Raw genomic sequence first — 230,686 nt, forward strand, 5'->3', positions numbered from 1 at the left:
TGTCGCCACCGGGAGAACTCACCCGCTGTGACGGCCCCGATCGAGGCTTGTGAATTTGGGTCGATGGGGAGGATGGGGAAAGGACCTGGTGGGCCGTCGGGCCGGCGGACCCGGGGATCTGATGGAATGGCCGGAGTTGTGAGTGCGCCACAGCAGCGACGCGGCGCGGAGATGACCAAGGTCCGTGCGCGGACCCCGGAAGGACAGGCATGACCGAAACCACTGTGCCGGCTGGATCGGTGGCCCAGCAGTCCCGGCTGATCGGCGAGGCCGTCACCGAGGTCAAGCGGGTGATCGTGGGCCAGGAGCACATGGTCGAGACGCTGATGGTCTCGCTGCTCGCCAAGGGCCATTGCCTGCTCGAGGGCGTGCCCGGCGTCGCCAAGACGCTGGCGGTGCGGACCTTCGCCTCGGTGGTCGGCGGCACGTTCGCCCGGATCCAGTTCACCCCCGACCTGGTCCCGTCCGACATCGTCGGCACCCGGATCTACCGGCAGACCCGGGAAGCGTTCGACATCGAACTCGGCCCGACGTTCGTGAACTTCGTGCTCGCAGACGAGGTGAACCGGGCCCCGGCCAAGGTGCAGTCCGCGATGCTGGAACTGATGGCCGAGCGGCAGGTGTCGATCGGCGGCCAGACCTTCCCGATGCCGAAGCCGTTCATCGTCATCGCCACCCAGAACCCGATCGAGTCCGAGGGCGTCTACCCGCTGCCCGAGGCGCAGCGGGACCGGTTCCTGGTCAAGATCGACGTACCGCACCCGCGCGGGCACGAGGAGTTCGAGATCCTCCGCCGGATGAGCGTCGACCCGCCGGAGCCGCGGCAGGTGCTCAAGCCGGAGACGATCCTGGAGCTGCAGCGGTCCGCGGAGCAGGTCTTCGTCCACAACCTGGTCGCGGAGTACGCCGTCCGCCTGGTGATGGCGACCCGGACGCCGTCCGACTTCCACCTGCCCGACCTGGAGCCGATCATCGAGCTCGGGGTCAGCCCGCGAGCCACCCTCGGCATGATCGCGGCCGGGCGGGGGCTCGCGCTGATCCACGGTCGCGACTACCTGCTGCCGAGCGACATCCAGACCGTCGCGCTGGACGTGATGGGCCACCGGCTCGGCCTGACCTTCGACGCGGTCGCGGACAACATCGACCCGCGCGCCGTGATCGAGCGCATCCTGGCCACCGTCCCGCCGCCGCAGCCGGTGTGGCGCGACGGCAACGACGGCACCGGCCGCCCGGAGTTCGTCTAGTGGCCAACCGTCCGGATCCGCGGGCTGCGATGACGATCTCGCAGCTCGCTCCCGAGCGTGCGCTCCGACGGCTGGAGTTGACAGTCGTACGGCGCCTCGAGGGGTTCCTGCACGGGGAGCACCTGGGCCTGCTGCCCGGGCCAGGCACGGAGTTGGCCGAGGCCCGGGAGTACCAGGTCGGAGACGACGTACGACGGATGGACTGGGCCGTCACCGCCCGTACGACGGTCCCGCACGTGCGGGACCTGATCGCGGACCGGGAGCTGGAGACGTGGGCCCTGGTGGACCTGTCCGGGTCGATGGACTTCGGGACGTCGCAGTTGGAGAAGCGGGAGCTCGCAGTCGCGGCCGTCGCCACAGTCGGGTTCCTCACCCACCGGCTGGGGGACCGCTTCGGTGGCCTGATGCTGCGTGACTCCTCTCTGCGACGCTGGCCGGCGCGGTCCGGGCGCCTGGCCCTGTACGGCCTGCTCCGGGCGCTGCTGGCCGAGCAGATGGGCGACCAGGAAGCGCACCGCAGTGACTTGGCCGCAGCCCTCGAATCGATGGCCCGGACCCAGCGCAAGCGAGGTCTGCGCGTGGTCGTGTCCGACTTCCTGACTCCTCAGGACGGTGAGGTCGACAGCCGGCTGGAGCCGTCCTGGGAGCGCGCGATGCGCAAGCTCACCGCGCAGCACCAGGTGCTCGCGGTGGAGATCGTCGACCCGCGCGAGCTCGAACTGCCCAACATCGGCGTGGTCACGATCGGTGATCCGGAGACCGGCGAGGTGCGGGAGATCGACACGCGCCGGCGCAAGGTCCGGGAGGCGTTCGGGCTGGCGGCACTCGCGCAACGGGAACGAACCCGGATCGCCTTGCGTAGGGTAGGTGCGGGGCATTTGGTCCTGCGGACCGACCGGGACTGGGTCGCCGACACCGTGCGGTTCGTGCTCGCCTACCGGAGAGTGGCGCCCCGCCTGCACCAACCGCCGAAGGGAGTGGCTCGCTGATGGAGTTCCTGTCTCCGGCCAGACTGTGGTTCCTGCTCATCATCCCGGTCGTACTCGCGGCGTACATCTTCCTGCAGCACCGCCGGTCGCAGTACGCGCTGCGCTTCACGAACATCGCCCTGCTGGACCGGGTTGCGCCGAGACGGCCGCAGTGGCGGCGGCACCTGGCCGTGGGCCTCGCGCTGCTGTCCGCGCTGTCGTGCATCGTGGCGTTCGCGCAGCCCAAGGACAAGGTCAAGGTCCCGCGCGAACGAGCCACCATCGTGGTCGCGATCGACGTGTCGCTGTCGATGATGGCCACCGACATCGAGCCGAACCGGCTGGAGGCGGCGAAGAAGTCGGCGAAGAACTTCATCAACCAGTTGCCGGGCAAGTTCAACGTGGCCTTGGTCAACTTCGCCGGTACGGCATCCATCATCGTGCCGCCGACCACCGACCGCGCGACCGTACTGCGCTCCGTCGACGGCCTGGAGCTGGCCGAGTCGACGGCGACCGGTGAGGGCATCTTCACCTCGCTGCAGGCGCTGACCCAGGTCCCGCCGGACCCTGACCACCCGAACGATCCCGCCCCGGCCCGGATCGTGCTGCTGTCCGACGGGAAGCGGACAGTCGGCCGGACGGCACAGGAGGGCGCGCAGGCCGCGAAGGCGAAGAACACGCCGGTCTACACGATCTGCTTCGGCACCGACTCGGGCTTCATCGAGATGGACGGCATCCGCCAGCGGGTGCCACCGGACCGCGCCGAGCTGCGCAGCGTCGCCGAGATCAGCGGCGGCGAGGCCTACACCGCGGAGTCCGCGGGCGAGCTCGAGGACGTCTACAAGGACATCGGCTCCTCGGTCGGGTACGACGAGGTGGACAAGGAAGTCACCGCCCGCTTCGCCGGTATCGCCATGCTCTTCACCCTGGCCGCCGCCGGCGCCTGTATCGCCCTGGCCTCGCGGTTCCCGTAACCCCGACCAGAAGCGCGACACGGCCGTGATGTAGTTGACACGGCGAGGTTGCTGGTGTTGGTGGGGTCGGTGGTGCAAGATGTACGCAGAGTTCCACCGGGAACGACGTAGCTGTTCGAGAACGCTGGGGAAGGCGCCCCTCGAGCACAGGAGGTCCCGGTGGCGACGACTCGTGGCGTTCTTTACGTCCACACGGTGCCGTCAGCGTTGTGCCCGCATGTCGAGTGGGCCGCGGGCGGCGTACTCGGCGTGCCTGTGAAACTTGACTGGACGCCGCAGCCCGCAGCTCAAGGCACCTATCGGGCCGAGCTGTCCTGGCAGGCCGAGGCGGGGACGGCGGCCAAGCTGGCGTCCGCGCTGCGCGGATGGCAGAAGCTCCGGTTCGAGGTGACCGAGGAGCCGAGCAACGGCGTCGAGGGCGAGCGGTACTCGTTCACGCCCGACCTCGGGGTCTTCCACGCGACGACCGGTGTCCACGGCGACATCATGGTGCCGGAGGAGCGGCTGAAGGCCGCGATGCTGAAGGCCGCCAGCGGTGAAGCCGACCTGACCGAGGAGGTCGAACGCTTGCTGGGTCGCCCCTGGGACGACGAGCTCGAGCCCTTCCGGTACGCCGGCGACGGTGCACCGGTGCGATGGCTGCATCAAGTCGTCTGAACGGAACCTGAGAACTTCAGAAGAAAGCCATGACGGGCAGCGACTTCCCCGAACTTTTGCATGAGACTGAGCATCAGACATCTCACCAGGGTGGGAGGGGCCGTGGCCGCTGGGCCACCGGGTGTCGGGACACCCCCGGTTGTCGAACAACAGCGGCCGCACCACGTGAAGGGCGCGAACCTCAGGGTTCGCGCCCTTTGTGCGTCCTAGAGGGGGATGTTGCCGTGGGCACCGCGGGTGCGGCCACTGGCCTCGGCGTCCGCGATCGCGGTGGCCAGGGCGGTGCGGGTCTTGGCGGGGTCGACGACCTCGTCGACGACGCCGATCTCGCGGGCGCGGTCGATACCTCCGGCCAGCTTCTCGTGTTCGGCGGCGAGCTCGGCCTCGACCTGAGGACGGAGTTCAGGGTCGACCTCGGCGAGCTTGCGTCGGTGCAGGACTCGGATCGCGGCGACCGCGCCCATCACGGCCACCTCCGCGCGCGGCCAGGCGAACACCCGGGTGGCACCCAGCGACCGCGCGTTCATCGCGATGTAGGCGCCGCCGTACGTCTTCCGGGTCACCAGCGTCACCCGCGGTACGACGGCCTCCGCGAACGCGTGCAGGAGCTTCGCACCACGCCGTACGACGCCGTCCCACTCCTGACCGACACCGGGCAGGTACCCGGGCACGTCGACCAGGACCACGAGCGGTACTCCGAACGCGTCGCACATCCGGACGAACCGGGATGCCTTCTCCGCCGATAGCGCGTCGAGGCAACCACCCAGCCGGAGCGGGTTGTTCGCGATCACGCCGACAGTGCGACCGCCGAGCCGGCCGAGCGTGGTGACGATGTTCGGCGCCCACCGCTGGTGCAGTTCGACCGAGGAGTCCTCGTCGAGCACCCCTCCGACCAGCGGATGGACGTCGTACGCGCGCTTGGCCGACTCCGGCAGCAACCCGGACAGGTCGGTGTCGGGTACGTCGGTCGCCACCGTGCCCTGCTTCGCGAGCAGGTCGGTGACCCGGCGGGCTCGCTCGATCGCCGCGGCCTCGGAGTCGGTGGTGATGTGGACGACGCCGGACCGTCGGCCGTGCGGCTCGGGTCCGCCGAGGCGGAGCATGTCCACGTCCTCACCTGTGACCGAGCGGACCACGTCCGGCCCGGTCACGAAGATCCGGCCCTCCGGACCGAGGATGACGATGTCGGTCAGTGCCGGCCCGTACGCCGCTCCGCCCGCGGCCGGACCGAGGACGACAGAGATCTGCGGGATCTTCCCCGACGCCTGTGTCATCGCGTAGAAGATCTTCCCGACCGCGTGCAGGCTGAGCACGCCCTCGGCCAGCCGGGCGCCGCCGGAGTGCCACAGGCCGATGATCGGCACCTGCTCCTGCCGGGCGACCTCATACGCCCGGACCACGACGTCACAGCCCTCGTCGCCCATCGCGCCACCCATCACAGTGGCGTCTGAGCAGAAGGCGATCACCGTTGCGCCCTCGACGGTCCCACGCGCCGCGACCATCCCGGACAGGTTGTCCGGCGTGATCAGCTCCAGGCTGCCGGGGTCGAGCAGAGCGGTCAGTCGGGTGACCGGGTTGCGCGGGTCCTGCTCGCGGGGCAGCTTGACGGGCTTGGGTACTACGGGGGCGGTGGTCATAGGTCCTCCGGGGTGAGAAGGAAACTGCGGCGTCGCCCGGCGTACGGCGTACCGTCCGCCGGGCGACTGGCGGCTGTTAGACCGTCTTGAAGGCGATGGCGGCGTTGTGACCACCGAAGCCGAACGAGTTGTTCAGCGCCGCGAGGTCCCCGTCAGCCAGCTTGCGCTGTTCCGTCGCGACGTCCAGCTCGATCTGGTCGTCGAGCTTGTCCACGTTGATGGTCGGCGGCACCAAGCGGTGGTGCAGCGCGAGTACGGTCGCGATCGACTCGACCGCACCGGCCGCGCCGAGCAGGTGACCGATCATCGACTTCGGCGCGGTCGCCACCGCGTGGTCGGCGTCCTTGCCGAGCGCCAACCGGATCGCCAGCGATTCCGCGATGTCGCCTTGCGGGGTCGAGGTGGCGTGCGCGTTGATGTGGAAGATGTCGGCCGGGGTCAGATCGCCCTCGACCAGTGCCCGCTCCATCGCCCGTCGCGCACCGGACCCGGTCGGGTCGGGCTGCGCGATGTCGTGACCGTCGGCGGAGATGCCCGCGCCGGCCAGCTCGGCGTAGATCTTGGCGCCCCGCGCCTTGGCGTGCTCGTACGACTCCAGCACCAGGACCCCGGCGCCCTCGCCGAGCAGGAATCCGTCCCGGTCGACGTCCCACGGACGGGAGGCCTTCTCGGGCTCGTCGTTGCGCTTGCTCAGCGCCATCATCTGCCCGAACGCCGCCAGCGGCAGGGCCATGATCGCGCCCTCGGTGCCACCGGCCAGGACGACGTCGGCTCGGCCGAGCCGGATCTGGTCCAGGCCGAGCGCGATCGCTTCGTTGCCGGAGGCACAGGCCGAGACCGGGGTGTGTACGCCGGCCTTGGCGCCGAACTCCAGGCTCACGTACGCCGCGGACGAGTTCGGCATCAGCATCGGGATCGCCAGCGGCGACACCCGGCGCGGGTTGTTCTTCAGCGCGTCGTAGTTCGACAGCGTGGTGTGCAGGCCGCCGATGCCGGACGCGACCGCGACCCCGAGCCGCTCCTTGTCCAGCCCGGAGTCCTCCAGGCCGGCGTCGGCCCAGGCCTGCCGGGCGGCGACCACGGCCAGCTGGGCGTTCCGGTCCAGGCGTCGGGCCTTCACCCGCTCGAGCACCTCGGTCGGCTCGACCGCGGCCGGAGCGGCGATCTGGACCGCAAGGTTCTGCACCCAGTCGTCGGTCAGCCGCCGGGCGCCGGAGCGACCGGCCAGCAGGCCTTCCCAGGTGCTGGGCACGTCGCCGCCGAGCGGGGTGGTGGCTCCGAGCCCGGTGATCACGACTCGGGTCTTCGACATCTTTACCTCATCCTTTGCGAGATCTGGGGGACAGGAGCGAGGGGTGGGTGGTGCGGTGCCGGTGCGTGGTGCTCATCGGACGGGTGGTCCGATGAGCACCGGCCAGCACACGGGAACGGCGGGTGGTCAGCCGTTCTGGGCGCGCTCGATGAACGCGACCGCGTCGCCGACGGTCTTGAGGTTCTTCACCTCGTCGTCGGGGATCTTGACGTCGAACTTCTCCTCGGCGGCCACCACGACCTCCACCATGGAGAGCGAGTCGACGTCGAGGTCGTCGGTGAAGGACTTGTCCAGCTGGACGTCCTCGACCGGGATGCCGGCGATCTCGTTCACGATCTCGGCGAGGTTGGAACGGATCTCTTCGGTGCTGGCCATCTTCTCGGTTTCCCTTTCGGATCTGCTTGGGCTACTTCAGCCGGGCCGGCCACCTGAGCCGCCCCGGACAACTATGGGGTCCTACGGCACCCGGATGACCTGGGCGGCGTACACCAGGCCGGCGCCGAAGCCGATGACGAGCGCGAGGTCGCCGCTCTTGGCCTCGCCGGACTCGCGCATTGCGGTGATCGCCAGCGGGATCGAGGCGGCCGAGGTGTTGCCCTGCCGTTCGATGTCGCGGGCAACCTTCACGTGCGCGGGCAGCTTCAGTGCCCGGCGCATCGCGTCGGTGATCCGCATGTTCGCCTGGTGCGGCACGAACAGGTCGAGGTCCTCGGCCTGCACGCCGGCCACGTCGAGCGCCTGCTGCGCGGTCTTGGCCATCTCGAACGACGCCCAGCGGAACACCGGGTTGCCGTCCATCGTCAGATGCGGCCACTGGTAGCTGCCGGCCGCCTCCTGCCACGACTCCTTCTGGCTGATCACCTGGTGCTGGGTGCCGTCGGAACCCCACACCACCGGGCCGATACCGGGCTCGTCGGTCGGCCCGACGATCGCCGCACCCGCTCCGTCGGCGAAGATGAACGCCGTACTGCGGTCGGTCCGGTCGGTGATGTCGCTGAGTCGCTCGACCCCGATCGCCAGCACGTACTTCGCGCTGCCGCCGCGGACCATGTCGTTGGCCATCGCGATGCCGTAACAGAAGCCCGCGCAGGCGGCGGAGATGTCGAACGCGGCCGCGGTCGGCGCGCCCACCTCGACCGCGATCTGGGTCGCGATCGCCGGGGTCTGGTACAGGTGCGTGACGGTCGCGACGATGACGCAGCCGATCTGGGCCGGGTCGATCCCGGAGTCCTTCAGGGCGTCCTTGGCGGCGTTGACCGACATCATCAGGACGGTCTCGTCGTCGCTGGCCCAGCGGCGTTCCTTGATGCCGGACCGGGTCTGGATCCACTCGTCACTGGAGTCGATCTGCTCCAGGATCTCGGAGTTCGGTACGACGCGGCGCGGCCGGTACGACCCGATACCGAGAACACCGGCGTACGTCGAACCTGTCGACGCAGTGATCGTGGTCATGAAGTCGCTCCGTTCGGGTGGAGGCGGACCAGCGGCTGCCCGGGGGCGACCGGGTCGCCTTCCTCGACGAGCCACTCGACCACGATGCCGCCGTGCGGGGCCTTGACCTCGAGCTCGTCGCGGAGGCTCTTCACCTTGGCGACCACCTCGCCGGCCTCGACCGTGTCACCTGACTCCCGGCGTTCTTGCTCGGTGCGGGTGAAGGTGCCCTTCATTGGCGCGACCAACAGCCGCCAGGTCGGAGACGCGTCGATCTCGGACGGGCTGCCGTGCTTGTCGACGAACGCGCGGGCGTCGTCGAGCTGGTCCGGCGTCTTCAGAGCGAACGTCTCGACGCCCTTCAGCGCCCGCCTCGCGATCCCGGTCAGCGTGCCGGCCGGCGGCAGCTCCAGGATGCCGGTCACCTCGAGGTCGGCCATCGTCTGCATGCACAGGTCCCAGCGGACCGGCGCGTTCACCTGGGTGACGAGCCGGCGCAGGACGTCCTGGCCGTCGTGCACGACCTGGCCGTCGCGGTTCGAGATCAGGCGGGTGCGCGGATCGTGGGTGCTGATCGCGGTCGCGTACCCGGCCAGGGTGTGGACCGCGGGCTCCATGTGCTTGGTGTGGAACGCGCCGGCCACCGACAGCGGGATCAGCCGGGTCTTCGCGGGCGGGTCCGCGGCCAGCGCCGCGAGCTCCTCGACCGTGCCGGCGGCGACGATCTGGCCGGGGCCGTTGTCGTTCGCGGGGGTCAGGCCGTGCTCGGCCAGCTTGGCCAGGACCTCGTCGCGGTCGCCACCCAGGACGGCGGTCATCGAGGTCGCGGTCTGGGCCGCGGCAGCGGCCATTGCCTTGCCGCGCTCGCGGACCAGGACCATCGCCTGCTCGGCCGTGAGTACGCCGGTGCCGGCCGCGGCCGCGATCTCGCCGACACTGTGCCCGGCGACGGCGCCGACCTTGGTGAAGGCGTCGGCCGGGTGCGGGAACACGGCCAGCGCCGCCAGCAGGCTGGACGCGACCAGCAGCGGCTGCGCGATCGCGGTGTCCCGGATCGTGTCCGCGTCGGCCTGCGTGCCGTAGTGGCCGAGGTCGAGGCCGGCCACCGCGGAGAGCCAATGGAGCCGGCTCTCGAACACCGGATCGGCCAGCCACGGCTCGAGGAAACCTGGGGTCTGGGCACCCTGACCGGGCGCGACGATGACGAGCACGTGACAACTCTCCCTGAGCCAGGCCGCCCGTGCCCCTGGAAGGGGCACGAATTCTACCGGGCCGACTTTGTAGGGATCCTACAAAACGTAGCTTCCCGGCTCGGGATTGAGCAGGCGGCCCAAGGCCAGTGCGACACGAAGTGTGAAAGCGTCTCGCGGGTTCAGCGGGTGGTAGCCCGTGAGCTCCGCCACACGCTTCAGCCGATACCGGACGGTATTGGCGTGGATGAACATCGCTCGGGCGGTCGCCTCGATCGAACCACCCGAGTCGAGGTATGTCGAAACGGTGTCGAGGAGTACGCCATCCCCCACTGTGAGCGGGCCGTAGACGTCGGTGGCCAGTTGCCGGCGGGCATGGCCGTCTCCGGAGAGTGACCGTTCGGGGAGCAGTTCGTCGGCCAGGACCGGGCGTGGCGCGGCCGGCCAGGCGGGCGCCGCGCGCAGTCCGGCGACGGCCGCGCGGGCCGACGTGACGGCCGCCATCAGGTCTTTCACGACCGGCCCCACGACGATCGGTCCGGGTCCGAACCAGTGAGCCAGCCTTTGTACGATCTCCACAGGTTTGCTCGTACCACCGAGTACCACCACGAGGCGGTCGCCCTGCATCGCACACAGAGCGTCAGCGCCGGCCTCGCGCGCGGCGTACCGGACCGCGTCGGCGACGTTGGCGTTTCCCTCGCTGGCCGGAGCGCGGCCGACGACCACGGCGATCTCGGCGGATCCCGATGTACCGGACGACCCGGTCCAGCCGAGGGCGGAGGCGCGGGAGCGGACCGAGTCGTCGGCCTCGCCGCGGATCACGGCGTCGACGACCAGCGCCTCCAGGCGGTCGTCCCAGGCGCCGCGCAGTTCCGCGGCCTGGGCGTAGACGGTGGCGGCCGCGAACGCGACCTCGCGGGCGTAGCGCTGCATCGCCTCGCGGACCACCGGTACGTCGTCGGGCGGCAGTAGATCGCCGATGGTGGTCTCGATCATCTCGATCGTGGTCCGGACGAGGTCGACGGTCTGGTGCAGCGAGATCACCCGGGTGAACTCACGTGGTGCGGAACCGAAGATCCGCGTCGGCATCGAGGGGTGCGCCTCGGGATCGCGGAACCAGTCGACGAACGCCGTGATGCCGGACTGGGCGACCAGCCCGATCCACGACCGGTCCTGTGCCGACAGCGTGCCGAACCACGGCAACTGCTCGTCCATCGCCGCCATCGCCGCGGTGGCGAGCGCGCCGGTCTGATTCTGCAACCGATCAGCCCGCGCGAGATGCGCCTTGGTCGCCCGCTTAGCCACGTCCAGACCATAGCTCTCAGCTGTTCGGCATGATGGGCACATGACGGACAACGCGGGTGTGGCGGATGCGGTCGCGGCGCTGCGGGCGATCGGGTACTACCTGGAGCGCGACCAGCAGCCGACCCATCGGGTCAAGGCGTATCGGCGGGCGGCGGACACGATCGCCGCGCTGCCACCCACCGAGGTCCGCGCTCGTCGCCGGGCCGGCACGCTGACCGAGTTGGCCGGTATCGGGCCGAAGACCGAGGCCGTGATCCTGGAGGCGATGGATGGCGCCACTCCGTCGTACCTGGTGAAGCTCGAGGAGGCGGCCGGCGACCTGACGACGGCTGGTCGGGCGCTGCGTGCGGAGTTGAAGGCGGACCTGCACCTGCACTCGGAGTGGTCCGACGGCGGCAGTCCGATCGAGGAGATGGCGCGTACGGCGCACCGCCTCGGGCACAAGTACATGGCGCTGACCGACCACTCGCCGCGGCTGACCGTCGCCAACGGACTGTCCCGGGAACGGCGGCTGGAGCAGATCGAGGTCGTTGCCGAGCTCAACAAGAAGCTGAAGGACGAGCTGGACGGGTTCACGATCCTGAACGGGATCGAGGTGGACATCAACGAGGACGGCTCACTGGACTGCGACAGCGAGATCCTGGCCCGGCTCGACGTGGTCGTCGCGAGCGTGCACTCCAAGCTGCGGATGGCGTCCGAGCCGATGACCGAGCGGATGGTCCGCGCGGTCGCGAACCCGCACGTCGACATCCTCGGCCACTGCACCGGCCGCCTGGTCACCGGCGGCCGCGGCACCCGGCCGGAGTCCGAGTTCGACGCCGAGGTGGTCTTCGAGGCCTGCCGTCAGTTCGGTACGGCGGTCGAGATCAACTCCCGCCCCGAACGCCTCGACCCACCCAAACGCCTCCTGACCCTCGCGGTCGAGATGGACTGCGTCTTCTCCGTCGACACCGACGCCCACGCCCCCGGCCAACTCGACTGGCAACCCTACGGCTGCGAACGCGCCGAAGAATGCGGCGTCCCCGCCGACCGCGTCATCAACACCTGGGACCAGCCCACCCTGCTCGACTGGACTCACTCCTGAACCACCGCGGTGCGGCGTAGATTGCTGGGTATGAGCGATCTGGAGAAGGACCCGGCGGAGGTGGTCTCGACCGGGGATGGCGAGGGGCCTGTTGTCGAGTTGCTCGAGGGGCGTGAGGTCGTGCTGGGGCGGTCGACGAAGGTACGGCGACTGCTGCCGAACAAGAACCGCCGGATGGTGGGTGCGTGGTGCTTCGTGGATCACTACGGGCCTGACGACATCACCACCCGCCGGGTCGACTCGTACGGCGTACCGGGGGAGCGGGGGATGCTGGTCCCGCCGCATCCGCACACGAGCCTGCAGACGGTCAGCTGGCTGTTCGAGGGGGAGATCGAGCACCGCGACAGCGTCGGATCGCACGCGTACGTCCGGCCCGGTGAGCTCAACATCATGACCGCCGGCAACGGCATCGCACACTCCGAGGTGTCGACGCCGACCGCGCCGCCGACCCTGCACGGCGCCCAACTGTGGGTTGCTCTGCCCGACTCCGTGCGGAGTACGACGCCGGCAGCATTCAACGCGTACGCCGACCTCCCCGAGCTCGAGCTCGACGGCGCCCGGGTCACAGTGATGGTCGGCACCGTCGCCGGCGTCACCTCGCCGGCCCCGGCGTACACCCCGCTCGTCGGCGCTGACGTCACTGTCGAGCCCGGTCGGACGCTGACCCTGCCGCTCACGCCTTCCAACGAGTACGCCGTACTGATCGTGGACGGATCGCTCACGGTCGGGGACCTGACGCCCGGCTTCGGCGAGATGGTCTACGTCGGCGCCGGCCGGGAGTCCGTCGATGTGGTTGCCTCCGACAACGGTGTTCGGTTCCTGCTGCTCGGCGGCGAGCCGTTCGAGGAGCAACTCGTGATGTGGTGGAACTTCATCGGCCGCTCGCACGAGGAGATCGTCGCCGCCCGGGACGCCTGGCAGGCCGCAATCGGTGCCGGCGGCAACGACCGCTTCCCGATGGTGCCGGGGTACGACGGCGATCCGCTGCCGGCCCCGGCGTTGCCGGCTATCGCGCTGAAACCAAGGCCGCGGGCGCGCTGACCTGACGACGGCGGCGGTAGTACGCCCAGGTCAGGAGCAGGACCGACGGACCCCACAGCTGCAACGGCGCGTAACAGATGATCATCAGCACGGCCGCGCCCGTGCTGCCGAACGGGATGAAGCTGTCGCTGAACACATCCCGGAAGCCGTACGTCCAGATCGCGATCAGTGAGAGCCCGCCGAGGATCGCCGGGATGATCGCGGCGTACGGCGCGACCCGGCGACCGCCGATGAACGGGATCCAGGCCGGCGCGACCTCGCCCCACCGCTTGACCAGACCGAAGGTGATCAGCGCGACTCCCTCGGCGAAGATGGTCAGGCAGACGACGTACAGGTGCTCCCCGAAGCCATGCAGGTGGGCCGGCTGGCCGGAGTCGTCGAGCATCCCCATCGACGAGCCGGCGACCAGACCGAGACGCCACAGCCCGGACGGCAGGGTCATGAACGGGATCGCATGCGCCAGGCCGTACGCCCAGCGAGGAACAGGTCGCTCGGTTGTTTGCTTCACGCTCTCGAGCATCCTGCTGGAGGCACTCCCAAGACCTCACCCGCGGGAGTGAACAGGCTCCCTCCGGAGAACCTTTCAGAGCAGGTCGTGATCGCGGGCGTACGCCGCCGCGGCGGTCCGGGACGGTACGTCGAGCTTGGTGAAGATGTTGGTCAGATGCCGCGCGACCGTCTTGTCGCTGAGCACCAACTGTTGCGCGATCTCCGCGTTGCTGCGCCCTGCTGCGACCAGACGCAGTACCTCGATCTCGCGGGCAGTCAGACCGCCCGCGCCGTCGCGGTGCAGCAACCTCTCGACCTCCTGCCGCGCCGGGACCGTGCCGAGCTCGTCAAGACTGCGGTGCGCAGCGGTCAGCTCCGTGAGGGCCGACTCCTCGTCGTCGAGGAGCCGGAACGACCGGCCGATCAGCATCTTCGTCCGTGCGATCTCGTACGGTGCCTGAAGCGTGCTCCACAACCGCAACGCCTCCCGGGCCTGCGGCAGCGCCTGATCCGGGTCACCCCGCTCCAACGCCACCAGGGCCAGCGAGTACGCCGCTGCCGCACGCAACCCGGCACACCCGAAACCGGCGGCGATGCCGGCCAGTTCCTTGGCGGCCGACTCGGCCTCGTCGACGGCTCCACCGGCCACCAGCACCTCGACGGCTGGTGCCAGCAGACGCGATCGGAACACCGGCCCCATCGTTTCCGCGAGCAACCGCCGTACCGTTGCGACTGCCGCGGGGGTGCGGCCACGGGCGAGCAGCAGCAGCGCCCGGCCGGGCTGAGGGTCGTAGCCGAATCCGGCCGCCTCGTCGTACGAGCTCTCCGCCGCGGCCAGATCGCCGCGGATCCGGTGGACGTCACCACGCTCGCTCAGGGCGAGTCCGGCCGCCGCCTGGGAACCCGACGCCGCATAGCGCCGGCACGCGTCGTCGAACTCCTGCACCGCCTCGCCGTAGGCGCCGTGCAACCGCAGGATCTGACCCCGGTGTACGGCGCACTGGCCGGTGAACGGCACCAGATCCGGCTGGGTGTCGCACCACCGGGTCAGAGCAGCCGTCCAGGCGGCCGCGCGGGAGTAGTCCTGCACCTCCTGACAACCCTCGATCATCGCGCAGTACGTGTTGCCCGCGAAGATCGGCGACAGCTCACCGGCCGCGACACCGACCATCGCTTCGTCGAGCAGGGCCAGTCCCTCCGGCACGCGACCGGAGTACATCAGCATCCGGCCCTGGCAGACGAGGCCCTGGGCGAGCAGATCGGCATCGCCGAATCTGCGGGCCACCTCGGTGATCTCGCCGCCGACGCGCAACGCTCCGGCCAGGTCGCCCTGCTCGAGCCGGCGGTAGAAGTCGTGCACGAGCAGGTAACCGCGCTCGACCACGTCGCCCTGGTCCGCGAGCAGCCGCTCCGCCCGCGCGGCCCAGCCGGTGCCGATCGCGACCTCACCGCGGGTGTTCAGCACCAGCGCCAGCCAGAAGGCGGCCCGGACCGCGCCCAGGATGTTGCCGTCGTCAACTTCCCGCCGGTAACCGCGCTGCAGCGAGCGGACACAGGCGTCGTCGTCCCCGACCAGGTACGCGGCGGTGGCCAGCGTGAGCAGGTCGCCGGCGCCCAGGTCGGTGGCGGACGACAGCCGGTCGTACGCCGTCGCCCAGTCCCGCCGGTCGAACGCCGCCCGGGCGCGCTCCAGATCCTCGACTATGCCCATCGCTGTCCCCTCCCCGCGAGGATGGACCCTCGGATCATGCGGCGGCAAGACTCCGGTCCGTCCGGGCTCGGGCCGCGATCCGCTTGGCCAGGTACGCCGCGTCCCGCCCGACGCCCGGCAGCGTCATCGAGGCGAAGGCGTACTGGAAGCACAGACCGCAGAAGAACAGGCCGGGTGCGTCCGCGGCGACCCCGCGCAGCTCGCGTGGCCAGCCGTCGGCGCCGATGATCGGTGCGTCGATCCAGTCGAAGACCTGCCGGAAGCCGGTGGACCAGACCACGTTCGCCACGTTCAGCACCCGGCCGTCACCCAGCACCGGCAGCCCGTCCTGGACACCGGTGACCCGGTCGTGGACCCGCTCGACCCCTCGCTCGAGCAGGTCGGCGCGCTTGACCCGGATCATCGGACCTCCGTGGAAGCGACCGTGCTGCATGATCGCGTCGGAGTTCGGCAACCGGCGGGTGACCAGGTGCCGCCCGACGAACAGGAAGACCGGCCAGAACAGCCGCTCACCGGGTTGGCCCGGCTTGACCGGGAGCTGACCGGGGTCGCGTCCGACCAGAGTGGTCCGGTGTGTCTGCGCGACCTCGTACGCGATGTCGGTGCCCGAGTGTGATCCGCCGACCACCAGAACCGGTCCGGGCTTCAGTTGGCCCGGCCGGCGGTACTCGCTGGAGTGCAGTTGCCGGATCGCCGGATCCAGGTCGACAGCGAAGTCCGGCAGGCTCGGCGTACGGCCGAAGGTGCCGGTCGCGACGACGACGTTGTCGGCCAGGATCTGCTCGTCGCCGATGACCACGGTCCAGCGGCCGTCGTGCCGTTCGAGCCGGTCCACCCGGACGCCGCTGCGGATCGGCAACGAGAAGTGTGCGGCGTACGACTCGAGGTAGTCGGCGACCTCGTCCTTGCCCGGATAGTGCCAGGGCTCACCCGGGAACGGGAGTCCGGGCAGGCCGTCGTACTTGGTCGGTGTGTAGAGCTTCAGGGTGTCCCACTGCGCCCGCCACTGGTCACCGACCCGGGCGTTGCCGTCCAGGATGACGAAGGACCGGCCGAGTTTCTGCAGGTGGTACCCGGTCGAGAGGCCGGCCTGGCCGGCGCCGATGACGACTGTTTCGATGCTGCTGTTCATGCGAGGCTCCGCTCGTTCTCCAACGACGCTGTCGGGACGACACCGCGCCGAAGCGGGCGGAAGCGCAGCCACCACAGCAGCATCAGCGCGGACGTCACGACGTAGAAGCCGTGCAGGGCCCAGATCGGCCCGGCCGGCAGGTGCACCACGTAGATGCTGTGGACGGCGTTGCCGACATTGGCCAGGACGAGGTTCGCCGGGCTGTACGACTCGAGGTCGCGGGTCCGGAGCGCCTTGATCACCATCGGCAGGACGCTCGACGCGAAGAGGATGGTGGACACCGTCCCCGCGAGAAGAGCAACGCTTGCGCCAGTCATGTCACTGACGCTAGGGATCGGACCCCGTCCGCCGCGTCGGACGGAATACGCAACTCTCCGGACGGCGGACGTACGACGTTTGTCGTACGGGTCAGAGCTTGATCCAGTAGCGGCGGGTGAGGCCGAGCCAGGTCTCGCGGATGTCCTCCAGTTCCCCGCCGTTGCGCTCGATCGACTTCGCCGACGCGATGTTGTCCTCGTCGCAGGTGATCAGCACCTTGTCCATCCCGCGTGCTCGGGCCACCTCGAGCACCTGGCCCAGCGCCCACGCGGCCAGACCGCGACCACGGGCCGACGGCCGGACGCCGTACCCGATGTGACCGCCGCCCTCCAGCAGTTTGGCGTTCAGTGCGTGGCGCAACGAGATCGCACCGAGGTAGTTGCCATCCTCAACGATCCACAGGTACGTCGCGTGCACCCGGTCGGGCGGGAGTTCGTGGGACTCGTCGCTCTGCCGGCGCAGCCGTTCGACCCACTCGGCGAAACCCTCGACCGTGGTCAGATCGCCGGCCTCCCACACCCCGGCGCCGTCCTGGGACGCGGTGCCCCACTCGCGGGACGACTCCAGCCAGGAGTCACGGAGGTCGACGGTCGGCTCGATCAGTTCAGGCATGGCTCCGAGGGTAGGACAACAAGAACCGCCCCTTCCGTGAATTACGGAAGGGGCGGCTTGTCGGACGTCAGGCGCCGGCACCTTCTTGCTTCACGCCGGCGACCGCGGTCGGGTCGTCGATCCGGTACTTGCGGGCTGCCTCGGCCGCGACCTCCGGCTTCACGTCGCCCCGCTTGGCCAGGATCTCCAGTGCGGCCACGACGATCGACTCGGCGTCCACCTGGAAGTGGCGCCGGGCCGCGGCCCGGGTGTCGGCCAGACCCCAGCCGTCGGTGCCGAGCGAGGTGTAGTCGTTCGGGACCCAGCGGGAGATCTGGTCCTGCACCGCGCGCATGTAGTCGCTGACCGCGACCACCGGGCCCTTGGTGTCCTTCAACTGCTCGGTGATGAACGGCACCCGCTCCGGCTCCTCCGGGTGGAGCAGGTTGTGCTCCTCGGCGGCGACGGCGTCCCGGCGCAGTTCGTTCCACGACGTCACCGACCAGATGTCGGCGGCCACGGAGTACTGCTCGGCCAGGATGTCCTGGGCCTTGCGCACCCACGGCAGCGCGACACCGGACGCGAGCAGTTGCACCCGCGGTACGTCGTCGCCCTCGGCCGTCTCGTACTCGTGGAAGCGGTAGATGCCCTTCAGCAGCGCCGCGACGTCGAGGTTCTCCGGCTCGGCCGGCTGCGGGACCGGCTCGTTGTACACGGTGAGGTAGTAGAAGACGTCCTCACCGAACGGCTTGTCCTTGTCCAGGCCGTAGCCGTACATCCGGCGCAGGCCGTCCTTGACGATGTGCGCGACCTCGTAGGCGAAGCCCGGGTCGTAGTGCACCGCCGCCGGGTTGGTCGAGGCGAGCAGCGGCGAGTGGCCGTCCGCGTGCTGCAGTCCCTCACCGGTCAGCGTCGTACGCCCGGCCGTCGCGCCGATCAGGAAGCCCCGGCCGAGCTGGTCGCCGAACGCCCACTGGAAGTCGCCGGTCCGCTGGAACCCGAACATCGAGTAGAAGATGTAGAACGGGATCATCGGTTCGCCGTGCGTCGCGTACGCCGTACCGGCCGCGATCACCGAGCCCATCGCACCGGCCTCGCTGATGCCCTCGTGCAGCAGCTGGCCCTGCTCGGACTCCTTCCACGACAGCAGCAGGTTGCGGTCGACGGCCTCGTAGTTCTGCCCGTGCGGCGAGTAGATCTTGGCCGTCGGGAACATCGAGTCCATGCCGAACGTGCGGTACTCGTCCGGGGCGATCGGGACGATCCGGTGCCCGATCTCCGGGTCCTTCATCAGGTCCCGGAACAGCCGGACCAGCGCCATCGTGGTGGCGATGGGGGCGTTGTTGCCCTTGCTGAGCGGCTTGTACACGTCGTCGGCCGGCAGCTTCAGCGAGGTCTTCGGCGCCACCCGCCGCTGCGGCAGCGAGCCGCCGAGCTGCTTGCGGCGCTCCATCATGTACTGGTACTCCGGCGAGTCGGTGCCGGGGTGGAAGTACGGCGGGTTGTATGCGTCCTCGAGGTCCTTGTCCTCGATCGGCAGGTAGAGCCGGTCGCGGAACGCCTTCAGGTCGTCCGAGGTCAGCTTCTTCATCTGGTGGGTCGCGTTGCGGCCCTCCAGCGCCTCGATCGTCCAGCCCTTGATGGTCTGGGCCAGGATCACCGTCGGCTGGCCGACGTGCTCGGTGGCGCTCTTGAACGCGGCGTACACCTTGCGGTAGTCGTGACCGCCGCGGGGCAGCTTGCGCAGGTCGTCGTCGGACAGCTTGCTGACCATCTGCTGCAGCCGCTGGTCGCCGCCGAAGAAGTTGTTCCGGATGTACTCACCGGACTCGACCGAGTAGGTCTGGAACTGGCCGTCCGGCGTGGTGTTCATCTTGTTCACCAGCGCGCCGTCGTGGTCCTGCGCCAGCAGCGCGTCCCACTCGCGGCCCCAGATCACCTTGATCACGTTCCAGCCGGCGCCGCGGAAGAACGCCTCCAGCTCCTGGATGACCTTGCCGTTGCCGCGGACCGGTCCGTCCAGCTGCTGCAGGTTGCAGTTGATCACGAAGGTGAGGTTGTCCAGCTCCTCGCGGGCGGCCAGGCCGATCGCGCCGAGGGACTCCGGCTCACCCATCTCGCCGTCACCGAGGAAGGTCCAGACGTGCTGCTGGCTGGTGTCCTTGATGCCGCGGTGGTGCAGGTACCGGTTGAAGCGGGCCTGGTAGATCGAGTTCAGCGCGGCCAGCCCCATCGAGACGGTCGGGAACTCCCAGAAGTCCGGCATCAACCGCGGGTGCGGGTACGACGACAGTCCGTTGTGCGGACCGCGGGAGACCTCCTGGCGGAAGCCGTCCAGCTGGTCGGCGCTCAACCGGCCCTCGAGGAAGGCGCGCGCGTACATCCCGGGGGAGGCGTGGCCCTGGATGAAGATCTGGTCACCGCCGCCGGGGTGGTCCTTGCCGCGGAAGAAGTGGTTGAAACCGACCTCGTACAGGCTCGCCGCGGACTGGTAGGTGGCGATGTGGCCGCCGACCTCGAGGCCCTTGCGGTTGGCCTTGCTCACCATCACCGCGGCGTTCCAGCGGATGAAGGCCCGGATCCGGCGCTCGATGTGCTCGTCGCCGGGGAACCACGGCTCCCGCTCGGGCGGGATCGAGTTGATGTAGTCGGTGCTCCGCAGGGCGGGCACCCCCACCTGTCGCTCCCGGGCCCGCTCGATCAGCTTGAGCATGAGGTAGCGTGCTCGCGCCTTGCCCCGTTCGTCCAGGACCGCGTCGAGCGATTCGACCCACTCACGTGTCTCGTCGGGGTCGATGTCGGGGAGCTGGGTGGGCATCCCCTCGGTGATGATGGCTGGTGGTTCGTGTCCGGAAGCCACGGTGTCCTGCCGTTCTCTCTGGTTGTCTTCACCGCAATCCTGTCACCTGTTCGGAATGCGTTCTACTTTGCCTTCCACAGGGGCCTGATTCCGGTCGTGCACGCGTGATCTGAGCGGACACGGACTGTACCCGCCACGCGGATACCGGACACGTCACGGAACCCTCGTGCATACTTGCGCGACGCGGTACGTCACGATGGACTATCGCTACTGACGCCTACCCCCGGGCAAGCGGGGACCACGGAGGAGGACACGTGAGCGCGACCGCGGACCACGCGGACGGCAACAGCGGTGTGCCGAACATGGCGTCCCGGCTCGGCCTGGAGGCCGGCTGGGTCGTGCAGGAGATCGGGTACGACGAGGACTGCGACGACGAGTTCCGCGACGCGATCAAAGCGATCACCGGGGAGCAGTTCGTCGACGAGGACAGCGACGAGGTCGTGGACGTCGTACTGCTCTGGTTCCGCGAGGAGGACGGCGACCTGGTCGACGCGTTCTTCGACATCCTGACCGACCTGAAGGCCGGCGGTGTCGTTTGGCTGCTGACGCCGAAGGTCGGCCGCGACGGCTACGTCGAGACCAGTGACATCGCCGAGGCGGCTCCGGTCGCCGGGCTGTCCACCACCAGCACCCTGAGCGTGACCGACGACTGGTCGGCCACCAAGCTCGTGGTGCCGAAATCCGGCCGTCGGGGATGACGCGACGGTGACCCCTGCCGCCGGCAGCCGGGCACCGGACTTCACAGCCCGCAACCAGCACGGCGAACAGGTCCGGCTGAGCGACTATGCCGGCCGGAGCGACGTCGTACTGGTCTTCTATCCGTACGCCTTCAGCGGGGTCTGCACGAGCGAGTTGGCTGCGCTGCGTGACCGGCCGGACCTGCTGGCGGCGGCGGAGTTCCTGGCGATCTCGTGCGACCCGATGTTCACGCTGCGGGCGTACGCCGACGCCCAGAAGCTCGAGTTCGGTCTGCTCACCGACTTCTGGCCGCACGGCGCGATCGCCTCGTCGTACGGGGTCTTCGATGCCGAGCGCGGATGTGCTCTGCGTGGCACGTTCGTGGTGGACCAGGCAGGGATCGTCCGGTGGTCGGTGGTGAACCCGATCCCGGAGGCCCGCAACCTCGACGATTACGCCCGGGCGCTGGCAACTCTGGGCCACGACCTCGGGTAGACTGCGCCGGTCGTTTGATCCACACCGGGCGGATAGCTCAGCGGTAGAGCGCTTCCCTTACAAGGAAGATGTCGGGGGTTCGATCCCCTCTTCGCCCACCCGAATTCTTTACGGTCCGTTATCTTACGGATTCCGCTCCAGACCAGTAAGTTGCTCGTGGATCCCGAGGGGGCTCGGGGACAACTGGAGGGGAATACATGTCTCAGCACGTGCAGAACAGCCGTGTCCGGAAACTCGTGCAGAACCGCCACGTACGCCGTTACGCCGCACCCGCGGTGCTCACGGCCGCGCTGGTCGGGGTCGCAGTGATTCCGTCGGCCACCGCCGCGTCGACCGTACCGGCCAACAGCGTCGGCTCGGCCCAGATCATCAACGGCGGCGTCTGGGGTGGCGACATCCACGACAACACGATCGCGGAGTCGAAACTCGGATGGGACCTGCGACAGAAGATCGCCAAGAACGGCAGCCAGGGCCCGGCCGGGCCCGCTGGTCCGGCCGGCCCTGCAGGACCTGCGGGACCTGCTGGTAAGCCGGGCGACCCGGCGACCGACGTACTCGGCAAGGAAGGTGTCTCGGACACCCTCGGCCCGAAGGTGATCGCGAACATCGGCGGCTCGTTCAAGACGCAGAAGACGAAGGTCGGCGAGATCACGCTGCAGCCGGGCAAGTGGCTGCTGAACGCGTCGGCGTTCTTCGCGCGCACGGAGGCCGGCGTCGCCGGCACCCGGCCGCAGCTGGCGCTGCGCGTGGGCGCTTCGGACACGGCGTTCGGTGACGACTTCGGCACGATCCTGGGTGCCGAGATCTCGCCGGCCAACGACCGTGAGCTGACCGGTTCGACCGTGAAGGTCGTGAAGGTTGCCGAGGCGACGAAGGTCGAGGTCTTCGGGTTCGGCTACAACGACGACGGCAGCTCCGCGGGTGGCGGTCAGATCACCGTGACTGCTGACGTGGTCGCGGTTCGCGTCGGCTGAGGTTTCGCTCAGCGAACGTTCCACCAGGTCGTCCCCGGTCCGCTCGGCGGGCCGGGGACGAGGTGTTTCCGGTGATCGGACACTCTGCCGATCCGGCGTATCCGCAGGCAGCGAGGGTCGTTGTCCTGGGTGCCGGCGGTCGGCGGGATTTCTTAACTCATCGATCGCCGGAACGGACTCCTCCAGGGCCGGTCTCGACTGGTAGGGTTCACGGCTGTCGGTCGGCGCGATGACGCACCGGGTGTGCCCGGTCACGGGGTCGTTCCGGCAGACGGAAAACGGGGCTTTCTGTCGGTGAGAGCGAGACGGGTCTGCCCTGAGCCCGGCTCCGTCCAGTTGGGGAGGCGCGTGTCCGTGGGTCGCCAACCGGCTGGCACCACCGTTGTTTCCCGGCCTGTCCGCGCACTCGCTGAACCCCTCCCGACCCACCTCGTGCCGGTGGTGGGAGGCACGTGGTGAGAAGCGGTGTGGACCGGCCGGCGATCAGCACCGGACCGGCCCTGATGATCCCGGCCGGATACCCCAGGGACCTGCCCAGCGCGCTGCTCCGTGCGGCCCGCGACTTCGGTGGCGCCGGCGTGGTGGAGATCGGCCCCGACGGCCGTGAGACCAAGCTCGACTTCCCGACCCTGCTCGAGCTCGCCGCCCGGATCCTGGCCGGCCTGCGGGCGAACGGCGTACGCGCCGGAGATCCGGCGGTTGTGCACTGCACCGAGCCCGTCGGCTTCTTCGCGGCGTTCTGGGCCTGCACGCTGGGCGGCATCCGTCCGTTGCTGATGGCCCCGAGTCCTGAGGGCGACCGATCCGAGGAGGGCCGCGAGCGGCTCCGCAAGCTGACCGACCTGCTCGGCTGGACCGTCCTGATCGGCCGCCCGTCCGACCTCCCGAACGACCTCGGCCTGCCGGTGCTCGACCCGGACGCTCTGGCCGGCCATGAGCCGACGTCTGAGTTCCACCGCCCCGCCGCGGACGACGTCGCCGTACTGATGATGTCGTCCGGCACCAGCACCGGTGCGCCGAAGATCGTGCAGCTGACGCACCGTGGGCTGGTCGAGTTCGCCGCCGGTACGCCGGCCATGCTGCCGGTGCGGCCCGGACAGACGACGCTGAACTGGCTGCCGCTGACGCAGAGCGGTGCTTTCCTGCTGTACCACCTGCTGCCCGTGTTCACCGGCTGCACCAACGTGCACGTGAACACCGACTGGGTGCTGGCCGACCCGCTGCGCTGGCTGGACCTGATGGACCAGCATCGGGTCAACCACTCCTGGTCTCCGAACTTCGGCTACCGCCTGGCCACGCAGGCGATCGCGGGCGAGCCGGACCGGCACTGGGACCTGTCCGCACTGCGCAGTCTGGTCAGCGGTGGCGAGCAGATCACCGTGCCGGTGATGTCGGAGTTCCTGCGGCTGACGAACCGGTTCGGCGTCGTACCGGAGACCTTCGTTGCGGCGTGGGGGATGACCGAGACGGTCACCGGGATCACGTTCGCGCGGCCGGGGCTGACGCCGAACGTGCATCGCGTCCGCATCCCACCGACCGGCGTGATCGAGTGGGTCGACCAGCGGCCCGCTACCGGCAAGGTTGCGGTCGCCCGGCCTGGCAAGACGCGGGCTGAGGCGCCGGGCGTGCTGAGTCTGGTGTCGGTTGGTGCACCCGCGCCCGGTACGACGGTGCGGATCGTGGCGCCCAACGGTGCGGTGCTGCCGGAGGGCCGGATCGGTCAGCTGCAGGTCGCGTCGGCTCGGGTGACGCCTGGGTATCTGGGCAACCTGGAGGCGGACCGGGCGGCGTTCCCGATCGGCAACTGGCCGGCGCGGAAGTGGCTGGCGACCGGGGACCAGGCGTTCATCACGGGCGGGCAAGTGGTCATCACCGGCCGGGACAGCGAACGCATCATCATGTCCGGGAAGCTCTACTACGCGCACGACATCGAGTCCGTCGCTGCGACCGTGGTCGGTGCTGAGCAGGGCCTGGTTGCGGCGTGTGGGATCGCAGACGGGGAGAGCGGGACCGATCGGCTGGTCGTGTTCTACGCGCTCACGCCGGAGTCGATCCCGGGGATGGACCAGGCGATCCGGAGTCTCGTCCTGGCCCGGCTCGGGCTTCAGGCAGAGGTGATCGGCGTACCGCGGCGGGACTTCCCGACCACGCCCGGCGGCAAGATCCTGCGACCGCTGCTCAAACAACGCTGGATCGACGGCACGCTGGAAACCCCACCCCACCCGTACGTCGAACCAGCCGGCGCCAACTCCTACTCCGGCCCCGCCGGCGAAGGCCCCCACGCCAACGCCGCCGACACCCTCATCTCAGCCGAAGAAGACCCAGCCGAACGCACCACCGAACTCCCGGTCGTCCGCCTGGCCTGGAAACGCACCCTCCAACAATCCATCCCCACCCCCCCCCCACGCCCCACCCTCGGCACCCCTGCCCCACCGGCCACCCCCGCGGCAACCGCCGACGCCGAGCACCCCGCTCCCACCCCAACCGAACCCAAGCCAACCGCCACCGCACCCGAGCCATCCCGGCCGGCGTCCGCCCCCGAGCCCACCGCAGCCGCCGCCCAGCCCGCTTCTGCCGCAACCGAAGCCGAGCCAACCGCCGACGCACCCGAGCCCGACCCGATCCCGGACACCGAACAGACCGCAGAGCTCCAGCGGATCCCGGCCGCCGACGAGCAGTCTCCGACCGCCGAGGTCCAGTCACCCACGCCCGCCGAGGCCCCCACCGACGAGCCCGCGGCACAGCCTCAGCCGGATCCGACGGCAGAGGTCGAGCCCAGGCAGCCCGGTGACGAGGCGGCCGAGGAGCCTGCCGAAGTCCAGCCGGAGCTCACCGCACAGGTCGAGCCCACCGAGCCCGCCGAGGCAGCAGCCGAGGAGCCCGTGGCGGAAGCACGCCCCAAGCCAGAGCCCGCTCCGGAGACCGAGCCAGCCGAGCCCGCCGAGGAAGCATCCGGTCAGCTCGCCGAAACGCAGCCGGAGTCCACCCCGGAGACCGACGCAGCCGAGGACACGTCCGACCAGGCCGCCGAGGTCCAGCCGGAGCCCACCGCTAAGGACGAGTCGACCCAGCCCGCCGAGGCAACAGCCGATGAGCCCACGGCCGAGGTACAACACCAGCCAGAGCCCTCCACGAAGGTCGCGCCGACTGAGCTCGTCGACGCAGCAGCCGAGGAGCCGGCGGACGCGCACCCGAAGCCAGCCGCAGAAACCGAGCCCACCGACCTCGCCGAAGAAGCACCCGCAGAGCCTGCAGAAGCACAACCACAGCCGGAGCCCACCGCAGAGGCCGGCCCCGCCGAGCCCGTCGAGGGAACGGTCGAGGAGTCTGCAGCCGAAGCGCGCCCGGACGAGGCTGCGGCCGACGCACGGCTCGAGCCGGAGTCCACCGCGGAGGCTGAGCCCAGCGAGGAAGCAGCCGAGAAGCCTGCGCCAGAAGCACACTCGGAGCTGACTGCAGAAACCGAGCCCACCGAGCTCGCCGAAGAAGCACCCGCAGAGCCAGCCGAAGCACAACCACAGCCGGAGCCCACCGCAGAGGCCGCACCGGTCGAGCCTGCTGAGGAAGCACCTCAAGAGCCTGCGGCCGAAGCAGAGTCTCGGGCTGAGCTCCCGGCTGCCCGGTTCATCGCGCAGTACACGATCACGCAGGCCCCGGCCCTCGACGTGCCAGCCGAAGATCCCGCGCCGGAACTGGTCGCCAACGCAACCGACCCCGGGCAGCCCCAGCCCGCCGCCAAGGTCACCGGCGATGAGCAGCAGGCCGAGGTCGAGCAGGAGCCGGCCGCCGAAACCGAGCCCGCCGCGGAGGCGACTGCCGACGAGCAGGAGCCTGAGGCTGAGATGGACGCAGCCGCCGAGCAGGCGCCCGAGCCCGAGCTGGAGCCAGCCGCCGAAGCCGACTCCGAGGTCGTCGACGACGAGCAGCAGCCTGAGGCTGAGCCAATCGCCGAGACTGCAGCCGAACCTGCCGTGGACGCCGAAGAGCAGGACGAGGATGAGCCGACGCAAGCGGCCGCGGGTGAGTCGAACGAGGTCGTCGACGAGCCGGCCGCCGATGCGACTTCCGAGGAGATCGGAGAGGCTGGGCAGGCTGAATCCACCGAGGAGCTAGCCGCCGAGGCCGAGTCGGCCGGGGAAGTAGCCGCCGAGGCTGCCCACGACCAGCCTGCGGAGGCTGAGCCGGTCGAGGAGGTAGCTGCGGAGGCTGCCCACGACCAGTCTGCGGAGGCTGAGCCGGTCGAGGAGGTAGCGGCGGAGGCTGCGCAGGACCAGTCGGCAGAGGGTGAGCCGGCCGAGTCCGCCGCGGAGGTCGTCGCCGAGCTGGCCGCCGATGCGACCTCCGAGGAGATCGGAGAGGCTGAGCAGGCTGAATCCACCGAGGAGCCAGCCGCCGGGGCCGGGCCGGTCGGGGAGGTAGCCGCCGAGGCTGCCCAGGACCAGGCTGCGGAGACTGCGCGGGTCGACGAGGTATCGGCGGAGGCTGCACAGGAGCAGGAGGCTGCCCAGGAGCAGTCCGCGGAGGATGCGCCGGCGGAGACCGTCGCGGAGGCAACCGCCGAGGCTGTGTCCGTGGCACAGCCGGTGGTGGATGGTGCAGCCGAGCAGGTTGGCTCCGAGGCCGCGGCAGGTTCTGACGTGGAGTCGGGCGACGGGGGCGAGCAGGTCGCGGAGGTTGGGCAGGAGTCGGAAGCCGCGCCTGAGCTGGTCGCGTCCGCCGAGCCGGAACCCGAACACCCGACTAAGCAGGCTCACGCAGAGCCGCCGCAGTCCGAGCGCCCGCATGAGCCCGAGCTCGCGCTGCAGTCCGAGAGCGTGCAGGAGGCGGAGACCGCGCAGGAGGCTGAGACCGCATCGCAGGCTGTGCGTGCGCGGGGAACCGAGACTGCGCAGGAAGTTGTGGCTGGGCCGCAGTCCGGGGCTGCGCAGGAGGCAGCACCCGCGCCGTCGGCTGAGAGTGGGCAGGAAGCTGCGGCCGCGGTGCAGGCTGCGAGTGCGCAGCAGGCTGAGACCTCGCGGCGGGTGCGGGAGCGGGTTGTGGGGCCTGTGGCTGTGGTGGGGGTGGCTGGGCGGTTTCCGGGGGCGGAGACGCTGGAGCAGTTCTGGGACAACCTCGTGGGTGGGGTGGAGAGCCTTCGGCGGTTCACGAATGAGGAAGTGAGCCAGGCGGGCGGGCATGTGGATGACGGGCTGGTGGCCGTCAGTGGCGTGCTTGATCATGTGGAGTCGTTCGACGCCAAGTTCTTCGGGCTCAGTGACCGTGAGGCCGAGTTGATGGATCCGGCGCAGCGGTTGTTCCTGGAGGTCTGCTACCAGGCGCTCGAGCACGGCGGGTACGCCGGCACCACCGGGCGCGTCGGTGTGTTCGCGGGCTCCGGCATGAACCTGTACACCCAGCAGCACCAGTCCCGCGACTCCCTCGCCACCCGCGTCGCGTACCGCCTCGGCCTCACCGGCCCGGCCATCGGCGTACAGTCCGCCTGGTCCTCGTCTCTCGTCGCGGTGCACCTGGCCTGCCAGGCGTTGCGCTCCGGCGACGCGGACCTCGCCCTCGCCGGTGCGGCCGCCGTACAGGTGCCTCAGGCAACGGGCTACCACCCGGCACCGGAGTCGATCCTGTCGCCGCGCGGCCAGGTCCGCGCGTTCGACGCGGCCGCCGACGGCACGGTCGGTGGGAACGGCGTCGCCGCGGTACTGCTGAAGCGGCTCGACCAGGCCGTCGCTGACGGAGACACCGTGTACGCCGTGATCCGCGGTACGGCAGTCAGCAACGAGGATGCGCCCGAGGGCAACCAGGTCGAGCTGATCGAGCGTGCGCTGGAGCGGTCCGGGTTCGCGGCGGACTCACTCAGCTACATCGAGGCGAACGCGATCGGCAGCGCCGCCGCGGACTCCGCCGAGGTGACGTCGCTGACGACCGCGCTGCGCCGGCACACCGACAAGGTCGGCTTCTGCACGATCGGCTCGGTGAAGCCGAACATCGGCCACCTCGACAGTGCCGCGGGCATGGCAGGCCTGATCAAAACCATCCTGATGCTGCAGCACCGGATGCTGGTCCCGACGATCAACTACACCGAGCCGAACGCGGACCTCGCGTTGGACGGCAGTCCGTTCGTGATCGCCACTGAGGCGCACGACTGGGAGGCCGGCACGACACTGCGCGCGGCCGTCAGCGCACTCGACGCCGGCGGCACCAACGCCCAGGTGATCCTGGAAGAGGCACCCAGGCAGATCCGTCGCGGCGACGACGGACCGGTCGTGCTGCCGCTCTCCGCGCCCGATCCGGACGCTCTGGCGGATCTGGTCGAGTTGTTCCGCACCGACCTGGGCCACGGCACCGGACACCGCCTGATCGACCTCGCTGGTACGGCGGCCCTCGGCCGACCACCACACCGGTACCGCATCGCAGTAGCGGGCGCCTCCGAGGCCGAACTGGTCGATGCACTCGGCTCAGCCCAGGCAACCGAAGTCCCACGCGGCGGACCGGGTCCACTCGGCTACGCATTCACCGGACAGGGCGCCGCGCGGCGCGGGATGGCTGCTGCGCTTGCTGCTCGCTTCCCGGTGTTCCGCTCGGTGCTGGACGAGTGCGACCGCGTGTACGCCGAGGAGACCGGTGGCAGCCTGCTGGAGCTGCTGCTGACACCTGCCGGCGCGTCTGAGGGCGTCTGGCCGACGGAGACCGCGCAGCCCGCACTGTTCGCGTTCGAGCTGGCGCTTGCGCGGCTCTGGCAGTCGTTCGGTGTGCAGCCCGCACTGGTGGTCGGTCACAGCGTGGGGGAGTACGCCGCTCTGTGCGTGGCCGGTGCCCTGTCGCTGGCGGACGGCGTACGGCTGACTGCCAAGCGAGGCGAGCTCATGCAGCGTGGCACCGTGCCCGGCGCGATGGTTGCCGTGCGTGCGGACGCGGACCGGGTTCGCGAGCTGACGCAGACGCCTGGCGTGGAGATTGCCGCAGGCAACGGTCCGCAGTCGTTCGTGCTGACCGGGTCCGAGGTGATCGTCGGGCAGCTCGCGGAGCAGCTGGACCGGCTGGAGGTTGCATACCAGCGGCTGGATGTGGACCGCGCGTTCCACAGCTCGCTGGTGGACCCGATCCTGAAGGACTTCGCGGCGATCGTCCGGGAGATCACGCTGAAGCCGCTGCGGACACCGATGGTGTCGAGCTGGTCCGGCGATCTGCTCGAGTCCGGGACGGTGCTGGACGGCGACTACCTGGTCGGGCAGTTGCGGCAGCCGGTGCTGTTCGGCGACGCGGTCGAGGCGGTCACGGCCGCGGGTTGCCGTCGCTTCCTGGAGCTCGGGCCTGACGCCGTACTGAGTCCGGCCGGGCGCCGGATCGCGCCGAACAGCACGTGGATCCCGGCGCAGCGGTTGGGACAGGACCCCGTGCTCGCGACGATGAACGGGCTGGCCGAGCTGTACGAGCAGGGCACCGAGATCGCGTGGTCGAAGGTGTACTCCGATGGCGGTCGCGTGCCCTTGCCGACGTACCCGTTCCGGCGCGTGCATCACCCGGTCGACACCTCTGCGACTGGGCTCGCGGGTGACGGTGCCGGGCGGGTGGCGCGGGTGCAGCCGAGTCCGTTCGAGCGGGCGGCTCGGGCGCAGGCGGTCGTGTTCGAGCCGTCGAGCGCTGCGGTGAAGCGGATCCCGTTGGACCCGCCGACTGAGCCGGAGGTTGCTGAGAGCAACGAGCCGGTGGATGAGCAGTCGCCGTTCGCGTTGCCGGCGGAGACGCATCAGATCGACGCGGACTACCTGGCGCAGGCCGGGGTGTTGTCCGGCGACGAGATGTCGGCCGAGCGGTACCGCGACTCGCTGGACCTGATCCTGGATCTGACGTGCGAGGTGCTGAACCTCGATCCGTACGACCTGACCGTCGACCACACGTTCGCCGAGCTCGGCGCCAGGCCGGACTCGATGGAGCCGGTCATCACCGAGATCAACTCCCGCTTCGAGGTGACGCTCACCCCCGAGGACCTGTTCAGCGCCTACACCACGCCACACAAGCTAGCCACAGCCGTAGCCACGCAGGCCCCGGAGACGGAGGAGGCAGCCGCCGAGGCTGGAGTCCCGCCGGAGACCGCCGCCGAGGCACCCGAAGCGGTGGAAGGTGCGTCCGAGGACGTCGCTGCGGAGGCGCGTGCCGAGAAGGCCGAGATCGAGCCTGCCGCCGAGAAGGCGACGGTCGAGCCCGCTGAAGAAGCCGAGGTCGAGACTGCAGCTGAGGAAGCTGAGGTTGAGGGTCCTGCTGAAGAGGCTGAGGAGACGGCTCAGGCGGGGTTGGCGGAGGTTGCACCGGTTCGGGATGCTCGGAGTGCTTTGGCTGATCTGGGGTCCGGGCTGGCGGAGTTGGCGGCGAAGGTCGACGAGGCTGCGGCGGCGACCAGTGAGGCTGAGCTGCCAGGCAACGGCATGGCCGTGCTCATGTCGCAGCAACTTCGTGTAGCGGGCCAGCTGGTGGACGGCGTCACCAAGCTGATGCGCGAACAGCTCGCCCTCCTCGAAGCCGCGACCTCAGAAGACCCAACCACCTCTGAGCACTTCCCCGACCCATCAACGCCTCAAGAGCCGAACGGCGCGCAGCACGTGGACGGTGGCGCCGAGGCCGTCGACGATGTGCAGGCTGATGCCGCCGCGGCGGCCCCCAAGGATGCACCAGATGTAATCGCGGAAACCAAGCCCGAGCCTCGCACAGGCGAGGACGTTGAGCGGTTGCGGCGGGACCTCGGCTACTGGGAGATGGCGCTCGCGGGCGCTGAGCCCCTGGTACTGGTCGCGGACGGCGTCCGGCCGGCGGCCTCCTGCAACGTTGGGTCGGTGAAGAAGGAGTTCGAGGAGGAGCTCGGCGACGCGGTGTTCGTGTTCAGCCGGGGCCGGAAGGTCTCCCCGCTGATGACGATGCTCGCGGCGGTCGGGACGGTGCTCGGGCGCTTCGCGGCGCAGGACGACGTGACGATCGGGACCGCGCTGATCCGCCCCCAAGGCGATACCTCGACCGCGGCCCGGCGCGCGTTGCCGGTCCGCATCGACCTCTCCGGCGAACCCGACCTCGGCGAGCTCGCGCACCGGGTGCGCGACGTGACGGCCGGCGCGTTCGACCATGCCGGCACCGACCTCGCCGTACTCGAGCGCGACCCGCTCTTCCAGGTCCTCGTCGAGTTCGAGGACGGCGACGACGAGCTGCCCGAACCGCTCGACCTCCGCCTCCGGCTGACCCACCACGGCGCCGGCATCACGTGTACGGCGGACTACCGCTCCGGCCTGTTCGAGCAGCGCACCATCGACCGCCTGGTCGCCTACCTCGAAGCGGTCCTGCGTCGCGCCACCACCCAGCCGAACCTGCGCCTCCCCGACCTGATGTTCCCGATCGAGTCCGACCTAGAGGCCCTGCGCGAACTGGAAGGCGACACCGCACCAGCCGGCCCGATCGGCCGAGTACGACGCGACGCCGTCGTCGCCGGCGAGCTCAGCGGACTGCACACGCTCTTCGAGCAGCAGGTCGCCCGTACCCCGGACGCGATCGCGTTGATCCAGGGCGAACGCGAACTGACGTACGCCGAACTCGATCGCCGGGCCAACGCGCTCGCGTGGCGGCTCGTCGACCTCGGCGTGAAGCCCGGCCAACTCGTCGCCGTACGTGTTGCCCGAGGCACCGAACTCGTCGTCGCGGTGCTCGCCGTACTGAAGTCCGGCGCGGCGTACCTGCCGCTGGATCCCGGCGTACCGGAGTCACGCTGGGCGTTCATGGTCGCGGACTCGTCGGCGGCCGTGCTGGTCGGTGACGACGCAGCGCTGGCGGATCGGCTCGGGCTGCGGTTGGTGCCGGTGGCAACGTCGGACGGCGATGCGCGGGCGCGGCAGGCGCCACCGGTGCGGGCCGGCGCGGATGATGTTGCCTACTGCATCTACACGTCCGGTTCGACCGGGAATCCGAAGGGCGTCGTCGTCCCGCACCGCGGCCCGGTCAACCTGATCCGGCACTACCTGCGGACCCGGAGTTCGCTGCGGACACTGCAGTGGACCTCGTTCGGCTTCGACGTTCATGTGCAGGAGATGTTCACCGCACTGGCGTCCGGCTCGGCGCTGGTGCTGATCGGCGAGGACGACCGGTACGACCCGGACGCGGTGATTGCGGCGCTGCGGGATCATGAGGTCGAGCGGCTGTTCATGGCGTTCAGCCCGCTGACGGCGTTGCTCGCGACCATGCGGCGGCTGCCCGAGTTGCCCGCGCTGCGGGAGATTGTCGCCGGTGGCGAGGCGATGGTCCTGACGCACAAGGTGCGCGACTTCCTCGACGCGCATCCGGAGTGCCGGCTGTTCAACGAGTACGGCCCCGTCGAGGCATCGATCGTGACCACGATCCACGAGGTCGACCCGGCGGTGGACCGGCCGTCGATCGGACGTCCGGTCGAGGGCGTCGTCGTACGCCTGCTGGATCAGGCGTTGCGGCCGGTGCCGGTCGGCGCGGTCGGCGAGATCCACCTCGGCGGTCCGGCCGTTGCCCAGGGCTACATCGGGCGGCCGGACGAGACCGAGCACGCGTTCGTGCCGGACCCCGGGCATCCGGGAGCGCGGTTGTACCGCAGCCGGGACCTGGGTCGCTGGCGGGCGGACGGGACGCTGGAGTACCTCGGCCGCGCGGACGACCAGGTCAAGATCCGCGGCCACCGCGTCGAGCCCGGCGAAACCGAACATGTCCTGGCTGATCAGCCCGGCGTGGTCGACGCCGTCGTCGTCGCTTGTGCGGACCCGGCCGGAGACACCTGCCTCCTCGGGTACGTCGTTCTCGAGGACAGCGACCCGGCAGTCCTGGCCCGGTTGATGCTCGACCTGACCAAGGAACTCCCGATCTACCTGGTCCCGGCCGACCTGATCCCGATCGAGGAACTCCCGCTCGACGACAACGGCCGCCTGGACCGGACCCTCCTCCCGGAACCGGAGTGGCTCAAGCCGTAAGGACTGTTCTGCACCGTGGACGGCGGTTGTCGGGGGCAGCCCTCCCGCAGCCACCGGCCTCCGTCCGCGGTGCAGAACCCGCGACGATCCTCATCCCTCCTGAGGATCGATCGCACTCCTCGCCCGGCGGCGGAACAGCGATGAGGCGCTGATCACGCAGACGAGCAGGGAGTAGACCGCCAGCGCGGATCCGACGCTTCCGGTCGTCGGTCCGACGCTGCCGGCACCGGCTCCGTTCCCACCGGAACCCATACCGTCTCCGCCGGACCCGACCGCCTCCACGGCGGTGACCACGATCAGAGCGATCAGTGGTCCGGTCCAGCCGAGCACACCCATCCGGAGCGCGTGGCCGTCATCGACCGGCGCTCCCACGGGTGGAGCCGACCCTGCCACGGCTGCGGCGGTTCCCGGGCCGGCGAGGGCCCGTCCGCGCAGCGAGCCGTGCAGGGCAGCGACGCCGCACGCGGCGGCGACGTTCATCAGAAGCAAGCGTCCGGCGACGTCCTCGAGCGCCACGGCGCCCGGGCCGACGGTGCCGTAGACGATTGCGTACAGATCGACAGGCACGGTGATCGCGGCGGCCAGGACAGCGGCGACCTGGAAGAGTCGCGGCCGTCCGACGGACGCCCGCAGTACGTCGTACCTGGAAGTGGTCCGGACCAGCAGCGCGGTGAAGAAGAGAGCGAAGAGCAGGAGTACCGCGACGTCCATCGGGGACCGAATCTCTCTGGTCGAGCGTTGCGCTGGACAACGCTGGCGGACGTTGCTGACCTGACCTGACGCCGTGCTGTTCGCGAGGGCGGCGGAGAAGTTTCCTCTCCGCCGCTCACGCGTTCGGCTGGTCCTGGCCCCCCATCGACCAACCGTTGCCGACCGGTCCAGGCCCCCCTGACCAGCCTTGGATGACGTGCCCCCACCCCATCCATCCGTTGCATCGCGTACGACGGCCCAGTCGTTACACAGATTCGGGCAATTGGGTTAAAACTGCGCAAAGGTGCGCATGAGACCCTGTTCCGCGCGTGCAGGTGTGTGCGTAACGCGGGGAGAGGTGTGTACGGCGGTCAGCCGACGGCGGCCCAGGCCTGATGGGCGGCACCGAGGAGGCCGGCGTTGTCGAGCTGGGCAGGCTCGACCGCCAGGTCGGTGATGAAGGGGAGTTGCGCGAGCCGCTTCACCCAGGCCTGCACCGGGTCGAACAGCACCGGCCCCGCCTTCGACACCCCGCCCCCGATGACCACCGTGGTCAGATCGACCGTCACCGCCGTCGCGACGATCCCCGCGGCCAGTGCCTGCGCGCCGTCGTCGAACGCGGCCAGCGCAAGCTCGTTGCCGGCGGCCGCGTCGGCGGCGAGTACGGCGGCATCCGCGTCCTCGTCGATCCGCCAGCCGCGACGCTTGGCCCGGGCAACCATCCGCGGGCCGCTCGCGTACGCCTCCACGCAGCCGTACGACCCGCACGCGCAGGCCTCGCCGTCCAGGTCCACGACCACGTGACCGATGTGGGCGGCGTTGCCCGACTGACCGATGACAGGCTTGCCGTCGACAACCAATCCGCCCCCGACGCCGGTCGACACCACGATCCCCAGGAGTGTGTCGGCGTCGCGTCCGGCGCCCGTCCAGAACTCACCCAGCGCGAAGCAGTGCCCGTCGACCCCGAGCGTCACCGGTACGTCGCCGACCAGTTCCCGGACCCGCTCGACCAGCGGGAAGTTCCGCCAGCCGGCGATGTTGACCGGTGACACCAGCCCGTGCTCCTGGTCCAGTGGCCCGGCCGAACCGATCCCGACCGCGACCGGCGTCGCGTCACCGCGCACCCGCCCGATCAGCTCGCCGAGCGCCGCGAAGACCACGTCCGCGTCGCCGGGTGGAGTCAGGATCCGGCCCCCGGTGAGGATCTCACCGTCCGCAGACACGAGTGCGGCGGCCATCTTCGTGCCGCCGATGTCGATGCCCAGGACGGTGTCCTGCTTCACTGGTTCGTCACTCATGGTCCCCCCGTCAGTGCCGATGCAGGTGGTCAGGTCGGGAGACAACGTTATCCGTAGTCGGCCCGGACAGACAGGGGTCAATTGCAGTAATCCCCGTAAACCCGCAGGAAGACGCCGGGTAAATGCCTTGACATAGCCTGACAACGATCGCCCTAGACGGCCCAGAAGGCGCTAATTATTAGCTGTCCGTGACGGCACTCCCAGGCGCCGGCGGCCAGGGGTGGCGGCGCGGACCTCGGGGAGGAGAGGGTAGGGGGATGAGTGATCAACTGGATCGTGATGCTGCCGGCGCGCTGATCGTCGGCTTCAGCGGGACCACCGCCCCCGACGAGTTGCGCCGTGCGGTCGCCGCCGGTCTCGGCGGCGTCATCCTGTTCACCCGCAACGTCGCCGACGCCGATCAGGTGGCCGCCCTGACCGCGTCGCTGCGGGCCGAGCGCCCCGACCTGATCATCGCGATCGATCACGAGGGTGGCGAGTTCAGCCACCTCGCGCCGGCCAACCCCTGGCCGCTGGCCTCACCGCGCGTACTCGGCGATCTGGACGACGTCGACCTGACCCGCGCCTCCGCCAGGGACGCCGCGGCGACGCTGGCGAGCCTCGGCATCGACCTGATGCTCGCGCCGTCGGTCGACGTGAACAGCAACCCGGCGAACCCGATCATCTCCACCCGCTCGTTCGGTACGACGGCCGACGTGGTCTCCCGCCACGGCATCGCGTTCGTCGAGGGCGTCCACGAGGCCGGTATCGCCGCCTGCCCGAAGCACTTCCCGGGCCACGGTGACGTCGCCGTCGACTCCCACGTCGGCCTGCCCACTGTCGACCGCTCGATCGAAGAGGTCAACGCGGTCGAACTCGCGCCGTTCCGGGCGACGATCGCGGCCGGCGCCGACGTGGTGATGAGCGCGCACATCGTCTTCTCCGCGTACGACGACCAGCCGGCCACCCTGTCGCGCCGCCTGCTGACCGGCCTGCTGCGGCAGGAACTCGGCTTCACCGGCGTGATCACCACCGACGCACTGGAGATGCAGGCGATCACCAAGACCCGGTCGATCGAGGACGCCGCGGTCGCGTCGATCGGAGCCGGCGCCGACCTGGCCATGATCGCCGTCGGCTCCGCGGACCCACGAGCGCTGACCGCTCGAGTGGTCGATGCCATCGGCAACGGAACGCTGGACGCCGAGCGAGTCGCCGACGCGGCGGCCCGGGGCCGCGCACTCGCGGCAAGCCTGGCCCAGCGCACCCGGCAGCCCGGTCTCGACGGTGCCCCGATCCGCGAGGTCGCCGCCCGCGTGGTGGCCGGTCAGAACATCCCGGTGCTCGGCTCCGCGCCGTACGTCGTTGATCTGACGCAGGGGCTGCACCCGGCCTGGAACCCCTATTTCAGTGGGCTTCCCGAGGTCTTCGGCCGCGTCGCGCCGGGCTCGGACGGCGTCGTACTCCGTGGCGAGCATCGGCTCAGCGACGCCGATTCGCCGGCCGGCGACGCGATCAAGACGGCGGCTGCGGCTGCCGCGGGCCGTCCGCTCGTCATCGCCGTTCAGGATGCCGGGCGTACGCCGTGGATGCGGGACGCGCTGACCCACCTGCTCGAGGGGCACAAGGAGGACGTCTTCGTGCTCTGCACGGGCATCCCCGAGGACCGCGCCCTCGTCCCGGAAGGTATCCGCTCCGCCACCACCTCAGGCCGCAATGTCATCGTCCTCGAGGCGGTCGCCAACGCACTCACGCAGGCTTGAGGTTCAGATCCAGGGCGTGTTGCTCGACATAGTTGAGGGCGTGGCGGACCGCGCCGACGGAGACGATCGCGTCGCCGAGGGACGAGACGGCGACGCGAGGCGGCGTACTGGTGAAGCCGGCCAGCTGCCGCTCGATGTCGGGCAGCAAAGCCTTGGCGGCCTGGGCCACCGCGCCGCCGAGGACGACGAGCTCGGGATTGAACAGGATCCCGAGCGTCGCGACCACCCGGGCGGTGCGCCCGGCCACGTGCTGAAGGATGCCCAGGGCAACTTCATCGCCGGTGCCGGCGGCCGCGAAGACCTGCTCCGCAGTGATCGGGCCGTCGAGTGTCCGCAGTACGGTGTCGACGGCTGGATCGGCGACCGCGGCGGCGCCCCGGTCGCGCGCGATCCGGGCGATGCCGTGCGTGTCACCGACGCCCTCGACGAGCTTGAGGTAGACCATCTCGCCCGCACCACCACGACTGCCATGCAGCAGCCGGCCCGAGTCCATCAGGCCCGAACCGAACCGCTCACCAGCGAGCAGTACGGCGAGGTCGTCGACGTCCCGCCCTTCGCCGCGCCACTGTTCGCCCAGGGCGGCGAGGTTGGCGTCGTTCTCGAGCAGCACCGGCCAGCCGTGCAGCTCGGTGAGCCGCTTGGCCAGCCCCGCGTCGAACCGTCGCCAGAACTCGTCGTCGACCAGGATGTTCCCGTCCCGGTCGACCGGCGCTGCGACTCCGACGCCGGCGGCGAGCACCTGTGTGTCGCAGACCCCGGCGCTCGCCAGGGCTTCGACGATCGTCCGGTGCACGATCTCGGTCCGCTCACCCGGCGTCTTCACGTCGGACACCGAGCGGCCCGCCTTGGCGACCGTCTCGCCGCGCAGGTCCGCGAGCAGCACCGTGGTCTTCGCGTCGCCGATGTCGATCCCGAGCACGTACCCGGCCCGGCTGTTGAACTCGAACCGCCGCGACGGCCGGCCGACCGCGGTGTCGTCGCGGCCCGGATCGAGCTCGACCACCCAGCCCATCGAGATGAGGTCGTTGCAGACCGCGTGCACGGTCGCGCGGGTCAGGCCGGTGGCCTGGATCAGACCGGTTCCTGTCATCACCCCGGCGTTCGAGAGCACGCCGAGCAGCTTGCCCGCGTTCACGCGGCGCAACAGCGGCGGCGTCGCCGTGGCTTGAGTCACTGCCATCCAAAGCCCCTTGACCAGCTCGAACATCCCGGCGCAGAATACTGCAGGATCTAAATTTAGACTCTATATTAACCACTGACAACAATCTGCAGACGACTTCAGTGAGGCGCTGATGACGAGCAAGCAGTTGACGAACGATGCCGACTGGTGGCGGCAGGCGGTCGTCTACCAGATCTATCCGCGGAGCTTCGCCGACTCCGACGGTGACGGCCTCGGCGACCTGCAGGGCATCGTCAGCCGCGTGCCGTACCTCGAGGCCCTCGGCATCGACGCGGTCTGGCTGAGCCCGTTCTACCCGTCCGCCCTGGCCGACGGTGGGTACGACGTCGACGACTACCGCGCCGTGGACCCGCGGCTCGGCACCCTGGCGGACTTCGACCAACTGGTCGACGCGCTGCACGCGGCGAACATCAAGCTGATCGTCGACATCGTGCCGAACCACACCTCGGACCGGCATGCCTGGTTCACCGAGGCGCTGGCCGCACCGAAGGGGTCGCCGGAGCGGGAGCGGTACATCTTCCGGGAGGGTGACGGCGACCAGCCGCCGTCGGACTGGGACTCGGTCTTCGGCGGCTCTGCCTGGGCGCGGACCGACGACGGCGAGTGGTACCTGCACATGTTCGCGGCCGAGCAGCCCGATCTGAACTGGGAGCACCCCGAGGTTCGGGCGGACTTCCTCCAGACGCTGAGGTTCTGGTCCGATCGTGGTGTCGACGGCTTCCGGGTCGACGTCGCGCATGCGCTGATGAAGGACCTGTCGGAGCCGATGCCGTCGCAGGCGACCCTGCCTCGGGTGTCCGAATCGTATGGTCTGCATCCGCTGTGGGACCAGGACGGCGTACACGAGATCTATCGCGAGTGGCGGCAGGTCCTGAACGAGTACGACCCGCCGCGGTCGGCTGTGGCCGAGGCGTTCGTCCCGGCGTCGCGCCGCGCGCGGTACGCGAGTGCGGACGGGCTCGGGCAGGCGTTCAACTTCGACCTGCTGCAGGTTGACTGGGAGTACGACAAGTTCCGGCAGGTGATCGAGGAGAACCTCGCACTGGCCGACCAGAACGGCTCGTCCTCGACCTGGGTGTTCTCGAACCACGACGTCGTCCGGCATGCCACCCGCTACGGCCTGCCGAAGGATCCGTCCGGCCTGTGGCAGGACGGCAAGGCCTGGCTGCTGAGCAACGGCACCGAGCCGACCGTCGACGTGGAGCTCGGGTTGCGCCGCGCCCGCGCCGCGGTGCTGCTGATGCTGGCGCTGCCTGGATCGGCGTACCTGTATCAGGGGGAGGAGCTCGGGCTGCAGGAGGTCGGCGAGCTGCCGGCGGCGAACCTGCAAGACCCGGCGTACTTCCGCTCCAAGGGTGCGGAGAAGGGCCGTGACGGGTGCCGGGTGCCGATCCCGTGGACCGTCGGCGGCCTGTCGTTCGGCTTCGGCTCGGGTGGTTCGCATCTGCTGCAGCCGAAGTGGTTCGGTGGGTACTCCGTCGAGGCGCAGGAGGGCGACGTCAGTTCGACGCTGAGCCTGTACCGCAAGGCCCTCGCAGTACGCCGGGGACTGCAGACCGGCAACTCGCTGTCGTGGGTCGACGGCACGGACTGGGTCCTGCACTTCACCCGTCCGGGCGGCTGGCAGTCCATCACGAACTTCGGGGTGGCACCGGTCGAACTGCCGGACGCTGCGGTCGTCCTGTCGAGTGGTCCGCTGGAAGGCGACAAGCTCCCGAGTGACACCACTGCCTGGCTGATCTGATGCGGCAGGATGGGGGCCGTGACCCCGACGCTTGCTGACGTGATCGCCGTACTCGACCGGCTCTACAACCCTGCCTGGGCGGAGTCCTGGGACGCGGTCGGTCTGGTCACCGGCGACCCGGAGCAGCAGGTACGACGAATCCTGTTCGCTGTCGACCCGATGCGGGTGGTGGTGGACGAGGCGATCGCGGGCGACTTCGATCTCCTCGTCACGCACCACCCGCTGTTGTTGCGCGGTGTGAACAGCGTTGCGGCGACGACCCCGAAGGGCCGGGTCGTGCACGACCTGATCCGGAGCGGTACGGCGCTGCACGTCTGCCACACCAATGCGGACAACGCGAACCCGGGCGTGAGCGACGCGCTGGCCGCGGCGCTGGGACTGCAGGACACGCGTCCGCTCAAGGCGATGCCGTCCGACCCGATGGACAAGCTGGTCGTGTTCGTGCCGGTCGACGAAACACAGACCGTGCTCGACGCGCTCGCGAAGGCGGGCGCGGGCCAGATCGGCGACTACGAGCGGGCCGCTTGGAGCGGCACCGGCGAAGGGACCTTCCGGCCGCTCGACGGCGCGAACCCCACGATCGGGCAGGTCGGCGACATCGAGGTCGTGCCGGAGAACCGGCTCGAGATGATCCTGCCGCGGCACAAGCGGCGGGCTGTCGTCGAGGCGCTGAAGGCCGCGCACTCCTACGAGGAGCCGGCGTTCGACATCTACGAGCTGGCCGCATTGCCGAGCGAGCGTGGTGGCGGCCGCGTCGGAGCGCTCTCCGCGCCGCTCCCGCTGAAGGACTTCGCCCGGTTGGTCGCCGATCACCTCCCGCGCACGGAGCACGGCGTACGGGTGTCGGGCGACCCGGAGCGGACGATCGAGACGGTCGCCGTCGTCGGGGGAGCGGGGGACTCTGAGTTCGAGCGTGTCCGGGCTTCCGGCGTCGACGCATACGTGACCGCCGACCTCCGGCACCACCCCGCGACCGAGGCCCAGGCGTACGACGAAGGCCCGGCGCTGGTCGATGTCGCGCACTGGGCCAGCGAGTGGCCGTGGCTGCGGGACGCCGAACGACTCCTCCTCGAAGGGTTGGCAGCGCAAGGCAGTACCGTGGACACTCACATCTCGACGCTCTGCACGGACGCCTGGACGCTCCGGTTCTGAGTGCAGCTGACAACTGAAGGAGCCGACTCTGAACGCCGAGCCCGCCGTCCAACGCCGGTTGCTGGACCTGCAGGATCTCGACCTGCAGCTGGATCAGGTCGCGCACAAGCGCAAATCGCTGCCCGAGCACCAGGCCCTCGCCGATCTGGCCGCCGAGAAGTCCGTGGTCGATCGCGACCTGGTCACCGCCGACACCGAGGTCAGCGACCTGCAGCGTGAGCAGAAGAAGGCCGACAGCGACGTCGACCAGGTGCGGCAGCGCAAGGCCCGCAACCAGCAGCGGATGGACTCCGGTCAGGTCACGTCGGCCAAGGACCTGGAGAACCTGCAGCACGAGATCGGGTCGCTGGACCGGCGGATCTCCGACCTGGAGGACGCCGAGCTCGAGGTGATGGAGAAGCTGGAGGCCGCCGAGGCGGTCCAGCTCGATCTGCGCACCCGCGCCGAGGCGTTCGCCGGCCGGCAGTCCGAGCTGGAGACCAGCCGCGACGCCGCGCTGAAGGAGCTCGACGAGCAGCGCGCCGGGCTCGGCGACAAGCGCGCCGGAGTGGCGGCCGAGCTTCCGGATGCCCTGATCACGCAGTACCAGCGGCTTCGCGAGCACAACGGCGGCATCGGCGCCGCGCCGCTGGTCGGCAAGCGCTGCATGGGCTGCCGGATGGAGCTGGCGCCGTCCGATCTGAACCGCATCAAGGCCGCCCCGGCGGACGCCGTACTGCGCTGTGAGGAGTGCGGACGGATCCTGGTCCGGACGGCGGAGACCAGCGTATGAGCGAGCGGAGCGAGCTCATCATCAAGCACAGTGTGTCTTGTGCCTCATCCGCGCCCGGAGCGAAGCGAGGACGTGGATGAGTTATCAGCACGTGATCGTCGAGGCCGATGGTGGCTCGCGCGGGAATCCGGGACCGGCCGCGTACGGCGCGCTGGTCCGCGACCCGGCGACCGGCCAGGTGATCGCGCAGGACGGCAAGACGCTGGGGATCGCGACCAACAACGTCGCGGAGTACTGCGGACTGATCGCGGGGCTCCAGTTGGCCGCGGAGTACGCGCCGGACGCCTCGATCGAGGTGCGGATGGACTCCAAGCTGGTGGTCGAGCAGATGGCCGGCCGGTGGAAGATCAAGCACCCGGACCTGCAGCCGCTCGCGATCAAGGCGCAGAGCCTGGCGCCGTTCGGGACCGAGTGGACCTGGGTGCCGCGGGCCCAGAACTCCGCCGCCGACGCGCTCGCGAACAACGCGCTGGACGGCGTACCGATTCCGCTGAAGCCGGAGGCCGGCGGACCTGGGCCGGCAGCGGTCAAGGAGCCGTCGGATCTGCAGAAGGCCTTGCAGGGTTGGGGTGCGCAGGCCGAGCCGCCGACGCAGCTCATCTTCCTGCGGCACGGCGAGACGCCGCACACGGTTGAGAAGCGGTTCTCCGGTTCCGGCGGCGACGACCCTGCGCTCAGTGACACCGGCCGTGCGCAAGCCCAGGCAGCCGCCGAGTACCTGGCCCGGATCGGCGGTGTCGACGCGCTCGTGACCTCGCCGATGGTGCGCGCGCGGCAGACGGCCGAAGTGGTCGCCGGCAAGCTCGGGCTCGAGCCGGTGGTGGACAACGGCTGGGTCGAATGCTCGTTCGGTGACTGGGACGGGCACACGTTCGCCGAGGTGCAGGAGAAGTGGCCGGACGCGATGAACGCGTGGCTGGGCTCGACCACCGTCGCGCCGCCTGGTGGCGAGTCGTTCGACGCGTGCGCTCGCCGGGCCCGGTCGGCACGGGACGGGCTGCTGAGCCGCTACCCGGGCAAGACCGTTGTCGTCGTCACCCATGTCACGCCGATCAAACTGATGGTCCGGTCGGTGCTGCAGGCACCGATGGCGTCGGTGTTCCGGATGGAGCTGCGGCCCGCGACGATCACCGAGATCCACTGGTACGCCGACGGCCTCGCCTCACTCCGCTCCTTCAATGTGCAACCCTCGTTAGTCTGACCCCACGCACACGTCGTGCGCTGAGAAGGACCTCCCCCTACCTACTGTGGTTATTCTCGCCTCAGCATCGAGCGGTGGTGAGGTCGGAAGGATTGGGGTGTTGAGGTGCCACTTCAGAGGGTTCACTTTGCCGAGGACGTGCCCGAGGTGTTCCGGGCGTCGCTGCAGGACATCCGGCGTGAGCTCGAGGTGCCGGCGGAGTTCCCGGCCGAGGTGGTCGCGGCGGCCCTGCACGCGGCGAAGAACCCGCGGCTGCCCGAGCTCGACCGGACCGACCTGGAGTTCGTCACGATCGATCCGCCGGACTCGATGGACCTCGACCAGGCCCTGCACATCGAGCGCACCGGCGACGGCTACACGGTCCACTACGCGATCGCCGACGTCGCCGCCTTCGTCCAGCCCGGCGACCCGATCGACCTCGAAGCCCGTCGCCGCGGCGAGACCCTCTACGCCCCGGACAAGCGGACCCCGCTGCACCCGCCCGAGCTTTCCGAAGGTGCCGCGTCGCTACTGCCGGACGGAGTGCGTCCCGCGCTGCTCTGGACGATCACGGTCGACGCAACGGGCGAGGGGACCGGTGTCACCTGCGAGCGTGCGCTGGTGAAGTCCCGCGCCAAGCTGAACTACGCCGGCGTGCAGAAGGACCTCGACGCCGGCAACGCGTCGGAGTCTCTGCAACTGCTGCGCGAGGTCGGCAAACTGCGCGAGCAGCGTGAGCTCGAGCGCGGCGGCGTCAACCTGCCCATCCCGGACCAGGAGGTCGTCACCTCCAACCACGGGTGGGGTCTGGAGTTCCGCGCGCCGCTGCCGGTCGAGGGCTGGAACGCGCAGATCTCGCTGCTCACCGGCATGGCCGCTGCCGAGCTGATGATGAAGGGCAAGATCGGCATCCTGCGGACGCTGCCCGAATCGCACGACAGCCTGCGGGACAAGCTGGAGCACACCGCCAAGGCACTCGGGATCACCTGGCCGGACGGTACGTCGTACGCGCAGTTCATTCATGGGCTGGACCCGAAGGTGCCGGCGCACGCGGCGATGCTGGCTGCCTGCACTGTGCTGTTCCGAGGCGCCGGGTACTCCGCCTTTGCGGGGAGCGTGCCGGAGCGGCCGGAGCATGCCGCGATGAAGGCGGAGTACGCGCACGTCACCGCACCTCTGCGCCGGCTGGTGGATCGCTGGACCGGCGAGATCTGTGTGGCGCTGTCCGCGGGCACCGAGGTGCCGGCCTGGGTGCGCGAATCGATGGACGAGATCCCGAAGACGATGGACGAGGCGGACCGCCGGGCGAACGCGTACGAACGGTCGATCGTCAGCATGGTCGAGGCCGGTCTGGTGGCCGACCGGATCGGGACGGAGTTCGACGGCGTGATCACCGACGTGGACGAGCGCGACACCACCCGCGGCGTCGTCGCCCTCTCCACGGTCGCGATCGAGGGCCGCGTCACCGGTACGGCGCCATTGCCACTCGGTCAGGCGATCCGTGTGAAGCTGGTCGAGGCCGATATCTCCAAGCGCACAGTCGGCTTTGAGCTAGCTCCGTAGGTAGTCCTCCACGGCCGCGGTCGTTCGGTCCAGATCCTCGGTCGCGAGCAGGTCGATCAGCGCGCCGCGCAGCATCGCCAGTACGCCGGTGCGCCGTGCCTCAGCCGCCCGGCTACCGGGATCGGGCTGACTCGCCTTGAGCAGCTCGAGCCAGTCGTCGACGGTCGAACGGCCGTAGTCCGCCCACGGGCCGTCCGGCGCGACCAGCGAACGCCCGTACGCCTCCACCCAGAACTTCATCAGCGGCCGACGCTCGGGCTCGGCCAGCCACGTCCACAGCTCGCGCGCGACCACGGTCAGGCCGGGCGGTTCGTCGTACCTTGCCTCGATCTGGCGGAGTAGTTCGAGTTCGTCGACGCGGGCCCGGGCGAGCAGGGCGCGGATCAGGCCGTCCTTGCTGCCGAACAGGAACAGCAGCACCCGCGGGCTCGATTCGATCGCGGCGGCCAGCGGGCGGAGGGACAGATCGGCCAGCCCGTGACTGAGCGAGTAGGTGTAGGCGCGCTCGAGCAGTTCCTGCTGACGCGCGGAGGGGGCTGGCTTCGTCGACGGCACGGAGCTAGTATCACCTACTGAAACAGTCGTGTCAGTAGATTGGGTGGACTGGATGAAGGCGATCAGGAAGCTGGGGAAGCCGGGAGACCTCGGGTGGGTGGTGCAGGCGCACGCGGAGATCTACGCGGCGGAGTACGGCTGGGGCCTGGAGTACGAGGCGCTGATCACGCGGATCGTGGCGGCGTACGCGAGTGAGCACGACGACGAGCGCGAGGCCGCGTGGATCGCCGAGGTGGACGGGGAACGGGCCGGCAGCATCTTCTGTGTCCGTGGACCGGATGAGGCCACCGCCCAACTTCGTCTGCTCCTGGTCGATCCGGCAGCGCGGGGTCTCGGTCTCGGTGCCGAACTGGTCGACACGTGCCTCGCGTTCGCGCGCGCGGCGGGCTATAAGCGGATGGTGTTGTGGACCAACGATCCGTTGGTGGCGGCGCGGCACATCTACCTGGCGCGCGGCTTCCGCCTCACCGGCACCGAGCCGCATAACTCCTGGGGGCTGGAGCTCGTTGGCCAGACCTACGAGATCGACCTTTAGTCCGCGCAGGTTGGTGCACCGGGCGCCGCGGTTCGGTAGAGGGCGTGCGAGAGGAACGTCGTGACGTAGCCGTTCGTCACGGTCAGCGCGTGGCGCGGGCCGACGCTGCCCAGCGGCAGGAACTTCCGCAGCGGCAGCGCAAGGTAGTAGGCGCCGTAGTCGGTGAAGTTGAAGTGCCGAGTCCCCGGGATCGTCGCGCACCACGCCGTACCTGTGCTTGCCTTGAGCAACGACAGGGCGCGGTCCCGGCCGTCGTCGTTCTTGGCGTCCGGGCCGCAGACACTGGTGATGCATGAGTCGTCCGCGCCGAGCAGCATGATCGGCGCGTGCACGCCCTTCGTCACGACCTCGCCGAACTGGAGTCCGTCCAGGTCGACCGCTGCGCCACATCGCTGATCGGTCCGGCATGCCTCGAGTGATGCCGCGCCGCCGAACGAGTGGCCGACGTACGACGTACCGATGCCGGTCTCGACGCTGTTCGGCAGTTGCTTGGCGAGGGTGGTGGCGGCGAAGCGGGCGTCGGCGGCCCAGGTGGTGACGAGGTGGTCGCCGGCCTCGAGCGCGCCCTGCGAGGTCTCGCCGAGATTCGGTGGGTTGGCCGCTTCGGTGCCCTTGACCGTCTGGCCGTCGAGGACGGTCAGATTCGCGCTGTACGTCGGAGTCACGCCGGCGACGAGGTAGCCGTGGCTGGCGAGATCCTCGGCGAGGCTGGCGTACATCGGCGCGGACAGGCCCATGCCCGGCATCAGCACCACGACCGGGAAGCGGCCGGGGGCGATGGTCGCGCGGTCCAGCGCATGGTCCTGCAGGCCGTTGAACGGTCCCTGGAACACCGCGATCGGCGACTTCAGGTGCAGCCCGTTCCACAGTCCGGGTGCGTACTCGACGTGGCGTCCGGTGGTGCTCTTGGCCACCGGGTACCAGAGCCACACCGAGAGCTTCCGCGGGCCTTCGCCGTACGGATCCCGGCGGACCGTGTCGGTCCACTCGAACGTCCGGCGGCCGACCTGGAAGGTCCCGGTCGGGTCGGGCAGGGCCACCGGTTCAGACCGCTTCACCAGCACCCAGCCGATATATCCACTGCCGCCGAGCAGAGCGAACAGCACCAGGATCACGATCCCCGTGCGCACCCGCCGCATCCCTCTCCGCGCCATACCCCAAGCCTCTCACCCAGACGGTGCCGAAACCGGGATATCAGGACTAGATCCAGGGGAGGGCTGAGCGTTCGGTCCAGTACTCGTCGGGTTGCTGGACGAACTCGACGAGCGGGCCGTCGACGTGGAAGGCGAGGTTGCTGGTGAGTTGCTCGGCGGTGATTGCGCCGCTGAGTACGACGTCCGCCCAGGGTTGCGCGACGGCGGCGCCGATCGCGAGTGAGTCCGGTGCGACGCCGTGCTGATGGGCGAACGCGTTGAACGGCGTCTCGCCGGCCTTCGCGGTGAGGCGTCCGTTCGCCACGACTTCCTTCACGACGACGAACCAGCCGGCGTCGTGGGCTTCTGCCAGTGCGGCGCCGGCGGACGTCTCCAGCACGTTCCAGGTGGACTGGACCGCAGTGAACGGGCCGTCGAGCTCGATCGCCTTGCGCAGTGTCTCGGCCTGGTGCGGTCCGCTCGTCGACAACCCGACGCGTACGCCGTTGTCCGCGAGCTCCTGCAGCCGGTCGAGCAGTTGCTTGTCGCCGAGCGCCGGGCTGTCCGACGTCAGGCTGTGCACCAGGTAGAAGTCCGGTGGTCCACCAAGCGCTTGAAGGGTCTCCGGCCACTGCCGTTCGAACGTCGCGAGCGAGTGGTCCTTCACCTCGTGCGTCGCGGCATCGGTGCGCCAGTCGGCGACGTACGTGTAGCCCCACTTGGAGCCGATCGTCAGTTCGGTACGGCGTTCCGGCGTCAGCCACTCACCGAGGAACGTCTCGGCGAGTCCGTACGAACGCGCGGCGTCGAAGTACCGCACACCGGCGTGCCACGCCTGGTCGAGCAGCTCGTGCGTACGCCGGCGAAGGTCCTCGACCGCACGCGCCGGTGGAAGGTCTTCGTCATGCCCGAGATTGATGTACCCAGGCCGCCCCAATGCCGCCAGACCCAAACCGATACGCGCTGTCATGGCTTCGATCGTAGGTGTCCTCGGCAACGGATGTGAGACGCGCCGCATCGCACAGCGCCGGATGTTCTGTGTCGTCTAGCGTTTTGTCCTGTGACCGATCCACGTCTGCCACCACCAGGCACCGTCGTCCGCCGGACGACGGCGCGCGTGCTGCCGGTGCGTCCGGACGGCAAGGTGTTGCTGCTGCACGGCTGGGATCCGCTCAAACCGCAGACGCCGTACTGGTTCACGATCGGCGGTGCGGTGAACGACGGGGAAACGCTCGCCGAAGCCGGCACCCGCGAACTGCGTGAAGAGGTCGGCATCGTGCTCCCGCCGGACTCACTCGGCGATCCGGTCGCGACGAACACGATCGAGTTCGAGTGGGGCGGGTGCCCGATCATTCAGCGGCAGACATTCTTCGCGATCGGGGTGGACGGCGTCGAGGTGACGTTCGCCAACCAGGAAGAGCTCGAGCTGGAGACGATCAGCGCACACGGCTGGTGGCACGCGGACGAGCTGGAGGCGACCGGCCGAGCCGCCCACGTCACCATCCCGGGACTGCTGCGTCGCGCCGTCGACGCGATCACATTGCGCCGCGCGTCCTGATCTCCCGTCAGCGCTTGCGGGCTTGTTTCAGCACCTTCTTCGGGACCTTCTTGTCGATCTCGTAGTGCACGCGATCGAGCCGTTCCGCACAGCCGGCCCTCGACAGCCGCAGCAGGACGACCGGGCACTTCTTGCACCTCGGCTTGTCCTTGCAGCACTTCTTCTTCGCGGTCATCGACGGCACCCAGCGAGTGTAGGTGAGGCATACTTAACCGTCTAGCTGAGCGGGCAGCGACCGTGGTGGACGTCACTCCAGCTGTCCACTGAGCACTTCCCGTGCTTCCAGCAACGACGGGCCGTACCAAGTCAGGTGCCGGCCCGACACACAGCGCGCGGGTCGCGCGAACACTTCCGGCCCGTCCTCGGGGGAAAACGCATAAGGCTCGTCCGGCAGTACGACGAGATCGTGGTCGGGTAACGCATCCGGATCGAACCGCGGATAACGTTCGCCGGAATCCCGCAGGACGTTGTCGATACCGATCCGGGCGAGCAGATCACCCGCGAACGTGTGACGTCCCAACGCCATCCACGGCCGCCGCCAGATCGGTATCACCGCACGCCGGCGCATTCCGTCGTGCGGCGAACTCCACACCGCGCGAGCACCGGTCAACCAGTCGGGTACGTCGCCGATGATCGCGGACAGCATGCGTTCGAGTGAGTCGAGTGATTCGTCGACGGTCGTCGGCGCGGTCACCCACACCGCGATTCCGCGACCTCGCAACGCGTCGAGATCGACGACGCGATTCTCTTCGGCGTTCGCGATCACGACGTCCGGTGTGAGTGCCGCGATGAGTTCGACGTCGGGATTCTTGGTGCCGCGAACGCGCGTCACCTCGAGGTCTGCGGGATGCGTGCACCAGTCGGTCGCACCAACGATCAGGTGCGCGTGCGTTGCTGCGATCGACTCCGTCAACGAGGGCACGATGCTGACCACACGCAGCACTTCGGAGGGCATCGCGACGACGTCTCCGAGGTCGTCTCGCGGCTTGTCACGCACGTCTCTCACCTCGCTTCGCGAAGGCCGTTGCCGACGACAACACTCGCCGATTGCGTGCTTCGACACGAACTTTGTGCGCGTGTCGCCAAGAAATTATCCGGTCCCTCGGGCATCCTCATAGCGCGACGGAATCCCTTCTGCACAAGGATTTTCGGCATTTGTGCGCCGGTTTGTGACCAGGACGCCTTAACCTGCGGACGTTTCGGGTGCTTTACGTACGCACCAAGTGTTGTCATCATCGTGACGACGAGGAATCCACCGTGGTTTTCCTCAGCCGCACCAAGGAGGCAGAGTGCCAGCCAAGAAGGCAGCCGCAGGGAAGGCGACAGCCAAAAAGGCTTCTCCCGCCAAGAAGACTGTCGCGAAGAAGGCCAGCGCCGCGAGGACGACGTCCGCGCGCAAGGTCAGCGCAGCGAAGAAGACAGTGACGAAGAAGGTGAGTGCGGCAAAGAAGGCGCCAGCCAAGAAGACCGCCGCGACGAAGACCACTGCTGCGAAGAAGACGACCGCAGCGCGGAAGACGACGGCGAAGAAGGCCCCGGCCAAGAAGGTCGCCGCGAGGAAGACGACGGCGGCGAAGAAGACCGTCGCCAAGAAGGCGCCGGCGAAGAAGACCACCGCCCGCAAGGCGACGACCGCGAAGAAGACCGTGGCCCGGAAGACGACGGCAGCGAAGAAGACCGTCGCGAAGAAGGCCCCGGCCCGCAAGGCCGCGGCGAAGAAAGCATCGGCCACGAAGGTCGCTGCCAAGAAGGCCCCGGCGAAGCGGACTGCCGCCAAGAAGGCGCCTGTCCGCAAGGTCGCGGCGAAGAAGGCCCCGGCCCGCAAGGCTCCGGCCCGCAAGACCGCCGCGCGGCGGGTCACCCGCTGAGCCCGGCGTCCGCACTCGCGCGACGTCGACGCAACCGAAGCCAAGGGGCACCACCGAGATCGGTGGTGCCCCTTGGCGCGCGTTCACTCCGACAGCGCCGTGTCGGTTGCGTGCTGTCTGTTGTGCGGTGTCAGTCGTCGTCCCAGTTCGGGTCGTTGTCCCAGGCCTCGTTGCGTTCCTGGACCTTCTCCAGGGCCCGAGCAGCTTCCTCGGGGGAGTTGTACGGTCCGAGCCGGTCGCCGGCCTTCTCCCCTTGGTACGGCTCGACCTTGCCGGTCTTGACGTTGTAGTACCACTCGTTGCTGTGATCGTCGCTCATCTGGATGACCACCTCCTGGGAGTCTTGTCGCAGCTCATTAGAATGATCTCACCATGTCGACTATCACTCCCGGCATCATCTCGCCGCGCCGCGAAGTACCCGCGTCCATCCCGCGCCCCGAATACGTCGGCAAGCCGTCCCCGACGCCGTACGACGGTTCGTACGTGACCGCGCCGGAGGTGGTGGACAGGATGCGTGTCGCCAGCAAACTGGCCGCGCAGGCCTTGCAGGCGGTGGGTGCGGCGGCGAAGCCCGGTGTGACCACGGACGAGCTGGACGCGATCGGCCACGAGTACCTGGTCGAGCGCGGTGCGTACCCGTCGACGCTCGGCTATCGCGGTTATCCGAAGTCGTTGTGTACGTCGGTGAACGAGGTGATCTGCCACGGCATCCCGGACGACCGTGCGCTCAAGGACGGCGACATCGTCAACGTCGACATCACTGCGTTCCTCGACGGTGTGCACGGCGACACCAACGGGACGTTCCTGGTCGGCGATGTCGACGAGGAGAGCCGGCTGCTGGTCGAGCGCACGCAGGAGGCGCTGAACCGCGGTATCAAGGCCGTCAGGCCGGGCCGGAAGGTCAGCATCATCGGGCGCGTGATCGAGTCCTACGCCAAGCGCTTCGGGTACGGCGTCGTCCGAGACTTCACCGGCCACGGGATCGCCACGGCGTTCCACTCCGGCCTGATCATCCCGCACTACGACGACGAGCGTTTCGACGACGTGATCGAGCCCGGCATGACGTTCACGATCGAGCCGATGCTCACGCTCGGCACGTATGACTACGACCTGTGGGACGACGGCTGGACCGCCACCACCAAGGACAAGTCGCGCACCGCCCAGTTCGAACACACCCTGGTGGTCACCGACACCGGCGCCGAAGTCCTCACCCTGCCGTGACCGTCACGCAGTACGAGCCCGCAAAGGCGTCGGACGTGCGATGCTCGAGTACGCTGCTCCGCTGACCTGCGCGCAACGCATCGACCTCGTCACCGACGAGGCTTCGGACTTCTATGCCTCCTTCGAGCACAGGACCTTCTCGGGCTTCCGCATCTATCCGTAAGCGTCCGTACTACCGTGGATGGATGAATGGTCGGCTGACCAATCTCGTCCTTCTGGGTGTGGTTCCGCTTGCCGCGGTGTCGGGGCTCTGCATGTTCGTCTTCGGCAGCGGGATCGTGTGGCCGATCGCCTTCCTGCACGGTGCCCTGGGCCTGGCAATCGTCGTACTCGTTCCCTGGAAGTCGATCGTGGTACGTCGGGCACTGCGACGCGCACCGCGGCCCAGCCGGGTCGTGTCGCTGCTCCTGACCGCGGCAGTGGTCGTGGCTCTGGTCACCGGCGTGGCCCACCGGGCCGGTGTTCTCCTGGCCGGCTCGCCCGTCACGACAATGCAACTGCATGTCGGCGCAGGCGCTGTTGCCGCGGTCCTCACGCTGTGGCATGCCCACCAACGACGGGTCCGGGCACGCCGGACCGATCTCTCGCGGCGTACATTCCTGCGCATCGGGGTGGCCGCGTCGGCAGCCGGTGTCCTCGAGGGGACCGCTCAGGTAGCGAGCGCACTGGCCACTCCATCCGGCATACGTCGATCCACTGGCTCCTTCAAACTCGCGTCGTCCTCGGTCGCCGCCATCCCGATCACGTCCTGGCTCTTCGACCAGGTGCCCGAGATCGACCTCACGTCCTGGCGGCTGACAGTGACGACGGGCGGCGTATCCCGTGACTGGTCCCTGGAGGACCTCCGCCGTTGGAACGACCGGCTGACGGCCGTCCTCGACTGCACCGGCGGGTGGTGGACTGAGCAGGAGTGGTCCGGGGTGCGAGTGAGCAGGCTGCTGCCTGACGGTGCGACCGGAACGGTAGAGGTGACAAGCGTGACGGGCTACCACCGTCGGCTTCCACTGACTGACGACCTGCTCCTCGCCACCGGCATCGGCGGTCACAACCTCAATGCCGGGCACGGCGCGCCGGCGCGCCTGGTGGTCCCCGGCCGACGCGGCTACCACTGGGTCAAATGGGTTGTTCGTATCGATCACGACAGCCAACCGTGGTGGGTCCAAGCGCCGCTGCCATTGCAGTGATGCCGGGGCCGGGCGGGCCTTCGGATCTATCCGTCTTGAAAGCCGAGGGTGCGGTAGAGGGTCAGTGCGGGGGTGTTGTCGTCGTCGACGCGGAGGGCGACGGTCTCTGCGGAGCAGCCGCTCAGGAGCAGGCGGGCGATGCCTAGCCGGCGGTGGGTCGGCGCGGTGAAGAGTTCGATGACGAACGCGCAGTCGGGGGTGTCCGGCCACGGTGCGCGCTGGACGACCAGGATCGCGCCGACCATGCGATCACCGACGAGCGCGAGCCGGCTCAGCCGTGAGTCGAGGACGCCGTACGCGTTCTCGAACGTCAGCGCGATGTCCTCGATCGCCTCCTGCTCGGACGCCGACGCCACGCCCGGCGGGTAAGCCTCGAAGTACAACCGCCCCAACGCCGCCGTGTCCGCGACGACGGGCGGACGCAGTACGACGCCTTCCACCGGAGCCGCCTCGAGCGGACCCGGTGGACGGACGAGGGTCAACATCGGTGGTGTCATCGGTTGGATGCGTCCCGGATGAACGTCGCGATGTCTTCGGACTGCTGGATGCGGGACGGGTCGTGGACGTACATCATGTGACCGGCCGGGTAGTACTTCGTCTCGATGTTGTCGAGCAGTTCGGCCGGGAGTTGCAGCCTGCCGAGGGTGTGCTCGGTGGCGAAGTACGGCGTCGCACCGTCGTAGTGACCGCAGGCGACGTGCACCTTGAGATGTGGGTTGACGCGCATCGCCTCGGCGAGCTTCTCCGCGACGGTGATCTGCTGACCCTCGAACTCCTTGTACGACCAGTTCTTCGCCGCGTCCATGCTGAGGATCTCGTACGGCAGGTCGTTCTGGTAGCCGAGCTCGACCCGCACGTAGTGGTTCAGCGCCGCCGTGTACGGCCCGATGATCGCGCTGAACGACGGGTCCTTGGCCGGCGTCTCACCGGCGTAGTCCGCCTCCCAGCCGGTGAAGCGGCCGTCCAGCCGTCCGACGGTCTGCCTGCGGGACCGCAGTACCTCGCCGAAGAACCGCATGTGCTCGATCCGCAGGTTGACCCGGTCGATGTAGTCCTCGGTCAGTCCGGTCAGCGCCGCGATCCGGCCGACCACCTCGGCCCGGAAGTCCTCCGGGATCCGGTTGCCCTGGGCAAGCGCATTCGGGTACCGCCCGGCGGCGAACCGCTCCGCGTCGGCGAGTACTTCCTCGAGCGTCCGGTCCGGCATCAGGCCGTGGTAGTGCGCGATCGCGGCGTACGTCGGCAGGTAGAGCGTGTACGGCAGATCGTTGCCCGGCGAGAAGTCGAGCGTGCCGAACTCGAGCACGGCGGAGATCAGCATCACGCCGTTCAGGTACATGCCGTACCGCTCCTGCAGATGCGACGCGAGTCCGGCGGCACGCGTCGTACCGTAGGACTCGCCGGCCAGGAACTTCGGCGACATCCAGCGCCCGTTGCGCGACGTCCACAACCGGATCACCTCGCCGACCGACTCCAGGTCGCGGGTGAAACCGTGGTAGTCGCCCGGCTTCTCGCCCTCGACCGCGCGCGAGTAGCCCGTCGACACCGGGTCGATGAAGACCAGATCGCTGTGCTGCAGCAGGGTCTCCGCGTTGTCCACCAGCCCGTACGGCGGGGGCGCGAGCTCACCGGCGTCACCGGAAACCACACGGCGCGGACCCAGCAGTCCGAGATGCAGCCAGATGCTCGACGAGCCGGGCCCGCCGTTGAAGGCGAACGTCACCGGCCGCTCGGCCGCATCGGCGCCGTCCAACGTGTAGGCGGTCAGGAAGACCTCAGCCTTCGCCTGATACCCATCGAACTTGCCGTCGGTCAGCACCTCCTGCTTGAGCACGATCCGACCAGTCGTCGCGGTGTACGGCAGCTCACGCCCGTCGATGGTCAGCGTGTGCTGCGACGTCACCAGATCGTCCACCGGCGTAGCCGGCTTCTTGTCCTCGGTCGCCTCGGTCCCAGACCCCGTGCTCTCATCCTTGGCCATGTCGAGCACCTTAATCCACGGATCCGACAAGCCTGCTATGTTTGACAGGCCTGTCAAACATCAACGTGGAGAGTGACCCGGATGACGTCGAGCGAGCTCGTGGAAGCCTTCTGGCAACAGGTCTGGAACGCCCACGACCCGGAAGCGGTCGACCGCTTCGTCGTACCGGACTTCGTAATCACGAACGCCGGCCACGACATCACCGGCCGGGAGGCGTTCAAGGAGTGGATCCGCGCGTTCCTGGCGGAGGTCCCGGACCTTCGGCTCGAGGTCGTCGAGACCTTCGAGAACGCGGCCGGTACGCGGGTCGCGTCGCGGTGGCGGATCCACGGGACCAATCACGGCTACCTGCACTCCGCGGCGATCGGCGACTCGATCACGTTCACCGCGACGGCGGTCTGGGAGGTGCGGGACGGCAAGCTCGCCCACAACTGGGTGGAGCGTTCGGCGGCCGAGGTCGTCGTCGGCTGATGGCCGGTGTTCGCCAGTTCGACGAGGAGATGGCGCTGCGCCGGGCGCTCGAGGTGTTCTGGGAGCACGGGTTCCACCAGACCTCGATGCCCGATCTCGCGTCCGGTACCGGCGTGCAGCGTGGTTCGCTCTACCACGCGTACGGCGGGAAGGAGCAGATCTTCCTCAAGGCCTTCGAGCGGTTCGCCACCACGTTCCTGGACGGAGCCGCGGCGGCGCTGGCGGGGACCGATCCGCGGACCAGCCTGTTCAGGTTCTTCGACTACTGCATCGAGTCCATCACGACCGGCTCGCCGTCCCGCGGTTGCCTGTCGACGCGTACGGCGGTCGAGGCCGACACACCTGCCCTGCAACGCGCCGTACGCCAACTCCTCGACGACCTCGAGAACCTCGTCCTGGAATCCATCAGTGGCGCCGACCTGACGCTCCGGCCGCGCGAAGCTGCCCGCCTGATCGTCGCCACCACCCGGGCTCTCGCCGTACTGGAACGCGTGTACGACGACCCCCGCCGGCTCCGCGAAACGGCGCGATCCCAGGTCAGAACACTGCTGCGGTGATCCGTGCTCCGAGGCGATAGCGCCACTAGCCTGTGGGGATGGCGACGATTCTGCATATCGCGTTCGTGGAGCACTGGGAGGCCGCGCAGGAGGCCGGCAGCTATCGGTGGTCGACGCGGGGCAAGTCCCTCGACGACGGGGCGACGTTCATCCATGCATCGCGGCCGGAGCAGGTCGCCATGGTCGCGAACTTCGCGTACGACGACGTGGCCGAGCCGCTGTGCCTGCTGGTGATCGACACCGGGCGGCTGGTATCCGCGCTGTGCGACGAGGATCTGGACGGGATCGGCATCAGCTTCCCGCACATCTACGGTCCGCTGAACCTGGATGCCGTCGTCGACGTCCGCCCGTACGAGCGAGGCTCCGACGGGCGCTGGCCGGATGTGTCCGCCGAGGCCGTATCCTGAAGACGGAACGGGTCGGTCGGGCGATCGCGTCGTCCGCGACAGCGGGCGCCGAGGAAAGTCCGGACTCCACAGGGCAGCGTGGTGGGTAACACCCACCCGGGGCAACCCGCGGGACAGTGCCACAGAGAACAGACCGCCAGCGGCTTCGATGAACCCCGTGGTTCATCGGAGTGCGGGTGAGGGTGAAACGGTGGTGTAAGAGACCACCAGCTCCGCAGGTGACTGCGGAGGCTCGGTAAACCCCACGTGGAGCAAGGCCAAGAAGGGCGGTGGGCAACCACCGTCCGCGCGAGCGTTCGAGGGCTGCCCGCCCGAGCTCGCGGGTAGGCCGCTGGAGGTGCCCGGCAACGGTCACCGTAGATGGATGATCGCCACAACAGAATCCGGCTTATGGATCGACCCGTTCCCCCACCCGCGAAGGACATCGCTGCGCGGCGGCTGTTCTTCCAGCGCGAGCTGGACACGGTCAAGGGGGTCAGCGCGAACCACCGGGACCACGTGCGAAAGGACACCGCTGCGCGGCGGCTGGCTTCCGGCGGGAGCTGGACACGGCGGAGGTGGTCAGCGCGAACCACCCGCGATCACGCGCGAAAGGACACCGGCCAGCCGAAGGACACCGCCGTGGCCTGGAACAGCAGCTGGTGGCCAATAACACGCGTTACCTGTCTCAGGCAACCACCAGGTGTTCCAGCCCCGGCACCTGGCTCGAGCAGCGCCCGCAAGCTGCGGTCAATAGGACTGCAGCCATGCCGCACAAAGCCCTGCACGAAGGCCGGTCGCGCTCGCATCAATCACCGGTTGATAACGAGACACCACACAGCCGTGGTGTTCAGTTGCTCGCGCCACCCAGCTGTGACGTGTGCAGGTCTTGCGCGCCGCCGCAGGCGCCAAGAGTCAGCCGCAGCGGTGTCCTTGGGGCAGCCGTGGTTCAGTTGCTCGCGGGGTGCATGTGAGTGTGTCGACCCACCGCGCGCCGCCGGAGGCGGCCAACAAGACAGCCGCCGCGGAGCGGTGTCCTTTGTAGCTCGGCCCGGGTGACTGGTGCCCAGTCGGCTCGCTGGTCGTGGTGTGCAGTTGCTCGCGCCGTCCACGCGCCTCGTGTGCAGGGTGTGCGCGCCGCCGCAGGCGCTAAGAGTCAGCCGCCGCGGAGCGGTGTCCTTTCGGCAGTGTCCGTGGGCGGTGTTCTTCAGAACGTGTGTTCGTCGGCGGGGAAGGCTCCGGAGGCTACGTCGGCGGCGTAGGTGGTGGCTGCTGTGGTGAGGATTCCGCGGAGGTCGGCGTACTGCTTGACGAAGCGGGGCATGGTGCCGGACCGTAACCCGGCCATGTCCTGCCAGACGAGCACCTGCGCGTCGGTGTCGCGGCCGGCGCCGATGCCGATGGTCGGGATCGTGACGCGCTTGGTGATTTCCGCGGCGACGTCGCCCGGGACCATCTCCAGTACGACGGAGAACGCGCCCGCCTCGGCCAAAGCGACCGCGTCGTCGATCAGGCCGGCGGCCTGGTCGCCACGACCCTGTACGCGGTAGCCGCCGATGCTGTGCTCGCTCTGCGGTGTGAAGCCGATGTGCGCCATCACCGGGATGCCGGACTGGGTCAGCTTCTCCACCATCGGTACGACGGTCCGCCCGCCCTCCAGCTTGACCGCGTGGACGCCCGCCTCCTTCATGAACCGGACAGCGGTGTGGAACGCCTGCTCCGGCGACGCCTGGTACGAGCCGAACGGCAGGTCCGCGACGACCAGCGCGCGGTCGACTGCACCCGCGACGGCGCGCGCCAGCGGGATCAGTTCGTCGACGGTCACGCGCAGCGTGGTGTCGTAGCCGAAGACGTTGTTCGCGGCGGAGTCGCCGACCAGCAGCACCGGAATGCCGGCCCGGTCGAAGATCTCGGCGGTGTACTGGTCGTACGCCGTCAGCATCGCCCACTTCTCGCCGCGGTTCTTCATGTCCCGCAGGTGGTGGATGCGGTACCGCCGGGGCCGCTTGCCGGCCTCACCGGTGCCACCGCCCTCGGACGGCTTGTTGTCCGCCGGCGCCACCGGTGCGCCCAGCTCGGACGAACCAGCGCTCGCCATGGCCTGTGCCCTGCGGGCAGCGCGGTGCGAACCGGTGTGCTCGTTCGGCACCTGGCTCGGGGCGTCCTGCTGGACGTCCGCACGCCGCCGCGCGCCGACCTGCGGCTTCGGCTCGTTCATCGGTGTGTTGCTCTCGTACTCCGCACTCGGATCCGACAGGTACCTGTTGTCCTGCTTGCCACCCGACTCCTGCTGGTAACCCTCGATCGACTCCGGCATGTACGCCGTGATCGTCGGGGTGTCCACCGTGAAGTTGGCCGCGGGAGTGGCAGGCGTGCTCGGCCGGGGCTGCTGGCCCTGAGGCTGCTGGCTCTGAGGTTGAGCAGGCGGAGCCGGGGGCGGCGGCGTCGTCGGAGTCTGACCAGACGGCTGGTGTGAACTGTGCCCGTTGCTCAACCCGTTGCTCTGAGCCGGACCGTTCGACGGCGTGGGGCCTTGAGTAGGCGCCTGGCCGCTCCAGTTCGCGTTGCTGGTCCCGTTCGAGCTGTGCGGCCCTTGGGGTCGCTGCGTCAGCCCGTTACCGGCCTGCGGCGGCGCAGGCGGCCGCTGAGGCTGGGGCTGCGGCTGCTGACCGGCCGGTGGCTGCGCCTGCCGGTTCGGCGGTACGCCGTTACTCCCCGGGCCGAACGGGCTTGGACGGCCCTGCTGCGGCGGGGGAGTCTGCTGCGGCTGCGCAGGCTGCTGCGGACGGAACGGGTTCTGCTCCGGGTACGCCGGCTGCCCGTACGACGGCTCGTCGCCGCGGGACTGCTCGCGTTCGCGCTCTCCGTAGTACTCCGGCCGCTGTGGCTGATCGCCGTACCGCTGCTGCTGCGGTTGCTGCGCCGGGGGCGGCGGCACCGCGGGCAGGTACGGCGGCTTGGGTACGTATGGCTGCTGGGGCACCGGGCCGCGCTCGTAGGACCTGGGGGCGTTCGGCAGCGACGGCGACGGGTCGAGACCGAGGCCGTTGGCCCGGTCCCGCCAGGAGTCGTTGTCGTAGTCCGAGCGGCGGTGCTCCTCGGTTGTCCGGTTCTTCGGTCCGGTCCCGTACGGCGACGGCAGCTCCTCGTCCTCGCCCTGGGTACCGGCCGACAGGAAGTTGTCAACCATGCCTTCATCGTCCCACCGTTGCGGAGGGTGAGCGCCACCGGCTGTGCCTGAGTGATCGCTCACACCGTCGCCGGGCGAGCCGGACCGGCCGGTGGGCTCTTCAGGAGAGCCCCACGGGGTGTCATTGGATGGGCGGTACCGCCAGGAATCGCTCAGTGCTCGGCTGCCTTCCGTGCGTCCTCACGCCATGCATTGGTGATCGGCAACCGGCGGTCCCGGCCGAAGGCCTTGTGAGTGATCTTCGGGCCCGGTGGGTACTGCCGGCGCTTGTACTCCGCGCGATCGACGAGCTGGATCACCTTGCTGACCAGCTCGGTCTCGAATCCGGCCGCGACCAGTTCGGCGCTGCCGCGGTCCAGCTCGACGTAGTCGTCCAGCATGTCGTCGAGCAGGTCGTACGGCGGCAGCGAGTCGGTGTCCTGCTGCCCCGGCCGCAGCTCGGCCGACGGTGGCTTGGCGATCGAGTTCTCCGGGATCGGCGGCTGCTGGCCGCGCGCCTTGGCGTCCGCGTTGCGCCACTTCGCCAGCCGCCAGACCAGCGTCTTCGGTACGTCCTTCAGCGGGGCGTAGCCGCCGACCGCGTCGCCGTAGATGGTGGAGTAGCCGACGGACAGCTCGGATTTGTTGCCGCAGGCAAGAACCAGGTGGCCGTCGGCGTTCGACAGGCCCATCCAGATCACCGCGCGGACCCGGGCCTGCAGGTTCTCCTCGGCCAGGCCGGTCAGACCGAGCGTTTCGATGAAAGGCTGCACCATCGGCTGGATCGGCACCACTCGGTAGTTCAGACCGGTCCGGGCCGCGAGCTCGGCCGCGTCGTCCTTGGAGTGGTCGCTGGAGTAGACGCTCGGGTTGGAGATGCCGAACACGTGCTCGGCGCCGACCGCATCACACGCGATCGCGGCCACCAGCGACGAGTCGATACCGCCGGACAGGCCGAGGAGGACGGATTTGAACCCGTTCTTCTGCACGTAGTCGCGCAGTCCGGTGACGATCGCGCCGTACATCTCGGCCTCGTCGGACAGCCGCGGTGCGACGGCGGCCGCGATCGGGTCGTACGCCGCCAGGGCCTCGTCGTGGATGACCTTGTGGACGATCTCGATGCCCTCGTGGGTGCCGGCCGGCGTACCCGTCGGAGCGGCTAGCTCGAGGTCGACCACCATGCTGCCCTGCTCGAACTGCGGCGCGCGGGCGAACACCTTGCCCTCGGCATCGGCAATCAGCGAGTCGCCGTCGAAGACCAGTTCGTCCTGGCCGCCGACCAGGTTGACGTAGGCCAGCGGGCAGCCGGCCTCTCGGGCGCGGCGGGTGACCAATGCGCCGCGAACGTCGTCCTTGTTGGCCTCGTACGGCGAACTGTTGATGACGAGCAGGAGCCCCGCACCGGCGGCCTTGGTGGCGGCGACCGGGCCGCCGTCCTGCCAGAGGTCCTCACAGATCACCACGGCGACGTCGACGCCGTGGATCCGGACCACCTGCAGCGTGTTGCCGGGAACGAAGTGCCGGAACTCGTCGAAGACGCCGTAGTTCGGGAGGTGGTGCTTGACCGCGCTGGTGATCACGCGGCCCTGGTGGATGACGGCCGCGGAGTTGGTCGGAGAGCCCTTCGGCCGGCCGAGCCGGTCGATGCCCATCGCCGTACCGGTCGCGCGATCGAGGTAGCCGCAGACCACCACGATGTCGCCGAGCCCCTCGTCGGCCAACCGCTTCGCGAGGTCCTGGATCCGGGCCTGCGACGCGTCCACGAACGACGCCCTCAGCGCGAGGTCCTCGACCGGGTAACCGGTCAGCGCGAGCTCCGGGAACGCCACCACATGCGCACCGCGCTCGGCCGCGTTCCGGGTCCAGGCAACGATCTTCTCAGCGTTGCCGTCGACATCACCGACGGTCACATTGAGTTGAGCGAGCGCTACCCGAAGCTGAGGCACGAGAGCACATTACTGGTTACCCCGGCTCTTGCGAGAGTCCGCTGTACTCGCGGACCAGCCGGAGGTTGCGCTCGACCGGATCCATCGCGTCCACGGTGAGGTGCTCACGCGTCAGCCCCGGGTACTCGACCCGCATCCGATCCACGTGATCCCACCCGACCTCGTGCCATCCGGGAATGCCACGCCGCCGACCCTCCAACCGGAGCCGGTGCTCGGCTTCGTCCGTACAAACGCACTCGATCAACCGCAGTCGTGCGTCGTACTCCGTCGCCACCTTCTCCCATCGGTCAGCCACGGAGTCGTCAATCAGACAGTCGACAATCGCCGACTGCGCGAGCATCAGTTGCCGGCGGACCAACGTCTCCAGCAGGTCGTAGTACATCGCCAGAAACGACTGCCGGCTCAGTCCGCCGAGTACGCCGTGCGGTTTGAGCGCCCCGAGCAACCAATCGCCGGCGAAAACCGGAGTAGCTGCTTCGACAGCAAGTGCTTCGGCCAGTGTCGACTTCCCGGTCCCCGGCAGACCGGTGAACACGATGACCTGCTTCATCCCACCGACGGTAACCGCGTCCGCCCAACAACCAAGTCAGCGACCGGCGACCAGTTGAGGGATTCGTAGAGCGGGACGCCTTCGGGGGAGGCAGAGAGGAGACCCGTGGTCGCGCCTTGGTCGAGAGCGGCGTCGGCCAGGGCGGACATCACGGCGCGGGCCAGACCGCGACGGCCCTGCGGCGGCACGGTGTAGATGACGTCGGCAACTGCATCGGCTCCGCGGACCGCCATCCGTCCGCTCGCGGCGACCTCTCCGTCGGTCCGCAGTTCGACGTTGATCAGGCCAGGCGTCGCGGTGACTTCGAGCTCGTACGGCGAGGGCACCTGACTCGATGGCTGATCGGACAAGGAGATTGTCAACAATCGCTCAGTTCGAATGAGGTCGAGCGGATGGAGTACGGCGGCCACGCGTGGACGGGAGGTGGTGGTGATCTTGAGCCAGGAGCTGCCGGCCGGGTTGGCGTCGGACCGGGCCATCCGGGCTGCTGTGGTGGCGTGCTGTTCGGTGGCGAGGTATTCGACCCGGCGGTCCGGCTCGCCGATGCGGACGACGATGACTCCGTCGACCTCGGCGTAGTCGGTCCACTCCCGCGCCGCCGACCAGCCGCGTTGCCAGCGGCGGAGTACGTCGTCGCACATGCGGCTCATCAAACAGCGACCAAGGTTCACGAGCCCGGGAACTTTGGGTGGATGGCGAGGCCTCCGCGGCTCGGTTCACTCAGAGGTATGACGAAACAAGGTGGGCCCACCGGGCTGGGGGAGCGGGCGCTGGGGCCCGATCTTGCGCGGGGTTTCATGTTGCTGTTCATCGCGCTCGCGAATTCCCACTACTTCGTCTATGGGACGCGCGTGTTCGGCGGCTTCCCGATGGACGGCTCGAGTGCCGACCGAGTCGTGGGGATGGTGTTGTCGACCTTTGTCGACGGCCGCGCGTTCCCGATGTTCGGCGTCCTGTTCGGGTACGGCGTCGCGCAGATCGTCCGGCGGCAACGCGAATCCGGGAAGGAATGGTGGCCGATCCGGAAATTGCTGTGGCGCCGCAGTCTCGTCCTGATCGTGCTCGGCTTCGTACATGCGATGTTGCTGTACATCGGTGACATCCTCGCGGCGTACGGCGTACTCCTCTTCCTCGGCGTTTGGGCGCTGCGCTGGAAGGACCGCTGGCTGTTGATCGTCGCGGCGCTCGTCTTTGTCCTCACCGCATTGCCGAGTGACGACTCGCTGGCCACTGCATCCGATGCCACGGATCCCTCGATGCTTCCTCCGGACTTCCTAGGGCAGTTCGGAGACCGGATTGTCGTGCAGCCGTTCATCGCATTGCTCGGCTGGATCGGGTTCCTCACGCCGTTCCTGGTCGGTCTGTGGGCCGGCCGCCGGCGCATCCTCGAACGGCCGGCTGAGCACCTCACTCTGCTGCGTACGACGGCAGTTGCCGGTCTCACTGTCGCGGTCCTCGGCGCCCTCCCGGTGTCGCTGGTGGTCGGCGGCGTGATCGATCAGCCGAGCGACGACGTACTCACCCGGCTCGGTCCGTTGCACGACGCTTCGGGCGTCCTCGGCGGCTTCGGGTACGCCGCTCTGATGGTTCTGATCGCGCTCAAGCTGGGTGATCGCCAGGGCCGGATGACCCTGGCGATCGCCGCCGTCGGCCAGCGGTCGCTGACCTGCTATCTGTCCCAGTCGGTGGTGTGGGCCGTGGTCTTCACGCCGTACCTACTGGACCTGTCTCGCACGCTCTCCACCACAACGACAGCACTGCTCGCCGTCGCGACTTGGCTGGCAACCGTGTGGATGGCCGAGCGGATGCGGCGGGCCAACTACCGCGGTCCGTTCGAGATCCTGATCCGGAGGGTGACCTATCAGCCGAAGAGGACCGCGGCCACCCGGTCGCGGAGTTCAGGCAGCCTCGCGTAGAAGACGTCACCCGGGCACTGGGTCGAGTTGTAGTCCCGGTGCCCCACGATCGCGGCATGTGGATCGAGGCCGTACGTCGTACACAGCCAGGCGCAGGTCAGGACGGACATGTCGAACAGGGCGGTCGGCACGTTCGCGCTGACATAGATGCCTTCGTGCTCGATGCCGATCGTGTGGCTGTTCTGGTTGGCGGTCTGGGCGCCGAGGACGTTCTGCCCGTTCCGGATCGAGGACAGCGATTTGCTGCGACCCTCCATCAGATAGCCGCCGCGGCTGATCGTGAGCTGCTGGCCGGAGTCGATCCAGCCGTTGGTGTGCATGTGCAGGTCCTGGATCCAGTGCGACTGGGCGTACGCCGCCGCCAGCGAGTAGTCGGTGACGTTCGGGCTGGCGCTGTGGTGGATGACGATGTGGTCGGGCGCGCCGATCACTTGGGTGGCGGACTTCGGTGGGCGCGCCGACCATTCGGTGCGCGTGTAGCAGCGCGGCGCGGGGGCGGCGTGCGCTGCTGTGGTCGGGAGGGCGATGCCGCCGATCAGCACCCCTGAGGCGGCAGCGCCGCGCAGGACAGTGCGCCGGGACATCCGGGCAGGTTGGAAGTTTTCTGGGGCGGTCATACTCTGGAAAATTCCCTACCAATGAGCCGCCGAAACCGGTCTGGTCTAATGACGGTCGTGACTGATGGGCAGGAGCGGGCGGGGGACGTCCGGCTGGGGCGGGTCGGCAAGGGCGTACGGGTGGCCGTCGCCCTGGTCGGGATCGGCCTGCTGGTCAACGGGTCGGTGCGCGCCAGCGACGATGCGTGGCCGTTCGGCCCGATGTCGCAGTACGCGATGTCGGTGCCCGACGACGCCTCCATCACCTACACCCGGATCAGCGCGCAGACCGATGCCGGTACGACGGTCGACGTACCGCTGAACATCGAGGGCGCCGGCGTCGCGCGGGCCGAGATCGAGGCGCGGACCGGCGAGATCGTCAAGGATCCGTCGCTGCTGCAGCAGGTCGCGGACGGGTGGGCGAAGAAACACCCGGACAAGCCGAAGTACGTGAAGCTCGAGTTGATCCGCGACACCACCCAACTGGTCAAGGGCCGGGTCGTCGGGCCGCCGGCACCGGAGGTCCTGGCCACCTGGGAGGTGCGCCGATGAGTGCCCGCACCGTGGCCGTCCGCGCCGCGAACTGGTTCACCCCGGCCATCGCGCTCGCCCGGGTCGCGTGGCTGCGGACCGTCCTCTATCTGTTCGTCATCGTCGACATGCACGCCTTCGTCCGCGACACCCGGCTGAAGGGCGAGCATCCCGGGCTCTACCAGCCGTTGCTCTTGGCCCGCATGTTCGACCTCCCGAAGCCCACGGTCTTCAACACGACCGCCCTGTACGTCGTCCTGATCGCGGCCTGCCTGGTCGGTGCGTCGAACTACTTCCCGCGGATCGCCGGCTGGATCGTGGCGCCGGCGTTCACGTGGTGGGTGCTGATCGGGATGAGCGACGGCAAGGTCGACCACGACCACCTCGCGCTCGTGATCGCATTGTGGGTCCTTCCGACCGTGAATGCCGGCCGCCGCGGACGAGTGTCGTACAACGATCAAACGCGGTCGGAATCGGCCGGATGGGCGATCCGGTGTGTGCAGATCTCCGTGATCGCGACGTACTTCCTGTCCGCGATAGCGAAACTGCGGAGTGCCGGATGGGCGCTGACCTGGCCGGGGAGCGCCGTACTGACGTGGGCGATCGTACGGCGTCCGCACCCGGTCGGAGAGTGGTTGCTGCACCATCCGTGGATGCTGCATGTGATGCAGTGGGTCGGAATCACGGCCGAGTTCTTCTCGCCGGTGATCCTGTGGCTCAAGGGGCGGTGGCAGTTGCTCGGGGCCCTGTTCTTCCTCGGGTTCCACGCGGCGAACACAGCGATCCTGCTGATCCACTTCCTGCCGACCGTGGTCTGCTGGCTCGCGTTCGCGCCGATGGAGCGGATCGTGCCCTGGTTCCAGCGGCGGCGGGCGTCAGACAGCGACGCCGGAGAGGCCGAACACCAGGCCGAAGATGGCCGGGAGGCCAAGGAGCAGGCCGGCGCGTAGCCGGAATCGTCGGCCGCCGGGGCCAGGCGTCCGGACAACCCGGGAGAGCACCGCTCCGGCGTACCCGAAGACCAGGGCGGCGAGCAGGATCTCCTTGGTCGGCAGGTCGTCGGCGTTGTGGTGGGTCAACCCGAGTGTGACCAGCCCGGGGCAGCAGAACGCGAACATGCCGAATCCGAGCTCCGGGACGGGCAGCCAGCGCCGTCCGAGGACGTCCTGCTCGGCGGTGCGCTTCCGCCGGAGTGTCTGGACGAATCGCGCCGTACTGAGCAGCAGGTCGCTGGCGCAGAGCGCCGCTGCCACGATCAGCGCCACCTGGTACCCGGCACCGAAGATCGTTTGCACGACAGACACGGTAGGCCCTGGCGCTGCCGATGTCCCCGGCAGCACGTAACGTCTGCTTAACAGAGCCGGGGCACACTGTGTGAGAACCGACCGATGCCGTGAGAGGTGGACCGATGGACAAGCAGCAGGAGTTCGTGCTGCGCGCGCTGGAGGAGCGCGACGTACGCTTCGTGCGGCTCTGGTTCACCGACGTGCTCGGGTTCCTGAAGTCCGTGGCGGTGGCGCCGGCCGAGCTGGAGGGCGCGTTCGCCGAGGGAATCGGGTTCGACGGGTCCGCGATCGAGGGGTTCGCGCGGGTGACCGAGGCGGACATGCTGGCCAAGCCGGATCCGTCGACGTTCCAGATCCTGCCCTGGCGCGGCGAGACGATGGGCACCGCGCGGATGTTCTGCGACATCAACATGCCGGACGGGTCCGCGTCGTTCGCCGATCCGCGGCATGTGCTCAAGCGGACGCTTTCCAAGGCGGCGGACCTGGGGTTCACCTTCTACACCCACCCCGAGATCGAGTTCTACCTGTTCAAGTCGCTCACCGGCGCGCCCGGGACGCATCCCGAGCCGGTCGACTCGTCCGGGTACTTCGACCACACGCCGCAAGGGATCGGGAACGACTTCCGCCGCGAGGCGATCACGATGCTCGAGTCGATGGGCATCTCGGTCGAGTTCAGCCACCACGAGGGCGGGCCTGGTCAGCAGGAGATCGACCTGCGGTACGCCGACGCGCTGTCGACCGCCGACAACATCATGACCTTCCGGGTGGTGGTGAAGGAGGTCGCGCTCACCCAGGGGATCTACGCGTCGTTCATGCCGAAGCCGCTGAGCGACCAGCCCGGGTCCGGGATGCACACCCACATGTCGCTGTTCGAGGGTGACCGGAACGCGTTCTTCGAGGGCGGAGCGCAGTACCAGCTGTCCAAGACCGGGCGCGCGTTCATCGCCGGGCTGCTGCACCACGCGGCCGAGATCACCGCGGTGACGAACCAGTGGGTGAACTCGTACAAGCGGCTCGCGGTCGGTGACGAGGCGCCGTCGTTCATCTCCTGGGGGCACAACAACCGCTCCGCGCTGGTCCGGGTGCCGATGTACAAGCCGCACAAGGGGCAGTCCTCGCGGGTCGAGTTCCGGTCGCTGGACTCGGCGGCGAACCCGTACCTCGCATTCGCGCTGATGCTGGCCGCTGGGCTGAAGGGCATCGAGGAGGGGTACGAACTGCCGCGCGAGGTCGAGGACGACATCTGGGCGCTGACGCCGCGCGAACGCAAGGCTCTCGGCATCAAGCCGCTGCCGAGTTCCCTGGCCGAGGCGATCAGCGCGATGGAGGACAGCGAACTGGTCGCCGAAACTCTCGGCGAGCACGTCTTCGACTTCTTCCTCCGCAACAAGCGCGCCGAGTGGCTGGACTACCGCCGCCAGGTAACCCCCTTCGAACTCAACAAGCTCCTACCAGTCCTGTAGTTCGCTCCCACGCGTGCTACGCAGACACTCCTCCGTCGCGCGGGTGACTGGTGCGCTGGCGTCCGTTGATGGGTGGGTGTGGTCACGTGCACCGCGGTCGGGGTGGTGCACAGGTGCGCCACGAGCTGTGGCGGGCGTGAGGGAGCGGCGATTTGCCGCGTTGTGGCGGTAGATAGTTTCCTGAGTGGTCATCTGGTGGTCGCCGGGGTCGCGTGGGATCGGGTCTCATGCGGCGACTGCTGGTGGGTATCGGACTGCTGGTCCTGTTGTTCTTCACGGGAGCCTCGGCGGCCTCGGCTCATGTGATCGCTTCGACGGGGTATTCGACCGTGCATCAGGACGGCAATCGGGTCACGTATCTGCTGAGCCTCGAGTACGACGTACTCGCGCGGGCCGTCGACCTCGGCGCACCGACCACGGACGACGGGCAGCGGGCGCAAGCGCTGGACACCGCCAAGGACCGCATCGCGGCGTACCTGCACGACCGGATGGTCGTCGCCGTCGACGGCGCTGCATGTGAGCAGTCGCTGGAGACGACGTCGGTCGGCCAGCGCGCCACCAAGGCGTACGCCGACCTTGGGCTCGTGTTCGAGTGCCCGGGATCCTCCGGCGCGTTCAGCATGCAGTACAGCGTCTTCGCCATGTCCGATGCGGTCGCCGACGACCACACCAACCTGGTCGAGTACACCTTCGACAGTGGCTCCGGCCGCACCGTGTTCGACCGCTCCCACCACGACTTCACCGTCGGGGACAACACGCTCGCCACGTCGAGTCTGCAGTTCGGGAAGATGGGCGTCGAGCACATCCTGACCGGTCTCGACCACGTCCTGTTCGTGGTCGCCCTGATCCTCGGCGCCGTGAACCTGCGCAGTCTCGTGCAGGTGATCTCGATGTTCACTGTGGCGCACAGCGTCACGCTGATCTCCACCCTGCTCGGCGGCCTGTCCGTGCCGCCGGTCATCGTCGAGCCGCTGATCGCGCTCTCGATCGCGTTCGTCGCGGTCGAGAACCTGCTCGGCTCCACCCGCCACCGGCTCCCGGTGGTCTTCGGTTTCGGTCTTCTGCACGGGCTCGGCTTCGCCGGGTCGTTGCGGATCACCGATCAGGTCAGTCCGGAACTGCTCGTCTCGCTGCTGAGCTTCAACATCGGCATCGAGGCGGGTCAGGCGTTGCTGCTGCTCGCCGTGTTCCCGCTGGTCCTGTTGATCCGCCGGACCCGGCTCTCGGTTCCGGTGGTCCGTTCGGCGACAGGGGTCGTCGCCGCCTTCGGCCTCTTCTGGTTCGTAGAAAGGTTCCTCTTCGCATGATCCGCCTGTCCCGCAGGTCGAGCGATCAGCCCACTGCCACAACGAGGTGGCACAAACTCCTGTACGGCGTCACCGCCGGACTGGCCGTGATGGTGATCGGCGTACCGCTGACCGGGGTCGTCGCTGACGCAGTCGACGGTCCCAGCGCCACCATCACCGGCACGGTCTTCGAGGACCGTGACTCCGACGACCGCATCGACGCGGGTGAGGCCGGTCTCGCCGGCGTCAGCGTGTCGGACGGTCAGCAGAGTGTCGTGACCGATGCCCAGGGTCACTACACCTTCAAGACCGACGTCGAGCGCCGTGACGTCGACCTGGTCTTCGTCACCCAGCCGGCCGGGTACTCGGTCGGCACCGACGACAACATGACCCCGAAGTTCTTCCGCAGCCTCGGTCAGCTGGCCGACGGCGCCGGCCAGGAGGTCAACTTCGGCCTCCGCAAGGACAAGGCGTCCGCGGCCGGCGGGTTCACCTTCGCCAACGTGGCCGACCCGCACGTCAACGCGCAGCTGCCCGAGCAGATCACCGAGATCAACTCCACGCAGCAGAAGCTCGCGTTCATCCAGGTCAGTGGCGACCTGACCAACAGCGCGACCGACTCCGAGTTCGAGTTCTACAAGAAGAGCACGGCGAACTCGAAGGTTCCGGTGTGGCCGGCGGTCGGTAACCACGAGTACGCCGCGGGGGCGACGTACGCGGCCCGGATCAACAACTACCGCAAGCACGTCGGCCCGGAGTGGTACTCGTTCGACTACAGCGACCGGCACTTCCTGGTCCTGGAGAACAACGGGGCCGCACCGTTCGCCGAGCAGCTCGAGTGGGTCAAGGCCGACCTCGCCCGGAACATGACGAAGGGCAAGCACCTCGTCGTCCTGACCCACCAGCCGATGAACGTGCCGTTCGGTTCGCCGTCGGTGTACGACGAGTACGGCAAGGTGCTGGAGCAGTACGGCGCCGAGCTGATCCTGGTCGGGCACGAGCACTCCAACGACGTGGAGCCGAAGAGCGACTTCGCCGGCACCGCGAAGCACATCCAGACGGTGTCCAGCTCGTACACGATCGACAACTCGCCGCGCGGGTTCCGGTTCGTGCACATGGACAACAAGGCCTTCGACAACCCGTTCCGGATCTACGGCGCGGACAAGGACCTGACGATCGTCTCGCCGGCGCCCGGTACGGCGATCCCGCTGAACGGGTTCCCGGGAATCCAGGTCAACGCCTACGACACCACCGACCAGCCGGTCCGCGTCCGCTTCAAGCTCGACAAGGGCTCGTGGCGGCCACTCAGCTCGACCGGTGAGTTCACCTGGTACTCCGCCCTGCCGAACGGCATCAAGGCCGGCAAGCACCAACTCACGGTGCAAGCGGCCGACAAGACCGGGGCGACGTGGACCCGGACCTCGGACTTCACGTTCACCAACGAGAAGGCGATCCAGCCGGTCGCCGGAGCCAACTGGTCGCAGCACCACGGCGACGCCTCGCACAACGGGGTCGCCACCGACGCGATCGCCGCAGGTCAGCGGCTGGCCTGGTCCTACCGGACCAAGGGCACCTTCCTGACCGGTTCGCCCGCGATCGTCGACGGTGTCGTGTACGCCGGCACGCGGGACGAGAACGGCGACGGCAACGCGGCCGTCCACGCGGTCTCGCTGGCCACTGGCAAGAAGCTGTGGAGCTACACCGTGCCGTCCTCGGTGCACGGCAGCGTGGCCGTCTCCGATGGTCTCGTCTATGTCCCGACCCTGCGCGGCACGCTGTTCGCGCTGGACGCCAAGACCGGCGCACTGAAGTGGAAGAACGACCCCGGACCGGCGCCGGAAGGCAACAACCAGCGCACCTACGGGTACTACGGCGTGACGGTTGCCGACGGCAAGGTGTTGTTCCCGTACCAGACGCGCTTCGGCGAGGCGGCCACTGGTCTGCTCCTGGCCCTCGACGCCAAGACGGGTCAGCGGGTCTGGGCCGCACCGATGAGCGGCGCAACGATGAGCGACGGCACACCGGCTGTCTCCGACGGGCGGGTGTACGTCGGCAACGAGACCGCCGACCGTGTCATCGCGTACGACCTGAAGACCGGTGCGAAGCTGTGGCAGGGCACGGAGAGCCTCGGCGGTTGGCAGGACGGCATCCCGTCCGCGGCCGACGGCAAGGTGTTCATCGGGTCGAACAACGGGATCGTGGCGCGCGACGGTGCGACCGGCGCGGTGCTGTGGAGCTACCGCAGTTCGCACCCGTCGCTGGTGAGCAGCGGCGCGACTCCGTCCGCGGCAGCGGTCAAGGGCAACACGGTCTACATGTCCTTCCCGAGTGGTGCGATCACCGCTCTGAACGCGACCACGGGTGCCGTGATCTGGGACCAGTTGCTGCCGGGATCGCAGTACCGGGGTGGCTCGTTCACCTCGCCGGCGCTGTCGGGGAACACGCTGTTCGTCGGCGCCAACAGCGGTGGGTTCTACGCGCTGGACGCGCGGACGGGCCAGCCGATGTGGTCGCAGGACATCGGCACGTGGGTGTCGGCGGGTCCGGCGGTCAGCGGCAACACCGTGGTCGCCGGTGCGTTCGACGGCAACCTGTACGCCTTCACCCCGGGTGGTACGACGGCCAAGCCGTGGCCGGTCGTGTCCGGCAAGGTGACCAACAAGGTCACCGGCGGTCCTGCCGCGAACAGCACCGTGCTGGTCGTCCAGGACGGTACGGCGGTCGGCCGCACCACGACCGATGCTGAGGGCAACTACCAGCTCGGGCTCTCGCAGGGTGCCGGGACGTACACCATCCAGGTCGCGCAGCTGGGCTTCGCGACCGCGGCCAAGCAGGTCGAGGCCGGCGACAGCGGCACCTACCACGCGGATCTGGAGGTGTCCCCGGTCAACGTCGACGCGAGTATCGGCAAGCGGCTCCCGAGCGGTCTGGTCGAGGGCGGCGTCGGTGACATCGTGATCGAGAACAAGCACCTGGCGATGGCGATCTCGAAGGTGTTCCAGGACTCGCAGATGAGCCCGTCCACCCCGGGCAAGGTCGTCGACATGGCGATCACCGGGCAGCCGGACCAGCTGGACTGGATCAACCTGCCGTACGTCAGCACCGCCGAACCCACCGGCGGCAGCGCGTGGCAGCAGTTGCAGGTGCGGTCGGCCGACGTACGCGTCGTCGAGAACACCGGCGAGAAGGCGGTCGTCCAGGCCACCGGGACCTCCTCGGAGAACCCGAACCTGAAGGTGGTCACGACGTACACCGCGACGGCCGACGAGCAGTTCGTCACCGCCGCGACGACCATCACCAACACCACGGGTGCGCCGCTGACGGTGTGGGCCGGTGACGCGCTCGACCACGATGGCACGGGTTCGCGCTCGGCGGTGTCGGGCAGCGCGCCGGTGACCAGTGGCGGACCGTTCGCGCAGACGCCGGACGTGAAGCGCTGGATCGGGCAGTCCGGGACCGGGCCGGACAACCAGACCTACGGGCTGGTGTACGGCGCGGACAGCGGGGCCTTCACCGGGTACTCGCAGGCGATCTGGACGATGAGCAAGTTCAAGCTCGACCTGCCGGCCGGGGGATCGCACACGATCACCCGGCGGGTGGTGGCGGTCTCGAACGAGGGTGTGACGGACAAGTTCGCCGTACTGAACCAGTTCGCGTTCTGATCAGCCGGCCAGAACATCGATGATCCGTACGGGCTGCTGGGGCGAGGCCGCGATCCGGCCGAGCACCGGCAGCCCGTCGGATTTCGACAGAGTGTGTTCAGAGCTCGGCGACGTGGAGCGGCGCCTGGTCGGAGGCGTGCTCCGAGGTCGTCGTCCAGCGGGCCGCGGCGGTCGAGTGCCGGTACGGCGGATCGGCCGGCGAAGCCGGCGCGGTCAGATTGAGGTCCGGGAGCGGTGCGGGCTCGGCGGACGAGGTCACCTGGGTGCCGTCCGGTGCGAGCACCTGGACCTCTTCCACCGTGAGCAGACCGACCGGGCGGGTCCCTTCGGTGATCACGACGATGCAGCCCGGGATCACCTGCTGGGCGCGGTTGCCCTTGGACGGGACGAGGATCCCCTCCGCCGGCGTACGCCAGGCGCCCGGTGCGAACCGCCGCAGGGCGATCCCCGCTTGCCCGTCCTCCGCGGTGCGCGGTGGCACGTACGCGGTGGCTGTGTAGTCGTAGTCGTAGTCCGGATCGGGCGGCCCGGACACCCGCCCACCCTGCCGAGGCGTCAACCAAACCACAGTGCCTCGCACGGCGAGCGACCCCGTCATCATGACCATGAACAGCCATCATGCCGACTACAGCCCGAATCCGCTACACGACACCGTGTATTCACTGCAACACACTTGGTATCCAAACGAGGTGCCCGGTTCCCGCGCCCAGGGGCACGGGTAGCCTGCTGGGGTGGCTGAGGCTCGGAGGGGTTCCTGGGAAGGCCGGCTGGTTCGGCTGGGCTTCGGGGATCCGCAGCGGGCCGGGGTGATGCTGGAGCAACTGGACGCGCTGGACTCGCACAGCCCGATCGCCACCGCGCAGTTGATCAACACGCTGTCGGAGTGTGCGGATCCGGACCTCGCCCTGCGGGGACTCTGCGGGATGGTGGAGGCGCTGCGCCGGCACGAGTACGACGTCGCCGCGTTCACCCGCACGCTGGAGATGGACGACGACTTCCGCCGCCGGCTCGTCTTCGTGCTCGGCGCGAGTGAGGCATTCGGTCGCCATCTCGAAGTACACCCACGGCACTGGTACGACTTGGCCGATCCTGCGCTGGCCGCCGTACGTCCGACACCTGACGACGTCCGCGCCAGGCTCGCCACGGCTGTCGACGCACCCAACCCGGTCGACGCGTTGCGGATCGAATACCGGCGTCTGCTGCTCCGGCTCGCCGCCCGCGACCTCGCTGAAGGGCTGCTGGTCGACGAGGTCGCCGCCGTACTGGCCGACCTCGCCGGGGGAGCGCTGGAGACCGCGCTCCACATCGCCCGCAACGAGTACTTCGCCGCCCACCCCGGCGCCGCCGACTGCCGCCTCGCGATCATTGCCATGGGCAAGTGTGGCGGCCGCGAACTCAACTACGTCAGCGACGTCGACGTCCTCTTCGTCGCCGAACCGCATGACGGAGACCCCGAAGTCCCGGCCCTCAAGACCGCGACCAACCTGGCCGCCGCGGCGATGCGGATCTGCTCGGAGCACACCGGCGAGGGCACCCTCTGGCCGGTCGACGCCGCCCTCCGCCCCGAAGGCAAGTCCGGGCCGCTGGTTCGCACCCTCGACAGTCACCTCGCCTATTACCAGCGGTGGGCGAAGACCTGGGAGTTCCAGGCCCTGCTCAAGGCGCGCCCGGTCGCCGGTGACGCCAAGCTCGGCGAGCAGTACGCCGAGAAGACCGCCGAGCTGGTCTGGTCCGCTGCCGACCGCGAAGGCTTCGTCGACGACGTCCAGGCCATGCGCCGGCGCGTCATCGACCACATCCCGGCGGCCGACGTCGACCGCCAACTGAAGCTCGGCCCCGGCGGTTTGCGCGACGTGGAGTTCGCCGTACAGCTTCTGCAACTCGTCCATGGCCGGAGTGACGAAGCGGTCCGCAGCGGTACAACGCTGGTTGCGCTCGAGTCGCTGACTGCCAACGGGTACGTCGGGCGCACCAACGGCGCCGTCCTCGCGGACGCGTACCGCTTCCTCCGGTCGATGGAGCACCGCATCCAGCTGTACCGCTTGCGTCGTACTCACCAGGTCCCTGACGACGAGGCCGATCTCCGCCGCCTCGGCCGCTCACTCGGCTTCACCAAGAACCCGGTGAGCGACCTGACCGCGGCCTGGAAGAAGCACGCGCTCGAGGTTCGGCGGCTGCACGAGAAGCTGTTCTACCGACCGCTGCTCGCCGCAGTCGCCCGCATCCCCGGCGTCGAGGTCCGCCTGACCCCGGAGGCCGCGAAGCAACGCCTGACCGCCCTCGGGTACGCCGATCCCGCCTCGGCGCTGCGACACATCGAGGCACTGTCCGGTGGGGTGTCGCGGCGGTCGTCGATCCAGAAGGCGCTCCTGCCGGCCATGCTCGGCTGGTTCGCGGAGTCGCCCGACCCGGACGCCGGCCTGCTCGCGTTCCGGACGATCTCGGACACCCTCGGGTCGACCCCCTGGTACCTGCGTCAGCTCCGCGACGAGGGCGCGTCGGCCGAGCGCCTCGCGCACCTGCTCGCCAGCGGCCGGTACGCCGTCGACCTGCTGCAGCGTGCGCCGGAGGCGACCGCGATGCTCGCCGACGAGCGCGAGCTCGTCCCGCGCTCCCAAGAGGCACTGCTGGTCGAGATGTCCGCAGCCGCCGGCCGCCAGGAGCAACCCGAGGCGGCAGTGGCCGCGATCCGCGCGGTCCGGCGCCGTGAACTCTTCCGGACCGCCGCGGCCGACCTGTCCGGTCTGCTCGACGTCGAGACGGTCGGGGAGGGCCTGACCGCGATCGCGGTGGGCACACTGACCACCGCACTAGAGGTGGCCAAGCGTGCGGTGGCGAAGGGCGAGCCCGAGCCGACCCGGATGTCGATCGTGGCGATGGGCCGCTTCGGTGGTCACGAGCTTGGGTACGGCAGCGACGCCGACGTGATGTTCGTCCACGACCCGCTGCCGGGTGCGGACGAGAGGGCAGCGACCGACTTCGCGACCCAGGCGGCGACCGAGCTGCGCCGGTTGCTCGCGTTGCCGGGCGCGGATCCCGCGGTCGCGATCGACGCAGACCTGCGTCCCGAGGGCCGTCAAGGACCGTTGGTCCGGACGCTGGCGTCGTACGCCTCGTACTACGCGCGCTGGTCGGCGGTGTGGGAGGCGCAGGCGCTGCTGCGGGCCGACCCGCTGTGCGGCGACCCCGAGCTGTGCGCGTCGTTCCGCGAGCTGATCGACCCGCTGCGCTACCCGGCCGATGGGGTCAGCGAGCGCGACGTGATGGAGATCCGCCGGATCAAGGCACGCGTCGATGCGGAACGCCTGCCGCGTGGTGCCGACCCGAGCACGCACACCAAGCTCGGCCGCGGCGGCCTGGCCGACATCGAGTGGACCGTGCAGCTGTTGCAGCTTCGCGAAGCACACCGCCTGCCAGAGCTCCGTACGACGCGCACTCTCGGCGCACTGCGCGTCGCGGTGGACGCAGGCCTGGTGGAAGCGGCCGAGGCGGCCACTCTGCGCGAGGCGTGGGAGCTGGCGACCCGGATCCGGAACGCGATCATGCTCGTCCGCGGCCGGCCCGGCGACTCGTTGCCCCGCGATCCCCGCGACCTCTCGTCGGTCGCCCAGATCTGCGGCTATCCGCCCGGCGAGTCCAGCCGCTTCTCCGACGACTACCTCCGCATCACGCGCCGCGCCCACAACACCGTCGCCCACCTCTTCTGGGACGACTGACACCTGGCCAACCTCAAGACGTACCTAAGGACCTCTCGCACCCTCGCGGTCGAGTTCTGAGGCGGGTTTTCTAGACTCGGCGTGGTGGAAAGGACGGATCAGGTCAGACAGGCGGGCGTGTTCAGCCACGTCCGGCGCACTGTCCGGATGACGGTCGGGCAGAAGCGGGTCTGGGAGACGCGCTGGTCCGAGCTGGGCCGGAAGCTGGAAGAACTCCCGCCGGGTGATGTCGATCTCGACGAGTGGTTCGGCCGGGAGGCGCCGACCGTTCTCGAGATCGGATCCGGGATGGGTGACGCGACCGCCCAGCTCGCGGTCGCCGCGCCGGAGATCAACCACCTGGCCGCCGAGGTGTACCCGCCCGGCCTCGGGCAGTTGATGCTGTGGGTGGAGAAGTACGACCTCGACAACGTCCGGTTGCTGGACGGCGACGCGCTCGACTTCCTCCGCGATCACGTGGCACCGGGCGCCTTGTCCGGCGTACGGATCTACTTCCCGGACCCGTGGCCGAAGAAGCGGCACCACAAGCGCCGGCTGGTGACGCCGCCGTTCATCGCGCTGGTGGCGTCCCGGCTGCAGCCCGGTGGAACGTTGCATCTGGCAACCGACTGGGCGGACTACGCGGACCGGATGCTCGAGGTGTGCGAGGCCGAGCCGCAACTGCGTAACGCGTACGACGGCTGGGCCCCGCGCCCGGAGTGGCGTCCGGTCACCAAGTTCGAGTCCCGCGCCCAGGCCGAGGGCCGGGCGGTGCGGGATCTCCTCTACACGAAGGTCACGCCGACCGACTCGTGAAGCTCCAGTGCCCCGCCGGCACCGTGTAGACGGTGTAGCCGTCCTGGTACGACGGTTCGCTCGCGAACTGACCCGGTACGACGGTCACGTCCGATGGCGCCGTGGACGGTACGTGGACCTCGGCCGTCGTACCGACCGGCAGATGTACGTCGAGGGACAGCACCCGGCTGACCTGCCGCCACACCACCGAGACCCGGCCGCGAATCGTGTCGGTGTGGATGCTCGCCGAACTCGTCTCGTCGCGCGCGTCCGGCCGGACCACGATCCGCTCCCAGCCCGCCTCGACGTTGCGGAGTCCGGCGACGTTCTCGTAGATCCACTGGACGACAGTGCCCTGGAAGTAGTGGTTCCGCGATCGCGAGTCCTCCTCCCACTTCTCCCACATCGTGTCCGCGCCGAGATCGAACCAGTAGCCCCAGCTCGGATACGAGCGCTGCAACGCGACCTTCGTCGCGGCCTCGCCGTACCCGTGAGCGGTCAGCACCGGCAGCAGTTCGCCGACGCCGAGGCAGCCGGTGTTGAGGTGGAAGCCACGCGCCTCAACGTCCGCCGCGAGGTTCGCGGCGACCCGTGGCACGAGCTCGTCGGGCACGATCCCGAAGGCCAGCGGCACCGCGTTCGAGGTCTGCCGGTAGTCCGGATCGTCGGCCGACCGGTAGAGCCCGGCCTCACGATCCAGGAACGCCCGGTTCAGTCCGTCGGCCAGCTCGGCCGCCGCCTTCCGGTAGTCGTTCGGCTTGCCGATCAGGTCACCGATCTCAGCGGTCACGAGAACAGCGCGATAGAGGTACGCCGTACCCGTGAGCCGCCTGTCCTCAGGCGCCGGGCCGCGACCGTAGCCGGGCGGCAGCCAGTCGCCGAGCACGCTGATGGACAGCCCGTCGTCGACCCGGTCGAGCTCCCAGGCCAGGTAGCGGGTCAGCGAGTCCCAGTGCTCGCGCAGCAGCCGCTCGTCGCCGTACGCGCGGTGCATCTCGCGCAGCAGGAACGGGTAGGCGGTCGGCCACTCGGTCGCGGGGGAGAGGTCGGTGAAGCCCCAGCCACTGGACGGGACGATCACCGGCAACTGCCCGGACTCGGCCTGGCTGTCCCGGATGTCGTCGAGCCACTTGGTGAAGAAGCGGGCCATATCGAGTGACGCCAACATCGTCGGCCCGCCGACCTGCGCGTCCCCGGTCCACCCGTTCTTCTCCATGAACGGTGTGTCGGTCGGGATGCCATGCAGGTTGTTCAGAATCGTCCGCCGCATCGCCTGGTCGAACTGCTCGTACGGCGCCTGGGCCGACGTGAACCTGGTCACCGTACCGACGTCGGAGTGCGCAATGCGCATCAGTACGTCGGGACGCTCGATCACGCCGTCGATCTGAACATAGCGGAAGCCCTTGTAGGAGAAGCGCGGCTCCCACTCCTCGACACCGTTGCCGGCGGCAATGTACTCGTCGCGCTGGATCCGGTCGCCCTCGACGTGCCGGTTCACTGCGACCACGTTGCCATCAGCAAGCGTCTCACCGTGGGTCAGGCCAACGACTGTCCCGGCCGGCGCGGTCACGGTGAGCTTGGTCCAGCCGGCCGTGGTCTGGCCGAAGTCCGCGACCCACACCCCGGGCCGCAGCTCGGTGAGCTCGACTGGCGCAACGGTCTCGACCACCCGGATCGGCTCGTGGGCCTGTCCCTGCAGCCGTCCCTTCGGCGCGTCGACCACAGCCGCCGCGGACCAGGCGGAGTCGTCGAAGCCGGCCGTGTCCCAGCCGGGGAGGGCGCGGCGGGCGTCGTACGTCTCTCCTTCGTAGAGGGAGTCCGAGAGGGTTGGGCCGCCGGTGATGCGCCAGGACTCGTCCGAGACCACCTCGGTTGCGCGGCCGTCGTCGTACTCGACGACGAGGCGGGCGATCAGTCGCGGCTCGGAGGTCCAGGGCGCCTCGTGCCAGCGCCAGGAGTTCGGTGATGTGAGTCCGAAGAAGCCGCGGCCGAGCTCAGCGCCGACCACGTTGTCGCCGGTGCGGACGAGGTCGGTGACGTCGTGGGTCACGTAGAGGACGGTGTGGTCGTAGTCGGTGAAGCCGGGGTCGAGGACCGCATCGCTCACCGCCTGACCGTTGAGGCGCAGGTCGGCGTACCCGAGGCCGCTCGAATAGAGGCGAGCGCGTCGCACTGTGCCGTCGACGGCGAAAGCCTTGCGCAGCAGTGGAGCGCTCTCCACGTGGCCGCCGATCCACCGCGCGGGTCCGAAGCCCTCGTCGAGGAGGCCGGTCTCGAACCATTCCGGTGTAGCCCACTCGCCTTCACGGTCCAGTCCGTCCCACAGCCGGACGGTCCAGTGGTAGCGCGTGCGTGCGGTCAGCGGCGGGCCGTCGTACTCGATGCCGAAGGTGCGCGCCGAGCTCACCTTGCCGGAGTCCCAGATGTCCGCGCTCTCCGGCGTCAGCAACTCCGGCGTGCTCGCGACCAGGATCCGGTACGCCGTCTGGGTCGCGCCGTATCCGGGCGCGGCGGCGATCCAGCTCAACCGAGGCCGCGACACGTCGGTGCCCAGTGGCCGGACGGCGTACTCGGTCTTCAGCGTTCCGGCGTGCAGTGGACCCCCAGGCGTCCAACCGTCCGGCAGATCAGGCATCAGGCTGCTCCTCAGCTCATCGGCACCCCGAGGACCGTAGGCAGCCCGCCGCCAGGCTTTCAACAATCTGACCACAACCGGCCGACGCATCCGTCCGCTCAGCGATTTGTCGTCTCACATCGCGAAACCTGAGCATGTCACTCGACTTTGTCCGCTTTCATGGACTCATGCAGGTCACTCGAAACGCTCCCGGCGACGCGCTCACGCGGCGCCGGCATGTCGACCTGCTGCGCGTGAACTCCTCGGGTTGTCGGCCTTCGGCGTAGGACTCCGCCCTCCGTCACCGTCTCCTCCCGACCCGTAGGAGCAGTTCCGTGCGTCGTCTCATCCTGATCGCCTTGCTGGGCTCCGTCGCCCAACTCGTCGACGGCACCCTCGGCATGGCCTACGGCGTCACCGCCAGCACGGCCCTGCTGATCACCGGGATCACCCCGGCCGTCGCGTCCGCTTCGGTCCATCTCGCCGAGGTGGGCACCACACTCGCGTCCGGTATCTCCCACTGGCGCTTCGGCAACGTCGACTGGCGCGTGGTCGCGCTCATCGGTGTGCCGGGAGCCGTGGGCGCGTTCGCGGGTGCGACGTTCCTGTCCAGCCTGTCGACCGAGTCGGCGTCGGTGTGGGTCGCAGCCCTTCTGCTCCTGCTCGGCGTCTACATCCTGGCCCGGTTCGGCACCGGCAAGGTGCGGGCCGTGATCGAGGGTCGGCCGGCGGGCCGGTTCCTCGGGCCGTTGGGTCTGGTGGCCGGCTTCATCGACGCCACCGGTGGTGGCGGCTGGGGTCCGGTCGCGAACTCGGCGCTGCTCAGCAGCGGCAAGCTCGCGCCGCGGCGGTCGGTCGGCTCGGTCAACGCCGCGGAGTTCCTCGTCTCGGTCGCTGCGAGCATCGGCTTCCTGTTCGGACTCGGCGGGAAGAACCTGCCGTACGACATCGTCGCCGCGCTGCTGATCGGCGGCGTCATCGCGGCTCCGTTGGCCGCCTGGCTGGTGTCGCGACTGGCGACTCGCTGGCTCGGTGTCGGTGTCGGCCTGGTGCTGATCCTGACCAACGCCCGCACGCTGATGAACGGCCTCGACGTCGCCGCCGCCCCGCGCTACCTCGCGTACGGCGTACTCATCGTCGGCTGGGCCGCGGTCGTCGTGTACGGCGTACTGTTCGCCGGCCACCGCGCCGTCGCCGAGGCCGAGCGCGCCCTGGACGACGAGCGCGAGCTCGAGACCGCCTCCTGACCTGTTCCTTCCTTCCTTCCGCCCGCGGCCGTCCGGCTGCCTGCACCACCGAAGGTCTGCTTGTGAGTATCCACAGCATCCGTCCTGTCCGCCTGCTCGCCGCCGTCCTGGCTCTGTCGGCCGCCGTCACCGGCTGCTCGCGGGCTGACCGCGACGAGGCTCCGGTCGCGTCGACCGACAAGGGCCCGGCCACCGAGCTGCGGCTCGGCTACTTCCCGAACGTCACCCATGCCGCCGCCCTGGTCGGTCTCGACCAGGGCCTGTTCACCAAGGAACTCGGCAGCACGAAGCTGGTGCCGACCAAGTTCAACGCCGGCCCGGAAGCGGTCGGCGCGCTGCTCGGCGGCTCGCTGGACGCGTCGTTCATCGGCTCCGGTCCCGCGATCAACGCCTACGCGAAGTCCAACGGCGAGGCCGTCCGGCTGATCGCCGGTACGACGTCCGGCGGCGCGCAACTGGTGGTGAAGCCGACGATCACCAAGCCGGCCGACCTGGCCGGCAAGACCGTCGTCACCCCGCAACTCGGCAACACCCAGGACGTGTCGCTGAAGAAGTGGCTGGCGGAGAACAAGCTCACCGGCAAGGTCAAGGTCACCAACCTGGAGAACGCGCAGACGCTGGACGCGTTCAAGCAGGGCGACGTGGACGCGGCCTGGCTGCCCGAGCCCTGGTCGTCGCGGCTGGTCCTGGACGCCGGCGCGAAGGTCTTGCTGGACGAGGCGTCGCTGTGGCCGGACGGGAAGTTCCCGACCACGGTGCTGATCGTGCGGACCCAGTTCCTGCAGGAGCACCCCGAGACCGTGAAGGCGCTGCTGTCCGGTCTGGTCTCGGCGATCGACTTCGCCACGACCGACAAGGCTGCAGCCGAGACCGCGGTGAACAAGCAACTCAAGGAAGCCACCGGCAAGGCTCTGCAGCCGGCCGTGATCGACCGCGCGTTCCAGAACATCCAGATCACCGCGGACCCGATCGCGTCGACGTTCCCGCAGCTGGCCAAGGACCAGGTCACCGCGGGCATCGCGAAGGAAGCACCGGCGGTGGCCGGATTCGCGGACCTCGGCCCGCTGAACGACGTACTGAGCAAGGCAGGCAAGCCGGCCGTCGACGCGGCCGGTCTGGACACGAAGTAATCACCAGGGAGGCAGCCATGACCGCGACCGTCGAGGCCGATCGGGCCGTAGTGGACAGCGTGAGTCCGGTGCGGTTTCACCAAGTGGGCAAGGCGTTCGGGAGCGGCCGGTCGGCGGTCGTGGCGCTCGAGGGTGTCGATCTGGAGGTAGCTGCAGGGGAGTTCGTCTGCCTGCTCGGAGCATCCGGCTGCGGCAAGACCACACTGCTCAACCTGGTCGCCGGTCTGGATCAGCCGACGAGTGGACGGATCGAGCTGAGCTCCTCTCGGCCAGCAGTGGTGTTCCAGGAGGCCGCGCTCATGCCGTGGTTGACGGCAGCCGGGAATGTCGAGCTGCCGTTGCGGATGGCCGGCGTACCGAAGGCACGGCGGCGTGCGAAGGCTGCTGAGCTGCTGGAGCTGGTCCGGCTGGGCGGACTGGGTGACAAGCGTCCGCACGAGCTGTCGGGCGGGATGCGGCAGCGGGTCGCGTTGGCCCGTGCATTGGCATCCACGACGGACAACACCGGCTCCGGTGCGGGCAAGCCGTCACTGCTGCTGATGGACGAGCCGTTCTCCGCGCTCGACGCGATCACCCGGGACGTCCTGCAGGGTGAGCTGCTGCGGATCTGGCGTGCGACCGGTACGGCGATCCTGTTCGTGACGCACGACGTTCGCGAGGCCGTGCGGCTCGGGCAACGCGTCGTACTGCTGTCGTCCCGGCCTGGCCGGGTCGTGCGGCAGTGGGACGTCGACCAGCTGCCCGAGGCTGAGGCAGTCGACGAGATCAACACCGAGCTTCGCAGGGTGATCAGTAGTCATGCCGCAGCTTGATCTTCAGGAAGGCTCGGTCGAGGCAGGCCTGGATGCGCTGGACACGCCGGTCCATTCCAGTCAGGGTTCCCTCGCCCGAAGGATCGCGGCGCGGGCGTTCCCGCCCATCGGTGCAGTCGTGCTGCTGGTTGCTGTGTGGCAGGTGTTGTGGGCGGCGGCGTTCTGGCCCGAGTTCAAGCTGCCGGCTCCGCTCGCCGTGTGGGCCCAGATCTGGCAGCTGGTGACGTCGGGGGAGATCCTCGAACTCTTCTGGGTGTCCGTGCATCGGGCGGTGATCGGCTTCGCGCTGTCGCTGCTGATCGCCGTACCGCTCGGCCTGGCGATCGCCAACAGCAGAGTCGTACGGCGAGGAATCGGGCCACTGGTGTCCGGGTTGCAGAGCCTGCCGTCGGTGGCGTGGGTGCCAGCCGCGATCCTGTGGTTCGGATTGAACGACCGGGCGATCTACTGGGTCGTGCTGCTGGGTGCCGTGCCGTCGATCGCGAACGGGCTGATGTCCGGTCTGGATCAGGTGCCGCCGATCCTGCCGCGGGTCGGGAAGGCGCTCGGAGCGGGACGGCTGAGCGGGATCCGGTACATCCTGCTGCCGGCCGCGCTGCCCGGATTCCTCGGCGGACTCAAGCAGGGCTGGGCGTTCTCGTGGCGGTCGCTGATGGCCGCCGAGTTGATCGCGACGTCGCCGGACCTCGGTCAGGGACTCGGCCAGTTCCTGCACAACGGGATGTCGCTGTCGGACATCTCGATGGTGTTCGCGGGCATCCTGCTGATCTTCGTCGTCGGCGTCGGGATCGAACTGCTGGTGTTCCGGCCACTGGAGAACTCGGTGTTGCGCGCGCGGGGTCTGACCGTCACTGCGCGCTGACGCCGTACTGTTGGAGCGTGGTCCGATTCCTGCCGTTCCTGATCAGCCTGGTGCTCAGCGTGTACGCGCTGTTCTCCTGCATCCAGACGCCCGACGAGGACGTGCCGCATCTGCCGAAGCTGGTGTGGATCGTCCTGATCGTGTTCGTCCCGTTCGTCGGGCCGATCGTCTGGCTGCTCATGTCGCGCACCCAGGGGAGCCGTCGGGAAGTCACGGGCCGGCCGCCACGGCCGTCCGCACGCCCGGTCGCGCCCGATGACGATCCGGACTTCCTGAAGACGCTGGATCGCTACCGGGACCCGCGGACCACGGTCAAGCCGCCGCACGACGACCAGCTGCACGACCGCCCCGAGGACCGGCCGCAGGACACCGTGCCGAAGCCCGAGCCGAAGCCCGCGGACACCGACGAGCCGGAGCCCGAGCCCAAGGCGAAGGACCCCGAGACGACGCCGGAGGCCGAGACCACCTCAGAGCCCGACGACGGCAAGGCCTGAGCTTGCGCGCAGGCCCTGCCGGTCAGGGCTTGTGTGGTGGTGAGTGGACGAACAGCGCCTCACGCAGACTTTCGGTGCTCGGGCAGGAGGGTGTTGTCGCGCTCCGACTCGGTGGTGCCGCCCCAGACGCCGTACGGCTCTCCGACCGAGAGTGCGTGCTGACGGCACTCCGGCTGGACCGGGCAGGTCCCGCACAGGGACTTGGCCACCATCTCGCGGGCGCGTTTTCGCACGCCACGCTCCGACTCGGGCGAGAAGAACAGCTCTGGGTTGACGTCGCGGCACGCGGCCTGCGACTGCCAGTCCCACAGATCCATGAGCGGGCGGGGTAGGCGAGGCATCCCTCTCGACATGGCAACCTCCTTGACTCACCGTGAGCGCGGACGGGCGCTCGGTGAAAACTATGCTCAACTCATGGCGAGTTCAACCCTTGTTGTCTCGAACTTCGGTCCATTCGTTATCGGCAGGTGTCGTCGCGTGCCGTGATCAGGGCCGGATCACGCGGTGAGTGTGTTCACGTCATCACCGGGTGTGACTTGCGCCACTTATCGCGTGACGGAGCGGTCAGACCTCGCCGGCCGCGTCGAACCGGTAGTACTCGTGCGCGCCGTGCGGGGTGCCGGTCTCGCCGGTCAGGGCGCGGATGACCATCGCGTGCGTGATCGCCAGCACCGGGCCGTCCGTGCTCGCGGACTGCCGGGTGAGTGCCGCGCGGGCCCGCTCACGGACCCGGGACAGCGGCTCCCAGGGCCGTTGGATGCCTTCCGGCCACTCACCGTCGTACGCCTCGAACTCGGCCTGTGCGGCCCGTACGTCGGCGATGCCGCGCCACGCGCCGGTGTGGTCCGGCAGCCAGTCGCGCAGGTCGTAGTCGACCCGGACGCCGAGGGCCAGCCGGTGGCCGATGATCGCGGCGCTCTGCAGCGCGCGGGTGAACGGGGAACTGACCAGGTACGTCGCTCCGATCCCGCTGAGCAGGTCCGCGAGCTCCTGGGCCTGTTTGGTCCCGAGCGGGGTGAGCGGGGCGGAGTCGGCCGCCATCCCGGGCCAGCCCCGGGAATCGATCGGCTCGTAGTCCGGCTCACCGTGCCGGACCAGATAAATCTGTGTCACGGCCATGTTCTACCGGAGATGGCGGGCGCCTGCCCATCCTCGGGCGTGGCTGATCGGGGACGGATCCGCGACGGACTCGGGTGGACGGATCTCGTGCAGCTCGTCGAAGAGGTGGTCGATGTCGGCGGCGGGATGCGCGCGTGCCGCCGGCTGCGCCTCGATCCAGCGCACCTCGGTCGCGCCGTGGTGGCCGTGCACCGCGAGCACCGAATGCAGATTCGGCCACACCGCGGTCGCGGGATTGTCGCCGCACCAGCGCAGCGCCACCGACCCGTCGCTGAACTCGCAGCCCTCTGCGACGACTCCCGTGCCCGACACGCCACTGGGATCCCGGTAACGAACCAGCTCGAAGGTCCGTGGCCTCACCACCGTGCTGCACTCCTCATCGTGTCGACCCGTCTTGCAGCCCTCAACGAGCCCGGACCGCCTGCGGTTACTGCGGAGTGACAGTCCGGCGCATGAAGATCCGTTGGGCCGGGTCGAGTCCGAACGCCGTCTCGACGGCCAGGAGTTCGGTCAGACCGGGAGTCCACTCGTCCGGCCGCAACTCCACGAAGCCGAGGCGGGCGTAGTACGGCCCGTTCCAGGGCACGCTGCGGAAGGTGCTGAGAGTGAGTGCCTTCAGGCCCTGTCCGGCGGCCCACGAGTCGACATGCTCGATCAACTGGCGGCCGAGGCCCTGACCCTGGTGGTCCGGATCGACGCTCACCTGCTCGATGTGCGCCGCGTCGTCGACCAGGGTGACCAGGACGAAGCCGGTCGGACGGTCGTCGCTGCCGGTCGCGACCCAGAGCCGGCCGGCCTGGCGACTCTGCTCGAACAACTCGAGCGGCGGTGCTGGATGCTCGGCGATGTCGGTCATGCCGATGTCGCGGAAGAGGACGCCGGCGGCGACCTCGAGCTCGCGCAGGAGTTCCAGTTCGTCCTGTCGCGCAGTACGAATGTTCACGCGCTGAGACAACCATGACCGAGGCGCGGATGCCACGGACTTTCCGCGCCGGTGGTACTCTCGGTCCCGTGAAGCGCAGCTATTGGCGATTTTTTGAGTGGCCGGCCTTGGTGCCGGGCGACTCAGCCGATCGCTGACGCCCACCGAAGACACCAGAGCCGGCCCGAAGGCAAGGACATCCGTCCTTGCCTTTTCTCGTTCCCAGCCGGCTGCTTGCGACCTTCCGCGGCGTCGGCGGAAAGGTCCCCAGTCATGCACACCATCCCCCAACGCCAATCGATACCGCAGGCCAGTCAGGCGGCCGTCGTCGATCGACGGATCGAGAAGACCGTCCCCTTGGTCACTCCGCTCGCGTTGCACGATGAGCTCCCGCTGAGTGACTCCCTGGCCCGGACCGTCGTCGACGGCCGTCAGGCGGTCGCCGACGTACTGAACGGCGTCGACGACCGCCTGCTGGTCGTCGTCGGCCCCTGCTCGGTGCACGATGCAAAGGCGGCCCTCGAGTACGCCGAACGCCTCCGCCCGGTCGCCGAGCGACTCTCCGACGGCCTGCTGGTCGTGATGCGCGTGTACTTCGAGAAGCCGCGCTCGACCCTGGGCTGGAAGGGTCTGATCAACGACCCGGGCCTGGACGGCTCCGGTGACGTGAACCGCGGCCTGCGGACCGCCCGGCACTTGCTGCTGCAGGTGCTCGAGCTCGGCCTTCCGGTCGGCTGCGAGTTCCTCGACCCGATCACGCCGCAGTACATCGCCGATCTCGTCGGGTGGGGCGCCATCGGCGCCCGGACCGTGGAGAGCCAGGTCCACCGCCAGCTGTCGTCCGGTCTGTCGATGCCGGTCGGCATGAAGAACCGTCCCGACGGTTCGATCAGTACGGCGGTCGACGCGATCAAGGCGGCTTCGGTCCCGCACGTGTTCACCGGTATCGACCACGACGGTGCACCGGCCATCCTGCACACCCGCGGCAACCCGGACTGCCACCTCGTACTGCGCGGCTCCGACGGTGGACCCAACTACGACGCCGAGTCGGTCGCGGGAGCCCAGGAACTACTGCGGAAGGCGGGTCTCGCGGAGCGGGTCGTCGTCGACTCGAGCCATGGCAACAGCCGCAAGGACCACCGCCGGCAGCCGGTGGTTGCGGGCGAGATCGGTGCGCAGGTGGCCGCGGGCAACCGGGCGGTCGTCGGCGTGATGCTGGAGTCGTTCCTGACCGAGGGACGGCAGGACCTCGACCCGACGCGCGAGCTGACCTACGGGCAGTCGATCACCGACGCCTGCATGGGTTGGGAAACCACCGAAGCAGTCCTCGAGAACCTCCGTGACGCAGTGGTCGCGCGACGCGGATAGCTGTTCATCTTGCGGCTGCGCGGTGGCCACAGGCCTTGCTTACTGTCCGGGGCATGACTGAGATCTCCCGGCGCCTGGTGCTCGGTTCGGCGGCGGGTGGGGCAGCGTTGTCGCTGCTCCCACCCTCGCTGCACACCGCGATGGCGCAACCTGTGCGGCGAGGTGGCTTGCGAGCGATCGAGCACGTGATCGTGCTCATGCAGGAGAACCGTTCGTTCGACCACTACTACGGGACTCTGCGCGGCGTACGCGGGTTCGGTGACCGGCAGCCGTTGCGGCTGCGCAACGGCAAGAGCGTGTTCCACCAGCCCCAGACCGGCGGTGGCGAGGTGCTGCCGTTCTCGGTCCGCGAGGCGGCGGCCGCGGCCGGCCGGCAGCCCGACGACATCCAGTACCTCGGTGCGCTGGCCCACGGCTACAAGGACGCGACCCAGGCCTGGAGCAACGGCTGGCACGACGACTGGGTCCAGGCCAAGACGTCCGCCACCATGACCCACTACGAGCGCCGCGACATCCCGTTGCAGTACGAGCTCGCCGAGACCTTCACGATCTGCGACGCCTACCACTGCTCCGTGAACGGCTCGACCAACCCGAACCGCAACTACCTGTGGTCCGGCACCACCGGCTACGAGCCCGGTACGACGCAGCGCGCGGTCACCAACGCGGCGTACGACTACAACCACCTGGGCTACGACTGGACGGCGTACCCGGAACGGCTCGAGAAGGCCGGTGTCTCCTGGCAGATCTACCAGGAGTGGGACAACTTCACCGACAACGCGGTCGAGTACTTCAAGACCTTCAAGGAATTGGGTCACCGGATCCTGGCATCGGTGCCGGGCGGCTACCGGACCACCGAGGAGTTCTACGACAAGCTCTTCGCGAAGACGCCGGCCGAGCGGACCGACGCGCTGAAGCAACTGGACGCTGCGGTCGAGCAGTTGCCGATCAAGGACCAGAAGCTGTTCCGCAAGGCGATGTACCGGTCCGAGCCGGAGTCGCTCGTCCCGCGGGTTCGCGCCGACATCAAGGCCGGGAAGCTGCCCCAGGTGAGCTGGCTGGTGCCGTCCGCGGTCGACTCCGAGCACCCCGGATCGTCAACGCCGGTGGGCAGCGCGAACCTGGTCTACGACCTGCTCGACGCGATCGCTTCGGACCCGGAGACCTGGTCCAAGACCGTGCTGCTGATCAACTTCGACGAGAACGACGGCTACTTCGACCACGTGCCGCCGCCGGTCGCGCCGCGGCCCGCTTCGGGTGAGGGCGACGACTGGTACGCCGGTCAGCCGATCGGACTCGGGCCGCGGGTGCCGATGACCGTGGTTTCGCCGTGGACCGTCGGCGGACACGTCAGCTCGCAGGTGTTCGACCACACCTCGGTGATCCAGTTCCTCGAACGCTGGACCGGTGTGAAGGAGCCGAACATCAGCACCTGGCGCCGGACCGCGTGCGGCGACCTCACGTCGGCGTTCGACTTCGACCGCGGGTACCGGCAGCCGTCGGTGGACGCACCCGGCCCGGTTCCGGCGCCGATCGCGCGCTGGAAGCCGACGCCGCCGGCCGATCAGGCGGTGCCGCAGCAGGAGCACGGTCGTCGTCCGGCCCGCGCTCTGCCTTACCAGCCGTCGGTTTCCGGCTTCGTTGCTGATGGCAAGTTGATGTTGGCCCTCGGCAACGACGGTGACCAGGCCGCACACTTCGCGATCTATCCGTACGGCGGTGAGGTGCCGCTGCCGGCGCACATCGACGTACGGCGCTCGCACCTCGAGGAGATCGCGGTCGACGGTCCGTTCGAGCTGGCGGTCCAGGGTCCGAACCGGTTCTGGGCCGAGCTGGCCGGTTCCGTCGACGGACCTGCTGCGGGACTCGACGTGCGCACCGACCGGCACGGCAACGAGCTCGAACTGGAGCTCGTCAACACCTCGCGCAAGTCGATCACGGTCAAGCTGAAGGCTCGCGGCTACGGCAGCAAGACCGTCACGATCGAACTGCGGGGCAACCAGAACCGGTCCCTGTCCTGGCCGACCGACCACGGCTGGTACGACGTCGAGGTCACCAGCCCGGACGACACGACGTACCGGCGTCGTCTGACCGGCCATCTGGAGATCGGCAAGCCCAGCATCACCGGCTGATCAGCGGGCGATCGCTGCCGTCGCCGCCTTCGTGACGGTGATCAGGTCGGCGGGGGACAGGCCGATGTCGAGACCGCGGCGGCCACCGGACACGTAGACCTTGGCGTGTTCGATGGCCGTGCTGTCGACCACCGTGGGCAGGGCGCGTTTCTGGCCGATCGGGCTGATACCGCCGACGACGTACCCGGTGGTCCGTTCGGCGGCGGCCGGGTCGGCCATCACCGCCTTCTTCCCGCCGGCCGCGGCCGCGATCGCCTTCAGGTCGAGTTGCTTGTCGACCGGTACGACGCCGACTGTGAGCCTGCCGTCAACCTCGACCAGCAGCGTCTTGAACACCTGCTCGGCCGCCAGCCCCAACGCCTCGGCCGCCTCCAGCCCGAACGACTTCGCGGCCGGATCATGATCGTACGTGTGCGTACTGAACTCGACCTTCGCCTTCGTCAGCGCAACCGTCGCGGGCGTGCCCTGACTCTGCCTACTCTTCGCCACCCGCCGAGCTTAGCCAGCGCGGACCGCTGCCACTCATCAACCACCCAGCTCCTGGATGGCGGACGCTCAGCGCTTCGCCGATGGCGGGGGTTGAGTGGGGTTGATGAGTGGTGCAGGTCCGGACACTCTCACGCAGCAGTGTCCCGCGTGCGGATCCAGCCGTGCTTCGAGCCGCTCGTCGACGGTGTTGAGGAGGCCGGTCACCAGGTGCAGGTTCATGCCGCAGACCAGGCGGGGGTGTTCGGCGGCGAGGCGGCGGAAGGGGCAGTTGCCGAGCGAGATGCCGTCGTCGTCGGTACGCGGCTCGAAACCGTGCCGCTCGAGGATCTCGGTCAGCGAGAGGCCTGATCCGGTCCTTCCCAGGGCCTCGCCGTACTCCTCGGCCTTGCGGTTGACCGCATCGCGGGGTGAAGTGCCGGTCGTCTCGGCGTCCTCGACCGCGGCCGCGAGCAGCCGGCCGGCCACGGCGTACTGGCGCTCGGGGAGAGTGATCTCGATCTCACGGTCAGACCGGTGGTAGAGCTTCGCGGGCCGTCCAGCGCCGGGGCCGGTACGCCCGGTCCGGCGTTCGAAGCCGGTCTCGAGCAGGCCCTCCTCGGTCAGCCGGTCCAGGTGAAAGGCGGCGGTGGTCCGCGGGATGCCGAGCGCGGCGGCCGCTTCCTCGCGACTCACCGGCGCCGGCTGGGCGACGACGTACTCGTACAGCCGGCGTCGGGTCGGCTCCTCGAGCACGGCGACGGCTTGCACGCTCGCGTCCCAGGACATGTCCACGGGATGATTCTATCGACAAGATCCGTTGATGAAAATGTATAGTGACGTAGTCCGTTGACCCCTCAGGGAGTGTGCAGATGGCGATGTCGGCCGATCTCGAATCCGTCCCCCTCCATATCGTCCCCGGTCGCGCGGAGATTGATCTCCCCGCCGCCCAGCGCGCCGTCGCGGATCTGCTGACCGCGCTCGGCCGGGACCCACACAGCGCGCACCTCGCCGACACCCCCAGGCGAGTGGCCGATGCGTACGCCGAGATGCTCACCCCACGCGAGTTCGAGCTGACGACGTTCCCGAACGACGAGGGGTACGACGAACTCGTGCTGGCCAAGGACATTCCGGTCCAGTCCCTGTGCGAGCACCACCTGCTGCCGTTCACCGGCGTCGCGCACGTCGGCTACCTGCCGGGGGAGCGGATTCTCGGGCTGTCCAAGCTGGCCCGCGTGGTCGAACTGTTCGCCCGCGACTTCCAGGTCCAGGAACGGCTGACCAAGCAGGTCGCGGACTGGCTCCAGGACCACCTGGCGCCGAAGGGCGTCGGCGTGGTGATCGAGGCCGAACACCAGTGCATGTCACTGCGCGGTGTTCGCGCCACCGGCTCCCGCACGGTCACGTCGTCCCTGCACGGGACGCTGCGCGAGAACCCCAGCTCGCGCCAGGAGTTCTTCGCACTCACAGGTCTGACGCCGTAGCCGGCGTTCAGGCCGTGGCGACCGCCGGTGGGCGGTGGTGGGTGTGCCGTCCGGTGGCGAGGATGTGCGCTACCTCGCCAGGGAGCAGATCCGTGCCGGGGACCGGTTCCATCTCGGAGACGTCGATCCAGCGCACTACGGTGGCTCCGCAGTGGCCGTGGACGGCGAGGATGGAGTCCAGATCCGGCCAGATCGCCGTGGACGGGTTCGGGCCGTGCCAGCGGAGCGCGACCGAGCCGTCGGTGAAGACACAGCCTTCGGCCACGATGCCGGTGCCGGAGACTCCGCTGATATCGGTGTAACGGACGAGTTCGAAGGTCTGGGGTTTCACCGGCGGACCTCGCCGGAGGGCACGGAACCGCAGTAACTCGAACTGGATTGGCCTGAGGGTGCCATGGTCCTTTCCCCGTTGGTCGGCGTGGGTGGGCGCTCACCACAAACCGGGGACATTACCGATTGTCAGCGGGGAAGGACGGTCTGTAGCGACTCTTCTTCTGTTATTCAAGTTAGAACCAAACCGGCCGACACGCCAGAGGTCTCCCCGCGTGTCTCAATCCTCGATCCGGCCCGCGGTATTTCGGTCCCGGTCCGGCCGCGTACCGTGATCGAATACGGAAGTGTTCCTGACGCTAGCCACCGACCTTGCCGGAGTAGACGCACCCGCGAGCGATTTCGGGTTCCTGTTGCACAAGAACCCGGCGCGACCGCAGGGGATCGAGGTCACCGGCGGCACAGCGCAGGTGTTCTACCCCGAGGCAACCGATGAGCGCTGTACGGCGGCCGTCCTCCTCGAGATCGACCCGATCGCGCTGGTCCGCTCCGGGCGGGGCAAGGCGCAGGAGGGGTTCACCCTCGGGCAGTACGTGAACGACCGCCCGTACGCCGCCTCCAGCCTGCTTGCCGTCGCCCTTGGCAAGCTCTTCCGGACTGCGATGAACGGCCGCTGCGACGCACGTCCTGAGCTGGCCGCCCGGCCGATCCCGCTGGAGATCCACGTCCCCGCGCTGCCGTGCAACGGCGGTGCCGAGCTGGCCGGTCGGATGTTCGGCCCGCTCGGTTGGACCGTCGACGCCCGGCCGGTGCCGCTCGATCCGGAGATCCCCGCGTGGGGTGATTCCCGGTACGTCGACCTGCGGCTGACCGGCGTACTCCGGCTGGCCGACGCGCTCAATCACTTGTACGTGCTGCTCCCGGTGCTGGACGACGCCAAGCACTACTGGGTCGGCTCGGACGAGGTGGACAAGCTGGTGCGGGCCGGTGAGGGTTGGCTCGGCGCGCACCCGGAGAAGGACCTGATCTCGCACCGCTACCTGGCCCACCGGCGTTACCTCGCAGACACCGCGCTCGAGCGTCTCGCTGAGGCCGACGGCGTCGAACTGGTGGAGGAGCCGTCGGAGGAAGGCTCGGTGTCGCTGGCGGTCGAGCGTCGCCAGACGGTTGCCGGCGTACTGCGGGAGCTCGGTGCGCGGCGGATCGCGGATCTGGGCTGCGGCGAAGGCGCACTGGTCGGTGAGCTGCTGAAGGACCCGATGGTCGGCGAGCTGATCGCGACCGACGTGTCCGCACGGGCGCTGATCGGCGCCAAGCGGCGGCTGCACTACAACGACCTGCCCGACCGTCAGCGTGAGCGGCTGCGCTTCCTGCAGTCGTCGGTCACGTACGCCGACCACCGCCTGGCCGGCCTGGACGCTGCCGTCCTGATGGAGGTCATCGAGCACGTCGACCCGCCACGCCTGCCCGCCCTGGCCAAGTCCGTCTTCCAAGCCGCGCGACCCGCCGCGGTCATCGTCACCACCCCCAACAGCGACTACAACATCCGCTACCCGTCCCTACCCGCCGGCCGCTACCGCCACCCCGACCACCGCTTCGAATGGACCCGAGAGCAATTCCAGTCCTGGGCTCACGAGGTTGCGCGTGTTTTCGGCTACATGGTGGAGTTCCGGCCGGTCGGGGCTGAGGATCCCGAGGTTGGTCCGCCCACGCAGCTCGCCCTCTTCCGCCTGCTCGAGAAGGTGGCCGCCTGATGACGACGATCGACATCCCAGCACTTTCTCTTGTCGTGCTGGTAGGAGCGAGTGGGTCGGGGAAATCCACGTTTGCGCGGACGCATTTCAAGGCGACCGAGGTGATCTCGAGTGACTTCTGTCGCGGGCTGGTGTCGGACGACGAGAACGATCAGGCGGCGAGCAAGGACGCGTTCGAGGTGCTCAACTTCATCGCGGCGAAGCGCCTCGCCGCCGGGCGTCTGACCGTGATCGACGCGACCAACGTGCAGCCCGAGGCGCGGAAGGAACTGGTTGCTCTGGCGCGCGAGCACGACGTACTGCCGGTCGCCATCGTGCTCGACCCGCCGGAGCGCGTCTGCGTGGAGCGCAACGCACAGCGGCCGGACCGCCAGTTCGGCGCCAAGGTCGTCGCCCGCCAGCGCTCGCAGCTGAAGCGCGGCCTGCGCAGCCTCAAGCGCGAAGGCTTCCGCACTGTCCACGTGCTCGACAGCGTCGACGAGATCGATGCCGTCAGCATCGAACGCACCCGGCTGTTCAACGACCTGACCGACCAGACCGGCCCGTTCGACATCATCGGCGACATCCACGGCTGCCGCGCCGAGCTGGAGCAGTTGCTGACCGAGCTCGGCTACACCCTCACCCGCGACGCCACCGGACGCCCGATCGACGCCGTACACCCGGACCGCCGCGCGATCTTCGTCGGCGACCTGGTCGACCGCGGCCCGGACACGCCCGGCGTACTGCGGCTGGTGATGGGAATGGTTGCCGCCGGCCACGCGTACTGCGTCCCCGGCAACCACGAAGACAAGTTGCTCAAGGCACTCAGAGGCCGAAACGTCAAGGTCAGCCACGGTCTCGAGACCACGCTCGAGCAACTGGCCGAGGAGCCGCCGGAGTTCCGCGACGCGGTCGAGCAGTTCATCGACGGCCTGATCTCGCACTACGTCTTCGACGGCGGCAGGCTGGTCGTCTCGCACGCCGGACTGGTCGAGCGCATGCATGGCCGCGCGTCCGGCCGGGTCCGTTCCTTCTGCCTGTACGGCGAGACGACCGGCGAGACCGACGAGTTCGGCCTGCCGGTCCGCTACCCGTGGGCGAACGAGTACCGCGGTCGCGCGATGGTCGTCTACGGCCACACGCCGACCCCGGAGCCGGAGTGGATCAACAACACCATCTGCCTCGACACCGGCTGCGTCTTCGGCGGCGCGCTCACGGCCCTGCGCTACCCCGAGCGCGAGCTGGTCTCGATCCAAGCCGCCGAGGAGTACTACGCCCCGGCGAAACCATTGCATGTGGCAACCGCGCCCACCCGCGAGCCCGACGTTCTCGAGCTCACCGACGTCACCGGTCGCCGGGTGATCGAGACGTCGGCCCACGGCCGGCTGAGCATCCGGGCCGAGCAGGCGGGCGCGGCGCTGGAGGTGATGAGCCGGTTCGCGATCGACCCGCGCTTCCTGCTCTACCTGCCGCCGACGATGAGCCCTGTCTCCACTTCAAGCGAACCCGGGCTGCTGGAGCACCCGCTGCAGGCATTCGAGACGTTCAAGGGCCAAGGTGTCACCGAGTTGGTGTGCGAGGAGAAGCACATGGGCTCCCGCGCCGTGGTCCTGCTGACCCGGGACGACGATGTCGCGGAGAAGCGTTTCGGTCTCGCCGGTCGCGGCGCGGTCCACACCCGCACCGGACGATCCTTCTTCGACGCTGCACTGGCCGACGAGCTCCTGCTCAAGCTGAGAGCCGTCGCCGAGGCGGCGGGTGTGTTCAACGAGCTCGACACGTCGTGGCTGCTGCTCGACGCCGAGCTTCTCCCGTGGAGCGCCAAGGCCGAGGACCTGCTCCGCAACCAGTACGCGGCTGTCGGTGCCGCTGCTCGCAACTCATTGCCAGCAGCAACCGCAGCACTCCAATCCGCCGCCGCAGCAGGTCTTGACGTCGACCGGTTGCTCACCGCAACAGAGCGTCGTACGGCGAACGTCGAGCGCTTCACCGCGGCATACAGAAGGTACTGCTGGCCGACGGATGGACTCGACGGTGTCCGGGTGGCGCCGTTCCAGGTGCTCGCGTCGGAAGGAGCGACATACCAGGATCGGCCGCACGCCTGGCACCTGGGGATCGCGGACAGGATGGTTGCCGCCAGCCCGGATCTGGTCACGGCGACCCGGCGCCTGTACGTCGACCTGTCGGGCTGGGATGCCGGGATCGCGTGGTGGCAGGAGCTGACCGATGCGGGCGGTGAAGGCATGGTCGTGAAGCCGGCCGCCAACCTGACCCGGACCGCGAAGGGACTCGCGCAGCCGGGGCTGAAGGTCCGCGGGCAGGAGTACCTGCGGCTCATCTACGGCCCCGACTACACCGAGCCGGCGAACTTCGAGCGTCTCCGCGACCGCAACCTCGGTCACAAGCGCTCACTCGCACTCCGCGAGTACGCGCTCGGCCTGGAGGCTCTGGAGCGAGCCGCCCGCGGTGAACCGCTCTGGCGCATCCACGAATGCGTCTTCTCCGTCCTAGCCCTCGAGTCGGAACCGGTGGACCCACGCCTATGACCAGCTACACGATCCCTGGAATGCACATCCGCGAACACACGGTCTCGGTGCCGCTGGACTGGTCCACTCCGGACGGTCCGGATCGCATCGAGGTGTTCGCCCGCGAGGTCGTCGACCCGGTCCGCAAGGACGACGACCTGCCCTACCTGGTGTACCTGCAGGGCGGACCGGGCGGGAAGGCTCCGCGCCCGGTCGAGCCGTCCGGGTGGATCGGGACGGCGCTCAAGACCTACCGGGTGATCCTGCTCGACCAGCGCGGGACCGGTCGCAGTACGCCGATCAGTGCGCGGCGGATGGAGTCGTTCGAGAGCGCCGAGGCCGGTGCGGACTACCTCGCGTGCTTCCGCGCGGACTCGATCATCGCGGATGCCGAGCATCTGCGGACGACCGTGTTCGGTGGGGTCAAGTGGTCGACGCTCGGGCAGAGCTACGGCGGTTTCCTGACGCTGAGCTATCTCTCGAAGGCGCCCGAGGCGCTGACGGCGTGCTACGTGACCGGCGGCCTCGCCTCGATCGATCCGGATGCCGCCGAGGTGTACCGGCGTACCTATCCGCGGGTCGAGGCGAAGAACCGCGAGTTCTACCGGCGGTATCCGCACAACGTGGACCGGGTTGCCGCGATCGCGGATCGGCTCGCGGCGGACGACGTACGGCTGCCGGACGGTGACCGGCTGACGGTACGGCGGTTCCAGACGCTCGGGATCGGCTTCGGGATGAAGCCCGGGTACGAGCGGATGCATTGGCTGCTCGACGAGGCGTTCGACGCGGACGCCTTGTCGGACACCTTCCTGAGCCAGGTGATGGTGGAGTCGTCGTACGACGGCGGGCCGCTGTTCGCCGCGCTGCAGGAGAGCATCTACGGGTCCGGCGAGGGTGCGACGGCCTGGGCTGCCGAGGCCGAGCGGGCGCGGCGTCCGGAGTTCGCCGAGGATGCGCGGCCGCTGCTGTTCACCGGCGAGATGATGTACCCCTGGATGTTCGAGGAGATCCGGGGACTGCGTCCCTTCCGGGGAGCCGTCGAGGTGCTGGCGGCCCGGCCGCGGTGGTCGGAGTTGTACGACCTCGATCGGCTCGCGGCGAACGACGTACCGGTCGCTGCCGCGGTGTACTTCGACGACATGTACGTCGACTCCGGGCTGCAACTGGACACGGCCCGGCGGGTCGGGAACGTGCAGGCCTGGGTCACGAACGAGTACGAGCACGACGGCCTCGGCGAGGAGCGGGTGTTCAACCGCCTGACCGAGCTGGTCCGCTCGGTGGGTGGCGGCGTCCGCGCGGACTGACTGGCAGCTTCAGGTCACCGGCCGGCCTCACACCGCGACGGGTGCGAGGCTGCCGGGCATGAGTCGCGCGCGGTGGTCCGCAGGAGCAGTTCTCGCAGCCCTGGTGCTCGCTGGATGCAGCAACGATCAGGACGCCCCGGACGCAGGGCCTGTCGTGAAGTCGTCCAGCCAGACGCCAAGCGCGACGCCCCCACCTACTCCGACTCCGACGCCAACGCCGAAACCCACGCCCAAGCCGACCCCGACGAAGCCACCGGCACCGGCGGCGGACTGCACAGGCTCGTTCGGGAAGGACGGCTCGTTCTCGTTCTCCGGGCGCCAGATCATGTCGACGACCGACGGGATCTTCAGCTGCGGCGGTGGCAAACCCGTCCAGCTGGAGCGTCTGCAGTCCGCAGTGCGGTTCTACTACGGCTCGAAGCGACTGACGCTCGGATCGCACAAGTCGGGGACGCTGGCCGGCTACCGGATCCGGGTCAGCGTCGCCAACAGCAGGCAGGCCAGCTTCACGATGGATGTGATCTGAGTCGTCAGGCCGACTTGAGGGCGCCGTCCGCCGTGGCGGCGGCGTCCGAGCCGTACGCCGACTCCAGCCGGTCGAGGAAGGCGGCGCGGTCCAGGGTGTACTCCTGGGTGCCGACCGTCTCGAGGACCGTGGTGGCCAGGGTGCAGCCGATCTGGGCAGCCGCCTCGTGGTCGAGGTCCGCGGCGCGGCCGGTGAGGTAGCCGGCCCGGAAGGCGTCACCGCCGCCGGTCGGGTCGACCAGGCCCGGGGCCGGCACGGCCGGGACCTTGGCCAGGATGCCGCCGGTGTTCTCGATGACCACGCCGTCGCCGCCGTGAGTGGTGACGCGAACGCCGACCCGCTCCAGGATCTCCTCGTGGCTCCAGCCGGTCTTCTGCGCCATCAGGCCGGCCTCGTACTCGTTGCTGAACAGGTACGTCGCCCCGTCGACGAGCCGCCGGATCTCCGCACCCTCCATCCGGGCCAGCTGCTGGGACGGGTCCGCAGCCACCGCGATCCCGTGCGCCTTCGCCAGGTCGGTGTGCTTGAGCATGCCCTCGGGGTCGTCGGCGCCGATCAGCACCAGGTCGATCCCGCCGGTCTTGGCGTGGATCGCCGCCAGGTCGAGCTCGCGCGCCTCGGCCATCGCGCCGGTGTAGAACGAGGCGATCTGGTTCGCGTCCAGGTCGGTCGTACACGTGAACCGGGCGGTGTGTACGTTCTCACAGACCCGCACGTGCGACACGTCCACACCGGCCGCGGTGAGCGCGGCGCCGTACTCGGCGAAGTCGGCACCGACCGACCCGACCAGCAGCGAGGACTGACCGAGCTGGGCCATGCCGTAGCAGATGTTCGCCCCGACGCCGCCGCGGTGGACCACCAGCTCGTCGACCAGGAAGGACAGCGAGACCTTGTGCATCTGTTCTTCCAGGAACTGGTCCTTGAACCGTCCGGGAAACGTCATCAGGATGTCGGTCGCGATCGATCCGGCGACGGCGATGCGCATACGGGGTGCTCCCTCGGGTGGGGTGGTTGATCGTCGTTCGGGCAACCCATAGAGACTACAGGCGACCGATCTAATACACGGAGGGCGGGATTCGATGGGAAATCAGGTGCAGGTGACCGACCAGTTGCACGACTACATGGTCGCGCACGGCATGCCACTGGACGAGATCGCCACCGAGCTGGTCGCCGAGACCCAGGGGCTCGGACGGGCCTCGGTCATGCTCACCACTCCGGACCAGGCCGCTCTGCTGACCACGCTGACCCGGCTGATCTCCGCCCGCCGGGCGGTCGAGATCGGCACCTTCACCGGTTTCTCGGCGCTGGCGATCTCGCGCGGGCTGCCGGACGACGGGCGGCTGATCTGCCTCGACGTGGACGACGAATGGACCTCGATCGGCCGCAAGTACTGGGAGCGGGCCGGCGTGGCCGACAAGATCGACCTGCGGATCGGTGACGCGCACCAGTCGGTGACCGAGCTGGACGGCGAGTTCGACCTGGCCTTCGTGGACGCCGACAAGGACTGGTACATCCAGTACTTCGAGGCCGTGCTGCCGCTGCTCCGGCCGAACGGGCTGATGCTGTTCGACAACACCCTGGCCGGTGGGCGCGTGGTCGGCGTTCACGACGAGGATCCGGTCGACCGCAAGGAGTTCAACGCGCACATCGCCAAGGACGCCCGCGTGGACGTGGTCATGCTCGGCATCGGCGACGGGCTCACCCTGGTCCGCAAGAAGTGAGCCGCGCGTGAGCAAGGTGGCGGCGCGCCTCGCCGTGTCGGGGCTGCAGCACAAGTACGGCGATCGCCCGGTGATCGAAGGCCTGACGTTCAGCCTCGCACCGGGGAAGGCGATCGCGCTGGTCGGGCCGAACGGCGCCGGCAAGACGACGGTGCTCAAGTGCATCGTCGGCTCGGCCGAGCCCGCGGCCGGCAAGATCCTGCTGGACGGCCTGCCGATCGACGAACGTGCCGAAGCGGTACGACGCGACGTCGCCACCCTGCTCGACGACCTGGACTTCTTCCCGGACCTGACGGCGGCCGAGCACCTCGACCTGCTCGCCCGCGCCCACGGCAACCCGGAGCCGGAGGACCTGGTCGACACCCTGCTCGACGACATCGGTCTGCTGCCCGCCGCAGACCAGCTGCCCGGATCGCTGTCGTCCGGTCAACGCCGCCGCCTCGCCCTGGCGACTGCACTGGTCAGGCCGCGCAAGCTCCTCGTCCTCGACGAACCGGAAGCCCGCCTCGACGTCGACGGCGTCCAATGGCTGTCCAACCGTCTGAGCGAGGAGAAGCGGTCCGGTACGTCGATCCTGTTCGCCAGCCACGATCCGGCCCTGGTCGAGTCGGTCGCGGACTCCATCGTCACCCTGACCCCGCTGCCATGAGCTCAGCGGACGGTCCGGTCGTCTTCGACCCGTCGGACTTCGGCGCCATCCCGACGTCGCGGGCCCTGCGCCAATGGATGCGCACGACCCGGCGGCGCCGGGCGGACCGCTCGTTCTGGCAGATCTTCGAGGACGTCTACCTGGTCCTGTTCACGCTCGCGATGGCCGGGGCGACCGGCGGCAACGTGCTTCGGCAGCTGAACGCGGACGCGTCCCGCTGTACCACGGCGGCCTGTCTGGACCTGGCGCACTACCTGCCGTGGATGCTCGTGCCGTTGCTCGTGGCAACAACGCTGCGGGTGCTGCTGAGTGTCGGACCGGTGTCGGCGTCGCGGGCAGCCGGGTTCTGGCTGCTCGCAACTCCGGTGAACCGGACGGCGTTGCTGCGGCCGGCGTACTGGCTTGTGATCGTCATTGTGGCGGTTACGGGCGCTGTGGCGTCGGTGATTGCCTGGGCGTTGCTCGGTGCGCAGTTGCGGTCGATCGGGGAAGCGTCGGTGCTGACGGCGTCGCTGCTGGTCTGCGCCGCTTGCGTCACGGTGTGGGCGCAGCAGTCGGCGGGGCGGAGCAAGTGGACGCTACGAGTGGCCGACGTGCTGCTGGTCGCGGCCGCGATTCCGGCGGTGTGGCTGGCGGTCCGCGGTGAGCCGGCGTCGGATCAGTCGGTCACTGGGACTGCGCTCGTTGCCATCAGCCAGTCTTCGTCGGAGCCGGCCCTGCTGACGTCAGCGCAGGCGCACTTCCTGGTGGTCGGAGTGGTCTGTCTGATCGTGGTGGTTGCGCTGGTGATCATCACCGCTCGGACGCTCGACAAGCTGACCCGAACCACTGTGATCGCGGGTGGCGAACTGCTGGCCGGTCTGGCCGGGGCGGCGAGCAGTCTGGACATCAGCATGCTGGCCGACGTCGTCGCGGGCCGGCACTGGCGGATGAAGGGCCGTGTGCGGACGCGGCGTGGTCGTGGGTCCCGGGGTGCTGCGCTGGTTCACCGGGAGTTCCTGCGGATCCTGCGCTGGCCGCGGCGGCTCGTGATCGGCTTCGCGCTGCTCGTCGTACCGTATGCCGTCGCGGGAACCGGGTTCGACGTACTCGTGCCGATCGCGGCCGGGTTCGCCGGGTTCGTCGCCGTACGGCCGCTGATGGACGGGCTGCGATCGGTCTGCCGCTCCACCGGCCTGGTGCGCGCGCTCGGGATGGATCTGCGCGAACTGCGGGTGATCATGGCGGTCGTCCCGGCGTTGTTCGCCGCGGTGTGGGCGGCGCTGGCGTTCCCGGCGATCGGGAGCGGAGCCGCTGCCTTCGCGGTTGCGGCCGGGATGCTGTCGGGCGCCGTACGCCAAGCCTCCGCGCGGCCGCCGTCATACTCCGGACCGCTGGTCGCCTCACCGATGGGCGCGATCCCGCCCGGCTTGTTCTCGCAGCCGATGCGAGGCTTCGACCTCCTCATCCTCTGCCTGGCCCCGGTCCTGCTGAACCTCAGCTCCACCTGGGTCCTGGCCATCCCCGGCTTCGTCCTCGCGATCATGTTCGCCATCCGCCCGAAGCAGGACTGAGGCTAGACCGATCCAGCCAGCGCTCTGGCGAGCGGCAACTGATCGGCCGGCGGCCAAACCGAACGCCCCGGGCCGAGCGGCCCGGGCGCGCGGGTTCGGCGCCGGGCGGGCGTTGTTGGGCGGCGTGGCCGTGAACACCTTGTCGTGACTGTGAACAGGTCGTGCCATGTCCGCGGTCCCCAGATCCTCTTCATGGCCCCGGCCGCCCACCCACTGGGACAGCGACCTCGGCTACCGGATGGTCCGGGTGCTGGTGCGACCTTGAGCACGGGTCGGTCATGTTTGGCGCGGAGTCGTGGACGGTGGGTGCTCAAGGTGGGGTGCGGCGGCGACCTTGGGCGCGGCTCGACCACGTACGACGCGGATCGGGTCAGCCCACCCAACGGTGGGTCGGCCAACCGCACACCGCTGGCCAACCCACCATCTCGTGGGTCAACCCACGAGATGGTGCTCAGCGGCTGCGGCAAGGGGCAGTCGGGGATTGGAGGGTCAGGAGGAGTCAGCGGGATGGGGCGCGGGCGGTTCGGGCGCGGAGGTCCGGCGCGGAGCAGTTGGCTGTCACCGAGCTCCTGGTCGAGTACGGCTAAGCCTCGTGCACGAGCCACTTCCGCTCGATCTCGCGCTCCAGATCCACGTCGTGCTGGCGCGCGAACAGGATCAACTGACAGAACACATCAGCGAACTCCTGATGAAACCCGGCCCGAATCTCCTCCGCCCCCAGCCCCTTCTCCCGCGCCCGCCCCGTTAGCTGCAGGTAAGCCTGCGTAAGCTCCCCCACCTCCTCCTGCAGCTTCAGCAAGAACCAGTCCGGATCCCGTTCAAACCCCAAGACCTCCTCATACCGCACCGACAACTTCTCCAACCGCCCCGAAAGCTCCGCAAGATCCACCCCCGTACCCAACCAGGGCCTACCGACAGTATTTGTCGGTGGGCTGGCTCAGACTGGGGGGATGGATGTGGTGGGTTGGTTGGTGGAGTCGGGGGAGCCGGCGGTTCGGGGGATGGCTCGGCGGGATTTGTTGGGGCAGGAGCACGGGGAGGACGTGCTGAGTGGGGCGATTGTTGAGGCCTTGCTCACTGGTGCCTGTGCGGACAAGCGGGCGTACCGGAAGTACACCGGCGCGCACTGGCGGATCGTTTCGCTGGTGGAGTTGGAGGTGCCGGCCGGGGAGCCGCGGGCGGTGGAGGCGGCGGAGTACGACCTTGCTGAGGTGACGCGGTCACTCGAGTACGGCGTGAGTGTCGTCGACGGACTGGTACGGCGGTGTGGCTCGGTCGAAGGGAACACCCTCGGAGCGTGTGCCCGGCTAGGTATGGCGACGGATCCGCGCGTCCAGCGGCTGGCGGAGGGGCTGATCGAATGGCAGTGGCCTGACGGCGGTTGGAACTGCGACCGGAACGCGTCCGGCCGGCGTTCGTCGTTCCACGAGACGCATTCTGCGGCGTGGGGCCTGCACGAGTACTACCGCGCCACCGGAGAGACAGCCGCGCAAGACGCCGCCTTACGGGCAGGGGAGTTGTTCCTGGAGCACCGGCTGTTCCGGAGTCTGTCGACCGGTGCGGTCATCGACAAGCGATGGCTACGACCGACGTACCCGCCGTACTGGCACTACGACATCCTGCAAGCGCTGCTGGTGTTGTCCCGGCTCGGACTGGCACGCGACGAGCGCGCCGCCGACGCACTGGACGAGCTCGAGCAGCGGCGACGACCGGACGGCCGGTGGAACGCCGGTACGCCGTGGTTCGGCCCACTCGGTGGCACGCGGTCACCAGAGGTCGTCGACTGGGGACGGAGCGGTCCGAACGAGATGATCACGCTCAACGCGCTCCGGGTACTCACCGCCGCCGGGCGCCGTACGTTGCCTTGAGCAACGTACGGCGCCCGGTCGCTACTTCTCTGCGTCGGGCGCCGGGAGCGGCTCGGGGTCTCTGCCGATCTCGGGCACCTCGGATTCGTCGGCCGGCACCTCCCCATCGGGCTGCGGCTCCGCAGCCGGGACGAGCGGCTGGTCGAGGCCGTTGTCCTCGCTGATCGCCGCCCGGGCGACCGAGGCCTCGATCCGGTTCAGTTGCTTGCGGATGGCGGTCCCGGTGCCGGTCGGCGCCGCCCAGAACCTCCTCATGTACTCCTCGATCTCAGCCTGCATCATGGCCCTGAGCTGAGCTTGTGTGTACGGCAAATCGTCCTCCACGTGACCTGGGGTGAACTCGCCGCGGGCGAGCGCCGCCCGGGCTGCGGGGCCGGGACAGTCGGTACCGCCCGGCCGGACCGCGGAGTGCGGCCTGATCGCCGTACCGCGGGGAAAGATCTTGCGGAAGTCGGCGATCACCGCGCGGGTGGTCGCCTTCAGCGCGGCGGTCGGCTGCTCGCCGGTGACCAGCACCAGCAGGATCGCGCCGTACCGTTCGTTGAGATCGGCGTTGCCGTTCGCGCCGGACTGCGTCCGCAGCCCGCGCAGCGTCCAGGCCCGGCCGGCCTGGTCGACGGCGACCTGGTACGCGATGTCCGACCAGCCCCGGTCGTCCATGTGGTAGTTCTGCCAGCCACGCAAGGCCGACGCGACCGCCGCCTGGCTGTGGATGACACTGGTCGTTCCGGTCCCGGGCCAGTGGATCACTGCCCCCTGGACGCGGGAGACGGTCAGGTTCCCCGGCCCGTCGTTCGGCGGCCGCGCCCTCCAGGCGGACCGCGGCAGGTATGTCACCATCCAGTTGCTCCTCACGTGCCTCACGAGCACCGCAAACTCGCCGCTGGCACTCGGTAATCAACCGACCACACTCGGCGCACAGTCGTCAAGGCTGAACGGACGTCCTGTCGGTCCCTACCCAATCAGTGATCCGGTTCAGGCAGAGCCCCCGGCGAGCAGCGAGAACGCGACGACGGTGGCCAGGACGACGACCACCACCAGGACGAGGATGCGGATCCAGATCCGGAGCACTCGCTGCCAGGGCTTCGCGAGCGCGGTGGCGGGGTCGGGCCGGGCGGCCTGGGCCGGCGTCCACAGTTCGACCACCAGGCGTCCGGCGAACGCACCGGCGGCGATGAGCAGGATCCACGCCCAGCCGCCGGGACCGAAGTGCGGAAGGTGCAGATTGCTGGACTGCTGGTCGCTCGACATATGGATCGTGATCGCGGGCCGGCCATGGAAGAGGATCAGCCGGAGCGCTACCAGGCCGGCCACCGCGGCGATCGTCAGCCACAGGGACCGCATGATCAGGCCGGCCTTGGTCAGCCGCAGCGCGAAGGCGGTGGCGCCCAGCGGCAGCAGCACGAACACCGGCGCCACGAGCGCGGCGACGACCAGGACCGCGACGATGACCGCAGCAATGACGACGAACAGGCCGACCAGTGCGCCCTCGATCCCCGAGCGTCCCTCGGTCGCCTGGGAGATCATGTCGCCCGCGATGGGTCCACCGACGTGGATGAACAGCCACGCGAAGAGAGGTCCGCCGACCAGCACGGCAGCAAGCCCTCCGATCGCCGCGCCGACGGCGGCAGCGGCGGATCGACCCCACGTCATACCGACTGAGAGCGGTGCAGTCTGCATCAGAACCTCGGCCCTTCGCATCGCATCGACATCGAAGGTCAGGACCGTACGGCACCAGGAGGCCAGCGGCGCCGCGCTCAACCGGTCACGCAGCGGGCTCCTGGAGCAGTGGCAGAAGCTGATCGCCGACGCGGACTGTCTCCTCGCGGTACGGCGTGTCGGAGAGGATGAAATGGGTGACGCCGAGGTCCTGGTACTTGCGCAGCGACTTCGCGACGTCCTCGGCCGATCCGACCAACCACGTCGTACCCGCGCCGCCTCCGCCGTACTTCCCGGGCGCCGTGTACAGATTGTCGTCGAGTACGTCGCCCCGCTCCGCCAGTTCGAGCAATCGCTGCTGCCCGACGGCCTTGAACCACCGGCGATCCCGGGAGCCCGCAGCCTCCGCCAGCTTCGCGACCTTGGTCTCGGCATCCGCCCACGCCTGCTCGGTGGTGTCGCGGACCAGCGTGGTGATCCGCAGCCCGAACTCCAGCGGTGGATGCTCCCGCCCCAGCTCATCCTCGAGTGAACGCAGCCGGCTGATCCGCTCCGCGATCCCGCCCAGCGGTTCACCCCAGAACAACTGCACATCGGCGTCCGTCGCTGCCACCCGCTGCGCCGCCTCGGACGCGCCCCCGAAGTACAGCCGCGGATGCGGCCTTCCTTCCCGTACGACGGGACGCGTGGCGACCGTGGACCCGGTGACCGAGAAGTACTCACCGGCGTACGACACGTCCTCCTCGGTCCACAACCGTCGTACCAGTTGGAGGAATTCGCGGGTCCGGGCGTACCGCTGCGCCTGGTCGCCCTCGGAGTCGCCGTACGCGGCGAGATTGTCCTGGCCGGAGACGATGTTGATCAGCAGCCGTCCGCCGCTCAGCTGATCCAGCGTCCCGGCCGCCGACGCGAAGTGCGCGGGCTGCCAGTACCCGGGCCGGATCGCCACCAGCGGCTGGAAGGTCGTCGTCCGCGCCGCCAGCGCGGTCGCCACCGTGAACGTGTCCGGCCGGCCCCACCCGGTCCCGAGCAACGCGCCGCCCCAGCCGTGATCCTCGGCGAGCCGGGCGAGCTCGGTCAACCGCTCCAGACTGTTGTGACCCGCGCCGGCGTCGTCCCCGCGATGCCCGGGAGCGACCTGATTCGGGAGGTACCAGAGGAAAGTCATGCAAAGGAGTTTATGTCCATCGTATTAGTAGACTTTCGAATCGTCTCGCGGTCTGGTCAAGCGGGCCGGGATGAGTGGACGCTGGCGGTATGACTGCGGAGCGGCCGAGCGCCGGGGAGCGGGCGGCGCAGGGGAAGGCGGTGCGGAAGGAGGTGCCGCTCGACGCGCATGCCGAGGTGGGGGCGAGCGGCTCGCGGGACCCGATCGGGCTGCTGCTCGGGCAGGCGGAGGGACGGGTACCGGAACTGGTGCCGATCCGGCACGGGCGGATGTTGGTGTCGCCGTTCACGTTCTACCGTGGCGCGGCGCTGGTGATGGCGTCCGACCTGGCGCAGACGCCGGCGACGGGATTGCCGGTCCAGCTGTGCGGGGATGCGCACCTGTCGAACTTCGGGGCGTACGCCTCGCCGGAACGGCGACTCGTGTTCGACATCAACGACTTCGACGAGACGCAGCCCGGCCCGTTCGAGTGGGACGTGAAACGCCTGGCGACCAGCTTCGTGGTGGCCGGCCGTGACAACGGGTTCGACCCGAAGCAGTGCCGGAAAGCCGCCCGGACGGCGGTCAGGGCCTACCGGAAGTCGATGCGTGCGTTCGCCGGGCAGTCGATCCTGGCGGTCTGGTACGCCCGGCTCGACGTCCAGGACACGGTCGCGCAGTACAAGGCGACGCTGTCGCGTGCCGACCTGAAGCGGCAGAAGTCGCTGGTCCGCACCACCGAGTCGACGCTGGCGAAGGCCTACTCCCGGGACAACCTGCAGGCGGTGGGCAAGCTGACCAAGTCCGTCGACGGACGGCGCCGGATCGTCTCGAACCCGCCACTGATCGTTCCTATTGTCGAACTCGACGGTGTCGACGGGATCGACACCGCCGACGTGTTCGCGGAACTGGGCAAACTGTTCGTCGACTACCGCGCCACCCTCCAGTCGGATCGCGGGCATCTGCTGGACCACTTCCAGCTGACGGACGTCGCGCACAAGGTGGTCGGCGTCGGCAGCGTCGGTACCCGGGCCTGGGTCCTACTGCTCGAGTCCACCGTCGCGGACGAGGCGCTCCTGCTGCAGGCCAAGCAGGCCGGTCCGTCCGTCCTCAGTGCGTACGCCGGACCATCGGCGTATGCGAATCACGGGGAGCGGGTCGTCTCCGGGCAGCGCCTGATGCAGGCCACCAGCGACATCTTCCTGGGCTGGCTGCACGCGGCGGCGCCGGGAGAGGATTACTACCTGCGGCAGTTGCGCGACTGGAAGATGTCGACCGAGATCGCCGAACTGCGTCCGCAGGGCCTGGATCTCTACGCCCGCTTGTGCGGCTGGACGCTCGCCCGGGCCCATGCCCGCTCCGGCGACCGCTTCGCGATCGCGGCGTACCTGGGCAAGTCGGCACGCTTCGACCACGCCGTCGCCGACTTCGCCGAGACGTACGCCGATCTGAACGAAGGCGACCACGCGGCACTCGCCGTAGCGGTGAAGTCCGGGACGGTCGAGGCCCGGACCGGCCTCTGACTCAGTACTGCGAGTTGTCGGGGCCAGCAGAATTCCCTGTTGGACTGTGCGCCGGGAACGTGAACAGGATGCTGGAGACGTTCCCCAACGGTTCGGAGGACCGGATGACGAAGGCAGCACAGCGTTCGCTCGGCGACGGTGGACCGGAGGTCAGTGCGCTCGGGATGGGGTGCTGGGCGATCGGCGGGCCGCACGCACGGCAGGGGAGTCCGGTTGGTTGGGGGGTGATCGACGACGACGAGTCGAAGCGGGCGCTGCGGCGCGCGTACGACCTCGGCGTGACGTTCTTCGACACGGCCGACGTCTACGGCTGCGGCCACAGCGAGAAGCTGATCGCGGCCGCGCTCGGCGACGTCCGGGATGACATCGTGATCGCGTCGAAGGCCGGCTACACGTACGTCGAGGAGACCCGCGAGGCACCGGGGGAGAACGGCGACCCGGACTACATTCGCTGGGCCTGTGACGAGTCGCTGCGGCGGCTCGGGACGGACCACATCGATCTGTACCAGTTCCACCTGGGCGGCTACGACCTGGCGAAGGCGGACGACGTCCTCGCGGTCTTCGAGGAACTGGTTGCCGCAGGCAAAGTACGGGCGATCGGCTGGAGCACGGACAGCCCGGAGCGGGCCGCGGTCTTCGCGAAGAGCGAGCACTGCAAGGCGATCCAGCAGCACTTCAACGTGTTCGGAGGCAACGCCGAGGTGCTCGAGCTGTGCGAGCAGCACGGCCTGGCGAGCATCGTCCGCGGTCCGCTCGGCATGGGCCTGCTGACCGGCAAGTTCGATCAGAACAGCACCCTCCCGGCGGACGACGTACGCCACGGCTGGGACTTCCGCACCGGCGACCAGGCCGAGTCCCTCCGCCGCCTCGACGCCATCCGCGACGTCCTCACGTCGAACGGCCGCACCCTGGCCCAAGGCGCCCTCGCCTGGCTGTGGTCCCGCAGCGAAGCCTTCATCCCCATCCCCGGCTTCAAGACCGTAGCCCAGGTGGAGGAAAACGCCGCCGCCCTCGACCACGGCCCTCTCACCAAGGACCAACTGACCGAGGTCAGCACGATCCTGGCCTGACCGGAGTCAGCGGTTGGCGGGCTGGTAGGCGGTCACGACGACGGCGCCGCCGAGGCCGATGTTGTGCTGAAGGGCGACAGCGGCGCCGTCCACCTGGCGGGCACCGGCCTCGCCGCGGAGTTGCCACGTGAGCTCCGCGCATTGGGCGAGGCCGGTGGCGCCGAGCGGATGGCCCTTGGAGATGAGTCCGCCGGACGGGTTGACGACCCAGCGTCCGCCGTACGTCGTGTCGTTGCCGTCGACCAGCTTGTGTCCTTCGCCTTCGCCGGCCAGGCCGAGTGCCTCGTAGGTGAACAGCTCGTTCGGGGCGAAGCAGTCGTGGAGTTCGATCACGTCGAGGTCGTCGGGGGTGAGCCCGGTCTGCGCGTAGACCTGGTCCGCCGCCGTACGGCTCATGTCTGTGCCGACCAGGTTGATCGCGCTGTTGGTGCCGAAGGTCGAGGGCAGGTCGGTGACCATCGCTTGGCCGACGATCTCGACGGCGCGGTCACCGAGGTCGTGCTCCTCGACGAACCGCTCGCTCGCGAGCACAGCCGCGCCGGAACCGTCGGAGGTCGGCGAGCACATCAGCCTGGTCAGACCGGCATCGGCGTACACCGTCTTGGCGTTCTTGATGTCCTCGACGGTGTAGACGTCCTGGAACTGCGCGTACGGGTTGTTCACCGAGTGCCGGTGGTTCTTGGCCGCGATCTTCGCGAAGTGGTCCGGCGTCGAGCCGTACCGCTCGTTGTGCTCCAGCCCGGCGACGCCATACATCCACGGCGCCGGCGGGGTGGCGAACTCGCGGATTTCGGCGAGGGCTTGGACGTGCTTAGCGACCGGCCATTCGCGGTCGTCGTACGCCGCGGCGAGTGAACCGGGCTGCATCTTCTCGAAGCCGAGCGCGAGCGTGCAGTCGGCCAGACCGCCGCGGATCGCGCTCGCGGCCAGGTACAGCGCGGTCGACCCGGTCGAGCAGTTGTTGTTCACGTTGGTGATCGGGATGCCGGTCATGCCGAGCTCGTAGACGGCACGCTGGCCGCAGGTGGAGTCGCCGAACACGTATCCGACGTGGGCCTGCTCGATCCGGTCGAAGGTGATGCCGGCGTCGTCCAGCGCCTTGCTGCCGGACTCCTTGGCCATCGCCGGGTAGTCCCAGCCCGTCCGGCGGCCCGGCTTCTCGAACTTCGTCATGCCGACGCCGATGACGTAGACCTTGTGCACGTCGCCTCCTAGTCCATCGTGACGAGGCCGGACAGCATGATGTCCAGCTGATCGATCGTGCCCGACCCGATCGACTGGGCCTCGAAGGAATGGCCGAACGGGCTTGCGTGCACCAGTGGCGCTCCCGCGCAGACCTCGCCGTCTTCGACGGCGAGCAAATACCGAACGCAGGTGCCGGTTCCACACGGACCGCGATTGAGTACGCCGTCACCCCAGATCACCGCGCTGCGGGTCGACAATCCGGTCACCGGTTCAGTGATCAGCAGCATGTCCGGCGCCGGGACTTCGCTCGCCGGCCCACGCAGGCGGCTCAGGAGGTCGTGCCCCGCGACCGCCAGCTCGTGGAACGAGAACCGGTCGAGCTGTACGCCGAGGTCGGAGGCAGTGACGGCCGCGAAGCGGTTGCCGCCGGCCGATGCCGACCTGATCCGAAGGGGCCTGCCCAGGTAGTCGACCTGCTGGCTAACCGACGTACGCGTCACCGCAGGCATGTCGACAGCGACACGGCCGGAGCCGAGGCTCCTGCCCACGATGAGACCGGCCGCCGTCTCGAACGTCGCAGCGGGGTCCGTGTTCGGGTTGGTGCACATGGCTGTGGCGAACAAGGTCGCCTCACCACATCCGCCGAGCGGCCCGTGCGCGGCGACGAACCTGAGCCCATAGTCGGCGTCGTACCTCGATGGCTCGAACACCACCGCGACGATCGCTGTCGGGTCGCTTCCACGGGTCTTGAAGTAGTCGACCCGGACCAGTTCGAGCGCCTCGCCATCGCACTGCTCCGACGAGGTCAGGTCGTAGCACGCGACCGGTTGGCCCTCGCTCGTGCCCTCGGCGACGAATCCGCTCACGATGGTTGCAGTCACCGAACCATCATTGGTTCGGCATGATCGCGGTTGCGCCCTACAGGCGCAGGAAAACCCGTCACCGGCTTCCGACGAAGCGAGCTACCCCGGCTCTGAGCGCACTCATAGCGTGAATCGGCGGTCAAGTTCGGGACGGAGGCATCGGAATGTTCGCACCAACCGAGCCGGCGCGCGTCGCTGTCGTGACCGGCGGCGCGGGCGGCCTGGGACGGGCCTGTGTCGAGTCGCTGCTGGCGCGCGGAACGGCTGTGGCCGTCGTCGATCGGCTTCCACCGAAGGACCTGCCCGACAAGGCCATCTGCGTGACCGCCGACGTGACGTCGCCCGATCAGGTCCGCAGCGCGCACGAGGAGGTGGTGGACCGGCTCGGCGGGGTGTCGATCCTGGTCAACGCCGCGGGGATCGCTCGCTCCACCCGGTTCGCCGACATCAGTCTCGACGAGTGGCAGAGCGTCCTGGGCGTCTCCATCACCGGCACCTTTCTGATGACGCAGGCGTGTCTGCCGGGCATGCGCGCGGCCGGCTGGGGCCGGATCGTGAACTTCTCCTCGACCGCGGGCAAGAACGTCTCCACCTTGGGCGGTGCGCACTACACCACTGCGAAGGCAGGGCTGCTCGGCCTGACGCGGGCCCTGGCCCAGGAGCTCGGCCCGCTCGGAATCACGGTGAATGCGGTGTGCCCAGGTCTCTTCGATACCGAGATGGCGCGCTCGCTCGCGCCCGGACGCGATCTCGACGCGTACCTCGGTGGTCTGCCCGTTCCACGGATCGGGCAGCCGTCGGAAGTCGGCGAACTGGTGGCCTTCCTCGCCGGCGATCAGGCGGCGTACATCACCGGGGCGTCGGTCGACATCAACGGCGGGGAGCTGATGGTCTGATGCCGCCGTGGTGACACTGGACGGACCGCAAGGCCCGCGGATCCGCACCAGCGATGGGCGCGAGCTCCTCAACCTCTGCTCCAACGACTACCTCGGGCTGGCCAACGATCCCGGCGTACGCCGGGTTGCCCACGAGGCGCTCGACCGGCTCGGGTTCGGCTACGCCTCCGGCCGGATCATCTCCGGTACGTCGACCGCGCATCTGCAACTCGAGGAGGAACTGAGCTGCTTCCTCGGCACTGAGGCGTCGCTGCTGTTCACGTCCTGCTTCGACGCGAACACCGGCCTGTTCGAGGTGCTGCTCGGACCCGAGGACGTCGCGATCTCCGATGCCGCGAACCACGCATCGATCATCGACGGACTTCGCCTGTGCCGGGCACGCCGGGCGATCTACCCGTCGCGCGACCTCGAGAGTCTTCGGAGGGAGCTCGCGGCATCCAGCGATGCCCGACGCCGACTGATCGTCACCGACGGCGTCTTCTCGATGAACGGCGGCAGCCCGGACCTGGCGGCTGTGTGTGACCTCGCCGATGAGTACGACGCTCTGCTCGTCGTCGACGACTCGCACGGGACCGGCGTACTCGGCGACCACGGACGCGGCACCGTCTGCGATCCCGACGTCGCCGGTCGGGTAGATCTGGTGACCGGAACCTTCGGCAAGGCCCTGGGTGGCGCAGGGGGTGGCTTCGTCAGTGGCCGGCGCGAGTACGTCGACCTGCTGCGCCAGAAGGCACGCCCGTACGTGTTCTCCAACGCACTCCCGCCCCTACAGGTCCAGGTGGCCCGGCACGCGTTGCGGCTGCTCGAGCGCGACGACGACCGCCGTTCGCGGTTGCTGGACAACACCGCACTGCTGCGCAGCGAACTCACGCGCCATGGCCTCGTCGTGCCGGAAGGCAATCACCCGATCATCCCGATCATCCTGGGTGACGCCGACGTCGCCCTCGCCGCGGCCGCCGAGCTGCTGCGGCGCGACATCCTCGCGATCGCCCTGACCTTCCCGGTCGTGTCGGCTGACACCGCACGGATCCGGCTGCAGGTATCGGCCGCGCATACCCCGGCTGAGCTATTGGCCGCGGCAACCACGATCGCGGAGGTGGTCCGCGGAATGAACGCTTGCGAAACCTTCGGCGTACGCACATAGTGTACGTGCATACGTGATCGCGGAGAGGTGCACGGTATGGGCGGACGCTGGCTTGTGCGGGGCGCGATGGCGATGGTTGCCGTCGTCTCCTTGTCCGGATGTGACTTCGCCGAGCTGAACTTCCGGGTGGACGACCGGTTGCAGTTCGCCGGCCCTGCAGCCCGGTCGACAGTGGGTACTCCGGTCACCGTCCGCTGGACGATGGACGATTTCCGGGTCGCGGCCGAGGGCAGCGAGGCGCCGTCGGACGGGGCCGGCTACTTCGCGGTTTTCGTCGACCAGAAGCCGGTCAGGCCCGGCCACACGATGGACGACGTGGCCGACGGCGACCCTTCCTGCGAGGAGTCACCGACATGCCCCGACCAGGACTACCTGGCCAAGCACGACGTCTACACCACCACGAGCGGCGACGTCGAGATTCCGACGATCCCGGATCTGCCCGGCAGCGAGGAGAAGGTGCAACTCCACACCATCACGATCGTGCTCATGGACACCTCCGGGCATCGCATCGGTGAGTCGGCCTGGGACCTCGAGGTCCGGGTCCGGAAGGCGGGGTTCTGACGTGTCGGACCGAGAAGACCTGCGGGCGAACGAGCAAGCGGCTCTGCAGGAGGTGGAACAGACCAGCGCGGCGCTGCGCGAGCGGGCTCGTGCGACGCTCGGCGTCACCGGCGACGAGAACACGGAGAGCTTCCGGTCGCTGGTCCGCAAGCACAACCTGAGTTACTACCCGATGGTTGCCTTGGGCCTGTTGTTCGTCACCGGTGCTTTCCAGAGCTATGCGTTCACGGTCCTGACGCCCGAGATCAGCCGCACGCTCGGCATCTCGATCGCCGCCATCGTCGGAGCCCGCGCGTTGTACCAGTTGGCGATCGCGATCGCGCCGCTGCCGATCGCGCGGCTGTCCCAGGCTCGGGCGCAGCGCGCGATGCTCTGCATCGTCACCGGGATCGTGTGGAGTTCCATCACACTGATGACCGGATTCGTCACCTCGCTGGTCGCGCTCATCGTCATTCTCTGTCTCGACGGTCTGGCCACCGGATCGGTCGCCGCGTTGCACGCGCCGCTCATCGCGGACAGCTATCCGCCGGCCGCACGGGTGCGCGCGCTGACGGCGTACACCGCGATCGGCACCTTCGGACAGGCGCTCGCGCCGCTGCTGGTCGGCATTCTCGCGTCCGTCGCCGGCCTGAGCTGGCGTGGCGTCTTCCTGGCTCTGGGACTCACCTCGCTCCTGCTGACGCTGTGTGCGATCAGGCTGCGTGACCCGGGTTTCGGGAAGTGGGACTCCGAGCAGTTGCGTGCCAGCGTGCATGAGGAGCACGGCGAGTCGGCGGATTCGCTCGCGGCCAAGGACGTCGCTCTCGGGTTCTGGGAGATCTGCCGCCGGGTGATGCTCATTCCGACGAACCGGAGGGTCTTCGCCGGGTTCGCCGTGTACGGCGTACTCACCGTGCCGCTGGGCACCTTCATCTCGGTCTTCCTCGACCAGCGGTGGAACCTCGGCCCGGGGGAGCGCGGCCTGTTCTTCTCGATCTTCTTCGGGATCGGCGTCCTCGCCCTGATCGGGTACGGCGGCCGCGGCGAGAAGCAGTTCCGGTCCTCGCCGGCGCGGGTGCTGCGGGCTGCCGGTTTCCTCCTGGCGGGAGCGGTCGTCTTCATCGCGGTGGGCGGCGTGATGCCGGCCTTCGTGCCGATGCTGATCTGCTTCGGAGTCGCCGGTGCGTGCATCGGACTCCTGCAGCCGATGCTCGGCATCTCGATGCTGTCGATCGTACCGGCCCAGATGCGACCGCACGCCCAGGCACTGGCCGGGATCTTCGTCGCGATCGGCGGCTCGGCCGGCGCGCTGCTCCTCGGTGGCATCGAGGAGCAGTACGGGATCGGCGGCACGATGGTCGCGATCGCCGTCCCCGGCGTGATCGGTGCCTTCATCATCGCCAGCGCGGGCACCTTCATCGAATCCGACCTCGACCGGATGATCGACGAGGTGGTCGAGGACGAGGAGATCCGCCGGGTCGAGCGGAGCGGGGGACGCCTGCCGTTGCTGGCCTGTCGCGGGATCAACTTCTCGTACGGCCAGCTGCAGGTCCTCTTCGACACCGACTTCACCATCGACGACGGTGAGATGGTCGCGCTGCTCGGGGTCAACGGCGCCGGCAAGTCGACGCTGCTCAAGGTCATCTCCGGCATCGGCCTGCCGACCGCAGGCAGTGTGCGTTACCGAGGACAGGAGATCACCTATCTCGACGCCGAACGCCGGATGCGGCTGGGCATCACCCAGGTGCCCGGTGGCCGCGCGGTCTTCGGGCCGATGACCGTCGTCGAGAACCTGCGCAGCTACGGCTACACGATGGCCAAGCAGCGTGGTGCCGTCGAGAGCGCGATCGAGAGCTGCTTCGAGGCGTTCCCACGGCTGGCCGACCGTCGCAATTCGCTGGCCTCGACATTGTCCGGCGGCGAGCAGCAGATGCTCGGGCTCTCCAAGGCGTTGATGCTCCGTCCACGCCTGCTGCTGATCGACGAGCTCTCGCTCGGCCTGGCGCCGGTGATCGTCGGTCAACTCCTCGACATGGTGCGGCAGATCAACGCTGACGGCACGGCCGTGGTGCTGGTCGAGCAGTCGGTGAACATCGCGCTGAACCTGGTCGACCACGCGTACTTCATGGAAAAGGGCGAGATGCGATTCGACGGCCGCGCTGACGAACTCCTGGCTCGCGACGACCTGCTGCGCGCGGTCTTCCTGCACGGTGCGGGAGCGGCGCGATGACCGCGGTCCTGCGGCGGACCCGCAAGCCGATCATCCAGCTGACCGCGTTCGTGGTCGGCGTCGTACTGACCAAGATCGTGACCGCCGTCCTCGACCGGCACGACGTCATCAAGGCGGAGACGCCGCTGCCGGTGATCATGCTCGGCACGATCGTTGGCCTGACCTACGGCCTGCTGGCGGTTGGCATCGTGCTGGTCTACCGGAGCAACCGGATCATCAACTTCGCGCATGGACAGATCGGGGCGTTCGGAGCGGCGTTCTTCGGCGTCGTCGCGATGAAATGGCATGTCCCGTACTGGATCGCGTTCGTGATCGCGCTGCTCGCGTCCGCCGCGACCGCGGCCGCTGCTGAGACCGGCGTCGTACGGCGGTTGCGTAATGCACCGCGGATCGTGTCGATCGTCGCGACGCTGGGCGTCGGCCAGTTCCTGGTCATCTTCGCGGCGCTCATCAACTCCACGGCATCCGGACCGCTGTATCCGCAGCCGGAGTGGTTGCCGGTCTTCAACGTCGGCGCGCTGCATGTGACGGAGGCGTACTCCGGCATGCTGTTCCTGTCGCCCCTGTTCGTTCTCGCGATTGCGTTGTTCCTGAAGCGGTCGCGGTTCGGTCTCGCCATCCGCGCCGCGGCGGCCAACCCGGAAGCCGCGCGGATGTCCGGCATCTTCGCGAGCCGGATGTCGACCCTGGCGTGGGCGATCGCCGGCGCGTTGTCCGCCTTCACCGCGATCCTCACCGCCCCGACGCAGGGCTTCGCCAGTGCGGACAGTTTCGGTCCCGCGTTGCTGCTGCGTGCGCTGACCGCGGCTGTGATCGGCCGGATGCAGAGCCTGCCCATCGCGCTGGTCAGCGGTGTCGGTCTGGGCATCCTCGAGCAGTTGCTGCTGTGGAACTACCCGCAGTCGGGTCTGGTCGAGGTGGTCATGTTCGTGATCATCCTGGTCGCGTTGCTGGTGCAGCGCCGGCGCGGTGGGCGCGACGAGGAGAAGGGCAGTTGGGCGGCCGTGCGCGGCCTGCGCCCGATCCCGGAGAAGCTGCAGAGCCTCTGGGCAGTGCGTGTGATGGGCCCGGCGTTCAGCATCCTGACGATCGTGGTGCTCGCGATCCTGCCGCTGTTCATCTCCAACGGCCTGTCGGTGACCTTCACCGGCATCCTCGCCTTCGCGATCGTCGGATTGTCGATCGGTGTCCTGACCGGTCTTGGTGGGCAGCTGACACTCGGCCAGTTCGCCGTCGCCGCGATCGGCGCGGTCATCTCGTTCAAGGTGGCGAACAGCACCGGCATCTTCCCGCTCGCGCTGCTCCTTGCCGGTCTCGGCGCGGGACTGGTCTCGGTGCTGATCGGTCTGCCCGCGCTACGCATCCGCGGCCTCATGCTCGCCGTCACCACGCTCGGGTTCGCGCTGGCCGCGCCGTTGTGGCTGCTCACGCAGCCGTGGATGCTCGGCGACGGTCAGGATCCGGGGAAGCCGTCCGGGTGGCCGATCGGTGCGCTCGACACCGGCCGCTCGTACTACTACTTCGCGCTGGCGCTGTTCGTGCTTGCCCTGGTGGTGGCGCGGAACATCCGTCGCAGCGGATTCAGCCGCCTGCTCGTCGCGATCCGCGACAACGAGGAGAATGCGCGGGCGTTCGCCGTACGGGCGAGTCTGGTCAAACTGCAGGGGTATCTGATCGGCGGGTTCATCGCCGGTATCGGCGGTGCGACGTACGCGCACTCGTTGTCGACCATCAGCGCCGGGACATTCCCGACCTCGGCGAGTATCGACGTCGTCGTCATGACTGTGCTCGGTGGCGTCTCGGTGCTGATCGGGCCGGTGCTCGGGGCGATCTGGGTGCTCGGCTTTCCGTTGCTTGACATCGGCAACATCGGACTGGCCGCGACGAAGTTCGGCGTGCTGCTGCTGATCCTGTGGAAGCCGGGCGGCCTGATCCAGGTCGTCGCGCCGCTCCGGGACCGGATCGTGAAGTTCATCGCCCGCCGCCACGGCATCGATCCCGAGCCGTTGTACGCCGGTGAGGACACAACCGACGGTACGGCGACGGCGCGGGGCGTCCGGGTCAGCGACCTGCGGGTCGGCGAACCGCGCACCGAGATCGCCGAACGCCCTGAGACGGGTGCGGTACTGCTCGAGGCGCGCGATCTGCGCAAGAGCTTCGGCGGCGTCCACGCGGTCCGCGGGGTGTCGTTCGACGTACGGGCCGGCGAGACGGTCGGACTGCTCGGACCGAACGGTGCCGGCAAGACGACGACGTTCGAGCTGCTCGGAGGCTTCACCAGACCGGACACCGGACAGGTGATCTTCAACGGTGAGGACATCAGCAAGGTCGGCCCGGAGGGACGCGCACGGCGGGGCTTGATCCGATCGTTCCAGGATGCCGCGCTGTTCCCGACGATGACCGTGAAAGAGACAGTCATGCTCTCGCTCGAGCGAGTGCGGCCGACGGGCTTCGTGACGTCGACGCTCGGGGTGACTCTCGGCGAACGGAAGAAGGCGGGCCAGGCGCGTGCGCTGATCTCGGCGATGGGTCTGGATCGCTACCGGGACAAGTCGATCCAGGAGCTGTCGACCGGCACCCGCCGCATCACCGAGATCGCTTGTCTGGTGGCGCTGCAGCCGATCTGCCTGTTGCTTGACGAGCCGTCCAGCGGCGTCGCTCAACGCGAGACCGAGGCGCTCGGGCCGCTCCTCGTCGACCTGAAGAAGGAGCTCGACCTGACGCTCGTCGTCATCGAGCACGACATCCCGCTGATCATGGGGATCTCGGATCGCATCATCGCGATGGCCGACGGCCACCTGATCGCCGAAGGCACGCCGGACGAGGTGCGGACCGACCCGCTGGTCGTCGACGCGTACCTGGGCGGCAGCATCGAAGCGATCGAGCGCTCCGATGCCGGCCTGGCCGTGGCCGAACGATGAAGACCGGTCGGCCTACTCGGGCTGGGCCGGGGTCTGGGGGACCGCGTCGAGCAGCGCTTCCATCCGGGCCCGGATCGGTACGGCGTTGTCGGGGGCCGTGAGGATGTACGGCCGGTTCTCGATCATCGCCTCGACGACGAGTTCGCCAACAACCGCAGGCGAAACGCCATGATCACGCACCAGCTTCTGAGCCGCCTCCAGGATGGTGTTGATCTTGGCCGAGCGCTGCGGTGCCTCCGCGGGCCGGAAGCGTTGGGTGTTCTCCACCATGTCGGTGGCCACCGGTCCGGGACACAGGACGCTCACACCGATCCCGTGATGCGCCAGCTCCACTCGCAGGGATTCGCTCAGGCCGACAACGGCGTACTTCGACGCATGGTAAAGGAATCCGGACTTGTAGAGCAGCGACTGCCCGTCGACGAAGAGCCCTGCGGCTGAAGCGGTGTTGACGATGTGGCCACCCAGTCCGCGCTCGATCATGCGCGGCACAAACGCCTGGAGGCCGTTGTAGACACCACCCGCGTTGACCCCCATGACGTAGTCCCACAAGGTGTGGTCCATCCGCGACGGCGCGACGGAGTCGATCACGCCGGCGTTGTTGACCACGATGCTCACAGGGCCCAGCTCTGCTTCGACCGCGTCCGCGATCTCGGCGTACCGCTGCCGATCGCGGACGTCGAGCAAGTAGGAACGGGCGGTCGTCACTGCGGAGAGCTCGGCATCGGCTGCGTGCAAAGCCGATTCGTCGAGGTCGGCCACCGCGACGGACACACCCCGGCCGGCGAGCGAGCGCGCGATCGCGAGCCCGATGCCGCGCGCGCCTCCGGTGATGAAGGCCGTACGGCCTGCGAGGGAATCCATGGTGTCTCCTCACTCGGAGCTGCCGGCTTCGCAGATTTGCCCGCCAAAGCCTTGCGCTCACCCTAGGCGTATCAGCATAGTGTATGGGCATACGTCATAGCCCGTCCTTGACAGGAAGGAGTTCCGCCGATGAGGACTGTTGCTGCTGTCACCGGATCTCTGCTGGTCCTCGTGCTCGCCCTCAGTGGGTGTGGGAACTCCGATGAGACCGCGAAGGGCACGCCGTCCGCGAACGTCGAGGACAAGAGCGCCGGCGCCGCTGCCTGCAAGCTGCTCACACCTGGTGGCCTCGAGCAACAGTTCGGAGTGTCCTTCGGTGACGGTGTTCCGAGCCACCAGGAGGAGACCGGGTCCGACCAGTGCGTCTGGACAAGCTCGGGTGGCGTGTCGACGACGACGTTCTCACTCACCGTGTTGCGCCAGGACGGGCTGCGCGGCGACCTCAAGTCCAGCGGGATGACGCTGGCACAGCTGTTCCAGCAGACCAAGGGTGCGTACCCGAAGGCCAAGGCGATCGACCTCGGCGACCAGGCGTACATCGCGGCTCGCGAAGTACAGGTACTGGCGGGCGACACCTGGTACTCGTTCTCGTTCCACGGCCCGGATGACACCGGGGTCGACGGACTGAAGGCAGTGGCCGCTCAAGTGGTCGGCTGACCGTGCACACCTCGGGGAGACGAAAGGAGTCAGGATCGATGATGCGTATTCGGAGCGCCGTTGTGGCGGTGTCCTGCGCGGTTGCCCTCGTCGCTTGCGGCGTGCAAGGCGGTAGTGGTGGTGGTACGGCGGTCAAGGGCAACGGCACGGAGTTCAAGCCGTCGACGTCCGGGCCGATCAAGGTCGGGGTGTTGATCACCGACACCCGGGCCGAGGCCGAGCGGAACGGTGTCAGCGTCGTGAGCCCGTACAAGGCCGCGGCTCATGCGATGATCCAGTCCGTCAACGCAGCCGGCGGCGTCGCGGAGCGGAAGCTGGAGGTCGTCAACGAGACGATCGACTTCTCCACTCCGAACTTCGACTCGGCGTTCGAGGCGATCTGTCAGCGGTTCACCAAGGACAAGCAGGTCCAGGCCGTGGTGTACGACGGCCTCATCTACAACCAGGCCTTCAACAAGTGCCTGATGACCGCCGGCGTTCCGATCCTGTACATGGGGCAGAACGGGTCGCCGATCGGCGACGACACCGATCTCAAGGACAACCCTGGCGTCATCGCGGTGAACGCGGTGAGCATCGATCGCCGGGTCAAGAGCATCATGACCAAGGCCGTCGAGGCGAAGTTCCTTGCCTCCGGCAGCAAGCTCGGCGTCGTCATCGAGGACTGCCCGTACAACGAGCGCGCCTATGAGAACACGCTGAAGCCGCTCGCCGACAAGGCCGGCGTCGAACTCGTGAAGTCGGACATCAAGTGCGCCCACGGGTACGCCGACAACGGCCCGAACCTGGCCCAGGTCCAGTCCCTCGCGCTCAAGTTCAAATCCCAGGCCGTGGACAGCGTGATGATCATGACGCTGTACGAGAACGGGATCATCTACTACTTCGCCCAGGGCGCCCACGCGCAGAACTGGTCGCCGCAGTACCTGCTCTTCCACCCGCAGGGCATGGCCGACGTGATGAAGCTCTACCCGCCGGACCAGTTGACGAAGATGCGCGGTTTCGGCGGCATGCCCGACCAGGACGTCACCCAGCCGCCGGCGCCACCGGCCGAGCAGGCCAAGGTGCGCAAGACCTGTATCGACAATGCCCGCAGCAACGGTGTGCCGGTCCAGAAGATCACCGACCAGATCGTCATCTACCAGGCCTGCGACGTGGTGCGGCTGCTGCAGCAGGGCCTGGCCAACAGCGGCGGCCTGGGAGGGATCGACAAGCTCGTGCCCGGGATCGAGAAGATCGGAACGGGTTTCGTCAGCGCCCTCACGCTGGACGGCGCGACCAAGTTCGGGCCCGACCGGCACGACGGTATGGAGAAGACGGCCGCGTCCAGCTTCGACCCGGGCTGCAAGTGCTTCACCTACAAGACCTCGCCCGCGCCGGTCGGATAGCGACCACCACCACCTTCGAGAGGGGCCGTACAGCATCATGACCACAACGAGCGAGCCTGCGGTGCACGGACACGTCGAGGACGGTTGGGGGAAGGTCGCCGACCAGTTCCGGGCGAACTTCGAGGGAAATCCCGGCGAGGTCGGCGCAGCGTGCTGCGTGTACGTCGGTGGCCGTCCCGTCGTCGATCTCTGGGGCGGACTGGCCGACAGCGAGACCAATCGGCCGTGGCAAGAGGACACCATCGCCATCGTCGCCTCCACGACGAAGGGTGCGACCGCGATCTGCGCGCACCTGCTGGCCCAGCGCGGCGAGCTGGACCTCGACGCCCCGGTGGTCGACTACTGGCCCGAGTTCGGTGCAGGAGGCAAGGACAAGATCCCGGTGCGGCTGCTGCTGTCGCACCAGTCCGGCCTGCCGGTCGTCGACGGTCCACTGACGCTGGAGCAGGCGTACGCCTGGGACCCGGTGATCCGTGCGATCGAGGCCCAGAAGCCGGAGTGGGAGCCGGGTACCGAGCACGTCTACCACAGCATCACCTTCGGGTACCTGGTCGGCGAGCTCGTCCGCCGGGTCTCCGGCAAGTCACTCGGCACCTTCTTCGCCGACGAGGTGGCCGGCCCGCTCGGGCTGAATGCCTGGATCGGGTTGCCCGAGGAACAGGAAGAGAAGGTGGCGCGGATCGAGTACGCCGCTCCACTCAGCCTGGAGGAGATGACCGCCGGGATGATCGAGACCACCGGCCTCGATCCCGACACGGTGACCCGGTGGATCCAGGCCGTCTGGGGCGAAGGCTCGATCCAAGCCCGGGCCGGCTCGCTCGGCGGCGCGTTCAACGTGACGTCCGATCTCAACGCTCAGCGTGCCTATCGAGCGGCCGAGATCCCGGCCGGGAACATGTTGACCGACGCGCGCTCGCTGGCCCGGATGTACGCCGCCACGGTCAGCGACGTGGACGGCGTACGACTGCTCGATCCGGCCACGATCAAGCGGGCGACCGAGATCCAGACCGATAAGACCCGGATGCACGGCCTGCCCGCGGACCTGGACCTCCCGGCCGACCGCTCGTTCAACATGTCGCTCGGGTTCTGGCGGGCCTGCCCGCCGCTACCGATGGCCGGGCCGAAGTCGTTCGGCCACCCGGGCTCGGGTGGGTCGGTCGCCTTCGGCGAGCCAGATGCCGAGGTCGGCTTCGGCTACGTCATGAACCTCTGGTCCTTCCGGACCGGCGAACCGCGGGCGTCGAGCCTGGCCGCGGCGGTCCGGTCCTGCCTCGGATGACGGGAGACCTCGGATGACGGAACTCGAGAAGACGCTGCAGGAACTCGTCGCCCGCTCCGGCGTACCCGGTGCCGTGGTCGGTGTCATCGAGGACGGACGGATCGAGACCGCGGCCGCGGGCGTCGCGAACCTGAGCACCGGCGTCGAGATGACGCCGGACACGCTGTTCCTGACCGGTTCGATCACCAAGGTCTGGACCACGACGTTGCTGATGTCCCTGGTCGAGCAGGGGCTCGTCGACCTCGACGCGCCGGTCAAGCGCTACCTGCCGGAGCTCGTCCTCGGCGACCGAGAGGTCGCGGATGCGCTGGTCGTACGGCATCTCGTCACCCACTCCACCGGGACGGACGCATCAGACCTGATCGCCGACGTCGGTGAGGGCGACGACGCGATCGCGAACTGGGTGCCACTGCTCGCCGATGTCGGTCAGCTGTTCCCGCCGGGGGAGTACTTCTCCTACAGCAACGCCGGCTTCGTGCTGGCCGGCCGGATCATCGAGGTCGTCACCGGTGAGGGGTACTCGACCGCGATGCGGGAACGGCTGTTCAAGCCGCTGGGACTGGCACGCAGCATGTTCACGGCCGAGGAGGCGATCCTGCACCGGATGGCGATCGGCCACTATCCAGGTGCCGACGGCTTCGTGCGCAGCGAACGGTTCATGATGCCCCAGTGCCTCGCGCCGGCCGGTACGACGTTCATCACCTCGGTCGAGGACACGCTGACCTTCGTCGGCTCCCACCTGCCAACGCTCAGGTCGGCAAAGCGCCTGCTCAGCGCGGAGACCGTCGACCGGATGGCCGCACACCAGCTCGACTTCCCCGTGCCGGAAACAGGCTCGGTCGGACTCAGTTGGCTGCGCAAGCAGTACGGCGATCACGTCGTCCTCACCCATGGCGGAGGCTCGTACGGCGGAGTCGCCATGGTCGGCGTCGTTCCCGACCTCGGTGCGGCGTACATCGCCTTTGCGAACGGGGGACCGGCTTCGATGCCGTTCCACCAGGAGATCGCCGAGGCCTTGCTGCAGGACCGGTTCGGTCTGCCCGCGCCGGTCGCGCCCGACCTGTCCGGCCCGGAGCCGAAGCCGAGCCGCTACCACGGCAGGTATGTCTGTTGGGGCTGCGAGCTCAACGTCAGTGACGACGGCGACGCGCTGTCCTACCAAGCCAGATTCACCGACCCGGTTCTCGGCCGCAACCGGTCGGATCCGCCGCCGGTCCGGCTGCGACCGATCGGCGCACAGGGTCTGACCTTGGCCGATCACCCCGATCAACCGCCCTTCGGCTATGGGGTCGGCGACGACGGAGCCGGACATCCGGAGTTCCTGTTCCTGCTGGACCGGCTCGTCCGCCGCATGGGTGACAACCAGCACCGCGACAGCTCTGGAGGATCTTGATGACGGAACAGTTCGGCACGTTCGACTTCGGCTTGGACCAGGGGCAGGAGGAGCGGGCCGCGCGGCTGCATCGCGAAAGCCTCATCGTCGATGTGCTGTTCCAGGGCCCGGTCGGGTACCGGGCGTTCGACGAGGAGATGAACAAGGAGCTGCGCGCCCTCCTCGAGAAGACGCACGACACCATGGAGACGTTCAGCCGTGGTCTCGAGGCCCCGATCCGCCGCGCGATGGCGGGGCGGCTGGACGCGGTCAAGGAGCACTGGGACGCGAGTGGGATCACCTGCGGGAACCGCCAGGTGGAGATGTCCGACGAACGTCACGTCCGGGAGTGGTCGTTCGCCTTCGTGCAGAAGCAGTTCGACTACTTCCCCTGGCTGATCAAGGCCCTGACGGCCGCGGACATCCGCCGTGCGCACGAGACCGGAGTCCACGCCGGCCTGGTCAGTTCGCAGGTCATGCTGGGTCCGTGGCGCGACCTCGACGCACTGGCCTGGGCCCACGATGCCGGCCTGCGCATGACGCAGCTCACGTACAACAACATGACGTCTGTCGGCGTCGGCTGCACTGAGCGGACGGACGCTGGACTGTCCGCGTTCGGCGTGGCCAGCGTGAAGGCCATGAACGAGCTCGGCATCATCGTCGACACCGGCCATGTCGGCCGCAAGACGACGCTGGACGCCTGTGACGTGTCGGAGGCGCCGGTCGTCGCCTCCCACACCGCGGCGCAAGGTGTGTTCGACCACGCGCGGGGCAAGAGCGACGAGGAGCTGCGTGCGCTGGCGGCCACCGGCGGCATCATCGGCATCGTCACCGTCCCGTTCTTCCTCGGGGCGGGACCGACGGTCACCATCAACGCGATGCTCGACCACATCGAGTACGTCGCTGACGTCGCCGGCGTCGACCACGTTGCCATCGGCACCGACTGGCCGATGCAGCTGCCGAAGTGGATGCTCGACGATCTCCTCCAGCCGATCTTCGCCGAGACCGGCTTCAGGCCCGAGGACAAGCTGGTGGCGACGCAGGAGCTGGTCGGGTTCGACGACTACCGCGACTTCCCGAACATCACCCGCGGCCTGGTCGCCCGCGGCTGGTCGGACGAGGACATCGCCAAGGTGCTCGGCCTGAACTTCGTCCGCGTGATGGAAGCCGTCTGCGGCTGAACGTGAAACGCGGCTGGTGGTCATCGCCCGAGCGGTGACCACCAGCCGCGCTGTCTACTTCCGTTCGTCCTTCGCCACCACGCCGTTCTGCACAACGAGTACGACGCTGTCCGGGTCGGCGAAGAGCTTGGGGTCGTCCAGCGGGCTGCCCGCAAAGGCAACGATGTCGGCCTGCTTGCCGACCTCGAGTGTGCCGATCTCGCTACCGAGCCCGAGCAGGTCGGCGTTGATTCGCGTCGCCGCGATCAGTGCTTCCATCGGGGACTGGGCCGCGGCTCGCAGTGTCAGTTCCTCACCCCGACCGGTCTGGTCGGGGCCGATGACGTCGGACCCGAGACCGACCCGGACACCGGCCGCCGTTGCGACGAGCAGCCCGTCGATCATCGCCTGGCGTACACCCGCTGCCTTGTCCGCGAAATGGCTGGGCAGACCGAGGTCGTCGATGTTCCGGATCAGCCTCTCGAGCGCGGCCAGTGTGGGCACGAGAGAGACCTGACGCTCGGCCATCAAAGCGGCCGTCTCCTCGTCGATCCCGCTGCCGTGTTCCACGCACCGCACACCGGCGAGGACAGCCATGCGGATGCCATCGACGTTGAGGGCGTGGACGGTGACGTAGGTGCCCCGGGCCGCGGCCTCGGCGACGGCGACCGCGATCTCCTCGGCGCTGAACTGGGTGTCGGTGAGCTTGTCGTGCTTGGAGATGACGCCACCGGTGACGCAGAGCTTGAGGAAGTCGGCACCGCGCCGGAACGACTCGCGCGCGTTCCTGCGCATCTGGTCAGGCCCGTCGGCCAGCATCGTCAGCGTCCGCAGGCCGGGAACCTCGATCTCGTTCCACACATGGGTCGGCTCCCATTCGGACGCGTAGTGTCCGTGTCCGCCGGTCTGGCAGTGGATCGGGCCGCACTGCACGATCCGCGGACCCGGAAGTTTGCCCGATGCAACGACACGGGCAAGGCCGGCGTCGATGCCGCCACAGTCCCGCACCGTGGTGAAACCGGATCGAACGGTCTGGGCGCAGTTGGAGAACATGTCGGCGGCGATCTCCGCCACCGACATCCCGTACCCGACGCTCGGTTCGAGTTCGCTGGCCAGGCCGAGATGGACGTGCGCGTCGATCAGACCGGGGGTCAGGGTCAAGCCGGTGCAGTCGACGACCTCGGCCTCGCCAGGCACGGATCCGCCGATCCGGGTGATCCTTCCATCGTCGATGAGGATTCCGGCCGGCTCGGGGCCGGACCCGGTCGCTGTGACGACGGTTGCGCCGTGCAGCCAGAGACTGGAAGTCATGGGCAGTGTGCTCCTTCGGCAGTGGTGGCGGCGTCGCGGACGAGAATCTCGGTCCGAACCATTCGCTTACGTACGTCCATACACTATGCTGGTACGCCAAGAGGGGTGCAAGAGTTACCCACGCCGTTCCGGACTGGAGGACACACCGTGGCGACACAGCGCAAGGTGCAGAAGTCAGCGCGGTTGGCGCGCGGCGCGCTCGACCGGGAGACGGTGGTGGCGGCCGCGCTCGAGATCGCCGACCGCGACGGCCTCAGCGGCGTCACGATGGCCCGGGTGGCCGAGGCGCTGGGCGGCAGCCCGATGTCGCTGTACCGGCACCTGAGCGACAAGCAGGAGTTGCTGGACGCCGTCGCGGATCTCGCGGTCGCGGACCTCCCGAGGATCGCCAAGGACGGACGCGGCTGGCGGGTGCGGCTCGAGGAGTTCGCGCTGGACTCCCGGCAGTGCGCGCTGCGCCACCCAGCGCTGATCGAGATCCTTCTCCAGACCTACGTTCGCGGCCCGAACACCGAGGCGGTCGGCCTCGACATGATCACGCTCCTGCAGGAGGCCGGCTTCGAGAAGGAGTCGGCCATCCGTGGGTTCATGGCCCTGCGCAACCACATCATCGGCGCGATGGCGTGGGAGGTGTCCCGGTTCCGCGGTGGCAGCGAGGAGTTCGCCCGCGGGGTGTCCGACAACTTCGTGCACGCGGACACGCCGGCCGACTCGCCGTTCCGGGATCTGCTCGAGGTGGTGCCCGAGGATCCGGAAGCGCAGTACCTGTTCGGGATCCGCCGCCTGCTCGACGGGTTCGAGACAGAGCTGCGGAGGATCCGTCGACGGTCCGGACCGAAGAAATGAGTGAAGACCTCTACCGACGGCCGTCCTTCGTCGACCTGATCTCCCGCTCACTGCAGAACTATCCGGATCGCGTCGCGTTCTCCACGCCGACCGGCGACCTGACGTACGACGGACTGCGCCGGCTGATCTCGCGGATCGCGTTCGCGCTGCAGGACGCTGGGGTGAAGCCCGGGGATGGCGTGGCCATGATCGCGCCGAACCGGCCGGAGACCTTTGCGGCGGTGACGGCGTCGCAGTCGCTGGGCGCCCGGTACACGCCGTTGCATCCGATGGGATCCCTGGCCGACCACGTCGTCGTCTGCACCGACGCCGAGATCACCACGCTCGTGGTTGATGCGGCGCAGTACGCCGACCATGGCGCGGCGCTCGCCGCCGAGCTGGACCCGAGTCCGAGAGTGCTGCTGCTCGGTGGAGGATCCGCATCCGACGTACTCGCCGGGCCTGAGACGGATGGGGTCATTCCGTCCGTGGCCCGTGAGTCCGACGTTGCGTTGCTGGGCTACACCGGCGGGACAACCGGACGGCCCAAGGGCGTGATGCTCACGCATCGTTCGCTGGCCACGCACCTCTACCTCACCGTCGCGCACTGGCAGCTCCCGACCGAGCTGCGGTTCCTGGGATCGACGCCGCTGACCCACGCGCTCCAGGGCATCGTGCCGCCGGTCTTCCACCAAGGTGGAAGCGTCGTACTGACGAAGGGTTTCGACCCCGCGGAGTTCTGCGAGACCGTGCGGAAGCACCGGATCACGGCGACCTTCCTGGTCCCGAGCATGATCTACGTGCTGCTCGACTACATCGCCGAGCACGAGGTGGATCTGTCCAGCCTGCAGACGATCCTGTACGGCGCGGCGCCGATGTCACCCGATCGGCTCGAGCAGGCTCTCGAGGTGTTCGGCCCTGTCTTCGTGCAGTTCTTCGGCCAGAGCGAGGCGCCGAACACGGTGACGACGCTCAGCAAGGCAGACCACGATCCACGGCGGCCCGAGCGGCTCGCGTCCTGCGGCAAGCCGCATCCGACGCTGGACGTCGCGGTCCTCGACGAGAACGATCAGCCCTGTCCGGTCGGTGAGCTGGGAGAGGTTTGCGTTCGCGGGCCGCTGGTGATGGACGGCTACTGGAAGCAGCCGGAGTTGACTGCGGAGACACTGCGGAACGGCTGGCTGCACACCGGTGACGTCGGCCGCTTCGACGCGGACAACTTCCTGTACCTCACCGACCGCAAGAAGGACATGCTGATCACCGGTGGGTTCAACATCTACCCGCGCGAGATCGAGGACGCGGTGGTGACGCATCCGGAGGTTTCGGCCGCGGCAGTGATCGGGGTCCCGGACCCGAAGTGGGGCGAGGCGGTGACGGCCTTCGTGGTCAGGACACCGGGCGCGACCGTGACGGCCGACGAGCTCGTCGCGCTGGTCCGCGAGCGCAAGGGTCCCGTGCATGCACCGAAGAGGCTCGAGTTCCTGGACGCCCTGCCGCTCACGCCGCTGGGCAAGGTCGACAAGAAGGAACTGCGTGCCCGCTTCTGGGGCGATCGCGCCCGAGCCGTGAACTGAACGCCGTCCAGGAGGAGAACCGATGAGCACCGACACTGCCGCACGGCCTGGTGACGCGGGCATGAGGCCCGGGCGGGCGACGCGGCCACGCTGGGCGGATGACGAGGCGGTCGCGCTGGCAGCGGTCGCGCGGGCCTTCTTCGAGACCGAGATCGTCCCGCATTTCGAGCGCTTCGACGAGCAGAAGTACGTCGAGCGCGAGGTGTGGCACAAGGCCGGCGCGCTCGGCCTGCTCTGCTGCGAGGTGCCGGCGGAGTTCGGTGGGGGAGGCGGCTCGTTCGCCCACGACGCCGTCGTACTGAGTGAGCAGGCACGGGCCGGCGACACCGGGTTCGGCAATATGGTGCACAGCGGGGTGGTGGCACCGCTGCTCGCGACGTACGGCAATGACGAGCAACGGCAGCGCTGGCTGCCGGGGATGGCGACCGGCGACATCATCGGTGCCGTGGCGATGTCCGAGCCGGGCGCGGGCAGCGATCTCAAGAACATCGTCACCCGGGCCGAACGCAGGGGCGACCAGTACGTCATCAACGGGTCCAAGACCTTCATCAGCAACGGCGCCCGCTGCGATCTGGTCGTCGTCGTCGCGAAGACCGACCCCGCGGCGGGACGCAACGGGATCTCCTTGCTCGCCTTGGAGATAGCCGACGCGCCGGGCTTCCGGCGCGGGCGCACCCTCGACAAGCTTGGCCGGCATGCCTCGGACACCGCGGAGTTGTTCTTCGACGACGTATCCGTGCCGGCCGACTACCTGGTCGGGGAGGAAGGGCGCGGACTCGAGATCCTGAAGGCTGAGCTACCGCGCGAGCGCTTGGTCATCGCCATCACCGCGGTGGCCGCGATGGAGCGTGCGCTGGAAGAGACCGTCGCCTACACCAAGACGCGGGAAGCGTTCGGCGGTCCTCTGTTCGCGATGCAGCACGTCCGGCTCGAGCTCGCCGAGCTGGCGACGATCGTCCGCGCGTCCCGGGTGTTCCTGGACGACTGCGTCGAGCGGTTCGTCGACGGCACCCTCGAGCCGGCCACGGCGTCGATGGCGAAGTGGTGGCTGACCCAGAACCAGACCGACGTGACCGATCGGTGCCTGCAACTGTTCGGCGGTTACGGCTACATGCGGGAGTTCCTCATCTCCCGGCTATACGTCGACGCGCGGGCCCAGAAGATCTACGGCGGGGCCAACGAGGTGCTGAAGGACCACATCTCCCGATCACTCTGAACGAGGTGTCTTGCGTATGACCGATCCACTCGTGCTCCACAAGGACTCCGTTGTGGTCGACACGCACAACGACCTGATCCTGTTGGTCGACCACTTCGATCGGCGCGAGCAACCTGATCACTTCGGCCAGTTCTGGCTGCCCGAGCTCCGCGCCGGCGGGGTCGACGTACAGGTCCTGCCGATCTGTATCGAGGATCAGTTCCAGTCCGAGGGCGCGCTGCGTCGGACGTTGCTGCTGATCGAGCGGATCCATGAGCTCGGAACGGAGTACAGCGACGACGTGGCGGTGTGCCTGACCGGCGCGGACGTCGACGCCGCGACGTCGTCCGGACGGATCGCGCTGGTGATCGCTCTCGAGGGCGCGCACGCCATCGGGCAGGACCCGCAACTGGTGCGCACCCTGGCCCGGGTCGGGGTCCGGGTGATCTCGATGGCGCACTACGCGCGGACGTTCCTTGCCGACGGCAGTGGGTTGGACTCGACCTCGCGCAGCCGGTTGACGCCGGAGGGCATCACCGCGCTGCACGAGATGGAAGAGCTGGGCATCGTCTTCGACATCAGCCATCTCGGCATCGGCGGTGTCGAGGATGTGCTGTCGCTCGCGACCCGGCCGTTCCTCGCCACGCACTCGGCGTGCCTCGGCATCACCGACAGCCACCGTAATCTCGGCGACGAGCAACTGAAGGCGATCGCCGAGCTCGGTGGGGTGATCGGAGTCGCGGCGGCGATTCCCTTCTTCATCGATGCGAAGTCCCCGACGGCCGAGCGCGTCGTCGACCACATCGAACGCATCATCGATGTGGCCGGCATCGATCACGCCGGACTGGGACCGGACATCATCGACGACTACTACCAGCACGTGTTCGGTGGGTGGGTCGGTGCCCCGACCAACGGCGTCGAGTACGAGCGGGCCGAGATCGTGCGACCGTCGGACTTCCCGAAGATCACCGAGGTGATGGTGCGGCGCGGATTCAGCGAGGCCGACATCCGCAAGATCCTCGGCGAGAACGTACTGCGCGTTCTCCGTGACGTGATGGGAGTCCCGGCCAGATGACCGTGTCGGACGACCTCCAGTACGCGCTGAAGAGTAAGGACGTTCGTACGCCGGCACAGTTCGCGGCGGCCGACGTCAAGATCGAGACCGTGTTCGTGACGATGCGGGACGGCGTCAAGCTCGCGACCGACCTGTACCTGCCGCCGAAGACGCCGGCTCCGGTGATCGCCGTACGTACGCCGTACGGACGCGACGGGGATGCTCTGGTGGCGCCGTTCATGGCGTTCGCCCGCCGGGGGTACGTCGTCGCCGTCCAGGATCTCCGTGGCACGGGAGACAGCGAACCCGAGGACCACGACTTCTACATTTTCGAGCCGCAGGACGGCTATGACTTCGTCGAGTGGGTCAGCACTCAGGACTGGTGCGACGGATTCATCGGGTCCCTCGGCGGCTCGTACGTCGGTCAGGTGCAGTGGCCGATGGCAACCCATCCGAAGATGACCACGATCGTTCCGGAGGTCAGCGGGATCGGGGTCGGCACCAAGACGGCGTCGCTGCACATGGTCGTGAACGCACTCGCCCACACGATCGGCCACGGGGAGGAGAAGACGGATCTGCCGCACTGGCAGGTCGAGCCGATGATGCTGGACGAGACGCTGTCGACGGGGTTCTTCAACGAACCTTTCGTCAACCCGATGCTGGGAGAGCTGACGGACTCCTTCCTCGCGCTGAAGGACCTGTCGCCGGTCGAGGCGCAGGCGTGGTTGTGGGCGCACTACTGCTCGCTGACCTGCCCGGAGCGGGCCGAGTTCGTCCGTGAACTCACCGGGTCGCCTCACGTCACCATTGTCGATGCCGAGAACATCGGGCCGCTCTTCGGCCAGGGCATCTCGCTCGACCGGCACACGTTGCCGTCCGTCGAACCTGCACGGCAGGTCGCCGACTTCCAGGCGGTCCCGCTGTTGCGGACCGGTTGGTACGACTGGTTCATCAACGACGCCCTCGCGACCTTCGAGCTCCTCCGCAAGCACGCTCCCGAACCATTGCGGTCGCAGGCCCGGATCATCATCACCCCTTCGTCGCACAACTCGGTTGGCTACAAGGAGCGGATGGGGGAGCACCCGGAGCTGCAGCACAACCACTGGTCGAACGTCGACTTCACGTTGCGCTGGTACCAGACCGTGCGGGACGGCGCGATCGACGAGTGGCCGCGCGTCATCTACTACCTGATGGGCGCCAACGAGTGGCGCAGCGCGGACGACTGGCCGCTGCCCGAAGCGGTGGACACGCCGTACTATCTCGGCGCCGGTGGGGCGTTGAGTACGACGCCTCCGCAGGAGCCCACGGCTGGTGACCAGTACGTGTACGACCCGCTCGACCCGACACCGACCGTGGGCGGCAGCATCGTCTCGTGGGTGTATCCGCCCGGGAGCGTGGATGTGAGCGCGGTCCAGCAGCGCGACGACGTCCTGACCTACACGACGGAACCGCTTGCCCAGGACCTCGATGTTGTGGGCAACCTTCGGGCGGTGCTGCATGCCAGCTCGTCCGCGGTGGACACCGACTTCGCCGTACGCCTCAGTGACGTCGCTCCGGACGGGCGGGCTGTACAGCTGCAGAACGGTTTGCTGCGGGCGCGGTATCGCGATCTCGATCGGGGCGCCGAACCGCTCGTGCCCGGTGAGGTCTACTCGCTGGAGATCGACATGTGGGTCACGGCGAACCGGTTCAAGGCAGGCCACCGGATCCGGGTCGACGTCAGCTCGGCAGACTTCCCGCGGTTCGACCGGAACACCAACCTGGGTGGCGCGCCAGGTGATCCGGTACCGGCGACACAGACCGTGTATCGGGATGCATCGCATCCGTCGCACGTCCTGCTTCCGATCATCCCGGTCACCCCATGAATACGCCGTACGAGCACCTGTCGACGCGTCAGCAGGGCGCGACCACTGTGGTGACGCTGGACCGGGGGCCGGTGAACGCGGTCAACCTGGACATGTACGAGGAGATCCGCGATCTGTTCGGGCGGTTCGACGAAGTGCTGCCGGGCACGAAGGCAGTCGTGCTGACCGGCGCCGGGAAGCACTTCTGCGCGGGGAACGAACTCGAGGAGTTCCTCACCTTGACCGAGGTCAACTCCGCCGGGCGGATGCGGCTGGTCCGGGACACCTTCGCCTCGATCTACGACTGCCCTGTGCCGGTGATCGGCGCGGTTCGCGGGGCGGCACTCGGGACCGGTCTGGCCATCGCGGCGAGCTGCGATGTGGTTGTCGCCGGTGAGAGCGCTCGATTCGGGACGCCGGAGGTGAGCGTCGGCGTGATGGGCGGTGCACGCCACCTCGCCCGCCTGATTCCCCAGCCACTCGTGCGTGCGATGTACTTCACCGCCGAGCCGTGGCCGGCGTCCGAGCTCGTGCAGTACGGCGCGGTGCTGCGCGTCGTACCGGACGACGAACTGCTCGATGTGGCGCTCGGCCTGGCGGAGAAGATGACGTGTCACAGCCTGGCCGCGCTCCGCCATGCCAAGGAGGCGATGAACACCGTCGAGTTCATGGATCTGAAGGCCGGCTACGAGTTCGAGCAAAGGATGACCGGGCGGCTGGCTGCCGAGGCCGATGCCAAGGAGGCGATCGCCGCGGTCCGCGAGAACCGCAAACCGGCGTACAGCGACCGGTTGGGACGGGCGTGATCGAGGAACGCCGGCTTGTCGAGACCACGACCGGAATCGTCGACTCGTTGTGGGTGTATCCGGTCAAGGGCGCCGCGGGGGTGGCAGTCGATGAGGTCGACGTACTGCCCGGCACCGGAGTGCTCCACGACCGTTCGGTCGCGATCGCGCGCGGCGATCAGGCAGTGCCGCGCCGGACACCGTGGCGGCTGCGATCCGCCTTCAAGCAGGTGGCGCGTGATCCCGACATGACGCACGTGACGGTGACCATGCCCGCGCCCGGCGTGGTCGAGCTCCGTCACCGCGCTTGTCCGAATGGATCGTCGGTGCGCTCGGACCAGGCTCAGCCGGACCAAGAGGCCGTACTGCGTCAGTGGTTCGGAGAGCCCGGGCTGCGACTCGTGCACGGCGATGCGGCGGCGCTGTGGGATGTCGCCGACGCCGAGCTGTCCGTGATCAACCTGGCCACGATCCGCGCGCTCGAGCAGCTCATCGGCACCACTCTCGACATCCGCCGATTCCGCGCCAACGTGTACGTCGACGGTCTGCCGGCCTTCGCCGAACTGTCGTGGGTGGGCCGGCGGATCCGCCTGGGTGACTGCGAGGTCGAAGTGATCCGGCCGATCGCCCGCTGCCGCGCGACGTCAGCGAACCCGCGGACCGGGGAGCGGGACCTGGAGTTCCCGTCCCTGCTCACCCGAGCCGTCGGCTTGCCGCACCTGGGCGTCTACGCACGCCTGGTCGGACCTGCCCGGCTTCACGTCGGTTCGACGGTAGTGGTGAGTGGCCGACCCGATCCGGTGCGGCTCATCGACAGCCTGCGGGAACGTCGTGAGGTCATGCATCCCTGGCCGCGGGAGGCCGAGGTGCTCGAGACGATTCGCGAGGACGACCGGACGATCAGTGTGTGGCTCCGCGACCCCTACCGTCAGCCGGTGGCCGCCGGTCAGCACATCCGGGTGCACCTGCCGACAGCGACAGCTGCCCTGACCTGGCGTGCCTACAGCGTCTCCGGTCGGCGCGACGATCGGATCCGGATCACCGTGCGTCTGCGCGGAGAGGTCTCGAAAACCCTTGCATCGTTGGCCTCTGGAGACTGCCTGCTCATCTCAGGTCCGTTCGGAGTGCCCACGCTCTCGCGAGAACCGCGACCGCTGTACTTGGTGAGCGCCGGGATCGGTATCACTCCCGTGGCTGCGGCGTTGCAGCAGTTGGTCGCGGACCGCCGCCGGGTTGATGTGCTGCACGTCGACGCGAGCAAGGAGAGCGCAACGCTGTGGCCCGAGGTGGTCGAGCTCGCGCGACGATGCGGCGCGACGGCGACGCTCTTCGAGACGCGGCTGGCCGGTCGACGTCCCACCAAGCGCGACATTCTCGACAGCCTGGCCGGCGACCGCGACGCCGAGGCTTTGGTGTGCGGTTCGACCGACTTCGTGGCCATGGTGTCCCAAGCCCTGCGGTCGGCGGGCTTGGACGCGGATCGCATCCACTCCGACCCGTTCCTCTCGCCTGCGACGGAGGTGCCCGTCCGGCGGTCCGCACCGGGGCCTGGTCCGCACCCGGTGACCTACCTTCCCGACGGCACGGGAGCGACGTGGACCGATGCCGACGGCACCCTTCTCGAGCTGGCAGAACAGCATGGTGTGTCCGTGCTTTCCGCCTGCCGCTCCGGCGCCTGCGGCACCTGCGCGCTCGACCTGGTGCACGGCGAAGTCTCGTACCTGATCGATCCCGCACTCCCGCCGGGATCGCGGGCGGTGCTGGCGTGTTCCGCGGTGCCCACCGGCCCCGTCGTACTGCGGCTGCCCGGGCCTCCCGGATAGGTGTCAGTCCGCGACGATGGCGCCGCCGGTGTACGGACGGCTCAGGCGGGTGAGGACATCGTGGTAGGCGTCCATGAACGCCGTACGGACGTTGTTCCGTTCGAGGGCCGCGACGCCACGGACCGTGGACTCGCCCGGTGTGCCGACCTCACGGCGTACGGCGAGGGTGTCGCCGTCGCGTTTGATCAGGAGCTCGGCTGTACCGGCCATGGTCTCGAGGAACATGGCTTTGGCGCTCTTGAGGTCGAGTCCGTGGCAGACCGCGGCGTCGATCGCGGCCTCGGCCAGGACGGCGATGTAGGCGGGCATGACCCCGGCCGTCGCCGTGGCCAGGTCCATCTGGCGCTCCGGGAGTACGACGACCGTCCCGAGCCGGGAGAGGAGCTCGACCGCGGGTTCGCCCCCCGCGGCGACGGCAACCACGCCTCTGCGGACCTCGACCGGCGTGTTCGGCATCGTCCGTACGACGGTGGCGCCCGGGTAGGCGGCTTGGAGCTCGGCGATGGTGGTCGGGCCCATCATCGAGATCACCATCTTCCCCGTCGCGTCGACACCCTCGGCGATCTCGGCCAGCTGGTCGGGTCGATGGCCGAGGAAGATGGTTTCGGACCGCTTGAACAGGTCGGCGTTGGTGGACATCACCTCTCCGCCCAGCTCCGCCACGAGAGCCGCCGCCCGCCCGGAGCCCGCATCGGTCGCGTAGACCGGCTCACCGAGCCCACGCGCGATTGCACTGGCCATGTTTCCTGCGCCGACGAAGCCGATCATGAGGATCCTCTGTCAGGTGGGACGAACGGTCATCTGAACCGTAGAGCGGTCGGGCCGTTCGTACTTGCGTCGCACGTCGGACCCGTGCCGCGCGTTTTGCATCACCTGTCGTTAGCAATCGCGGACCGGGCTGCCGAGGATCGGTGCAAAGAACGTTGTGCCGGCAGGAAGGCCGCTGAGAATGCCGAGTAGAGGTGCGACCGACAAGTCGACGGGACCCGCGAGTCCGCGGGTCCGGGTGCGCCGTCGACCCGCCCGGGCGTCGTACGACCTCGACAAGGTCCACGAGATCCTGGACGAGTCGCTGATGTGTCACGTCGGCTTCGTCGTCGACGACCAGCCGTACGTGCTGCCCACCCTGCACGTGCGGGTCGGCGATTCGTTGCTCATCCACGGATCGCGCCGGAACCGGATGTTCAACCTGATCGCCGACGGCGCGCCGGTCTGTGTGGAAGCCACGGTCCTCGACGGTCTGGCGATGGGACGCTCCGTGCTGCAGAACTCGGTGAACTATCGATCGGTCGTTGTCCTGGGCAGGGGTACGGCGGTCGAGGATCCCGAGGCCAAACTGGAGCGCATGCTGGCTCTCGTCGAGAAATGCATTCCGGGCCGGTTGCCGGACCTGCGCCCGCTGACAGATGCGGAGCTCGGCAGCGCCCTGCTGGTGTCCATTCCGCTGGACGAGTGCTCGGTCAAGATGCGCACCGGCGACGGGGATGACGCGGTAGCGGATCGAGCCCTGCCTGTCTGGGCGGGCGAGCTCCCGTTGCGGGTGACACCCGGTGAGCCGATCCCGGACGAACACGTGCCGGCCGGTACGGCGGTCCCCGAGTACCTACGGTCGTGGGGCCAGGACAGAACGGGTGTGTGACACCGGCCGCCGGAGGCTATCGTCGGAGGATGACGTCAGAGCTCCAACGGTTGGTTGATGCTCTCGGCCACAAGATCCGTCGCAACGTGAGCGTCGACGATGCCTGGATGCGTCAACTGGCCTTCTCCTCGCACGAGTACGGCCCTGTCGACCCGCTGCGCCAGCAGTCGATCTTCCAGCAACGCGACGTACGTCCGGAGGTGCTGGCCTGGACGCAGGCGGCCGGAGCGCGGACCGCGGTGGAGCCGTTCCGGCCGCCGCTCGATGCACGGATCGGTTGCACCCATCAACGATTGGTGGTCCCGATCCGGTGGCAGGGCGCGCTGGTCGGATACATCTGGATCGTCGAGGGGGAGACCGAGCTCACCGCGGAAGAGCTCAAGACCGTTTCCCAGACGACCGAGACGCTGGCTGCCGCCCTGCATCGAGACCAACTGGCAGAGGAGTTCAGCCAGAGCAGGGTTCGCGACCTTGCCCACGAGTTGCTACTGGCCGGCGACCTGGCTGCCCGCCGGCACGCCGCGGCCGACCTCGTCGACGCCGACTACTTCGTGGCATCCGAACCAGTGTGCGTTGTGGTGGTCACGCTCGCCCCGGATGGTCGCGGACTGTCCGAGCGTGAGCGCGACGTACTCAGTGGATGGCTCGATCGCACCGGTCGGCGGCTGAGCGATCGTCGGCACATCGGGCTGGTCCGGCGAGAGCATGGCCTTCTGCTGCTCTCCGACAAGGACCCGATGTTCGGCGGCACGGAGAAGGTCGCGCTGGTGGGCGAGTTGCTGTCGAGCATCCTGGCGGATCTGCCCGACAGTGATCCGTACGCCGGTATCGGCAGCGTGGCCGGCGATCTGACCGATGCGCACAGCTCGTACGAGACGGCGCAACGAGCAGCCCGGGTGGCTCGCGTCATGGCAGGCCCGGATCGCGTGATGTCCCACGAGGAGCTCGGCGTCTACGGACTGCTCACCAGGATCCCGAGTCGTGAACTCGACGAGACCTGCGTGCCGCCCGGCCTGCTCCAGTTGATCGGATCAGGTCCGAAGGGCGCCCAACTGGTCGACACCCTCGAAGCGTTCCTGGAGAACGCGGGTGACGTCCAGGCGACGGCGGAGCAACTGTTCGTGCATCGCACCACGCTGTACTACCGGCTCCAGCGGATCGAAGAACTGACCGGCGCGCACCTGTCCAACGGGGAGGACCGCCTCGTGTACCACCTGGGCCTCAAGATCGCCCGGCTGATCGGCCTGAGGAAGTAGCTACAGGAGAAGGAGAGCGGGCTGCCGCTTTCCGACGACGGGAGAATGCCTGGCCCACGACCATCCCTCTAGCGTGAACGCGTGACGCGATTCGGGAGGCCGCGATGCTGGTACTGACTGCGACGGACGTACGGGCGGCGTTCCCGATGGGCGACGCGGTGGAGTTGATGCGCTCGGCGATGGCCGCGCATGGCAGGGGAGAGGTGTTCCAGCCTCCTCGCGTGGTGCTGGACCCGCCGGCGTTCGATGGGTCTGTGTGGCTCAAGCCCGCCTCTGTTGAAGGAGGCGTCGGGCTCAAGGTGCTGACGATCGTTCCTGGGAACCAGCAGCGTGGCCTGGAGACGATCCAGGCGTTCGTCGCTCTGCTCGACCCCGTGACCGGCGTACTGCTGGCGCTGCTGGAGGGCGGAGTGGTGACAGAGCTTCGAACGGCTGCGACCTCGGGCGCTGCCACCGATCTGCTGGCAAACCCGGACGCGGGTGACCTCGCCATCATCGGCGCCGGAGTACAGGCTCGGAGCCACCTGCTCGCGATGGCTGAGGTCCGCAAACTCCGGCGCGTCCGCGTGTGGAACCGGACCGAGCAACGAGCGCTCGAGTTCGTTCGCTGGGCCGAGGCTGGCGGCTTCGAGGTCGAGATCTGCGACAGCGTGCAGTCTGCCGTGGACGGAGCGGACCTCGTCTGCAGCGTCACGTCGTCGACGGATCCCTTGATCGACGGGGACTGGATCTCCCCGGGCACTCACCTCAACGCGGTCGGCGCCTTCCACCGGGAGGGTCGCGAACTCTGCACGAACCTGGTGCAGAAGGTGGACGTCTTCGCTGTCGACAGCCGCGAAGGTGCCTTCGCCAATGCGGGCGACATGCTGATACCACTCGACGAGGGTGCGCTCGCCGGCCCGTTCGATCCACCCGAGGTCGGTGAGCTGCTCGTCGGCACTCGGGCCGGGCGGACGGCGACAGACCAGATCACGGTGTTCGAGTCCTTGGGACTGGCGATCCAAGACGTCGCGGCTGCAGCATCGATCGTCGCGCTCGTGCAGCGTGAGGGCATCGGCGTCGTGATCGACTTTCCCTGACAGGAGCCGGTCGTGACCAAGGAAGTCACCGTGGTCGGGGGCGGGGCCATCGGTCTCGCCACCGCCTACTATCTCGCCCAAGCCGGCGCGGCGGTACGGGTGATCGAAGCCCGTCGGATCGGCAGCGGAGCCTCGTGGGGCAACAGCGGCTGGATCGCCCCCTCGTTCGCCGCGCCGATCCCGGCCAGGGGCCTGGTGAGCTACACGTTGAGGTCCCTGTCGGATCCCGCATCTCCGATCTACTTCGCCCTGCGTGCGGACCCCGACTTCATCCGCTGGGCGTGGAGGTGCTGGCGCCACTGCAACGATGACGCCTTCCAGCGCGGAATGCGGGCTACGGCACAGTTGGGCGAGAAGACCCACGCCCTGTACGCCGAACTCGTCGCCGCCAGAATCGACTTCGGCATCGAGCGCGCGGGGATCCTGATGGTGGCCCGCGAGGCCGAAGCGCTCGAGGGTGATCTCGATCGGCTGAAGATGCTGGCGAGGTACGGGTATCCGTTGCCCGAGGCAATCTTGACCGAGGACGAGCTGCACAAGGCCGAGCCGCTGCTGTCGGACGAGGTGTCGGCGGGGTTCGTGATCGAAGGAGAGGCGCACGTCGACCCGGCGAGGATCAGCCGTGGCTTCGCGGACGCCCTCGACGCCGAGATCCTCGAGGGCACCGAGGTTGCCGGAATCGAACACCGCAACGGGCGAGCGACCGCACTGCGCACGTCCTCGGGACGGTTCGAGGTCGAGAACGTCGTACTCGCTGCCGGAGCCTGGACCGAACCTCTCCCGCGGATGCTCGGCGTCAAGCTGCTGATGCAGGCCGGCAAGGGCTACAGCTTCTCCATCCGTCCCCGGATCCAGCCGCGCAGGCCGATTCACTTCGGTGAGTCGAAGGTGGTCGTCACGCCGCTGTCCGACGGCAAGACGCGCGTCTCCGGGACGATGGAACTGAGCGGCCTCAACCTGCGGCTCGACGAACGCCGCATCCACGCCATCAAAGCAGGAGCGCGCAGGTACCTCGCGGACTGGCCCGACGGCACCGTCGAGGACGAGTGGGTCGGGATGAGACCCCTCGCCGCCGACGGCCTGCCCATCCTGGGACGCGTGCCCGGGTTCGAGAACGTCTATCTCGCGACAGGCCACTCGATGTCAGGCATCACCCTGGCTCCGGCGACCGGTCTGTACATGTCCGAGCTGATCATGACCGGTCGTACGCCGGGCGTGCTGAAGCCGTTCGAACCCGGTCGCGTCATCCGCCCCTGACGCAACAAGTCCACCCGGGCACCCTCAGGCGCCACGGGTGGACTCGTCAGCTGGTGCTCAGACGTCGTAGTACAGCTCGAACTCGTGTGGGTGGGGGCGGAGCTGGATCGGGGCGATTTCCTGCTCGCGCTTGAGGTCGATCCAGGTCTCGATCAGGTCCTCGGTGAAGACGTCGCCTTCGAGCAGGAAGGCGTGGTCGGCCTCGAGGGCGTCGATCACGGCCGGGAGCGAGGTGGGCACCTGCGGGATGCTCGCGTGCTCCTCCGGCGGGAGCTCGTAGAGGTCCTTGTCGACCGGGTCGATCGGCTCGATCTTGTTCCGGATGCCGTCCAGGCCGGCCAGCAGCTGGGCCGCGAAGGCCAGGTACGGGTTCGCCGACGGGTCGGGGCAGCGGAACTCGATCCGCTTCGCCTTCGGGTTGGAACCGGTGATAGGGATCCGGATGCAGGCCGAGCGGTTGCGCTGCGAGTAGACCAGGTTGACCGGCGCCTCGAAGCCCGGCACCAGCCGGTGGTAGGAGTTCACCGTCGGGTTGGTGAAGGCCAGCAGCGACGGGGCGTGCTTGAGCAGGCCGCCGATGTACCAGCGGGCCACGTCGGACAGGCCGCCGTACCCGGACTCGTCGTAGAACAGCGCGTCGCCGCCGGAGAACAGCGACTGGTGGCAGTGCATGCCGGAGCCGTTGTCACCGAAGATCGGCTTGGGCATGAAGGTCGCGGTCTTGCCGGCCGCCCAGGCGGTGTTCTTGACGATGTACTTGAACTTCTGCAGGTTGTCCGCGGTCTTCAGCAGCTCGTCGAAGCGGAAGTTGATCTCCGCCTGACCCGCCGTACCGACCTCGTGGTGCGCGCGCTCGACCAGCAGGCCGGACCGCTCCAGGGCCAGCGTGATGTCGTCGCGCAGGTCGCCGAAGTGGTCGGTCGGCGCGACCGGGAAGTAGCCACCCTTGTAGCGGACCTTGTAGCCGCGGTTGCCGCCGTCCTCGACCCGACCGGTGTTCCAGGCGCCGGCGACCGAGTCGATCGAGTAGTAGCCGGAGTTCGCCTTGGTCTCGAACCGGACGTCGTCGAAGACGTAGAACTCGGCCTCGGGCGCGAAGAACGCGGTGTCGGCGATGCCGGTCGACTTCAGGTACTCCTGCGCCTTGCGGGCGATGTTGCGCGGGTCGCGGCTGTACGCCTCGCCGGTCAGCGGGTCGTGCACGAAGAAGTTGATGGCCAGCGTCTTGGTGCCGCGGTACTCGTCGACGAAGGCGGAGGTCGGGTCGGGCAGCAGCTTCATGTCGGACTCGTGGATCTGCTGGAACCCGCGTACCGACGACCCGTCGAACATCAGGCCCTCTTCGAAGACCTCGGGTCCGAACGACGACACCGGGACGGTGAAGTGCTGCATGATGCCCGGCAGGTCGCAGAACCGGACGTCGATGATCTCGACGCCCTCGTCCTTGACGTAGGCGAGCAGCTCCTCAGCGCTGGAAAACATACGTACTCCTCGGGGTGGCTCAGAGATTCATCTGAACGTAGGGCCTGCCGATTACTCGGCCGTGACCCCAATGTTTCGCGGATGTTACGCCCAGCGTGTCCGCGCTGACCCACTGGTGTACGGCGGTGACGGCCTGAGATCTCCCGGTCCGCTGTGTCCCGGCCCGGACCGCTTCCGTAGGCTAGCCATCATGGCATCATCCGCGCAGCCGGGCACAGGACCCTCCGAGGAATTCCGGTTCCCGGGGAACCGGCTGGGACTCCCGGCCACCGGACCGGGCTCGGTCGCGGGCTGGGGCCGCCGCATCCTGGCGCTGCTGCTGGACTGGCTGATCGCCGGGCTGATCGCGTCCGCGATCACGTCGAAGCCCATCTGGGCGGGCGGCAACGACTTCGGGACCGCGCAACTGGTCACCTTCTTCGCCATCACCGCGATCCTGACCGGGCTGGCCGGCGGCACCATCGGTCACCGTGTGTGCGGGATGCGGGTGATCCCGATCCGCGGCACCACCAGTTACACGACGCAACCGGGGCTCCTGGCCGGCGTCATCCGCGCGTTCCTGATCTGCCTGCTGATCCCGGCCGTCGTCTACGACCGCGACCGCCGCGGCCTCCACGATCGCGCCGCGAACACCGCCGTCGTACTGCGGTAGTCAGCGCCGGGTGAGCCGGAGCTGGACGTCGTCCAGGTAGCCGGTGCGGAAGCCGGCCTCGGAGTACGCGAGGTAGAACTCCCACATCCGGCGGAAGGTGTCGTCGAAGCCGAGATCGGCGATGGCCGGCCAGCGTTCGATGAAGCGGTTCCGCCAGATCCGCAGGGTCCGCGCGTAGTCGGCACCGAGGTGCCGGAGCACCTCGAGACGCATTCCGGTGTGCCGCGTGGTGATGTCGTCGATCACCTTGATCGAGGGGATCAGGCCGCCGGGGAAGATGTACTTCTGCACCCAGGTGAACGTGTTCCGGGTGGCCAGCATCCGCTCGTGCGGCATCACGATCGCCTGGACGACGGCGACCCCACCGGGCGCGAGCCGCCGCTCGATCGCGTCGAAGTAGACCGGCCAGTACTTCTCGCCGACCGCCTCGATCATCTCCACGCTCAGTACGGCGTCGAACTCGCCGATCTGATCCCGGTAGTCACGCAACGCGACCTGCACCCGGTCGCCCACGCCGGCGTCCGCGATCCGGCGCTGAGCCATCAACGCCTGCTGCGACGCGATCGTGATCGCGGTGACCCAGGCACCACGCTGCGCGGCGCGGATCGCCAGGCTGGCCCAGCCGCACCCGATGTCGAGCACCCGCGATCCGGACACCACCCCGGCCGCGTCGAGGATCGCGTCGAGCTTGTTCAGCTGCGCCTGCGTGAGTTCGTCGTACGACGCTGTCGCCAGGTCAGCTGCAGCGGCGGGGCCGAAGTACGCCGCCGAGTAGGTCAAGGTGGGGTCGAGGAACTCGGAGAACATCGAGTTGCTGAGGTCGTAGTGGCGGCTGACGTTCTCACGGGCGCCGGCCCGGTCGTTCTCCTGGTCGCCCGGCTGGGACCGGGTCACCAGCCAGCGCAGCGACTGTGCCCATCTGGGCAGCAGGTGCCGGGTCTCCTCGTTGCTGAACCGCTCTGCGAACGGGACGAGCAGATCGGACAGGTCGGTGCCCGGCTCGGGATCCCAGTCGCCGGCCAGATAGGCCTCACCGAATCCGGACCCGGCGTCGTGACCCAGCCGGTCCAGGAACGCGGCGCTGCGGTGCACCCGCATCGCCGGCCCGCCGAGGCCGTAGGACCTGTTCTCGAGGTGGATCGTGGCCGGCAGGTCCCTGGCGATCAGACGGAGCGCGGCCAGCGCGCCGGCCCGGCGTACCGGGTTCGACCGAGGGCGGGCCAGCGTCGGCCACGTCTCGGTCACCGGCTGATGCACAACCGGCAGGAGATCCGTCATGATCGTCAACCTCGTGTCCTCGATCCGTCCTGGTCGCACCTTAAGGCCCAACCTCCGCCCCACGACGCGACACGAAGGCACACTCGTGCCACGTCACGGACAGATCAACTGATGAGCGGCCGCCGGGTTACCCCGGCATCTCGCTCGTCGCCCCCCAGCGCCGAGTCAGCGGCCCTTCATGGCCTGCCTGGCGCCCTTGAGGCTGGTCGGCACCGGGCCCTTCGGCATCGGCACCTGCGGGCGGACGGCGTCCAGCGCCTTCAGCCGCTGCAGCAGGTCGGTGATCTCCGACGGCTGGAGCGCCTGGGGCAGCTTCATCACGTGCTTGGTGAGCTTGCGGATGTCGATCTCGTCCTCGCCCTGCCCGGCCACGATCTGGATCACCGGCGCGCCACCGGCCACCCGGTTGTGCTTCTTGCCCTCGGCGGCGAGCAGGTTCTTCACCCGGCTCGCCTGCCCCTCGCCAACCAGCACGATGCCGGGACGGCCGACGACCCGGTGCACGATGTCGGCGTTCTTGGTGACCGCCACGGCGGGCGTCACGGTCCAGCCACGACGCAGGGTCTGCAGCGCGGACGCGGCCGCACCCGCCTGGCCCTCGATCTGGCTGTACGCCGCCTTCTCGACCCTGCGGCCGAAGATGATCGTGGCGGCGAGGAAGCCGAGCGCGACACCCAGCGGGATCCACACCATCAGCGGCCCGACCAGCAGACCGACCACCACGAAGACGGCGACGACGCCCAGGAAGATCCCGGCGAGCACCAGTCCGATCGTCGGGTCGGACTTCCTGGTCATCTTGTACGCCGAGGCGATCTGCTTCAGCCGACCGGTCTTCTTCTCTTCGGGCGCGTCGTTCTTGGCCATCTCTCCCGGATCCCTGTGTTTAAGCGGTCTGTTCCGCGGCGTTCATCCGCGACTCCACAGCCTGACGGTACAGCCGACCGGCCCGGTACGACGAACGCACGAGGGGTCCGGACATGACTCCGGCGAAACCGATCGCCTCGGCCTCGCCCTGCAGTTCCACGAACTCCTCGGGCCGGACCCACCGCTCGACCGGGTGGTGCCGCACCGAGGGGCGCAGGTACTGGGTGATGGTGATGATCTCGCAGCCGGCGGCGTGCAGGTCGCGCAGCGCCTGGCTGACCTCGTCCCGGGTCTCGCCCATGCCGAGGATCAGGTTCGACTTGGTCACCAGGCCGTAGTCGCGGGCCTGGGTGATGACGTCCAGCGAGCGCTCGTAGCGGAAGCCCGGCCGGATCCGGCGGAAGATCCGCGGCACCGTCTCGACGTTGTGCGCGAACACCTCGGGCCGCGACGAGAACACCTCGGCCAGCTGCTCGGGAACCGCGTTGAAGTCGGGCGCGAGCATCTCGACGCCGGTGCCCGGGTTCAGCTCGTGGATCTGGCGGATCGTCTCGGCGTACAGCCAGGCGCCGCCGTCGTCCAGGTCGTCGCGGGCGACGCCGGTCACGGTTGCGTAGCGCAGGCCCATGGTCCGGACCGACTCGGCGACCCGGCGCGGCTCGTCCCGGTCCAGCGCCTCCGGCTTGCCGGTGTCGATCTGGCAGAAGTCGCAGCGGCGGGTGCATTGGTCACCGCCGATGAGGAACGTGGCCTCGCGGTCTTCCCAGCACTCGAAGATGTTCGGGCAGCCGGCTTCCTGACACACGGTGTGCAGCTGCTCGGACTTCACCAGCTTCTGCAGTGCCTGGTACTCCGGGCCCATCTTGGCCCTGGTCTTGATCCAGTCGGGTTTGCGCTCGATCGGGGTCTCCGCGTTGCGCACCTCGAGCCTGAGTAGCTTCCGTCCTTCTGGGGCGATCGTCACGACTCCAAGGGTACGCGGCCCTGGTCAGGGGTGATCCACCCGTAGGCTGATGGGCTATGGCCACGCTTGAACTGGGTACGACGTCCGCGGCCGCCGAACCGGGGACACCACCCGGCACCGGGACGACTGTCCGGGGCTGGGTGCGGCCCGGTCCGACCGCGGCGCAGCGGCGTGCCGACGTACTGCTGGGCCTCGGGATGGCCGTCGCCGCGGTGATCGGCACCGAGTTGGCGCGGGGCGCCTCGTCGACCCACGTGGATCTCGGGATCGGCGGAGTCGAGGCGTACGTGCTGAGTGCGGCGGTCTCTCTGCCGCTGTGCTTCCGCCGCCGGTTCCCGATCCCGGTGCTGCTGGCGGTCGCGGCGCTGTTCGTGGTCACGGGGGAGCGGGCGACCTTCGCCTTCGCCAGCAACCTCACCACCCAGGCGTCGCTGTTCATGGCCATCTACGCGGCCGTCGCCTGGTCCCGGGACCGGCGGCTGATGAAGGCGGCGGTCGCGGTCGTCTTCATCGGGATGTTCGGCTGGCTGGCGATCAACTTCGTCAGAGCCCTGCGCAACAACGAGATCGAGGGCCCGAACCACGCGCTGCTCTCGCCGTACGTCTCCAGCGTGATCCTCACCGTCGCGCTGAACATCCTCTACTTCTTCGGCGCCTATTTCTGGGGCCGGACCGCGTGGGGCACCGCTCGGCAGCGCCATGAACTCGAGCAGCAGGCCACCGAGCTCGCCGTTCAGCAGGAGGCGAACTCCCGCCGCGCCGTGATCGACGAGCGGCTGCGGATCTCCCGCGAGCTGCACGACGTCGTCGCGCACCACATCAGCAGCATCGGCGTGCAGGCCGGCGGCGCCCGGCGGGTGATGGACTCCGACCCCGACGCGGCCAAGAACGCGCTGAGCGTGATCGAGAACTCCAGCCGTACGGCGGTCAACGAGATGCGCCAGCTCCTCGGCATGCTCCGCGCCGCGGACCCGGACGTCGACCTGGAGACGCCGGCTGCCAAGGCGCCGCAGGCGGGCGCCGATCGGCTCCCGGCGCTGATTGCGGATGTGAACGGCGAGGGCCTGTCGGTCGGCTTCCACCAGATCGGCCAGCCGGTCCAGCTGCCCGAGACGGTCTCGGTGTCGGTCTACCGGATCGCCCAGGAAGCGCTGACCAACGTACGGCGGCACTCGACGGCGCGGAGTGCTCACATCACGCTGCGTTATCTTGGTGACTCGGTCGAGCTCGAGGTGATCGACGACGGCAGGCCCAAGCACGCCCCGGTCGGCAGCCGGCTCGGCCATGTCGGGATCCGTGAGAGGGTCGGTCTGCTCGGCGGCGAGACCGAGATCGGGCCGCGCGCAACAGCAGCCGGTGGCTTCCGGGTCCGGGTTCGGATCCCGCTCGACCCGCAGAACCGCCCGCTGCAAGGAGGAGACCAGGGATGACCGACCCAGGCATGACCGACGCGGTGACCGAGCCGATGCGCGTCCTGCTGGTGGACGACCAGGACCTGGTCCGGGCCGGGTTCCGGATGATCCTGTCGGTCGAGCCGGAGATCGAGGTGGTCGGCGAGGCCTCCGACGGGGAGAAGGCGATCGAGCTCGCGCTGGCGCTGCGGCCGGACGTCGTACTGATGGATGTCCAGATGCCCGGCATGGACGGGATCACCGCGACCCAGCGGATCGTCGCGGCGGACGCGGGCAAGGTCGTCATCCTGACGACGTTCGACCGGGACGACTACCTGTTCGAGTCGCTCGGCGCCGGGGCCAGCGGGTTCCTGCTCAAGAACACGGCGCCCGAGGACCTGGTCGACGCGATCCAGGTCGTGCACTCCGGTCATGCGCTGCTCGCGCCCGAGGTGACCCGTCGGGTCATCAAGCGGTTCACCGGTGGCGGCGAGCGGGTCTACCGCCCGGACCTGCTGGAGGACCTGACCGAGCGCGAGCGTGAGGTGCTCGGCCTGATCGCCCGCGGCCTGACCAACACCGAGATCGCCAACCAGTTGTACGTCGGCGAGGCCACGGTCAAGACCCACGTCTCCCGCGTGCTGCTCAAGCTCGGCTTGCGCGACCGCGTCCAGGCCGTCGTCTTCGCCTACGAGTGCGGCTTGGTCACCCCTGGCGACGACCCGACCGGCTGACCGGCGACCACGGCGACCAGCGAGCAGACGGCGGCGGTCACGACGACGACGGCCGGTACGCCGATCTGCTCGGCCGTCAGCGGGACGACCGCGAGGACGGCGGCAGCGCAGAGAATCAGCGCGGGATGGATCACCCGGTCCACCTCGATCGGCTTGTGCACGGCCCAGAGCAGCACGATGAACGCGGCAGCAGGCACCGAGACCGAGTAGCCGACCGTCACGGGGGAGACCTCCATCTCGTGACCCGTCTGGACGGCCACCTCCAGACCGGCGCCCAGCGCGGCCAGCGAGGCGAAGACGCCGTAGTGGCCGTAGCCCCACCGGTACGACTGGTTGCGCCGCTGGCTGAGGCACTCTCCGGCCGGGTGCTGGAAGTAGAACCACCAGAGCGCGAAGAGCAGCACCAGACCGGCCGCTGCGACGACCAGGAGCGAGCCGCTGAACTCACCGGCGGCGAGCGCGTTCTGCACGCCTCTGGTCGTCGCCAGCACGCTCTCGCCGAGCAGGATCAGCGTGAACAGTCCGTACCGTTCGGCAATGTGGTGCGGGTGCCAGTTGGTCGGGTAGGTGCGCTCGGCCCAGCGCGGCACGGACATTTCGAGCACGACCAGCACCAGGAACACCGGCGGATTGGGGCCGCCGGTCAGCAGCAGACTCAGCAGCCACCCCACTTGTGCCACCGAGATCCCGATTGCGTAGCGGAGCGCCGTACGCCGACGGGTCGGGTCCTCGGCGGCCGCGCGCAGCCACTGGGCCACCAGCGCAAGCCGCATGATCACGTAGCCGAGCGCCACCCAGCGGAAGTCCGAATGCGTCGCCGCCTCCGGTATGCCGGCCGCGATGACCAGGACACCGCCCATCTGCACCATCGTCAGCAGCCGGTACGCGACGTCGTCGATGGCGTACGAGGAGGCGAACCAGGTGAAGTTCATCCAGGCCCACCAGATCGCGAAGAACACCTCGAGGAACGGCACCACCCCGTCGGCGAGATGACCGCTCTCGATGCTGTGCGCCAGTTCGGCGGTGGCTGCGGCGACCGCGACCACCAGGGTCAGGTCGAACAGCAGCTCCAGCGGACTGGCCGTGCGGTGTGGCTCGTCGACGGCGCGGGCCGTCATCCGGGCTCTGAGCGGGGTGCGTTCTGCGGGCAAGGTCGGCTCCTTGTCGGTCCGGTCACCAACTGAGACAGGACAGTGTCTCGAACTGTGACCGCCCGCACTGTCACAACCGCGGTGGGTGCCCTGTCTTAGCTGGCGACAGGAGTGCGACCAGCGCACCAGGAGCACGAGAGGCGAACCATGAAGATCGTGGTGATCGGCGGTACCGGACTGATCGGCTCGAAGCTGGTCCGGCGATTCGAGGCGGACGGTCACGAGGCGATCGCGGCCTCACCGAACACCGGAGTGAACACGCTGACCGGCGAGGGACTGGCCGAGGTACTGGCCGGCGCCGCCGTGGTGGTCGACGTGTCGAACTCACCGTCGTTCGAGGACACCGCCGTGATGAAGTTCTTCGAAACGTCCACGACCAACCTGCTCGAGGCCGAGGCCGCCGCCGGGGTCGGGCACCATGTCGCCGTGTCGATCGTAGGCACCGAGCGGCTCCCCACCAACGGGTACTTCCGGGCCAAGATCGCGCAGGAGCAACTGATCGAGAAGGGTGGCATCCCGTTCTCGCTGGTGCACGCGACGCAGTTCTTCGAGTTCACCAACGCGATCGCGGGCACCGCCACCGACGAGGCAGGCAAGGTCCACATGGCACCGGTGAGCTACCAGCCGATCGCCGGTGACGATGTCGCGGACCAGGTCGCCCGGACCGCGGTCGGCGAGCCGCTGAACGGCCGCCGGGACATCGCCGGACCGGACCGATACCGGATGGACGAGTTCTTCCGGATGGCGCTGCCCGACCGCGAGGTGGTGACCGACGACCACGCGACGTACTTCGGCAGCGAACTGCTCGAGGACAGTCTGGTCCCGATCGATGACGTGACGCTGGGTCAGTTCCACTATCCCGAGTGGGCGGAGGCGCATCGATGAGCTCAGGCGACTTCCTGGAGGGACTGGAGAGCGAGGTCGAGACCGACCTGGCCATGGCCCAGGCGGGTGCTCCCGCGGCCGACTCTCCGCCGAGTGAGTGGCTGGTGGACCCGGAAGAGGTCGAGGTCGAGCAGACTGAGTACACCAGTCTGCTCGGCGCGATCCAGGCGCTCGAAACCGACCGGACGGATCCGGGCGAGACCCCCACCGGACTCGACGACACGGTGCGGGGGCCATGGGAGGAGTGACGGTGGCGGACGACCTCGACTCGGCCCTGGAGGTGTTCGAGGGCGTTCGCCCACGGCTGTTCGGGATCGCCTATCGGATGCTGGGGAGCGCCACCGAGGCCGAGGACCTGGTCCAGGACGTGTGGCTGCGGTGGCAGGCGGCTGACCGCAGTACGGTCACCAATCCGGCGGCGTACCTGGCGACGGCGACGACCCGGCTGGCGATCAACGCGGCCCAGTCGGCCCGGGTCCGCCGGGAGACGTACGTCGGGCCGTGGCTGCCCGAGCCGGTCAACACCAGTGCGGACCCGTACCTCGGTGCGGAGCGCGCTGACGCGCTGGAGTTCGCCGTACTGCTGCTGCTGGAGCGCCTGTCACCCAACGAGCGGGCGGCCTACGTACTGCGGGAGGCGTTCGACTACCCGTATCCGCAGATCGCCGAGATCCTGCAACTCAACGAACCGGCGGTCCGCCAGCTCGTCAGCCGCGCCCGCAAGCACGTCACCGGCGAACGTCGTACTCCGGTGGACAGCGCCGAACAGCGCAAGCTCCTCAGCGCCTTCGTGACCGCGGCGAGGTCGGGCGACCTCGCCGAGCTCGAGGAGTTGTTCGCCCCGGACGTGACGAGCGTGTCCGACGGCGGAGGGATCCGCAGTGCCTCCAAGATCCCGGTGCATGGCGCGCAGACGGTGGCGAAGTACTTCCGCTCGTTCAAGGACCGCTTCTGGGTCGGGGTCGAGGTGGAGCTGTCGACCGTCAACGGACAGCCCGCCGCACTGCTGCGGCAGGACGGCAAGATCCTTGCGGTGCTGACCCTGGTCGCCACCAGCGAGGGCATCGAGCAGCTCATGTGGGTGATGAATCCGGCCAAGCTCGGACGCGTGGGGTGATGGAGTCCGTCGTACGACGCTTCGCGGCGGCCTGTGCGGCGGAGGACCAGGAGGCCGTGCGGGAGGTGCTGGCCGCGGACGTCGTACTGGTCAGCGACGGCGGCGGCCGGGTCCTCGCGCCGCTGCGCCCGATCCGCGGCCCGATCGAGACCGCGCGGATCGTTGTCACGCTGATGTCGGCCGCTGTGCTGTCGATCGAGGAGATCAACGGCCGTCCCGGCGTCGTCCTGCGCCGGGGCGGCCGGGTCGAGGCTGTTGCCTCACTCGAGGTGACCGGGTCCGTCATCACCCGGATCTGGGTCGTACTGAATCCGGACAAGCTGGCGCACTGGCTGGCGGCTGATCCGTCCCGCGGATGACACCGCCGATCACCCTGGCGGCCGACGTGCCCACACGCCTGTCCTGACTAGCGTTGGAACCGCTCCCGCGGTGGGAGCGACCGGCGTGCGCCCGGTCAGGGGGCCGACGTGATGGGAAGCGGTGACGGATGCTGAGGGTGGCTGGGCTCACTCGGCGGTTCGGGGATCAGCTCGCGCTGGACGACGTGACATTCGACGTCGTGCCGGGACGGATGACCGGATTCGTCGGGGCGAACGGAGCCGGGAAGACGACGGCGATGCGGATCATCCTCGGCGTGCTGGCGGCGACCGCCGGCGAGGTCCGGTGGAACGACGCGCCGCTGACCCAGGAGGTACGGCGGGACTTCGGGTACATGCCGGAGGAGCGCGGGCTGTACCCGAAGATGAAGATCCGCGACCAACTGGTGTTCTTCGGCCGGCTGCACGGCCTGTCCGCGGATCGGGCGGAGGAGCGCACCGACAAGCTGCTCGAACGACTCGGGCTGGCTGAGCGGGCGACCGACGCACTCGAGACGCTGTCGCTGGGCAACCAGCAGCGCGTGCAGATCGCGGCCGCGCTGGTGCACGAGCCGATCGCGCTGGTTCTGGACGAGCCGTTCAGCGGTCTCGACCCGCTCGCGGTCGACACGATGGTGGACCTTCTCCGCGAGGAGGTGACACCGGAGGTGCCGGTGCTGTTCTCGAGCCACCAGCTCGACCTGGTCGAGCGGCTCTGCGACGACCTCATCGTCTTGTCCCGCGGCAAGGTTGTCGCGGCCGGCCCGGTGGCCGACTTGGCGGCCGGCGCGGGTACGACGTACCGGCTTGTGGTCGAAGGTGACGCGGGCTGGCTGCGCGACATCCCGGGCATCCAGGTCCGGGACGTGGCCGGCGGTACGGCGCTGTTCGACGTCGAGACCGACGGGGTAGGGCAACAGATTCTGCAGCAGGCGATCACGCGCGGGCCGGTGCTCGAGTTCGGGCCGGAGCGGGTGGCGTTGAGCGACATCTTCCGGGAGGCGACCCGATGAACGACCGATCCCTGGACCGTCCGTGGATGCTGATCGCCGAGCGCGAGATCACCACCAAGCTGCGGGACAAGACCTTCATCGGCTCAACCGTGGTGATGTTGTTCATCGTCATGGTCGCCGTGATCCTGCCGGCGGTGCTCGCCGGCCGCGGCGGCGCGGACAAGATCGCGGTGGTCGACGACGCCGGCGCGAAGGTCGTCCAGCAGGCGTCCACCACCAAGGGCGGTGACGGCTTCGAGGTGGTCCGGGCCGCGGATCGTCCGGCCGCCGAGCAGCTGGTGACCGACGGCGACGCGAAGGTGGCGCTGCTGCCGAACGCCGACGGGTACGTCGTCCTCGGCAAGGACCGGGTCGACTCCGGGCTCGAGGGCGCGTTGCGTGAAGCGGCGTCGGCCGTCGGGATGGAGAAGAATGCGGCCGGGGCGGGACTGACGCCGACCGAACTGCGCGCCGGTACGAATGTGCAGCTGGAGCTGCTCAAGCCGGGTCCGTTGCCGGACATCGTGTCCGACTTCGTCAACATCGGCCTGGCGCTGGTGTTCTACATGACCGCGCTCGGCTTCGGCATGATGATCGCGCAGAGCGTCGTCCAGGAGAAGGAGAGCCGGGTCGTCGAGATCCTGGCCGCCGCGGTACCGATCCGGTCGCTGCTGTGGGGCAAGGTGCTCGGCAACACCGTGCTGGCGTTGTCCCAGATCGTGGTGATCGCGGCCGCGTCGCTGATCGGGTTGCTGGCCACCGACCAGGCCGACATCCTCGAGGTGGTCGCTCCGGTGGCCGGCTGGTTCGTGGTCTTCTTCGTGCTCGGGTTCGTCGCGCTGGCCGGGCTGTGGGCGGTCGCGGGATCACTGGCGACGCGGCAGGAGGACCTCGGGTCGACCACCCTGCCCGGGCAGATGATCCTGATGATCCCGTTCTTCTTCTCGGTGTTCGCCGGATCATCGGCCAAGACGGTGGCGTCGTTCATCCCGATCGCGTCGTCGATGGCGATGCCGGGCCGGATGCTGACCGAGGACGTACCGCTGTGGCAGCCACTGCTGGCGATCGTGATCCTGCTCGCCGGGACCGTCCTGATCGTCCGCCTCGGCGCTCGTCTCTACGAGCGCACCCTGCTCCAAACCGGCCGCCGCCTCGGCTACCGAGAGGCTCTGGCTATCAAGGCGAACTGACCTATCGTTGCAGCCGGGGCCGACGTTACATAGTCAGTCCCGGCTGTGACGAAACCGCAACACTCGGAAACTGTGAGCTGTGCGTTGACCTGGACTACGGTCTCAACGCATGAACGTCGAGCTGCGCCACCTGCGGGTGGTGGTCCTGGTGGCAGAAGCGGGGTCCGTCGGACGGGCCGCCCGCTGGCTGAAGGTCAGCCAGCCGAGCCTGACCGCGCAGCTGAAACGCATCGAGGCCGCGTTCGGCGGTGAGCTGTTCGAGCGCTCCCGCACCGGCGTCACCCCCACCGCACTCGGCCGGTACGCCGTCGACCGCGCCCGCGCCATCCTGGTCGACGTCGACCACCTGTCCGCCACTGTCTCGGCGATGACGGCGGTCGAGTCCAGCGCCGTACGGCTGGGCGGATTTCCGACCGCCCCCATGTCCGGCATCGCCTCGCGACTGCGCGACCACGGCGAGATCGAGCAGGTGAGCATCGAGGTCGAGTGGTCCACCAGCGTGCTGCTGCAGCAGCTGGAGAGCGGACGGCTCGACTTCGCGCTGCTGCGCGAGTTCCCAGGCTTCGAACTGCGGCTGCCGAGCGGCGTCGAGGCGACCACAGTCGTCGAATCGGAATCGGCGTACGTCGTGATGTCCGCCGACCACCCGCTGGCGGTGGGGTCGCGGCACCGCGGTGAGATCGAGCTCGCCGCGTTGTGCGACGAGGAGTGGATCGGGGAGCCGCCGGACGACAGCGGCTTCCACGTGCTGTTTCGGGCGGCCTGCGAGGAGGCCGGATTCCAGCCGAAGGTCGAGCACCATTCGGTCGACACCTCGGTACTGATGGGGTTCGTCACCAGCGGTCAGGGTGTCGCGCTGGTCTCACCGACGTCGTACCGGATGCTCTCCACCGACGTCACCACCCGCACCCTCACCGGCGACCCGATCCACCGCCGCCTGCTGCTCGCCTGGAGCACGGAATCTCCACGCGCCCAGATGGCACCGGACGTCCACGAAATGGCCGCCTTGGCGTACGAACAAGCCTTCACCGAACACGCCCGCCGAGACCAACACCAACGCATGCACGTCGCGTAGTCCGGTCAGCTCTCACCAGCCGCCCGGCTGTTGGCTAGGCCCCAGCGGCTCGAATCTGCCCCGGCCCATCGACAACCGGCGGATTCTCGAAAGCACTGATGAAGAACTCCCCAGTGTCCTCGGGGTCATCCATCCGCTCCCGATACTGAGACCCCACCTGCTCCCGAACCCCAGGAACCGGCGTAACCCCCTGCTCCCGAACCTCCGGCACCGGCGGCGTCCCCACCCGCTCACCCGTACCTGCAGCCACCCCACCCTGTCCCTGAGGCCCAACTGCCTGCCCACCCGACGCCTGCGGCCCGGCCGGATTCGTCTCCTCGCCGCCCGCCTCAGGCGCACTCGCCTGGCCTTCCCCCTTTACCGCCGACTCAGCCGCCCCCGACGGCCCACCCGACCCCCCAGCTGCCTGCGCTCCAGCCGCCCCAGCCGCCTGTGCCCCGGCCGCTCCTCCCGCCGCCGGTCCACTCGGTGTCTGCGGTCCCGCCGGCTTCGACTCTTCCGACCGTTCCTCGGCCTCCGCCTCCTGCGCCGGCACCTGCTGCGTCTCCTGCTCAGCCTCGTCCACGGGCGCCGCCTGCTCAGGCTTGCTCGCGGGTGCCTCAGGTTCCTGCACCGCAGACGCCGGCGCCTGCTGGGTCTCCTGCTGCTCAGACGTGGGCGCCTGCTGCGTGGCCTGCTCTGCTTCCTGCACGGGGACCTGCTGTGTCTCCTGCTCGGCCGCGTCGGCTGCCGACGCACTAGCGCTCGTCGGGACCTGCGTCACCTGCTCGTCCTCGGCCACCGGTTGCTGCGACGTCTCCGGCCCCGGCTGCTGCGACACGACGGCCGCCGCCGCCGCGACCTCAGGCTGCTTCTCCTGCGGGGCTTCCGCGGTTGGCACCTGCGTGGTCTCGTCGCGATCGGTCGGCACGAGCTCCGTGTCGTCATCGGATTCGTTGCCCTCGGCATCGTTGTCCCAGCCGCGGAACTGCGCCGTGTTGTCCGCCGTACCAGCGGCCGGGAACTGCGCGGTCTGCTCATCCGCCTGACTCCGCGGCCGCACCGGCTCCGAGGCGTCGTCGAACAGGTCGTCGAACCGGCTCCGGCTCTCGTACGTCCCGGCGTACTGCCCGGGATAGGTGCTCCCGGCAACCGGATACAGAGCAGCCGCGTCCGCCTCCTGCTGCGCCTGCACGGCCTCCTGCTCCTGCTGCAGCCGCTCGGCCTCCGCGCGCTCCCGCTTCCGGCGCTGCGCACTCTGCACGATCAGCTGGATCCCGTAGACGAGCGAGATCACGGCAAGGATCGGTACGACGCCGTTCAGCGTGTACTGCTTCGAGCCGTCGATCATCCCGCTGGTGACCCCGGGGACGTCGTTCAGGAAGTTCGTCGTCCGGTTCGGGATCCACAGCCAGCAGTAGATCAGCGTGCCGAACGCGAGGAACGCACCGAGCGCGCCCGCGCCGGAGAAGTACGACACGACGGTCCAGAAGATGAGCGCGCCGATGCCGTAGGCAAGCGCCATCTCCTTCGCATTCAGCTCGATGCCGCCGGGCGCCGCGAGAACTCCGAACACAGCCGGGCCGGCCAGCGCAACGGCCACTCCGAGCAAGAAACCGAGAAACTTGGACACACCCCCAAGGTAGCGACGTTTTGCCGTCACACCCCGCAGACACTTCGGCACGTACAGAAGGGCAAACGCTTGCGGCAGAAGGCAGCGGCCACCTCGCGTGACCTAGGCTGAGCGCCTGTGGAGCGACCGAACATCGTGGTGATCCTGTCCGACGAGCACACCGGTTCCGCAGCGGGTTGGGCCGGTCACCCGCAGATACAGACGCCGCAGCTCGACCGGCTGGCGGCGCAGAGCGTCTCGTTCGACCGCGCCTACACGAACAGTCCGATGTGCGTGCCGTCGCGGTTGTCACTGATGACGGGCCGGTATGTGCACCAGATCGGGGCTTGGGACAACGGTGTCATCCCCGGACCGGACTTCCGCTCGTGGGGACACCATCTGCACGACTACCAGACGGTGATCGCGGGCCGCACGCACTTCAACGGCCCGGATCGCCTGCTGGGCTTCGACCGCCGCCTGACCGACGATCTCGACTTCTGGATCGACCACAGCGGTCGCCCACCTCGTCGTACGGCGGAGTGGCGGCGACCCACCAATTCACACGTGACCGAGTACGGCGCTGGTGAGCACGTCCACACCCGTCACGACGTCGAGGCCACTGACGCGGCGCTCGACTTCCTCCGCGATCCCGGCGAGGAGCCGTACCTGCTCTATGTCGGCTACATGCATCCACACTTCCCGCTGATCGCACCACCGGAGTTCCGCGACCTCTACGACCCGGCCGACGTTGAGCTTCCGCCCGCTCCGTCCGAAGACCAGCATCCGGTGATCTCGCTGCTGCGCCAGGGTTTCCGCAACGACGAGCCGATCACCGAGGAACAGGCACGTGAGGCCACCACTTGCTACTGGGCGTTGATCAGCCATCTCGACCACCAGATCGGGCGGCTGCTGGCGGCGGTCCCCGACGACACGGTCGTCATCTACATCAGCGACCACGGGGAGATGGCCGGTCATCACGGGATCTGGCAGAAGCAGTGCTTCTACGAACCCGCTGTCCACATCCCGTTCCTGCTTCGCCACCCCGCACTTCACCCGGCGCGGACCACGGCCCCGGTGAGCCTGATCGACGTACTCCCGACGCTCAGGGCGATCGCCGGTCTGGCTCCCGACCCGACCTTGCCGGGCACCAACCTGCTGGGTCCCGTCCCGACCGACCGTCCGATCCTCTCGGAGTACCACGCCCAGGGCATGATCAACGCGGGCTACATGCTGAAGTCCGGCCCCTGGAAGTACTGCTACTACGGGCCCACCGACCCGCCGCAGCTCTTCGACCTCGACGCTGATCCGTTGGAACTGCACGATCTGGCCGGCCGTCGACCCGACATGGTCGCCGGACTCGACGCCGCTCTCAGAGCGATCCTCGACCCCGATCAGACCAACGACCGCGCGCAAGCCGAGCAGGCAGCCCGAGCCAACTGAACGGTCGTCCGTGCAGGCAGTGACGTCAGACGCTCAGGCCGTACGTGATGGCCGTAGGCGGTTCCTCGATGTGGTTGATGTCTGGTGAGCGCTCGTACTCTTCCCACGCCAGCATCCGGTCCAGGTGCCGCCGGATCGGCTCGACCACCTCGGTGACCGTGACGTCACGGCCGAGCTCCTTCGACAGGGTGGTGACGTCGGCGTCCGAGATCCCGCACGGCACGATCCGGTCGAACCACGTCAGGTCGTTGTCGCAGTTCAAGGCGAACCCGTGCATCGTCACGCCCTGTGCGACCCGGATCCCGATCGCGGCGATCTTCCGCTCCCGGCCACGGTCGTCGGCCGCCACCCAGACCCCGCTACGGCCCTTGACCCGACCGGTTTTCACCCCGAGCTCGGCGCAGACCGCGATCAGCGCCTCCTCCAGCCGGCGGACGTAGTCCACGACGTACACATGTGAGGCCAGCTTCACGATCGGGTAGCCCACCAGCTGCCCGGGACCGTGCCAGGTGATCTTCCCGCCGCGGTCCACATCGACCACCGGCGTCCCGTCCAGCGGCCGCTCCTGCGGCTCGGTCCGCTTGCCTGCCGTGTACACCGGTGGGTGCTCGAGCAGGATGACCGTGTCCGATCCGGTGCCCTCGGCAACGTCCGAATGCAGGCGTCGCTGCTCGGCCCACGCAGTCTCGTAGTCAACCGCGTCGGCGCCGAACCCGGCCTCCACATACTTGATAGCCCTCACGTGTTCGAGTGTATGCGTCCCTGATTCCCGCCGTTCGCCGCTGTCCACAGGCCGCCCCGATCAAGCCGTCGTACGGCGGCCGCCGGGGTGTGCTGTGGATAACTTCCGGGGGCGTGGTCGCGATTCGTGCACTCTCTTGGGCATGGACCTCGACGACATCGCCGGCTACAGCCTGCGCCGGAAGCTCGGGTCCGGATCAGCCGGCAGCGTCTGGCAGGTCCGCGACCTGGCCTCCGGCCGCAACGCCGTGCTCAAACGCATCCCCGTCAGTGCGATCACAGACCTGGAGGAGCTTCGTGAACAACTCTTCATCCTGCAACGCGTCAATCATCCCCATCTCGCGCGTCTCCTGGAGGTCCGCGAGACCGAATCCGAGTGGCTCCTGTTCACCCAGTACGTCGCGGCCGGCACCCTCACCAGCCTGCTCGGCCGCCGTGGCGCCCTGTCCACCGGCGAACTGGTCACCCTCCTCAGCCCCCTGGCGGAAGCTCTCGACCACCTCCATCGCTCCGGCCTCACCCACGGCCGAGTCACGGCGCCGAACGTCATGTTCGACTCCGCCGGCCGCCCCGTCCTCACCGACCCCGTCATCCATCCCCACCTCAACCCGGCGGCCAGCTCCCCAACGCCCACCGACGACCTCACCGCTCTGACCCACCTCGCCCATCAGTCCGGCGGCAGCCCTGCCCTCTTCCCACCCACGCTGTTCACCACCGGAGGGACCCGCGACCTGCTGGCCCTCGACGCCCCGGCCCCCATCGACCTCGCCTTCCCCGAGCCGGAGAACGGCCCGGACACCACCAAGCCACCCACGGACGACGATGACCCCGTCCAACGCTCCCGAGGTCCACTGACCCCATCCCCACCCGATGAGTCAGCAACCGAATCCGTGCAACCAGCCGGTCCTCAACTCACCCCACCCAAGCCCGTTCCACGCCTCCCCAAACCCTCTCGCCGCCCCACGTCCCGTCGCCCAAGACTCAGCCGCCGGACCGCCGCCGCACCCACCAACCCCCTCGACCGCCTAGCGCCCAGACAACCCACCTCCGAGCCGCCTGCTCCACCTTCCTCGACACCAACCACCAACGCGTCCGGCCTGCCTTCGTCAGGACGCCGAAGGCCACGCCGCCGCGTCTGGCGCCGGAGACACACGTTCTGGCGACGCAGGTTTCCCCACCCGGCGTACGGCGTACTGGCCGCGGCAGGACTCGGCGCCGCGGTCGTACTCGTCCTCGGCGTACTCACCGTCAGTGCACTCGACAACCAACCCACCCCAACGGCTGCCACAGACCCAGCCACACCCTCACCCCAACAGACCCCAACCCCAGCAGCGGCGCAGCCCTCAACCCCAGCACCGGCGCAGCCCTCAACTCCAGCGCCTTCGCAGACCCCGACCACGCCGCCGGCAACGCCGTTGCACTCGCCACGGCCGGCTGAGACAGCGGACTGGGTGCGGACTCTGCAAGCGCTGGATGCCCGACGAGCACAGGCGTTCTGGGCTCTGGAGCCGAGCCTTCTCGACAAGATCTACGTACCAGGGAGCAAACCGTGGACCACCGACCGCGCCCTCATCGTGGCCTACAGCAAGCAACAACTCCGGGTCCAGGGACTCCGCATCCGCATCGACTCCACCACCGTGGAGCGCAGCACAATGACGAGTGTCACGCTCCGGACCGTCGACCACCTGATCGCCGGCAGTCTCGTGGACCGTCACGGCACCAGCACCCCACTACCGCCGGCCACGCCCACGACAAGGCTCATCACCCTCGCCACGAGCCCCGGCACACCCGCGTGGCGAATAGCCACCATCACCAACGTCTGACGACGACGGCGCACGCGACCGGGGGCCGTGCGTCAGCTGCTGAGAGCGGCCGACAGTGCAGCAGCGACGTTGGGGTGGTGGAACGTGAAGTTGGTGGACTGAAGGCGCGTCGGGATTGCGCGCTTGCTTCCCAGAAGCTCCCAGGCGAATTCCCCGAGGACGGCCTTCATCAGGAACCCGGGAATCGGGAAGATGGCGGGCCGGTGCAGCGCGGTCGCCAGGGCGTCGGTGAACTCCTGGTTCGTCACAGGCATCGGCAGCGTGACATTGACCGGCCCGCTGATCGAGTCGGTCTCGGCGGCGTGCCGGACCGCGCGGAGCCAGTCGGTCAGAGAAACCACCGGGAAGTACTGCGTGCCCGATCCCAGCCGGCCACCGAGACCGAGGCGGAAAGGAAGCGAGATCAATTGAAAGGCAGGAGCCTTGCGATCGAGGACCACCCCCGTACGCAGGGACGCGACGCGGCTGCCGGCCTCGCGAGCGGGTTCGAGCGCGCCTTCCCAGAGGCGGACGACGTCGGACAGGAACCCTTCGCCCAGCTCGGAGTCCTCGGTGAGGATGCGGTCACCACAGTCCATGCCATAGCCGCCAACGCCGCTCTGACTGATCAGCACCGGCCGGCGCTCAAGCTGCGCGGCCACGGCCGCCAACGTGGAGGTCGTACTGACCCGGCTCTCGCGAAGGATCCTGCGGTACGTCGGAGTCCACGGGCGGCCGATGTTCGCGCCGGCCAGGTTCACCAGGACATCCGGCTCGCCGAGTGCGGCCGGGTCCAGGTCGCCGCGCGCCGGGTCCCACCGGATCTCGTCCGGCTTGGCCGGCGTACGACGTACCAGGCGGTGGACCTGGTGGCCGTCGGCGACCAGGTCGCGGGCGAGTGCGGTGCCGAGGAAGCCGGATGCGCCGGCCAGGACGTACTTCATCCAGCGTGCTCCTTCGTCGGGTTCGGCCGTGTCCGGCTGTGTGCTGACAGCGGTGCCCAGGCCCAAACGGGCGTGAACGGAAAAGGCGCCGGTGCTCGCCTCGGGGAGACGGACACCGGCGCCATCAACCGATCAGACGTCGAACTGGGCCTCTTCGAGGCGCTGCTTGACGGCGGTCAGGTAGCGGGCCGCGTCGGCGCCGTCGACCAGTCGGTGGTCGTAGGTGAGCGCCAGGTAGACCATCTGCCGGATCGCGATCGTCTCGCCGAGTTCCGGGTGGGTGATGACGACCGGGCGCTTGACCACGGCGCCGGTGCCGAGCATGCCGACCTGCGGCTGGTTCAGGATCGGGGTGTCGAACAGCGCGCCCCGGCTGCCGGTGTTGGTGATGGTGAACGTGCCGCCCGCCATCTCGTCCGGCAGCACCTTGTTGTTGCGGGTGCGGTCGGCCAGGTCCGCGATCCGCTTCGCCAGGCCGGCGATGTTCAGGTCGCCGGCGTTGTGCACGACCGGGACCATCAGGCCCCTCTCCACGTCCACCGCGATGCCGAGGTGCTCAGCGGCGTGGTAGGTGATCTCGCCCTTCTCCTCGTCAATCGACGCGTTCAGCTTCGGGTACTGCTTCAGCGCGTCGACCGCGGCGAGGGCGAAGAACGGCAGGAAGGACAGCTTGACGCCCTCGCGGGCCTCGAACTCGGCCTTCTTCGCGTTCCGCAGCTTGGCGATCTCGGTCACGTCGACCTCGACCACGGTGGTCAGCTGGGCCGAGACCTTCAGCGAGTTGACCATGTGGGCGGCGATCGCCTTGCGGATCCGGCTCATCTTCTCGGTGGTGCCGCGCAGCGGGCTGATCGAGGGAGCCTTCGCCGCAGGAGCGGCGGCTGCCGGGGCGGCGGTGGGTGCGGCCGCAGCGGCCTTCTTCGCCTCGGCGGCGGCGATCACGTCCTGCTTGCGGATCCGGCCGCCGACGCCGGTGCCCTGGACGGCGTTGAGGTCGACCTGGTGCTCGGCCGCGAGCTTGCGGACCAGCGGGGTGACGTAGTTCGGGCCGTCGGACGACGATCCGTTCGCCGACGCGGGGACCGGGGCAGCAGGTGCCTGAGCCGGGGCGGCCTGCGGGGCCGGCGCGGCGGCCGGCGGCTGAGCGGCGGGAGCCGGAGCCTGGGCAGCTGGTGCCTGGGCAGCCGGCGCGGGTGCAGCGGCCGGGGCCTGAGCGGGCGGAGCCGCCTGCGGTGCCGGGGCCTGAGCGGGCGGAGCGGCCTGGGGTGCCGGGGCGGCCTGCGGTGCGGGCGCAGCCTGAGCCTCGGTCTGGGCCGGGGCGGAGGCGGCGGGAGCAGCGGCGGGTGCGGAGGAGGAGGCCGGGGCGGAGTCGCCGGAGCCGACGATCGCCAGCTCGGCGCCGACCTCGACGGTCTCGTCCTCGGCGACCTTGATCTCGAGCAGCTTGCCCGCGACCGGCGACGGGATCTCGGTGTCGACCTTGTCGGTGGAGACCTCGAGCAGCGGCTCGTCCACCGCCACGTCGTCACCGACCTGCTTGAGCCAGCGGGTGACCGTGCCCTCGGTGACACTCTCGCCGAGCGCCGGCAGCGTCACCGACGTACCGGAGGCGGAGCCGCCACCGGAGGACTGGGCCGGAGCGGCCTCGGCGGCCGGGGCGGCCTCAGCCGGAGCGGCTTGCGGTGCCGGGGCAGCCTGCGGTTCGGGAGCGGCCTCGGCGGCAGGAGCCGGAGCCTCGGCGGCCGGAGCAGCTTCAGCCGGAGCAGCCTCAGCCGGGGCGGACTCGGCCGGAGCCGCCTCGGCCTCGGCGGGCGCGGAGTCGGCGGGGGCGGAGCCCGAGCTCTCGCCGGCGTCGCCGATCACCGCGAGCTCGGCGCCGACCTCGACGGTCTCGTCCTCGGCGGCCTTGATCTCCAGCAGAGTGCCGGCGACGGGCGAAGGGATCTCGGTGTCGACCTTGTCGGTCGAGACCTCCAGCAGGGGCTCGTCGACGGCAACCGTGTCACCGACCTGCTTGAGCCAGCGGGTGACGGTTCCTTCGGTGACGCTCTCCCCGAGGGCCGGCAGGGATACAGAGGTCGGCATGACGGTCGTTGCTCCTTCGTCTGATCGGTCGAGTGTCAGCCTACGGGGCCGCCGGAGCGAGCGGGATCCGGGTTACAGCGGACGCGCCCGCCCCGCGGCCTCAAACCTACTCGGACAGTCCAGTGGCTGCCCGACCATCTCAATCGTGGAAATGCAGTGCCTTTCCGGCCAGCGCGAGATGGGCTTCGCCCAAGGCCTCGTTCTGGGTCGGGTGGGCGTGGACCAGCGGTGCGACGTCGGCCGGGTAGGCCTCCCAGTTGTAGATCAGCTGGGCCTCGCCGATGAGTTCGCCGACGCGGGAGCCGACCATGTGCAGGCCGACGACCGCGCCCTCCTTGGCACGGACGAGCTTCACGAAACCGGACGTCTTCAGGATCTGGCTCTTGCCGTTCCCGCCGAGCGGGTAGTTCAGCGTCTCGACCTCGCCGTACTTCGCCGTGGCCTGCTCCTCGGTCAGACCGACCGACGCGACCTCCGGCTCGGAGTACGTCACGCGCGGGATGCCGGCCTCGTCGATCGGGGTCGGGTTCAGCCCGGCGATGTGCTCGGCGACGAAGATGCCCTGCTGGAAGCCGCGGTGCGCGAGTTGCAGACCCGGCACGATGTCACCGACCGCGTAGACGCCGGGGACGCTGGTCTGCAGTGTCTGGTCGACGGTGACGAAGCCACGGTCGAGCGCGACACCGACCTCCTCATAGCCGAGACCGGCGGTGTTCGGTCCGCGGCCGACCGCGACCAGCAGCACTTCGGCCTCGATCACCTCGCCACCGGCGACGCTGACCTTGACGCCGGCATCGGTCACGGCGACGGACTCGAACGCGGTTCCGGTCTTGAAGGCGATCTTGCGCTTGCGGAACGCCCGCTCCAGGGCCTTGCTCGCGTCGGCATCCTCCGCCGGGACGAGCCGGGGCAGCGCCTCGACGATCGTGACCTTGGTACCGAACGAGGTCCAGGCGGAGGCGAACTCGACGCCGATCACGCCGCCACCCAGCACGACGGCGGATTCCGGGACCCGGTCCAGCGTCAGCGCGTGCTCGCTGGCGATCACGCGATTGCCGTCGAGCTCCAGGCCCGGCAGGGACCGCGAGTACGAGCCGGAGGCAAGGACGACGTTCTTACCCGTGTACGTCGTATCGCCGACCTGGACGGTGGTCGGGGAGGTGAGGCGGCCTTCGCCCTCGATCACGGTGATGCCGCGGGCCTTCAACTGGCCCTGCAGGCCCTTGAAGAGCCGGTCGACGACGCCGTCCTTGTACTTGTTCACCCCGCCCATGTCCACGCCCTCGAGCGTGGTGCGGACGCCGAACTGTTCACCTTCGCGAGCCGAATCGGCCACCTCGGCAGCGTGCAGGAGGGCCTTGGTCGGGATGCACCCACGGTGCAGACAGGTCCCGCCGACCTTGTCCTTCTCCACCAGGGCCACGGACAGGCCGAGCGTCGCGGCCCGCAGTCCGGCGGCGTAGCCACCGCTGCCACCACCAAGAATCACCAGGTCGTACGTCGTACCGCTGTCTGCCGTGTTCGTCACAGGTTCCTCCGTGGGCGTCTGGTCGGCGGGCCGGCCCCGGATCGCGGTTCAGGCCCGGCGACATCTTTTCACCGCGGCGGCCGGGCGCCACCGCCGGGCCGGTCGGAGGGCGTGCCGCTGGCTGCCTGGGGTTGTGGTGTTAGGGATACTTTCCCCATGAAGTGGTTCGGTCGCCGGCAGAAGCCGGGCACGATGCGCCGTTCGGAGAATCCGGATCAGGCGCACCTGCGGGAGTTCGCCCAAACCCGCCAGGGCGTCGAGGGGTTCGTCGAGCCGCGGACGGCGGTGACCGAATACACCCTGCTGCTGGTCGCCATCGACGGCGAGTGGACCCGTCGCCGGGTGCCGTCGGTCCAGTGGGCGCACAACTTCGCCAACAAGCTCGGGATCCCGTCGTACGACGCCGCGGTGGTCGGCTACCCGCCACGCATGCGCGAATACAACGCCCGGATGAAGAAGAACGGCCTGAGCTGAGCGGGCTCGCTGCCGCGGGCGTCGCTGGTGGGTGCGGGTAGCTCGCCTTCGGGGCTTTCCCGGTTGTCTTGCGCCTGACCGCGGGTGCCCACGCAAAGCCCCGAAGCCGAGCGGGTTCGGTGGAGGCCATGGTCTGGCGTGCGCGGTGGTCTGTGCGCGGTGGTCTGTGCGCGGTGGTCTGTGGGTGGGAGTTGCCTGCGGTTCGGTTCTCAGGTGGTCAGAGGATGGGGACTCGGGTGCGGATTGTGGCTACTAGTTCTGTGTCCCACTGTTCTTCTTTGCCGGGATCCGCGCTGCTCCCGCCGTCGTACTGGCTGAAGGAGCTGCGCGAGCGGCTCGTTCCCGGGACGGTTCTGCTCAGCGGGATGATCCGGATGATCCCCGGAGTGGACCAATTCGCGGATGCCTGGCGGGTGGAGATCACCGACCCGCGCGGTCTCGCCAGCCGTATCGTCTATGGCGAGGAGCTCGCACCGGCCTGGGACTGAGGCAGATGAAGGATCAGCACGAGTTCTTCGCGACCGGGAACCTCGAGTGGACGGACGCGGGCGGAGGCATCACCGAGAAGGTGCTCAGCCGCGACAACGAGAACGGCGACCTGACCCGGCTGGCCCGATGGGCCCCCGGCACCACGTCGGGCGCCGGGGTCATCAGGCACGAGTACGTCGAAGAGGTCTATCTGCTCGAGGGTTCGCTGACCGATCTCACCCTCGAGCAGACCTTCGGCCCCGGCGACTACGCCTGCCGGCCGCCGGGGATGCCGCACGGCCCGTACACGACGGCCGACGGCTGCACCATGCTCGAGATCCGCTACTCAGCTCGCTGAGGCGGCCAGTTCCACCAGCGTGCGCACGGCGTACCCGGTGCCGCCAGTGGGGGTGTAGCCGGACGGCCCGCCGTCGTTGAACGCCGGTCCGGCCACATCGAGGTGCACCCAGTCGATGCCCTCAGCAACGAAGTCGCCGAGGAACGCGGCCGCGGCCAGCGCGCCGCCCCACGGCTCGCCCGTGATGTTGGCCAGGTCCGCGACCTTGGAGTGCGACTTCAGCTTGTCCAGCATCTCGGCCGGGATCGGCAGCGGCCACATCGCCTCGCCGGCCGTGACCGCGGCGTCCACCACCCGGTCCCGAGCGGTGTCGGTGTTCGCGAACGCGCCGGCGACCTTGGTGCCCAGGGCAACAACACAGGCACCGGTCAGCGTGGCCACGTCGATGATCAGGTCGGGCTCGTCCTCGGACGCGCGGACCAGTGCGTCGCCGAGCACGAGGCGGCCTTCGGCGTCGGTGTTCAGCACCTCGACGGTCTTGCCGCCGTACATGTTCAGTACGTCGGAGGGGCGGGCCGCAGATCCGGACGGCATGTTCTCGGCCATCGCGGCGTACGCGGTCACCTGGACCGGCAGCCCGAGACGCGCGATCGCGACGGTCGCTCCGATCACCGCGGCGGCGCCGGCCATGTCGGACTTCATGCTGACCATGCCGGTGGAGGTCTTCAGCGACAGGCCGCCGGAGTCGAAGGTGATGCCCTTGCCGACGAAGGCCAAGTGCGTCACCGGCTTCTTCGGCGTGTAGCTCAGCCGGACCAGCCGCGGCGGATTCGTCGAGCCCTGGCCGACGCCGAGGATGCCGCCGTACCCGCCCTTGGCCAGAGCCTTCTCGTCCAGCACCTCGACCTTGACGCCGTACTCCTTGCCGAGCTTCAGGGCCTGCGCGGCGAACTCGACCGGGTGCAGGTCGGACGGCGGGGTGTTGACCCAGTCGCGCACCTGGTGCACCGCGTCGGCGGTCACCTCGGCCCGCTCGAGCGCGGCCTTGGCCTCCTTCGTCCGGGCCAGGTCGGTGAGCACGATGAGGTTGCCGGGGACATCGGACGGGCTCTCCGACTTGTACGCGGTGAACGAGTAGCGGCCGAGCAGTGCGCCCTCCGCGACGGCGCGGATGCACTCGGCGTCCGGCGTCGGCAACGCGAGTGCGACGGACTGGGCGGTCTTCGCGGCGCGTACGCCGGTGCCGGCCGCGGTCCGCAGGTCCTCGGTCTTCAGTTCGCCGTCGGGGGCGGCGCCGAGACCGACCGCGATCAGGCTGGGCGACTTGCCCGGCTTCGGGCCGGGCACCTTGGTGACCTCACCGGATTTGCCGGTGGCGCCGAGGTCGGACAGCACCTCCACCAGCTTCCCGCCGTACGCGGCGTTCAGCGACTCGGTGCCGGCGGGCAGGGTGACGCCGCCGCCGAGTTTGACCACGCCGATGACCACGGCGTCGGTCTTGACACCGGCCGCATCGGACTTGCTCAGGGTGATGGTGCTCACGAAATCCTCAGTCCTCCTTGACCGCGCCGGGCAGACGGCCGGCCGTGACGGTACGTGAATGCTGCCTGTGCATGCTACGCGTCAGGTAAGTTCCGCTCCATGACCGCGTCAGCCGAATTGAAGAAGTCCCCGTTGCACGAGCGCCACGTCGCGCTCGGCGCCAAGTTCGCCGAGTTCGGCGGCTGGGAGATGCCGCTGGAGTACGGCGGTGTCGTCGCCGAGCACACCGCGGTGCGCACCTGTGTCGGGGTCTTCGACGTGAGCCATCTGGGCAAGGCAACAGTGAAGGGGCCGGGGGCAGCGGCGTACGTGAACTCCTGCCTGACCAACGACCTGGGCAAGATCGCGCCGGGACAGGCGCAGTACACACTGTGCTGTAACGAGCGCGGGGGAGTGGTCGACGACCTGATCGTCTACCTGCATGCCGACGACGACGTGTTCCTGATCCCGAACGCGGCCAACACCGCGGAGGTGGTCCGGCTGCTGCAGGCGGATGCGCCGGAGGGCGTCGTGGTGACCAACACCCACGACGACTACGCGATCCTCGCGGTGCAGGGCACCAACAGCGACGACGTGGTGTCCGCCATCGGCCTGCCGATCGGCCACGACTACATGTCTTTCACGACGGCCGAGTTCGCCGGTACGCCGGTCGTGGTCTGCCGCACCGGTTACACGGGCGAACGCGGATACGAGCTCGTCGTACCGAACCAAGCCGCGGTTGCGGTGTTCGATGCGCTGCTGGAGGCCGGAGCGCCGTACGGGATCGTGCCGGCCGGACTGGGTGCGCGGGACACGCTGCGGACCGAGATGGGGTACCCGCTGCATGGCCAGGACATCACTCCGGACATCACCCCGGTGCAGGCACGGTCCGGCTGGGCCGTGGGGTGGAAGAAGGAGCACTTCTGGGGCGACGAGGCGCTGCGCGCGGAGAAGGAGCGTGGACCGGCCCGGATCCTGCGCGGCCTGCGCGCCGCCGGACGGGGGATTCCGCGGCCGCACATGACCGTGCTGGACCAGTCCGGCACCACCCTCGGCGAGGTGACGTCCGGAACGTTCTCACCGACGCTGAAGAAGGGCATCGCGCTGGCGCTGCTCGACGCGACGGTGAAGGAAGGCGACCAGGTGGTCGTCGACATCCGTGGCCGGCAGGAGACCTTTGATGTGGTCAAGCCACCCTTCGTCACCGTCCACGTACGGGAGAGCTGAAGGTCCCGGGCCAAGATGTGACTACGGTGAGCAACTAGACACAGAATGTGTTCCGTCGTCACGGTCTGTCATAAGTTGGCACAAATTGGCCACTGTCGGTGCTGTGCCGACGCGTTTTGCGAATGAATGAGCACACAGGGTGACGTCGCGGGGCAAATATTCCGTTCCGGTACCCGTTCCGGTAACGATTTGTGCACTGGTGCCGGGCACCGCTGGTTTGGTGTCACAGTGTCAGGCAGGCTTGCGCCCGGTTGTGGGGGATCGGCGCTGTCAAGGGGATTTGACGGAGTCGCCCACAGAGCAAAGGCTCGGCACGGTATCCACCCGATATGTGCCGGATCATCAGACCGAATCCGGTTGACAGAGCTGACGGAGCGCGAATGAGTATTGGGTCACCAGACTCGACCGTAGGTGTCGAGGACCACCCGGCGTCGGCGGAACCGGTACGGACCGCAGCGACGCCGCATGGCAAGTCGCCGAGCCGGATCGCGTTCGACCGTCTGCGCAAGGACAAGGTCGCGGTGACCTGCGCCTGCGTGGTGCTGTTCTTCATCCTGGTCGCGGTGTTCGCGCCGGTGCTGGCCCACATCGAGGGGCAGAACTACAGCACCTTCCACACCGACCTGGTCGACGAGTACGGCTTCCCGACCATCGCTTCGACCGCCGAGCACTGGTTCGGTATCGAGCCGAAGACCGGCCGCGACAACTTCGCCCGCTGGGTGTACGGCGCCCGTCCGTCGCTGATCATCGCCTTCCTGGCCACCCTGTTCGGCACCGTCGTCGGTGTCGTGATGGGTCTGCTGGCCGGCTTCCTCGGCGGCTGGGTGGACCGCACCATCTCCTGGCTGATCGACTTCGTCCTGAGCCTGCCGTACCTGCTGTTCGCGATCGCGCTGGTGCCGATCGTCGAGTCGATGCGGGGCGGTTCGTTCAACCTGGCGCCGCAGGAGCAGGCGCAGATCAGGTTCTACGTACTGATCTTCGTCCTGTCGTTCTTCGGCTGGGCAGGCCTGGCCCGGATCATCCGTGGTGAGGTCCTGTCCCTTCGCGAGCGTGAGTTCGTGCTCGCCGCCAAGGCGATCGGGGTCCCGACCCGGCAGGTCCTGTTCAAGGAACTGCTCCCCAACCTGGTCGCACCGATCGTCATCTCGGCCTCGCTGTCACTGCCCGCATATGTGACCGCGGAAGCCGGACTCTCGTTCCTCGGCGTCGGACTGGTCGAGCCGATCCCCTCGTGGGGTCAGACCATCGCCGTGGCCACAAACTGGTTCAAGGCCGACCCGATCTACCTCTGGTTGCCAGTGGTCGGAATCACCGCTCTGGTGCTTTCCCTGGCCCTGCTCGGAGATGCGATCCGGGACGCCTTCGACCCCAAGACTCGCCGGTAGTTCGGCGATTGCCCCAGCGGCAGAAAAGGAGAAACCCGACCATGCAGTGGAAACGGATCACCGCAGTCGCGGCGACGGTCATGTTGGCCGCCGTGGCCTGTGGCAGCCCGTCCTCGAACAGCGGAAACAACAGTGGTGGGCAGGGCAACCTGGGTGGCGCCCAGGAGAAGGCGACTGACGCCACTGCGAAGGGCCCGGCCGCGGAAGTCGACGGAGCGAAGAAGGGGGGCACCCTCACGGTGCTGTCCGACGTCACGCCGGACACCTTCGACCCGACGAACATCTACTACACCGACGGTAACCAGATCAGCAAGCTGATGTTCCGCACGCTGACCCAGTACCGGCTCGACGGGGACAGCCACAAGCCGGTCCTCGTCCCGGACCTCGCCGAGGACCTGGGTACGAAGTCGGCCGACGGTCTGACCTGGACCTTCAAGCTGAAGAAGGGCATCAAGTACCAGGACGGCACGGAGGTGAAGGCCGCCGACTACGCGTACGCGATCAAGCGCTCCTTCGCTCACGACCTGTACGACGCCGGACCGACGTACCAGATTCAGTTCTTCAAGGACGGCGAGACCTACAAGGGCCCGTACGGCGCCGGTGGCGCCAACTACGCGGGTGTCGAGACGCCGGATGACAGCACGCTGGTCATCCACCTGGCGAAGAAGTTCGACGACCTGCCGTTCTACGCGGCGTTCCCGATGTTCACGCCGATCCCGCAGGCGAAGGACACGCAGAAGAACTACGAGCAGCGCCCGATGTCGACCGGCCCGTACAAGGTCGACTCGTACGTTCCGGGTACTGAGCTCAAGCTGTCGAAGAACCCGAGCTGGGACCCGAACACGGACCCGGTGCGGCACCAGTACGTCGACGCCTGGGACTTCAAGTTCGCCCAGGACACCATCAAGGCTCAGCGTCAGGTCCTGGCCAGTTCCGGCCCGGACGCCAACGCGCTGAACTACTCGAACCTGGACGTCTCGCTGCTTCCTGAGGTCAAGGACCAGTCGCAGCTCGTCAAGGGTGAGTCGCCGTGCACCATCACCTACCCGATGGACACGCGGAAGATTCCGCTCGAGGTCCGCAAGCTGATCGCGAAGGCGTACCCGTACGACTCGTGGCGCAAGGTCGCGGGTCTGACCCCGGCCGACGCCATCCCGGCGTCGACGATCCTGCCGCCGGCCGTCCCGGGCTTCGAGAAGTACGAACTGCCGGGCATGAACGGCACCGGTAAGGGCGCCGAGGACGACGCGGTGGCCGCCGAGGTCAAGTCCGAGCTGGGCAAGCTGGGCAAGGCGAACTTCGAGCTCAGCTGGTACTTCTCGATCGACGACCCGATCTCGACCCAGGTCAGCCAGCTGCGTCAGCAGGTCTTCGAGAAGGCCGGCTTCAAAGTGAAGCCGATCGGTGTCCCGAAGGCGAAGCTCCGCACGTACGTCGGCAACCAGGACGCACCGGTCAACATCGGCAAGACGCCGACCGGTTGGTGCTCCGACTGGCCGTCCGGTTCCAGCTGGTTCCCGGTCCTGTTCCGCTCCGACGCGATTGCCCTGGGCAACAGCATCGGCCAGCTGCAGGACAAGGCGCTGGACGCCAAGATCGACGCAGTGTCGGCGAAGTCTCCGGACGAGCAGCTGTCGGAGTGGAAGAACATCGACAAGGACATCCTGGAGAACTACCTCCCGGCCCTGCCGCTGTACTACTCCGGTACGAACTCGCCGATCGGCAAGAACATCGGGCACGCCATCAACGACCCGACACAGGGTCTGCCCGAGTTCACCTCGATCTACCTGAAGCAGCCCTGATCGAGGCCCGTTCTGAAGCAGTAGTCAGTCAGTGAACGGTGGAGTGGTGCCCGGATCAATGTCCGGGCACCACTCCGATCGGTGAGGAGACAATCCCGTGCTCTACTTCGTGGCGCGCCGTTTGGTCAGCGCGCTCAGTGTCGTGTTGGTCACGCTGATCGCGACCTTCGCGCTGTTCTTCATCGCGCCCACGGACCCAGCCGGCGCGATCTGCGGCGAGCGCAACTGCACCCAGCAGCGCTACAACGAGATCAAGTCGAACCTTCACCTGGACAGGCCGAAGGTTCAGCAGTTCGCGGAGTACACCGCGGGCATCTTCACCGGCCGTGACTTCACCACCTCCGGCGTGACCCAGCACTGCGCCGCGCCGTGCCTGGGCTTCTCGTTCAAGAACGACCGCCCGGTCACCGAGATGCTCAAGTCCCGGTTCCCGGTGACGTTGTCGCTGGTCGCCGGCTACGCCGTACTGGTACTCACCATCGGCGTCTTCGTCGGATCGCAGGCGGCGAAGAGACGCGGGACCCTGGGCGACCGTGCGCTGATGACCAGCACGCTGGTGGTCAGTTCGGTGCCCTACTACATCGTGGCGCTGATGATCGCGCTGTACCTGACAATCTTGTATCCGATCCTTCCACGGGGGTCCTGGACACCACCGTCGGAGAACATCGGGAAGTGGTTCGCCGGCCTGCTCACCCCCTGGCTGGTGCTCGGCATCTACAGTTGCACGTCCTACGCCCGGTACTCCCGTGGATCCATGGTCGAGACGCTGAGCGAGGACTACATCCGCACCGCACGGGCCAAGGGCCTGTCCGACCGGGTGGTCACCTACAAGCACGCACTGCGGTCCGGCCTGATCCCGGTGATCACGATCTTCGGCCTCGATGTCGCGGGCAGCCTCGCCGGCGCGATCTTCACCGAACGGATCTTCGATCTACCCGGCCTCGGTGTCCTGGTGCTGGACAGCTTGAACAGTTACGACCTGCCGGTGATCATGGGCACCGTCCTGGTGGCGTCGGTCATCCTTGTCGCGATGAACTTCCTGGTGGACATTGGTTACAGCCTGATCGACCCGCGAGTGAGGCTTACGTGAGCACACCCGCCCCTGAAGACCGGAAGGACACCATGGTCGAGAGCGCAGCTGGCGAGTCGGAGGCGGCGGCGGCCGAGAAGCGTGGTCCGTCGGTCGCTACCCGTGAGCGCCGGCAGGCTTCGATCAACCCCAGCGGCGAGACGCCGTACCTGGTGGTCGAGGACCTCGCGGTCAAGTTCCCGACCGCGGATGGTGTGGTCAGCGCCGTGAACGGGCTGAGCTATTCGGTCCCGCTCGGCCGCACGCTGGCCATCGTCGGCGAGTCCGGCTCCGGCAAGTCCGTGTCGAGCATGGCCGTGATGGGCCTGCACGACCGCAAGCGCACCCGGATCACCGGATCGATCCGGCTCGGCGGCGACGAGATCGTCGGCCTGCCGGAGAGCGAGCTGATGAAGATCCGCGGCGATGCGGTGGCGATGGTGTTCCAGGACCCGCAGTCCTCGCTGCACCCGCTCTACACGGTCGGCAACCAGATCACCGAGGCCTACCGGGTGCACCACAAGGTGTCCAAGGACACGGCCAAGAAGCGTGCCCTGGAGATGCTCGACCTGGTCGGTATCCCGAACCCGCAGCGCCGCTTCTCGCAGTACCCGCATGAGTTCTCCGGCGGTATGCGGCAGCGCGCGATGATCGCGATGGGTCTGGTCAACGACCCGAAGCTGGTCATCGCCGACGAGCCGACGACCGCGCTGGACGTCACCGTGCAGGCGCAGATCCTGGACCTGCTGAACAACCTGCAGAAGGAGTTCGGCTCCGCGATCGTGCTGATCACCCACGACCTGGGTGTGGTGGCCGAGATGGCCGACGACGTCTTGGTGATGTACGCCGGGCGCTGTGTCGAGTACGGCACCGCCGAGGACGTGCTGGCCAACCCGCGGATGCCCTACACCTGGGGTCTGCTCGAGTCGATCCCGACGGTGTCGGCGGCCAACGAGCGGCTGCGCCCGATCAAGGGTCTGCCGCCGTCCCTGCTGAACCTGCCCGACGGATGTTCGTTCAACCCGCGCTGTCCGTACAAGGACCGCGTCAAGGGTGAGCGTTGCACCACCGACCTGCCGGAACTGCTGCCGGTGGACGGCGCCGGTGCCCACACAGCCCGTTGTCACCTGCACGACAAGGCCACGATCTACACGGCCGAAGTCGCGCCGAGACTGAGCTGACAGGGGGCTGAGGAGAGAGATGAGCGACAAGACTGTGCGCAAGGTCGACAGCGTTCCGTCCGGCAGCACGGCGAAGGACTCCGGCGCGCCGCTGCTGCAGGTCCGGGACCTCAAGATGCACTTCCCGATCAAGGAAGCGGCCGGGCTGGGCCGGACCAAGAAGGTCGTCCAGGCCGTCGACGGTGTGAGCTTCGAGCTCAAGGCCGGCGCGAGCATGGGCCTGGTCGGCGAGTCCGGCTGTGGCAAGTCGACGACCGGCCGGATGATCACCCGGCTGCTGACCCCGACCGCGGGCGAGATCCTGTTCAAGGGCACGAACATCGCGCAGCTGAAGGAGCGGGAGCTGCGCCCGTTCCGGCGGCAGCTGCAGATCGTCTTCCAGGACCCGTACAGCTCGCTGAACCCGCGCCAGACGGTCAGCAACATCATCAGTACGCCGCTGCGCGTGCACAACCTGGTGAAGAAGGGCAAGGAGCTCGACCGGGTCCAGGAACTGCTTGAGCGGGTCGGCCTGAACCCCGAGCACCACAACCGGTACCCGAACGAGTTCTCCGGCGGTCAGCGCCAGCGCATCGGCATCGCCCGGGCGCTCGCGGTGGAGCCGGAGGTGATCATCGCCGACGAGCCGGTGTCCGCGCTGGACGTGTCCATCCAGGCCCAGGTGATGAACCTGCTGGAGGACCTGCGCCGCGATCTCGGCATCGCGTTCGTGTTCATCGCCCACGACCTGGGCGTGGTCCGGCACTTCTGTGACCAGGTCGCGGTGATGTACCTGGGCAAGATCGTCGAGCAGGGCAGCCGCGAGCAGATCTACGGCGCTCCGCAGCACCCGTACACGCAGGCGCTGCTGTCCGCGGCTCCGGACCTGGGCACCATCCGTGGTGTGCCGCCGAAGGAGCGGATCCGGCTGGTCGGCGACGTACCCTCGCCGATCGACCCGCCGAGCGGCTGCCGGTTCCGGACCCGCTGCTGGAAGGCCGAGGACATCTGCGCGACGCAGGAGCCCCTGCTCGAGCCGAAGGCCCACTCCAGCGCCGGCCACGCCGCGGCGTGCCACTTCGCGGAGCCGAAGGTCGACCTGACCGCCGCCACCGCCTGAAACCCGTTGCAGACAAGGGCCCCCGCAGCTGCGGGGGCCCTTTCTTCATCCGTGCTTGAGCTCGTCCCGCTCCGGTGCGAACCGGACCGCCTCGAACGCGACCAGCACCATCAGCAGAGCAGCGAGTACGGCGAGCTGCCCGAGCGCCGGCACGTTCTGGACCAGCGGTATCGCGATCAGCACGAGAGCGGCCGTGATCAGCCGGGACACGCTCCACTGGTGCATGGTCCGGCGCTTGAACCCGACATGGCCGAGCAGGTAGAGGGCGACGCCGACGAAGAGCGCAAACAGACCGACACCCTTCAGCGGATCGTCCAGGTGATGGTGCTCGGTGTCGCCGACGTACTCCAGGACCTTCTTGAGGCCGAGGGCGAGCAGGACGATGCCGATCACCATGGGCAGGTGCAGGAACGTGTACGCGTCGCGGGCCAGTTTGGGACGGGTCTCGGGCGGCTCCTTCTCCAGCGCGCGTTCGCCGTACCGGACAGCGGCGTCGAAGTAGATCCACCAGAGCGCAGCGGACACCACCAGTCCGAGCAGGGAGGCGATCAGGATCGGCCAGGAGATCGGCAGGTCGTTGACCCCGACGCCGATCGCGACGATCGACTCGCCGAGCGCGATGATCACGATGAGGCCGTGCCGCTCGGCGAAGTGCGCCGCCGATCGGAACCGCCAGCCGCGTGCGTCGATCAGGTACGTGCCGCCGTAGTCCGCAGCCAGTGCCGCTGCCCACAGCAACGTCTGGGTTCTCCCGTGGTACTGCGAGGCGATCAGCAGGAGCGCGGTCGCGCTGAGCATCGACGGTGCGAAGCGGATGAGCGTACGGCGCAGCACCGGGTCGCCGTCGGCGATCAGCCAGAACAGGACCAGATGCAGCGCGCGGAAGGCGAAGTACGCACAGGCGATGACCACCGGGCCGGAGAGACCGCCGGGGAGGTCATGGAAGGCCTCGGGAATCGCGAGCGCGATCAGGAACATCGCGGCCATCGACAGCAGCAGGACGCCGGCCACCGAGCCCTCGTCGGCCTTGACGAGGTTGCACAGCCAGGAGAAGCCGATCCAGCTCCACCAGAGCAGCCCGACCAGGAGAATCCCGCGGAGCACACCATGCCAGCTCAGGTCGTGCGCCATCAGTGCGGTGATCTGCGTCAGCGCGAAGACGAACACCAGATCGAAGAACAGTTCCAGCGGGGTGACCGACTGGTCCGGACTGGTCGCCAACGCCCGAATAGCTCGCCTGGATGTGGCCATGGGGCACATCTTTCCACTCCGGGTGGAACGGTGGGCTCCCGCTGGTCAGGGTCAGGAGGGAGCCCACCGGGTCTCTAAGCGCGGCCGTGTGCCTGCCGGCTGCGACGGCTGAGCGAGTCGATGGTGACCGCGATCAGAAGCACCGCGGCGGTCACGATGTAGCGGACGCTGGAGTCGAGGCTGAGCAAGGCGAGACCGTTCGAGATCGACATGATCACCAATGCCCCGAGCAAAGCGGAGTACGCCGATCCGCGGCCACCGAAGAGGCTCGTGCCGCCGATGACTGCGGCCGCGATCGCGTTCAGGTTGGTGTCGGTGCCGCCGCTGCTCTGGCCCACCGCGACCAGCCGGGCCGCCGCGAGGATGCCGCCGACAGCAGCGAAGGTCGAGCACGCCGCGAACACCGACAGGTAGATCATCTTGACGTTGATACCCGCGCGCCGGGCGGCCTCGACGTTGCCGCCGACCGCGAACACCGAGCGGCCCCAACGAGTGCGCCGTACGACGAGATCGGTGCCGACCACCAGCGCGAGGAAGAACAGGAACATCGACGAGACACCGCGATCGCCGTTCAGGACGATGACCGGGACGACCAGCGCCACGGTCAGGGCGGCCGCTTTGATCGCGATGATCGAGGTGGGCGCTGCCGACAGCCCGGCCGCCGCGCGGGCGCCTCGGCCGCGCAGCCGGGTCAGCACGTAGAGCGCGACGACCACGACGATCAGTCCGTAGGCGACAGCGGGGGAGAGGAAGCTGCGCGCGGCGAATCCGACCAGCGCGGAGTCGTACGGCAGGTTGAGCGTGCCCTCCTTGCCGAGCACAAGCAGTTGGAGACCGAGGAAGCCGAGCAGACCGGCCAGGGTGATCACGAAGCTCGGTACGCCGAACCGGGTGTAGAGAGCGCCGTAGAACAACCCGATCACGAGCCCCAGGGCGATGCTGACCAGGAGCGACAGCACCCACGGCCAGCTCAGGTTCACGAAAGTGACGCCGAGGACGGCGGCGGCCAGGCCGCTGACCGAGCCGACGGACAGGTCGATCTCGCCGAGCAGCAGGACCAGCACGATGCCCAGCGCGATGACGCCGACGGAGGTGGTCTGCAGGGTGAGGTTCACCAGGTTGCGGCTGGACAGGAACGAGCTGTTCGCGATCTGGAAGACCGCCCAGATGATGATCAGGCCGACCACCACCGGGACCGAGCCGAGGTCACCCGAGCGGAGCCGGGCGGTGAACGCGGAGACGGCGCCGCTGATGCCGTGGCTGGCGATCAGCCGCTCGTCCTGCAGGTCGGCGGGCAGTTGGTCGGTGCCGTTCGTGGACGAGGTGCCGGGGCGCGGCGTGTCCTGCGGCCGGATCTCTGATCCGTGCAACGTCATGATGCCGAGCCCTCCTGCTGTGTCCGGCGCGCGGCGCGCTCGGAGACGGCGTTGTCCGTCGCGCCGGTGATGGCGGCGATGATGTCCTGCGTCCTGGTCTCGCTGACCACGAAGACGCCGTTGTTCCGGCCGAGCCGCAGTACGGCGACCCGGTCCGCGACCGCCATCACGTCGGCCATGTTGTGGCTGATCAGGATCACGGCCAGGCCGCGTTCGCGCAGCCGCTCGACCAGGTTGAGCACCTCGGCGGTCTGGGCCACGCCGAGCGCCGCGGTCGGCTCGTCCAGCATCACGACCTTCGGCTGGCCGAGCAGGCTGCGCGCGATCGCGACGGTCTGCCGCTGGCCGCCGGACAGACTGGCGACCGGGATCCGGACCGACGGGATCTTCGCGGACAGCTGCCGGAGCAGCTCCCACGACGACCGCTCCATCTCGACCTCGTCGAGCACCCGGCCCCGGCGCAGTTCGCGGCCGAGGTACAGGTTCGCGACCACGTCGAGGTTGTCGCACAGGGCCAGGTCCTGGAACACCGTGGCAATGCCGAGCTGCTGCGCCTCGGCCGGGCTGCTGACCCGCACCTCCTGCCCGTCGAACACCATCGTGCCGTCGTCGGCGGTGTAGACGCCGGCGATCGTCTTCACCAGCGTCGACTTGCCGGCGCCGTTGTCGCCGACCAGGGCCAGCACCTCACCGGTCCGGACGTCCAGCTCGATGTTCTTCAGGGCCTGGACCGCGCCGAAGCGTTTGGAGACGCCCCGCAGCGTCAGCACCGTACCGGTGCCGACGGGGACAGGTGTGGGGGTGACAGTCACTCGATCAGCCTCCTGGGCTTTGCGTTCAGGCCATGATCGCGGCGATCCGTCCGCCGGGACAGACCCGGCGTTGCCCCGCACCTCACTGCGGGGCAACGCCGAAGGGGCGGGTCAGTTGCTGGTCAGGCCGGCCGCGGTGCAGGCGGCCGCGAACGACGCGGTGCAGATGTCGGTCACCTTGTAGATGTTGTCCTTGACCACGGTGTCCTTGATGTTGGCCTTGGTCACCGCGACCGGGTCGAGGATCGTCGACGGGATGCCGCTCTTCTCGGTGGTCGACTCGGGCTTGCTGCCGTTCGCCAGCGCCAGCGCGCCCTTCGCGGCGGCCTCGGCCTGCGGCTTGACCGCCTTGTAGATCGTCATCGCCTGGTCCCCGGCGACGATCCGCTGGATCGCGGCCAGTTCGGAGTCCTGCCCGGTGACCGGCGGCAGCGGGGTGACGCCGCCACCCTTCAGGGCTGCGATCGCGCCGCCCGCCGTACCGTCGTTGGCGGCGTACACACCGACCAGGCCGTTCTTGATCGCGCTCAGCTGGCCTTCCATCCAGGCCTGCGCCTTGTCCGGGCTCCAGTCCGGGGTGTCGAACTCGGCGGCGATCTTGAAGCCGCTGCTGTCCAGCACGCTGTGCGCGCCCTTCTTGAAGTCGGCCGCGTTCGGGTCGGTCGGGGCGCCGTTGATCATCGCCAGGTTGCCGGAGGTCTTGCCGGCCGCCTTGAGGGTGTCGACCAGGGTCTGTGCCTGGAGCTTGCCGACGGCCTCGTTCTCGAACGACACGTAGTAGTCGGCGTTCTCGATGAACCGGTCGTACGCGACCACGGGGACGCTCTGGCTCTTCGCGGAGGCGACGACCGCGGCGGCGGCCTTGCCGTCGACCGGGTCGAGCACGAGCACGTTCGCGCCCTGGGTCAGCGCCGCCTCGGCCTGCTGTTGCTGCTTGGCCGCGTCCTGGTCGGCGTTGCTGTAGATCAGTTCGCAGTCGGCGCAGGCGGCCTTGAGTGCCTCGGTGAACAGCGGCCGGTCGAGCGCCTCGTAGCGGGTCGTCTTCGATTCCGGCAGCAGCAGCGCGATCTTCTTGGCGCCGCCGCCCGAACCGGAGTCACCGTCGTCGGAGCCACAGGCGACGAGGGAGACGGCGAGGGCCGAGACGGCGAGGCCGAGGCCGACGAGACGGGATGCTGACACGGACATATGGCGGCTCCTTGACGTGAAGGCCCGGGTAGGCCTGACGGAAGTCAAGCTCCCGGCGGCCTTGACGTCAAGACTTGAATTCAAGAAATAGACATATTCGTGTCACGTGACCGTTCGCAGGGCAGGCGGAAGCGCCTCGACGTACGCCGAGGTGGTGTCAGAAGATGCTTGAGCAACTTGGTGTCAGGAGATGCTGAGCGACTTGGTGGCGTGAGCGTGGCTGAGCACCGAGGCCAGGTGGATTGCACCGATGATGTCGGCCTCGTCGCCGAGCTCGGCGCGGCGCAGATCCACGGTCGCGGCGGCGCTGGGAATCGCGCAGCGGTCGAGGGCTTCGCGGAGCGGGTGCAGGATCAGGTCGCCCGCCTCCGCCATCAGGCCGCCGACCACGATCACCTCGGGGTTGAACAGGTTCACGAAGCCGGCCACTGCGACACCGACCCGGCGGCCGGCATCCTCGATCACCCGGCGGCAGCCGAGGTCGTCCTGCAGGGCTCGGCTGATGATGTCCTTCAGCCGGAGTGGGCCGTGCGATGCGGCCAGGCTGCTGATCAACGCGCGGGATCCGACGAACGTGTCCAGGCAGCCCCGGTTGCCGCAGCGGCAGATCGGGCCGTTCTCGTCGATGGTGACGTGGCCGATCTCGCCCGCCGTACCGGCCGAGCCGCGGAACACCTCGCCGCCGAGCACGATGCCGGCGCCGACACCGTAGGAAAACTTGAGGTAACAGCCGTGCCGTACGCCGCGGAGTGCGCCGTTGCGCAACTCGCCGAGGGCGGCCAGGTTGGCGGTGTTGTCGAGCGCGACCGGGGCGCGGAGGTGGCCGGCCATGGCCTCCGCGACGTTCACGCCGCGCCAGCCTGGCAGGACCGCGTCGGAGCCCGCCTCGCCGCTGACCGAGTCGACCGGCGCGGGCAGGCCGAAGCCGATGGCGCTGATGTCCTCGACGCCTGAGCTGACCGTCTCGGCGAGGTCGGCGAGCAGCCGGGCCGCGCGCTCCATCCCGTCGTCGGCGACGTGGTCGGCCTGCAGGGGCATCAGCTGCTGGGCGAGGACCTCGCGGGACTCGTTCGCGATCGCCACCCGGACGTCGCGCTCGCCGAAAGCGACCCCGGCGAGCAGGCCGCCGCCGGACGCGAGCGAGACGAGGACCGCGCGGCGGCCGTTGCGGATGCTGCGGGACAGGCCGACCATGCCGGCCTGGTCCAGTTCGCGGACCATGTTCGACACGGTGGCGGCCGACAGTCCGGAGGCGGTGGCGATCTCGACCTGGGTCAGGGGGCCGTGTTGCCGGACGACTCCCAGAACGCGTTCGCGGTTGGCTTCGCGCAGCGAAGCCTGCGACCCAGGTGCGGGGCGGGTTGCGTTCATTACATAAACATAACGGATCGCAAGGTGTACCCGGCCCTGTACCGGCCGTAAACCGCCAACATCACATCTGTCCTCGCCGTCACTACCCCACGTTCGCCGTCCACCGGCGACATTAATGCACCCCGGCCCCGCGGTGGTGGAGGCGGGCTCAGGCGGTCAGCGCGAGGGTCAAAAAGGCGATCGGGAGGGCGAGTTCGATGGCCGCCCCGAGGACGTCGCCGGTGGTGCCGCCCAGGGTCGTGTGGGCGTGGCGGGTGGTGGCTCCGGCCGTAGCCACGGCCAGGAGGACTGCGGCGGCGGTGCCCGCGAGCTGGAGGAGGTCGGGGGACGTGGTGAGCCAGGTGAGGGCGAGGGCGGCGGCCAGTACGACGACCGTGGTCGCGGCTGCTGTGAGGGGGCGGACGGTGGCGGCGACTACCGCGCCGAGGCCGTCTGGGCGGGCTGCGGGGATTGTGGTGCGGCAGGACCACGGGAGCGTCAGGCGACTGGCTGTGGTGGCGATGAGGGCCGCTTGCCAGCCGAAGCCGGCCTGGATGCAGGTGGTGAGCGCGGCGACGTCGACGAGGAGTACGCCGATGATGCTGACGACACCGAACGGCCCGATGTCGCTCTGCTTCATGATCCGGAGCATGGTCTCGCGGTCCCGCCGACTGCCGAGCGCATCCGCAAAATCCGCCATGCCGTCCAGATGCAGTGCGCCGGACAACCCCGCGACCACAAGCACGGCCAGCACCGCGCTCAACAGATCCGCATCCGGCCGCACCAGTTGAACCAGCCCCACCACACCAGCAGCAACCGAGCCAATCACCAACCCCACGACAGGTGCCAGCACCATCGCCCGCCCACCCACCGGACGATCGACGGTCGACGGCACCCGAGCAGGCAGCACCGACAACGTCCCCAAACTCAACCAAGCCCCATCCACCCACCCACCGACGCCCCCGCCGGGCGAGCCGCCTCCGGGCGGGTTGCTTGGGTTGTCGGGTTGCCCCTCGTTGCTTGTCATGTGAGGGGGAGGGTTCGGCCGGCGATGGTCCAGAGGACCTCGTCCGATGCCAGGGAGATGGTGGTGTTGAGGCGGCCCATCAGGTCGCGGAAGAGGCGGGTGCCGGGGTCGGCGGGGACCACGCCGGAGCCGATGTCGTTGCTGACGGCAACCACGACCCGGGACGTGCGCGACCACGCGTCGGCCAGCTCCGCGATGCGTCGGTCGACCAGGTCCGAGCGACTCAGATCCGACCAGATATCAAGGGAATCCATGGTGCGGGCGAGCCACAGCGTCAGGCAGTCGATCAGCATCGGCGGACCGGACGACTCGAGCAGCGGGACCAGATCGATCGTCTCCGCCAGACCCCAACTGGCCGGGCGCCGAGCCCGATGCTTGGCGATCCGCTCGGCCCATTCCGCGTCACCAGAGTCGTCACCACCGGTCGCGACGTACAAGACCTCGGGCTCCGCGGCCAACCGGCGTTCGGCGGCGATCGACTTGCCGGACCGCGCTCCGCCGAGGATCAACGTCCGCTGCTCAGCCATCAGCCCTCCCGGAATCGAACACCACTGGTACGTCGAAGGCCGCCTTCCGCGCCGTACGCCGGAAGGCCTTCAACACCGGCCGCCCGACGAGCAGCACCAGGACCGCGCTGAGGATCCCGCGCGGAATGTCCCAGCCCAGCGACGTCGCCACCACGAACAGGAAGTACCGATGCAGGTTCCCGCTCAGCGCTGCGCCCGGGATGAACGAGAAGTCGCTCCCGAACGTCGCATACGGCCAGAACCACAGATTCATCACCAAGCCGTACAGCACGCCGGAGACCATCGAGTACGCCGCCAACAGCAGCAACTCCAGCCGTCCACCCGCCCGCGGCAACAGACCAGCCAGGCACCCCACCCACGCGCAGGCGAACATCTGGAACGGCATCCACGGCCCAACCCCGCCACTGATCAACGCCCCACCCAGCAGCGACACAGCCCCCAGCACGAACCCAAACCCCGCCCCGAACGCCCGCCCAGCCAGCACGAGCAGGAAGAACCCCGGCTCCAGCCCCGCCGTACCCGGACCCAGCGCCCGCAGCGCAGCGCCGACAGCCGCCAGCATCCCCAGCAGCGAGATCACCTTCGCGTCGATCCCCGACTCGGACAACTCCGCGAGTACTACGGCCACCAGCAACGGCAGCAGCAGCACGAAGAGCCACGGTGCGTCGGTGGTATGCCCGATCGCGGACTCACCCACCTGGTCCGTGTGCAAGAACAACGGCCAACCGAAGGCCAGCAGTCCGGCCAACGAGGCGACCATGAGAGCCGCCGTACTGCGAGGCTTCAGCCGGACGAGATTCACGACGCCCGGTCCAAGGCAGTGGCGACCTCGCCGACGGTCAGGAACGGCAGCGGAGCAAGGATCTTCGCCACCTGCGGCGCGAACGCCGGCGACCCGGCGATCACCGTCGCAGTCTCGCCATCGCTCACCAACTCGCCCTCAGCGAGCACCAGAACCCGGCTGGCAACCTCGGCGACCATCTCCACGTCGTGCGTCGACAGCACCACCGCATGTCCAGCAGCAGCCAGCTCTCGCAGGATCTCCACGAGCCGCCGCTTGGCACCGTAGTCCAGCCCACGCGTCGGCTCGTCCAGCAGCAGGAGCGGCGGGGCGCCACACAGTACGACGGCCAACGCCAGGCAGAGCCGCTGTCCCTCGGACAGGTCCCGCGGATGCATCCGGTCGTCGATGTCCGGCGCCAGCCGATTCAATAGCGCTCGGCAACTACCGGACGGCACTCTGAAGTCGGAGTCGGCGCCGGCACACTCGTCGGCGACGGTCGCGGCGTACAGCAGGTCCGCAGGCTCCTGCGGCACCAGTCCGACCGCCTTCACGAGCCTCTCAGGCCTGGTACGACGTGGGTCCGCGCCGCCCGCGACCGCCGTACCGGATCGGGCTGGGACGATGCCGACAAGGGCGTTCAGGAGCGTTGACTTGCCGGCGCCGTTGCGGCCCATCAGAGCGACGACTTCGCCTGCGTTGATGCTCAGTGACACTCCGCGCAGCGCCATGACGTTGCCGTAGCCGGCCACGAGGTCGGTGCACCGCGCGAGCTCTGCGCCGAGAGAGGCGTTGGGTCTGACCGGTGCAGCGGAGTCCAGACTGCCGCGCAAGGCGACAGCAGCCCGCCTGGCGTCCCGCACGGACAGCGGCAGGGGAGACCAGCCAGCGAGGCGTCCGAGCTCCACCACAGGCGGTGCAACCGGTGCAGCCACCATCTGATCGGCCGGCAGCCCGGTCGACACAGGTGCAGAGCCACCGGGTACTTCGATCACCCGGTCGGCGTACTGGATGACGCGCTCGAGCCGGTGCTCGGCCATCACCACAGTGACACTCAGATCGTGCACGAGCCGCTGCAGCGCGGCCAGCACCTCCTCCGCTGCCTGCGGGTCCAGCGCAGACGTTGGCTCGTCCAGAACGAGTACAGCTGGGTGAGAGGTGAGGGCCGCGCCGATTGCGGTCCGCTGTCGCTGTCCGCCGGACAGCGAGGTCAGCGCACGGTCACGTACGTCGGCCAGTCCCAGCAGGTCGAGCGTCTCTTCGACCCGGCGGCGCATGACGTCCGGCGCGACTCCGAGTGACTCCATGCTGTACGCAAGTTCGTCCTCCACTGTGTCGGTGACGAACCCGGCCATCGGATCCTGCCCGACCATACCGACCACATCGGCCAGGTCACGTGGCTTGAACTCGCGGGTGTCACGCCCGTCGATCAGGACCCGGCCGGACAGCGTCCCACCGGTGAAGTGCGGCACCAGCCCGTTGATTGCCCGCAGCAACGTTGACTTGCCGGAGCCGGTCCGGCCGATGACGAGCGCCAGTTCGCCCTCGGGCACGGTGAAGCTCACGTCGCGCAGGGCCGGTTCCGCGGCGCCGTCGTAGGTGACCGTCACCCGGTCGAACTCGATCATGTGACCGTCCGCCTCACCAGTGGCGGCGCGGCCAGCGCGGGCGCCAGGCCCACGAGGATGCCGAGAATCGGCAGCAGCGGAGCCGGTGGCACCACCATCGGTCCCGGCAACACCAGACCGGTCACGCCACGGGCCGCTGCGGTCACCATGGCCGCGGCGGCGATCGCTCCGGCGGCGACAACCAGCCACTCGGGCAGAGCCCACGGATCGGGCCGGTACCGCGTCCGCATCACGCGCTGGCGCCCGACCGCCATGGCACCGACGGCCATCAGCAGTCCGACGCCGAGAGTGGACGCAGCGAACGGAAAGGCCATGGAGTCGGTCAGGAGCGCATAGACGCCGAGCAGGATGCCCAGCAATCCCAGGAGCACGGCCAGTCCGGTCAGACGGCGCTGCTGGCGCGGGACCTGCGCCGTACGGCCGTAGCCGCGGGAGTCCATCGCGGCCGCGAGTTCGACGGACCTGTCCAGCGCACCTTCCAGCACCGGCATGGCCGTCGTACGGAAGGAACCGCGGGTGCGGCCACGCAGGCGACGGGCGGCGCGGATACGGCGGGAGTCCGTCACCAGTTGCGGTGCGAAGGTCAGCGCCACCACACAGGCCACGCCCATCTCGTAGAGGGCTCCAGGCAACGACTTCAGTAGTCGCCGTGGACTGGCCAATGCGTTGGCGGCACCAATGCAGCACAGCATGACTGCCAACTGGAGGCCGTCGTACAGAGCAGTGATCAGGGCCTCGGCGGTGACCTCGCCGCCGAGCTTGACCCCGCTGGCCCAATCCGGCAACGGGATCTGAGGCAGCGTGAACAGCACCGTGTTGCCCTGCGAGCGGGTGGACAGCAGCGCTTGCAGGACTACTCGGAGACCGATGACCACCAGCCCGAGCTTGAGGAACGCGCCGTAGCTGTGGGCCCAGGGAGCGTCGCTCCGGCGGGCCGCCACGACGAAACCGGTCACTGCCAGGATCAGCAGGAGCAGCACCGGGTTACGCGTCCTGCTGGCGGCCACGGCCATCCCGAGAGACCACAGCCACCATGCCCCCGGGTGCAGAGCCCGGGGGAGCGTCAGGTGATGGACAGTACGCACTACTGACTCGAGGAGCGCCGGCGGCTGAGCACCAGACCGCCTCCGGCCAGTACGAGCACGACCACGGCGGCGATGATGATGCCGGTCCACGGTGCACCGTCGTCTGACGAGGAGGAGGCGACGGGAGAGGGAGCAGCAGTGGAGCCGACCGCGGCACCGATCTTTAGGGTCACCGGCGTATCCGTGGCCGGGACCTTGATGTTCTTCACCGCGTCGCCGCAGCCCTTGGCCGGGTAGCCGTCGATGCCGCAGGTCAGGCCCTTCTCGATCCGGACCGGTCCGACCGCGGCCAGGACCTTCGCCCCGGTCGCCTTCGGATCCGTCACCACGCAGGTGCCGGTGGCCGGCTTCGGCGTCTCGCCGCTGAGCGCGTCCTCCGGCGTACCGGGGTCGACCACCAGGGCCACCCGCTTCTTCCCGGCCTCGGCCGGGGTCTTGCCGCAGATCGCCTCGAAGTCACCGGCCGCGCGCGGCATCCGGGGCGCCGCGCCGCCGACGGCGAACCGCCAGCCCTCCACGGCGCCATCGGCGGGTACGACGACGTCCGCGCCCTTCTGGGCGAAGGCCCACTTGCCCGCGGTCCACTGGTAGTAGCCCCAGAAGCGGTAGCCGTCCTCGGCCTGTGCGTTGGTGGCGACGGTCCCCGCCAGCAGGAGACCCGCCAGCAGGCTGAGGACCAGTCGTAGCGTCCGTTGTGCAGTCATCTGATCGTCCTCGGTCGGGCCGCGGCCCGATGGAGGAGGTCCCGCCTGCGCAGGCAGGGTAGGGGCTCCACCCGCGGACCACGGCGGGTAGCTGAGCCTGTCTGCCTGCGTCACAGTGTTCCGGCTCGCCACCCTGAGGTGGCCTACGGTTGCGGGTCAGCGCCGGACTTGGACCGGCTTCCCTGTGACGCAGGCGTTTGGTTCGGACCGAAGCCTACTCTGGCGCGGCCAGACTCATCGGGCCGTAGACCTCACGGCCGTCCTCCAGCAGGTAGACCTGCCCGACTCCACGCTCGGACAGGTCCCGCCAGGTCTCGCCCAGCCAGCTCTCCGCGTCGCCCTGCGCGGAGAACTCGGCCCCGCCGACCTCACCGGGGTCGACCAGGGCGCCGCTCGCGGTCTCGAACCGCCAGCTCCAGCTCACGAGCCCGGCCGGGTCTGTGGCGCGTTCTGCACGGTCTTGGCCGGGTCACGCTCGACGATGCCGCCCAGGACCTCGTCGATGCGCTTGAGCAGCCCGTCCTCGAGCTTCACGCCGGAGGCCTTCACGTTCTCGACGACCTGCTCGGGCCGGGAGGCACCGACGATGGCCGACGAGACGTTCGGGTTCTGCAGCACCCACGCGACGGCCAGCTGGGACAGCGACAGGCCGGCCTTGTCGGCGAGCGGCTTCAGCTCCTGCACCCGGGTGAGCACGTCGTCGTTGAGGAAGCGCCGGATCATGTTCGCGCCACCCTTGTCGTCGGTGGCCCGCGAGCCCTCCGGCGGCTGCTGGCCCGGCACGTACTTGCCGGTCAGCACACCCTGCGCGATCGGGGAGAACACGACCTGACCGATGCCCAGCTCCTCCGACGCCGGCACCACCTCGGCCTCGATCACCCGCCAGAGCATGCTGTACTGCGGTTGGTTCGAGACGAACGGGATGCGCAGCTCACGGGCCAGCCGGTGGCCCTCCTGCAGCTGCTCGGCGGTCCACTCGGACACACCGATGTAGAGCGCCTTGCCGGAGCGGACGACGTCGGCGAAGGCCTCCATCGTCTCCTCCAGCGGCGTCTCGGTGTCGTACCGGTGCGCCTGGTAGAGGTCGACGTAGTCGGTCTTGAGCCGCTTCAGCGACCCGTTGATCGACTCGTGGATGTGCTTGCGGGACAGGCCGGTGTCGTTCGGTCCGCCCGGGCCGGTCGGCCAGTAGACCTTCGTGAAGATCTCCAGCGACTCGCGCCGCTGACCCTCCAGCGCCTCGCCGAGAACCGACTCGGCCTTGGTGTTGGCGTACACGTCGGCCGTGTCGAACGTGGTGATGCCGGCCTCGAGTGCCGCCTGCACACACGCCCTGGCCTGATCGTTCTCCACCTGGGAGCCGTGTGTGAGCCAGTTCCCGTACGAGATCTCGCTGACCTTCAAACCACTGTTGCCGAGATAGCGGAAGTCCATACCCCCGACCCTACTGGGCCCGGATCAGCTCGGCTTCTCGCCGCGCTTCACCATCGGCTTGGGCAGCCGCCAGCGGCGCATCTGCATGGTCCGCCGGACCGCGTAGAACCCCAGGCCCTTGGTCGACTCCTTCGGGAACTTCACCGTGACCGCCTTGCGCAGGCCGGCCGAGAGCAGGAACCAGTCCAGCGCGATCAGCACGATCATCACCAGGAAGAGCAGGTTGACGATGCCGGCCAGCCAGGGGAACTGCGCCGAGAACACCACGCCGACCAGGGACACCACCAGGAGGACCGGCAGCGCGAACTCCATCGCCGAGTACCGGGCGTCCACGTAGTCCCGGGCGAACCGCCGGACCGGGCCCTTGTCGGCGGCCGGCAGGTACCGGTCGTCGCCGGTCCGCATCGCGTCCTGCATCTTGGCCCGCTCGGTCCGGACCTTCTCCCGCCGGTACGCCGACGCCTCCTTGCGGTTGCGCGGCTTGCGCAGCGCGGCCTTGCGGGCCGCCTCCGCCTCCTTGCGGGTCGGGGTGGGGCGTCCCTTCCCGCCCGGCTTGCCCTGGGGCTCGGCGGGTACGGTGGTATCTGTCTCAGACTTGGTACGACGGAACACGGGGTCTGAACCTCATTCGGCAGGGCAGGTCGCGACTCGGGGTGGTCCCCGGACCTGACACCCACTTTATCGGGGCCGGTCCTGATGGTGTGGTGACCCGTGGGGACATAGGGTGGACAAGGCACGCCGGGTCGTCACGCCGGCACAGAAGGGGTACGGATATCGATGAGCATCTTCAGGCGGATGTCGACGATCTTCAAGGCCAAGGCGAATTCCGCCCTGGACAAGGCCGAGGATCCTCGCGAAACCCTTGACTACTCGTATCAGAAGCAGCTGGAGCTGCTGCAGAAGGTGCGGCGAGGTGTGGCCGACGTGGCCACCAGCCGCAAGCGGGTGGAGCTGCAGGCCTCCCAGCTGCAGTCCCAGTCCAGCAAGCTCCAGGACCAGGCGCAGAAGGCGCTCTCGATGGGCCGTGAGGACCTGGCCAGGGAGGCCCTGACCCGCAAGTCCGGGCTGCAGGGCCAGATCGACGATCTGCAGACCCAGCACGCCCAGTTGCAGGGTGAGGAGGAGAAGCTGACGCTCGCCTCCCAGCGGCTGCAGGCCAAGGTCGAGTCGTTCCGGACCCGCAAGGAGACCATCAAGGCCACCTACACCGCGGCCGAGGCGCAGACCCGGATCAACGAGGCCTTCTCCGGCATCTCCGAGGAGATGAGTGACGTCGGACTGGCGGTCCAGCGGGCCGAGGACAAGACCCAGCAGATGCAGGCCCGGGCCGGCGCGATCGACGAGCTGCTCGCCTCCGGCGCGCTCGACGACGCCAGCGGTACGGCGAAGGACAACATCACGCTGGAGCTGGAGCGGATGTCGTCCGGCTCCGACGTGGAGAGCGAGCTGGCCGCGATGAAGGCGCAGCTGGCCGGTGGCAGCGCACCGAAGGAGCTGTCCGGCGACACGCCAGGTCCGGCCCAGGCGCAGGCGCCTGCCCAGCAGCCGGCGCAGCAGCCGGCCGCCGAGCCCGCCCGGCCGCAGGACGGTGATGTTCGATGATCGTTCGCATCATGGGCGAAGGTCAGTGGCGACTGGCCGACGACAAGCTGGACCAGCTGAACGCGGTCGACACCGATCTGGAGAAGGCTGTCTCCGCCGGTGACGAGGCGGGCTTCAAGACCTCCTTCGCCGCGCTGCTGGAGTTCGTCCGGGCCGGCGACAAGCTGCCGGACGACGAGCTGCACGACTCCGACGCGATCCTGCCGCCGGGCGACAGCACGCTGGGCGAGATGCGCGAGCTGATCAGCGGTGACGGCCTGATCGCCGGCTGAACACACTGCCGGCGATCGCCGTCCCGACCCGGCGGCCGATCACTTGCTGTAGTCGATACGAGACCCCCTGAGCCTGGAAATCGGGCTCCGGGGGTCTTTGTCTGTTGACTGGATTGCGCACGGGTAAACACTCGCCCCGGGTACTGTCAGAGCAGGCGATCCCGTAGTACTCTCTGGGTCAATGCCGTTGTGGGGGCGGCATTCATCGAGGTCCGTGACGGGGTGTGGGTTGGTCACGGGCGTCGCTTTTCACCTGTGGGGGGTGACTGTGCGTGACTGAATTCGTCATGTCCGAGGGGTTGGCCGATTCGGCTGATCTACGGCCGGCGCCGTCGGGGGAGCGTCGTCGGCCGGTCTGGGTGGTACCGGACGAGATCCCGGCGATCGTGCCGCTGTCGGCCCGGTTCACCGAGGCGCGGTGGGTCGGTAGGTACCGCCGGGCCGCGCTCGCGGCCGACCTGGCCGCGGCCGTGACCGGTGGCTCGCTCGCGCTGGTGGCCCGGTTCGGGGCCCAGATCAACCTTGGCTACATCCTGGTGGGCGCGCTGCTGCCGATCGCCTGGCTGGCCTGTGTGGCGCTGCAGCGGGGCTATGAGACCCGGTACTTCGGCACCGGGCCGGAGGAGTTCCGCTCGATCATCCGGGCCGCGGTCGCACTGACCGCCCTGGTCGCCATCACGTCGTACGCGACCAAGAGCGAGGTCGCTCGTGGTTTCGTCATCCTGGCGGTGCCGATGACGTGCCTGGCGGCGATGTTCGGCCGGTGGGTGCTGCACCGCAGCATCTCCTGGCGGCGGTTCGCCGGCCGGTGCATGCGCCGGGTGCTCGTTGTCGGACGCAACGACCAGGTGACCACACTGCGGCACCACCTGGAGGAGCGGCCGTCCGACGGCTACATCGTGGTCGCGACCTGCCTGCCGCGGGGTGACGCCTTCGAGGAGCCGGCCCCCGAGCGGCTGGGCCGGACCGAGATGGACATCCTGGCCGCGGTCGACCAGTTCGACGTCGAGGTGGTGGCGGTCGCCGCCGACCCCGAGTTGGCCGGGTACACGCTGCGGAAACTGTCCTGGGCGCTGGAGCAGCGCGGTGTCGAACTGATCGTCTCGCCGGGCATCGTCGAGGTGGCCGGACCGCGGATCTCGATCCGACCGGTCGCCGGACTCTCGCTGCTGCACCTGGAGCGGCCGTCGGTCAGCGGCGGTCCGCACCTGCTGAAGACCATCTTCGACCGGGTGCTCGGCTGCATGCTGCTGCTGGCGGTGTCGCCGATCCTGATCGTGACCGCGGTCATGGTGAAGGCGACGAGTCGCGGGCCGGTGCTGTTCCGGCAGACCCGGGTCGGCCGCGGCGGTGAGCAGTTCTCGATGCTGAAGTTCCGCACCATGGTGGCCGACGCCGAGGAACGCAAGGCCGAACTGCAGAAGCTGAACGAGGGCAACGGGGTGCTGTTCAAGCTCCGCGACGACCCGCGGGTGACGAAGGTTGGCAAGTACCTGCGCCGGTTCTCGATCGACGAGCTGCCGCAACTGGTGAACGTGCTCCGGGGGGACATGTCACTGGTCGGCCCGCGGCCACCACTGCCGGCCGAGGTCGCGAAGTACCAGATCGACGATGCGCGGCGGATGCTCGTGAAGCCCGGACTGACCGGCCTCTGGCAGGTCAGCGGTCGCAGCGATCTCACCTGGGAAGAGTCCATGCGGCTCGACCTGCGGTACGCCGACAACTGGTCGATCGCGCTGGACCTGCTGATCTTGTGGAAGACCGCCCGCGCCGTCCTGGGAAGCGACGGCGCCTACTGAAACCCGCCCGGCCATCTGCCGGCCGGGCGAGTCAACGCACCACCACGTCGGGGGACGTCAGAACACGCGGTGCATTCCCGAGGGGGGAATTCATGATGCAGCAACTCAGTGCCGAGCCCGGTACTGATCAGGAAACGGCCGACGACGCTGCCGTCGTCCGGTCCGAGGCCGCGACCCTGGTGATCCAGGCCGCGTCCGGGGACCAGGGCGCCTGGAGCCGGTTGGTCGACCACTATGCGCGGCTCGTCTGGGCCGTGACCCGCAGCTTCCGGCTCAGCGACAGCGACGCCGCGGACGTGTCCCAGATGGTCTGGCTGCGGTTGCTCGAGCACATCCACCGCGTCGACCCCGAGCGGGTCGGCGCGTGGCTGGTCGTCACCACCCGCCGCGAATGCCTGCGGGTGCTGGCGTTCCGCAAGCGGGTCCTGCTCACCTACGAGTCGGCCGCGTTCGAGGGGGTTCCCGGCGATCTGCCGGAGCTGGACGCGGATCTACTCGCCGACGAGCGGGCGGTCGACGTACGGCGGGCTCTGGAGAGCCTGCCGGACCGGTGGCAACAACTGCTCGGCATGCTGATGGCCGACCCGCCCGCGCCGTACGCGGAGATCTCGGCGACGATCGGAATCCCGATCGGCAGCATCGGCCCGATCCGCGGCCGGTGCCTGGAGAAACTCAGACTGCTGCTTGCCTCCTGAAGCAGGAGCCTGTATCCGGCGGCTGGTCCGGATCCGTCTGATCAGAGCATGATCCAGGCGGTCCGGACCGGCCGTTGTGTGCTGCCCGGCCAGCGGAGCAGGAAGCTGACCAGCCGGGCCGCGGTCGGTCCGTCGTCGGCACCGCGGGACTCGACCATCACCGGTCCGGACGGGGAGACCCGCAGTTCGACGGTCAGGTCGGTCTGTCCGTGTACGTCGACATCCAGGGTGATGCCGTACCCGGCGAACCGCAGCCGCCGTACGTCGCCGCTGTCCGGGGCGTCGACGAGGCTGTCGAAGACCACGTCGAGGACGTCGAGATCCCGCTCGTGCCGCCCGAACGCGGCGTACCCGACCGAGCGGAGCAGTGCGATCTGCTCGCCGGCGGCACGCTCAGGAGGCCCGATCACGGTGTTCAGCGCTCCCCTTGCACCTTGATCACGCTGTCCGGGTCCTGCCCGTACGGCGCGCCCTGCCAGGAAGCCCAGTTCACCCGGTTGCCCTGCTCGTGCACGATGAAGTTCCACGGACCGGCGTAGGTGTTGTTGAAGAACCGGTTGCCCTGGTGGTACGTGATCGCGTCCTGCACGGTCGCCTTCTGGTACGGCGACCAGGTCGGGAACGTGCCCCAGTTGGAGAACAACCCGTTGAAGCCGCAGCCGCTGCGGAACGCGCAGGTCTTCCCGATCTTGTCCGGTTCGAGGCTGAAGACGTTGTCGTGCACCCGCACGTTCTGCGTCTTCCACCGGCAGTCGCCGATGTACGGCTGGTTGTGGATGGTGCTCGAGTTGCAGGTCTTGGCGGTGACCACCGTCGGGTTGACCAGTGTGCCCGATCCGGTGCTGGTGTTGGCCGGCGATCCGGCGAACCGGTCGGCGTTCTCCCACAGCAGGACGCCGGCCCAGTTGTCGGTGAAGACGTTCCCGCTGATCTCGAAGGTCTTGTTGTAGACACCCGTCACCCGCGAGTCACTGCCGGACTCGGAGATGTACACCGCCGGGGTCGGGAAGCCCTGGTTCCGCGGGCCTTTGTCGAGACCGTTGCGGGTGAAGGTGTTGCCCCGGATGCCGGCGTTGTAGCTGGTCTCGTAGACGATGCCCTCGGCGAAGTTGCCGGAGATGTAGTTGCCCTCGATCACGAACCCGGTGTTGTTGGTGTCCGCCCACAGTCCCGCGCTGAGGTTGTCGTGCACCCAGTTGCCGCGCACGACCGCGCCGGTGACCTCCCAGAACTTGCCGCCGCCGGTGCAGCCGCAGCCCTTCTTGAGCTTCTCCCAGTCGTCGGTGTTGTTGCCGGCGATCTCGTTCTTCTCGATCGTGATGCCCTTGACCTTGCCCGGGTTGTAGGCGTTGAAGCCGTACTGGCCGTTGTCCTGCAGGCAGTTGCCGCGAACAACGTTGTGGTCGCCGACCATCAGTCCGGCGCCGGCGTTCAGGCGGATCGTGTTGGCCTGGATCGTCCAGCGGGAGGCGGCGTCGTGGTTGACCACACCCTCGTCGTTGTTGGTCCGCGGTGCGCCGAAGTTCTGGATGGTCAGGTTCTTCACCGTGACGCCGGCGGCGTACCCGGTGAAGGCGTACCGGTTGCGCTTCCCGCCGTCGAGGACCGCGCCGGGCGCGCCGATGTAGACGTTGCCGTCCTTCGGGATGACCTGGGCGTACGGCCCGGTCCCGACCCGGTGCGTGCCCGGGGACAGCCAGAACGTCGTACCGGCCGGATGCGCGTTGGTGACCTCGTTGAGGTTCTGGCCCGTGCCGACCACGATCGCGCCGGACGGAGCCTTGGCCGGACCGGTCAGGGCCTTGGCATTGCCGCAGACCCGCGCCGGCGGCGTTGTCGGTGCGGTGACGTTGGTTTCGGTGGCCGCGGGGGAGGCGGACGGACTGGACTGAGCCTTCGACCCCGCGTCACCGTCGAGGATGGCGATCCCGACCACGACGAGCGCGGCGACCACGACCGAGGCCGTGGCGATGAGGAACGGCGGGCGGCGGTACCACGCGTGTCCCGGAGACGGGTCGCGTTGTTCCATGGCGTTTCCTTCGGGGGGCATCTGGACCTCGGACTCAGGCGGTGGCGGTTACCGGGTGCTCGATCGCGTACCGGTAGATGTCGAGCAGTTGATCGATGCTCTGGTGTGGCTGGTGCTTCTTCTCGTACGTCGTCCGGGCCTGCCGGCCGAGATCGTCGTACCGGTCGGGGGAGGTGTCGACGTCGAGCAGGAGCTTGGCGAGCGCGTCCGGACGACCCGGCTCGAACAGTGCGCCGTCGACGCCGTCGGTGATCAGGTCCGGGAACGATCCGTGGCCGGATGCCAGCAGGGGTACGCCGACAGCCATCGCCTCGACCACCACCAGGCCGAACGTCTCCTCCCACTCCGACGGCAGGACGACCGCCCGGGACGAGCGGATCAGCTCGAACACCTCCGGCTTGGTCATCATCCCGCGCAGTTCGACGGACGGTCTGCTTGCCGCCCAGGCGGTCACCTCGTCCAGCATCGGGCCGCCGCCGGCGATCACGAGCCGGAGCGCGTCGTCACCGGCGATGGCCCGGTACGCGTCCCAGCCCTTCATCAGCAGGGGGGCGCCCTTGGCCGCGTCCAGGCGTCCGACGTACGTGACCTGGCGCTGCCGCGGTCCGCCGACCGGGCCGTCGTACGGGACCAGGTTGTGCTTGACGAACGTCCGGTCCGGATCGAAGTCCATCGCGGACATGAGTTGGCGTTGCGACTCGGAGATGAAGATGTACGCCGACACCAGGCGGCGCCAGCTGCGCCGGTGGCTCCGGGCGTTGAGCACCGTGGTCGAGGTCGCCAGCGCGGATCCCCGGTAGCAGCGGTGGATCACCGCAGACGTTGGGTTACCACCGGCGCAGTCGTGGCACACCTCGCCGTTGCGGAAGAAGTCGCCGCTGGCGCACAGCAGCTTGTAGTTGTGCAAGGTGATCACGACCGGCGTGCCGGCCTTGCGGCACGCGTACAACACGGATGGGCTCAGCAGCGGGAACGTGTTGTGGATGTGAACGACGTCAGGCCGGTCCTCGGCCAGTGCGGCGGCGAGGTCGCGCCGGCTCGTCGGGTTCCAGACCACGCGGGCGGGCAGCGTCGCCTTCTGCCACGCTGGCCAGTCCTCGATGGAGTCACTGTGCCGCTCGAAGTGCCGGACCTCGTGGCCGAGCGCGGTCAGCGCCTCGCTCTCCTGGTCGACCACCCGGTTCTCGCCGCTCGGCGCGGTCGACCGGTACCGGTTGTGCACCAGCAGGATCTTCATCGCACTCCTTCACGGGTGGATGTGGAGTACACGAGTGACGCCGCCAGCGTCAGCTCGAGCAGGTACGGCGACGCCTCGCTCAGACCGCTCTCGGTGAACGACGCGACCACGCAGTAGGCGACCAGGAAGAGTGCGAGGGCCCGATGCGGGCCCTGTGGGCGGAACCAGGCGGCGGTCAGGACGAACAGCACCAGCATGATCGTGATCGCGACCCCGACCAGCCCGACGTCGTAGTACGTGCCGAGCCAGTTGCTGTCGATCGGCAGACCGTTGAAGGACTTGTTGGACAGGCCGAAGCCGAACAGGGTCTCGAAGGCCGACCGCGGCTGGGCCAGGATCGAGTCCCAGACAGCCCGGCGGCCGGTCAGCGCGGTCACCTCTTCGGCGTCCTGCCCGCGCGCCAGCCAGGTCGCCACCACCGAGCCGAGGGTGAGTGCCCCGACGGAGAAGACGGCGAAGCCGATCGCGAACGACTTGCGCACCCGCGACCGCGCGGTGAACAGGCTCAGCCCCGCGATCAGTACGCCGGCCAGCAGCGCGACCAACGCGGTCCGGGTATGCGTCAGCAGCAACACAGGAACGGCCACCAGCACGCTGGTGAGCGCGACTCCGCGCCGGAGCAGCCCGGACAGCCACAGCACGATCGTGAGGCCGGCCGCCACCGCGGCATAGTGCCCGACCTGCGTCGGCGGGATGGGCCACAGGGTGCCGCCGAGCCGGTCCTCGGTCAGCGCCACCCCGGGCGCGACGAGCAGTCCGATGACGACCGATCCGAGGATGGTCCACAAGACCAGGAGGTGCGTTCGGACGAGCAGCAGGTCCCGGCGGGTCCACCACGGTGTCAGCAGCCACAGCACCATCGCGAAGGTGAACAGGCGTCCGGCGCGGAACAGCGCACCGAACAGGAACTCGGCCCGGACGCTGGCGAGCAGGCCCTCCGCCGCCAGCATCATCAACAGGAAGATGAACACACTCGGCCGGATCCGGACCGGCCGGTTGACCGACAGCGCCATCATCAGTGCACCGACCAGGGCTCCCTGGGCGATGAGCTTGCCGAGCGATCCCGGGATCGGCAGCAAGTGCGGTGCGCCCGGGAAGAACGTCATCACGTTGAGCACGAGCAGTGCCCAGGTGAGCTGGACCCGCCGGCGCCGCCGGACCTCGGGCGCGACCACCCGCCTGGTCGGGCGGTGGCCGAGTCGCGTGGCCAGCTGCGTGCTCCACCGGGTGGTGATCGTCGTCATCGGCCGAACATCTCGATGTCCACCGTCCGCGGCGTACCGGCCTCGGCCTCGGCAATGCCGACACCTTCGTCGGTGTGGTCCGGACGGAGGACGACAGCGGTGTCCAATTCGAGTCCGGCCAGCCGCAGCATTTCGCCGGTGGCCTGGATCTTGGTCGTGGTCGTCTGGCCCGCGGTCACCACGACAGCGGCGTGCGACGCCCACGTGGCCAGGTGATCGGCGCCGATCTCCGGCGTCAGGGTGGTCAGACTGAGAACGAGGTCCGCGACCTCCCAGGCCGAGTCGAGGGCGATGTCACCCGAGCTCGACGGCCGGTTGGAGTCGCTCAGGCGCAGGTAGCAGCCCTGCGCGGGTCCGCGGTCCGGGTCGGGGCGGTGTACGTCGATGCGCCGCCCGGGCTCGCTGAAGCGAGACTCGTGCGTGCCGGGAGTCTTGACGCCCAGCATGCCCGCGAGCCTGCCGGTCTCGGTCAGGTCGGCCACCAGCACGTGCTTGCCTTCCTCGGCCAGCGCGACCGCCAGTGACGCGACCACCAGGGCACAGGTCTTCACGTCGTCGACGCTGACCACGGCCATGGCCGGTGTCGGACGCTCGCCCCAGAAGATGCGCTGGTCGAGGTGCTGCACCATCAGCCGGACCTCCGGCTGCCGTCGCTGCGAGTCGCTCAGGAACCGCGGATAGGGCAGGAGCCGCCAGCGCGACGGCCGTTCGCTGCTCAGCCGGACCCGGGCGCCCAGCGCCCGGGCGATGTCCTGCCGCTTCCACAGCCGGTCCGAGATCAGCGCACGCACGATGACGAAGCCGAGACCGACGAACAGTCCGGCGAGCAGGCCGGTGGCCGCGTTGATCGCGATCGTCCGCTTGGCCGAGACCGGCACCGGCGCGGCCGCGTCGAGCATCCGGCTGCTGTTCATCCGCGACGCCTGGACCTGCTGGTCGAGCAGTTGCTGCCCGACGTACTGCGCGCGGTCGCGGGCGGCGCCGAGCCGGATCGCTTCCGGACTGGTCGGGCGCTTCAGCTCGTCCGGATCGTCGCCGGCGGCGCGAACCGCCTGCTCGGCCACGGCCAGGTCGCTCTGGGCCGCGGTCAGGTCGCGGCGCAACGGCGCGTCCTGCAGCGCGATCTGCTCCTTGCGGTAGATCAGGAACACCTGCGCCACGACGGTCGCCAGCTTGGTCGCCTGCTCAGGAGTCTTCGCCGAGGCCGAGATCTCGAGCACCCGGTCGGTCTTGGCGCCCGCGGTGTACTCCTTGAGCAGGTCGTCCTGGGTCTCGGGCAGCTTGAGCAGGTCGATCACCCGCTGCGCCACCGTGTGCGTGGTCGCCAGGCTGACATCCGTGGCCATCGCCTTGGCCGGGTCCTCACCATCGCGATGGGTGAGCAGCAGCCGGGTCGAGGACACGTTCGGGGTCGGCACCACGACGGTCGAGGCCAGGCCACCGGCCAGTCCGACGATGGCGACGATCAGCCAGATCCGAAGGTGCCGCCGGACTGCGTCGCGGAGAAACCGAAAGGTGACCAGCGCATCCGGCGGGTATGCGGTCGACGGTCCGTCGTCGGCGAACAGACCATCGTCGTCGGTCCAGGCCGGCTGGCTCACCACGGGCTCGTTGTAGGGCTGGTTACTCATTTGCCCCTCCTCGCGGTACCGGTGAGGAGGGTTGGCAGCCGCGAGCTGGACCGGCGCATCGACTGCGAGACGCGGCCGATGGTGCGGTCGGTCGGGTCGGGATCGGTGACGACCAGGCCGTCGATGTTGCGGCCGTCGGCCGCGGCCGCGACCGCCAGCCGGGCCAGTTCCTCGGCCGTCACGGTGCCGGCCGACAGGGCGACGATCGTGTTGGTGGTGTGCTCCGCGCCGACCAGGTGCGGCGCCTCCCGGTCGACGACGACCAGGTGGATGCTCAACGCGGTGGTGCCTTCCGGCTCCTGGTGCGAGTCGACCACGATCGACGTGGTGATGCCGATCGACGTGGCGAGCGCCGCCAGTTGCGGACCGAGCGGCAGCGCCTTGTCGTCACCCGTGAACGAGATGACGGTCAGCGAGACCGGCCCGCCGCCCTTCACGTCCAGGCCGAGGTGATGCAGCGTCTTGCGCAGACTCCAGGCCTCGACGGCCGTCGGTGAGTAGTGCTCGAGCAGATAGGCCCAGTCGGACACGTCGTTGGCGTGGTACGACGACACCGATGCCAGCACCGGAAGCCCGACCGCGTCCGCGATCTCGTCCCGCAGCCGCAGCCGCCGGTCGCCACGGACCTTCGCCAGTACGCCGATCGAGCCGGCCACGGCGCCGATCAGTGCGCCGAGCAACCCGAAGATCCCCAGATGAATCGCGAGATTCCCGCCCCGTGCGGTAGTCGCCTGCTCCAAGACCCGTGCCCCCGTTTTCTTCCCCAGGTCGCCGGGCAGCTTCTGGTCCGTGGTGACGAAGACCAGGTAGACCTCGGCGACAGCATTCGCCAGTCGCATCGACTGACCGGCCGTCCTTCCCTTGGCGTCGATCTGGATGACGTCGTCGGTGACGGCGGTGACCTTGACGCGGCCCTTGACCACCTCGCTGGACAGCTTCGGCGACTGGTTCTGGCCGGCGCTGCGCAGCACCGGCTCGCTCTCGGCGATGAACACCTGTGTCTCGATGCTCTGTGTGCCGGTCGCTTTCTCCGAGTCGGCCGCCGGTGGTGGTGGCAGCACCACGAGCGAAGTGGCGGTGTGCAGTGGCGGCACCAAGAACCCGGCGGCAACTCCGCCGAGCAGGCCGACCGCTGCCACGGCAGCCACGATCAGGCGGTGCCTGCGAATGGCCCGCCAGGACTTCTTGACGTCGAGCTGCTGTGCGCTCACAGTCCCCTCCAGTCGAACGCCACGATGGTGTCCTGTAATAGAGGGCGGTCACCGAGGGCTGATACAGCGATCTCCGGTCAAGACCGGAATCGAAATGTGCTGACCGCCGGGCCGTCCGCCGTGAGGTTTCCGGTACCGACGAGGGTCGTGATCGGCACCTTGTGCCCGAATCGCGGTGAGTACCAGCCCAGCAACGGATCGTCGTCACCACGGTGCGCGGACCAGCTCAGTCCGGCCGGCAACTCGACGACGGCCGAGCCGTTCGGCCACTCCAGCCGCCCGGTCGCCCCGTCCAGGTCGACGGTCACTTCCGGCCCGAGATGCCACGCGATCCGTACGCCGGCCTGCGCATCGAGCCGGTCCTCGACCCGCAGTACTCCGTGATCCAGTACGGCGGTTCGCCGGTGTGTCACCGGGTTGTCGCCGGATCGGTAGCCGTCGTGTTCGGCGTCCCACGTCGCCACATCACCATCGGCGGCGTACCGGCGTACCCGGCCTGTTGCCCCGCGCAACCAGAGGAACGGACCGCCTTGGTCGGACTGCTCGGAGCCGGATACCTCGACGGTGTTGTGGGCGATGGTCGAGCGGAAGTAGTTCCGCCAGGCTTCCTCGCCGTGATAGCAGTACGTGCCTGGGTCGGCCAGGACGTCGACGCCGCCGACCCGGACCTCGAGTGAGAGCGCGTCGCAGTGTGCGTGCGCGGCGATCGAGAGGAAGCCGTGTGGGCCTGCGTCGGCTCGGCACCAGATCTCTGGCCCAGCGTCGCGGCTGCGCAGGATCGTCAAGCCGGCGTCCTCGAAATGCTCTGGGCGTTCGGCTGGACGATCGGATTGTCGACCGTCTACAAGTGCACCGACGAGGGCCGCGGTCGCCGTGACCGGGACCTCGGGCCACCAGGGCGCGCGACCGACGACGGCGGCGCCGAGGGACAGGAACGCCCACCAATTGCTGACATTCGGCGGATCCAGGACCAGCACCATGCCCTCGTCGTCGTCGCCCTGGCGTGGCGGCCGCAGGGTGTTGTCGACAATCGCCGCGGCCACATCGATCGTGCGGGTCAGCAGTGCCCAGGTCTTCTCGGTCAGCGGATGGCCGGCCGTGTCCGCTTCGAGTGCGGCGTACAGGCCGAGCTCGGAGACGAAACGGTGGTAGTCGGTCGCGAGTTCGCGGTTCACGCCGGACGGGAAGGTGTTGGCGTCCAGTTCGCTCTCGAGGAGCGCGGCCGCTTCGTCGCGCCAGTGCGTGCTCTGGGTGAACCACGGGAACGCGCAGGCACCCACGAGTTGCCCGGCGGCCTCGGCGATCACATGATTGTTGGCCGACGAACCGCGGCTGCGGAAGGCGGCCAGGTAGCGCTGGTGCCAGTAGATCTGCCGGAGCGCGAGTTCGTTGTGCTCGAACAGATCGGTGACCTCGGGCCAGTCGTTCAGCAGTCGCCGGATCCAGGTCCAGCTGATCAGCCGGATGCCGATCTCGATCCCGCTCGCCCAGTGCACACCGGACAGGAACGGGTTGGACCGCCACCAGTCGTTCAAGTGCTCGGCGACGCGGTCGGCGTACGCGTCGTCGAGGGTCAGGTACCAGGCCGCGGCCAGTTGGGTCAGGTGGTGGTGCCGGGACAACTCCCAGACCTGCTTGACGTTCCCGACCAGTTCTTCGTTGCGGTGGTTCAGGCGGAACGTGTACTGCGCCGGGTCGGACCGACGGCCGGTGGTCGGGTCGCGGAACCAGTCCGGCGAGCGCAGATCCGTCCGGTCGGCGCCGAGTACCTCGAGCTTCCCGGCCATGATCGCGTCCGCGGTCGCGATGATCGCCTTGCGCGCTTCCTCCGGTACGGCGTCCGCCGCGTGCGACGGCAGCGTCGTACCGAAGGTCAGCTCCTTGCGCACCGGCGGATGCACCTGCACGTCCTGCCCGGGCCTGACCTGCTGATACGCCCAGGTGGTACGACGTGCGTGGTCGCGGGTCCGCCAGGCCAGCTCGGTGGGGGACATCCGCCGCAAGCGGCGGACGTACCAACCCAGGGGCTGGCGGCTCACACCATCTCCGGACGGCCGCTGGCCAGGCTCCGGTCGACGGCGATGGTCGCGCGGGTGGTGGCGATCAGGGAGTCGAACGAGATCGGCATCGGGCCGCCCGACGTGACCGCGGCGACGAAGCGTTCGAGCTCGACCCGCTGGCCCTTGTCGGTGCCGCGAGCCTTGCGGGTCGATGGCTTCCGGCCGGCCCAGACCGAGGCGCTCTGGAAGTTGTCCAGCCGGCCGTTGCGGCCGCCGCCGGTGATGTCCAGCGTCTCCTTCGGGAAGCGGGCGTTGCCGCCGCCGACGTACGTGATCTGGCCGGCCGAACCGTTCGCGAACCGCAGGGTGACGATGACGTCGCCGGCTTCCGGACCGGGTACGGCGTACACCTCGGTCGGCGGGCTGTTCAGCCACCAGGCCAGGGTGTCGATGAAGTGACCGCCCTCGCCGCCGAACCGGCTGCCCTCCTTGTCCTGGTCGAGGTACCAGCTGGACGGATCGAGCCGGCCGGCGTTGACCAGGTAGCGCAGCGAGTAGTTGCCGCCCGGGTCTCCGAACCGGTCCCGCAGGTCGGTGAGCAGGGGAGCGAACCGGCGGTTGAACCCGACCATCAGCCGGTCGTTGCCGGTGGCATCGACCGTGGCGACGATTCGGTCCACGTCCTCGGTGGTCAGCGCCAGCGGCTTCTCCACGAAGACCGCCTTCCCGGTCTCCAACGCCCGGCACGCCAACTCCGCATGACTACTGTGCCGGGTAACCACAAACACCGCATCCAAGCTGTCGTCCGAGAGAACTTCGTTGGCGTCGGTGGAGAGCTGCTCGAACCCGAACCTGCGTTGTGCGTTCGCGGCAGACAACGACTTGTTCGTCGCCACCCGCGCCAGGACAGCGTGCTCGTTCTTCTGCAGATGAGGCAGAAGCATGCTCGACGCATAGTTCCCCGCCCCGATGAACCCCAACCGAGCTCCACCGGCGGAAGCCGGCCCCCCGGCCGGCTCCCGCCGGCGGGTAGTAGTAACAGGTACCGCTCCTGTGGTTTCCGTAGTTCCCGCGCCGGCGTCGGCGCTCTGCGGCGGCGTGGCGTTCGGGTACTCGAAGAGGAAGCCGACTCCGGGGAGGGTGCCTGTGCTTAGTTGTTGGTAGACGTCTGTGGCGTCGGCGATGGGGAAGGTGCCGGCGATCAGGGAGCCGATGTCCATTTGTTCGCGGGCGATCAGGTCGATGAAGCACGCCAGGTTGCGGCGTTCGGTCCAGCGGACGTAGCCGGCGGGGTAGTCGATGCCCTGGAGTTCGTAGCGGTCGTCGTACCGGCCCGGGCCGTACGAGCGGGAGAACCGGACGTCGAGTTCCTTGTCGTAGTACGCGTTCCACGGCAGGTCGAGCCGGGTCTTGCCGATGTCCACCACCCGGGCACGGTCACGCGCCAGCCGGGCCGCGGTCTCCACCGGACCGTTGGAGTGACCACCGGCCGCCAGCAGAATGTGGTCGGCACCAAGCCCGTTGGACGCCTCGAGAATCGACCGCTCCAGCGACGCGATCCCCGCCTCGTCGGCGGACGAGCAGTGCAGCGCCCCGGCCTTCTCCGCCATCCGGCACCGGTCATCGACAGTGTCGATCCCGAACACCCGCACCCCGGCCGCAACCAGTAGCCGCACAACCAACTGTCCGACCAGTCCGAGCCCAATCACCACCGCGGTATCGCCGAGCTGCACCTCCGACTGCCGTACGCCGTGCATCGCGATCGCACCGACCGTCGAGAACGCGGCCTGCTCCGGCGGTACGCCGTCCGGCACCGGCACGCACAGGTTGACCGGGATCCAGTTGTACTCCGCATGCAGCGCAAACTCGTTGCCCGCGGCAGCGACCAGCTGCCCGACGCTGAACTCCTCGGCCCCGGCGCCAACCTCGACAACCACGCCGCACAGCGAATAGCCCAGCGGCGTGTACGAGTCGAGCTTGTTCATCACCTTCTTGTAGGTGTTGACCGCGCCCTGCTGGGCCACCGAATCCAGCACCTTGCGGACCTGGTCCGGCCGCGCCCGCGCCTTGCCGAGCATGGACAGCTTGGCCTCGCCGACCTTCATCAGCTCGGTGCCGGTGGAGATCAGCGAGTACAGCGAGCGGACCAGCACGCCGCCCGGCGCACAGGTGGGCGGAGGCACGTCCAGGACCGCGAGCTCACCGGACTTGTAGTTCTGTGCAACCTGTTTCATGCCAGTCCTTCAGAGAGAGTCGAGCCGTCAGAGTGAGGTGATGGTCACGCCCAGGGAGCGCATGTGCCGGGTCCAGGTCTCCAGCGTCAGCAGCTGCCAGATCTGCTTCGAGTAGTCCTCGCGCCCGGCCCGCTCGTCGTCGACCAGCCGCTGTACGGCGGCCTGCTGGAGGAAGCCGCTGCCGACGAGTTCGCCGCGCAGCAGCGTGTCGTCGACAAGTTCACGCAGGTCGTTGCGGACCCAGGCCCGCAGCGGCGCACTGAACGACGCCTTCGGCCGGTAGATGATCTCCTTCGGCAACCACGCCTCGGCTGCCTTCTTCAACGCGAGCTTGCTGACCCGGCGGTGGATCTTCTCGCTGCCCGGGATCGAGAACGCCGCGGCAGCGACGATCGGGTCCACGAACGGCGTCCGGACCTCGGTCGACGCGGCCATGCTGGACCGGTCGGTGTAGGCCAGGTTCAGCCCGGGCAGGAACATCCGCGAGTCAGCCAGGCACATCCGGTTCACGTGATCGTCGAGCGTCGTGTCGTGGTAGATGTCGCTGTGCTCGGACAGCAGCTTCCCGACGTACGGCTCCAGGTCCGGGCTCAGCAGTCCGGTCAGCTGGTCACCGTCGTACATCGTGTAGCTGCGCCGGAACGCCGTCTCCTCCGGCAGATCCGCGAAGGTCAGGAACCGCTTCGCCCACCGGGCGTACCGCAGTCCGCGACCGTTCACCGTGACCGGCATCCGCCGTATCGCCGGGCCGATCAGACCGTTCCGCAGTACGCCGGGGAGCCGCTGGTACTGCGCTCCCATCACACAGGCGAGGTGTTTGCGGTAACCGCCGAACAGCTCGTCGGCGCCCATCCCGGACAGCAGCACCTTCACGCCGGCGGCGCGAGCGGTGTCGCACATCAGCAGCGTGTTGATCGCGGCCGGGTCACCGATCGGCTCGTCCAGCGTGTCGACAATCCGCGGAAGCAGATCGACCACGTCCGGCGCGATCTCGATCTCGTGCAGCTTGATGCCGAACTGCTGCGCCACCTTGCGCGCATAGATCGCGTCGTCGGGCATCGCCTCGAGTCGCTGGTCCTCCGCGCGGAACGTGATCGTGTACGAGTCGACGCCAGGATCGAGCCGCTTCGCCAGCACTGTGACGAGGCTGGAGTCGAGACCACCACTCAGGAACGTCGACACCGGCACATCGGCGACCATGTGCGCGGCGACCGACTCCTCGATCACTGTCCGCAGGTCTGCCCGAGGCCCGGCGGCCGCTTGGGTCGCGATGTCGGTCACGCGCCAGTACGTCTCGTGCCGGCTGCTGCCGTCCGGCCGGAACTCCGCCCACGAACCCGGTGGCAGCTTCTCCACACCATCGATCGCGCAGCGTTGTTCGGGCAGCCAGTAGTAGAGCATCGACGCGATCAGCGCGCCGGGCTCGGTCCGAAGCTCCGATCCGACCGCGGCGACCAGCGCCTTCAGCTCGGATGCGAAGACCACGCCGCCCTCGCGGCGCAGGAAGTACAGCGGCTTGATGCCGAGCGGGTCGCGGGCCAGGTACATGCTGCCGCTGTCCTCGTCCAGCATCGCGAACGCGAACATGCCACGGAACCGCTTGAGGGCGTCCGGACCCCAGCGGCGCCAGGCCTCCAGCACGACCTCGGTGTCGCCGTTGGTCCGGAACGCGACGCCGGCCTTGGACAGCTCGGCGCGGAGTTCCTTGTAGTTGTAGAGCTCGCCGTTGTAGCAGATCGTCAGGCCGCGCTTGGTGAACGGCTGGTCCGCCTCCGACGACAGGTCGATGATCGACAACCGGCGGTGCGCCAGGAACGCCCGGACATCACCCTCGTCGAACGCGTAGACCCGGTCGGCGTCCGGACCGCGGTGCGCGATCCGGTCGCTCATCGTCTCGGCCAGCGCGAAGCCGTCGTGCTGCTGGTAGCAGCCGGCGATGCCGCACACCTCAGGACCCCGTGGCCCGGGCCACGTCGCCGACCTCGCTGACGTGACCGGTCAGGCCGTCGTACACCCCGAGGTAGGCCTTCTGCTGGTGCTTCCAGGCGAGCACCTGCTCGACCCGTTCGCGGCCCAGCCGGCCCATCCGGCGGCGCCGGACCTCGTCGTCGAGCAGGTCGACGATCGCCTGCCCGTACTTCGCGACGTCGTTCGGCTCGACGTACACCGCGGCGTCCTCGGCGGAGACCTTGGTCTCGATCAGGTCGAAGGCGACGACAGGGAGCTCGAAAGCCATGTACTCCATCGTCTTGTTCATCGTCGACACGTCGTTGAGCGGATTCTTCGGGTCCGGCGACAGGCCGGCGTCCGCGGTCGACATGACCGCGCGCACCGTCTCGTCCGGCACCCGGCCGGTGAACTCGACGTGCTCGCCGAGGCCGAGCTCGTCCCGCAGCGCGACGACGTCGTCGAAGGAGTCACCGCCACCCATCAGCGTGAACGCGATGTCGGTCCGGCCGAGCTTGTTGACAATGTGATCCGCCGCGCGCACGACGATGTCGACACCGTCCTGCGGACCCATCACGCCGATGTAGGTGACCAGGTAGCGGTGACCGCGACGCAGCGAGTCGTCCACCACGGACAGGTCGCGCTGCAGCCGGTCCGGGTCGGGCCCGGTGCGGACCACGGTCACGTCGTGGTTCGCCTTGCCGCTGCGCGTGATCGCGATCCGGCGGTAGGAGTCGTTGGTCGACGTCACGTGGTCGGCCTTGCGGTGCGTCATCCGCTCCAGGAACCGCAGTCCCTTGTACGGCAGGCTCGTCGTACCGCCGAAGCGGGACTGGAACAGCTCCGGGCACAGGTCGTGGTGGTCGAAGACGAACTTGGTCCGGTCCAGCCGGCGCAGCAGCATCGCGATCGGCCAGAAGATGTCCGGCGGGTTGCAGGCCTGCAGTACGTCGAACGTGCCGGCCTTGCGCGCCCGCAGCACCAGCCGCAGCGTCGCCAGGAACGAGTACGCGTACTCCCAGACGAAGCCGATCTTGCTGCCGCCGGGCGCGTACGCCTTGTACTGGTGCACGGCCACCCCGTCGATGACCTGGTACGACGGGTCGCCCGGACCCTTGGGACAGACGACGGTCACGTCGTACCCGGACGCCATCAGGGCCTGGCATTCCAGCCAGACCCGGCGGTCGAACGGCACCCACAGGTTCTGGATGATGATCAGTACGCGCGGACCGCTCACCAGCCGACTCCTTCGTATCCGGGCAGCGCCTCGACGGCGTTGCCGAGCCGGCCGCTGAGGTCGATGGTCCGGGACGGTGGAGTGGTCAGCAGGGCGTCGATCGCGGCGGTGTCGGTGGCCGACACGATGGCCAGGTCGGCACCCGCGAGGGCCGCGATCGGGTCGTCGGTCAGCACCCGCTGCAGGTGCGGCAGCTTCGAGGTCACGTGCCGCAGGTTCGCGCCGACCAGGCGGCTCGGGTTCACGATCGCGTCGTAGATGCGCAGGTTGTAGCCCTTGCCGATCAGCCGTTCGGCCAGCTCGACGCTCGGGCTCTCGCGCAGGTCGTCGGTCGCGTGCTTGAAGCTCAGGCCGAGCAGTGCGATCTCGCGTCCCGGGCCGGCCACGACGCGGTCGACGACGTCACGGACGGTCAGCTCGTTGGTCGCCAGCGTGCCGGCGAGCAGCGGCAGGTCAGTGTCGTTGACCCGGGCCAGGTGCAGGACCGAGCGCAGGTCCTTCGGCAGGCACGAGCCGCCGAAAGCGAACCCCGGCCGCAGGTAGTACGGCGAGATGTTGAGGCTGGTGTCCTGGACGAAGATCCGCATGACCTCGCGCGAGTCCACCCCGTAGTACCGAAAGATCCGGCCCATTTCGTTGGCGAACGACACCTTGGTCGCGTGGAACGCGTTGCAGGCGTACTTGAGCGCCTCCGCGGTCCGGATGTCGACAACCTGAACGTCGACCCCCAGGCCGCGCCGTTCGAAAATGAAGGCGAACAGGTCGGTCAGGGCGGTGCCGACCTTGGCGTTGCGTGTCCCGACGACGACGAAGGGTGGATCGTAGAAGTCGGCCAGCCCGGATCCTTCCCGCAGGAACTCCGGGCACATCGCCGTACCGAAGGTGAACCCCTCGGCGGCCGGTACTTCGGCCAGCACCCGCGCGACGACCTCGTCCACGGTTCCCGGCGGGACCGTGCTCCGGACCACGATGCTGTGGAACCCGGACTCCGGTGGCTCGGCGACATGCGCCGCCTCGGCGATGTCGCGGACCGCCCGCCGGATGTAGGTCAGGTCGGTACTGCCCGCCGCGGTCGACGGCGTCCCCACACAGATCAGCGAGACGTCGGCGCGTTCCAGCGCGAGTCGCGGATCGGTGGTCGCGTGCAGTCTTCCCGCGGCGACCCCGTCCGCCACCAGTTCGTCCAGGCCCGGTTCGACCACCGGGCTGTGTCCCTCGGTGATCGGACCGACCTTCGCAGTATCGACATCGACCCCCCAGACGTCGTGGCCGTTGGCAGCCAGGCACGCGGCCGTCACTGACCCCACATAGCCCAAGCCGAATACGGCAACCTTCATAACGCCCCCCACAGGCTCATGACGCGGGCATCCCCCGCGTACGGCAGCAGCGCAGAGAAGAGCAGCCGCGGCCGCCGCTTGATACACACCGCCCGAAGAAATTGCGTGTATCAGGCGGCCCGGTCGCCGATCTGTATTGGGCGACAGACCAGTGCTGGGGTGAGGGAGCGACGGATGAGGGTTCTGGTCACCGGGGACCGGGGATATATCGGCGCTGTGATGGTGCCGTTCCTGCGCGATGCCGGGCATCAGGTGGACGGGCTGGACAACGGGTTGTACGAGGGGTGCGACCTGCTGGGAGGACCGGATCCGATCGGGAACCGGAAACCGCGGGACATGCGCGACGTGACCGCGGCCGAGCTCGAGGGGTACGACGCCGTGGTCTGTCTGGCCGCGCTGTCGAACGATCCACTCGGCCATCTGAACCGCGACGCCACGTACTCGGTCAACCTGGACGGGACGCTCAAGGTGGCCCAGGCGGCCAAGGACGCCGGCATCGAGCGGTTCCTGTTCGCCTCATCCTGCAGCCTGTACGGCGCGGCCGGCTCCGAGGCGGTCGGTGAGGACGCGGACATGTACCCGGTCACGCCGTACGGCGAGACCAAGGCGCTGGCCGAGAAGGAGCTGTCGAAGCTTGCCGACGACACCTTCAGCCCGACGTACCTGCGCAACGCCACCGCGTACGGCGCATCCACCCGGCTGCGGCTCGACATCGTGGTGAACAACCTGACCGCGATCGCGATGACGACCGGGCAGGTGCGGCTGGAGAGCGACGGGACGCCGTGGCGGCCGCTGGTGCACATCGAGGACATCAGCCGGGCCTTCCTGACGGTGCTCGAGTCGCCACGCGAGGTGATCCACGACCAGGCGTTCAACGTCGGCCGGTCCGAGGACGTGGTCCAGGTCCGCGACATCGCCGAGATGGTCCGCGAGGCGGTGCCCGGTTCGACCCTGTCGATCGCCGACGGCGCCGGTCCGGACCTGCGCAACTACAAGGTCGACTTCAGCAAGCTCAACGACACCTTCCCCGACCTGAAGCTGGCGTGGACTGTGCGCAAGGGCGTGGACGAACTGGCCCGCGCGTACGAGCGGCACGGCCTGACGCTGGCGGACTTCGACTCCGCCCAGTTCGTCCGGCTTCGCCGGATCCAGCAGCTGCTCGGCGCAGGCATGGTCGACGACCAGTTGCGCCGCCAGACCGACGTGCAGTTCCCCGGACCGGGGGACTCTATCTTCAAGGAGAAGCACTGATGGGGGAATCAGTCGCCTGCCGTCTCTGTGGCCAGACACTGACGCGGACGTTCGTCGACCTGGGCATGTCGCCGCCGTGCGAGAGCTTCCTGCGCGCCGACCAGATCGACAGCGGTGAGACTTTCTATCCGTTGAACGTGCGGATCTGCGACAACTGCCTGCTGGTCCAGCTGCCGGCGTACGTCGCGGCCGACGACGTGTTCAGTGACTACCTGTACTTCTCGTCGTACTCGACCAGCTGGGTGGAGCACGCCCGCCGGTTCGTCGTCGACATGCAGGAGCGGCTCGACCTCGGTGCCGAGAGCCTGATCGTCGAGGCGGCCAGCAACGACGGCTACCTGCTGCAGCACGCGACCGCGCTCGGCATCCCGGTGCTCGGCATCGAGCCGGCCGCGAACATCGCCGCGATCGCCAACGAGAAGGGCATCCGGACCGAGAGCTACTTCCTCGGTGAGGAGACCGGCAAGGACGCGGCCGCCCGGCACGGCCAGGCAGACCTTGTCGTCGGCAACAACGTGTTCGCGCACGTGCCGGACATCGTCGACTTCGCCAAGGGCCTGCGCGCGCTGGTCAAGGACGACGGCCTGGTGTCGCTGGAGTTCCCGCACCTGCTCCGGTTGATCGAGCGTCGCCAGTACGACACGATCTATCACGAGCACTACTCGTACCTGAGCCTGAAGACCGCCGCGCTGGCGCTGGAGAAGGCCGGCCTGAAGGTCGTCGACGTGCAGGAACTGGCCAGCCACGGCGGTTCGCTGCGGGTCATGTCGACGCCGATCGAGACCGCGGGCGAACCGACCGAGCTGGTCGGGAAGGTCCTGCAGGACGAGGCGGACGCGGGTCTGCACACGGTCGAGGGCCACCTGGGCTTCGCGACCGAGGTCTTCACGATCAAGTCCGACCTGCTGGAGTTCCTGATCCAGGCCCAGCGCGAGGGCAAGTCGGTGGCCGGCTACGGCGCACCCGGCAAGGGCAACACGCTGCTGAACCACTGCGGCATTCGCGAGGACCTGCTGCCGTACACGGTCGACCGCAGCCCGCACAAGCACGGCATGTTCCTGCCGGGCACACACATCCCGATCTTCGCCCCGGAGCGCCTCGCCGAGACGCGCCCCGACTACATCGTGATCCTGCCGTGGAACCTGCGGGAGGAGATCGTCCACCAGCTCGGCTACGCACGGGAGTGGGGCGCGAAGTTCGTCGTACCCATCCCGCGTCTCGAACTGCTCTGAATCGTAAGTGGGATCTGACAAGTCTTCAGTGGGGGAAGGAACAGCGCGATGAAGGTCGTGATCTTCTGTGGGGGGTTCGGGCTGCGGATGCGCAGCGGGGTGGACTCCGCACCGAAACCGATGATGACGATCGGCGACCGGCCGGTCCTGTGGCACGTGATGCGGTACTACGCACACTTCGGCCACACCGAGTTCATCCTGTGCCTGGGCTTCGGGGGGTCCGCGGTCAAGGAGTACTTCCTGCGCTACGAGGAGACGGTCTCCAACGACTTCGTGATGTCGAAGGGCGGGCAGCGGATCCAGTTGCTCGACTCCGACATCAGCGAGTGGAAGATCACCTTCGTCGACACCGGGATCGACACCAGCATCGGTGAGCGGCTGCGCCGGGTCCGGCCCTATCTCGAGGACGACGACGCGTTCCTGGCCAACTACGGCGACGTGCTGACCGACGCTCCGATGGACAAGATCGTCGATCACGTGATGACCAGCGACATCACCGCCAGCCTGCTCGCGGTGCCGCCGCAGGCGTCCTTCCACGTGGTCGAGTTCGGCACCGACGCCCGGGTCACCGGGCTGCGGTCGGCGGCCGACCTGAACGCGTGGATCAACGGCGGCTACTTCGTCATCAAGAAAGAGATCTTCGACGTCCTGCACGAGGACGAGGACCTGGTCGGGGACGCGTTCCCGCGGCTGGCCGCGATGCGCAGGCTCGAGGCCATCCCGCACCACGGGTTCTGGGCGCCGATGGACACCCTCAAGGAGCGCAGCCAGCTCGAGGAGTTGTACCGGTCCGGCAAGAAGCCGTGGGCGCTGTGGAGCCACGAGGCCCGCGCGCACCGTGGCCAGGTGATGGACAAGGGCTTCGACGTTCCGGCCGCATCCGCCGGCGACGACCCGGTAGTGGTGGCGATCTGATGCTGCCGTTCCAGCTCGGCCTGATCGACGGGCCGGTCCATCTGGTTGCCCTCGGCGCCCATCCGGACGACATCGAGATCGGCTGCGGCGGCACGCTGCTGAAGCTGGCCGAGTCGGTGCCGGAGCTGACCGCCGAGTTCGTGATCGCGACCGGATCCGCACTCCGGCTGGACGAGGCCCGCCGCGCGGCGGAGCTGTTCCTGCCCGAGTGCGAGGTGACCGTCACCTCGGCCGAGCTGCCGGACGGCCGGCTGCCGTCGTACTGGAACGAGACCAAGGAGTTGCTCGAGGCAACGGCGCGGGCCGCGCAGACCGGTTCGAGCCGGCGCCCGGACCTGGTGATGGCGCCGAGCCGTACCGACGCGCACCAGGACCACCGCCTGATCGCCGAGCTGGCGCCGACGGTCTGGCGGGACCACCTGGTGCTGCACTACGAGATCCCCAAGTGGGACGGCGACATCAGCCGGCCGTGGCTGTACGTCGAACTGACCGAGGAGCAGCTGCGCGACAAGATCGCCCTGCTGCGCAAGGCCTACCCGTCCCAGGCCCCGCACGACTGGTTCGACGAAGAAGTCTTCGCCGGACTGGCCCGGCTGCGCGGGATGGAGTGCCGCGCGCGGTACGCCGAAGCGTTCACCACGGCCAAGGCGACGTTGACATGGTGACCGGAGGGGAACAAGTGAGCTTCAAGTGTCGTGGGTGCGCGGGGGAGAACGTCGTACCCGTGGTGGATCTCGGTGCGCAGCCGTGTGCCGACTACTTCCCGACGGCGGACACGCCGGGGCCCGATCCGCGCTGGCCGCTGGAGCTGTGGCTGTGCCGGGACTGCACGCTGGTGCAGCTCGGCCCGGTCGAGCCGCAGCTGCCCGAACCGCCGCTGGCGGTGGAGTCGGCGACGAGCATCGCGCACGCCGAGTCGTCGGTTAAGGAACTGCTGAGGGACTACCCGGAGCTGACCGGCGGAGTGGTCTTCGAGTTCGCCAGCCACCACGGTGGCTCCTGGCTCGAGCACCTGTACGCCGCCGGTTGCCGGCTGGCCGGTGACGGCGAACGCGCCGACCTGGTCGTCGATGTTCACGGCATCGCGCACGAGCCGTCGGTCGGCGAGATGCTGCGGCTGCGCGCCGAACGGCTCGCCCCGGGCGGACTGCTGGTGCTGGAGTTCCACCACCTGCTGCCGCTGTTCATCGGCAACCAGTTCGACACCATCCGGCACGGTCACTGGTCGTACCTGTCGCTCGGAGCGGTGAAGCGGCTGTCCGCCCTGCACGGGCTCGCGGTCGAGTCGGTCCGCCAGGTCGACATGTTCGGCGGCAGCCTGATGGTGATGCTGCGGCACGCGGACGACGCGAAGCCGGACGCATCGGTCGACGTACTGCTGGAGGACGAGGACGCGGCCGGCATCGCCGAGGAAGTCCAGCTGGCCAGCCTGCAGGAGGCCGCGTGGCACGCCGCCGGCGCTCTGCACGACGAACTGGTCCGGCACAAGGCCGCCGGGCGCACAGTGCTCGGGTACGGTGCTCCGTCGAAGGCGCCGGTGCTGCTCGACCTGAGCAAGATCGGGACCGACCTGCTGGAGTTCACCGTCGACGCCGCACCGGGCAAGCACGGACGCCGGATTCCCGGGGGCTGTGGTGTCCCGATCCGGCCGATCGACGAACTGAGGGCCGCGCGGCCGGATGTCGTCCTGGTACTGACCTGGGACATCGCCGACGAGGTCATCTCCCAACTCGAAGCCGGTGGCGGCCGGGGTGCCACGTACCTGGTCCCGCTGCCCGAACCGCACGAAGTCGTGGGCTGACATGAAAGGTGTTCTGCGCCGCCTCACCTGGGGACTCGCTGACCAGGCTGTGACCAGCCTGGTCAGCTTCGTGGTCGGTATCGTCGTCGCGCGATCGCTGGGTGCCGTGGAATTCGGCGCCTTCAGCCTCGCGTGGGTGACGTATGGGGTCGTGGTGAACATCTCCCGCGGCCTCGCCACCGACCCGTTGGCGGTGCGGTTCAGTGGAGTGCCCAGGCCGGTGTGGCGGAAGGCAGTGGCAAGTTCGACCGGGATGGCGATCGCGGTCGGTCTGATCATGGGCACGATCTGTGTCGTGGTCGGCGTCCTCCTCGGCGGCCGGCCGGGTTCGGCGTTCGTCGCGCTGGGGATCGTGCTCCCGGGCCTGATGTTGCAGGACAGCTGGCGGTTCGCGTTCTTCGCGTCCGGCCAGGGTGGCAAGGCGTTCATCGCCGACATCACCTGGGCCACCGCGCTCGTCCCGCTGCTCTACCTGGCCTCGCGGGATCCCAGTGTCATCCGGTTCGTCCTGGCCTGGGGTGCCGCCGGCGTGTTCGCCGCGCTGGTCAGTGGTCTGCAGGCGGGCGTCGTACCGCGCTTGTTCAGGGCGCTCGACTGGTTGCGGCAGCACCGGGATCTCGGGCTGCGCTACCTGGCGGAGAACCTGACCATCAGCGGTGCCTACCAGTTCAAGATGTACGGGCTCGGCGCGCTCGCCGGGGTCGCCGCGGTCGGTACCGTCCGCGGCGCGGAGATGATGCTCGGCCCGTTCTTCATCGTGCTGTCCGGGATCGGTCTGGTGGCGGTTCCGGAAGCCGCCCGGGTCCTGCGCCGGCGACCACGGGCGCTGCCGTGGTTCTGCCTGCTGCTCGGCGGGGCACAGGCCTTCGCCGCGTTGGCGTGGGGCCTGGCGCTGTTGTTCCTGCTGCCGGACGAGTGGGGCCACGCGCTGCTCGGTGAGGTGTGGCTGACCTCGTCCACACTGTTGCTACCGGCAACTTTGTCGGTGATGTTCGCCAGCTTCTACACCGGTGCGTCGGCCGGGCTGCGTGCCCTCGGCGTGGCCAGGAGGAGCCTCCGCGCCCAGCTGTGGGCGTCGGCGGCATACCTGATCGGCGGTGTCGGAGGTGCCGCGATCGCCGGTGCGCTCGGGTCGTCCTGGGGAGCGGCCTGTGCGACGTTCGTCGGCGCGATCGTCTGGTGGTGGAGCTTCGGGGTGGGGATCCGCGAGCGGTGGGCGCAGCCAGAAGCCGAGGCTGCCGAACCGGTTGAGGTCGCCCAGCCCCCCGAGGCCGCGGAGATTCAGGAGATGCCAGAAATGAGGAGCACATGAACGCCGTACCACGGCTGAGCATCGGCCTCCCGGTGTACAACGGGGAGAAGTATCTGGCCGAGTCCCTGGACGCCCTGCTGGGACAGACCTATACCGACTTCGAGCTGATCATCTCGGACAACGCGTCGACCGACCGGACCGAGGAGATCTGCCGCGAGTACCTGGCGAGGGACGCGCGGATCAGCTACTTCCGCCAGCCGGTGAACATCGGTGCCACGCCGAACCACAACTGGACCTTCGAACAGTCCCGCGGCGAGCTGTTCAAGTGGGCGTCGTACGACGACCTGTACGGCCAGGACCTGCTGCTGCGGTGTATCGAGGCGCTGGACGCCGACCCCGGGCTCGTGCTGGCGCACGCCCACCAGGCGATCATCGACGGCAACGGCGACATCGTGCTGAAGGTCGACTACCCGCTGGCCACCGACGACCCGAGCCCGGTCGAGCGGTTCCGCAGCCAGCTGTTCGCGGTCGGCGGCGACGACTTCTACGGCGTGATGCGCTCCGACGTGTTGCGCCGTACGCCGCTGAACGGGAGCTACCACCACTCGGACCGGACGATCATCGCCGAACTGGCGTTGCACGGCCGGTTCTACCAGGTGCCCGAGTTGCTGTTCTTCCGCCGGGACCACCCGGACCGGGCCGAGCGGGCCAAGCCGACCATCCGGTCCCGCTCCGCGAACATGGAGCCGCGGCGGGCCAGCCGGCTGCGGCATCCGACCGTCCGGCTGCTCGCCGAGTACATCGGTGGCTTCGTCGGTGCGATCCGCCGGGCGCCGTTGTCGTCCGCGGAGCGGCGTGGGTGCTACGCCCAGCTGATCCGCTGGATGGCCAGCCGGGCCAAGCCCGGATCCAAGCAGCGGATCGAGGACAGCGCGCCGCCGAGCGCACCGATGTCGATTCCGGAGAGCTCGGCGGTGGCCGGTCAGAGGAGGGTCGCACAGGGATGAGCGCCGCCGTTGCAGGCAGGCCGCCGCGGATCGCCATCTTCGGCCTGCTGGGATCGGGCAACCTGGGCAACCACGGGTCGCTCGACGCGATGCTGTGGTTCCTCCGGCGCGACCACCCGGAGGCGGAGATCAGCTGCGTCTGCTCCGGCCCGGAGACGCTGGAGCGGCAGTACGGCATCCCGGCGACGGCGATGACCTGGTTCCAGGCCCACGGCCCCGGCCGGTCCCGGGTGACCACGATCGCCCGCAAGGTCTTCGGCAAGTTCGCCGACCTGGTCCGGATGCCGTTGCTGCTGCGCCGCTACGACCTGATCATCGTGCCGGGTATGGGCGTGCTGGAGACGACGCTCGAGCTGAACCCGTGGGGCTTCCCGTACGCGATGTTCCTGATGTGCCTGTCAGCCCGGATGGTCGGAGCGCAGGTCGCTTTCGTCAGCATCGGCGCGAACTACGCGCGCGAACGGTCGATCCGGTACCTGTTCAGGAACGCCGCGCGGATGGCGACGTACCGGTCCTATCGGGACAGTTACTCGCGCGACGCGATGCGGCAGATGGGGCTGGACACCAGCAACGACGCGGTCTACCCGGACCTCGCGTTCGCGCTGCCGGAACCCAAGGAACCGGAGTCGCGCGATCCGCGCCGGACCATCGGCCTCGGCGTGATGGAGTACCACGGCGCTTCGACCGACCGGTCCCGGTCGGACGAGATCTACACCGAGTACGTCGGCAAGATCGTCGAGTTCGCCCGCCAGGTCGTCGACGAGGGCTACCGGATCCGGCTCGTCACCGGCGACCCGGCCGACGAGGCCGTCGTCGCCGCGATCTCCGACGACCTGCGACGGACCCGGCCGGACCTGGTCGACCAGCGACTGGTGCGCGAACCCGCGGACTCGCTCGGCGAACTGATGGAGCAACTGGCCGGTGTCGATCTGGTCGTTGCCTCGCGCTACCACAACGTGCAGTCGGCACTGAAGCTGTCGAAGCCGACCATCTCGGTCAGCTACGCGGTCAAGAACGACATCCTGATGGAGGGGATGCGGCTGGCCGAGTTCCGGCAGCCGATCAAGGACCTCGACGTGACCCGGCTGATGGACCAGCTGCGGGCGCTCGAGGCGCGTGCGGGCGGCCTCGAGGCCGTCATGCAGGAGAAGAACGCCGAGTACGCCGAGCAGCTCGAGCAGCAGTTCGCCGTACTGTCCGACCGGTTCTTCGGCGCCGGACGGCCGGTGGCCACGGGCAGCGACCAGTAGGAGGATCGATGGACGTCATGCAGGTTCCGAGGATCGCCGGTGCGCTGCTGTTCCTGCCTTCGCCCTACGTGGACGAGCGCGGCTTCTTCTGCCGCACCTTCGACCGCGCGGTGGTCGCCGCGGCCGGGCTCGATCCCGACGCGTTCGAGCAGGACAGCATCTCCCGCTCGGTCAAGGGTGTCGTCCGTGGCATGCACGTCCGGTCCGGGGCCGGGGAGGCCAAGCTGGTGCGCTGCTCGTCCGGTGCCGTGCTCGACGTGGTGGTCGATCTGCGGCCGGACTCACCGACGTACCGGAACACGGAGTACTTCGATCTGACCGGCGAGAACCAGATCACCGTGTACGTCCCGGCCGGCTGCGCGCATGGCTTCCAGGCTCTGACCGATCCGGCCGACGTGTCGTACCGGATCGACCGGGCACACGACCCGAGGGAGGACGTGTCGATCGCGTTCGACGACCCGGGTCTGGGCATCGAGTGGCCGCTGCCGGTCACACTGATGTCCGAGCGGGACAAGGCCGCACCGTCGCTGGCGGAGGCCAGCAGGAGGCTGACATGACACCGACGGAGAAGTCGTTCGGCCGTTCGACCGAGCTGAACGCACGATTGCAGGACGTCGTACCGGGTGGCGCGCACACCTACGCCAAAGGCCTGGACCAGTACCCGGAGAACATGGCCCCGGTGATGACGCATGGCCGTGGCGCCCACGTGTGGGATGCCGACGGCAACGAGTACATCGAGTACGGATCCGGTCTGCGCGCGGTCAGCCTCGGACACGCGCACCCGGCGGTGCTGGAAGCGGTCCGTGGCCAGCTCGGCCTGGGGACGAACTTCGTCCGGCCGAGTGTGATCGAGCTCGATGCCGCGGAACGTTTCCTGGCCACTGTGCAGACGGCCGACATGGTGAAGTTCGCCAAGAACGGCTCGGACGTGACCACTGCCGCCGTCAAGCTGGCCAGGGCCGCCACCGGCCGGCCGCTGGTGGCGATCTGCCAGGACCAGCCGTTCTTCTCGATCGACGACTGGTTCATCTCGACCACGGCAATGTCCGCCGGCATCCCCGGTTCGACCGCAGACCTGACGGTCCGCTTCCCGTACGGCGATCTGCCCGCGACCGAGCGGCTGCTGGAAGAGCACGAAGGACAGGTCAGCTGCCTGATCCTGGAGGCGGCCACCCAGCACGACCCGCCGGACGGCTACCTGGCCGGACTGCGGGACCTCGCCCACCGGCACGGCTGCCTGCTGATCTTCGACGAGATGATCACCGGCTTCCGCTGGTCGGAGGCCGGAGCGCAGGCCGTGTACGGCGTCACGCCCGACCTCTCGACGTTCGGCAAGGCCCTCGGCAACGGCTTCGCGATCTCGGCACTGGCCGGGAAGCGCGAGTTCATGGAGCGGGGTGGCCTGCGCGACGACCGCGAGCGGGTCTTCCTGCTCTCCACCACGCACGGCGCCGAGAGCCACTCGCTGGCCGCGGCGATGGCGGTGCTGGACACCTACGAGAAGGAAGGCATCGCAGCCCGGCTGCACGCGTTGGGCGACCGGCTGGCCGGCGGCGTCCGCGAGGTGGCCGAGGCGGCCGGTGTCGGCGATCACGTGGTGACCCGCGGCCGCGCCAGCAATTTGGTCTTCGCGACCCTCGACCAGGACCTGCAGCCGTCCCAGGAGTACCGGACGCTGTTCCTGCGCGAGCTGATCCTCGGTGGGGTGGTCGGTCCGTCGTTCGTCGTGAGCGCGGCCCTGACCGACGAGGACATCGCCCGCACGGTCGAGGCGGTCGCGCAGGCATGTGTCGTCTACCGCAAGGCGCTCGACGCCGACGACCCGAGGGGGTGGACGGGCGGACGTCCGGTCAAACCGGTGTTCCGCCGCTTCGTGTAGACGGTTCGGCGAAGGGCCGGCGCGGGGCCGGCTCCGTAAGAGGGGGGTTCCATCATGCATTCCATCTATGTCGACGCCGAGTTCGGCGACGACGAACGCAGGCAGAAGTTGTACGACGGCGACCTGTTCGTCTACTCACCACGGCCGTCCACTCTGGCCCTCACCGAGTTCGCCGGTGAGATGGCCCGGGCGGCGTTCGCACCGCTGGATCCGGAGACGGCGCAGTTCGACATGGCCGTCGAGGACTACGCGGCGCTGCTGGCCGAACTCAAGCCGCGCTTCATCCATCACCCGGAGTCGAAGCGGCTGATCCAGGAGATGCTGGCCGACTTCGGTTGCGACACCGAGCAGGTCTACTTCGACGTACCGCGGATGCGGAGTTCGACGTCGAACGACTACCTGACCACCGGGATCGCGTTCGCCTTCCATCCGCACCGCGACACCTGGTACTCGGCACCGCACTTCCAGCTCAACTGGTGGCTGCCGATCTTCCCGATCACCGCGGAGAACGGGCTCGCCTTCCATCCGAAGTACTGGCAGACGCCGGTCAAGAACAGCTCCCGGGTCTACAACTACGCGGAGTGGAACGCGACCAGCCGCAAGATCGCCGCGACCCAGATCGGCACCGACACCCGGGTCCAGCCGGTGCCGGAGGAAGAGGTGGAACTGGTGCCGCAGATCCGGCCGATCTGCAAGCCGGGCGGCATCATCTTGTTCTCCGGTGCGCAGTTGCACTCCAGCGTGCCGAACACGTCAGGCCGGACGCGATTCAGTATCGACCTGCGCACCGTGCACCTGGGCGACGCGATGGACCGACGGTCGGCGCCGAACGTCGACTCGGAATGCACCGGTACGACGATGGGCGACTACCTCCGGGTCAGCGACCTGGAGCACATCCCGGCCGACGTCGTCGGGGAGTACGACACGCCGAGCCACGCGATCGCGTGACAGCTCCGGCCGGCGTCATTCCGACGCCGGCCGGGCCGCTCGCATCCGGGCGAGCCGATTCATCACCAGCGCCGTCGGCGGGATCACGAAGAGGCCGCAGCCGAAGCCGCCCAGCGTGTCGGTGGGGTAGTGGGCGGTCAGGTGGATCTGGGCGAAGGCGCTGAGACCACCGCCGATGATCGTGACGGCGAGCAGGATCGCCGTACCCGCGATCCGGCCGGTGCGCAGCAGGTCGGCCAGGAGCAGGCCGATCACCATCGCCGCCGCTGTGGCCGCGGCGACATGTCCGCTGGGATAGGACAGGAAGTCGTCGTGGATCCGGCGGTTCACCAGGGGTTTGAGCGCCGTCGTGAGCACGCTGGTCGTCACGATGCCGAGGACGGCGGCGATCGCCAGAGCCTGGCGTCCGGCGATCAGGCAGAGCGCGGCGGTGGCGAGCACCAGGACGACCCGGCCGGCAGGCTCGCCGAGCCAGTCCATCGCGCGGACGAGATTCCACGCCCCCGCGGGCGAGTCGTCGACCAGGTTCTGCACCCGGACATCCAGCCGGCTCGGGCCGGTGTCACCGGCGAACAGCACGGCCGGGACGATCCACAGCACCGCCCCGACAGCCGCCAGTACGACGGCCGGCCCACGGACTGCCGGCACCAAGGCCGGCCGCATGGCCGCACGCGGCCGAACAGCATCCTGCGACGCCATTTCCTACCCCCACCCCACCAGTCCCGCACCCCGACGCAAATTCTATCCAAGGGTTGCCGAGCCGCCGTCGCCGACGGCCCCGGGTCGTAGTACTCTGCGATGTCGCACCGCCGACGGGCGGGTGAATTTCTGGGGATGTGGGGCACGCATGTTTTGTCGTCACCGTGGGTGGCGATCTCCGGTGGACAGTGTTGATGGCAGACTGCACGCTGCGACGAACACGTACCGTGTTCGAGCACTTGCAGCTTGGAGCAAGGGGCCGTTGTGAGCGGAGCAGAGGCGCCGGATGCGGTTGACGGCCGTCGTCCGCTGTGGGTGCTTCCGCACGAGGTGCCGGCGATCGTCCCGCTCCCGTCGCGGTCGACGGAGCCGCGCTGGGTCGGTGTGTACCGCTGGGCCGCCGTCGGCGGTGACCTGCTCGCGGCCATGCTCGGCGTCTCCATCGCGCTGCTGACCCGGTTCGGCTACCACGTCGGCAGCGGTTATCTGATCGTCAGCAGCGTGCTCCCGCTGGCCTGGGTCGGCGCGGTGGCCATGTCCAAGGGCTACGACCCTCGGTACTTCGGCGCCGGACCGGACGAGTTCCGGTCGCTGCTGCGATCCGGTGTCGGCCTCACCGCAGCCGTGGCAATGGCGGCGTACGTGACCAAGACCGAGATCGCGCGCGGCTTCGTCGTACTCGCGATTCCGGTGATGGTCGGCTCCGCGTTGGTACTGCGGTACGCGCTGCGCAAGGACCTGCACCGGCACCGGGTCAGAGGCCGCTGCATGCATCGGGTTCTTGTGGTCGGGCGAAGTGGCCCGGCCGCAACACTTTGTGAGCACTTGGAGAGCCGTCCGACGGACGGCTTCCGCGTCGTGGCGACCTGCCGTCCGCGCGGTGACCAGCACGGGACCGGGCCGATGCCGCCGGAGGAGCTGGACGAGCCGGACATCCTGGCCGCCGCGGACCGGCACGCGGTCGAGGTCGTCGCGATCGCCACCGAGCCTGAGCTCGCGGGGCAGTCGTTGCGCCGGCTCTCGTGGGCCTTGGAGCAGCGCGGTATCGAGCTGATCGTCTCGCCCGGCATCATCGAGGTGGCCGGTCCGCGCATCTCGGTCCGGCCGGTCGCCGGTCTGTCCTTGCTGCACCTGGAGCGGCCGTCGGTCAGCGGCGGACCGCACCTGATGAAGGCGGTCTTCGACCGAATCCTCGCGCTCGGGATGATCGTCCTGCTGGCGCCGGTGCTGATCGGTCTCGCGGTCGCCGTCCGGCTGACCAGCACCGGACCCGTGCTGTTCCGTCAGCAGCGGGTCGGCCGTGGCGGCGCCGAGTTCACCATGCTGAAGTTCCGCAGCATGTACGCCGACGCCGAGCAGCGGCTGGGTGACCTGTTCGCCCTGAGCGACGGCAACGGCGTGATCTTCAAGATGCGCGACGACCCGCGGATGACCCCGTTCGGACGGTGGATCCGCCGCTTCTCGCTCGACGAACTCCCGCAGTTGTTCAACGTGGTGCGCGGCGACATGTCCCTGGTCGGCCCCCGCCCTCCGCTGTCGGAGGAGGTCGCACTGTACGCTGCCGACGACTCCCGGCGGATGCTCGTCAAGCCCGGCATCACGGGACTGTGGCAGGTCAGCGGCCGCAGCGACCTGTCCTGGGACGAGTCGGTCCGGCTCGACCTGCGGTACGTCGACAACTGGTCGATGACGCTGGACCTGCTGATTCTCTGGAAGACCGTGCGCGCGGTGATCTACGGCGCAGGAGCGTACTGATGGACCTGAAAGCACCGGTGTACGTCGCGGGCCACCGCGGCCTGGTCGGATCCGCGATCTGGCGACGGCTGGAAGCGGCCGGCTTCACCCAACTGATCGGCGCATCGTCGGCGGAGCTGGACCTGCGCGACCGGGCCGCGACGTTCGCGTTCCTGGCCCACCACCGGCCGGCCGTGGTGATCGACGCGGCGGCCCGCGTCGGCGGCATCCTCGCGAACCGCGACCACCCGACCGAGTTCCTCAGCGACAACCTGCGCATCCAGGTGAACCTGATGGATGCCGCCCTCGACGTCCGCACGCCGCGCCTGCTGTTCCTCGGCTCGTCCTGCATCTACCCGAAGTACGCCGACCAGCCGATCCGCGAGTCGAGCCTGCTGACCGGTGAGCTGGAGCCGACCAACGACGCGTACGCGATCGCCAAGATCGCCGGCATCATGCAGGTCCAGGCGGTCCGCCGCCAGTACGGGCTGCGCTGGATCTCGGCGATGCCGACCAACCTCTACGGGCCGAACGACAACTTCGACCTGACCAGCTCGCATGTGCTGCCCGCGTTGATCCGGCGGTTCGACGACGCCCGTCGTACCGATGCCGCCGAGGTCGTGCTGTGGGGGAGCGGGACGCCGCGGCGGGAGTTCCTGCATGTCGACGACCTGGCCGACGCGTGCCTGCACCTGCTGGAGCACTACGACGAGCCGGAGCCGATCAACGTCGGCGTCGGCGAGGACGTGACGATCCGCGAGCTGGCCGAGCTGGTGGCCCGGGTGGTCGGCTATACCGGTGCCATCAGCAACGATCTGTCCAAGCCGGACGGTACGCCGCGCAAGTTGCTCGACGTGAGCCGGTTGCGGGCGCTCGGCTGGAAGCCGTCGATCGGGCTGGAGGAAGGCGTCGCGGCCACCTACGCCTGGTATCAGGAGCAGACCTCATGAAGAAGGCGTTCGTCACCGGGATCACCGGGCAGGACGGGTCGTACCTGGCGGAGCTGCTGCTGGCCAAGGGCTACGAGGTCCACGGCCTGATCCGGCGGGCATCGACGTTCAACACGCGCCGGATCGACCACCTGTACGAGGATCCGCACGCCAAGGACAAGCGGCTGTTCCTGCACTACGGCGATCTGACCGACGGGTCGCGCTTGGTCACGCTGCTGGCGTCGATCCAGCCGAGCGAGGTCTACCACCTGGCCGCGCAGAGCCACGTCCGGGTCAGTTTCGACGAGCCGGAGTACACCGGTGACACCACCGGGATGGGGACCACGCGGCTGCTCGAGGCGATCCGGATGATCGGGCTGGACTGCCGGTTCTACCAGGCGTCGTCGTCGGAGATGTTCGGTGCGACGCCGCCGCCGCAGAACGAGGACACCCCGTTCTACCCGCGGTCGCCGTACGGCGCGGCCAAGCTCTACAGCTACTGGATGACCCGGAACTACCGCGAGGCGTACGACATGTTCGCGGTGAACGGGATCCTGTTCAACCACGAGAGCCCGCGTCGCGGTGAGACGTTCGTGACCCGGAAGATCTCCCGCGCGGTGGCCCGGATCAAGCTCGGCCTGGAGCAGCGGGTGTACCTGGGCAACCTGGAGGCCTGCCGCGACTGGGGCTACGCGCCGGAGTACGTCGAGGGCATGTGGCGGATGCTGCAGCACGACACCCCGGCCGACTACGTGATCGCGACCGGTACGTCGTACTCGGTCCGGGACTTCGTCATGTTCGCGTTCGACCACGTCGGACTGGACTGGGAGAAGTACGTCGACCACGACGCGCGGTACGAGCGTCCGACGGAAGTGGACTCGCTGATCGGGGACGCGTCCAAAGCCACGACCGAGCTCGGGTGGAAAGCCCAGGTGCATGTGCCCGAGCTGGTCCGGATCATGGTCGACGCGGACCTGGCCGCGCTGACCCGCGAGGACTGAGGAATGACTGCGGAGACCACTGACCCCCGGCTCGCCACGGCGGCGCACCACCGCGTCGACGTGCTCGGGATCCATGTGAGCGTGACCGATCTGGACGAGACGGTCGAGACGTTCGCGCGCTGGATCGACGACGGCGAGCGGCAACTGGTCTGCGTGTCGGACGTGAACGCACTGCTGCACGCGCGGGCCGACGAGTGGCTGACCGAGGTCTACAACAACGCCGGGCTGACGGTCGCGGACGGGATGCCGCTGGTGTGGGCGGGCAAGCGGGCCGGGTTCGACCGGATGGCGCGAGTCGCCGGGCCGGACCTGCTCGAGCGCGTGATGGCCGAGGCCGCCGACCGCGGTTGGACGCAGTACTTCTATGGCGGTGCCGAGGGCGTGGCCGAGAATCTGCGGGACACGTTCCAGGAACGCCATCCCGCGTTGAAGGTGGTCGGTACCGACTGCCCGCCGTACCGGCCGTTGACCGAGGCGGAGGACGCCGCCGCCGTCGCGCGGATCAACGCGGCGAAGCCGGACATCGTCTGGGTCGGTCTCGGCGCGCCCAAGCAGGAGCGCTGGATGGCCGAGCACCGGGACCGGCTGAACGCGTCGATCCTGATCGGAGTCGGCGCCGCCTTCGACTTCCACACCGGCCGGCTGGACCGGGCGCCGCTGTGGATGCAGCGGTCCGGGCTGGAGTGGAGCTACCGGCTCTACAAGGAGCCGCGGCGGCTGTGGAAGCGGTACATGCTGGGCATCCCGCGTTTCGGCTACGGCATTCTTCGGCGCCCTCCGCGTCCGGTCTAGAGTGCTTTGGTGAAGTTCCGGCGGCCGAAGCTACGTCGGCTGGCCGGGCCGGCCGGTCGCGCCAGTTGGGGTTTGGCCGACCAGGCGCTGTCGAGTCTCAGCAATCTCGCAGTCGGCCTCGTCGTCGCCCGCTCCAGCACCGTGTCCGACTTCGGTGTCTACGCGTTGGCCTTCGGCGGCTACACGATCGCGTTGAACGTGTCCCGTGCGGTCGCGACCGAGCCGCTGGCGGTCCGGCACTCAGGTGAGCGCACACCTGACTGGGAACGAGCAGTGCGTGCCAGTACGGCGACTGCTCTGCTGGCCGGGTTCCTCGCGATGCTCGTGGGGCTGGGGATCGCGGCGTTCCCCGGTGTGCCGTCGAAGGGAGTGCTGGTCGCCTTCGCGGTGACGATGCCGGGGTTGCTGCTGCAGGACGCGTGGCGGTGGGCCTTCTTCGTCGTGGGAGAAGGGCAGAAGGCGCTCGTCAACGACCTGATCTGGTTGCTGACGATGCTGGTGATCTTCGGCGGGCTGTATCTCACCGACACGGCATCCGCGTTCACGCTGACGTTCGCGTGGGGACTGGGTGCGGTGATCGCGGCCCTGGCCGGACGATTCCAGGCCGGGATCTCGCCGCGCCGGCAGTTGATCCGCGAGTGGTTACGGCGGAACTGGGACCTCACCCCGAAGTACATGGGGGAGATGCTCGCGGTGTCCGGCACGATCCAGGTCTACATGCTCGGCATCACCGCCGCGGCCGGTCTCGCTGCCACAGCCGGGATCCGCGGTGCGCAGGTCCTGCTGGGTCCCGTGAATGTCCTCAACCAGGGCATCCGGATGATCTCCGTACCCGAAGCCGCCCGCGCTCTGCGCCATTCGTACCGCCGCTTGTGGCTGGTCGGTCTGGTCATCTCTCTGGGCGTCGGGGCCGGCGCCCTGGCGTGGGGCGCCGTCTTCCTGCTGCTGCCGGACGTGGTCGGCCGGCAGCTTCTCGGCCCTGGGGTCTGGGCCCAGGCTCACACTGTCCTGATCCCCGTGATCCTGCTGCAGGCTCTTGGCGCCTCCAACGCCGGCGCCTTCGCCATCCTCCGAGCTCTCGCCGCCGCCACCCGAGGCCTCCGCGTCCGGCTCATCTCCTCCGTCATCCTCATCACCTTCGGCGTCGGCGGCGCCGTCCTGGCCGACGCCGAAGGCGCCGCCTGGGGCCTGGCCGCCGCCTCGTTCTGCACCCTTCTGCTGTGGTGGAACGAAGCGAATCGAGCGATCGCCGCCCACCGCCGCACCACCCCCACCCCAACCACTTGAGGGGATATCCCCTCGACTCGTGCCTTCTCCCCTCGTATACGACCAGATAACCCACAACTTCAGGGGTTATCCCCTGAAGTTGCCGGAGGTCTCGGATGGCGGCGGAGGCGCGGGGGTGAGGTTGGGTCAGCGCACGTTGATCGTGGAGTAGCCGCCTCGTACGGCGTTGTGGCCGTCGTACGCCTCGATGCGGTACATCTGCGTCGTACCGGACGGTGCGTTCGGGTCGGTCAGGGTGATGGTCGGCCGGCTCCAGAAGGTGGAGTTGGCGGTGGTGGTGGCGACGATCGTGTTGGTGGCGCCGCGGAGCAGCCGGTAGGTCAGGGTGATGTCGTCGTTGTCCAGCGAGGTCTGGACGGTGGCCTTGACCTGACCGACCGTCGTACTGGACAGCGTCGGCAGGACCGGGCCCAGGGGAGCGGCGCCGTTGCCGAGGTTCGTGAAGCGGGTGAGACCCTGCTGACCTACGCCGTTGACCTTGGTGAAGTCCCCACCAACCCACAGGTCGCTTCCACCGGTCGCGGACACGAGCGGACCGACCAACGTCGGCGAACCGGCGTTCGTGTTCGGGAACCACGGCCCGAGCGAGCCGTTGGCCGGGTTCTGCAGCAGCAGGAAGTGCGCGCCGGTGCCGTCGCTGAAGGCACCCGGGCAGCTGTGCGCGTGCGATCCCTTGAACAGCCAGCCGTTCACGACGGTCAGTGCCTCGGTCGCGCCCAGGCAGGTGTTCTTCCACACCAAGTTGCCGGTGGCAACATCCGCCGCCCAGGTCCCGTCGAAGCAACCGCCACCGTCACCGGCGTTGGCGAAGTACACCCGGCTCCCGGACGTCTCGATGTCCTTCACCCGCGAGGTGCACCCACTGGTCGGCAGCGGTACTGCGGACGCCGCCGCGAACGGGAGCAGTGCGCCGGTCGAGTTGTTGACACTCGCGACGGCCCAGCGGTTCGCTCCGCCGATCTTGGCGAACGTGCCGCCCAGGTAGACCTTCGAGTTGTCGTCGGCCGCATCGATCGCGTACACGTCGGCGTCCGCGTTCGGGTTCCATGGCAGCAGGCTGCCGTTGACCGTGCTGATCGCGGCCGCGCGGTTCCTGGCGATGTTGTTCACCAGTCCGAACGATCCGCCGAAGTACAGGCTGGTGCCGCCGATCGCGAGCGCCTTGACGCGGTACGAGACGCTCGGCTTGATGGTCGACACCAATGCACCGGTGGCGGTGTCGAACGCCGCGATCCGGTTCCGCACCTGGCCGTCGACGCGGGTGAAGTCACCGCCGACGTACACCCGGGATCCGTCGGCCGATGCGACGATCGCCCAGACGAAACCGTTGAGTGTGTGGCTGAAGCCGGCGTCGAGCGCACCGGTCGTCTGATTGAAGGCCGCCAGATAGGTCCGCGTGGTCTGGTTCGTCCCGGCCGCCGCACCCGGCGGACGGACCTTCGTGAACCGGCCACCGACGTACGCCTTGCCCTTGGCAATGGCCAGGCCGAGCACACTCGCATCGGTCTGCCACGCCGAGTTCGCGACGGCGGTCAGTGACGCGCCGGTACTGACGGCTGGTGGTGCCGGGATCAGGCCGAACGCCAGACCCGCCGCCCCAACCACAGCAAGCAGTCTTCTCCCCATGATTCCCCCCAGATCCCCAGTACCCCAGATTTTCAGGTTACGACCGGCAGTCCCCCCGCCGAAGGGGGTCTGCCCTTTCGGGCAGACCCCCTGACGAGCTACTTCACCTTGATCGAGACCGACGGGCCCTTGACGATGTTGCGTCCGTCGTGGACCTCGATGTGGTAGGTGACCGTCTGGCCACTCTTCACACCCGTGTCGACCATCGAGTACAGCTTGCGCTTCTCCCAGTAGTAGGAGACGTACTTGTACGAACCGACGTTCGTCGAGCCCCGGAACACGTTGTACGTCAGCGTCAGGTTGTCCACGTCGTAGACGTCGTTGAACGCGACCCGGACCTGGTTGGCCGTCGTACTGGTCAGGGTCGGAGCCTTCGGCTTGGCCGGGTAGGCGCCGCCCGGGGTGTTGGTGAACCGGGCCAGGCCCTGCTGGACCGCGTTGTTCACGTGCAGGAAGTCGCCGCCGACCCACAGGTCGGTGTTGGTGCCGGCCATCGCCAGCGGACCGACCTTGGTGGTGCTGTTCGGGTTGGCGTCGGTGTTCGGGTACCACGGGCCGAGCTTGCCATTGATGCCGCTCTCGACCAGCAGGTAGTGCGTCCCCGTGCCGTCGCCAAAGGCGCCGGACGAGCTGCAGTTGTGTGCGTGCGAGCCCTTGTAGACCCAGTTGCCGATCGCCTTGATCGCCTCGGTCGCGCCCAGGCAGGTGTTCTGCCAGAACAGCTTGCCGGTCGTCGCGTCGGCGGCCAGTACGCCGTCGTAGCAACCGCTGCCGTCTCCGCCATTGGAGACGAACACCTTGTCGCCCAGGGTGTCGATGTCCTTCACCCGGGTCGTGCACTTCAGCGTCGGCTTCGGTATCGCCGCCGCGGCCGGCATCGAGTACGCCGCCCCGGTGGTGGTGTTCACCATGGCCAGTGAGTAGTGGTCCTTGCCGTTGATGGTGCTGAACGGTCCACCGACGAAGACCCTGGTGCCGTTGTCGGACACGTCGATCGCGTACACGTCGTTGTTCGCGTTCGGGTTCCAGGTCGTCAGGTCGCCGTAGAGCAGCCGGACCGCGGCGAGGCGGTTGCGGGTCTGGCCGTCGACGCGGCCGAAGGCGCCGCCGATGTACACGGTGCTGCCGGAGATCGCCAGCGCCTTGACGCGCGCCGCGACGACCGGGTCCCAGGCCTGCACGATCCGGCCGGTGACGGTGCTGTACATCGCGATCTTGCTTCGCTTCAGGCCGTTCGCGACGGTGAAGTCACCGCCGATCACCACCCACTTGCCGTCCGGGCTGGTGGCGATGCTGTACACCGGGCCGTTGAGGGTCGGCGCGAACGTGGTCGGCGCGCCGGTGGTCCGGTTGAAGGCGGCGACGTACGTGCGGACCACTTCGCCCTGACCGGCGGCCTTGCCGGGTGGGCGGATCCGGGTGAACAGACCGCCGGCGAAGACGGTGTTCCCTGCGATGGCCAACGCGTTCACGCTGTTGTTGGTCTGCCACGAGGTCTGCTTGATCGCCGAGACGGCGGAACCGAAACCTGGGGCCGCCGCCACCACTGGCGGACCGGACGGAATCAGTGCGGCGGCCACCACCGCCGCGCCGGTGACGATGGCCAGAACTAACTT

200 protein-coding genes, 1 tRNA gene and 1 other RNA gene (1 of these 202 running past the window's edge) are annotated in these 230,686 nt (G+C 68.7%); 115 read left to right on the forward strand and 87 right to left on the reverse strand.

All coding sequences use genetic code 11. The annotated features are described in order from the left end of the window. The first annotated feature begins 209 nt into the window (after positions 1-209). The 4 genes from E0H73_RS02140 (at position 210) to E0H73_RS02155 (ending at position 3,843) form a co-directional block, all read left to right on the forward strand. The gene (locus tag E0H73_RS02140) at positions 210-1,244 is read left to right on the forward strand and encodes an AAA family ATPase (RefSeq protein ID WP_131350422.1); all 1,035 of its coding nucleotides are present in this window, start codon (positions 210-212) and stop codon (positions 1,242-1,244) included. 29 nt (positions 1,245-1,273) lie between these two features. Next, positions 1,274-2,233: a DUF58 domain-containing protein gene (locus E0H73_RS02145; RefSeq protein ID WP_131350424.1), complete on the forward strand. Its 960-nt coding sequence runs from the start codon at positions 1,274-1,276 to the stop codon at positions 2,231-2,233. Then, a complete protein-coding gene (locus E0H73_RS02150; protein ID WP_131350426.1) occupies positions 2,233-3,186 on the forward strand; it encodes a VWA domain-containing protein in 954 nt (317 codons plus the stop codon). Before E0H73_RS02145 ends, E0H73_RS02150 begins: the two co-directional genes overlap by 1 nt. A gap of 159 nt (positions 3,187-3,345) precedes the next feature. Next, positions 3,346-3,843 carry a DUF3145 domain-containing protein gene (locus tag E0H73_RS02155; protein WP_131350428.1) on the forward strand — a complete coding sequence of 166 codons (498 nt, stop codon included), beginning with the start codon at positions 3,346-3,348 and terminating at the stop codon, positions 3,841-3,843. Between the two features lie 206 nt (positions 3,844-4,049). Here the strand turns inward: E0H73_RS02155 and E0H73_RS02160 are convergent, their stop codons facing one another. From E0H73_RS02160 to E0H73_RS02185, 6 genes are all read right to left on the reverse strand, one after another. Further along, positions 4,050-5,480, reverse strand: a complete 1,431-nt coding sequence (locus E0H73_RS02160; protein WP_131350430.1) for an acyl-CoA carboxylase subunit beta — start codon at positions 5,478-5,480, stop codon at positions 4,050-4,052. Positions 5,481-5,556: 76 nt separating this feature from the next. Then, positions 5,557-6,792 carry a beta-ketoacyl-ACP synthase II gene (gene fabF / locus E0H73_RS02165; protein ID WP_131350432.1) on the reverse strand — a complete coding sequence of 412 codons (1,236 nt, stop codon included), beginning with the start codon at positions 6,790-6,792 and terminating at the stop codon, positions 5,557-5,559. 126 nt (positions 6,793-6,918) lie between these two features. Then, the gene (locus E0H73_RS02170; protein WP_130446978.1) at positions 6,919-7,167 is read right to left on the reverse strand and encodes an acyl carrier protein; all 249 of its coding nucleotides are present in this window, start codon (positions 7,165-7,167) and stop codon (positions 6,919-6,921) included. Between the two features lie 81 nt (positions 7,168-7,248). Next, positions 7,249-8,244 carry a beta-ketoacyl-ACP synthase III gene (locus E0H73_RS02175; protein ID WP_131350434.1) on the reverse strand — a complete coding sequence of 332 codons (996 nt, stop codon included), beginning with the start codon at positions 8,242-8,244 and terminating at the stop codon, positions 7,249-7,251. Further along, positions 8,241-9,434: an ACP S-malonyltransferase gene (locus E0H73_RS02180; protein WP_131350436.1), complete on the reverse strand. Its 1,194-nt coding sequence runs from the start codon at positions 9,432-9,434 to the stop codon at positions 8,241-8,243. Before E0H73_RS02180 ends, E0H73_RS02175 begins: the two co-directional genes overlap by 4 nt. Before the next feature lie 78 nt (positions 9,435-9,512). After that, positions 9,513-10,760, reverse strand: a complete 1,248-nt coding sequence (locus E0H73_RS02185; protein WP_131350438.1) for a PucR family transcriptional regulator — start codon at positions 10,758-10,760, stop codon at positions 9,513-9,515. Here E0H73_RS02185 and E0H73_RS02190 point away from each other — a divergent pair. Beyond that, the gene (locus E0H73_RS02190; RefSeq protein WP_131350440.1) at positions 10,759-11,802 is read left to right on the forward strand and encodes a PHP domain-containing protein; all 1,044 of its coding nucleotides are present in this window, start codon (positions 10,759-10,761) and stop codon (positions 11,800-11,802) included. The genes E0H73_RS02185 and E0H73_RS02190 overlap by 2 nt on opposite strands. Before the next feature lie 30 nt (positions 11,803-11,832). Further along, complete coding sequence (locus E0H73_RS02195) at positions 11,833-12,843, forward strand: pirin family protein (RefSeq protein ID WP_131350442.1); 1,011 nt, start codon at positions 11,833-11,835, stop codon at positions 12,841-12,843. Here the strand turns inward: E0H73_RS02195 and E0H73_RS02200 are convergent. The 6 genes from E0H73_RS02200 to aceE all read right to left on the reverse strand — a co-directional run bounded on the left by E0H73_RS02200 (position 12,809) and on the right by aceE (position 19,902). Next, positions 12,809-13,351, reverse strand: coding sequence for a hypothetical protein (locus tag E0H73_RS02200; RefSeq protein ID WP_202867169.1), 543 nt, complete (start codon positions 13,349-13,351; stop codon positions 12,809-12,811). The two genes, E0H73_RS02195 and E0H73_RS02200, sit on opposite strands and share 35 nt — an antisense overlap. A 75-nt stretch (positions 13,352-13,426) precedes the next feature. Further along, positions 13,427-15,043 (reverse strand): helix-turn-helix transcriptional regulator, encoded by a 1,617-nt coding sequence (locus tag E0H73_RS02205; RefSeq protein WP_131350446.1) that lies wholly within the window; start codon positions 15,041-15,043, stop codon positions 13,427-13,429. Positions 15,044-15,077: 34 nt separating this feature from the next. Further along, the gene (locus E0H73_RS02210) at positions 15,078-16,175 is read right to left on the reverse strand and encodes a flavin-containing monooxygenase (protein ID WP_131350448.1); all 1,098 of its coding nucleotides are present in this window, start codon (positions 16,173-16,175) and stop codon (positions 15,078-15,080) included. Next, entirely contained in the window at positions 16,172-16,492 is a 321-nt protein-coding gene (locus E0H73_RS02215; RefSeq protein ID WP_131350450.1) for a hypothetical protein, read from the reverse strand. Before E0H73_RS02215 ends, E0H73_RS02210 begins: the two co-directional genes overlap by 4 nt. A gap of 91 nt (positions 16,493-16,583) precedes the next feature. Then, complete coding sequence (locus E0H73_RS02220; RefSeq protein WP_131350452.1) at positions 16,584-17,105, reverse strand: GNAT family N-acetyltransferase; 522 nt, start codon at positions 17,103-17,105, stop codon at positions 16,584-16,586. 67 nt (positions 17,106-17,172) lie between these two features. Further along, positions 17,173-19,902, reverse strand: coding sequence for a pyruvate dehydrogenase (acetyl-transferring), homodimeric type (gene aceE, locus E0H73_RS02225; RefSeq protein ID WP_238163844.1), 2,730 nt, complete (start codon positions 19,900-19,902; stop codon positions 17,173-17,175). 296 nt (positions 19,903-20,198) lie between these two features. On the opposite strand from aceE, the gene E0H73_RS02230 reads away from it, so the two are divergent. From E0H73_RS02230 to E0H73_RS02255, 5 genes are all read left to right on the forward strand, one after another. Beyond that, positions 20,199-20,642, forward strand: a complete 444-nt coding sequence (locus E0H73_RS02230; RefSeq protein WP_131350456.1) for a DUF3052 domain-containing protein — start codon at positions 20,199-20,201, stop codon at positions 20,640-20,642. Positions 20,643-20,649: 7 nt separating this feature from the next. Then, positions 20,650-21,117 (forward strand): peroxiredoxin, encoded by a 468-nt coding sequence (locus tag E0H73_RS02235; protein WP_131350458.1) that lies wholly within the window; start codon positions 20,650-20,652, stop codon positions 21,115-21,117. A gap of 26 nt (positions 21,118-21,143) precedes the next feature. Then, positions 21,144-21,215 (forward strand) — tRNA-Val (locus tag E0H73_RS02240). 99 nt (positions 21,216-21,314) lie between these two features. Continuing rightward, positions 21,315-22,091: a hypothetical protein gene (locus tag E0H73_RS45725; protein ID WP_165555463.1), complete on the forward strand. Its 777-nt coding sequence runs from the start codon at positions 21,315-21,317 to the stop codon at positions 22,089-22,091. 455 nt (positions 22,092-22,546) lie between these two features. Beyond that, complete coding sequence (locus tag E0H73_RS02255) at positions 22,547-33,052, forward strand: non-ribosomal peptide synthetase/type I polyketide synthase (RefSeq protein WP_131350463.1); 10,506 nt, start codon at positions 22,547-22,549, stop codon at positions 33,050-33,052. A gap of 90 nt (positions 33,053-33,142) precedes the next feature. Here E0H73_RS02255 and E0H73_RS02260 read toward each other — a convergent pair whose 3' ends face one another. Both E0H73_RS02260 and E0H73_RS02265 read right to left on the reverse strand, forming a co-directional pair. Next, complete coding sequence (locus E0H73_RS02260) at positions 33,143-33,763, reverse strand: hypothetical protein (protein ID WP_131350465.1); 621 nt, start codon at positions 33,761-33,763, stop codon at positions 33,143-33,145. A 350-nt stretch (positions 33,764-34,113) separates the two neighbouring features. Next, positions 34,114-35,040 carry an ROK family protein gene (locus E0H73_RS02265; protein ID WP_131350467.1) on the reverse strand — a complete coding sequence of 309 codons (927 nt, stop codon included), beginning with the start codon at positions 35,038-35,040 and terminating at the stop codon, positions 34,114-34,116. A gap of 257 nt (positions 35,041-35,297) precedes the next feature. Between E0H73_RS02265 and nagZ the strand changes: the two genes are divergently transcribed. Further along, positions 35,298-36,779, forward strand: coding sequence for a beta-N-acetylhexosaminidase (nagZ, locus tag E0H73_RS02270; RefSeq protein WP_131350470.1), 1,482 nt, complete (start codon positions 35,298-35,300; stop codon positions 36,777-36,779). On the opposite strand, the gene E0H73_RS02275 is transcribed toward nagZ, so the two are convergent. Next, positions 36,766-37,959 (reverse strand): ROK family protein, encoded by a 1,194-nt coding sequence (locus E0H73_RS02275; protein WP_131350472.1) that lies wholly within the window; start codon positions 37,957-37,959, stop codon positions 36,766-36,768. The genes nagZ and E0H73_RS02275 overlap by 14 nt on opposite strands. A 112-nt stretch (positions 37,960-38,071) precedes the next feature. Here E0H73_RS02275 and E0H73_RS02280 point away from each other — a divergent pair, with 112 nt between their 5' ends. The 5 genes from E0H73_RS02280 (at position 38,072) to E0H73_RS02300 (ending at position 44,370) form a co-directional block, all read left to right on the forward strand. Further along, positions 38,072-39,703: a glycoside hydrolase family 13 protein gene (locus E0H73_RS02280; protein WP_131350474.1), complete on the forward strand. Its 1,632-nt coding sequence runs from the start codon at positions 38,072-38,074 to the stop codon at positions 39,701-39,703. A gap of 18 nt (positions 39,704-39,721) precedes the next feature. Further along, positions 39,722-40,855, forward strand: coding sequence for a Nif3-like dinuclear metal center hexameric protein (locus tag E0H73_RS02285; protein WP_202867170.1), 1,134 nt, complete (start codon positions 39,722-39,724; stop codon positions 40,853-40,855). 58 nt (positions 40,856-40,913) lie between these two features. Further along, entirely contained in the window at positions 40,914-41,627 is a 714-nt protein-coding gene (locus E0H73_RS02290) for a zinc ribbon domain-containing protein (RefSeq protein WP_202867171.1), read from the forward strand. 76 nt (positions 41,628-41,703) lie between these two features. Beyond that, a complete protein-coding gene (locus E0H73_RS02295) occupies positions 41,704-42,828 on the forward strand; it encodes a bifunctional RNase H/acid phosphatase (protein WP_131350481.1) in 1,125 nt (374 codons plus the stop codon). 105 nt (positions 42,829-42,933) lie between these two features. Then, a complete protein-coding gene (locus E0H73_RS02300; RefSeq protein ID WP_131350483.1) occupies positions 42,934-44,370 on the forward strand; it encodes an RNB domain-containing ribonuclease in 1,437 nt (478 codons plus the stop codon). Here the strand turns inward: E0H73_RS02300 and E0H73_RS02305 are convergent. Continuing rightward, positions 44,359-44,925 carry a TetR/AcrR family transcriptional regulator gene (locus E0H73_RS02305; protein ID WP_131350485.1) on the reverse strand — a complete coding sequence of 189 codons (567 nt, stop codon included), beginning with the start codon at positions 44,923-44,925 and terminating at the stop codon, positions 44,359-44,361. The two genes, E0H73_RS02300 and E0H73_RS02305, sit on opposite strands and share 12 nt — an antisense overlap. 52 nt (positions 44,926-44,977) lie before the next feature. Here E0H73_RS02305 and E0H73_RS02310 point away from each other — a divergent pair, with 52 nt between their 5' ends. After that, the gene (locus E0H73_RS02310) at positions 44,978-45,460 is read left to right on the forward strand and encodes a GNAT family N-acetyltransferase (protein ID WP_131350487.1); all 483 of its coding nucleotides are present in this window, start codon (positions 44,978-44,980) and stop codon (positions 45,458-45,460) included. Here E0H73_RS02310 and E0H73_RS02315 read toward each other — a convergent pair. Together E0H73_RS02315 and E0H73_RS02320 are read right to left on the reverse strand one after the other, a co-directional pair. Next, positions 45,457-46,590 carry an alpha/beta hydrolase gene (locus tag E0H73_RS02315; protein WP_165555464.1) on the reverse strand — a complete coding sequence of 378 codons (1,134 nt, stop codon included), beginning with the start codon at positions 46,588-46,590 and terminating at the stop codon, positions 45,457-45,459. The two genes, E0H73_RS02310 and E0H73_RS02315, sit on opposite strands and share 4 nt — an antisense overlap. Positions 46,591-46,660: 70 nt before the next feature. Beyond that, complete coding sequence (locus tag E0H73_RS02320) at positions 46,661-47,563, reverse strand: aldo/keto reductase (RefSeq protein ID WP_131350491.1); 903 nt, start codon at positions 47,561-47,563, stop codon at positions 46,661-46,663. Positions 47,564-47,653: 90 nt separating this feature from the next. On the opposite strand from E0H73_RS02320, the gene E0H73_RS02325 reads away from it, so the two are divergent. After that, a complete protein-coding gene (locus tag E0H73_RS02325; protein ID WP_131350493.1) occupies positions 47,654-48,151 on the forward strand; it encodes an NUDIX hydrolase in 498 nt (165 codons plus the stop codon). 7 nt (positions 48,152-48,158) lie between these two features. Here the strand turns inward: E0H73_RS02325 and E0H73_RS45730 are convergent, their stop codons facing one another. Both E0H73_RS45730 and E0H73_RS02330 read right to left on the reverse strand, forming a co-directional pair. Next, complete coding sequence (locus E0H73_RS45730) at positions 48,159-48,335, reverse strand: hypothetical protein (protein ID WP_165555436.1); 177 nt, start codon at positions 48,333-48,335, stop codon at positions 48,159-48,161. Positions 48,336-48,398: 63 nt separating this feature from the next. Next, a complete protein-coding gene (locus tag E0H73_RS02330) occupies positions 48,399-49,148 on the reverse strand; it encodes a helical backbone metal receptor (RefSeq protein WP_337590310.1) in 750 nt (249 codons plus the stop codon). A 292-nt stretch (positions 49,149-49,440) separates the two neighbouring features. Between E0H73_RS02330 and E0H73_RS02335 the strand changes: the two genes are divergently transcribed. Continuing rightward, a complete protein-coding gene (locus tag E0H73_RS02335; protein ID WP_131350495.1) occupies positions 49,441-50,019 on the forward strand; it encodes a histone H1-like repetitive region-containing protein in 579 nt (192 codons plus the stop codon). A 130-nt stretch (positions 50,020-50,149) separates the two neighbouring features. On the opposite strand, the gene E0H73_RS02340 is transcribed toward E0H73_RS02335, so the two are convergent. Then, positions 50,150-50,338 carry a hypothetical protein gene (locus tag E0H73_RS02340; RefSeq protein WP_131350497.1) on the reverse strand — a complete coding sequence of 63 codons (189 nt, stop codon included), beginning with the start codon at positions 50,336-50,338 and terminating at the stop codon, positions 50,150-50,152. A 53-nt stretch (positions 50,339-50,391) separates the two neighbouring features. Here E0H73_RS02340 and map point away from each other — a divergent pair, with 53 nt between their 5' ends. From map to E0H73_RS02350, 3 genes are read left to right on the forward strand one after another with little or no spacing between them, the layout of a single operon-like run. Continuing rightward, positions 50,392-51,240, forward strand: coding sequence for a type I methionyl aminopeptidase (map, locus tag E0H73_RS02345; protein WP_131350499.1), 849 nt, complete (start codon positions 50,392-50,394; stop codon positions 51,238-51,240). 40 nt (positions 51,241-51,280) lie between these two features. Next, positions 51,281-51,403 carry a hypothetical protein gene (locus E0H73_RS47880; RefSeq protein ID WP_272949107.1) on the forward strand — a complete coding sequence of 41 codons (123 nt, stop codon included), beginning with the start codon at positions 51,281-51,283 and terminating at the stop codon, positions 51,401-51,403. A gap of 22 nt (positions 51,404-51,425) precedes the next feature. Further along, a complete protein-coding gene (locus E0H73_RS02350) occupies positions 51,426-52,424 on the forward strand; it encodes a molybdopterin-dependent oxidoreductase (RefSeq protein WP_165555465.1) in 999 nt (332 codons plus the stop codon). 26 nt (positions 52,425-52,450) lie between these two features. Here E0H73_RS02350 and E0H73_RS02355 read toward each other — a convergent pair whose 3' ends face one another. Continuing rightward, entirely contained in the window at positions 52,451-52,909 is a 459-nt protein-coding gene (locus E0H73_RS02355) for a GNAT family N-acetyltransferase (RefSeq protein WP_165555466.1), read from the reverse strand. A gap of 8 nt (positions 52,910-52,917) precedes the next feature. Further along, complete coding sequence (locus tag E0H73_RS02360) at positions 52,918-54,405, reverse strand: S10 family peptidase (protein ID WP_131350505.1); 1,488 nt, start codon at positions 54,403-54,405, stop codon at positions 52,918-52,920. A gap of 81 nt (positions 54,406-54,486) precedes the next feature. On the opposite strand from E0H73_RS02360, the gene E0H73_RS02365 reads away from it, so the two are divergent. From E0H73_RS02365 to rnpB, 4 genes are all read left to right on the forward strand, one after another. Then, a complete protein-coding gene (locus E0H73_RS02365; RefSeq protein ID WP_131350507.1) occupies positions 54,487-54,876 on the forward strand; it encodes an ester cyclase in 390 nt (129 codons plus the stop codon). Further along, the gene (locus E0H73_RS02370; protein WP_131350509.1) at positions 54,876-55,433 is read left to right on the forward strand and encodes a TetR/AcrR family transcriptional regulator; all 558 of its coding nucleotides are present in this window, start codon (positions 54,876-54,878) and stop codon (positions 55,431-55,433) included. The genes E0H73_RS02365 and E0H73_RS02370 overlap by 1 nt, the downstream gene beginning before the upstream one ends. A gap of 38 nt (positions 55,434-55,471) precedes the next feature. After that, positions 55,472-55,840: a DUF952 domain-containing protein gene (locus tag E0H73_RS02375; RefSeq protein ID WP_131350511.1), complete on the forward strand. Its 369-nt coding sequence runs from the start codon at positions 55,472-55,474 to the stop codon at positions 55,838-55,840. An 8-nt stretch (positions 55,841-55,848) separates the two neighbouring features. Beyond that, positions 55,849-56,247, forward strand: an RNA gene (gene rnpB, locus E0H73_RS02380) — RNase P RNA component class A. Positions 56,248-57,026: 779 nt separating this feature from the next. Here rnpB and panB read toward each other — a convergent pair. The 4 genes from panB to E0H73_RS02400 form a co-directional block, all read right to left on the reverse strand. Next, positions 57,027-59,009 (reverse strand): 3-methyl-2-oxobutanoate hydroxymethyltransferase, encoded by a 1,983-nt coding sequence (panB, locus tag E0H73_RS47000; protein WP_238163760.1) that lies wholly within the window; start codon positions 59,007-59,009, stop codon positions 57,027-57,029. 152 nt (positions 59,010-59,161) lie between these two features. Beyond that, a complete protein-coding gene (locus tag E0H73_RS02390) occupies positions 59,162-60,934 on the reverse strand; it encodes an NAD+ synthase (protein WP_131350513.1) in 1,773 nt (590 codons plus the stop codon). Positions 60,935-60,950: 16 nt separating this feature from the next. Further along, entirely contained in the window at positions 60,951-61,484 is a 534-nt protein-coding gene (locus tag E0H73_RS02395; RefSeq protein WP_131350515.1) for a P-loop nucleotide/nucleoside kinase family protein, read from the reverse strand. Next, a complete protein-coding gene (locus E0H73_RS02400) occupies positions 61,481-62,134 on the reverse strand; it encodes a GNAT family N-acetyltransferase (protein WP_131350517.1) in 654 nt (217 codons plus the stop codon). The genes E0H73_RS02395 and E0H73_RS02400 overlap by 4 nt, the downstream gene beginning before the upstream one ends. Positions 62,135-62,212: 78 nt before the next feature. Here E0H73_RS02400 and E0H73_RS02405 point away from each other — a divergent pair, with 78 nt between their 5' ends. Continuing rightward, positions 62,213-63,400, forward strand: coding sequence for a DUF418 domain-containing protein (locus tag E0H73_RS02405; RefSeq protein ID WP_238163761.1), 1,188 nt, complete (start codon positions 62,213-62,215; stop codon positions 63,398-63,400). On the opposite strand, the gene E0H73_RS02410 is transcribed toward E0H73_RS02405, so the two are convergent. Then, a complete protein-coding gene (locus tag E0H73_RS02410) occupies positions 63,346-63,984 on the reverse strand; it encodes a peptidoglycan recognition protein family protein (RefSeq protein WP_165555467.1) in 639 nt (212 codons plus the stop codon). The genes E0H73_RS02405 and E0H73_RS02410 overlap by 55 nt on opposite strands. 81 nt (positions 63,985-64,065) lie before the next feature. Between E0H73_RS02410 and E0H73_RS02415 the strand changes: the two genes are divergently transcribed. Further along, positions 64,066-64,548, forward strand: a complete 483-nt coding sequence (locus E0H73_RS02415) for a hypothetical protein (RefSeq protein WP_238163762.1) — start codon at positions 64,066-64,068, stop codon at positions 64,546-64,548. Beyond that, a complete protein-coding gene (locus tag E0H73_RS02420) occupies positions 64,545-65,477 on the forward strand; it encodes an HTTM domain-containing protein (protein WP_131350525.1) in 933 nt (310 codons plus the stop codon). The genes E0H73_RS02415 and E0H73_RS02420 overlap by 4 nt, the downstream gene beginning before the upstream one ends. On the opposite strand, the gene E0H73_RS02425 is transcribed toward E0H73_RS02420, so the two are convergent. Beyond that, positions 65,403-65,822 (reverse strand): hypothetical protein, encoded by a 420-nt coding sequence (locus E0H73_RS02425; RefSeq protein ID WP_131350527.1) that lies wholly within the window; start codon positions 65,820-65,822, stop codon positions 65,403-65,405. The two genes, E0H73_RS02420 and E0H73_RS02425, sit on opposite strands and share 75 nt — an antisense overlap. 113 nt (positions 65,823-65,935) lie before the next feature. Between E0H73_RS02425 and glnA (E0H73_RS02430) the strand changes: the two genes are divergently transcribed. From glnA (E0H73_RS02430) to E0H73_RS02440, 3 genes are all read left to right on the forward strand, one after another. After that, the gene (gene glnA, locus E0H73_RS02430) at positions 65,936-67,276 is read left to right on the forward strand and encodes a type I glutamate--ammonia ligase (protein WP_131350529.1); all 1,341 of its coding nucleotides are present in this window, start codon (positions 65,936-65,938) and stop codon (positions 67,274-67,276) included. A gap of 227 nt (positions 67,277-67,503) precedes the next feature. After that, positions 67,504-68,583 carry a HupE/UreJ family protein gene (locus tag E0H73_RS02435; protein WP_131350531.1) on the forward strand — a complete coding sequence of 360 codons (1,080 nt, stop codon included), beginning with the start codon at positions 67,504-67,506 and terminating at the stop codon, positions 68,581-68,583. Beyond that, on the forward strand, positions 68,580-72,224 hold the full coding sequence (locus tag E0H73_RS02440) for an outer membrane protein assembly factor BamB family protein (protein ID WP_131350533.1): 3,645 nt from the start codon (positions 68,580-68,582) through the stop codon (positions 72,222-72,224). Before E0H73_RS02435 ends, E0H73_RS02440 begins: the two co-directional genes overlap by 4 nt. Positions 72,225-72,321: 97 nt before the next feature. On the opposite strand, the gene E0H73_RS02445 is transcribed toward E0H73_RS02440, so the two are convergent. Next, positions 72,322-72,792, reverse strand: a complete 471-nt coding sequence (locus tag E0H73_RS02445; RefSeq protein ID WP_238163845.1) for a hypothetical protein — start codon at positions 72,790-72,792, stop codon at positions 72,322-72,324. 163 nt (positions 72,793-72,955) lie between these two features. On the opposite strand from E0H73_RS02445, the gene E0H73_RS02450 reads away from it, so the two are divergent. Next, positions 72,956-75,940: a bifunctional [glutamine synthetase] adenylyltransferase/[glutamine synthetase]-adenylyl-L-tyrosine phosphorylase gene (locus tag E0H73_RS02450; RefSeq protein ID WP_131350537.1), complete on the forward strand. Its 2,985-nt coding sequence runs from the start codon at positions 72,956-72,958 to the stop codon at positions 75,938-75,940. An 84-nt stretch (positions 75,941-76,024) separates the two neighbouring features. Beyond that, entirely contained in the window at positions 76,025-76,735 is a 711-nt protein-coding gene (gene trmB / locus E0H73_RS02455; protein ID WP_131350539.1) for a tRNA (guanosine(46)-N7)-methyltransferase TrmB, read from the forward strand. Here the strand turns inward: trmB and E0H73_RS02460 are convergent. Next, positions 76,716-79,349, reverse strand: a complete 2,634-nt coding sequence (locus E0H73_RS02460; RefSeq protein ID WP_131350541.1) for a family 78 glycoside hydrolase catalytic domain — start codon at positions 79,347-79,349, stop codon at positions 76,716-76,718. The two genes, trmB and E0H73_RS02460, sit on opposite strands and share 20 nt — an antisense overlap. Before the next feature lie 314 nt (positions 79,350-79,663). Between E0H73_RS02460 and E0H73_RS02465 the strand changes: the two genes are divergently transcribed. From E0H73_RS02465 to E0H73_RS47005, 5 genes are all read left to right on the forward strand, one after another. Continuing rightward, positions 79,664-80,575, forward strand: coding sequence for a sulfite exporter TauE/SafE family protein (locus E0H73_RS02465; RefSeq protein WP_131350543.1), 912 nt, complete (start codon positions 79,664-79,666; stop codon positions 80,573-80,575). Positions 80,576-80,637: 62 nt separating this feature from the next. Continuing rightward, complete coding sequence (locus E0H73_RS02470) at positions 80,638-81,705, forward strand: ABC transporter substrate-binding protein (RefSeq protein WP_131350545.1); 1,068 nt, start codon at positions 80,638-80,640, stop codon at positions 81,703-81,705. Between the two features lie 17 nt (positions 81,706-81,722). Then, complete coding sequence (locus E0H73_RS02475) at positions 81,723-82,517, forward strand: ABC transporter ATP-binding protein (RefSeq protein ID WP_131350547.1); 795 nt, start codon at positions 81,723-81,725, stop codon at positions 82,515-82,517. Continuing rightward, entirely contained in the window at positions 82,504-83,379 is an 876-nt protein-coding gene (locus E0H73_RS02480) for an ABC transporter permease (RefSeq protein ID WP_131350549.1), read from the forward strand. Before E0H73_RS02475 ends, E0H73_RS02480 begins: the two co-directional genes overlap by 14 nt. Positions 83,380-83,396: 17 nt before the next feature. Continuing rightward, positions 83,397-83,873: a PLD nuclease N-terminal domain-containing protein gene (locus tag E0H73_RS47005; RefSeq protein WP_238163763.1), complete on the forward strand. Its 477-nt coding sequence runs from the start codon at positions 83,397-83,399 to the stop codon at positions 83,871-83,873. A 59-nt stretch (positions 83,874-83,932) separates the two neighbouring features. On the opposite strand, the gene E0H73_RS02490 is transcribed toward E0H73_RS47005, so the two are convergent. The 4 genes from E0H73_RS02490 to E0H73_RS02505 form a co-directional block, all read right to left on the reverse strand. Continuing rightward, complete coding sequence (locus tag E0H73_RS02490; RefSeq protein ID WP_131350551.1) at positions 83,933-84,226, reverse strand: WhiB family transcriptional regulator; 294 nt, start codon at positions 84,224-84,226, stop codon at positions 83,933-83,935. 211 nt (positions 84,227-84,437) lie between these two features. Continuing rightward, positions 84,438-84,986: a histidine phosphatase family protein gene (locus E0H73_RS02495; protein ID WP_131350553.1), complete on the reverse strand. Its 549-nt coding sequence runs from the start codon at positions 84,984-84,986 to the stop codon at positions 84,438-84,440. A 9-nt stretch (positions 84,987-84,995) separates the two neighbouring features. Then, positions 84,996-85,355: a hypothetical protein gene (locus E0H73_RS02500; RefSeq protein WP_238163764.1), complete on the reverse strand. Its 360-nt coding sequence runs from the start codon at positions 85,353-85,355 to the stop codon at positions 84,996-84,998. Positions 85,356-85,419: 64 nt separating this feature from the next. Then, positions 85,420-85,935 carry a GNAT family N-acetyltransferase gene (locus tag E0H73_RS02505; RefSeq protein WP_131350555.1) on the reverse strand — a complete coding sequence of 172 codons (516 nt, stop codon included), beginning with the start codon at positions 85,933-85,935 and terminating at the stop codon, positions 85,420-85,422. A gap of 252 nt (positions 85,936-86,187) precedes the next feature. On the opposite strand from E0H73_RS02505, the gene E0H73_RS02510 reads away from it, so the two are divergent. Together E0H73_RS02510 and E0H73_RS02515 are read left to right on the forward strand one after the other, a co-directional pair. Beyond that, positions 86,188-87,282, forward strand: a complete 1,095-nt coding sequence (locus E0H73_RS02510) for a 3-deoxy-7-phosphoheptulonate synthase (RefSeq protein ID WP_131350557.1) — start codon at positions 86,188-86,190, stop codon at positions 87,280-87,282. 53 nt (positions 87,283-87,335) lie between these two features. After that, positions 87,336-89,411 carry a phosphocholine-specific phospholipase C gene (locus E0H73_RS02515; RefSeq protein ID WP_131350559.1) on the forward strand — a complete coding sequence of 692 codons (2,076 nt, stop codon included), beginning with the start codon at positions 87,336-87,338 and terminating at the stop codon, positions 89,409-89,411. Here E0H73_RS02515 and ybaK read toward each other — a convergent pair whose 3' ends face one another. Both ybaK and E0H73_RS02525 read right to left on the reverse strand, forming a co-directional pair. After that, a complete protein-coding gene (ybaK, locus tag E0H73_RS02520) occupies positions 89,412-89,900 on the reverse strand; it encodes a Cys-tRNA(Pro) deacylase (protein ID WP_131350561.1) in 489 nt (162 codons plus the stop codon). 66 nt (positions 89,901-89,966) lie between these two features. Beyond that, complete coding sequence (locus E0H73_RS02525) at positions 89,967-90,665, reverse strand: helix-turn-helix transcriptional regulator (protein WP_131352490.1); 699 nt, start codon at positions 90,663-90,665, stop codon at positions 89,967-89,969. A gap of 89 nt (positions 90,666-90,754) precedes the next feature. Between E0H73_RS02525 and folE the strand changes: the two genes are divergently transcribed. Then, on the forward strand, positions 90,755-91,360 hold the full coding sequence (gene folE / locus E0H73_RS02530; RefSeq protein WP_202867217.1) for a GTP cyclohydrolase I FolE: 606 nt from the start codon (positions 90,755-90,757) through the stop codon (positions 91,358-91,360). 7 nt (positions 91,361-91,367) lie between these two features. Here folE and E0H73_RS02535 read toward each other — a convergent pair whose 3' ends face one another. Further along, entirely contained in the window at positions 91,368-91,691 is a 324-nt protein-coding gene (locus E0H73_RS02535; protein ID WP_131350565.1) for a hypothetical protein, read from the reverse strand. 286 nt (positions 91,692-91,977) lie between these two features. Here E0H73_RS02535 and E0H73_RS02540 point away from each other — a divergent pair, with 286 nt between their 5' ends. From E0H73_RS02540 to E0H73_RS02555, 4 genes are read left to right on the forward strand one after another with little or no spacing between them, the layout of a single operon-like run. Then, complete coding sequence (locus E0H73_RS02540; RefSeq protein WP_131350568.1) at positions 91,978-93,384, forward strand: 3' terminal RNA ribose 2'-O-methyltransferase Hen1; 1,407 nt, start codon at positions 91,978-91,980, stop codon at positions 93,382-93,384. Further along, on the forward strand, positions 93,384-95,909 hold the full coding sequence (locus E0H73_RS02545) for a polynucleotide kinase-phosphatase (protein WP_131350571.1): 2,526 nt from the start codon (positions 93,384-93,386) through the stop codon (positions 95,907-95,909). The genes E0H73_RS02540 and E0H73_RS02545 overlap by 1 nt, the downstream gene beginning before the upstream one ends. Continuing rightward, on the forward strand, positions 95,906-97,192 hold the full coding sequence (locus E0H73_RS02550) for an alpha/beta fold hydrolase (protein ID WP_131350574.1): 1,287 nt from the start codon (positions 95,906-95,908) through the stop codon (positions 97,190-97,192). Before E0H73_RS02545 ends, E0H73_RS02550 begins: the two co-directional genes overlap by 4 nt. Positions 97,193-97,250: 58 nt before the next feature. Continuing rightward, positions 97,251-97,718, forward strand: coding sequence for a hypothetical protein (locus tag E0H73_RS02555; RefSeq protein ID WP_131350577.1), 468 nt, complete (start codon positions 97,251-97,253; stop codon positions 97,716-97,718). Between the two features lie 4 nt (positions 97,719-97,722). On the opposite strand, the gene E0H73_RS02560 is transcribed toward E0H73_RS02555, so the two are convergent. Then, positions 97,723-98,703, reverse strand: coding sequence for a carbohydrate kinase family protein (locus tag E0H73_RS02560; protein WP_131350580.1), 981 nt, complete (start codon positions 98,701-98,703; stop codon positions 97,723-97,725). 94 nt (positions 98,704-98,797) lie between these two features. Between E0H73_RS02560 and E0H73_RS02565 the strand changes: the two genes are divergently transcribed. From E0H73_RS02565 to E0H73_RS02575, 3 genes are read left to right on the forward strand one after another with little or no spacing between them, the layout of a single operon-like run. Next, a complete protein-coding gene (locus tag E0H73_RS02565; protein ID WP_131350583.1) occupies positions 98,798-99,439 on the forward strand; it encodes an O-methyltransferase in 642 nt (213 codons plus the stop codon). 7 nt (positions 99,440-99,446) lie between these two features. After that, on the forward strand, positions 99,447-100,088 hold the full coding sequence (locus tag E0H73_RS02570; protein WP_131350586.1) for an ABC transporter ATP-binding protein: 642 nt from the start codon (positions 99,447-99,449) through the stop codon (positions 100,086-100,088). Continuing rightward, complete coding sequence (locus E0H73_RS02575; protein ID WP_131350589.1) at positions 100,085-101,641, forward strand: DUF6297 family protein; 1,557 nt, start codon at positions 100,085-100,087, stop codon at positions 101,639-101,641. The genes E0H73_RS02570 and E0H73_RS02575 overlap by 4 nt, the downstream gene beginning before the upstream one ends. A 583-nt stretch (positions 101,642-102,224) precedes the next feature. On the opposite strand, the gene E0H73_RS02580 is transcribed toward E0H73_RS02575, so the two are convergent. Further along, positions 102,225-102,530, reverse strand: coding sequence for a nucleoside triphosphate pyrophosphohydrolase family protein (locus E0H73_RS02580; protein ID WP_202867173.1), 306 nt, complete (start codon positions 102,528-102,530; stop codon positions 102,225-102,227). Positions 102,531-102,591: 61 nt separating this feature from the next. Here E0H73_RS02580 and E0H73_RS02585 point away from each other — a divergent pair, with 61 nt between their 5' ends. Further along, entirely contained in the window at positions 102,592-103,509 is a 918-nt protein-coding gene (locus tag E0H73_RS02585) for a glycoside hydrolase family protein (protein WP_131350592.1), read from the forward strand. 21 nt (positions 103,510-103,530) lie between these two features. Here E0H73_RS02585 and E0H73_RS02590 read toward each other — a convergent pair whose 3' ends face one another. The 3 genes from E0H73_RS02590 to E0H73_RS02600 all read right to left on the reverse strand — a co-directional run bounded on the left by E0H73_RS02590 (position 103,531) and on the right by E0H73_RS02600 (position 106,336). Next, on the reverse strand, positions 103,531-104,349 hold the full coding sequence (locus tag E0H73_RS02590; RefSeq protein ID WP_131350595.1) for a peptidoglycan recognition protein family protein: 819 nt from the start codon (positions 104,347-104,349) through the stop codon (positions 103,531-103,533). Between the two features lie 135 nt (positions 104,350-104,484). Continuing rightward, positions 104,485-105,189: a hypothetical protein gene (locus E0H73_RS02595; protein ID WP_131350597.1), complete on the reverse strand. Its 705-nt coding sequence runs from the start codon at positions 105,187-105,189 to the stop codon at positions 104,485-104,487. Between the two features lie 85 nt (positions 105,190-105,274). After that, positions 105,275-106,336: an LLM class flavin-dependent oxidoreductase gene (locus tag E0H73_RS02600; RefSeq protein ID WP_131350599.1), complete on the reverse strand. Its 1,062-nt coding sequence runs from the start codon at positions 106,334-106,336 to the stop codon at positions 105,275-105,277. An 89-nt stretch (positions 106,337-106,425) separates the two neighbouring features. Between E0H73_RS02600 and E0H73_RS02605 the strand changes: the two genes are divergently transcribed. Together E0H73_RS02605 and E0H73_RS02610 are read left to right on the forward strand one after the other, a co-directional pair. Next, positions 106,426-107,838 (forward strand): DUF2252 domain-containing protein, encoded by a 1,413-nt coding sequence (locus tag E0H73_RS02605; RefSeq protein ID WP_131350601.1) that lies wholly within the window; start codon positions 106,426-106,428, stop codon positions 107,836-107,838. A 68-nt stretch (positions 107,839-107,906) separates the two neighbouring features. Next, the gene (locus tag E0H73_RS02610; RefSeq protein WP_238163765.1) at positions 107,907-108,908 is read left to right on the forward strand and encodes an aldo/keto reductase; all 1,002 of its coding nucleotides are present in this window, start codon (positions 107,907-107,909) and stop codon (positions 108,906-108,908) included. A gap of 6 nt (positions 108,909-108,914) precedes the next feature. On the opposite strand, the gene E0H73_RS02615 is transcribed toward E0H73_RS02610, so the two are convergent. Continuing rightward, positions 108,915-110,111, reverse strand: a complete 1,197-nt coding sequence (locus E0H73_RS02615; protein ID WP_131350604.1) for a lipid-transfer protein — start codon at positions 110,109-110,111, stop codon at positions 108,915-108,917. Between the two features lie 8 nt (positions 110,112-110,119). Beyond that, positions 110,120-110,974: a proline racemase family protein gene (locus E0H73_RS02620; protein ID WP_131350606.1), complete on the reverse strand. Its 855-nt coding sequence runs from the start codon at positions 110,972-110,974 to the stop codon at positions 110,120-110,122. A gap of 146 nt (positions 110,975-111,120) precedes the next feature. Here E0H73_RS02620 and E0H73_RS02625 point away from each other — a divergent pair, with 146 nt between their 5' ends. Genes E0H73_RS02625 through E0H73_RS02645 form a run of 5 tightly spaced genes read left to right on the forward strand, consistent with a single transcriptional unit; the run spans position 111,121 to position 118,687 of the window. After that, positions 111,121-111,852, forward strand: a complete 732-nt coding sequence (locus E0H73_RS02625) for an SDR family NAD(P)-dependent oxidoreductase (RefSeq protein WP_131350608.1) — start codon at positions 111,121-111,123, stop codon at positions 111,850-111,852. A 7-nt stretch (positions 111,853-111,859) separates the two neighbouring features. Further along, on the forward strand, positions 111,860-112,996 hold the full coding sequence (locus tag E0H73_RS02630; protein WP_131350611.1) for a glycine C-acetyltransferase: 1,137 nt from the start codon (positions 111,860-111,862) through the stop codon (positions 112,994-112,996). A gap of 36 nt (positions 112,997-113,032) precedes the next feature. After that, positions 113,033-113,557, forward strand: coding sequence for a hypothetical protein (locus E0H73_RS02635; RefSeq protein ID WP_131350614.1), 525 nt, complete (start codon positions 113,033-113,035; stop codon positions 113,555-113,557). A 1-nt stretch (position 113,558) separates the two neighbouring features. Further along, a complete protein-coding gene (locus E0H73_RS02640; protein ID WP_131350617.1) occupies positions 113,559-115,766 on the forward strand; it encodes an ATP-binding protein in 2,208 nt (735 codons plus the stop codon). Continuing rightward, the gene (locus E0H73_RS02645) at positions 115,763-118,687 is read left to right on the forward strand and encodes an ABC transporter permease subunit (protein ID WP_131350621.1); all 2,925 of its coding nucleotides are present in this window, start codon (positions 115,763-115,765) and stop codon (positions 118,685-118,687) included. The genes E0H73_RS02640 and E0H73_RS02645 overlap by 4 nt, the downstream gene beginning before the upstream one ends. 12 nt (positions 118,688-118,699) lie before the next feature. On the opposite strand, the gene E0H73_RS02650 is transcribed toward E0H73_RS02645, so the two are convergent. Then, a complete protein-coding gene (locus tag E0H73_RS02650) occupies positions 118,700-119,548 on the reverse strand; it encodes an SDR family oxidoreductase (RefSeq protein ID WP_131350624.1) in 849 nt (282 codons plus the stop codon). 129 nt (positions 119,549-119,677) lie between these two features. On the opposite strand from E0H73_RS02650, the gene E0H73_RS02655 reads away from it, so the two are divergent. From E0H73_RS02655 to E0H73_RS02675, 5 genes are read left to right on the forward strand one after another with little or no spacing between them, the layout of a single operon-like run. Continuing rightward, entirely contained in the window at positions 119,678-120,205 is a 528-nt protein-coding gene (locus E0H73_RS02655; RefSeq protein ID WP_131350627.1) for a hypothetical protein, read from the forward strand. Between the two features lie 38 nt (positions 120,206-120,243). Beyond that, positions 120,244-121,587, forward strand: coding sequence for an ABC transporter substrate-binding protein (locus E0H73_RS02660; protein WP_131350630.1), 1,344 nt, complete (start codon positions 120,244-120,246; stop codon positions 121,585-121,587). Positions 121,588-121,624: 37 nt separating this feature from the next. Further along, positions 121,625-122,866, forward strand: coding sequence for a serine hydrolase domain-containing protein (locus E0H73_RS02665; RefSeq protein ID WP_131350633.1), 1,242 nt, complete (start codon positions 121,625-121,627; stop codon positions 122,864-122,866). A 13-nt stretch (positions 122,867-122,879) separates the two neighbouring features. Next, positions 122,880-124,259 (forward strand): serine hydrolase domain-containing protein, encoded by a 1,380-nt coding sequence (locus tag E0H73_RS02670; protein WP_131350636.1) that lies wholly within the window; start codon positions 122,880-122,882, stop codon positions 124,257-124,259. Next, positions 124,259-125,419 (forward strand): dipeptidase, encoded by a 1,161-nt coding sequence (locus tag E0H73_RS02675; RefSeq protein WP_131350639.1) that lies wholly within the window; start codon positions 124,259-124,261, stop codon positions 125,417-125,419. The genes E0H73_RS02670 and E0H73_RS02675 overlap by 1 nt, the downstream gene beginning before the upstream one ends. A 54-nt stretch (positions 125,420-125,473) precedes the next feature. Here the strand turns inward: E0H73_RS02675 and E0H73_RS02680 are convergent, their stop codons facing one another. Continuing rightward, complete coding sequence (locus E0H73_RS02680) at positions 125,474-126,709, reverse strand: metal-dependent hydrolase family protein (RefSeq protein WP_131350642.1); 1,236 nt, start codon at positions 126,707-126,709, stop codon at positions 125,474-125,476. Positions 126,710-126,856: 147 nt separating this feature from the next. On the opposite strand from E0H73_RS02680, the gene E0H73_RS02685 reads away from it, so the two are divergent. From E0H73_RS02685 to E0H73_RS02715, 7 genes are read left to right on the forward strand one after another with little or no spacing between them, the layout of a single operon-like run. Continuing rightward, the gene (locus E0H73_RS02685; RefSeq protein WP_165555468.1) at positions 126,857-127,555 is read left to right on the forward strand and encodes a TetR/AcrR family transcriptional regulator; all 699 of its coding nucleotides are present in this window, start codon (positions 126,857-126,859) and stop codon (positions 127,553-127,555) included. Further along, on the forward strand, positions 127,552-129,108 hold the full coding sequence (locus tag E0H73_RS02690; protein ID WP_131350648.1) for an AMP-binding protein: 1,557 nt from the start codon (positions 127,552-127,554) through the stop codon (positions 129,106-129,108). The genes E0H73_RS02685 and E0H73_RS02690 overlap by 4 nt, the downstream gene beginning before the upstream one ends. Before the next feature lie 22 nt (positions 129,109-129,130). After that, positions 129,131-130,324 carry an acyl-CoA dehydrogenase family protein gene (locus E0H73_RS02695; protein ID WP_238163766.1) on the forward strand — a complete coding sequence of 398 codons (1,194 nt, stop codon included), beginning with the start codon at positions 129,131-129,133 and terminating at the stop codon, positions 130,322-130,324. Positions 130,325-130,340: 16 nt separating this feature from the next. Then, complete coding sequence (locus E0H73_RS02700; RefSeq protein ID WP_131350651.1) at positions 130,341-131,378, forward strand: dipeptidase; 1,038 nt, start codon at positions 130,341-130,343, stop codon at positions 131,376-131,378. Further along, positions 131,375-133,222: a CocE/NonD family hydrolase gene (locus E0H73_RS02705; protein ID WP_131350654.1), complete on the forward strand. Its 1,848-nt coding sequence runs from the start codon at positions 131,375-131,377 to the stop codon at positions 133,220-133,222. The genes E0H73_RS02700 and E0H73_RS02705 overlap by 4 nt, the downstream gene beginning before the upstream one ends. After that, the gene (locus E0H73_RS02710) at positions 133,219-134,007 is read left to right on the forward strand and encodes an enoyl-CoA hydratase-related protein (protein WP_131350657.1); all 789 of its coding nucleotides are present in this window, start codon (positions 133,219-133,221) and stop codon (positions 134,005-134,007) included. The genes E0H73_RS02705 and E0H73_RS02710 overlap by 4 nt, the downstream gene beginning before the upstream one ends. Beyond that, positions 134,004-135,809, forward strand: a complete 1,806-nt coding sequence (locus tag E0H73_RS02715) for an MOSC domain-containing protein (RefSeq protein WP_131350660.1) — start codon at positions 134,004-134,006, stop codon at positions 135,807-135,809. The genes E0H73_RS02710 and E0H73_RS02715 overlap by 4 nt, the downstream gene beginning before the upstream one ends. Positions 135,810-135,812: 3 nt before the next feature. Here the strand turns inward: E0H73_RS02715 and E0H73_RS02720 are convergent, their stop codons facing one another. Further along, positions 135,813-136,577, reverse strand: a complete 765-nt coding sequence (locus E0H73_RS02720; RefSeq protein ID WP_131350663.1) for a pyrroline-5-carboxylate reductase family protein — start codon at positions 136,575-136,577, stop codon at positions 135,813-135,815. Between the two features lie 181 nt (positions 136,578-136,758). Here E0H73_RS02720 and E0H73_RS02725 point away from each other — a divergent pair, with 181 nt between their 5' ends. The 4 genes from E0H73_RS02725 (at position 136,759) to E0H73_RS02740 (ending at position 141,040) form a co-directional block, all read left to right on the forward strand. Further along, on the forward strand, positions 136,759-137,448 hold the full coding sequence (locus tag E0H73_RS02725) for a pyridoxamine 5'-phosphate oxidase family protein (RefSeq protein ID WP_131350665.1): 690 nt from the start codon (positions 136,759-136,761) through the stop codon (positions 137,446-137,448). A 29-nt stretch (positions 137,449-137,477) separates the two neighbouring features. After that, the gene (locus E0H73_RS02730; protein ID WP_131350668.1) at positions 137,478-138,704 is read left to right on the forward strand and encodes a PucR family transcriptional regulator; all 1,227 of its coding nucleotides are present in this window, start codon (positions 137,478-137,480) and stop codon (positions 138,702-138,704) included. A gap of 104 nt (positions 138,705-138,808) precedes the next feature. Further along, positions 138,809-139,783, forward strand: coding sequence for an ornithine cyclodeaminase family protein (locus tag E0H73_RS02735; protein WP_131350671.1), 975 nt, complete (start codon positions 138,809-138,811; stop codon positions 139,781-139,783). Between the two features lie 12 nt (positions 139,784-139,795). Then, positions 139,796-141,040 carry an NAD(P)/FAD-dependent oxidoreductase gene (locus tag E0H73_RS02740; RefSeq protein ID WP_131350674.1) on the forward strand — a complete coding sequence of 415 codons (1,245 nt, stop codon included), beginning with the start codon at positions 139,796-139,798 and terminating at the stop codon, positions 141,038-141,040. Between the two features lie 57 nt (positions 141,041-141,097). Here the strand turns inward: E0H73_RS02740 and glnA (E0H73_RS02745) are convergent, their stop codons facing one another. Beyond that, entirely contained in the window at positions 141,098-142,522 is a 1,425-nt protein-coding gene (gene glnA, locus E0H73_RS02745; protein ID WP_131350677.1) for a type I glutamate--ammonia ligase, read from the reverse strand. Positions 142,523-142,712: 190 nt separating this feature from the next. On the opposite strand from glnA (E0H73_RS02745), the gene E0H73_RS02750 reads away from it, so the two are divergent. Beyond that, entirely contained in the window at positions 142,713-143,174 is a 462-nt protein-coding gene (locus tag E0H73_RS02750) for an RDD family protein (protein ID WP_131350680.1), read from the forward strand. Here the strand turns inward: E0H73_RS02750 and E0H73_RS02755 are convergent, their stop codons facing one another. The 3 genes from E0H73_RS02755 to lipA all read right to left on the reverse strand — a co-directional run bounded on the left by E0H73_RS02755 (position 143,175) and on the right by lipA (position 146,280). Then, a complete protein-coding gene (locus E0H73_RS02755; protein WP_131350684.1) occupies positions 143,175-144,452 on the reverse strand; it encodes an SAM-dependent methyltransferase in 1,278 nt (425 codons plus the stop codon). Between the two features lie 165 nt (positions 144,453-144,617). Further along, positions 144,618-145,316, reverse strand: coding sequence for a DUF4191 domain-containing protein (locus tag E0H73_RS02760; protein ID WP_131350687.1), 699 nt, complete (start codon positions 145,314-145,316; stop codon positions 144,618-144,620). 19 nt (positions 145,317-145,335) lie between these two features. Then, positions 145,336-146,280, reverse strand: coding sequence for a lipoyl synthase (gene lipA, locus E0H73_RS02765; protein WP_131350690.1), 945 nt, complete (start codon positions 146,278-146,280; stop codon positions 145,336-145,338). A gap of 56 nt (positions 146,281-146,336) precedes the next feature. Here lipA and E0H73_RS02770 point away from each other — a divergent pair, with 56 nt between their 5' ends. Beyond that, positions 146,337-147,710 carry a sensor histidine kinase gene (locus E0H73_RS02770; RefSeq protein ID WP_131350693.1) on the forward strand — a complete coding sequence of 458 codons (1,374 nt, stop codon included), beginning with the start codon at positions 146,337-146,339 and terminating at the stop codon, positions 147,708-147,710. 11 nt (positions 147,711-147,721) lie between these two features. After that, a complete protein-coding gene (locus E0H73_RS02775) occupies positions 147,722-148,405 on the forward strand; it encodes a response regulator (RefSeq protein WP_131352494.1) in 684 nt (227 codons plus the stop codon). Here the strand turns inward: E0H73_RS02775 and E0H73_RS02780 are convergent. Beyond that, on the reverse strand, positions 148,360-149,556 hold the full coding sequence (locus E0H73_RS02780; protein ID WP_238163767.1) for a low temperature requirement protein A: 1,197 nt from the start codon (positions 149,554-149,556) through the stop codon (positions 148,360-148,362). The two genes, E0H73_RS02775 and E0H73_RS02780, sit on opposite strands and share 46 nt — an antisense overlap. Before the next feature lie 147 nt (positions 149,557-149,703). On the opposite strand from E0H73_RS02780, the gene E0H73_RS02785 reads away from it, so the two are divergent. From E0H73_RS02785 to E0H73_RS02815, 7 genes are all read left to right on the forward strand, one after another. Then, complete coding sequence (locus E0H73_RS02785) at positions 149,704-150,441, forward strand: SDR family oxidoreductase (protein WP_131350696.1); 738 nt, start codon at positions 149,704-149,706, stop codon at positions 150,439-150,441. Next, positions 150,438-150,689, forward strand: coding sequence for a hypothetical protein (locus tag E0H73_RS02790; RefSeq protein ID WP_131350699.1), 252 nt, complete (start codon positions 150,438-150,440; stop codon positions 150,687-150,689). The genes E0H73_RS02785 and E0H73_RS02790 overlap by 4 nt, the downstream gene beginning before the upstream one ends. Before the next feature lie 2 nt (positions 150,690-150,691). After that, complete coding sequence (locus tag E0H73_RS02795) at positions 150,692-151,558, forward strand: RNA polymerase sigma-70 factor (RefSeq protein ID WP_238163768.1); 867 nt, start codon at positions 150,692-150,694, stop codon at positions 151,556-151,558. Then, positions 151,558-151,917 carry a sigma-70 family RNA polymerase sigma factor family protein gene (locus tag E0H73_RS02800; RefSeq protein WP_238163769.1) on the forward strand — a complete coding sequence of 120 codons (360 nt, stop codon included), beginning with the start codon at positions 151,558-151,560 and terminating at the stop codon, positions 151,915-151,917. Before E0H73_RS02795 ends, E0H73_RS02800 begins: the two co-directional genes overlap by 1 nt. A 128-nt stretch (positions 151,918-152,045) precedes the next feature. Continuing rightward, a complete protein-coding gene (locus tag E0H73_RS02805) occupies positions 152,046-152,927 on the forward strand; it encodes an ABC transporter ATP-binding protein (protein WP_131350708.1) in 882 nt (293 codons plus the stop codon). Further along, a complete protein-coding gene (locus tag E0H73_RS02810; protein WP_131350711.1) occupies positions 152,924-154,096 on the forward strand; it encodes an ABC transporter permease in 1,173 nt (390 codons plus the stop codon). Before E0H73_RS02805 ends, E0H73_RS02810 begins: the two co-directional genes overlap by 4 nt. A gap of 109 nt (positions 154,097-154,205) precedes the next feature. Continuing rightward, on the forward strand, positions 154,206-155,171 hold the full coding sequence (locus tag E0H73_RS02815) for a LysR family transcriptional regulator (RefSeq protein WP_131350714.1): 966 nt from the start codon (positions 154,206-154,208) through the stop codon (positions 155,169-155,171). Between the two features lie 34 nt (positions 155,172-155,205). Here the strand turns inward: E0H73_RS02815 and E0H73_RS02820 are convergent, their stop codons facing one another. After that, positions 155,206-156,783, reverse strand: coding sequence for an MGR2/ROMO1 family protein (locus tag E0H73_RS02820; RefSeq protein WP_131350717.1), 1,578 nt, complete (start codon positions 156,781-156,783; stop codon positions 155,206-155,208). 117 nt (positions 156,784-156,900) lie between these two features. On the opposite strand from E0H73_RS02820, the gene E0H73_RS02825 reads away from it, so the two are divergent. Then, positions 156,901-158,202 (forward strand): sulfatase-like hydrolase/transferase, encoded by a 1,302-nt coding sequence (locus tag E0H73_RS02825; protein ID WP_131350720.1) that lies wholly within the window; start codon positions 156,901-156,903, stop codon positions 158,200-158,202. Positions 158,203-158,227: 25 nt separating this feature from the next. On the opposite strand, the gene lipB is transcribed toward E0H73_RS02825, so the two are convergent. Continuing rightward, on the reverse strand, positions 158,228-158,944 hold the full coding sequence (gene lipB, locus E0H73_RS02830) for a lipoyl(octanoyl) transferase LipB (protein WP_131350723.1): 717 nt from the start codon (positions 158,942-158,944) through the stop codon (positions 158,228-158,230). Between the two features lie 142 nt (positions 158,945-159,086). Between lipB and E0H73_RS02835 the strand changes: the two genes are divergently transcribed. Beyond that, positions 159,087-160,766: a protein kinase domain-containing protein gene (locus E0H73_RS02835; RefSeq protein WP_131350726.1), complete on the forward strand. Its 1,680-nt coding sequence runs from the start codon at positions 159,087-159,089 to the stop codon at positions 160,764-160,766. Positions 160,767-160,798: 32 nt separating this feature from the next. On the opposite strand, the gene E0H73_RS02840 is transcribed toward E0H73_RS02835, so the two are convergent. The 3 genes from E0H73_RS02840 to lpdA all read right to left on the reverse strand — a co-directional run bounded on the left by E0H73_RS02840 (position 160,799) and on the right by lpdA (position 165,302). Then, positions 160,799-161,689, reverse strand: a complete 891-nt coding sequence (locus E0H73_RS02840; protein WP_131350729.1) for a TIGR01777 family oxidoreductase — start codon at positions 161,687-161,689, stop codon at positions 160,799-160,801. A gap of 132 nt (positions 161,690-161,821) precedes the next feature. Further along, positions 161,822-163,774: a 2-oxoglutarate dehydrogenase, E2 component, dihydrolipoamide succinyltransferase gene (gene sucB / locus E0H73_RS02845; protein WP_131350731.1), complete on the reverse strand. Its 1,953-nt coding sequence runs from the start codon at positions 163,772-163,774 to the stop codon at positions 161,822-161,824. Between the two features lie 139 nt (positions 163,775-163,913). Beyond that, complete coding sequence (gene lpdA / locus E0H73_RS02850) at positions 163,914-165,302, reverse strand: dihydrolipoyl dehydrogenase (RefSeq protein ID WP_131350734.1); 1,389 nt, start codon at positions 165,300-165,302, stop codon at positions 163,914-163,916. A 156-nt stretch (positions 165,303-165,458) separates the two neighbouring features. Here lpdA and E0H73_RS02855 point away from each other — a divergent pair, with 156 nt between their 5' ends. From E0H73_RS02855 to E0H73_RS02865, 3 genes are all read left to right on the forward strand, one after another. Then, positions 165,459-165,776, forward strand: coding sequence for a hypothetical protein (locus tag E0H73_RS02855; RefSeq protein WP_131350737.1), 318 nt, complete (start codon positions 165,459-165,461; stop codon positions 165,774-165,776). Positions 165,777-166,054: 278 nt separating this feature from the next. After that, entirely contained in the window at positions 166,055-166,264 is a 210-nt protein-coding gene (locus E0H73_RS47010; protein ID WP_238163770.1) for a DUF2848 family protein, read from the forward strand. A 5-nt stretch (positions 166,265-166,269) separates the two neighbouring features. Continuing rightward, entirely contained in the window at positions 166,270-166,602 is a 333-nt protein-coding gene (locus E0H73_RS02865) for a cupin domain-containing protein (protein ID WP_131350744.1), read from the forward strand. Here the strand turns inward: E0H73_RS02865 and E0H73_RS02870 are convergent. Then, a complete protein-coding gene (locus tag E0H73_RS02870) occupies positions 166,591-168,084 on the reverse strand; it encodes a leucyl aminopeptidase (RefSeq protein WP_131350747.1) in 1,494 nt (497 codons plus the stop codon). The two genes, E0H73_RS02865 and E0H73_RS02870, sit on opposite strands and share 12 nt — an antisense overlap. A 99-nt stretch (positions 168,085-168,183) precedes the next feature. Between E0H73_RS02870 and gcvT the strand changes: the two genes are divergently transcribed. The 6 genes from gcvT (at position 168,184) to E0H73_RS02900 (ending at position 175,829) form a co-directional block, all read left to right on the forward strand. Beyond that, a complete protein-coding gene (gene gcvT / locus E0H73_RS02875; protein ID WP_131350750.1) occupies positions 168,184-169,290 on the forward strand; it encodes a glycine cleavage system aminomethyltransferase GcvT in 1,107 nt (368 codons plus the stop codon). A 380-nt stretch (positions 169,291-169,670) separates the two neighbouring features. Then, complete coding sequence (locus tag E0H73_RS02880) at positions 169,671-170,678, forward strand: ABC transporter permease (protein ID WP_131350753.1); 1,008 nt, start codon at positions 169,671-169,673, stop codon at positions 170,676-170,678. Between the two features lie 41 nt (positions 170,679-170,719). After that, positions 170,720-172,480 carry an ABC transporter substrate-binding protein gene (locus E0H73_RS02885; RefSeq protein WP_131350756.1) on the forward strand — a complete coding sequence of 587 codons (1,761 nt, stop codon included), beginning with the start codon at positions 170,720-170,722 and terminating at the stop codon, positions 172,478-172,480. 97 nt (positions 172,481-172,577) lie between these two features. Beyond that, complete coding sequence (locus E0H73_RS02890; protein WP_131350759.1) at positions 172,578-173,570, forward strand: ABC transporter permease; 993 nt, start codon at positions 172,578-172,580, stop codon at positions 173,568-173,570. Then, a complete protein-coding gene (locus E0H73_RS02895) occupies positions 173,567-174,730 on the forward strand; it encodes an ABC transporter ATP-binding protein (protein WP_420323414.1) in 1,164 nt (387 codons plus the stop codon). Before E0H73_RS02890 ends, E0H73_RS02895 begins: the two co-directional genes overlap by 4 nt. A 19-nt stretch (positions 174,731-174,749) precedes the next feature. Continuing rightward, a complete protein-coding gene (locus tag E0H73_RS02900; protein ID WP_131350762.1) occupies positions 174,750-175,829 on the forward strand; it encodes an ABC transporter ATP-binding protein in 1,080 nt (359 codons plus the stop codon). Between the two features lie 45 nt (positions 175,830-175,874). On the opposite strand, the gene E0H73_RS02905 is transcribed toward E0H73_RS02900, so the two are convergent. The 14 genes from E0H73_RS02905 to E0H73_RS02970 all read right to left on the reverse strand — a co-directional run bounded on the left by E0H73_RS02905 (position 175,875) and on the right by E0H73_RS02970 (position 189,604). Then, complete coding sequence (locus E0H73_RS02905) at positions 175,875-177,080, reverse strand: low temperature requirement protein A (RefSeq protein ID WP_131350765.1); 1,206 nt, start codon at positions 177,078-177,080, stop codon at positions 175,875-175,877. A gap of 74 nt (positions 177,081-177,154) precedes the next feature. Then, a complete protein-coding gene (locus E0H73_RS02910; protein WP_131350768.1) occupies positions 177,155-178,456 on the reverse strand; it encodes a sugar ABC transporter permease in 1,302 nt (433 codons plus the stop codon). Then, a complete protein-coding gene (locus E0H73_RS02915; RefSeq protein WP_202867174.1) occupies positions 178,453-179,268 on the reverse strand; it encodes an ATP-binding cassette domain-containing protein in 816 nt (271 codons plus the stop codon). Before E0H73_RS02915 ends, E0H73_RS02910 begins: the two co-directional genes overlap by 4 nt. 111 nt (positions 179,269-179,379) lie before the next feature. Then, positions 179,380-180,456: a substrate-binding domain-containing protein gene (locus tag E0H73_RS02920; RefSeq protein ID WP_131350771.1), complete on the reverse strand. Its 1,077-nt coding sequence runs from the start codon at positions 180,454-180,456 to the stop codon at positions 179,380-179,382. A 183-nt stretch (positions 180,457-180,639) separates the two neighbouring features. After that, entirely contained in the window at positions 180,640-181,827 is a 1,188-nt protein-coding gene (locus E0H73_RS02925; RefSeq protein WP_131350774.1) for an ROK family transcriptional regulator, read from the reverse strand. Positions 181,828-181,975: 148 nt separating this feature from the next. Beyond that, the gene (locus E0H73_RS02930; protein ID WP_238163771.1) at positions 181,976-182,737 is read right to left on the reverse strand and encodes an adenosylcobinamide-GDP ribazoletransferase; all 762 of its coding nucleotides are present in this window, start codon (positions 182,735-182,737) and stop codon (positions 181,976-181,978) included. A gap of 92 nt (positions 182,738-182,829) precedes the next feature. After that, positions 182,830-183,360 carry a bifunctional adenosylcobinamide kinase/adenosylcobinamide-phosphate guanylyltransferase gene (locus E0H73_RS02935; protein ID WP_131350780.1) on the reverse strand — a complete coding sequence of 177 codons (531 nt, stop codon included), beginning with the start codon at positions 183,358-183,360 and terminating at the stop codon, positions 182,830-182,832. Continuing rightward, positions 183,353-184,162 (reverse strand): ECF transporter S component family protein, encoded by an 810-nt coding sequence (locus E0H73_RS02940; protein WP_238163772.1) that lies wholly within the window; start codon positions 184,160-184,162, stop codon positions 183,353-183,355. Before E0H73_RS02940 ends, E0H73_RS02935 begins: the two co-directional genes overlap by 8 nt. Then, the gene (locus tag E0H73_RS02945; protein WP_131350784.1) at positions 184,159-185,769 is read right to left on the reverse strand and encodes an ABC transporter ATP-binding protein; all 1,611 of its coding nucleotides are present in this window, start codon (positions 185,767-185,769) and stop codon (positions 184,159-184,161) included. Before E0H73_RS02945 ends, E0H73_RS02940 begins: the two co-directional genes overlap by 4 nt. Continuing rightward, on the reverse strand, positions 185,766-186,854 hold the full coding sequence (locus tag E0H73_RS02950) for an energy-coupling factor transporter transmembrane component T (protein WP_131350787.1): 1,089 nt from the start codon (positions 186,852-186,854) through the stop codon (positions 185,766-185,768). Before E0H73_RS02950 ends, E0H73_RS02945 begins: the two co-directional genes overlap by 4 nt. Continuing rightward, positions 186,854-187,558, reverse strand: a complete 705-nt coding sequence (locus E0H73_RS02955) for an SCO2322 family protein (protein WP_131350790.1) — start codon at positions 187,556-187,558, stop codon at positions 186,854-186,856. The genes E0H73_RS02950 and E0H73_RS02955 overlap by 1 nt, the downstream gene beginning before the upstream one ends. Before the next feature lie 214 nt (positions 187,559-187,772). Further along, on the reverse strand, positions 187,773-187,982 hold the full coding sequence (locus E0H73_RS02960) for a hypothetical protein (protein ID WP_131350793.1): 210 nt from the start codon (positions 187,980-187,982) through the stop codon (positions 187,773-187,775). Then, complete coding sequence (locus E0H73_RS02965; protein WP_131350796.1) at positions 187,979-188,992, reverse strand: aldo/keto reductase family protein; 1,014 nt, start codon at positions 188,990-188,992, stop codon at positions 187,979-187,981. Before E0H73_RS02965 ends, E0H73_RS02960 begins: the two co-directional genes overlap by 4 nt. 24 nt (positions 188,993-189,016) lie before the next feature. Further along, positions 189,017-189,604, reverse strand: a complete 588-nt coding sequence (locus tag E0H73_RS02970) for a DUF3043 domain-containing protein (protein WP_131350799.1) — start codon at positions 189,602-189,604, stop codon at positions 189,017-189,019. 165 nt (positions 189,605-189,769) lie between these two features. On the opposite strand from E0H73_RS02970, the gene E0H73_RS02975 reads away from it, so the two are divergent. The 4 genes from E0H73_RS02975 to E0H73_RS02990 all read left to right on the forward strand — a co-directional run bounded on the left by E0H73_RS02975 (position 189,770) and on the right by E0H73_RS02990 (position 193,360). Beyond that, positions 189,770-190,594, forward strand: a complete 825-nt coding sequence (locus tag E0H73_RS02975; RefSeq protein WP_131350802.1) for a PspA/IM30 family protein — start codon at positions 189,770-189,772, stop codon at positions 190,592-190,594. After that, positions 190,591-190,866: a PspA-associated protein PspAA gene (pspAA, locus tag E0H73_RS02980; RefSeq protein ID WP_131350805.1), complete on the forward strand. Its 276-nt coding sequence runs from the start codon at positions 190,591-190,593 to the stop codon at positions 190,864-190,866. The genes E0H73_RS02975 and pspAA overlap by 4 nt, the downstream gene beginning before the upstream one ends. A 272-nt stretch (positions 190,867-191,138) precedes the next feature. Then, positions 191,139-192,665, forward strand: a complete 1,527-nt coding sequence (locus tag E0H73_RS02985) for a sugar transferase (protein ID WP_238163774.1) — start codon at positions 191,139-191,141, stop codon at positions 192,663-192,665. Between the two features lie 92 nt (positions 192,666-192,757). Beyond that, on the forward strand, positions 192,758-193,360 hold the full coding sequence (locus tag E0H73_RS02990) for an RNA polymerase sigma factor (protein ID WP_131350808.1): 603 nt from the start codon (positions 192,758-192,760) through the stop codon (positions 193,358-193,360). Between the two features lie 41 nt (positions 193,361-193,401). Here E0H73_RS02990 and E0H73_RS02995 read toward each other — a convergent pair whose 3' ends face one another. The 11 genes from E0H73_RS02995 to E0H73_RS03045 all read right to left on the reverse strand — a co-directional run bounded on the left by E0H73_RS02995 (position 193,402) and on the right by E0H73_RS03045 (position 209,467). Next, entirely contained in the window at positions 193,402-193,770 is a 369-nt protein-coding gene (locus E0H73_RS02995; protein WP_131350811.1) for a hypothetical protein, read from the reverse strand. Positions 193,771-193,775: 5 nt separating this feature from the next. Further along, entirely contained in the window at positions 193,776-195,389 is a 1,614-nt protein-coding gene (locus E0H73_RS03000) for a right-handed parallel beta-helix repeat-containing protein (RefSeq protein ID WP_131350814.1), read from the reverse strand. 34 nt (positions 195,390-195,423) lie between these two features. Next, a complete protein-coding gene (locus E0H73_RS03005; protein ID WP_131350817.1) occupies positions 195,424-196,626 on the reverse strand; it encodes a glycosyltransferase in 1,203 nt (400 codons plus the stop codon). Next, entirely contained in the window at positions 196,623-197,870 is a 1,248-nt protein-coding gene (locus tag E0H73_RS03010) for an O-antigen ligase family protein (protein WP_131350820.1), read from the reverse strand. Before E0H73_RS03010 ends, E0H73_RS03005 begins: the two co-directional genes overlap by 4 nt. Next, positions 197,867-199,501, reverse strand: coding sequence for a YveK family protein (locus tag E0H73_RS03015; protein WP_131350823.1), 1,635 nt, complete (start codon positions 199,499-199,501; stop codon positions 197,867-197,869). The genes E0H73_RS03010 and E0H73_RS03015 overlap by 4 nt, the downstream gene beginning before the upstream one ends. Continuing rightward, positions 199,498-200,712, reverse strand: coding sequence for a Wzz/FepE/Etk N-terminal domain-containing protein (locus E0H73_RS03020; protein ID WP_131350826.1), 1,215 nt, complete (start codon positions 200,710-200,712; stop codon positions 199,498-199,500). The genes E0H73_RS03015 and E0H73_RS03020 overlap by 4 nt, the downstream gene beginning before the upstream one ends. Before the next feature lie 77 nt (positions 200,713-200,789). Beyond that, positions 200,790-202,751 carry a heparinase II/III family protein gene (locus tag E0H73_RS03025; RefSeq protein ID WP_202867175.1) on the reverse strand — a complete coding sequence of 654 codons (1,962 nt, stop codon included), beginning with the start codon at positions 202,749-202,751 and terminating at the stop codon, positions 200,790-200,792. Beyond that, entirely contained in the window at positions 202,748-204,946 is a 2,199-nt protein-coding gene (locus E0H73_RS03030) for a bi-domain-containing oxidoreductase (protein WP_131350829.1), read from the reverse strand. The genes E0H73_RS03025 and E0H73_RS03030 overlap by 4 nt, the downstream gene beginning before the upstream one ends. Positions 204,947-204,973: 27 nt before the next feature. After that, complete coding sequence (gene asnB, locus E0H73_RS03035) at positions 204,974-206,893, reverse strand: asparagine synthase (glutamine-hydrolyzing) (protein WP_131350832.1); 1,920 nt, start codon at positions 206,891-206,893, stop codon at positions 204,974-204,976. Position 206,894: 1 nt separating this feature from the next. Further along, the gene (locus E0H73_RS03040; RefSeq protein WP_202867176.1) at positions 206,895-208,130 is read right to left on the reverse strand and encodes a glycosyltransferase family 4 protein; all 1,236 of its coding nucleotides are present in this window, start codon (positions 208,128-208,130) and stop codon (positions 206,895-206,897) included. Beyond that, positions 208,127-209,467, reverse strand: a complete 1,341-nt coding sequence (locus E0H73_RS03045) for a UDP-glucose dehydrogenase family protein (protein WP_131350835.1) — start codon at positions 209,465-209,467, stop codon at positions 208,127-208,129. Before E0H73_RS03045 ends, E0H73_RS03040 begins: the two co-directional genes overlap by 4 nt. A gap of 174 nt (positions 209,468-209,641) precedes the next feature. Between E0H73_RS03045 and E0H73_RS03050 the strand changes: the two genes are divergently transcribed. From E0H73_RS03050 to E0H73_RS03100, 11 genes are read left to right on the forward strand one after another with little or no spacing between them, the layout of a single operon-like run. Further along, complete coding sequence (locus tag E0H73_RS03050; protein ID WP_131350838.1) at positions 209,642-210,718, forward strand: NAD-dependent epimerase/dehydratase family protein; 1,077 nt, start codon at positions 209,642-209,644, stop codon at positions 210,716-210,718. Further along, positions 210,718-211,950: a class I SAM-dependent methyltransferase gene (locus tag E0H73_RS03055; protein WP_131350841.1), complete on the forward strand. Its 1,233-nt coding sequence runs from the start codon at positions 210,718-210,720 to the stop codon at positions 211,948-211,950. Before E0H73_RS03050 ends, E0H73_RS03055 begins: the two co-directional genes overlap by 1 nt. Positions 211,951-211,998: 48 nt before the next feature. Continuing rightward, positions 211,999-212,865 (forward strand): sugar phosphate nucleotidyltransferase, encoded by an 867-nt coding sequence (locus E0H73_RS03060; protein ID WP_131350844.1) that lies wholly within the window; start codon positions 211,999-212,001, stop codon positions 212,863-212,865. Next, positions 212,865-213,530 (forward strand): PIG-L deacetylase family protein, encoded by a 666-nt coding sequence (locus E0H73_RS03065; RefSeq protein ID WP_131350847.1) that lies wholly within the window; start codon positions 212,865-212,867, stop codon positions 213,528-213,530. The genes E0H73_RS03060 and E0H73_RS03065 overlap by 1 nt, the downstream gene beginning before the upstream one ends. Before the next feature lie 14 nt (positions 213,531-213,544). Beyond that, a complete protein-coding gene (locus E0H73_RS03070; protein ID WP_165555470.1) occupies positions 213,545-214,666 on the forward strand; it encodes a class I SAM-dependent methyltransferase in 1,122 nt (373 codons plus the stop codon). 1 nt (position 214,667) lies between these two features. Next, positions 214,668-215,978: an MATE family efflux transporter gene (locus E0H73_RS03075; RefSeq protein ID WP_202867177.1), complete on the forward strand. Its 1,311-nt coding sequence runs from the start codon at positions 214,668-214,670 to the stop codon at positions 215,976-215,978. Continuing rightward, positions 215,975-216,925, forward strand: a complete 951-nt coding sequence (locus E0H73_RS03080) for a glycosyltransferase family 2 protein (protein ID WP_131350853.1) — start codon at positions 215,975-215,977, stop codon at positions 216,923-216,925. Before E0H73_RS03075 ends, E0H73_RS03080 begins: the two co-directional genes overlap by 4 nt. Next, a complete protein-coding gene (locus tag E0H73_RS03085; protein ID WP_131350856.1) occupies positions 216,922-218,175 on the forward strand; it encodes a polysaccharide pyruvyl transferase family protein in 1,254 nt (417 codons plus the stop codon). Before E0H73_RS03080 ends, E0H73_RS03085 begins: the two co-directional genes overlap by 4 nt. Positions 218,176-218,183: 8 nt before the next feature. Continuing rightward, positions 218,184-218,732 (forward strand): dTDP-4-dehydrorhamnose 3,5-epimerase family protein, encoded by a 549-nt coding sequence (locus E0H73_RS03090; RefSeq protein WP_131350859.1) that lies wholly within the window; start codon positions 218,184-218,186, stop codon positions 218,730-218,732. Beyond that, positions 218,729-220,054 (forward strand): glutamate-1-semialdehyde 2,1-aminomutase, encoded by a 1,326-nt coding sequence (locus tag E0H73_RS03095; protein WP_131350862.1) that lies wholly within the window; start codon positions 218,729-218,731, stop codon positions 220,052-220,054. The genes E0H73_RS03090 and E0H73_RS03095 overlap by 4 nt, the downstream gene beginning before the upstream one ends. A gap of 54 nt (positions 220,055-220,108) precedes the next feature. Further along, positions 220,109-221,002 carry a phytanoyl-CoA dioxygenase family protein gene (locus tag E0H73_RS03100; RefSeq protein WP_131350864.1) on the forward strand — a complete coding sequence of 298 codons (894 nt, stop codon included), beginning with the start codon at positions 220,109-220,111 and terminating at the stop codon, positions 221,000-221,002. Positions 221,003-221,017: 15 nt separating this feature from the next. On the opposite strand, the gene E0H73_RS03105 is transcribed toward E0H73_RS03100, so the two are convergent. Continuing rightward, entirely contained in the window at positions 221,018-221,701 is a 684-nt protein-coding gene (locus E0H73_RS03105; protein ID WP_131350866.1) for a phosphatase PAP2 family protein, read from the reverse strand. Positions 221,702-221,965: 264 nt separating this feature from the next. Here E0H73_RS03105 and E0H73_RS03110 point away from each other — a divergent pair, with 264 nt between their 5' ends. Genes E0H73_RS03110 through E0H73_RS03130 form a run of 5 tightly spaced genes read left to right on the forward strand, consistent with a single transcriptional unit; the run spans position 221,966 to position 227,444 of the window. Beyond that, positions 221,966-223,456: a sugar transferase gene (locus E0H73_RS03110; protein WP_238163775.1), complete on the forward strand. Its 1,491-nt coding sequence runs from the start codon at positions 221,966-221,968 to the stop codon at positions 223,454-223,456. After that, positions 223,456-224,385, forward strand: a complete 930-nt coding sequence (locus tag E0H73_RS03115; protein ID WP_131350872.1) for a GDP-L-fucose synthase family protein — start codon at positions 223,456-223,458, stop codon at positions 224,383-224,385. Before E0H73_RS03110 ends, E0H73_RS03115 begins: the two co-directional genes overlap by 1 nt. Further along, entirely contained in the window at positions 224,382-225,365 is a 984-nt protein-coding gene (gmd, locus tag E0H73_RS03120) for a GDP-mannose 4,6-dehydratase (protein ID WP_131350875.1), read from the forward strand. Before E0H73_RS03115 ends, gmd begins: the two co-directional genes overlap by 4 nt. A 3-nt stretch (positions 225,366-225,368) precedes the next feature. Then, positions 225,369-226,157, forward strand: coding sequence for a WecB/TagA/CpsF family glycosyltransferase (locus E0H73_RS03125; protein WP_131350877.1), 789 nt, complete (start codon positions 225,369-225,371; stop codon positions 226,155-226,157). A gap of 9 nt (positions 226,158-226,166) precedes the next feature. Further along, a complete protein-coding gene (locus E0H73_RS03130; RefSeq protein ID WP_131350880.1) occupies positions 226,167-227,444 on the forward strand; it encodes an MATE family efflux transporter in 1,278 nt (425 codons plus the stop codon). Positions 227,445-227,570: 126 nt separating this feature from the next. On the opposite strand, the gene E0H73_RS03135 is transcribed toward E0H73_RS03130, so the two are convergent. After that, on the reverse strand, positions 227,571-229,070 hold the full coding sequence (locus E0H73_RS03135; RefSeq protein ID WP_131350883.1) for a fibronectin type III domain-containing protein: 1,500 nt from the start codon (positions 229,068-229,070) through the stop codon (positions 227,571-227,573). A gap of 98 nt (positions 229,071-229,168) precedes the next feature. Continuing rightward, a protein-coding gene (locus tag E0H73_RS03140; RefSeq protein ID WP_131350886.1) for a WD40 repeat domain-containing protein crosses the window boundary here: on the reverse strand, positions 229,169-230,686 show its 3' portion. 6 nt of this gene lie beyond the right edge of the window; 1,518 of the gene's 1,524 nt are visible here — the last part of the coding sequence; the start codon falls outside the window, past its right edge; the stop codon is at positions 229,169-229,171.

Source organism: Kribbella pittospori, from assembly GCF_004331465.1.
GTDB classification, from domain to species: domain Bacteria; phylum Actinomycetota; class Actinomycetes; order Propionibacteriales; family Kribbellaceae; genus Kribbella; species Kribbella pittospori.

Bases quoted from the DNA above. Each gene is read 5' to 3' on its own strand.
- E0H73_RS02140 (WP_131350422.1), top strand. From the start codon at position 210: ATGACCGAAACCACTGTGCCGGCTGGATCGGTGGCCCAGCAGTCCCGG.
- E0H73_RS02145 (WP_131350424.1), top strand. From the start codon at position 1,274: ATGACGATCTCGCAGCTCGCTCCCGAGCGTGCGCTCCGACGGCTGGAG.
- E0H73_RS02150 (WP_131350426.1), top strand. From the start codon at position 2,233: ATGGAGTTCCTGTCTCCGGCCAGACTGTGGTTCCTGCTCATCATCCCG.
- E0H73_RS02160 (WP_131350430.1), bottom strand. From the start codon at position 5,480: ATGACCACCGCCCCCGTAGTACCCAAGCCCGTCAAGCTGCCCCGCGAG.
- fabF (WP_131350432.1), bottom strand. From the start codon at position 6,792: ATGTCGAAGACCCGAGTCGTGATCACCGGGCTCGGAGCCACCACCCCG.
- E0H73_RS02170 (WP_130446978.1), bottom strand. From the start codon at position 7,167: ATGGCCAGCACCGAAGAGATCCGTTCCAACCTCGCCGAGATCGTGAAC.
- E0H73_RS02175 (WP_131350434.1), bottom strand. From the start codon at position 8,244: ATGACCACGATCACTGCGTCGACAGGTTCGACGTACGCCGGTGTTCTC.
- E0H73_RS02190 (WP_131350440.1), top strand. From the start codon at position 10,759: ATGACGGACAACGCGGGTGTGGCGGATGCGGTCGCGGCGCTGCGGGCG.
- E0H73_RS02185 (WP_131350438.1), bottom strand. From the start codon at position 10,760: ATGTGCCCATCATGCCGAACAGCTGAGAGCTATGGTCTGGACGTGGCT.
- E0H73_RS02195 (WP_131350442.1), top strand. From the start codon at position 11,833: ATGAGCGATCTGGAGAAGGACCCGGCGGAGGTGGTCTCGACCGGGGAT.
- E0H73_RS02205 (WP_131350446.1), bottom strand. From the start codon at position 15,043: ATGGGCATAGTCGAGGATCTGGAGCGCGCCCGGGCGGCGTTCGACCGG.
- E0H73_RS02210 (WP_131350448.1), bottom strand. From the start codon at position 16,175: ATGAACAGCAGCATCGAAACAGTCGTCATCGGCGCCGGCCAGGCCGGC.
- E0H73_RS02215 (WP_131350450.1), bottom strand. From the start codon at position 16,492: ATGACTGGCGCAAGCGTTGCTCTTCTCGCGGGGACGGTGTCCACCATC.
- E0H73_RS02220 (WP_131350452.1), bottom strand. From the start codon at position 17,105: ATGCCTGAACTGATCGAGCCGACCGTCGACCTCCGTGACTCCTGGCTG.
- aceE (WP_238163844.1), bottom strand. From the start codon at position 19,902: ATGCCCACCCAGCTCCCCGACATCGACCCCGACGAGACACGTGAGTGG.
- E0H73_RS45725 (WP_165555463.1), top strand. From the start codon at position 21,315: ATGTCTCAGCACGTGCAGAACAGCCGTGTCCGGAAACTCGTGCAGAAC.
- E0H73_RS02260 (WP_131350465.1), bottom strand. From the start codon at position 33,763: ATGGACGTCGCGGTACTCCTGCTCTTCGCTCTCTTCTTCACCGCGCTG.
- E0H73_RS02265 (WP_131350467.1), bottom strand. From the start codon at position 35,040: ATGAGTGACGAACCAGTGAAGCAGGACACCGTCCTGGGCATCGACATC.
- nagZ (WP_131350470.1), top strand. From the start codon at position 35,298: ATGAGTGATCAACTGGATCGTGATGCTGCCGGCGCGCTGATCGTCGGC.
- E0H73_RS02275 (WP_131350472.1), bottom strand. From the start codon at position 37,959: ATGGCAGTGACTCAAGCCACGGCGACGCCGCCGCTGTTGCGCCGCGTG.
- E0H73_RS02280 (WP_131350474.1), top strand. From the start codon at position 38,072: ATGACGAGCAAGCAGTTGACGAACGATGCCGACTGGTGGCGGCAGGCG.
- E0H73_RS02295 (WP_131350481.1), top strand. From the start codon at position 41,704: ATGAGTTATCAGCACGTGATCGTCGAGGCCGATGGTGGCTCGCGCGGG.
- E0H73_RS02310 (WP_131350487.1), top strand. From the start codon at position 44,978: ATGAAGGCGATCAGGAAGCTGGGGAAGCCGGGAGACCTCGGGTGGGTG.
- E0H73_RS02320 (WP_131350491.1), bottom strand. From the start codon at position 47,563: ATGACAGCGCGTATCGGTTTGGGTCTGGCGGCATTGGGGCGGCCTGGG.
- E0H73_RS02340 (WP_131350497.1), bottom strand. From the start codon at position 50,338: ATGAGCGACGATCACAGCAACGAGTGGTACTACAACGTCAAGACCGGC.
- map (WP_131350499.1), top strand. From the start codon at position 50,392: ATGTCGACTATCACTCCCGGCATCATCTCGCCGCGCCGCGAAGTACCC.
- E0H73_RS47880 (WP_272949107.1), top strand. From the start codon at position 51,281: ATGCTCGAGTACGCTGCTCCGCTGACCTGCGCGCAACGCATCGACCTC.
- E0H73_RS02350 (WP_165555465.1), top strand. From the start codon at position 51,426: ATGAATGGTCGGCTGACCAATCTCGTCCTTCTGGGTGTGGTTCCGCTT.
- E0H73_RS02355 (WP_165555466.1), bottom strand. From the start codon at position 52,909: ATGTTGACCCTCGTCCGTCCACCGGGTCCGCTCGAGGCGGCTCCGGTG.
- E0H73_RS02360 (WP_131350505.1), bottom strand. From the start codon at position 54,405: ATGGCCAAGGATGAGAGCACGGGGTCTGGGACCGAGGCGACCGAGGAC.
- E0H73_RS02365 (WP_131350507.1), top strand. From the start codon at position 54,487: ATGACGTCGAGCGAGCTCGTGGAAGCCTTCTGGCAACAGGTCTGGAAC.
- E0H73_RS02370 (WP_131350509.1), top strand. From the start codon at position 54,876: ATGGCCGGTGTTCGCCAGTTCGACGAGGAGATGGCGCTGCGCCGGGCG.
- E0H73_RS02375 (WP_131350511.1), top strand. From the start codon at position 55,472: ATGGCGACGATTCTGCATATCGCGTTCGTGGAGCACTGGGAGGCCGCG.
- panB (WP_238163760.1), bottom strand. From the start codon at position 59,009: ATGGTTGACAACTTCCTGTCGGCCGGTACCCAGGGCGAGGACGAGGAG.
- E0H73_RS02395 (WP_131350515.1), bottom strand. From the start codon at position 61,484: ATGAAGCAGGTCATCGTGTTCACCGGTCTGCCGGGGACCGGGAAGTCG.
- E0H73_RS02400 (WP_131350517.1), bottom strand. From the start codon at position 62,134: ATGAGCCGCATGTGCGACGACGTACTCCGCCGCTGGCAACGCGGCTGG.
- E0H73_RS02405 (WP_238163761.1), top strand. From the start codon at position 62,213: ATGACGAAACAAGGTGGGCCCACCGGGCTGGGGGAGCGGGCGCTGGGG.
- E0H73_RS02410 (WP_165555467.1), bottom strand. From the start codon at position 63,984: ATGTCCCGGCGCACTGTCCTGCGCGGCGCTGCCGCCTCAGGGGTGCTG.
- E0H73_RS02415 (WP_238163762.1), top strand. From the start codon at position 64,066: ATGACGGTCGTGACTGATGGGCAGGAGCGGGCGGGGGACGTCCGGCTG.
- E0H73_RS02420 (WP_131350525.1), top strand. From the start codon at position 64,545: ATGAGTGCCCGCACCGTGGCCGTCCGCGCCGCGAACTGGTTCACCCCG.
- glnA (WP_131350529.1), top strand. From the start codon at position 65,936: ATGGACAAGCAGCAGGAGTTCGTGCTGCGCGCGCTGGAGGAGCGCGAC.
- E0H73_RS02435 (WP_131350531.1), top strand. From the start codon at position 67,504: ATGCGGCGACTGCTGGTGGGTATCGGACTGCTGGTCCTGTTGTTCTTC.
- E0H73_RS02440 (WP_131350533.1), top strand. From the start codon at position 68,580: ATGATCCGCCTGTCCCGCAGGTCGAGCGATCAGCCCACTGCCACAACG.
- E0H73_RS02460 (WP_131350541.1), bottom strand. From the start codon at position 79,349: ATGCCTGATCTGCCGGACGGTTGGACGCCTGGGGGTCCACTGCACGCC.
- E0H73_RS02475 (WP_131350547.1), top strand. From the start codon at position 81,723: ATGACCGCGACCGTCGAGGCCGATCGGGCCGTAGTGGACAGCGTGAGT.
- E0H73_RS02480 (WP_131350549.1), top strand. From the start codon at position 82,504: ATGCCGCAGCTTGATCTTCAGGAAGGCTCGGTCGAGGCAGGCCTGGAT.
- E0H73_RS02490 (WP_131350551.1), bottom strand. From the start codon at position 84,226: ATGTCGAGAGGGATGCCTCGCCTACCCCGCCCGCTCATGGATCTGTGG.
- E0H73_RS02510 (WP_131350557.1), top strand. From the start codon at position 86,188: ATGCACACCATCCCCCAACGCCAATCGATACCGCAGGCCAGTCAGGCG.
- E0H73_RS02515 (WP_131350559.1), top strand. From the start codon at position 87,336: ATGACTGAGATCTCCCGGCGCCTGGTGCTCGGTTCGGCGGCGGGTGGG.
- E0H73_RS02525 (WP_131352490.1), bottom strand. From the start codon at position 90,665: ATGTCCTGGGACGCGAGCGTGCAAGCCGTCGCCGTGCTCGAGGAGCCG.
- folE (WP_202867217.1), top strand. From the start codon at position 90,755: ATGTCGGCCGATCTCGAATCCGTCCCCCTCCATATCGTCCCCGGTCGC.
- E0H73_RS02545 (WP_131350571.1), top strand. From the start codon at position 93,384: ATGACGACGATCGACATCCCAGCACTTTCTCTTGTCGTGCTGGTAGGA.
- E0H73_RS02550 (WP_131350574.1), top strand. From the start codon at position 95,906: ATGACCAGCTACACGATCCCTGGAATGCACATCCGCGAACACACGGTC.
- E0H73_RS02555 (WP_131350577.1), top strand. From the start codon at position 97,251: ATGAGTCGCGCGCGGTGGTCCGCAGGAGCAGTTCTCGCAGCCCTGGTG.
- E0H73_RS02560 (WP_131350580.1), bottom strand. From the start codon at position 98,703: ATGCGCATCGCCGTCGCCGGATCGATCGCGACCGACATCCTGATGACG.
- E0H73_RS02565 (WP_131350583.1), top strand. From the start codon at position 98,798: ATGGGAAATCAGGTGCAGGTGACCGACCAGTTGCACGACTACATGGTC.
- E0H73_RS02575 (WP_131350589.1), top strand. From the start codon at position 100,085: ATGAGCTCAGCGGACGGTCCGGTCGTCTTCGACCCGTCGGACTTCGGC.
- E0H73_RS02585 (WP_131350592.1), top strand. From the start codon at position 102,592: ATGGATGTGGTGGGTTGGTTGGTGGAGTCGGGGGAGCCGGCGGTTCGG.
- E0H73_RS02590 (WP_131350595.1), bottom strand. From the start codon at position 104,349: ATGGTGACATACCTGCCGCGGTCCGCCTGGAGGGCGCGGCCGCCGAAC.
- E0H73_RS02595 (WP_131350597.1), bottom strand. From the start codon at position 105,189: ATGCAGACTGCACCGCTCTCAGTCGGTATGACGTGGGGTCGATCCGCC.
- E0H73_RS02600 (WP_131350599.1), bottom strand. From the start codon at position 106,336: ATGACTTTCCTCTGGTACCTCCCGAATCAGGTCGCTCCCGGGCATCGC.
- E0H73_RS02605 (WP_131350601.1), top strand. From the start codon at position 106,426: ATGACTGCGGAGCGGCCGAGCGCCGGGGAGCGGGCGGCGCAGGGGAAG.
- E0H73_RS02610 (WP_238163765.1), top strand. From the start codon at position 107,907: ATGCTGGAGACGTTCCCCAACGGTTCGGAGGACCGGATGACGAAGGCA.
- E0H73_RS02625 (WP_131350608.1), top strand. From the start codon at position 111,121: ATGTTCGCACCAACCGAGCCGGCGCGCGTCGCTGTCGTGACCGGCGGC.
- E0H73_RS02635 (WP_131350614.1), top strand. From the start codon at position 113,033: ATGGGCGGACGCTGGCTTGTGCGGGGCGCGATGGCGATGGTTGCCGTC.
- E0H73_RS02645 (WP_131350621.1), top strand. From the start codon at position 115,763: ATGACCGCGGTCCTGCGGCGGACCCGCAAGCCGATCATCCAGCTGACC.
- E0H73_RS02650 (WP_131350624.1), bottom strand. From the start codon at position 119,548: ATGGATTCCCTCGCAGGCCGTACGGCCTTCATCACCGGAGGCGCGCGC.
- E0H73_RS02655 (WP_131350627.1), top strand. From the start codon at position 119,678: ATGAGGACTGTTGCTGCTGTCACCGGATCTCTGCTGGTCCTCGTGCTC.
- E0H73_RS02660 (WP_131350630.1), top strand. From the start codon at position 120,244: ATGATGCGTATTCGGAGCGCCGTTGTGGCGGTGTCCTGCGCGGTTGCC.
- E0H73_RS02665 (WP_131350633.1), top strand. From the start codon at position 121,625: ATGACCACAACGAGCGAGCCTGCGGTGCACGGACACGTCGAGGACGGT.
- E0H73_RS02670 (WP_131350636.1), top strand. From the start codon at position 122,880: ATGACGGAACTCGAGAAGACGCTGCAGGAACTCGTCGCCCGCTCCGGC.
- E0H73_RS02675 (WP_131350639.1), top strand. From the start codon at position 124,259: ATGACGGAACAGTTCGGCACGTTCGACTTCGGCTTGGACCAGGGGCAG.
- E0H73_RS02680 (WP_131350642.1), bottom strand. From the start codon at position 126,709: ATGACTTCCAGTCTCTGGCTGCACGGCGCAACCGTCGTCACAGCGACC.
- E0H73_RS02690 (WP_131350648.1), top strand. From the start codon at position 127,552: ATGAGTGAAGACCTCTACCGACGGCCGTCCTTCGTCGACCTGATCTCC.
- E0H73_RS02695 (WP_238163766.1), top strand. From the start codon at position 129,131: ATGAGCACCGACACTGCCGCACGGCCTGGTGACGCGGGCATGAGGCCC.
- E0H73_RS02700 (WP_131350651.1), top strand. From the start codon at position 130,341: ATGACCGATCCACTCGTGCTCCACAAGGACTCCGTTGTGGTCGACACG.
- E0H73_RS02705 (WP_131350654.1), top strand. From the start codon at position 131,375: ATGACCGTGTCGGACGACCTCCAGTACGCGCTGAAGAGTAAGGACGTT.
- E0H73_RS02710 (WP_131350657.1), top strand. From the start codon at position 133,219: ATGAATACGCCGTACGAGCACCTGTCGACGCGTCAGCAGGGCGCGACC.
- E0H73_RS02720 (WP_131350663.1), bottom strand. From the start codon at position 136,577: ATGATCGGCTTCGTCGGCGCAGGAAACATGGCCAGTGCAATCGCGCGT.
- E0H73_RS02725 (WP_131350665.1), top strand. From the start codon at position 136,759: ATGCCGAGTAGAGGTGCGACCGACAAGTCGACGGGACCCGCGAGTCCG.
- E0H73_RS02730 (WP_131350668.1), top strand. From the start codon at position 137,478: ATGACGTCAGAGCTCCAACGGTTGGTTGATGCTCTCGGCCACAAGATC.
- E0H73_RS02735 (WP_131350671.1), top strand. From the start codon at position 138,809: ATGCTGGTACTGACTGCGACGGACGTACGGGCGGCGTTCCCGATGGGC.
- glnA (WP_131350677.1), bottom strand. From the start codon at position 142,522: ATGTTTTCCAGCGCTGAGGAGCTGCTCGCCTACGTCAAGGACGAGGGC.
- E0H73_RS02750 (WP_131350680.1), top strand. From the start codon at position 142,713: ATGGCATCATCCGCGCAGCCGGGCACAGGACCCTCCGAGGAATTCCGG.
- E0H73_RS02755 (WP_131350684.1), bottom strand. From the start codon at position 144,452: ATGACGGATCTCCTGCCGGTTGTGCATCAGCCGGTGACCGAGACGTGG.
- E0H73_RS02760 (WP_131350687.1), bottom strand. From the start codon at position 145,316: ATGGCCAAGAACGACGCGCCCGAAGAGAAGAAGACCGGTCGGCTGAAG.
- E0H73_RS02770 (WP_131350693.1), top strand. From the start codon at position 146,337: ATGGCCACGCTTGAACTGGGTACGACGTCCGCGGCCGCCGAACCGGGG.
- E0H73_RS02775 (WP_131352494.1), top strand. From the start codon at position 147,722: ATGACCGACGCGGTGACCGAGCCGATGCGCGTCCTGCTGGTGGACGAC.
- E0H73_RS02785 (WP_131350696.1), top strand. From the start codon at position 149,704: ATGAAGATCGTGGTGATCGGCGGTACCGGACTGATCGGCTCGAAGCTG.
- E0H73_RS02790 (WP_131350699.1), top strand. From the start codon at position 150,438: ATGAGCTCAGGCGACTTCCTGGAGGGACTGGAGAGCGAGGTCGAGACC.
- E0H73_RS02800 (WP_238163769.1), top strand. From the start codon at position 151,558: ATGGAGTCCGTCGTACGACGCTTCGCGGCGGCCTGTGCGGCGGAGGAC.
- E0H73_RS02805 (WP_131350708.1), top strand. From the start codon at position 152,046: ATGCTGAGGGTGGCTGGGCTCACTCGGCGGTTCGGGGATCAGCTCGCG.
- E0H73_RS02810 (WP_131350711.1), top strand. From the start codon at position 152,924: ATGAACGACCGATCCCTGGACCGTCCGTGGATGCTGATCGCCGAGCGC.
- E0H73_RS02815 (WP_131350714.1), top strand. From the start codon at position 154,206: ATGAACGTCGAGCTGCGCCACCTGCGGGTGGTGGTCCTGGTGGCAGAA.
- E0H73_RS02835 (WP_131350726.1), top strand. From the start codon at position 159,087: ATGGACCTCGACGACATCGCCGGCTACAGCCTGCGCCGGAAGCTCGGG.
- E0H73_RS02840 (WP_131350729.1), bottom strand. From the start codon at position 161,689: ATGAAGTACGTCCTGGCCGGCGCATCCGGCTTCCTCGGCACCGCACTC.
- sucB (WP_131350731.1), bottom strand. From the start codon at position 163,774: ATGCCGACCTCTGTATCCCTGCCGGCCCTCGGGGAGAGCGTCACCGAA.
- E0H73_RS02855 (WP_131350737.1), top strand. From the start codon at position 165,459: ATGAAGTGGTTCGGTCGCCGGCAGAAGCCGGGCACGATGCGCCGTTCG.
- E0H73_RS02865 (WP_131350744.1), top strand. From the start codon at position 166,270: ATGAAGGATCAGCACGAGTTCTTCGCGACCGGGAACCTCGAGTGGACG.
- gcvT (WP_131350750.1), top strand. From the start codon at position 168,184: ATGACCGCGTCAGCCGAATTGAAGAAGTCCCCGTTGCACGAGCGCCAC.
- E0H73_RS02880 (WP_131350753.1), top strand. From the start codon at position 169,671: ATGAGTATTGGGTCACCAGACTCGACCGTAGGTGTCGAGGACCACCCG.
- E0H73_RS02885 (WP_131350756.1), top strand. From the start codon at position 170,720: ATGCAGTGGAAACGGATCACCGCAGTCGCGGCGACGGTCATGTTGGCC.
- E0H73_RS02900 (WP_131350762.1), top strand. From the start codon at position 174,750: ATGAGCGACAAGACTGTGCGCAAGGTCGACAGCGTTCCGTCCGGCAGC.
- E0H73_RS02905 (WP_131350765.1), bottom strand. From the start codon at position 177,080: ATGGCCACATCCAGGCGAGCTATTCGGGCGTTGGCGACCAGTCCGGAC.
- E0H73_RS02910 (WP_131350768.1), bottom strand. From the start codon at position 178,456: ATGACGTTGCACGGATCAGAGATCCGGCCGCAGGACACGCCGCGCCCC.
- E0H73_RS02920 (WP_131350771.1), bottom strand. From the start codon at position 180,456: ATGTCCGTGTCAGCATCCCGTCTCGTCGGCCTCGGCCTCGCCGTCTCG.
- E0H73_RS02925 (WP_131350774.1), bottom strand. From the start codon at position 181,827: ATGAACGCAACCCGCCCCGCACCTGGGTCGCAGGCTTCGCTGCGCGAA.
- E0H73_RS02935 (WP_131350780.1), bottom strand. From the start codon at position 183,360: ATGGCTGAGCAGCGGACGTTGATCCTCGGCGGAGCGCGGTCCGGCAAG.
- E0H73_RS02945 (WP_131350784.1), bottom strand. From the start codon at position 185,769: ATGATCGAGTTCGACCGGGTGACGGTCACCTACGACGGCGCCGCGGAA.
- E0H73_RS02955 (WP_131350790.1), bottom strand. From the start codon at position 187,558: ATGACTGCACAACGGACGCTACGACTGGTCCTCAGCCTGCTGGCGGGT.
- E0H73_RS02965 (WP_131350796.1), bottom strand. From the start codon at position 188,992: ATGGACTTCCGCTATCTCGGCAACAGTGGTTTGAAGGTCAGCGAGATC.
- E0H73_RS02975 (WP_131350802.1), top strand. From the start codon at position 189,770: ATGAGCATCTTCAGGCGGATGTCGACGATCTTCAAGGCCAAGGCGAAT.
- pspAA (WP_131350805.1), top strand. From the start codon at position 190,591: ATGATCGTTCGCATCATGGGCGAAGGTCAGTGGCGACTGGCCGACGAC.
- E0H73_RS02990 (WP_131350808.1), top strand. From the start codon at position 192,758: ATGATGCAGCAACTCAGTGCCGAGCCCGGTACTGATCAGGAAACGGCC.
- E0H73_RS03000 (WP_131350814.1), bottom strand. From the start codon at position 195,389: ATGGAACAACGCGACCCGTCTCCGGGACACGCGTGGTACCGCCGCCCG.
- E0H73_RS03005 (WP_131350817.1), bottom strand. From the start codon at position 196,626: ATGAAGATCCTGCTGGTGCACAACCGGTACCGGTCGACCGCGCCGAGC.
- E0H73_RS03010 (WP_131350820.1), bottom strand. From the start codon at position 197,870: ATGACGACGATCACCACCCGGTGGAGCACGCAGCTGGCCACGCGACTC.
- E0H73_RS03015 (WP_131350823.1), bottom strand. From the start codon at position 199,501: ATGAGTAACCAGCCCTACAACGAGCCCGTGGTGAGCCAGCCGGCCTGG.
- E0H73_RS03030 (WP_131350829.1), bottom strand. From the start codon at position 204,946: ATGAAACAGGTTGCACAGAACTACAAGTCCGGTGAGCTCGCGGTCCTG.
- E0H73_RS03045 (WP_131350835.1), bottom strand. From the start codon at position 209,467: ATGAAGGTTGCCGTATTCGGCTTGGGCTATGTGGGGTCAGTGACGGCC.
- E0H73_RS03050 (WP_131350838.1), top strand. From the start codon at position 209,642: ATGAGGGTTCTGGTCACCGGGGACCGGGGATATATCGGCGCTGTGATG.
- E0H73_RS03055 (WP_131350841.1), top strand. From the start codon at position 210,718: ATGGGGGAATCAGTCGCCTGCCGTCTCTGTGGCCAGACACTGACGCGG.
- E0H73_RS03060 (WP_131350844.1), top strand. From the start codon at position 211,999: ATGAAGGTCGTGATCTTCTGTGGGGGGTTCGGGCTGCGGATGCGCAGC.
- E0H73_RS03065 (WP_131350847.1), top strand. From the start codon at position 212,865: ATGCTGCCGTTCCAGCTCGGCCTGATCGACGGGCCGGTCCATCTGGTT.
- E0H73_RS03075 (WP_202867177.1), top strand. From the start codon at position 214,668: ATGAAAGGTGTTCTGCGCCGCCTCACCTGGGGACTCGCTGACCAGGCT.
- E0H73_RS03080 (WP_131350853.1), top strand. From the start codon at position 215,975: ATGAACGCCGTACCACGGCTGAGCATCGGCCTCCCGGTGTACAACGGG.
- E0H73_RS03085 (WP_131350856.1), top strand. From the start codon at position 216,922: ATGAGCGCCGCCGTTGCAGGCAGGCCGCCGCGGATCGCCATCTTCGGC.
- E0H73_RS03090 (WP_131350859.1), top strand. From the start codon at position 218,184: ATGGACGTCATGCAGGTTCCGAGGATCGCCGGTGCGCTGCTGTTCCTG.
- E0H73_RS03095 (WP_131350862.1), top strand. From the start codon at position 218,729: ATGACACCGACGGAGAAGTCGTTCGGCCGTTCGACCGAGCTGAACGCA.
- E0H73_RS03100 (WP_131350864.1), top strand. From the start codon at position 220,109: ATGCATTCCATCTATGTCGACGCCGAGTTCGGCGACGACGAACGCAGG.
- E0H73_RS03105 (WP_131350866.1), bottom strand. From the start codon at position 221,701: ATGGCGTCGCAGGATGCTGTTCGGCCGCGTGCGGCCATGCGGCCGGCC.
- E0H73_RS03115 (WP_131350872.1), top strand. From the start codon at position 223,456: ATGGACCTGAAAGCACCGGTGTACGTCGCGGGCCACCGCGGCCTGGTC.
- gmd (WP_131350875.1), top strand. From the start codon at position 224,382: ATGAAGAAGGCGTTCGTCACCGGGATCACCGGGCAGGACGGGTCGTAC.
- E0H73_RS03125 (WP_131350877.1), top strand. From the start codon at position 225,369: ATGACTGCGGAGACCACTGACCCCCGGCTCGCCACGGCGGCGCACCAC.
- E0H73_RS03135 (WP_131350883.1), bottom strand. From the start codon at position 229,070: ATGGGGAGAAGACTGCTTGCTGTGGTTGGGGCGGCGGGTCTGGCGTTC.